Here is a 223,239-nt window from a genome sequence, read left to right as displayed (position 1 = left end):
TGCCTCAACCTCGCTCACGCGCCACCTCTATAGGCCTATTCCTGCCGATTGAGAGGAGAATTACTATTTCACGGGCGATTGTCAATCCAATAGGAATTTTCCAATGGATATCGTCAGGAAACGGATCATCGAGAGAGCTACCGAGCTCGATCTCGACTACAAGGACATCTCTTTGCGGATGGGTCGCAATCACGCCTATCTGCAACAGTTCCTGACTCGCGGCATCCCTCGCGAACTTAAAGAACGCGACCGCCTGAAGTTAGCGGCCATTTTAAATTTAGATGAAGAAGACATTGGCGGACCACGCCGCTCACCTTCAGACGCAACAGCGACCCGTGAGATAATAACTGAAGACGGCAAGAAACCTGTTCCGGCAGATACGACACCTGAAATTGATGTCACAGCTGGTCTTGGAGGTGGAGGGCTAAGTACGCATGTTGTCGACAGTAATGGCAACGGATTAACCTTTACCGCCGAACTCGTGCGCGATTACTGGCGCCTCCCGCCGTGGATCCATGATCGCATAAATGTACCACCGCGCCATCTTGCGGCATTCTCGGTCCAAGGCGACAGCATGGAGCCTACACTGTCGAGCGGCGATACAGTTTTCATCGACACTCGACATAGGGTGCCCTCCCCTGATGGTATCTATGCAATTATTGACTTGTTCGGCGGATTGATCGTCAAGCGACTTGAGGTGCGAGAAAACCGAGTGCGCGTGATATCTGACAATACCCGTCATTCTGAATACATGATGGGAATTGACGAACTGATGGTTATTGGCCGCTATGTCGGTCGGTTTACAATGTAGTTCGACGCACTTGGGTGCCCGAGCAACAGCAGCAAAGACATTCTACGACATACATAGAAGCCAGGGGAGGGGAAGAAGGTATGCAGGGTATTTTAGTAAGAACGGCTTTTGCAGCAACCGCAAGCCTCGCGATAACATCAGTCAAAGCCGACCCATCCACATGCGCCAGTATTGAGAACGATCTCGACAGACTTGCTTGCTATGATCGAGAAGTCGGCAGAACCCCTACCCCAATCACCAGTCAAAGTGACGGGAAGTGGATAGTTACTACGGAAAAAAACAAACTCACGGATCAAACAGACGTATTCCTTACTGTTGAGTCTGACGAAGCTGTAAATTGCAGCTGGAGCCGTGGCGAGAAAATTCACCTCGTCATGCGGTGCAGAGAAAACACTACAGCTATAATCATAAACACCGGCTGTCACATGACTTCAAGCAACTATTCTAACTATGGCGACGTTACCTATCGGATTGATCAAGAGCCCGCCCGCACCATTGGCATGAGAGAATCCACAAACAATCGTTCCCTAGGACTATGGAACGGGCGACAAGCAATTCCTGTTATTAAGCAAATGATTGGAAAAAACCAAGTCATAATGAAGATGACACCGTATGGAAACAACCCGATAATCGCGACGTTTCAAATTTCCGGACTAGAGACAGCCATCGAACCTCTCCGGAAAGAGTGTAGCTGGTAGAATTAGAAGCTCGTATTTCAGAAAGGCAATCGCACTTCCTGTAACCCCTACGCCCCAGCGAAAGGCGGACGCAGGTAAGAAGATTTTTGCCTATTGATTGATAGGAATAGTCCTCTTATCGTACTCCCCAATCGCTAGCCGATGGGGGACGCCATGCCATCAACACCCGATACGCCCGTAAAAGTCGCCAGCCTCCTTGCCCGTTTGAAAGCGCTGGAAGCTCTCGTTGCCGACCTCGACGCCCGTCAGGCGGCAACCGAGGCGCGCCTTGCCGCCCAAACTGCCGAGCTTGAAGGTCGCGCAGGCGGTCTCGAGAAGCGCGTCAAGGCAATCGAGCCGCCCCCTGTAGAGCATCGGGTGCGGCTTTTCGAGCACGCCATGCGTCTTGGAGAGCATCTCCGCCCTCTCTGGAAACAGCGCTGGCGGATGATCTCCGAAGGCTATAGCCGGGATGACCTGCCCTCCATCGAGGAGGCCAAGGAGAAGTGGTTGCGGGACAATCCGTACCCCGTCCTAGACTCTCGTGAGGGATAGGATGCGGCTTGCCTCTTCCATTGCCCAACCCCGCATATGCCGACGGTCTAGCGGGTCGCGAGCCAGGTTGTATTCCGCGCTCTCGATTTCCGACATGACACATGCGCGGAGCGCCGCGAACTGCTCTTGCTCGAGGGCCCCTTTCGCCGCGAGAGCAGTCATCAGCGCATACAGCAACGCCGAATGTGCTTCTGTTCGGGCCGCTTCCTGCAACTGCCGCACGCGCCTTGCTTCGTCCTCGTCGCTCATAATCCCACCCTTCCTGATGCACCGCGCACAATCTCAGTTAATCCGTTTTGCGCGCAATGGTCGAGTGATGCGCGGCCGTGCCGACGCGCAGGCACCCGGCCGAGATGACCGTGCCGCATGAGCAAGCTCGCCGCCCTCGCCCTCATTGTCTTGGGGATCGCGTTTTGCGCGGCGCTGTTTGTGCTCGTCGCGGCGGCCCTTGCCGGCGTGGCCGCCCTGACCATGGGCCTGCGCCGGCAACATGAGGACGAGACCGACCTCACGCCCTGGCAGGGGCGTCCCCTGCCCGACCAGAAGGAAACCGACACATGAGTGATGCAGGCGGAATTGCAGCGGACCAGCTCCGCGCCTTCATCGAGCGCATCGAGCGGCTCGAGGAGGAGAAGAAGGTCATCGGAGACGACATCAAGGACGTCTACGCCGAGGCCAAGGGGAACGGTTTCGATGCGAAGATCCTGCGCAAGGTCATTTCCCTGCGCAAGAAGCAGCCGCATGAGCGCGAGGAGGAGGAAGCCGTTCTCGACCTCTACATGCAGGCGCTCGGGATGAACGGCCCGGCCTGACCCCGTCCCGCGCGGGGCATCCCCCTCCCCGCGCGAGCAGGCCACCGGCGGGAGCCCCTCTCCACCCGCCGGTGGTGCCCCTCAACCGCAGGAAGTCGAGCATGAAAGCCCTCAGCATCAGACAGCCCTGGGCATGGGCGATCGTCACCGGCCTGAAACCCGTCGAGAACCGGACGTGGAGCACCAGCTTTCGCGGCCCCGTGCTGATCCATGCCGGGCAGACGGTCGAGCGCGACGAGATCGACGGCATGTTGAGCCTGTGCGCACGGCAGACCGGGGCCAGTCTGGCCCTCCTGCGCAACGCCTATGACCAGCAGGCCGCGACCGGCGCCATCGTCGGCGCCGTCACGATCACCGATTGCGTGCCCAACCATGCCAGCCCGTGGTTCCACGGGCCGCATGGGTTTGTGCTCGAGCGCCCGGCCCGGGCATTGAAGCCGGTGCGCTGCCCGGGACGCCTGAGCTTCTTCAACGTCCCCGACGACGTGCTCGCCGGGCTCGACATTCCCGGATACGTGGAGGCGACTTGATGAGCGAGCAACTGTTGCCGGACTATACGACCCCGGCGGTACTGGCGCGCCACCTCGGGGTCTCCGAGCGTCGGCTACGACAAATGGCGCACGAGCTTGGAGCTTGCTCCAAGATCGGAAAACGGATGATCTTTACGGCGCGCGACGTTCAGACGCTCATGGAGGCGACCCGCCCATGCCCCTCACCCTCTATCGCCGCCCGGGCGGGCGGATCTGGCACTACAGGGGCACCGTCGCCGGACGGCGGGTACGAGGCACTACGTCGACTGAGAACCGCGCAAGAGCGCAAAGGATCGCAGCGGAGCGCGAGCAAAGGGAATGGACGCGTCATCTCGATGGCCCCGGCGCGACGCTGACCTTTGCAGATGCGGCCATCGCCTATCGGCAGGCCGGCAAGCCGACGCGGTTTCTGGCGCGCGTCGAGGACCACTGGCAAGACACGCTCGTTCGCGACATTACCGATCGGGCCGTTCGCGCAGCCGCCATCGCGCTCTATCCCGGCACTGGCCCGGCCACACGCAACCGGCAGGCCATCGTCCCGACCCAGGCGGTCATCAACTATGCGGCTGACAACGGATGGTGCAGCCACCTCAAGGTCAAGCGCTTCCCCGTCCCCAAGGCCATCAAGACGCCCGCCACCCGTGAGTGGTGCGAGACCTTCGCCGCTCACGCCTCGCCACACCTTGGCGCGCTGGCCCTCTTCATGTTCGGTACGGGAGCGAGAATTGGCGAGGCCGTCGAGCTGACCTGGTCGAGCGTCGATCTCAACGCGCGCACGGCGCTTGTCCGACAGACCAAGACCGGACGGGAGCGCATCGCGCACCTGCCACCGCGCCTGGTCGCCGCGCTCTCCAACATCCCGTCGAACCGGGACCCGGATGACCGGGTGTTCCGATACCTCGGCCGAGAGAACGTACGCAAGGCGTGGGATGCCGCCATAAAGCGCGCCGGGATTGCGCACCTGTCTCCCCATGCCTGCCGACACGGCTTCGCCACCGCAGCGCTGCATGCGGGGCTCGACGTCAAGACCGTGGCCGAGCGGGGCGGATGGGCGGACGTTTCGACACTGGTCCGGACCTACGCTCACGCGATGACCGACCGCACTGTCACGGATCGCCTGTTTGACACAGAAGTGACACAGGCCAAGCCTCGGAAATCCTCAAGAAACTGAAATATATGATCTATTTCAGCCAAACACGGGCCCCTCGTTGGGGAGGGGTGTCCCACTGACGTGGATAGCCGAGCCCCCGGAAAACCGCAAGAGCTACCGCAGTTCACCATGCAGGATCTTGCCCTCTCGGCCGGAACATGCTGGCAGGTGCGGCACAAAAGCCGGCTCAGGCACTCTCAACTTATTCCCACGGCGCGTGATAGCTGAGCACCTCCCCGAAAATCGGACGGCAAGGTCGGTAGAGCAACGAGGTGCCCCTTCGAACGGAGAACTGCTCAGCATGCCACCGCACCGCTTCACCCGGCGCTGCGCGCCTTGATCATGCGCAACGGATTGTAGGTCAGCAGTTCCGTTCCGTCGGCACGGCGCACGGAGTTGAATGTGCGCACCAGCCCCCTGCCGCCCTTGGAGGTAAGCCGCGCCTCGACCACTTCGCAGTACACCGTGATGGTGTCCCCAACCACGGTCGGGCCCTTCACCTTCACATCGGCCTCCAGGAAGGCCAGGCCCGTGTCCTGCATCATCGGCAGCAGCAGCCCCTCCGCGAAACCATAGACCAGAGCACCGGGCACGACCTGATCGGGCAGCGCCATCTCGGCGCGATGCGCCGCATTGGTGAACAATTCCTCGGTGAGCCATGTGAGGTTGCAGAAGGCGGACAGATCCGCCTGCGTAAGCGTGCGCCCGGCCGTGCGGAAGCGCATGCCGACACTCAGGTCTTCAAAGAAGAACCCGGTCCCGATCCTGCCGTAGTCCTCGTCTGTCGTTTCTCTCACGCGTCATCCTCCTGCGTGCGCCCTATGGCGCCATCCCTGTGCAGCCGCTCCACCTCCTCCCGCGAGAAGCCGAGCTCTGTCAGAATGCTTGCCGTATCGCCGCCCACCGCGGGGGCCGGCCGGTCCGGTGCCGGCTTCGGTCCCCGGAACACCACAGGCTGGCGCAGCGCGCGTTGCGCACCGATCGCCGCTTGTCCGCCAGGGGCGAAGAACCCCACCGCCTCCAGATGCGGATCGGCCAGAAGGTCGTCGAGATCGTTGACCTTGGAATAGGGGATGTCGAGCCGCTCGAACGTGTCGAGCCACTCCTGCGTGGGCCGGTCCAGAACCGCAACGGCGAGATAACCGTACAGCAGGTCAACCCGCTGGCTGCGCGCCCCCGCGTTCTCGAACCAGGGCTCTCTGGTGACATCCTCACGCCCGATCTCCACCAGGATGCGCCGCCACTGCTCTCCGGTATAAGGCAGCGCGGCGACCCAGCCATCGCTGGTGCGGTAGGGCTTGCGGTTGCGCGAGAACAGCCGGTGATAGCCGGCCCCTTCCGGGGCCTCGGAGAACGTGGCCGCGGCAAGGTGCTCGTTGAGCAGAAAACCCACCAGCGCCTCGAACATGGGGACTTCCACCTCCACCGCCTCGACCTGCCCGCGGGCCTGGCCGGCAATCGCCGCAAGGATGCCGTAGGAGGCATAGAGCGCGGCCACCTTGTCGGCCACCACGCTGGGGACATACGCGGGGTCGCCGCCGGCATGGGTGGGAAGCATGGCAAGCCCGCTCGCCGCCTGGATCACGTCGTCAAAGGCAGGGCGATCACGATAGGGCCCATCCTGGCCGAAGCCGATGGCCGAGCAATAGATGATGCGCGGATTGATCGCCTTCACCGCCTCGAAGCCGAAGCCCAGCCGGTTGATGGCGTCCACCCGCATGTTGTGCAGAAGGACATCCGCCGAGGCAATGAGCCTGCGCAGCACGTCCTTGCCTTCGGCCGACTTGAGGTTCACCGCAACGCTCTTCTTGTTGCGGTTGTTGTTCACGAACATCGCGCTGTCACCGGCCTGGGAAACCGGATGGACGGAACGCGACAGTTCGCCTGCAGGCGGTTCGATTTTGATGACTTCGGCACCGAGATCAGCGAGCACCTGCCCGGCAAACGGGCCGAGCACGATCGAGGTGATGTCGATGACGCGGATGCCTGAGAGCAGCGGGGTCATGGAGCCATTGTCCGAGAGAGGAGGGTCTGGGCGATCTTGATATGAGGACGGTCCACCATGCGGCCGTCGAGCTGGAAGGCGGCACCATCGGGGTTTTCGGCGGCAAGCTCCAGCACCCGGCGCGCCCAGTCGAGGGTCTCGGCGGACGGAGCAAGGCCCTCGTGTATGGGCGCAAGCTGGGCCGGGTGGATCGCCATCCGGGCGCGAAAGCCAAGTTCGGCGGAGCGCCGGCAATCCGCAGTCAGAACGTCGAGATCGCGGAAGTTCGGATCGACGGCATCAATGGGCGTGATGCCGGCCGCGACGCTCGCGAGAAGGCAGAAGGTCTGGGCGTGGGCGGCGAGCATGCGGGTCGCGTCAGTCCGCCCGGGCAAGGGCGCGCGCCCCAGATCGGCGGAGAGATCCTCCATGCCCCAGGTATAGCCCTGAAGACGCGGGTGCCCCCGGCCGAGATCCGCGCCCGCAAGAAGCGAGGCCGCGGTTTCCGTCACGATGCCGACAATGCCCACATGCCCGCGCCGCAGGCCGTCGCGGGCCTCCAGGGCATCAAGGCCATGGGAGACGGGATCGAGCTGTGAAATGGAGGTGAGCTTGGGCCAGACAATCCCCGCCAGGGGGCCAAGCGGAAGCGCGGCAAGCTCGGCCAACGCACGCGCGGGCTCGGTGCCATTGAGGCGAACATAAAGGAGCGGGCGCGGGCGGTCTGCGGCCGCAGCCACAAACCCGCAGACCTCCCGCAGGGCCGCGTCCTTGCGGGCCGGCGCAACGGAATCCTCGAGATCCAGGATCAACGCATCGGCACCGCCCCGGACGGCCTTGGCCATCTTGGCAGGAGCGTCTCCCGGCACGAACAGATAGGAGCGCGGCTCTGGCCGTATCGGGCCTTCAGGCGACATCACGGTCCCCCTTCGGCCGGCGGCGCATGAAGGCCTGGCGGCGGCAGACGGCCACCTCCACGTCGTCCTGGTTGAACGCCTTGTGCTCGAATTCCACCAGGCCCGCTTCCGGCCTCGACTTGCTGTCGCGCTTGGAGACGACCAGCGTCTGGACGCGCAGGGAATCCCCCTGGAACACCGGCTTGGGAAACCGGATGTCGCTCATGCCGAGATTGGCGATCGTGGTGCCGAGCGTCGTGTCCGCCACCGTGATGCCGATCATCAGACCGAGGGTGAAAAGGCTGTTCACCAGAGGCTGGCCGAACTCGGTCTTGGCCGCGAAATGCCGATCGATGTGGAGCGGCTGCGGGTTCATGGTCAGGCAGGAAAACATCATGTTGTCGTATTCGGTCACGGTGCGGGTGATCGCATGGTCGAACACCCGCCCCGGCTCGAAGTCTTCATAATACAAGCCCGCCATTGTGCAGCTCCGGATTGTCAGTCGAAAGGAAAGCGCCCGGCGGCCGGTGCCGGCCGAAAGGCGCGGGCGGGAGGACAGCCCTCCCGCCCTTGTCGAACAGCGGCTTAGCGCTGGGAGGCAACTGCGGCCCGGAAGGCGGCAAGCACCTTCTCGGCGGGTTCACCGCGCTTCTCGAGGTTCGCGACCCACTCCTTGGTGACGGTGTCGAAGTTCTCGGACAGGATCTTTTCCTGGTCCGGCGTGAACTCCACCAGAAGCGTGCCCTGCTCCTTCAGCTTGCCCGCAAGCTCCTTCTCCTCCTGATCGAAGATCGCGCAGGCGTGCGACACGGTCTCCTCGCCAGCCTTGGTGAGAGCCTCCTGAATATCCTTGGGCAGGCTCTCCCACTTCTTCTGGTTGATCGAATACGTGATGCCGACCGTGCCGAAGTTCTGGCCGATGGTGGCGGACTTGACCGCCTTGTCGAGGCCGTACGAGAAGGTCGAGGTGTAGGGAAGAAGGGCGCCATCGATGGTGCCCTTGGTCATGGCATCGAAGATTTCCGGCGGCGTCATGCGGATCGGCACGGCACCAAGGTTACCCAGCCCCAATTCCATGGGCCCCGGATTGGAGCGGATCTTGCGCCCCTTGAAATCCTCGAAGCCCTTGAAGTCCGCCTTCTCGGAGAAGATGGCCTGGTAGGGCGACAGCGCCACCACATACAGCACGCGCACCCCGTTCGGCTTGAACTCCAGCTCGTCGAGCATGCCACCGGGCTTTGCAAGCTGCCAGTAGGCCATCGCCCCTTCGCAGGACGACTTGAAGCCGCCGGGCAGTTCCGCCACAGCTCCGAGCGGCATCTTCTCCGACACATAGCTCGGGACGATGTAGCCGATGTCGGCGAGACCGGTCTGGGTGACCATCAGCAGGTCCTTGGCCTTGCCGAGCTGCTGGGCGGGGAAGTGCTGAAAGTCGAGCTTGCCACCGGAGGCATCCTTCGCCTTCTCGAAGAAGAAGGCCGTGGCGTTCTTCGTGATGGAGTGACCGGCGGGAAGGCTGTCAGCAAGCTTCAGCGTCACGTCCGCAGCCTGGGCGGTGATGGGGCCGAGGGCAAGGGCCGCCACGCCCGCAAGCAGGCAGAGGCGTCGGGTAAGGGTCTTCATGAGTGTGTTCCTCCTAGGAAATATCAGGGGTACCCTTGGGGGCTCTTGCCGAGCTCTTCTCAGGCATCTTCTTGGTGTTGATTGCTCAGGTGCGCGGGTTCGGGCGCGCAAAAGGTCTCAGACCTTTTCCGCGTACGGCGGCGCGTAGACGACGAGGACACGAACAGGCTCTTCACTGATCGCAGTGAAGACGTGCTCCATGCCGGCGGGAAAGAAGCAGGTGTCGCCCGGATTGAGGATGGTTTCCTCGCCGCCGACCTCGGCGCGAGCCTGGCCGGCAAGCATGTAGCAGACCTGCTCGATGCCATCGTGGTGATGGGGGTGGGCGCCCTGCCCCTGCTCGATGGTGCCAAGCACCACTTCCAGCTGCTCCGCACCGACGGTCTCGCGGCCGATAAGGCGGCGGTTCACGGTGCCGGAGTGGTTGGCGGGCGAATAGGTTCTGACGTCGGCCTCGCGGACGAAGTATCTATTCGGCGAAGAGGTCATGATCTTCTCCTTCATGTTCAGTTCATTGTGCTCGGGAGCCAGAGCACCAGGCTCGGCCACGCGATCAGCGCGGCGATGACGACGAGATGGGCGACAACATGGGGGGCGATGCCGGCGAAGATCTCTTCGAGAGGCCGGCCGCTATAGCGCGCGACCACGAAGACGTTGAGACCCAGTGGCGGCGTGATCATCCCCACCTCCGCGGTGACGACCACCACCACGCCGAACCACACCGGATCGAATCCCAGCGCCGTGATGGCCGGCACCGCGATGGGAACCGTCAGGATCAGGATGGCCAGCTGGTCCATGAAGCAGCCCAGGAGGATGTAAACGACCACGATCAACGCCATGATCACGTAAGGGGACGTATCGAGCCCCGTGAGGAAGCCGACCGTGTTCTGGGTGACCTGGCTGAGCGTGAGATAGAAGCCGAAGATGTGTGCGCCGATGACGATCATCAGGATCATGCAGGTCGCGCGAGCCGAGCGCGCAAGCACCCTTTGCAACATCTTGAAGGAGAGTTTGCCAACCGCCCCGGTGAGGACGAGCGCGCCGAACGCACCCAACGCAGCCGCTTCGGTGGGGGTCGCGACGCCGAGATAGATGACGCCCGTCACCAGGAAGAGCAGCGCCAGCATGGGCCCCACCTCGCGCAGGGCGGCGAGCTTCTCCTGCAGGGAGTATGAGCGGGTTTCCGGCGCGAGCTTGGGATCGCGCCACAGCAGCACATAGACGGTCGCCACGATGGCCAGGGTGACGAGGATGCCGGGAATGACACCGCCGATAAGCAGATCGGCAATGGAAACCTCGGCGATCAGCCCGTAGAGCACCAGCGCAATGGAGGGCGGGATGAGCATGGCAAGCGTGCCGGAGACCGCCACCACGCCACAGGAGAAACGCGGCTCATAGCCCGCTTTCATCATGGCCGGGATGGAGGTGGCGGAGAGCGCGGCCGCCGAGGCCGTGCTTGATCCGGAGATGGCTCCGAAGCCGGCTCCCGCAAGGGCGGTCGCAACCGCAAGACCGCCCCGCACCCGACCGATCCAGACGCTCATGGCATGAAACAGGCCATCTGCGATACCGCTCGCCACGACCAGCTCGGCCATGAGGATGAACATGGGAATGGTGATGAGCTCATAGGAATTGGCCACCGAAAACGGGGTTGTCTCGATGACGCCGATGGTCGCCGCAATGCCGGCCAGGGAGAACAGGCCCGCGACACCGGAGATGGCCAGGGCAAAGCCCACCGGCGTTCCAATGGCAAGAAGGACGAACAGCAGACCTATAATCAGCAGCGGCGTCATGGCGTTCCCTTGGAATTTGTTATGTGTCTTGTGGGAGGGCGGCGCACACTGCCAACGCCCCGGCCAAGCGGCTGGCAACCAGCCAGGTGAGAAAGGCAGACCAGGCGGGAGCTAGTCCTCCTGGGGCGGCCGGATGAAGCGCAGCAGGCACAGAAGGACGATGGGGGCAGTGCCAAGCGGTACGATCCAGTACGCGACCCAGACCGGCCAGGGCACGATGGTGGCCATCACCTCGCCCTTGGCGGTGCTGTCGATGGCGCGCACGAGGCCGGTCCACAACATGGCGGCAAAAAACAATCCGCTCGCGCCGTAGCTGACGCGGTCCGCCAGGGCGCGCGTGGCCGGACGGAAGCGCAGGTACAGGATGTCGACCCGCACGTGCTCGTCATGGCGCAGAGTGTCGGACAGGGAAAAGAAGAAGACGCCGACCATGAGGTAAAGCGAGATCAGGTCGTAGGAAAATCCGAGCGGGCTGTTGAAGAGATAGCGCATCGTCACATCAACGAAGACCAGCACCATCATGCTGAAGAGGCAGACGGCCCCGAGCGCAAGGAGCATCGCCTCGTAGCGCGCGAGTGCGAGCGAGACACGTCGGATCATTTCGCTTTCACCTTGTTGGTGGGCGTCCTGGCTTCGGCGGCCTTGCCCGATGCGGAGTGGTTTTCGAACAGGTCCTTGATCTGCACGATCGCTTCGCCGATCCGGGCGGCAAGCTCCGCCCTCTTCTCGAGCAGGCGATAATTCGGGCCTGCCACGGAGATCGCCAGCCGCTCGCCGTGCAGCTCGACCGGCATGCCGACACCAAGGACGTCCGGAGTGAACTCGGAGAGGTTCTCGAACCAGCCGCGGGCCATGGAGTCCTGAATATCCGCCTCGACCGCGGCGGCATCCGGCAACGTGGCGTCGCGATATCTCTCGAACATCAGCTTGGAGAAGAACTCGGCACGCTCCTCGGCGCCGTAGCAGCTCAGGATCGCCTTGCCGCCGGAGGTCACCTGCACCGGCCGCCGATCACCGACCTGCGCAAAGTAGCGAACCGGGTGCTGGCATTCGATGACCTCCAGGTAGACGACCTCGCCATCCACCCGATGCCCCAGAAGCACCGTCTCGCCCGTCTGCTCCTGCAGCTGCTCAAGGATCGGCCGCAGACGGTCCGCAAAGGGATCGTTGCGAGCGATCTCCTGCGCCAAAGCCAGCAGCCGCCGGGTCGGGTAGTAACCGCCCCAGGCCCGCATCTCGTAAATGAACCCCCGCGCTTCCAGGGTCTCCAGCAGGTTGAAGGTCGACGACTTGGGCAAGCCGAGGGCCTCGCTGATCTGGGACAGCGTGCGCGGCCGACGGACCTTCGCGAAAAGGTCCAGAATGGCGAGGAGATTTTCTACCTGTTTCACTATCATGAACTTTTTTTCATGCACTGGAACAATACAGTCAAGAAAATCTTGTTGTGCGCCGCACATCGGGCACGGCGCAGCCGCGTTCAAAATCCCGGATTTCTGCGGAATTCGCCTGTCGTGATGTTGCTTTTCGCCAGGAGCGATGCGCCGCGAGGCTCGGGGCAGCCGCAGCTCTTCCCGCACCCGGAATGAGGAGCAGGGCGACCACCTCGGGCCAGCGGGAGTCCGCGTCGTCAACGGGCGGAAAAACCGCAGCAGCTGGCGGCGACAAATAGGCCTGCGAGAGCCGGCCGGCCCTGGCAGGGCACCCGGAAGAGAAAAATCCCAACGCACGTCATCAGGCGCGCAGGGCCCGCGTCATCGGATCAAGATATTGGAAAATAACACTTTCAAACAATTCCGCCCGACGGGGCGGTCAGGAGCAGCGCACCCTCCCCTCGATCACAGCAGGAAGAACGCAAGCGTCATGGCTGCCCCGACGAGGGTCACGAACCCGCGCAACAGATCGGTGCGCACGATTTTCCGGCTGAGGCGCGCTCCGGCGTAGCCGCCCAGGGTCGCACTCACCGCCATGACGAATGCCTGCTCCCAGGCGATCAGCCCCGCGCCGACGAATGCCAGGCTCGAAATGAACGACAGCACGGCGGACAGCACGTTTTTCAAGCCGTTCATGCCGTGCAGGTTCACGTGTCCGAGCAGCCCGAAAGTCGCAAGCAGGATGATCCCCAGACCGCCATTGAAATAGCCGCCATAGACCGAAATCGCGAATATGGCGGCGGCGGAAACAAGCGGCCCGGCATCCCCCTTGGCACGCTGGCGCAGCATCTTCAGCAGGAATGGCCCGCCGGCGAACAATGCGGTTGCCAGCAGCAGCAGCCACGGAATGATCCATAGAAAGGCCTCCCCGGGCGTCATGATCAGCAGCAACGCGCCGATGATGCCGCCAGCGGCGGCTGTCGCGATGACGGCCTTCAGCCCCAGTGAACCTTCCGCCCGCATGTCATGGCGAAAGCCCCAGGCACTGCTCAGATATCCAGGCAAGGCAATGAACGTGGACGTCGCGTTTGCGCTGATGGGCGGCACCCCGACATAGATCAGCGCGGGCAAGCTAAGAAAGGTCCCGCCACCGGCGACGGCATTGAGAAAACCGGCGGCGCCGCCGGCGATCAACAGCAAGAGAATTTCGGTCATGCTCGGCTCTGCCCTGTCATCACATGCGCGAGGCCTTGCACCTTTTCATATTGGTCTGCAAATTGGTTCGTAGAGACGACGGCGACATCGAGGTGCCCCCTGATCGAACTGAACAGCGAACTCGCCAAGGTATTGATAGAGCTGGAAATCGGCGACCGGCTGCCCGCCGAGCGCGATCTGGCGCGCCGGCTTGGTTGCAGCCGGCAAACCTTGAGGAAGCACCTGGCCATCCTGGAGAGCGAGGGCAAGATCTGGCGCCACGTCGGCCAGGGCACCTTTCGGGGCACGCGCCCCCGTGGTCTCCCGATACGCGACACATTGCTGATCGAGGGGGCGACGCCTCCCGACGTGATGCGCGCGCGCATGCTGCTGGAGCCGATGGTGGCCGCCGAGGCGGCCCGCCACGCCGATGCCGGCGACGTGGCGTTGCTCCGCGAGAGGATCAGGATCGGCCGTTGCGCACAAGACCGCGCCGCATGCGAACAGTCGGACGACATGTTCCACCGGTCTCTCGCGCAGATTACCGGCAACCCGATCCTGTCCGGCTTTCTGATCTACCTTTCCGGCGTCCGCCGCCGCGTCGCCTGGCAGAGACACTGGGAAAGAACCTATCAGAGAATTGGCACGCTCGCGTTCCTGACAACTCACAGCGATCAGCATGAGCGGATCGTGGACGCGATCGAAGATCGTGACCCGGACCAGGCCGCGCTCCTGATGACGGCGCACCTCGAGACCATCAAAAAGAGCATGTCGGCATGTGATTGAAACAGGCACCCGTGCCTCTCGGGAAGGGGCGCATACAGGTACTGCCGCCGATCACCTCCACAGCCTTTTGCCAGCGGGACGCATCGCGACCATGTCATCTCCCCATGGAGACGCGACGGAACCGTCTGCCGGCCCCGCTTCAGGTCCATTGACAACACTTCGCAAATGCCTATGTTCCGAAGGATGTATAGCTTGTCGTATATTTTTGGGAATTTACTTCTGAACCGCCCGGTGCCCCGGGCTGGTTACGGATAACTTTTTGCTTCTGCCATCCCGGGTGCCTGATTTTCTAAGAGTACGGCCTGGTCCTCAGGACCTCGGGAGACAATTGATGTCTGCAACAAAAATCACCAACCTGCGACGCGGCCCGACATTCCCGATTGCTCCGGAATGACGTGGAACATTCCAGGCCCGGTTTCGATCGTCAGATGCCAAAGGCATGCTGACCTTCGAATGTAGCCGGCGGGCTTTCTTCCTGTCTGTCCCTACGCCCTTAGCTCAGCTTCATCAAAGCTGACTGCGGCGTTCACCGCAGGTTCCGCGCGCGCCCCGATCCGGGGCCGGTTTTCCGCGCTCGCTTACTGACTGATCCACCCTTTTTCCCATAGCCGCCGTCGCCGACGGCATCGGCCACAACGCATCTCTTCGCGCATTCAGCGCGCCCCATGGAGTATCCAATGCAGAACCAACATGCCTCCCCACGAAAGGCCTCCAGGCCTCCCAAGATCGTCATCGGCGCGGATTGCGTCTCCAAGCTCGAGGCTCTCGCGGAAGCGGCGGCGGAACGCAATCCCGACCTCGGCGAGCGGCTCTTGAGTGAGCTTGACCGCGCCCGCGTCGTTCCGGCCGCCAAGGTCCCGCCCAACGTGGTGGCCATCGGCCGTTCGGTCACCTACCGCGACGAAAGCACCGGACAGCAGAAGACCGTGACACCCGTCTGGCCGGGAGACGCCGACATTTCGTGCGGCCGCATTTCCGTACTGACGCCGATCGGCGTTGCCCTGATCGGCCTTGCCGTGGGGGCTTCCCTTCACTGGGACACGAGAGACGGCGAGCGGCGCGTTCTGACGGTTCTGGATGTGGCTCCCGGCGACACCGGCGAAAGGCCCGGGGCCTGAATGATGCCGACATTCAAGAGGCACACCGAAGCCCATGCCCGACCCGGAAGGAAACAGTCGATGCGCTGACAAGGCCATGACCACCCTTCCGGGACCCTGAGGCCGAGCGCTCCGGCGCTGTTCTGTTCCCGTGACGAGTGGATGTCATGAGCCGTTACCTTCCTCGAAAATGCCCTTCCTGCGCGGCGCTGTTGCCGCGCGCTGCCGGATATCGCTGCCCGATCTGCTTCCACGATCTGAGAAGCCTCGCGTCCAGTGTCCGGCGTCCTTGCAGCCGATGCGGATCCGCGATCGCACGGCGCTCCGGCGTCGGTGGCCCGTGCGACTGTGGTCATTCGGCTGGCGCGGTCGAGCCAGCGCGGTGAGACAGCCCCATCCGCCGCCCGCGCATGCTGGCGTGAACTTGGGGCGGCAGCGGTAGCGGAACACTGTGGGGCGGCGAGCATTGATCGCGCTGCCGCAAGGTTTTCCGTCTTCAACACAAAAAAGGCCGGGCGTGAGGCCCGGCCTTTTGTTTCGTTGCTGTGCGGATCAGTACCGCGCGACGACGGTGTCGGGAATATAGGCCGGCGTCGAGTCGAACGTGTAGCGCACGCCGACGCGGAACTCGTGGGCCTGAAGATCCTTGTAGGCGATCTTGCGCGACGGGTTGACGCCGCCGGTGCTGAAGCTCTTCGAGTAGGCGTCGCCGATGTTCAGGTAACGATAGCCGGCATCGATCGCCCAGTTCTGGTCGATCGCGTAGGAGCCGCCGGCCATCAGCGCCCAGGAGAAGTTCCAGGTGCTGTCGCCCGGATAGCGGCCGCTGGTGCCGTCCGGATTGGAATACTTGATGCTCGAGGTCGACACGCGCGACACACCGACGCCGGCGCCGAGATAGGGCGTGAAGCCCGCCCAGGTGCCGATGTCGACATAGCCGTTGACCAGCATGGTCAGCACGTCGATCTTGGCGGTCTCCGAAGAAAAGCCGGACGTGCCGCCGACGCCGCAGGTGGCGCAAGGGGCATGACCGCGGAACTTCGCCGGGAACTCGTAGTCCAGCGTCACATCGCTGCGCAGATAGTCGGAGAAGCGATAACCGACACCGGCGCCAATCATGCCGGTGTTGTTCAGCTTCTCGTTGCTGAAGTCCAGTGCGCCATAGGAAACGCTGGGGGCCTGGTAGATCTTGTAACCAATGTCACCGCGCAAATACCAGCCGCCTTCGACGACAGGCACCTGCGGGACGTGCTCGATCACCGGAATCGGCATGTCCGCTGCGTGGACGGCTGACGAGACGATCATCGCGACGCCAGCCAGGGACAACTTGAAAAAATGGCTGCTCATGTCTCGGTCCTCGTTGAATGCGTCCGATCCCAACTACTCGCGCCGGCCGCCTACGTGAAACACAATGCAGTTTTGCGGGAAAATGCTTAAGGCCAACTTAACCGTAAAAATTAACCGCGTCCTTTTACGTTAATACAAGGTAAAGATCGCAGCTTTCCCTGCAGCGAAACGCAACAGGTCCACAAGACTTTAAGAGGCTTTTAAGAATTGCCGCGAAACCGGCCGCCTGAGCGGCCGGTCTGTTGAAGCCGGCAGCCGGGCTGCTCAGGCGGCGGCGCGGGTCACGGCATCGACAATGCGGCCGACGACATCCCGGACGACGCCGGCGTCGTCGCCCTCGCCCATGACGCGGATCAGCGGCTCGGTGCCGGAAGGGCGAATGACCAGACGGCCGGACGTGCCGAGGGTCTTCTCGCCATCCTCGATCGCCGCCTTCACCGCCGGGTCGTCCAGCGGGCGCGATCCGGAATAGCGCACGTTGCGCAGGATCTGCGGCACCGGATCGAAGCGACGGCAGACCTCTGAAACGGGCCGGCCGAGCTTGCCGACGCAGGCCAGAACCTGAAGGGCGGCGACAAGACCGTCGCCCGTGGTGGCGAAGTCGGACAGGACGATATGGCCCGACTGCTCGCCGCCGACATTGTAGCCGTGCTGGCGCATGTGCTCGACCACATAGCGGTCGCCCACCTTGGTGCGGGCAAGCGACAGGCCGAGGCCTCCGAGATAGCGCTCCAGGCCGAGGTTGGACATCACCGTGGCGACGATGCCCGAGGCCGCGAGCCGTCCGTCCTCGTGCCAGGACTGGGCAACCACGGCCATGAGCTGGTCCCCGTCGACCACCTGGCCGTTTTCGTCGACGATGATCACCCTGTCGGCGTCGCCGTCGAGGGCGATGCCGATGTCGGCGCGCACTTCATGCACCTTGCGGCACAGCGCGTCCGTGTCGGTCGACCCGCAATCGAGGTTGATGTTGTAGCCGTTCGGATCGACGCCGATCGGGATGACCTCCGCGCCGAGTTCCCACAGCACCTCCGGGGCGACCTTGTAGGCGGCGCCATTGGCGCAGTCGACGACGATCCTCAAGCCCGCGAGGCTCAGCTCGCGCGGCAGCGTGCGCTTGGCGAATTCGATATAGCGATCGCGCATGCCGTCGATGCGCTTGGCCCGGCCAAGCTGCTCCGGCGTCGCCAGCTTGCCCGAAAGATCCTGATCGATCAGCGCCTCGATCTCCCGCTCGGCGTCGTCGGACAGCTTGTAGCCGTCCGGCCCGAAGAACTTGATGCCATTGTCCTGATAGGGATTGTGGGATGCGGAGATCATCACGCCGAGGTCGGCCCGGACCGAGCGGGTCAGCATGGCGACGGCCGGCGTCGGCATCGGGCCAAGCAGCAGCACGTCGAGCCCGACGGCGGTGAAGCCGGCGACAAGCGCGTTCTCGATCATGTAGCCCGACAGGCGCGTGTCCTTGCCGATCACCACACGGTGCCGATGGGCGCCGTTGCGGAACGACAACCCCGCGGCCATGCCCACCTTGAGGGCGATGTCCGGCGTCATCGGCGCGCGATTGGCCGTGCCGCGAATGCCGTCGGTTCCGAAATACTTGCGTGTCATGACATGTCCGTTCGATCCGGGGCCCGCGTCGTCGCGGGCGCATTCAGTCCGGGGCGCCTTTCCCGCGAAAGGCCACTCCGCGGGCGCAGGAGATGCGCCGCACGGTCAAACCGCCGCTGCGGGCAGTGCGGCGCCAATGCCGCCGCGCCCCTTTGATGTATCACCAAGCTCGGTGAAAGAGGTTCAAATTTTGTTTTCAAAAGTAACAAAGGCCCGGCGTTTCCACCGGGCCTTTGCAGAAGTCGCGTGGTGCGATGGGTGTCTCAGCCCTGGGGCTGAGGCTCCATGCCACCGGTCGGGGCATCGCCCTCCCCCTTGCGCTTGGCACCGGTCTTCGGCACCGCGGAGACGCGAGTCGCCGGCTGGTCATCGTCGGTCTCGCGCACCGGCGGCTTGCCATCGAGCAGGCCCTTGATCTCGTCGCCCGACAGCGTCTCGTACTCAAGCAGGCCGTTGGCGATCAGATGCAACTGGTCCTCATGCTCGCCGAGCACGCGCTTGGCGGTCTCATAGCCCTGATTGACGAAGGCCTTGATCTCCGTGTCGACGACACGCTGGGTGTCCTCGGAGACGTGCTGGTTCTTGGCAACCGAATGGCCGAGGAACACCTCTTCCTGATTCTCGCCGTAAAGCAGCGGCCCGAGCTTGTCGGACATGCCGAACTGGGTCGCCATTGCGCGCGCCAGTTTGGTCGCCATCTGGATGTCGCCCGAGGCGCCCGAAGTCACCTTCTCGTAGCCGAAGATCATCTCCTCGGCGACGCGCCCGCCCATGGCCACCGCAAGGTCGGCCTTGCACTTGGCGCGGGTAAGAGACACCTGGTCCTTCTCCGGCAGGCGCATGACCATGCCGAGCGCGCGGCCGCGCGGAATGATCGTCGCCTTGTGGATCGGATCGGAAGCGGGCATGTGCAGCGCGACGAGCGCGTGGCCGGCCTCATGATAGGCGGTGAGCTTCTTCTCTTCCTCGGTCATGACCAGGGTGCGGCGCTCGGCGCCCATCATCACCTTGTCCTTGGCGTCCTCGAACTCGGCCATGGTAACGAGGCGCTTGCCGCGCCGGGCGGCAAGAAGCGCCGCCTCGTTGACGAGGTTCATCAGGTCCGCACCCGAGAAGCCCGGGGTTCCGCGCGCCAGCGTGCGCACGTTGACGTCCGGCGCCAGCGGCACCTTTCGCATGTGCACCTTGAGGATCTTTTCGCGGCCCGTCACATCGGGGTTCGGCACGACGATCTGGCGGTCGAAACGGCCCGGACGCAACAGCGCGGGATCGAGCACGTCAGGACGGTTGGTCGCGGCGATGATGATCACGCCTTCGTTCGGCTCGAAGCCGTCCATCTCGACGAGGAGCTGGTTCAGCGTCTGCTCGCGCTCATCATTGCCGCCGCCGAGGCCGGCACCGCGATGACGGCCGACCGCGTCGATCTCATCGATGAAGATGATGCAGGGTGCGTTCTTCTTGGCCTGCTCGAACATATCGCGCACGCGGCTGGCACCGACGCCGACGAACATCTCGACGAAGTCCGAACCGGAGATCGTGAAGAAGGGAACATTGGCCTCGCCAGCGACGGCGCGCGCGGTCAGCGTCTTGCCGGTGCCCGGAGGGCCGACCAGCAGCACGCCGCGCGGAATGCGACCGCCGAGGCGCTGGAACTTCTGCGGATCGCGCAGGAATTCGACGATCTCCTGGAGATCCTCCTTGGCCTCGTCGATGCCGGCGACGTCCTCGAAGGTGACGCGGCCGTGCGCCTCCGTCAGCAGCTTCGCCTTGGACTTGCCGAAGCCCATCGCCTTGCCGCCGGCGCCGCCCTGCATCTGCCGCATGACGAAGATCCAGATTCCCAGAATGATCAGCATCGGGAACCAGGAGATCAGGGCGCCAAGCAACGAGAAGCTCTCGGACGGCGGGCGGGCGTTGATCCGCACGCCCTTGGAGCGAAGCAGCTCGACGTATTCGCCGGCCGATTCGGGCGCGTAGGACTGGAAGCTCGCGCCACTGCGGAACTCGCCGGTGATCAGCTGGCCCTGGATCGTCACCTCGCTGACATCGCCCTGCTCTGCCTGGTTCAGGAACTGCGAGAAGGGAATGTCGGTGCCGACCGTGCGCTGATCCTGTCGCTGAAACAGCTGGAACAGGGCGATCAGCAGGAGGCCGATGATGACCCAGAGGGCAAAATTGCGGAAGTGGGCGTTCATTACGGTTCCTTCGCCGCGGCCATGCGGCGGTGTGCGCTGCGATTGGGGTGCTCTAGGAGCAAGATAGGTCGCCCCGGGCCAACTGCCAAGGTGAGGGAGGAGGATGAGGTGAAACCTCTCTCGATTTTCTTAAGTATCCGCCAATTCCGGCGGCATTTCGGCGACTTCCGTCGCGTATGCACGGCCAGGCGCCGCGAGAACGGATCGCGCGGGGCGCAGATCGACGTATCCGCCGCCCCGGTCTTTCCCCCCAGCCGATGCCCCGAGCCCGGGGAAATGAAGCCCCAAAACGCCTCCATCGGCTGCACGCAGACGCAGCACGGGAGCCGCCGCGAATGCCGCCGCCGGCCAGTCGCGCGGAAGCGCGGGGGGCAAAATGCCAAGCCTTTCCGCCTCTTTTGCTCCACCCGAGTTGCGCCAGCAGGCAAGCGTCAACACCTCCACAACGGCCGTTCCGGCGATCTCCAGCAGGAAGCGGCCATCCCAGAGAAAAGCCCCCGGCCCCTGATGGCGGGCACCGGCGATGCCCTGTCGACCGGGCTCCCGCCACAGGAAAAGCCACCGCCCCTCCCGCCGCGCGACAGCGCCTGAAAGCGTCGCCTGGGCGCGCCCCTCGCCCGCCAGAAGGGTGGCGGCGAAGCGTTCGAGCCGTTCGCGCCGCGGCGGATAGCCGCGCGTCCCGATAATCCCCAGCAACCGCTCCAAAAGCCGCAACCGAAACGCCTCGGGCAGGTCCGATAGAGCCTCCAGGGACAGCCGGAGCGGACCGGCGGGATGCTGCCGGCAGGCGTCGGCGAGAACCGCGTCGATCCGTGCGTCGACCACGGCCGCCGCGCGGGCGAGCACCGCCGCCGTCTTGGCCAGGCGGGCGGCGGTGACGCCGGCCTCGGCAAGGCCGGGCATCGCCCGGCGCAGCCGCGCCCGCGCATAGGAGGGGTTGTCGTTCGAGGGGTCCTCGGCATAGGCAAGACCGGCGGCGCGACAGGTCGCGATCAGCCGCGCCTTGGCAAAGCCGAGCAGCGGGCGAAGGACGGGAAGATCCGGCAGGTCGCCGCGTGGCCAGGCACTGTGGGCGCGCATGGCCGCGAGCCCGTGCAGGGAGCTGCCGCGCGCGACCCTGAGCAGGAAAGTTTCGGCCTGATCGTCGAGATGATGGGCAAGGACGAGCGCGCTGCACCGCGCCTGCGCGGCGGCCTGCCCCAGCAGCCGCTGGCGAGCGGCGCGGGCGGCTGCCTGAAGCCCGGTCGTGGGCTTTTCACCCTCCCACCGCAGAATGCGGCAGGGCAGCCCGCGGACGCGGCACAACGCGGCCACATGCCCGCTTTCGGCTTCGGAGGCGGGCCTCAGCCGGTGATCGAGGGTGAACACATGAACGTCGGGCGGTTCCGCCTGTCGGGCGCGCCAGCCGGCGACGAGATGAAGAAGGGCAAGGGAGTCGGGGCCGCCGGAAACGGCCAGTGCGAAACGGCGATGGCCGGCGAACAGGCCGAAGGCGGCATCCGCCTCGTCGTCGCCAAGAGGTCCGGCCCGGCCGTCGTCAGGCAGGGCAGCCACCGGCCTGCTTCTGGGACTGTGCCTCGGCCCGCACCGATGTCGGCGCACCGGGATATTTGGTCAGCAATTCGGAGAAGGTGGCGCAGGCGGCATCCTTCTGGCCGATGCCCTTCAGCGACAGGCCGAGCTTCAGCAGGCTGTCGGTGACCTTGGAACTGTCGGGATAGTCGGTGTAGCTCTTGAGGAACGCATCCGCCGCGTCGCGGTACTGCTTGCGCGCGAAATAGCTCTCGCCGAGCCAGAACTGGGCGTTGGCGGCCAGCGGATCGTTGGGATGCGACGACAGGAAGCGCCGGAAGCCCTGTTCGGCCCCGCCGTAATCTCCCGCCATCATCATCGAATAGGCGCCATCGTAATCGTCGCGCGGCTGGCCGCCCTCCAGGGCCGACACCTGCTTGCGCTCGTGCGAACCGGAAGCGCCCTCCGTGCCGGAACCGCCAGAAGACAGAGGCGCCGCCGCGCCGGAGCCCGGCACCGCCGGATCGTAGCCCGCGCCGCCGGACGGCGCGCTGGACTGGCCGCGCGCCAGCGCCGACAGGTCGAGCGGACCGGCACCAAGGCCGCCCTGCTCTTGCTGATAGGTGCCGGCCTCGGCGAATTCCGCGTCGCCCGAACCCTGGCCCTCGACCGGCTGACCGGCGCTATCGGTGCGCAACTGGCCGAGTGTCCCGGCATTTGCCGGTCCGTAGCTGTCGCGCCCGGCAAGGCTTTGCGACGACGCGCCGCCGCCGGCATCCGAGCGCTTCTTGCCGCCGCCGCCCTGCTCGAGCTGCTGCAGACGGTATTCGGTATCTTCCTGCATTCGGCGAATCTGGTCCTGAAGCTGGCGGATCTGGAAGCTCAGTTCCTCCACCTGCCCGGTCAGGGTGCGCATCTGCTCCTCGACCTGATTGATACGAACCACCGTTTCGCCATCGTCGCGCGAGCTGGAGCCGAAGAGCTGTGCGCTCGCCGGTGCCGGCAGCAGCCCGAGGGCAGCCAGCACCACAAGCACGCGACCCAGGGCCTGCGCATTCATGATGGACCTCACTTGCGTCATGCTTTCCTCCGTTCGGCCGCCACGGGCAGCCTGGGCGAACGCGTAGCACAGGGCGACGCGACTTCGGCCAAATTTTGGCGGAAGCGCCACCGCTTGCCGGGCCAGCCTGCACCGGAGGGTGCACAAATGCAAAACGGCCGGGAGCTTGCGCCCCCGGCCGTGGAAACTGTTGCGCGCGCCGGAACCGGTTTAGCTGCCGGCGTTGTTCAGGACCGTGACGGCGCGCCGGTTCTGGGACCAGCAGCTCTCGTCGTTACACACGGCCACCGGCCGCTCCTTGCCGTAGGACACCGTCTTGATACGGCTCGCCGAAACGCCACGCGCCACGAGGTAGTTGCGCACCGCATCGGCACGGCGGGCGCCGAGCGCGATGTTGTACTGGCGCGTGCCGCGCTCGTCGGCGTGGCCCTCGATGGTCACGGTGTAGCGGCCATAGCTGGAAAGCCACTGAGCCTGCTTGTCCAGCGTCGCCGTCGCCTGCGACGACAGCGAGGTCTGGTCGTTGGTGAAGTAGACGCGGTCGCCCACATTCACCACGAAGTCCTGACCCGTGCCCGGCTGAACATTGCCGGTCAGGCCTTCCGGCTTGGTCTGCGCGCAGGCGGACAATGCCAGTGCGCCCGCAACGATAAGGGCTGCACGCAGTCCGCGGCCCCGCATACCAAAGGTCATCATCAACTCGTACTCCTGATCCCCACCGCCCCGACAGGGTAAACCGTTCTACAGTGAAACTGGTTAAGCACGCGTTCACCGACGTGGTTAACGAACCCTTTACGACAAGGCCCGAGCGGGAGCCCAAGCCTAGACCTCACAGCCTATTCCAGCAAGGGCGACCAGGCCGGATCCGAGGCGAAGGCCGGAGTCGGCACCCGCTGCTCGTGATAACCGGTCAGATCGACGGTCCAGAGCTGCGGGCCACCGTTGGCCCCCGGCGTGTCGCGGAAGAACACCAGCACGCGGCCGTTCGGAGCCCAGGACGGGCCCTCGTTGTGATAGCCTTCGGTGAGGACGCGCTCGCCCGAACCGTCGGGACGCATGACACCGATCATGAACCGGCCCTGATGCATCTTCGTGAAGGCGATGAGATCGCCACGCGGCGACCAGACCGGCGTCGAATAGCGCCCCGGACCGAAGCTGATGCGCTGCGGATTTCCGCCATTGCCGTCCATCACGTAGAGCTGCTGCGAGCCGCCCCGGTCGGACTCGAAGACGATCCGCTTGCCATCGGGCGAGAACGACGGACTGGTGTCGATGGCCGGCGTGTTGGTGAGCCGCGTGGTGCGGCGCGAACGCAGGTCCATCTCGAAGATGTTGGCATTGCCGCCCTGCTGCAGGCTCATCGCCACCTTCTGCCCGTCCGGCGAGAAGCGCGGCGAGAAGGTCATGCCCGGGAAATTGCCGACAACCTCCTGCTGGCCCGTCTCGATGTTGAGCAGATAGACCTTCGGATCCGCACCCGCATAGGCCATGTAGGTGACTTCCTGGCGCGACGGCGAGAAGCGCGGCGTCAGCACGAGATCGCTGCCGTTGGTCAGATAGCGCACGTTCGCGCCGTCCTGGTCCATGATCGCCAGCCGCTTGACGCGCTTGTCCTTCGGCCCGGTCTCGTCGATGAAGGCGATGCGGGTATCGAAATAGCCCTTCTCGCCTGTGAGCCGCTCATAGACGGCATCGGCGATGATATGGGCCATGCGGCGCCAGTTATCGGAGCTGGTGTAGAACTGCTGGCCGAGCATCTGCTGACCGGAGAAGACGTCCCACAGCCGGAACTCGGCGCGGATGCGCCCGTCGGCCTGCCGGTCGATCGCCCCCACCACCAGCGCCTGCGCACCGATCGGACGCCAGGACGCGAACTGCGGCGGCGCGTTGACGCTGACGTTGGTCTCGATGAAGCTCGCCTGGTCGATCGCCCTGAAAAGGCCCGAACGCACCAGGTCCGCCTGGATGACGCCACTGATCTCGGCCGCCAGCTTGTCTTCCTTGCCACCGCCGGAAAAGGCGGGAATGGCAATCGGCAGGGGTTCGATATTGCCCTGCGTGATGTCGATCTCCACCACGGCCTGCGCGGACGGCGCGGGCAAAAGGCCCGCGGTCAGGATGGCTGCGGCGAAGACGACGGCCGCGAGCCGCGCGAGGCCCCGGCGGGCGCCGAATGCTGCCTGTCTCGTCATAAGTCGAGCTCCCTCACTCGTGCTCTTGCATTCCGGCATCGCGGTATCGCAACACCGTCTGTCCCACATTCGTGCGCATCCGCATCCGCGGCGCCACGCTCGTCGCGCGCCTAGCCGCCAAGCAGGTCGCGCGGGTCGAAATTGATGATCACTTCCTTCCATACATCGTATTTGGCCGAAGGCATGGAATAGGGAGCGCAGCGCAGCACCGCCCGGCGCGCGCTTTCCGCGGCAATCCCGAAGGAGGGGTTGCCGCTTGAGTTCATGACTTCCGGACGCCGGTCGACGTTGCCGTCCGGCGTGAAGGACACCTTGAGCTTGACTGTCAGGTCATTGGCGCCGGCCGCGCCCACGGGCGGGCTCCAGCACTGCTGGATCTGCGCGCGCAGGGCGTCGAGTTCCGACTGGCTCATGGTAACGCCGCTCAGGCCCTCGCGGCTGCCGAGCGAGGCAGGCGTGTCCGAGCGGTTCGGCGCGCCGCCACCCGACGGCTCCACCTTGTTGAGAAGAGCCGCGATGTCGTTCGGATTGAATTGCTTTTCCTGCCGCGCCGGCTGCGGCGGCGGGGTCGGCTTGGAGCGCGGGCGCACGTTCGGCGGCGGTGGAGCTTCCGCCTTCTTCTCCGCCGGCTCGGGCGTCGTCTGCGGCTTGGGCTCGTCCTTGGGAGCCGGCTCCGGTTCCTTCGGCGCGGGCTCCTTGGGGGCTGGGGCCGGTTCCTTCGGTGCGGGTTCCGCCTGGCGCGGTGCCGGCGCGGGCTCCTTGGGGGCCGGTGCCACCTCCTTCGGCGCAGGTGCGGGCTCCTTGGGGGCGGGCGGCTGCGGCGTGGGCTGGGGCTCGGGTGCGGACGGCGCAGGCGTCGCGTCGTTGGCCGCCTTGGGCTTTTCCGCCGGCTGCGGCTTTTCCGCCGGCTTTTCGGCCGGTTTCGTCGCCTCGACCTCGCGCACCTCGGCCGTCTTCTCGCCGATGCGCAGGCGCGTGACTTCGGAGATCGGCACGAGATCCACCGGCAGCGTGTCCACCGGCGGCACCTCGAACGGCTTCGCACCGGGGAACGAGATCACCCCCCAAAGCAGCACGGCCAGATGGCCGGCGGTCGATGCGATGAGCCCGACGCGCATGGCGTTACTGCTGCTCCTCGAGCGTCACCAGAGCCAGCCGCTTGTAGCCGGCGGCGCTGATGCGGGCCATGACCTTCATGATCGTGCCGTAGTCGGTGTTCGCGTCGCCGCGCACGAAGATGCGCTCCTCGTAGCCGCCCTTGGCGATGGCCTCGAGCTTGGCGATGAGTTCCTCCGGATCGATCTCGGTCTCCTGAATGTAAACGCGACCATCGGCGGCGACCGAGACGGAAATCGGCTCGCTCACGCCGTCGAGCGGCTTGGCCTGCGTCTCCGGCAGGTCGAGCGGCACGCCCACGGTCAGAAGCGGTGCGGCGACCATGAAGATGATCAGCAGCACCAGCATCACGTCCACGAAGGGCGTGACGTTTATCTCGCTCATCGGCTGGCTGCGCCGCCGCCGACGACGCCCGCCCGACGCCTCCCGGCCGCCGCCCATCTGCATGCCCATGGCTCAGCCCCTCTCGTCGATCTGACGGGACAGGATCGCGGAGAACTCGTCGGCGAAGCCTTCCATCCGGCCGGAGAGCTTGGACGCGTCGGACGACAGCTTGTTGTAGGCAATGACCGCGGGAATGGCCGCGAGCAGTCCGAGCGCGGTCGCGAGCAGCGCCTCTGCGATGCCCGGCGCGACCACCGCCAGATTGGTGTTCTTCGAGGCGGCGATCGCCTGGAACGACGTCATGATGCCCCAGACCGTGCCGAACAGGCCGATGAAGGGCGCCGCCGCGCCAACCGTCGCAAGCACCAGCAGTCGCGCCTCAAGGCGCTCGGCCTCGCGGGCGATGGTGACGTCCATCACCCGGTCGATGCGCTGTTGCAGGCTGGCGATGGCCGGCTTGGCCGACTCATGGCTGCGCTTCCATTCCCGCATGGCCGCGATGAACAGCGCCGACATGCCGTGGTTGGCCCTGCCCGACAGCGTCCGGTAGAGATCCTCCAGCGACTGGCCGGACCAGAACACCGTCTCGAACCGGGTCATCTGCCGGCGCGTGCGGGTGTAAAGCAGCCATTTGTCGACAATGATCGCCCAGCACCACACGGATGCGGCAACCAGGCCGAGCATGACGAGCTTGACCACCAGATGCGCCTGAAGAAAGAGCGCGAAGAAAGAAAGATCGCCCTGCGGCGCCGCGAGGGTCGATTGTGCGAGTTCCACCGGATTCATCTATGTCTGGACCTCTTGCCCGATACCACTGCGTGCTTGACGCGAACCTTTTCCGATGCCCGTCACAGGATGGGCCCGGTTGCCGGATGCCCGCAGGTTCGGGCCTGTCATTCAGCCGCTGAGTTACCTGCCTGCTTGGCGAGCGAATTTGGCGAAACTGGGACTGTTTCCGCCGAAAACCAGCGGCATTAAGCATGGATTAAGGTTACTTCCGCGTTAAGACCGCCTCAGGCAGGCTGCCGGAGGCGGGCGGCGAGGCCCTCGGGCAGCCTGCGCGGCCGCCCCTCGGAAGAAATGACAGCCACGATCACGCTTGCGTGAAAGAGCGTGTCGCCGCCGCGCCGCACCCTTTGATCGAGCACGAGACGGGCGCCGCGGGCCTCCGCCAGCCGGGTCTCGACCTCGAGCAGGTCGTCGATGCGGGCCGGGGCCAGGAAGTCGATTTCCATGCGCCGCACCGCGAAGGCAAGCCGCTCTCCATGCACGCCGGCGTCGAGCGCCGCGTGATGGATGCCGCAAAGGCGGAGAAAATCCGAGCGTCCCCGCTCGGCGAACTTCAGATAGGCGGCGTGATAGACCACACCGGAGAAATCCGTGTCCTCATAATAGACGCGCACGGGCAGGACATGTCCCTCGCCCGTCAGGCGGCCAGCGAGATCTGGCCAGTCGCCCGCGCCCTCACCCTTCGCGGTCATCGGAAAAGAGTCCCAGTTGCGGCGCGCCCGATCCCTCCGGCACGGCAAGGCCCATATGGTGGAAGGCCTGGGCGGTGAGAATGCGCCCGCGCGGCGTGCGCTGGATATAGCCTTCCTGAATGAGATAGGGCTCGACGATCTCCTCGATCGCATCGCGCGGCTCGGACAGGGCTGCCGCGATGGTCTCGATGCCGACGGGCCCACCGCCGAACTTCAGCGCGATCTGGTTGAGATAGCGCCGGTCGAGCTGGTCGAGCCCGGCGCTGTCGACCTCGAGCTGGGTCAGCGACCGGTCGGCGATCGCCGCGTCGACCGTGTCCTGTCCGGCGAAGACGGCGAAATCACGCACCCGGCGCAGCAGGCGACCGGCGATGCGCGGCGTACCCCGGGCGCGGCGGGCAATCTCGCGCGCGCCGTCCTCGGTGATGCCGAGCCCGAGGATCCGCGCCCCGCGCGTGACGATCAACTCCAGTTCCTCGGGCGTGTAGAACTGCAGGCGCACCGGAATGCCGAACCGGTCGCGCAGAGGTGTCGTCAGCAGCCCGATCCGCGTCGTCGCCGCGACGAGCGTGAAGCGGGCGAGATCGATCTTCACCGACCGCGCCGCCGGGCCCTCGCCAATGATCAGGTCGAGCTGGAAGTCCTCCATCGCCGGATAGAGCACCTCCTCCACCGCCGGGCTGAGCCGGTGGATCTCGTCGATGAAGAGCACGTCGCGCTCCTCGAGATTGGTGAGCAACGCGGCAAGATCACCCGCCTTGGCGATGACGGGACCCGAGGTGGCGCGGAAATTGACACCAAGCTCGCGCGCCATGATCTGGGCCAGCGTGGTCTTGCCAAGCCCCGGCGGGCCGACGAACAGCACATGGTCGAGCGCCTCGCCGCGCGCCTTGGCGGCGCCGATGAAAATCTTGAGATTGGCGCGCGCCTGCGCCTGGCCGACAAACTCCTCCAGCGCTTGCGGGCGCATGGTGGTGTCGATCTCGTCGCCGCGCTTTTCCGGCGTCACGAGGCGGGCGCCGTCCTGCTCGCTCATCTGGCAAGCTCCTTGAGACCGAGACGGATCAGCGTCGCGGTCTCCGCCTCATCGCCCGCCGACTTTACAGCCGCGGCAACGGCGGCGCTTGCCTGTGCCGGCTGGTAGCCAAGGTTGACCAGGGCGGAAACCGCATCGCCGACATTCGTGGTGACCGCCGCCTGGGCCTGCTGCGACACGGAGATTGTGCCCGGTTCGACGCTGGCGAAGGCCGGGGCCTTGCTCTTGAGCTCGGAGACGATGCGCTCCGCCACCCGCTTGCCGATGCCCGGCGCGCGGGCGATGGTCGCCGTGTCACCGAGCGCGATGGCATTGGCGATCTCCGAGGCCCGGAGCACGCCAAGCGCGGCGAGCGCGACCTTCGCCCCCACCCCCTGCACCGTCATCAGGAGCTGGAACCATGCCTTCTCGGTGGCCGAGGAAAATCCGTAAAGCCGGATCAGGTCCTCACGCACGATGGTCTCGATATGAAGCACCGCCGCCTCGCCGGGCGAGGGCAACCCCTGAAGCACGCGCGCAGGCGCATAGACCAGATAGCCGACCCCATGCACGTCGAGAAGGACGTAATCCTCGCCGATCTCGTCAACCTGCCCCTTGAGCTTGCCGATCATGCCGCGCCCTTTCCGGCAAGACGGGCGAGCGCCGGCAGGTTGCGATGCTGGGCATGACAGATGGCAATGGCGAGCGCGTCGGCGGCATCGTCGGAATTGAATGTTGCCTTGGGCATCAGCACCTTGACCATCATGCGGATCTGTTCCTTGTCGGCGTGTCCGGTGCCGACCACGGTCTTCTTGACCAGGTTCGGCGCGTATTCGGCTACGGAAAGACCGTTGAGGGCGGGAACCAGCAGGGCAATGCCGCGGGCCTGTCCAAGCTTCAGCGTCGCGCCCGCGTCCTTGTTGACGAAGGTCAGCTCGACCGCCGCTTCATCGGGATCGGCCTCGCCCACCACCTTCTGCAGCCCGTCATGGAGCTGGCGCAGGCGGTCGGAAAGCGGCAGCTTGTTGTCGGAGACGACAGTGCCGCTCGCGCAAAAGCCGAGCCGGTTGCCCTGGACCTCGATAAGGCCCCAACCGGTACGCCGGAGGCCGGGGTCGATCCCCAGGATTCGAATCGCCGCTGTCATGGAACAAATCGGTAACGCCTTTCGCGCGCCAAGACCAGAGGAACAGCGCGAAGCCCGCCTTTCCCTCGGTTTCGGCAGCGTTCGCGCAACGCCCCCGGCAAGTCTGTCAGGCGCCGTCGTGACCGCTGCAGGTGCCGAGCAAGACGCGAAACGGCCGGGCGAGCCCGGCCGTTTGCTGTTCCTCGAAGAGGCGGAGATTTTCCGCCGGAAAGCCTGTTACGCCGCCGTCAGCTTGGCCAGCGTTTCCTCATCCACGTCGAAGTTGGAGAAGACGTTCTGCACGTCGTCGTCGTCCTCGAACATGGCGATGAGCTTGAACATGGTCTGCGCCTTGTCGGCATCGACCGGCGTCAGCGTCTGCGGCTTCCAGATGGTCTTGACGGTCTCGGCCTCGCCGAGCGTCGCCTCGAGCGCCTTGAAGACGTCGCCCAGATCCTCGAAGGCGCAGATGATCACATGGCTGTTCTCGTCCGACTGCACGTCATCCGCGCCCGCCTCGATGGCGGCCTCGAGCATGTCGTCGGCGCTGCCGGCCGACGCGGGATAGACGATCTCGCCGACCCGGTCGAACATGAAGGCGACCGAGCCGGATTCGCCCATCGACCCGCCGCACTTGGAGAAGTAGGAGCGCACGTTGGAGGCGGTGCGGTTGCGGTTGTCGGTCAGCGCCTCGACGATCACGGCGACACCCGCCGGACCGTAGCCCTCGTAGCGAACCTCTTCGTAGTTGTCGTCGTCACCCGCCTGCGACTTGTTGATCGCGCGCTGGATGTTGTCCTTGGGCATGGACTGCGCCTTGGCGTTCTGCACGGCAAGGCGCAGGCGCGGATTGGCGTTGATGTCCGGTCCGCCCATCTTCGCAGCGACGGTGATCTCCTTCGACAGCTTCGAGAAGATCTTCGAGCGCACCGCGTCCTGGCGGCCCTTGCGGTGCATGATGTTCTTAAACTGGGAATGTCCGGCCATGTCGCTTCCTGGTTCGATCCTGAAATCCGCTGTTCGCTCCGCGGACTGTCCGCCCCCCCCGAACGGGAGGGCGGGACGCTGCGCAACATGCAGCCTCGCGAGCCATCGCGGGTGCCGGCGCGCGCCCGGCCGCATCCTGCCTGCAAGGTCCGCCCGCCGTGTCCGCTCTCCGTCCGCAACGACGGGATGGACGACAGGAAACCCGGGCGCAGGAAGCGAGCCTGTCGCGGATCGGCGCGTTATAAGGCCGCCGCCGTCAAAAATCCAGCGCAGCCGCCGGCGTCGCGAAACATCGCGCGGCCGAATGGCTCGGCCCCTTTCAGCGGGCCTTCCAGCCGGTGGGCAGCACCTGGGCCAGTCGGCCGCCGAGGCGCAGCGGCTCGACCGTCTCCGCAAGCCCCGTCCTGTCGTCGATCTCCACCGCCACGCCACAGACCGTGGCATCGCCCATGGCCGGCGTGAACCGCCCCGAGGGGATCTTGCGCAGGAAGCGCGAGATCGGCTCGTCCTTCTCCATGCCAAGCACGGAATCGTAATCGCCGCACATGCCCGCGTCACTCATGTAGGCGGTGCCGCCGGGCAAAATCTGGTGATCGGCGGTCGGCACATGGGTGTGCGTGCCGACGACAAGCGAGGCGCGCCCGTCGACGAAATGCCCCATCGCCTGCTTCTCGCTCGTCGCCTCGGCATGCATGTCGATGACGATGGCGTCGACCACCTCGCCAAGCGGCGTGGAATCCAGCACCCGCTCCACGGCGGTGAAGGGATCGTCGAGACTGTCCATGAACACCCGGCCCATGGCGTTGACGACCAGCACCCGCGCACCGTTGCGCGCGGTGAAGATGTTGGCGCCGCGTCCGGGCGTGCCGGAGGGAAAATTGACCGGTCTGATCAGCCGGTCCTGCCGCTCGATGTAGACCAGCGTGTCGCGCTGGTCCCAGATGTGATTGCCGGTGGTCACCACATCGGCGCCGGCATCGAGCACCTCCTGAAGGATGGCCTCGGTGATGCCGAAGCCGGCGGCGGAGTTCTCGCCGTTGACGATGACGAAGTCGATCGCGTTCGCCTCCACCAGCCCGGGCAAAACATCGACGGCCGCCTGCCGGCCGCTGCGGCCGACGAGATCACCCAGAAACAGCAAACGCATCGTCACTCTCCTGTCCCGTCGCCGCCGAAAGGCGCAACGAAACCCGTTTCACAAAGCACCCGCCCGAGACGGCGGTCGTGCGCCTCCTCCGGCACGCGCGCCACCTGCTGGACCTGGAACGCCAGCCCGACCGTGACGGGCGCGCGCCCCGCATCGGCCGAAAGCCGGGCGATCGCCCGGTCGTAATATCCCCGTCCGTAGCCGATCCGCCCGCCCCGCCCGTCGAAGGCGGCAAGCGGCACCAGCATGCAGTCCGGCACGAGATCGCCGGCATCCGCCGGCGGCTCGACCGTGCCGAAGCCGGCGCGCACAAGCTGCGTGTCCCGGGTCAGCCTTCGGAAGACAAGCTCGCCATCGACGATTGCCGGCAGGCACAGCGCATGCCCGCGCGCCCGCAGTGCATCCATCAGCGGACGCGGATCGATCTCGTCACGGATCGGCCAAAAGCCGGACACCACGCTCCCCGGCGCAAAGCCCAGCGCCTCGACATGATCGACAAGCGCAAGGCTTGCCTCGATGCGCGCTTCAGCCGCAAGCCCGGCGCGCGCGGCAAGCGCCATGGCGCGCACCCGCGCCTTTTCCGCTCGCAGCTCTTCCACCGCATCGCGCGGATGGGCGCTGGAAGGGTTCGCCGACAGTCCGGTCATGGCTTCCCGCCTCCTTGATATCGTACGCATCGTGCCGCGGCCGGCCGCCGGCCAGCCTCCTTCCCCGTGCATATCCGACAATGGGGGGAAGGAAAACCGTCGCGAGGCGATTCGCGGCACGGCGTCGCAAACCTCGTGAACAGGTCCGCAAACGCGATAGCTGGAAGACGCCCGGAGGAGAAGTCCGCAAGCGCCGGTCCCCGCTGCGATGAACGCGCAACAACGCCCTGCGCAAGGAGCCGGGAACCGCCGCGAAACGGAACGGCGAACAGAGGAAGTGAAGGAAAGGACAAGGGGGAGGTGGAATGACGTGGCCACCTCGGCCGTTGGAGTTTGCAATCCCGGGAAACCTACTGTGTAGGTGGGCGCCGTTTCTCCCAACCCACGGGTCGGGGGAGGTACAGCTCCCTAGGGATGCGTAAGGCCCCGGGGATATGTCTCCCGACGAACCGCGCAGCCACGCCAATCCCGATATAGGGTTGCGTCGGTCGGAAAAACAATACCCGTTTTGCAGCACCCGCGCGCACAGCGCCGAAAAGCCAGTGTTTCAGCCGTTTGCACGGCTCAGCTTTCGGATGGTCGCAGGGATTTCACCAGCCCGTCGGCGATACCCTCGATGCGCTGCGCGGCAGCCGCGATGCGATCGGCCAGATCGGTCTCCGACTGGGCGGTGCGGTCGAGAGCGGCGGCGCGCGCATCACGCAGGCCCGCGACCTCGTCCTCCAGCGCCTTCAGCCGGCGCTCGCGCTCGGCCAGTTCGTCGGTGACCATGATCCCGGCCATGACGGTAAGCCGCAGATCGCCGATTTCGCCGAAGCTGCCGCGAAGCGTGTCGATGCTCTCGTCGAAGCGGCGGGCCAGCGCCGTCAGGCGCTCTTCCTCCCCGTCGTCGCAGGCCATGCGGAAGCTGCGTCCGTTGATGGTGACGATGATCTGGGCCATGTTCGCCTTCTCCAGCCGCCGCTCAGCCGCCGTGCGTTTCAAGCACGGAGCGGATCGATTCCATCGCCGATACGAGACGACGCGACACCTCGCGGTTGGCGTCCTCGAGACGCGCGACGCGCGCCTCCGCGGTGTCGAGCGTCGACGCCATCGCCGAGCGATCCTCGCCGAGGCGCTGCACCTCTTCCTGCAGCCCGACAACCGATGTATCGGCATCGAGCCGCCGTTCGACGGCCGCTTCCAGACGGTCGACGGCGCGCGACAGCCGGTCGAGCGCAGCGTCGACCGCGCCAGCCGCCGGCTTTTCGCCCTTGCGAGAAGTCATCTCGTCCATCGCCCTATCGCACACCCGATGCCGGAATTCTGGCCTTGCGGCCCGCGAACGCAAGGCGTTTCACCGGTTCCCCGGGCCACCCGTGCGCGCTTCCGGCCCCACGCCGGAAAAGTGCCTATAGCATTCCTTTGCCAGGGATGCGAGATCGGGACGATCCGAGGGACAACGCGCCATCCGCTTTGTTGACTCGCCCAAGGTTCCTGATATTTGTCGGCCTGCCTCGCCGGAGGGTCCTGTGGACCCCGGCAGCCGTGGCCATGCGGCCCCGGACGCGATCGTCCGGGCCGACGCCGCGGCAGAACGCGCCGGCACCCGAAGGGTGCAGGGCGATGCGGGATGAAACCAGGGACTGCACAGCCCTCCCCGGGCCGCCGACAGGGACAGACGGAAATCATATGACCGACCTCGACAAGCACCATCGCATGGCGAATGCGATCCGCTTTCTCGCCGCCGATGCCGTGGAGGCTGCCAAGTCGGGCCATCCTGGCCTGCCGATGGGCGCAGCGGACATCGCCACGGTGCTCTTCACCCAGGTGATGCACTACGACCCGACCACCCCGAACTGGCCCGACCGCGACCGCTTCGTGCTGTCGGCCGGCCACGGGTCCATGCTGCTCTACGCGGTCCACTACCTGCTTGGCTCCGAGGACTTCACCCTCGACCAGCTCAAGAACTTCCGCCAGATCGGCGCGCTGACCGCCGGCCACCCTGAATACGGCCACGGCGCCGGCATCGAGACGACGACCGGCCCCCTCGGCCAGGGCCTCGCCAATGCCGTCGGCATGGCCATGGCCGAACGCCACCTGCGCGAGACCTTCGGCGCCGAGCTGACCAGCCACTATACCTACGCGCTGGTCGGCGACGGCTGCCTCATGGAGGGCATCAGCCAGGAGGCGATCTCCCTCGCCGGCCATCTGAAGCTCAACCGCCTGATCGTCATCTGGGACGACAACGGCATCTCCATCGACGGCAAGATCTCGCTCACCGACAGCACCAACCAGATCGAGCGCTTCGAGGCGAGCGGCTGGGACACGGTCTCGGTCGACGGGCACGACCCGGTCGCCATCGCCGCCGCGCTGAAGAGCGCGCGCGAGAACACCCGCCCGACGCTGATCGCCGCCAAGACCACCATCGGCTTCGGCGCGCCGAACAAGGGCGGCAGCGAAAAGGTCCACGGATCGCCGCTCGGCGCCGAGGAGCTCGCCGCCACCCGCAAGGCGCTGAACTGGGCGCATGAGCCCTTCGATGTGCCCAGCGACATTCTCGACGCCTGGCGCATCGCCGGCCTGCGTTCCGGCCAGGCCCGCAAGGAATGGGAAAAGCGCCTCGCGGCCGCCGATGCCGAAATGCGTGGCGAGTTCGAGCGCCGTCTTCGCGGCGACCTGCCCTCCGGCCTCGGCGACGCGCTGCAGGCGCTGAAGAAGCAGATCGCCCAGGACAAGCCGACCATGGCGTCGCGCAAGGCCTCCGAATACGTGCTCGGCACGATCACCGAGACGGTGCCGGAGACGATCGGCGGTTCGGCCGATCTGACCGGTTCCAACAACACCCGCACCGCCGCGACCAAGGCGATCACCCCGGACGACTTCACCGGACGCTATGTGCACTGGGGCATCCGCGAGCACGGCATGGCCGCCGCGATGAACGGCATGACCCTGCATGGCGGCGTGATCCCCTATTCCGGAACGTTCCTGGCGTTCTCCGACTACGCCCGCCCGGCCATGCGCCTCGCGGCGCTGATGGGCCTGCGCGTCGTTCACGTCATGACCCATGATTCGATCGGTCTCGGCGAGGACGGCCCGACCCACCAGCCGGTCGAGCATTACGCAGCCCTGCGCGCCATCCCCAACCTCGACTTCTTCCGCCCGGCGGACGTGACCGAGACGCTGGAGTGCTGGCAGCTCGCCCTCGAGGCGACTTCGACGCCGAGCGTTCTGGCGCTGACCCGTCAGAACCTGGCGCCGGTGCGCAAGAGCTTCGAGGAAGAGAACCTCACCGCGCGCGGCGCCTATGTCGTCGCCGATGCAAGCGACACCGCAAAGGTCACGCTCTTCGCCTCGGGCTCCGAGGTCGGCATCGCCATGGAAGCCTACGAGACGCTGACCGCCGAGGGCATCGCCACCCGCGTCGTCTCCGTGCCCTGCATGGAGCGCTTCGCCCGCCAGTCGGAGGACTACCGCGCCGACATCATCGGCGAGGGCCAGGTGCGCGTCGCCATCGAGGCCGGCATCCGCATGGGCTGGGACTGGATCATCGGCGCCGACGGCATCTTCGTCGGCATGACCGGCTTCGGCGCGAGCGGCCCCTTCGAGCAGCTCTACAAGCACTTCGGCATCACCGCCGAGGCGACGGTTGCCGCCGTCAAGGAACGCCTCGCGAAGTGATGCAAGGATCCGCCACGACGACACGGGACAAAGAGACCCGCGTCGCCGTGGCGACATGTTCGGCACTCGGGCCGGCCGCGCCATGCGCGGCGGCCGCAGGTTCCGCGAGCTGCAACGGCCGCGGACGGTAAAAGGGGGCGGAGCGCCGCCCGCCAACGGGGAGAGTCTCATGACCGTGAAGGTTGCCATCAACGGGTTTGGTCGCATCGGGCGCAACGTGCTGCGCGCCATCGTGGAATCGGGCCGCACCGACATCCAGGTCGTCGCCATCAACGATCTCGGCCCGGTTGAGACCAACGCGCATCTGCTGCGCTATGATTCGGTGCATGGCCGGTTTCCGGGCACCGTGACGGTCGACGGCGACACGATCGACGTCGGCACCGGCCCGATTCAGGTCACCGCGATTCGCGACCCCAAGGAGCTTCCGTGGGGCAAGCTCGGCGTCGACGTGGCCATGGAATGCACCGGCATCTTCGCCGACCGCGACAAGGCCGCCACGCATCTGGCCAATGGCTCAAAGCGCGTGCTGGTCTCCGCCCCGGCGACCAACGCCGACAAGACCATCGTCTACGGTGTCAACCATGACGCGCTGACGAGCGCCGACCTCGTGGTCTCCAACGCGTCCTGCACGACCAACTGCCTGGCTCCGGTCGCCTCTGTCCTCAACGAGGCCATCGGCATCGAGAGCGGCTTCATGACGACGATCCACTCCTACACCGGCGACCAGCCGACGCTCGACACCATGCACAAGGACCTCTACCGCGCCCGCGCGGCGGCCCTGTCCATGATCCCGACGTCGACCGGCGCGGCCAAGGCTGTCGGCCTCGTCCTGCCGGAGCTGAACGGCAAGCTCGACGGCGTCTCCATCCGCGTTCCCACGCCGAACGTCTCGGTCGTCGACCTGACGTTCGTCGCCAAGCGCGCCACGACCGTCGAGGAAGTCAACGAGGCCATCCGCAAGGCTGCCAACGGCAAGCTCAAGGGCATCCTCGGCTTCACCGACGAAAAGCTGGTCTCCAGCGACTTCAACCACGACCCGCATTCGTCGGTCTTCCACATGGACCAGACGAAGGTCATGGACGGCACCCTCGTGCGTATTCTGACCTGGTACGACAACGAGTGGGGCTTCTCCAACCGCATGTCGGACACGGCCGTGGCGCTCGCCAAGACCATCTGATCGACGCGGCCGGGCGGATCCCACGATCCGCCCGGCCGTGCATCCGGCCAGGCCAGGACGCGCAAACCGCGCTCCGCCGGGCCGCAGCCATGCCCGCGCGAACCGGTTTTCGCGCACACAATCCAGAATTCCTGCGACACAAAACGCATCCAGCATCCGGAGAGCGACTGATGAGATTCAAGACCCTCGACGATCTCGACGGCCTCGCCGGCAAGCGCGTGCTGGTGCGTGTCGACCTGAACGTCCCCATGGACGGCAACCGCGTGACCGACACCACCCGCATCGACCGGGTGCTGCCGACGATCCGCGAGTTGTCCGAAAAAGGTGGCCGCGTCGTTCTTCTCGCCCATTTCGGCCGCCCCAAGGGCATGGCCGTTCCCGAGATGAGCCTTGCCCCGGTCGCCGCCGCGCTGACCGATCTGCTTGGCCGACCGGTCGCCTTCGCCACCGACTGCATCGGTGAAACCGCAAGGGCCGTGGTCGACGGGCTCGCTGACGGCGACGTGGCGCTGCTGGAAAACACCCGCTTCCACGCCGGCGAGGAGAAGAACGATGCGGCCTTCGCCGACGCGCTGGCCGTGCTTGGCGATCTCTATGTCAACGATGCCTTTTCCGCCGCGCACCGCGCCCATGCCTCCACCGAGGGGCTTGCCCGACGGCTGCCAGCCTATGCCGGCCGCACCATGCAGGCCGAGCTTGAGGCGCTTGCCGCCGCCCTGACGACCCCGGTGCGCCCGGTTCTGGCCGTCGTCGGCGGCGCCAAGGTTTCCAGCAAGATCGAGCTGCTCGACAATCTGGTGAGAAAGGTGGACATGCTCGTCATCGGCGGTGGCATGGCCAACACCTTCCTCGCCGCCCAGGGCAAGGACGTCGGCAAGTCGTTGTGCGAGCATGACCTCGCCGACACCGCCAGGAAGATCATGGAGAGCGCACGCGACGCCGGCTGCGAGATCGTGCTGCCCGTCGATGCCGTCGTTGCCCGGGAGTTCAAGGCAAACGCCGACAACGAGACCGTCTCCATCGATGCGGTTCCCGCCGATGCGATGATCCTCGACGTCGGCCCGGCCTCCATCGAGACCGTGAAGGCGGCCATCGACAAGGCGAGGACGCTGGTCTGGAACGGCCCGCTCGGTGCCTTCGAGATCGCTCCCTTCGACGCCGCGACCGTTGCCGCCGCCCGCCATGCGGCCGCACGCAGCAAGGACGGCCTGCTGACCAGCGTCGCCGGTGGCGGCGACACGGTCGCAGCCCTCAATCATGCGGGAGCGGCCGAGGGCTTTTCCTATGTTTCAACCGCCGGCGGTGCCTTCCTCGAGTGGCTCGAGGGCAAGGAACTGCCAGGCGTCACGGCGCTTGCCGGTTAACATTGTCTTAAAGAGGCAGAGCAAGCGGCTTGTGAACCGCCGCGCTCTTGATAATAAGACCCCGCGCAAAGGGCGCGGCAATGCACAAGGGAAGAAGGACGAGCCTTATGAGTGAGCGTCTCGAGGATATCGCCCAGGCCATGGTGGCCACCGGACAGGGCATTCTGGCAGCGGACGAAAGCACCGGTACGATCGGCAAGCGTTTCGACCAGATCAACGTCGAAAACACCGAGGACAACCGCCGCGCCTATCGCGAGATGCTGTTCTCCAGCACCGAAGCGATGACCGACTGCATCTCCGGCGTCATTCTCTTCGACGAGACGCTGCGCCAGAAGGCAGCCGACGGCACGCCCTTCGTGGAGATGATCCGCAAGGCCGGTGCGGTTCCCGGCATCAAGGTCGACAAGGGCGCCAAGCCGCTGGCCGGCTTCCCGGGCGAGACCGTGACCGAGGGTCTCGACGGGCTGCGCGAGCGCCTTGCCGAGTACTACGAGCTCGGCGCCCGCTTCGCCAAGTGGCGCGGTGTCATCGACATCAACGAGGAAGACGGTCTGCCGTCGAGCACCTGCATCCAGACCAACGCTCATGCGCTGGCCCGCTATGCGGCGCTCTGCCAGGAGGCCGGCATCGTGCCGATCGTCGAGCCGGAAGTCCTGATGGACGGCCCCTCCGCGTCGCATGACATCGAGACCTGCTACGAAGTCACCGAGTGGACGCTCAACACGGTCTTTGCCGAGCTGTTCCAGATGGACGTGCTGCTCGAAGGCATGATCCTCAAGCCGAACATGATCGTGCCGGGCAAGAACGCCGCCTTCCAGGCTTCGGCCGAGGAAGTGGCCGAACTGACCGTGCGCTGCCTGAAGGCAACCGTGCCGGCCGCCGTGCCAGGCATCGCCTTCCTCTCCGGCGGCCAGTCGGACGTGGAGGCGAGCGAGCATCTGCATCTGATGAACGCCGGCGCGACCCTGCCGTGGAAGCTCACCTTCTCCTACGGCCGCGCGCTGCAGCAGTCGGCGCTGAAGGCCTGGAGCGGCAAGGACGCCAACATCCCGGCCGCGCAGGCCGCCTTCCTCCACCGCGCGAAGATGAACGGCCTGGCCGCGCGTGGCGAATGGAGCAAGGACCTGGAGAAGGCCTGAGCCTTCCCATGCCGCACTGCCGCTTCGCCGGACCTTCGGGTCCGGCGCCGAGGACCTTGGTCTGACATCTCGCCACGCGGCAATCCTGCCGCGTGGCGATTTCGCGTTGACGGGGCCACCCTTTCCGTCAAGCTTTCGCCGTGATCGGCGACCATGCCATATCCACGGTCTCCCGCCTTCGGGCAGGCGACCCTCGAACAGGAAAGACGCCGCATCGTGCATCCGCGCCTCTATCTGATTTCGCCGACGACGCTCGACCCGGACAGCTTTCCCGACCGGCTCGCCGAGGCGCTGACCGGCGGCGACGTCGCTTGCCTGATGCTCGTCAACACGGGCCTCGACGACGGTACCTTCCAGAAGCTGGCCGAGCGCGTCGTGCCGATGGCCCAGGCGGCCGGAGCCGCCGTGGTGTTGCGCAACGACACGCGCACCGCCGGCCGGGCGCGCGCCGACGGCGTGCATATCGACACCGGCGGCGAGGACCTGGAGCGGGCACTCGAGACGTTCCGCCCCAACGGCATCGTCGGGTCCGGCGAGGTCCGCACCCGCCATGACGCGATGACGTTGGCCGAGGTCGGTGTCGACTATGTGCTCTTCGGTCTGCTCGAGCTCGCCCCGGAACCGGATCCGCACGCCAAGACACTGAACTTCGCGGAGTGGTGGTCGAAGGTCTTCGAGACGCCCTGCGTCGCCCTGTGCGGCACCGATCTTTCCGGCGTCGAGACGTGCGCGGCGACGGGCGCCGACTTCGTCGCCCTGCGCGAGGCGGTCTGGGACCATGCGGACGGAGCAGCCGACGCGGTGCGCCAGGCAAACGACGTGCTTTCCCGCCACGACCTTCCCGAGGCAGCCGGCTGATGAGCGCCCCCCGTCGCGTCCTCCTGATCGCTCTCGCTCTGGCACCGGTGCTTGCCGCCGGTCTGCCCGTGCGCGCCGAGGACACGACGGCCGCGCCGGCCGCCACCGTTCAGGCTCCCTCTCCGGTGCCTGCGCCCTCTCCTGCCCCTGCCCCTGCATCCAACGAGCCGGCGCCCGCCGCGAAACCGGCGGCGACAGGCGCGGCCACGCCGGCAGCGACGGCCGGCGCTGCCGCGACCAAGGACGCGCCCGCCGCCGGGACCGCAACAGAAGCCACGGCAAAGGATGAGGCCTCCACCCCCTTCACCGGCGCGCCGATCAGGCAGCCGACGCTGGAGAGCCTGATTCCAGGCCGACCCAAGGGCGCCTCCGGCAGGGGCGAGGAAAAGCAGGTCCTCTTGCCCCCGATCGCAACTACGCCACCCTTGCCGTTGCAGGCCGAGGGCGAGAGCGTCGACTTCGCCTATGGCGCTTTCCAGCGGGGCTGGTATCTCACCGCCCTCAGCCTTGCCACGCCGCGCGCCGAGGCCGGCGACACCGCCGCGCAGACCCTTCTCGGCGTTCTGTACGAGACGGGACGCGGCCTGCCGCGCGACGCGGAAAAGGCGGCAAGCTGGTATTCGCTGGCCGCCTCGAACGGAAACCCGCAGGCGGCCCTGCGCTACGGACTGATGCTGCTCAACGGCATCGGCGTACCGCAGGACGAAAAGGCGGCAGGCGACATGTTCCAGATCGCAGCCGACAAGGGCATCCCCGAGGCGATCTACAATCTCGCCGGCCTGTACCGCACCGGCGAGGGGCGTCCGTTCGATCCGGATAAGGCGCTGGTTCTGCTGAAGCAGGCGGCGGAACTCGACGACATGGACGCGCGCTTCCAGCTCGCCCAGTTCTATCTCGACGGCCCCGCCGACATCCGCAACGAGGCGCAGGCAGCCTTCTGGATGGGGCGTGCCGCCCGTCAGGGCCATGTCGGCGCACAGGTGCGCTACGGCATCCTGCGCTTCAACGGGCGCGGTGTCGCCCCGGACGAGGCGGAGGCCGCGGACTGGTTCGAGCGCGCCGCCAAGTCCGGCAACCCGGTCGCCATGAACCGGCTCGCCCGCGTCTACGCCTATGGCCGCGGCCGAACCGCGGACGCGCAGGCCGCCGCCGGGTGGCATCTGGCCGCGCGCGCCTCGGGCGTCTCCGACCTGGAGCTCGACGCGCTGCTCTCCGGCCTCACGCAGGAGGAAATGGAAAAGGCCCGCACCTTCGCCCGAACCTACTCCCTGCCGGTCGACAAGCTCGCCGTCGACGAGGCCGCGACCACGCCCTGACCGTCAGGCGCAACACCGCCCGAAACCGCGTTTTTGCTTGATCAACGCCCGGAAGTGTGGTGCACAGGCGCGCACCGAACATCGTGCCGCAATTCGTCGCCCTCCCCGTTTTTCGGGAGTGGCCTGGAATCGCATGGCGCATTCCGGACGGGCCGGGCGCCGTCGCGTCACCGGACCGGAACCGGGTTTCGAACGACACCGCGTTTCAAAAGACACGACAGACGAGTCCGAAGTCATGAAAATCAACGGCAATGAAATCAAGCCCGGCAATGTCCTGCTGCACCAGGAAACGCTTTGGGCCGTCGTCAAGGTCGAACACGTCAAGCCCGGCAAGGGCGGCGCCTTCGCCCAGGTCGAGATGAAGAACCTCATCGACGGGCGCAAGCTGAACGAGCGTTTCCGCTCCGCCGACAAGGTCGAGCGCGTGCGTCTCGAGCAGAAGGACTTCCAGTACCTGTATCCGCAGGAAGACATGCTGGTGTTCATGAACACCGAGACTTATGAGCAGATCGAGCTTCAGTCCGAATTCGTCGGCGAGCGCGCCGCCTTCCTGCAGGACGGCATGATGGTCACGCTCGAAATGCATGACGAGCGCCCGATCGGCATCTCGCTGCCGCAGTATGTGACGCTGGAGATCACCGAGGCCGACGCCGTGGTCAAGGGCCAGACCCAGTCCTCGTCCTACAAGCCCGCCATCCTCGAGAATGGCGTGCGTGTCATGGTGCCGCCGTTCATCACCGCAGGTGAGCGCATCATCGTCGACACCGAACTCGTCGAATACGTCCGCCGCGCCGACTGACACCAGCCTCCGCTGGCGTGCACGCGCGGACGGCAACGTCACCCGTGCACGCCAGCTCTCCCGTTCCGGCCGCAGCCCGGCCCTCCGCCTCCCGCACTTCTTTCAGGTAAGCACAATGTCCCGCTCCGCTCTGCTCAACGTCATGGTCCAGGCTGCCCTCAAGGCCGGCCGCAGCCTCGCCCGCGATTTCGGCGAGGTGGAGAACCTGCAGGTGTCCAGGAAGGGGCCGAGCGACTTCGTCTCCGCCGCCGACATCGCCGCGGAGAAGATCGTGCGCGTGGAACTGCAGAAGGCGCGGCCCGAGTACGGCTTCCTGATGGAAGAGTCCGGCGAGATCCCCGGCAACGATCCCGATCATCGCTGGATCGTCGACCCGCTCGACGGCACCACCAACTTCCTGCATGGCATCCCGATCTTCAATGTCTCCATCGCGCTGGAGCGCGAGGGCATGATCGTCGCCGGTGTCATCTACAACCCGATCATGGATGAGCTCTACACGGCCGAGCGCGGCCGCGGCGCCTTCATGAACGACCGCCGCCTGCGCGTCGCGGCCCGCAAGTCGCTGCCCGATTGCGTCATCGGCACGGGCATCCCCTTCCTCGGCGTTGGCGATCACGCACGCTCGCTCAAGGAAATCCGCCACATCATGGGCGAAGTCGCCGGCCTGCGCCGCTGCGGTGCTGCCGCGCTCGACCTTGCCTGGGTCGCCTCCGGCCGCTTTGACGGCTTCTGGGAGCACGGCCTCAAGCCCTGGGACATGGCCGCCGGCATCCTCCTGGTGCGCGAGGCCGGCGGCTTCGTCAGCGACATCGAGGGCGGCAACGACATGTTCGGAACCAGCTCGATCGTCGCCGGCAACGAGCAGGTCCGCAACCAGCTCCAGGCGCTTCTCTCCAAGATCGGCGCCTGAGCCGCGAGAACTTCCGAGATTACGGGTTTCCAGCCCGGGAAAAATCACGCTATCAAGGGGTACGGTCGCAACAGGGAGAAGCAAGCCGACATGGCGCGCGCCTATGATCCGTATAGCCTGTCCAGCCCTTGGGTCTATCTGATCCGCATGGCGATCTTTCTGGCGGTGGTCGCGTTTCTCGCGCTCATCCTCTACCGCCAGATCGCATCCGCATTCATGAGCAACCCGGGGCTCAACGGCCTGATCGTTGCGACCGGCGCGATCGGCATCCTGCTTGCCATTCGCCAGGTCATCCGGCTGGTGCCGGAGGTAAACTGGGTCAATGGCTTTCGCCTTGGCGACCCCGGGATCGAGGTGCGCCGTCCGCCGGTGCTGCTCGCCCCGATGGCGACACTTCTCGGCAACCGCGCCGGCGACACCATCCTGTCTCCCGCCACCACCCGCTCGATCCTCGATTCCATCGGCATGCGCCTCGACGAGGCGCGCGAGATCTCCCGCTACCTGACGGGCCTGCTCGTCTTCCTCGGTCTGCTCGGCACCTTCTGGGGCCTGCTGCAAACCGTCGGCTCGGTCAATGCCACCATCCAGAGCCTCGACGTGGGCTCGGGAGACGCCGGCGTCATCTTCGAGGACCTCAAGGCCGGGTTGGAGGCACCGCTCGCCGGCATGGGAACCGCCTTCTCGTCCTCGCTCTTCGGCCTCACCTTCTCCCTGATCCTCGGCTTTCTCGACCTGCAGGCGAGCCAGGCGCAGAACCGCTTCTACAACGAGCTCGAGGACTGGCTCTCGACACTGACCGACATCGAGCCGGAGGACGGTTCGGGCGCGGGCAGCAGCGGCTTCGTCGAACTTCGGATCGCCATCGACAACCTGCGCAACAGCATGGCCGAAAGCGGCAGCGGAGGCGGCGGCACCGGGCGCAACGCGGCGCTGGCCATGGCCAACCTCGCCGAGGGCATCCAGGGTCTTGTCCAGCATGTGCGCAGTGAGCAGCAGATGATGCGCGACTGGGCGGACGAACAGGCAGAGCAGCAGCGGCGCATCGAGCAACTCCTGCGCAGCATGTCCGGCGTCTTCGAGCGCATACGCGACGAGGGCCGCTGATGACGCCCCCCACCGGAGGCCGCTGACATGGCCGGCTCGCGGATGAGACGTCGCGAGACGCGCACCGACTACTGGCCGGGCTTCGTCGATGCCATGGCCTCGCTCCTGCTTGTCATCATCTTCCTGCTGTCGGTCTTCGTCATCGCCCAGTTCTTCCTCAGCCAGGAACTCTCGGGCCGCGACACGGTACTGAACCGGCTCAACGCGCAGATCAGCGAGCTGACCGAACTGCTTGCGCTCGAACGCGCCTCGGGCCGCGACCTGCAGGACACGATCGCAACCATGTCGGCCAATCTCGGGGCCGCGCAATCCGAGCGCGACCGGCTTCAGGGGCTGCTCGACAGCTCCTCAAGCGAGGCCGACCGCGCCGGCGGCGCGGCGGCGACGCTGGAAAGTCAGCTCGACGCGGAAAAGCGCGTGTCGCAGCGCGCCCTGTCGCAGGTGGAGCTGCTCAACCAGCAGATCTCTGCGCTGCGCCGGCAAATCGCGGCGCTGGAGGATGCACTCGAGGCATCCGAGACCCGCGACCGGGAGAGCCAGACCAAGATTGCGGATCTCGGCCGCCGGCTGAACGTGGCCCTGGCCCAGCGCGTGCAGGAACTCTCCCGCTACCGTTCGGATTTCTTTGGCCGGCTGCGCGAGATCCTCTCCCAGCGCTCCGACATTCGCGTCGTCGGCGACCGGTTCGTCTTCCAGTCAGAGGTGCTGTTCTCTTCCGGCGCCGACACGATCAACCCGGAGGGAGAGGAAGAGCTGAAGAAGCTCGCCGACGCGATCAAGGAACTCGCCGTCCAGATCCCACCCGAAATCAACTGGGTGCTGCGGGTCGACGGACACACCGATTCGCGCCCGCTTTCCGGCACCGGGCGCTTTCGCAACAACTGGGAACTGTCCGCCGCCCGCGCCATCTCCGTCGTCCGTTACCTGATCGACCAGGGAGTTGATCCGAAACGTTTGGTCGCCGCCGGTTTCGGCGAGTATCAGCCGCTCGAGGATGGCGACAGCGACGAGGCATTCGCCCGCAACCGGCGCATCGAGCTGAAGCTCACCGAGCGCTGAAGCAAGCGCCAGGCGGCGAACAGCCCGGCACGACAAAAAAGGCCGCCCGGATCACCGGGCGGCCTTTTTGCGTTCGCGGATGGAAGAAGAGCGCGTTCAGCGCTCCTCCTCTTCCTCGTTCTCCTCGTCTGCCCGTCCCTTGAGGGAGTTGAGCTTGGCGAAGACGGCATCGGCGTCGATCTCTTCCTCTTCCGGCCGGGACGGCGCCGGACGGGCGAAGGCGGCAGCCATCGCATCCTCGGACGTGGTCTCGTCGGCGGGAAGCAGTGTCTCGGCGCCGGGATCGCCCTCGGGGCGCGGCGGCAGGTTCTTCGACGCCTTCTCGACTTCCATGTCCAGCTCGATCTGGCTGCACAGGCCAAGCGTCACCGGATCGCTGGGCGTCAGATTGTTGGAGTTCCAGTGCGTACGCTCGCGAATGGCGAGGATCGTCGGCTTGGTGGTGCCGACGAGACGCATGATCTGGGCGTCCTTGATCTCCGGATGGTTGCGCACCAGCCAGAGAATGGCGTTCGGGCGATCCTGGCGGCGTGACACCGGCGTATAGCGCGGTCCCTTGCGCTTGACCTCGGGAACGCGGGTGCGGCTTTCCTGCAGCTTCAGGCGATGCCCCGTATCGGCCTGCGCCTTCTCGATCTCGTCGCGGCTGAGCTGGCCGGACATCACCGGATCGAGGCCCTTGATGCCCTGCGCCGCCTCGCCATCGGCAATCGCCTTGACCTCGAGGGGGTGCAGTTTGCAGAAATCGGCAATCTGGACGAAACTGAGGGACGTGTTATCCACGAGCCACACGGCCGTCGCCTTGGGCATCAAGGGTGTGGTCGCCATGTGTAAAAGCCTCCTGTTCGCTCCACCGGGGTCCCGACAAGCGCAGGACACGGCAAAGACTAAAACTCTTCTCTAGCATAAGAGGGGAACTTCAGGCTTATACGCTTTCCGCTTCCCGAAATCAAACACGGATCACGCTCAGGAAGGCACCCTGAGCACGATCTTTCCGATGTGGCCGGAGCTTTCCATACGTCGGTGCGCGCCCGCCGCATCGGCCAGGTCGAAGGTCGAATCCATCACCGGGCCAAGCTTGCCCGAAGCGATCAGCGGCCAGACCTTCTCCCTCAACTGGCTGGCGATCGCCGCCTTGAACGCTGCATCGCGCGCGCGCAGCGTCGAGCCCGTGTGGATCAGCCGCTTGACCATCAGTTTGGAGAAGTTCACCTCCTGCGAAGTGCCGTTGAGCGTCGCGATCTGGCAGATCCGCCCCTCGACGGCGGCCACCGCCCAGTTGCGCTCGACATAATCGCCACCGACCATGTCGAGGATCACGTGAACACCCTCCTTCGAGGTGATCGTCTGGATCTCCTCGACGAAATCCTGCGCGTTGTAGTTGATCACATGATCGGCACCGAGGTTGCGCGCGGCCTCCGCCTTCTCCGGCGAGCCGACCGTGGTGAAGACCTCCGCGCCGAAGGCCTTGGCGAGTTGGATCGCCGTCGTGCCGATACCCGACGTGCCACCGTGGACAAGGAAGCGCTCGCCAGCCTTCAGGCCGACCCGGTCGAACACGTTGCTCCACACGGTGAAGAAGGTTTCCGGGAGTGCGGCGGCCTGTTCCATCGACAATCCGTCGGGAACCGGCAGAACGCTGCCGGCCGGTGCGCACACATATTCCGCATAACCGCCGCCCGGCACCAGCGCGCAGACCTTCGCGCCGAGCGCAAGATGCGCCGCCTCGCCGAGACCGGGGCCGCGCCCGACGATCTCGCCAGCGACCTCAAGGCCCGGAATATCGGTGACCCCGGGAGGGGGCGGATAGAGCCCCTTGCGCTGGATCACGTCGGGTCGATTGACGCCGGCACAGGCAATCCGGATCAGGACCTCGCCTTCGCCAGGGGCGGGCACCGGCCGCGTCTCGGCGGCGAGAACATCCGGTCCGCCGGGCGACTTGTAGCCGATCGCGGTCATCATCGAGGGGTGAGAAGCCATGAACAGTCCTCCGGAATCGTTTCACGGCCCCCGCTCCGGCGGGCGGCCGCCTGTTCGCATGCCCCCGGTTTACGCAAGTCCGCACGGCCTGACAATTGACGTCTGCCATCGAAGGCCTGCATCCTTGCCCCTCCCCTGATGTCCGGGAGCGGGAGGAACAGATGTTCGAGGACAACGAGGCGATGAAGGCAGCGGCCAGTGTCGCGAGGCTGGGCGAGGACCTGGCGCGCCTGTCCGTATCGGAACTCGAGGCGCGGATCGAAGCGCTCGGGCAGGAGATCGCGCGCGTCGAACGCGAACTCGACGCGCGCGGCGGCGTGCGTGCGGCCGCAGACGCCCTGTTCCGGAAATAGACGGAAGGCGAACTCTTCAGACAGGCTTCGAGCCCCGTATCTACCCCTACGTAAAAGTTACTGCAATATATACACTTTTAACCATTTACTATTTATTAAGCTTTCCAATTCATAACAGTGGATATCCAGTCATCTGGATTTCGAGTGGCTCCTGTCCACTCTGTTTGACGCCTCCCTGTTAATGACTTCGAGCCGCGGCCTCCGCGGCTCTTTTTTTGCGTCGCCCGACAGTGTATCCCTTGGGGACGTGCCCAGGCTCCTTCCGTCCGGCCCTGGCACGATGCTTGCGATAGTGGTGCAAGACCCGCGCAATCGGTTCAAAACGGCACAAACAGACTGCCGACCCGTTTCGAGACGTCCCGAAAGGGGCGCGACGAACGGGACAAAGAGAACCGGCGCGGATGGGAAGGTGTTAACAGGAGACGCAGGCACATGACGGACCGGCACGCATCGCAGGCAGGCGGAACCATCGATTTCGCCGAGCGATTGGCAAATTCGGAGACTTTCTCCGCGCTCTTTCGCGACGGCATGGGCCTCGTCGAGGAAACGGCCTCTTATCTGGATGGCGACGGCCGTGCGGAATCCAAGTCCCTGCCGCGCGCGGCGTCGCTTGCCTATGCGACCGAATCCATGCGGCTGACCACCCGACTCATGCAGATGGCCTCCTGGCTTCTGCTGCAGCGCGCTGTCAACGAGGGCGAGATGTCGACCGAACAGGCCGGCAGCGAGAAGAACAAGGTGCGGCTGGACGGCGTGTCGCCGAGCCGCGACGGCAGCGGATGGGAAGAGCTTCCCGAAATGCTGAAGTCGCTGATCGAGCGCTCCGTGCGCCTGCAGGAGCGCATCGTCCATCTCGACAGGATGATCCAGGACAGCCGCCGCAAGGAAGCGGCCGCGGCCTCGCGCAATCCTGTCGCAGCCCAGCTTCACGCCCTCAACGCCGCCTTCGGCACTGTCGGCCACTAGCATCCGGCAGCCCCGCCCCGGCGACCGGGACGAGGCAGACGCCTGGCTCGACCACAAAGCCCAATTCGATGCGATGCCGTCCGTTCTCCAACGGGCGGCATTTTTCGTTACCGCCTCGCGTTCGGCTACCGTCCCGGCCGCACAGGCAGGCGCAAAAGAAAACCCCCGGCCGATGACCGGGGGTTTTCGTGTTCCATGCTGTGCCCGCGGCGTGCGGGCTGGCTGCCGCCGGCTCAGTTGCCGAGGAAGCCCGCGTACTTGCTCTTGAAGCGCGAGACGCGGCCGCCGCGGTCCATGAGCTGACGGTCACCGCCGGTCCAGGCCGGATGGGTGCGCGGATCGATGTCGAGCTGAAGCGACTCGCCCTCTGCACCGTAGGTGGAGCGGGTGACGAACTCGCTGCCGTCGGTCATGACCACCTTGATGGTGTGGTAGTCGGGATGAATGTCATTCTTCATCTTGTCGTCCCCGTGGCTACGGCGGACACCGGCCTGGGGAGGCGCGGCGCTTTCGTGTTGCTGACTGCCGTCTGCGGTGCCGTCATGCTCCGGACCCTCGCAATAGCGAAAGTGCGCATCCCGGATGGCGGTGGCGCAAACGATGGAAGACCGCGTGCCGCAGCGGGCACACGATCCGAAACCTTGCGCGCGAGCCTATAGCCCATCCGCCGCGCCAAGACAAGGGCCGCCGCGCATCCTGCGACAGCTTGCCGGGCGGAATGCGCGTCCTGCACCCCGCAGGACACGCATCGGTTTCTCCCCCGGCGGCCTTGCGCCGATTTGTCCTTCATGCCCCGGTTGGCCTTGGGCTGTCCAGCCGATATGGTCGCCCGACCACACTGCATTTGCAAACCGTGGCGCTTCGCCCGGTGAAGCGACCAGACAAGGAAGAGAACCACCCGCGTGTCCCGATACGGCTCCCCCTCCTCGCCCGACCGCCCCGGAAGGCGGGACCTGCGCCCGCTGGCGACCTTTCTGCCCTATCTGCGCAAGTACAAGGGGCGCGTCGCGCTCGCGCTGTTCGCACTGGTCGGCGCCTCCGCCACGACGCTGGTGCTGCCGATCGCGATCCGCAGGATGATCGACTTCGGCTTCGGCGCTGACGATCCCTCGCTGGTCAACAACTACTTCACGGTGCTCATCGCCGTTGCCGCGACGCTCGCCTCGTTCTCGGCGCTGCGCTATTATCTGGTCACCACGCTTGGCGAGCGCATCGTCGCGGACGTCCGCTCGGACGTCTTCTCGCATGTGGTCTTTCTCTCGCCCGGATATTTCGACAGCGCCAAGTCCGGCGAAATCATCTCCCGACTGACCGCAGACGCGACCCAGGTAAAATCCGCCGTCGGCGCCAGCGCCTCCATTGCCATGCGCAATCTGGTGATGTTCCTCGGCGCCGTGGCGATGATGGTGATTTCCAGTCCGCGCCTGTCTCTCTTCGTGCTCGCCGCGATCCCGGTGATCGTGCTGCCGCTGATCGCCTTCGGTCGCTCGGTGCGCCGCCGCTCGCGCCATGCCCAGGACACGCTCGCCGACGCCTCCGCCTATGCCACGGAGACCATCGGTGCGGTGCGCACGGTGCAGGCCTTCACCAACGAGCGCCACGCGGGCGAGCGTTTCGCCGGCTCCGTCGAGGAGGCCTTCGGAGCGGCGCGCAGCGCCATCCTGTCACGCGCCATCCTGACGGCCTTCGCCATCTTCGTCATCGCCTCCAGCGTCGTCACCGTGCTGTGGGTCGGCGCGAGCGACGTCTTCGCCGGACGCATCTCGGCCGGAGAGCTTGGCCAGTTCCTGCTCTACTCGATCTTCGCCGCCGGCGCGCTCGGCGAGCTCAGCCAGGTGTGGGGCGAAATTTCGCTGGCGGCCGGCGCGGCCGAACGCCTGTCGGAGCTGCTGCGGATCCGCCCCGAGATTTCCGCCCCGCCAAAGCCGGCGGAACTTCCCGAGCGCGCCCGCGGCGAAATCGCCTTCGAGGGTGTACGCTTCGACTATGGACGCGGTGCTTCCCTGCCGGTGCTCAACGGCATCGACCTTACCGTCGCCCCCGGGGAGACGGTCGCCGTCGTCGGTCCATCGGGCGCAGGCAAATCGACCCTCTTCCACCTGCTGATGCGCTTTTACGATCCGACCGACGGCAGCATTCGCCTCGACGGCCTCGACCTAAAGGCGCTGGATCCGCTTGCCCTGCGCCGGCAGATCGCGCTGGTGCCGCAGGACACGACGATCTTCGGCACGACGATTGCCGACAACATCGCTTTCGGCCGACCGGGCGCCGACCGCCAGGACATCGAGGCGGCTGCGCGGCTTGCCTCTGCCGACGGTTTCATCCAGGCGATGGAACACGGCTACGACACGCTCGTCGGTGAACGCGGCGTGACGCTTTCCGGCGGCCAGCGCCAGCGCATCGCCATTGCCCGCGCCATCCTCAAGGATGCGCCGGTGCTGCTCCTCGACGAGGCGACTAGCGCCCTTGACGCGGAGAACGAGACGCTGGTGCAGGAAGCCCTGGAGCGCCTGATGCGCGGCCGCACGACGCTGGTCATCGCCCACCGCCTTGCCACGGTGCTCAAGTCGGACCGCATCGTGGTGATGGACGCAGGGCGCATCGTCGAGACCGGGCGCCATGCGGAGCTCGTCGCCGCCGGCGGCCTCTACGCCAAACTCGCCAAGCTCCAGTTCGAGACGGGCGCGCAAGCGTTCGACCGGGCTCGCGACGACGCAGCGGCCGAATAGCACCACACCCTCGCCCCGCGCGATGGCTCATCGGAAATGCAAAAAGGCCGGGCGATTGCCCGGCCTTTGTTCTGCTCAAAACAACAAACAGTTCGCCAGGCTCAGTCGTCGTCGGCGACCGGAACCGTGTAGTTGAGCGGCAGCCGGCCGCCATCGGCATAGATCGTCTGGCCGGTGACATAGCTCGCATCATCCGAGGCAAGGAAGGCGGCGACGCCGGCGATCTCGGAAGGGTTGCCCACCCGGCCGAGTGGCGTGCGCGACAGCACCCGGTGGCGCGCGGCCTTGTCCGAGTTCACCGAAGCGAGCATCTCGGTCATGATCGAGCCCGGCCCGATGGCGTTGACCCGAATGCCGTGAGGCGCAAGCGACAGAGCGGAAACCTTGGTGAGCTGGTTCAGCCCGCCCTTGGAGACCGAATAGGGCACCTGGTTGGCGATGGCGAAGACCGCGTTCACCGACGACATGTTGATGATCGAGCCGGGCTTGCCGCCTGCCTTCACCCTATCGACCATATGGCGGCCGACAGCCTGGGTGCACAGGAACGCGCCCTTGAGGTTGACGCCGAGCACCCGGTCGAAATCGGCCTCGTCCAACTCCAGCAGTTCGCCACCGGCGACGATGCCGGCATTGTTCACGAGGATGTCGATATCCCCGAACGTGTCGAGCGTCGCGGCGACCAGATTGCGCACATCGAGCTTCTCGGCGACGTTGCAGTGGACGTAATGCGCCTCACCTTGCGCCTTCAGCTCGGCCAGGGCCTCCTCGCCGCGCTGATCGTCGACATCCGCGATGACGACCTTCGCGCCATCGGCGACAAAGCGCCGTGCGATGGCAAGCCCGATACCGCCGGCAGCGCCGGTCACGATGGCTACCTTGTTTTCCAGGGACACTGGGATCCTCATGCGTCTTTAACAAAGGGATCTGGCCCGGCGCGCGGGTGACGCGCACCGGATCATTGCGGCGACCATAGGCCGAGCGGACCGCCCTGTCGATGGGGCCCGCCGCAGCGTTTCAGCCCCCCACGACGATGCCCCGGTCGCGCAGCGCCTCCTCGATCTCCTCCAGAATGGCCGGATCGTCGATGGTCGCCGGCATCCGGACCTCGGTCCCGTCGGCGATCTGGCGCATGGTCGCGCGCAGGATCTTGCCGGAGCGGGTCTTGGGCAGCCGTTCGACGGTGAGCGCCAGCTTGAAGGCGGCGACCGGACCGATGCGCTCGCGCACCAGACGCACGAGTTCGACCTCGATCTCTCCGTGCGAACGCTCGACGCCAGCCTTCAGCACTACGAAACCGCACGGCGCCTGCCCCTTCAGCGCGTCGGCGATGCCGACGACGGCACACTCGGCAACATCGGGATGGCTCGCCAGAACCTCTTCCATCGCCCCGGTGGACAGGCGGTGGCCGGCGACATTGATGATGTCGTCGGTGCGCGACATGATGAAGAGATAGCCATCCTCGTCCATGACCCCGGCGTCGGCCGTCTTGTAGAAGCCGGGGAACTCGGCGAGATAGCTGTCGTGGAAGCGCTGCGGCGCATGCCACAGCGTCGGCAGGCAGCCCGGCGGCAACGGCAGCTTGACGACCACGTTGCCAAGCGCGCCGGCCGGCAGCGGATGGCCGGCGTCGTCCAGGATGTGCACGTCGTATCCCGGCATCGGCACTGTCGGAGATCCGTATTTGACCGGCAGCATCCCGAGCCCGACCGGATTGCCGGCAATGGCCCAGCCCGTTTCCGTCTGCCACCAGTGATCGACGACCGGCACACCGAGCTTTTCCTCCGCCCAGACGATGGTGTCCGGATCGGCGCGCTCCCCGGCGAGAAACAGCGTGCGGAACAAGGAAAGATCATAGTCACCGATCAGCCTGCCGGACGGGTCTTCCTTCTTGATCGCCCGGAAGGCCGTTGGCGCGGTGAAGAGCGCCACGACATTGTGCTCGCTGACCACCCGCCAGAAGACGCCGGCGTCCGGCGTGCCCACCGGCTTGCCCTCGAAGACGACCGTGGTCGCCCCTTGAAGCAGCGGCGCATAGAGAATGTAGGAATGCCCGACGACCCAGCCGACATCCGAGGCGGTCCAGAACACCTCTCCCGGCTCGACGCCATAGAGGTTCGTCATCGACCACTTGAGCGCGACCATATGGCCGCCGTTGTCGCGCACGACGCCCTTCGGCTGACCGGTGGTGCCGGACGTGTAGAGGATATAGAGCGGGTCGGTCGCCTTCACCGGAACGCAGGCGACCTCGCGCCCCTGCGCGAGCGCAGCCTCCATCAGCGTCCCCATGTCGCGGTCGCGGGCCTCGGCCAGTTCAGCCTGGGCCTCCGCGCGCTGGAACACAAAGCAGCCCTCGGGCTTGTGCGCGGCGAGCCGGATCGCTTCGTCGAGAAGCGGCTTGTAGGCGACGATCCGGCCAGGCTCGATGCCGCAGGAGGCGGCGACGATGGCCTTCGGCCTGGCGTCGTCGATGCGGGTGGCCAACTCGTTGGCGGCAAAACCGCCGAACACCACGGAATGAACCGCGCCCAGCCGCGCGCAGGCGAGCATCGTCATCAACGCCTCCGGGATCATCGGCATGTAGACAATGACCCGGTCACCCTTCTCGACGCCGTGATCGGCAAGCACCGAGGCGATCGCATTCACCCGGTCAAGCGTCTCCTGATAGCTGTAAACCGCTTTTCGGCCGGTGATCGGGCTGTCGTAGATGATCGCCGGCTGACCCGGGCGACCCCGCTCCACATGCCGGTCGAGGCAATTGTAGCAGGTGTTGCACTCCGCCCCGGCGAACCACTGGCCGTAGCTGCCAAGCTCGGGATCGAAGACCTTGTCCCAGGGCTTGAACCAGTCGATCTCGGCGGCGGCTCCGGCCCAGAAGCCCTCCGGATCGCGCTGCCATGCCTGATAGATCTCGTGATAGCGGCTGGCCATCGTCGTCATCCTCCCTGCCGGATTGTCGCCGGCGCTTCGTCTCCCGGCTGGCCCGCGAACCGGCCCGCCCTCGTGTCGTCCGATATCCCGCCACCCGCCCACAGGCGGGCGCCCCTCCGGCAGCCGACGGTTCCTGTTGTGCCAAGAGGAGCCTCGCAAAGGCAAGCCTTGCCCGCTCAGACGTTCGGCGATAGGGAGATTTGCTTAGCAACGACAGCCGGGCTTAGGATGGCGCCGGCAAATCGCCCTCCTCCCAGCGGCACGCCGCCCATCCGGACACAGCCTTCGTGCACCCGATCTCAGATCCGACATTCTACATGACCGCCATTCCGGCGGTCCTGCTCGTGGGGCTCGCCAAGGGCGGGTTCGGCGGACCGCTGTCCCTGCTCGGCGTACCGCTGATGAGCCTCTTCATTCCTCCAGTGCAGGCGGCCGGCATCATGCTGCCGATCCTCGTCGTCATGGACTGGTCTGGGCTCATTGCCTATTGGCGCAACTTCGACAAGGAGAGCCTCAGGATCCTGCTGCCGGGCGCCCTGATCGGCATCACGGTCGGCTATTTCACGGCCGCCGTGGTCAGCGACGCGCATGTGCGCCTGCTCGTCGGCATCGTCGCCGTGCTGTTCGCGCTCAATGCCTTCGTCGGTCGCGCGCGCGCGACCGAGCCGCGCCCGCATCGCCCGTGGGTCGGGCGCTTCTGGGGCATGGTGTCGGGCTTCACCAGCTTCGTCAGCCACACCGGTGGCCCGCCCTACCAGATCTACATGCTGCCGTTACGGCTGGACCCGGTGCGCCTGGCCGGCACCTCCGTCGTGTTCTTCACCACCATGAATGCGATCAAGCTCATTCCCTATGCCGCGCTCGGCCAGTTCGACGCGGAGAACCTCGCCACCTCGGCCGTGCTGCTGCCGCTTGCCCCGCTCGCGACGCTGGCCGGCGTCTGGCTGGTGAAGCGGGTGAACGCCGCCCTGTTTTACCGGATCACCTATGCGGCGGTCGGCATCATCGGCTGCAAGCTGCTGTGGGACGGGATCGTCGGCATCCTCGCCTGACGGTGCAAACCACACCAGCCAATGGTACCGGTTGAAAGTGCGGTGCTTTTGCGGCTTTGTTGACCTGCAAGGAAAAGACGAAGCCGGGGCGACAGGACACCGGCAGCGAGGGACACCACATGGCCGCAACCGGCAATCCGTACACGCGCGATCTCGACAAATGCCTGGCGAATCACACGCCGCTTTCGCCTCTCAGCTTCCTGGCGCGCGCCGCAGACATCTTTCCCCAGCAGGTCGCCATCGTCCACGGACGCCAGCGCCGCACCTACGCTGAGTTCTACGAGCGCGCGCGCAAGCTCGCCTCGGCCCTGGCCCGCCAGGGCATCGGCAAGAACGACACGGTGACGGCCATGCTCTCCAACACCCCTCCGATGCTCGAGGCGCACTATGGCGTGCCGATGACCGGGGCGGTGCTGCATTCGCTCAACACGCGCCTCGATGCGGCGGTCATCGCCTTCCAGCTCGACCATGCCGAGACGAAGCTCATCATCACCGACCGGGAATTCGCGCCGGTCATGAAGGAAGCCCTGGCGCTTGCCACGGTGAAGCCGGTCGTCATCGACTATGACGACCTGGAATTCCCGCAAACGGGAGAGAAACTCGGCAGCCGCGACTACGAGGAGTTCGTCGCCTCGGGTGACGCGGACTTCGCCTGGTCGCTGCCCGAGGACGAGTGGGACGCGATCTCGCTCAACTACACCTCCGGCACCACCGGCAACCCGAAGGGCGTCGTCTACCATCATCGCGGCGCCTACCTGCTGGCCCAGGCGAACATCCTTACCGCCGCGATGGGGCGCCACCCGGTGTACCTGTGGACGCTGCCGATGTTCCACTGCAACGGCTGGTGCTTCCCCTGGTCGATCTCGGTTGTGGCGGGCACCCATGTCTGCCTGCGCTGGGTTCGTCCGAAACCGATCTGGGACCTGATCGCGGAGGAAGGCGTCACCCATCTGTGCGGCGCGCCCGTTGTCATGTCGACGCTGCTCAACGCGCCCGAGTCCGACAAACGCGACCTCGAGGGCCGGGCGGTGGACTTTTTCACCGCTGCCGCCCCGCCTCCTGAATCCGTGCTCGCCGCGATGCGCGAGGCGGGCTTCAACGTCACGCATCTCTACGGCCTCACCGAGGTCTACGGCCCGGCCGTCGTCAACGAATGGAAGGGCGAATGGAACCAGCGCCCCGCGGCCGAGCAGGCCGCGCTGAAGGCCCGCCAGGGTGTGCGCTACGTGGCCCTCGAAGGCCTGAGCGTGCGCGATCCGCTGACGATGGAGCCGGTGCCCGCCGACGGCGAGACGCTCGGCGAGGTCATGTTCCGCGGCAACGTGGTGATGAAGGGCTATCTGAAGAACCCGGACGCGACGGCGGAGGCCTTCGCCGGCGGCTGGTTCCACTCCGGCGACCTCGGCGTGTTGCACGAGGACGGCTACATCCAGCTCAAGGACCGCTCCAAGGACATCATCATTTCCGGCGGCGAGAACATTTCCTCCATCGAGGTGGAGGAAGCGCTGTTCAGGCACCCGGACGTGCTCGGGGCCGCCGTTGTCGCCAAACCCGACGAGAAGTGGGGCGAGACGCCTTGCGCCTTCGTCGAGCTTCTGCAGGATGCCAGCGTGAGCGCGGAGGAACTCATCGCCTTCTGCCGCACGCATCTGGCCAGCTACAAGGTGCCCCGCACCGTTGTCTTCACCGAACTGCCGAAGACCTCCACCGGCAAGATCCAGAAGTTCGTGCTGCGCGAAATGGCCCGCTCCGTCTGACCCGGAAAGTCACCGTCCCACAAAGACAAAAGCCGCGGCTATGCCGCGGCTTCTGGTCTTCTGGGCCTTCATCGGGGGGAAGAAGGCCAACTGTCGTCAAGGCGTGACTTCAGTGAATTGTCGCGGAGGAGTTGATCCTCGCGATCTCGTCCTTGAGCTGTAGTTTACGACGCTTGAGCGAGGCTATCTCGAGTGAATCCGAACTCGGGTGGCGCATCGCTTCCTCAAGCTTGCGCTCGAGGTCGGAGTGACGCTTCTGCAGTTCGACGAGATGCGACTGAAGGGACATTTATTCCTCCTTGTCTTCGCGTTGACGACAGGAGTGTGACACAGGAAAACGAGGCTGTCGAACGGTTCAGGTCGCCGTCCGAAGGCTGCGTTAGCCAATTCTTTCCGTAGAGGCAAAAACGCGAGACATCGCGTGCGGCGCGGCATTCCCCTACCTTTCGCGCCGTCCTCGCGCTATCCTCCAACTCAGGACGGGCCGTGGCGCGACATCATGGCGCAGAGAACTCTCCGGCATTGCCGCGCCTGCGGCAGGATGTGGTGCCCGGTGACCCGTCATGGCATATTTGGCGCACGGCGTATGGAGTGGCGGCATGGATGCGACGATGAGCAGCGAGCTCGATGACAAGGTGGTGCGTATCGAGCTGGCGAAGCTCAGACAGGAGCACCGGGATCTCGATATGGCGATCGACGCCATGACACAGACCGGCCGCTCTGACGCATTGCAACTTCAGCGGCTGAAGAAGAAGAAGCTCTGCATCAAGGATCGCATCACGACCCTTGAGGACAGGCTCCTGCCCGACATCATCGCCTGAAAACGTCATCCCCGGCTTTCAGAGCGCACACGGGGTACCCGCCGCGCATCGCGGCCGCGCTTCGCCCTTGCGTGCGGGCGCGTGCTGCCTATAGTGCGGAGCCTTCCTGAGGGCCCGAGGGGCCACGACATCCAAGGGGTGGGCATGACAGACAAGACGCCGCAGGTCGCCATCATCATGGGGAGCCAGTCCGACTGGCCGACGATGAAGCATGCGGCCGAGACGCTCGACGCGCTCGGCGTTTCCCACGACGCCCGCATCGTCTCCGCCCACCGCACCCCTGAGCGACTGTTCGACTTTGCCCGCACGGCACGGGACGCCGGGTTCAAGGTGGTGATCGCCGGCGCTGGCGGCGCCGCGCACCTGCCGGGCATGGCCGCCTCGATGACCCCGCTTCCGGTCTTCGGCGTGCCGATCGAATCCCGCGCCCTCAAGGGACAGGACAGCCTCCTCTCCATCGTCCAGATGCCAGCCGGCATTCCAGTCGGCACTCTGGCCATCGGCCGCGCGGGCGCGGTCAATGCGGCCTTGCTGGCGGCATCCGTCCTTGCCCTCACCGACGCCGGCCTCGCCGCGCGGCTCGACGACTGGCGCGCCCGCCAGCGCGATGCCGTCGCCGAACGACCCGTCGACGAAGACTGACCGGAACCCACGATGAGCGATTCTCTCGACACCCGCCGGCTCGTGCCCGGCGACACGATCGGTATTCTAGGCGGCGGCCAGCTCGGTCGCATGCTGGCGCTTGCCGCCGCTCCGCTCGGTCTGAAGACGCATGTCTATTGCCCTGACCCGGAAAGCCCGGCCTTCGACGTGGCCACGACCTATACGATCGCCGGCTACGACGACACCGCGGCGCTGGAGCTCTTCGCGTCATCGGTCGATGTGGTGACCTACGAATTCGAGAACGTGCCCGGCCCCACCGCGGCCCATCTGGCTGCACGGGTGGCCGTGCGCCCGGGCCCCCGCCCGCTTGCCGTCTCGCAGGACCGGCTTCACGAAAAGACCTTCTTGCGCGAGGCCGGCATCCCGGTCGCCGGTTTCATTGCCATCGACGAGGCCGCCGCGGTGGCTCCCGCGCTCGAAAGGCTTGGTGGCAAGGGCATCCTCAAGACACGGCGCATGGGCTACGACGGCAAGGGCCAGACCCTGCTGCGCACCCCCCAGGACGCCGTCGGCGCGTTCGAGCGGATCGGCCGGGCACCTGCGATCCTGGAGGCCTTCGTCCCGTTCGAGCGCGAGGTATCGGTGATCGCGGCCCGTGGCATGGACGGCACCCTGCGCGCCTATGACGTGGCGGAGAACATTCACCGCGACCATATTCTCAAGACCTCGACCGTGCCGGCGCAGATCGATGGTGGGCTTGCCGCCGAGGCGCGCGGGCTTGCCGAGGCGGTCTGCGACAAGCTCGACTACGTTGGCGTCATCGGCGTCGAGCTCTTCGTGCTCCCGCAGGGAAGCGCCCACCGCATCCTCGTCAACGAGATCGCCCCGCGCGTGCACAACTCCGGTCACTGGACTGAGGCCGCATGCCATGTCTCGCAGTTCGAACAGCACATGCGCGCCGTTGCCGGGCTGCCGCTCGGCAGTGCCGAACGGCATTCGGACGTCGTGATGGAAAACCTGATCGGCGACGAGGTCGACGGCTGGGCCGGAATCCTGGCCGAGCCGGATGCCTGCCTGCACCTCTACGGCAAGGCCGAGACCCGCCCGGGCCGCAAGATGGGCCACGTCAACTGGCTGCGCCCGCTGCGCGCCTGACGGCAACCGCACCCTGAACACAAAAAAGGCCGGCGATGATGCGCCGGCCTTTTTCATGTCGCGGCACGCCCGCCGCTAGATGAGACCGTAGCGTTCGCGCTGCGCGAAACGCCAGATCGAAACGACGGCGACAAGGGCCAGCCCGCTCGCAAGACCGGCCCAGATGCCAAGTCCGCCGAAATCGAGCGTGAAGCCCAGCACATAGGCAAGCGTGAAACCGACGCCCCAATACCCGATGACGGCGATCACCATCGGAACCTTGGTGTCGGAAAGCCCGCGCAAGATGTTGCCGGCAACCACCTGCGCTCCGTCGAAGATCTGGAACAGCGCGGCCATGAACACGAAGCTGATGCCGATCGTCAGCACCTGCATGGCGTCGGGATTTCTCAGATCGAGGAACAACCGCACGAAGGGTTCCGGCATGACCCACAGCATGATGGCGCAAACGCCCATGAACGCACCCGAAACGGCAAGCGCCGTCCAGCCTGCCCGCCCGACAGCGCCCAGGTCGCGCCGTCCCGCGGCAAGCCCGATGCGGATCATCGCCGCCTGGCCAAGGCCGAGCGGAACCATGAAGGTGATCGAGGCAAGCTGCAGGGCAATGCCATGGGCGGCAAGCTGGATCGTTCCGATCCACCCCATCATCACCGATGAAGCGGAAAAGAGCGCAACTTCCATCAGCAGCGTCACGGCGATGGGCCAGCCGAGCCGGACGATCTCGGCCAGCTTCGGCCAGTCCGAGCGCCAGATGCGGCCGAAAATGGCATAGCGGCGAAGCTGGCGGTCACGCGCCGACCAGACGACAAGCAGCAGGAAGGTCACCGTAGCCGTTCCAACGGAGGCGATGCCCGCACCGATGAGTTCCAGGCGCGGCATGCCGAAATGGCCGAAGATCAGGCAATAATCGAAGATCGCATTGGCGATCGCGCCGGCGATAGTCGCCCAGAGCACCACCTGCGCCTTCTCCATCACCGAGATGAAACTGCGCAGCGCCATGGTCATCAACGAGGGCATAAAGCCGAAGAGCATCACCTGCATATATTGGCCCGACAGCGCGGCAACGTCCGGCGCCTGACCCAACGCCAGCAGCAGGTCCTCCGTGAACCAGAGAAGCACCATCACCGGCAGCGAGTAGATCGCCACGAACCAGAAGCCCATGCGCACGGCACGGCGCAGATCGCGCGGCCGCTTCTGGCCCCGGGCCCGCGCCGCGAGCGGAATGACCGCCTGCAGCACGCCAATACCAAAGAGCCAGACCACGATGTAGAGATTGAACGCGAGCACAGCGGCGGCAAGCTCGGTCGCCCCGAGCCAGCCGATCATCAGGACGTCGGTGGTGTTGACGGCAATCTGCGCGACCTGCGCCCCGGCCATGGGCAAGCCGAGCGACAGCGTCGGGCGAAGCTCGCAGCGCCAGTACTCAGACCAGTTCCGCGGACTGCCGCCCGGTTCCGGCTGGCCGGGCGAGCCGCCGCCAAAGGTGGATTGCGACGGTGCATCCGCCATGTCATCAACTCCGAGAAATGGCCGTCGCGAAGCGCAAACTCGCGCGCCGCCGGCCGCCCGGACCCGACTGCGATCCGTTGGTGTCTGGTATCCCCGCCAACCGCATATGTCCACCCGCGAGGCTGGCGGGTGGAAGGGCGCGTTCCCCGCGCTTTGCCCGCCCCCTGCTGGCGACAATGAAGCCCGCAAGCGCGCGAAAAGCGGCAATTTCGCCACTCATGGCGGTGGACAAGCCGGAACTCCTCTGCTAACTAACCCACCTGATTAGCGACGTGAAAGCGGCGCCGCCGGCATCATGTGCAACGGCTGCCCCTTACGGATGGTGGTCTGTTTCGACTTCGTCCGGTTTCGCTTCCGAATCACACTGAACGAGATCCAGCGCCGGATGCCTTGCAGCATCTCGTGCAAACTTGATGGGAAAGAAACGCGTGCAGGTTCTGGTCCGCGACAACAATGTCGATCAAGCGCTCAAGGCGCTGAAGAAGAAAATGCAGCGCGAAGGCATCTTTCGCGAGATGAAGCTTCGCGGCCACTACGAGAAGCCTTCCGAAAAGAAGGCTCGCGAAAAGGCCGAGGCCGTGCGCCGCGCTCGCAAGCTGGCGCGCAAGCGCGCCCAGCGCGAAGGTCTGCTGCCGAGCAAGGCTCCCCGCCGCTAATCGCCTTTCTGCGCTGCCTGCACGGGCGGCGCGGTGATGCGGGGGTTGCCTCAAGCGTTTCCAGGACAACGTGCGACCACGCCATGTCCGTTCTCAGGGACGGAACTTGGCAGTGTTTGCGCAGCGGGCTACCTCGGTGGCACGTGTTCTCGCGAACGTGGCCAGGGCTGCGGCGGAATACGTCACAGGCCTACCGGTCAGTCGGTGCCGATATCCCGTCTCGCGTGCCGACGCGAGCCATACGGGCGGCTCGCCGCAACATGATACGTTTCAGACGGGCCAATCCGCTACGCGGTTGGTCCGTTTGCGTTTGTGGCGTTACAACGGCGCGCCCTGCGTACTGTCGGGTTTCGGCCCGAATCGGTCATTATGTGTGTTCAGGATGGGTGGCAGCGACGAACGGCTTTCGCCCGGCATGTGATGACGGCAAACGGGCAAGGCACGGCTGATCTTCGTGCGACAGGAGCCAAGGGGCAGGAGCGGCAATGCGGAAAGCGACAGCGCGGGCTGATTTTTTCATCGAGGCGGATGCCCGGCGCACCGATTTCCGGAGCGCCGACAGACCTCGCCCTACGATGCTCGCGGCGCTCCTGGCGGGCGGGCTGGCGCTTGCCGGCTGCCAGTCCTCGAATTTTTCCAACGGCGTCCAGATCGACCAGTCGGCCGGCTCGACCGCCAACATCGATTCCCTCAACGCTGTCATTGAATCGAATCCGCGCGACGCCAGCGCCTACAACACCCGGGGCATCGCCTACGGACGCGCCGGCCGCTACGACCAGGCCATCGCCGACTTCAACACCGCGCTGAAGCTTGAGCCAAACTCCTACCAGTCCTATGCGAACCGGGCTCTCGTCTACCGGCGCATGGGCAATCTGCAGGCGGCCGTCAACGATTACAGCGCGGCCCTGCGCATCAAGCCGGACTATGACGCCGCGCTCGTCGGGCGGGGCAATGCCTATCGTTCGCTCGGGCGCAACGATCTGGCGCTGGCCGACTTCAATGCCGCGATCGCGCTTGATTCGAGCAATGCCCGCGCCTTCCACAACAGGGGCCTGATCTATCAGGCCCAGGGCAACCACACCCGCGCCGTCGAAGACTTCGCGACCGCCATCGGTCTCGATCCGAACGCGGCCGAGCCTTACATCGCCCGTGGCCTGTCGTATCTGGCGCTGAACGATCCCAAGGCAGCGCTCTCGGATCTCTCCGATGCCGTCAACCGCGACCCGCGTTCCGCCGTCGCATGGGCGAACCGTGGCTTCGCGCTCGAGACCACCGGCCAGACCAAGGATGCGCGCCGCTCCTATTCCCGTGCGCTCGGCATCGACCCGTCAAACACGATTGCCAAGGAAGGCCTCGGCCGCATCGACCGCGGAACCTCCGCGGCACTGCCCGCCCGCTGAGGAGAACGGGCGAACGCTCCGCGCGGCGCCCCGCAATCTCCTCGCCGAGGCCGCTGATCCAGGCCTGCCGCGATCCGCGAGATCGAAACGAAAAACGCCCGCTGTCCGGATCGGACCGCGGGCGTTTTTCGTTGTCACACGAGACCGGGAAGACGGTCTTTTACTGGAAGGACACCACCGGCAACATCACCACCGCCGGCCCCTCGAAGCGATCCGAGCGGGGAGAGCCGGAGCTATGGGCCGCCGAGAAACGATTGGCGTAGACCCGACCGCCCGGCGCGAGCAGCAGCTCGAGACGACGCTGGTTCGGATGACGCAACTGCGCGAAGGTCAAGGTGCGCGTGTTCACTGTTCCCGAGATCAGGTCGGGAAGCGAGCGATCCGGCAACGAAGCGAAGCGGGCCAACGGATCGCGAATGATCGGGTCCGGCAGCCGGCCGGCCAGCGAGGCAGCATCGGCCTTGCCACGGGTCTCGCGCCGCTGAGGTACACCGACAGGCGCGGACGGAAGCGCCGAGGCGGACGCCATGCTCGAGGACGGCGCGAAGGCCAGCGTCGCGCCACCGAGGTCGGTCTGCGGCTTGCGCTGCGGCGCGGTGCCGCCAGTGACGGCGGCGATTGCCGAGGCGGCGTCGGCCGGAGCAGGACGCGGAACGGCGCTGCGCGCGGCTTGCTGAGGAACCGGGCCCTGCCGCAGTTCAGCCGGCTTTGCAATCGGCGCCACAGAGGCCACAACGAGAGGACGTTCAGCGGCGGTCGCCGGTGCATCGACGGGCGGAAGGCCGCTGGCGAGACGCTGGGCCTGCGCCTCAAGCGTCCCCGGTGTAACGGAGCCGGCACGGGCAGCAGCGACCACGGCGGCAAAGCCCGCCGGCTTCAGGCGCGGCAGCACCTGGGCGATGACGACCGGATCGGGTTCCGCCGTCGCCGGCGCCTCGACCTCGGCCACCTTCACGCCCGGAGGCGCGTCGGCGGGTGCGGGAGCGGGAACCGGTGCGGCTTCGGGAGCTGCGGCAATACGGCTGCGGATCGGGGCCGGCGGCGTCGGGGCGCTCGTCGCGCTCTGATCGCCCTCGTCCTCGTCGCCGCCAAACAGACGCGCGATCAGGCCCGGGCCCTGGTTGCCGGACAGGCCGGCGCGACGGGCAGCGCCGCCACGCTCGAGGTCGCCGGAGCTACGCACGGACGCGCTCGGCGCGGCACTTGCCACCATCGTACGCGTTGAGCTCTTTGAGCCGGGCTTGTGACGCGCCAGCGCTTCCGCATAGCGCGGCATCTTCTTGCCGTCGGTGGGAATGTGAATGGTGTCGCCGCGCGGGAAGACACGGGCAAGCTGGGTCCGGGTCATCCGCGGCCAGTGCCGCACCGAGCCGGTGTCCATGTGCACGAAAGGCGAACGCGACGTGGGATAGAAACCAACACCGCCGATTTCCTTGCGCAGGCCCGTGGCGCGCAGCTTGGCGAGGTTCACGCCGGGAATGAAGAAATCCATCGCCTTGCCGCGCATATGCTGGCTTTTCTTGGCGACGCCACGGGAGCGACCGCGCAGCATGTTGTTCGTGGCGGGAGAACGGTAGCCCGACACGACATGGATCGGCTCCGAGCCGCCGGCGTCGCGATAGACTTCCCAGATCAGGTCGAACAGCGCCGGGTCCATCTTGGTGACCTCGTTGCGGCGCCAGTCGCGCAGAAAGCGGTTGAGCTCGCGCAGTCCCTCGGAGACATAGCGCCCGTTCTTCTTGAACGTGATCGAAACCCGCTCATGCGTGTGGGTGTTGTAGAGCTTCAGCGTCCGCGTCTCCGCCGCGGCTGTCGAAGCCGTGAACGGAAGCGCGATCAGGCACGCGGCCGCGATCATCATCGCAGACGCCCAGACGCGAAGACCCCGCAGGGAGAACCATGCCTCGAGCAATGTCAGTCTCGCATATTTCATCGGCGGTGCCGCCGACATCCGCCCCCCAATTGGACTGATGTAAGGGACCTAGGTTAAGAAGCCTTTACCGTATTCAAAATTGAGCGCAAATCGTGGCAAATGCGCATCAATTCCGAAAAAAAGCGGCAAACCCTCTTGTCCGCGCCAACAAATATGCCGTTTCGCCCGATGACCCGGCCAGGCCAGCCGCTTCAGCGATACATGTCGTTGCCGCCGCGCATGCGAAGCTGCATCAGCTTAGCCCGCTGCTGCTTGATGGACAGCGCCTCCGCCTTCCTGCTCTCGCCGGTCTCCTTGCGCGCCTGAACCGGCGCGGGCGGAGCCGGGCGAACCACGACCGCGAAACGCTGCCAGTCCTGCCAGCCGTCGATGCCGAGAGCCTTGGTCAGCGTGGCGTTGTGTCCATAGATGTCAGGGCGCCGCTGAAGCAGCCCGTTCTCATCGACGAAGGCCGTGAAATAGGCCAGATGCACCGGGACCCGGCTGCTGAGATCGACCCGCTTTTCCTGCCCCCCGATCATTGCCTTGAGTTTCTTCGCATCCCAGCGCGGGTCGAGCTGAAGAAGCGCGTCGGCGAAGTCGAACGGATCCTGCACCCTGACGCAACCATGCGAGAAGGCCCGGCTCGAGCGCGAAAACAGGCTCTTCGACGGCGTGTCGTGCAGGTAGACCGAATGCCGGTTCGGGAACATGAACTTGATCTTGCCGAGCGCATTGCCGCCACCCGGCCGCTGGCGGATGCGCACCGAGCGCAGGTTTACCCCGCTCCAGTCGATGGCCGAGGCATCGACCACACGCCCGCCGGAGACGACCTCGTAGTTGCGGCTCGCCAGATAGGAGGAATTCGCCCGCGCCGCCGGCAGAAGCTCCTGCGAGGCGATGGAATACGGCACGTTCCAGTAGGGATTGACGATGACGTGGTCCATCTCGTCAGAGAACACCGGCGTCTGGTTCTGCGGCTTGCCGACGACGACGCGGGTCTCATAGACAGGCTGCCCGTCGCGTATCAGGCGCGCCTTGAACTCGGGAATGTTGACGAAGACGTGGAACATGCCGAGATCGCGCGGCATCCAGCGCCAGCGCTCCATGTTGGCGATGACGTCGGAAACGGCCATGCCGTCGTCGGAGACCGCGTTGAGAGCGAGAAGCGTGCGCGGGCCCACGACGCCGTCCGGATGCAGGCCGTTGTCCTTCTGGAAATCCGCAACCGCCTGCTTCACCCGCTCATCGTAGAAGGCGGGATCCGTCCTCGACGCGTCCAGCGCCTGCACGACATCCTCGTCCTGCGGCGCGGTTTCGCCGTCTGTCGACACCGCCGCAACCGGCTCCGCCGCCTCGGCGTCCGGAGCCTCCGCAAGGCCTAGGCGCTGTCGCAGCACCACGACCCGCTCGTCACTGACACCAAGCTTCAGCACCTTGCCGTCCGGTACGACCGGCGGACGATCGTCCGCCGCGCCCGGCCTGGTCAGCTCTGCAAGTTTGCGGCGCAGCGCCTGAAACCCGTCCTGCGGCGGGTTGAAGCCGTCAAGCGCGACGACCGGGTCGCTGGCCGAGGCGATGCTTTCCAGCGCTGCCGCGATATCGGGATGGGTCGGCTTCGCCGTTGTCAGCTTGGACAGGCTCTCCGGCTCGACCCGTCCCGCCTGGGCATGGTCGGCATAGGCGACAAGAGCCAGCGACAGCAGCACGTCGAAACGCGCGGCGGTGGCCTCGTCGAGTGTGCCCGCCGTGCTGGCAAGGTCTTTCGGAAGCGCGTAGTCGGCCGGGCGCAGCCCGTCCCGGTCAGCATGGCGCAGGCGCACCAGGAGGCCGCGTGCCGCCAGGCTTGGGCTTGCCTGCTCGCTCCACAGCGGCGCGAAGTCCCGCGCCTGATAAACGGAAAGGATCGCCTTGCGGCGCGCCGGAGTGACGAAGGAAAGCTCCGCGTCCGCCTGCGACAGGCCCTCGCCTTCGCGCAGCATCCGCTCCAGCAGGCGTGCCTCGGCGGGCGTTTCACGCGCGCTCGCCTCCGCTTCGGGAAGGGCGTCGGGCGCCGGCACAACGCTGTCGACGGCGGAGGCTGCCGCCGGCGCGCTGCCAGAGACAACAGTGTTGGCAAGCGCCGGGCATGAGATCAGCGCGACCCCGGCAACCGCTGCCAGAACGGTGCGACTCACGCCAGAGAGCGCGCTGGACACCGGCAGGACACGGCTGGAATGGCGGGCGGTGGCGCGGGCAAACGGCATGGACTGCTCTTCCTGTCGGCACGGGGCCCGGAGGAACCGGGCCGAAGGGCGTTGCGCTGTGATTCGCCTAGGAAGCCTGCAGGCCGCGGCCATTGCAAGGCAGAGCCGCTCGCGCCTGCCCCCTATTCTGCCGCCTCCGCCTCGTCTGTTGCCTCAAGGCCATAGTCTTTCAACTTGCGATAGAGAGTTGAGCGCCCGATTGACAACCTACGCGCGACTTCGGTCATCCGCCCGCCGTAGTGTTCAATCGCCGCCCGGATCATGTCGGCCTCGACATCGGCGAGCGAGCGAATGTGCCCTTCCTCGTCGAGACTGCGAATGAAACCGAAGGGCGACGCGGCGTCCCCCGCGCCAAGCGGAATGGCCGTGCCGATCATCGGGTCGCTCGCGGCACCGGCGGTATCGCGCGCGGACGCGCCCGACAGCCCCACCGGATGCGCCTGGACCGCCATCACCGGAGCCAACACCTGAGCCGAGATCTGGTGGCCGGAAAGCTCCGCCCCCGAAGCGAGCGGGCGGCTCGGACCGGAGCGCATCTGCTGCACGGCCGACTGGACCTGCGGAAAATCATCCACCGTCAGGTGATTGCCTTCGCACAGCACGACCGCACGGAAGACGGCGTTCTCGAGCTGGCGGATATTGCCGGGCCAGTCGTAGGCCTGAAGCATGGCAACCGCATCCGGAGCCACCGATCCGATGTGCGGACGCCCCTCCTCGGCGGCGAAACGGGCGAGGAAGTGGCGCACAAGATCGGGAACATCCTCGCGACGGTCGCGAAGCGGGGGCAGCCACAGCGGGAAGACGTTGAGCCGGTAGTAGAGGTCCTCACGGAAGCTGCCGTCCTTGACGAGATCGATCAGCCGGCGGTTCGTCGCAGAGATGAGGCGGAAATCGACCTTGACCGGACGGCGGCCACCGATCGGATCGATCTCGCCTTCCTGCAGAGCCCGCAAGAGCTTCACCTGGATCTCCGGCGGCAGTTCTCCGACCTCGTCGAGAAACAGCGTGCCACCATGGGCCTCCTGGAACTTGCCGACATGCTTGTCGACCGCACCGGTGAAGGCTCCCTTCTCGTGCCCGAAAAGGATCGATTCCACCAGGTTTTCCGGGATCGCGCCGCAATTCACGGTGACGAAGGGACGCGCCTTGCGCTCACTGGTGCCCTGGATGGCGCGCGCGATCAGCTCCTTGCCAACGCCCGATTCGCCCTCGATCAACACCGGGATCTGCGAACCGGCCGCGCGCTTGCCGACACGGATCACCCGGTCCATCGCCTCGGATCGGGTGACGATATCGTCGAAGGTGAAGGTGCCACTCGACTGCTTGTGGATACGGGTGATCTCGCCCTCGAGCGCCGACATGCGCATGAAGGTGCGGATCGCCACTTCCAGCCGCTCGGGCGACACCGGCTTGACGACAAAGTCCTGTGCGCCGGCGCGAATGGCGTTGACCGCCGTGTCGATGCCGGCATGCGCCGTCTGCACGATGATCGGAATCGCAACCCGCGCTTCGCGCAGCCTCGCGATGACACCCATGCCGTCAAGCTCGGGCATGACGAGATCGAGGATCAGCAGGTCGACATCGGAGCCTTCCGGGCCGGTAAGCAGCGCCACCGCCTCCGCGCCGTTTTCCACGCAGCGCGCCCGATAGCCGAAGCGCTTCACCGCCTCTTCCAGCAGCCGGCGCTGGACCGGATCGTCGTCGGCGATGAGGATGCGTCCGCTGGTGGGGATCATCTCGTGCGGCCTCGCATGCGAGCCCCAGGTTGCGGAGCTCAGGTGTTTCAATTCGGGGCAGATTAGTCCTGCCGCGGTAAACAAATCGTCCATGCGCGGCCAGCGCGCCACGCCGGCGGCAGGCATAAGCGACGATCAGGCGCTGCCCTCTCCTCTTTAACGCCGCGACAAACCCCTATATCCAGAGAGACAACATCCCGGGCGACCGGGAGCCGACAAATTCACTGGCCGCCGGGCCCGCAAGGCACGGCCCGGCCGGCAACGTTCCGGAGAGAGCATGACGTCGACCCGCGACCTATCTTCCACACAACGCCACGATCGCTTCCGTCTCATCGCGGCCCCCGGCCCCTCGGCGGGCTCGGCGAAGGCAGGCGCGCTCGGCGACCTGCCGGAGTGGAATCTCACCGACCTCTATTCCTCCCACGAGGCCCCTGAAGTCGCCGCGGACCTGGAGCGCAGCCTCCGCGAAGCGGAAGCCTTCGAGAGCCGCTACAAGGGCAGGCTCGCCGAGATCGCCGGGCGCTCCGGTACCGAGCTTGCCGGCGCGATCCGCGAAATGGAGACACTCGACGACCTGATGGGCCGGCTCGCCTCCTATGCCGGTCTCTTCTACTCCGGCAACACCACGGACCCCGTGCGGCAGAAGTTCTACGGCGACGTTCAGGACAAGCTGACGACGGCAAGCACGCATCTCATCTTCTTCGCCCTCGAACTCAACCGCATCGACGACGCGGTGCTCGACGCGGCCGCCGCCGACCCGGATCTTGCGCACTACCGGCCCTGGCTCGACGACATCCGCAAGGCGCGCCCGTTCCAGCTCGAGGACCGCATCGAACAGCTCTTCCATGAAAAGTCGCTGAGCGGGTCGGCTGCCTGGAACAGGCTCTTCGACGAGACCATGGCGGGCCTGCGGTTCGACGTCGACGGACACACGCTTCCGCTCGAGCCGACGCTGAACCTGATGCAGGATTCCGACGGCGAAAAACGCGAAGCCGCAGCCCATGCGCTCTCCGATACCTTTCGGGAAAACCTCCCGGTGTTCACGCTGATCACCAACACGCTCGCCAAGGACAAGGAAATTTCCGACCGCTGGCGCGGTTTCGAGGACATCGCCGACAGCAGGCATCTGGCCAACCGGGTCGAGCGCGAGGTCGTCGACGCCCTGGTCGAGGCCGTGCGCGGCGCCTATCCGGACCTGTCGCACCGATACTATGCGCTGAAGGCGCGCTGGTTCGACCGGGACAGCCTCGACTTCTGGGATCGCAACGCGCCGCTTCCCTCCGCCGACACGCGCCAGATCCCCTGGGACGAGGCGCGCGAGACCGTGCTCGGCGCCTATGGCCGCTTTTCGCCGAAGATGGCCGACATCGCCCGCGACTTCTTCGACAAGGGCTGGATCGACGCTCCGGCGCGCGAAGGCAAGGCGCCGGGCGCCTTCGCCCATCCCACTGTGCCGAGCGCCCACCCCTATGTCCTGCTCAACTACCAGGGCCGCACCCGCGACGTGATGACCCTTGCCCATGAGCTTGGCCACGGCGTTCATCAGGTGCTCGCCGCCCCCAACGGCGCATTGATGGCCCCGACACCGCTGACGCTGGCCGAAACCGCCAGCGTCTTCGGCGAGATGCTGACGTTCAAGACCCTGCTCGCCAACGCGGAGACACCGCAGAAGCGCAAGATCCTGCTCGCCGGCAAGGTCGAGGACATGATCAACACGGTCGTGCGCCAGATCGCCTTCTACACCTTCGAACGCAAGGTCCATGCCGGCCGCCGGCAGGGCGAGCTGACCTCCGGCGAACTCTGCGACATGTGGATGTCCGTGCAGGCGGAAAGCCTCGGCCCGGCAATCCGTCTGTCGAAGGACTACGAGACATACTGGACCTACATCCCGCACTTCATCCATTCGCCGTTCTACGTCTACGCCTATGCCTTCGGCGACTGCCTGGTGAACTCGCTCTACGCGGTCTACGAGGAGGCGGAAGCGGGCTTCCAGGACAAGTATTTCGCACTGCTTTCGGCGGGCGGCACCAAGCACCATTCGGAGCTTCTGGCGCCCTTCGGGCTGGATGCCACCGATCCGACCTTCTGGCAGAAGGGCCTGTCGGTCATCTCCGGCTTCATCGACGAACTGGAAAAGATGGACGCATGAGCGGGTCGGGCGCGGCGGGCGGAGAGCAACGGCCAGGGACAAATCCCCCTGCCCTTGCCGGCAGCGTCGCGCCCACGCCCCTGCTTCACACGCCCTACGACGGATCAGCCCGCCCCTTCACGGTCGGGCTGATGCCGCTCGACCTCGCCGACTGGATCGAGCCCGACGACCGGCTGGCGGAACACCTGGCGCGCAAGGATGAGCTCCTCGCCGGGGCGGGAGCCCCCGTCCTTCTCGCCGAAGCGGGAACGCAGGCGGCGCAACAGGAGGTGCTCGATCTTCTCTTCGACCATCTCCCTGCCCGGTTTCCCGGCATCTATCATCGCGACGGCGACGCGATCTCTGTCACACCCGCCGGCCGACGGATCTCGCGAACGGCAGCCGATGAAGCCCCGATCGCAGCCGCCGCCCGCCTCGTGCAGGAGGATCTCGTCCTGATGCGCAAGGGCGCGGACGGCCACCGGCTTGCCGCAGCCGCCCTGTGCTTCCCCTCCTCCTGGTCGCTGGTCGAGAAGTTCGGCCGCAGCATGCGCGAGATCCACGAGACCGTCCCGGGCTTCAACGACGGGCGCATGGGGCAGATGGTTGCCCGCATCTTCGACAATCTCGCCGTCGACCGGCCGAGCTGGCGGCTCAACTGGTCGCTCTATTCCGGCGCCGAACTGCATCACCCAAAGCCGAAGCGGATCGACGCGGCACGGATGGACGGAGCGCCGCGCGAGGGACTTCATGTGCGCGTCGAACGCCAGACCCTGCGCCGCCTGCCCGGTTGCGGCGACATCCTGTTCACCATCAAGATCCACCACGACCCGGTTGCCGCCTTCGCCGGCCATCCCGACGGCATGCGGCTCGCGGCCGGACTGCGCGAACAATTGCTGGCGCTCGACCCCGCCCAACTCGCCTACAAGGGACTGAGCGACGAACGTGACCGGATCGCCGGCCTCCTGGCCGCGCAGGCGGGGATGAGCCAGCGCGACTGATCGTCCCCTATCGGCGCCCGACGATCCGCTATATCCGTGGCTGCGTACACGTTTTCATCGCGGGGCAAGCCCGCCGCCAATCCCGAGGATACAGGCATGCCATCTCGCCCGCCCCGCGACCGCGAACAGAACCGTCTGAGCGCCCGTGTCGGCCGCTATGCCCGGGTTGGCGCCAACATGGGCGGTCTCGCGGCCAAACTCGCCGGCAAGCGCGTTTTCGGCATGGAGATCGACGACGCGAAGCAGGCGCGCGAGCTTGCCGAGGCACTGGGCGGCCTCAAGGGGCCACTGATGAAGGTGGCCCAGCTTCTCTCCACCATTCCCGACGCGATCCCACCGGAATATGCCGCCGAACTCGCCACGCTCCAGTCCGCGGCCCCGCCGATGGGCTGGGCATTCGTCAAACGGCGCATGCAGGCCGAGCTTGGAGCACGCTGGCAGGAACGTTTCGCAAGCTTCGACAAGGAACCCGCCGCAGCCGCCTCGCTCGGACAGGTGCACAAGGCCGTGGCGACGGACGGAGAGGCACTTGCGTGCAAGCTGCAGTACCCCGACATGGCTTCGGCGGTTGAGGCTGATCTGCGCCAACTCGGACTGCTGTTTTCCGTGCACAGGCGGATGCAGCCCGCAATCGACACCCGTGAGATCGCGACGGAAATTTCCGAGCGCGTCCGCGAGGAACTCGATTACGTGCGCGAGGCGCGGCACATGGCCGTCTATCGCGGCATCTTCGCGCGCGAGCCGCGCATCCGCGTCCCGGACGTGCGCGACGACCTGTCGACCGGCCGGCTGCTCTCCATGTCCTGGCTCGAAGGCGCCCCGCTGCTGTCGTTCAAGGACCACGGCCTGGAGGATCGCAACCGGATCGCGGAGGCGATGTTCCACGCCTGGTGGCACCCCTTCAGTCACTACGGGGTGATCCACGGCGATCCCCACCTGGGCAACTACACCGTCTTTTCCGAGGACGGCGTCCCCTCCGGCATCAACCTGCTCGACTACGGCTGCATCCGCGTCTTCCCGCCCTCCTTCGTCGCAGGCGTCGTCGATCTCTACCAGGGACTTCTCGAAGACGACGAGGCACGCGTGGTCTCCGCATACGAACGCTGGGGCTTCACCGGCCTGACCAGAGACCTGATCGAGATCCTCAACATCTGGGCACGCTTCATCTATGGCCCGCTGCTGACGGATCGGGTGCGCTCCATCGCTGACGGAGTCAGCGCCGCGGAGTACGGCCGCAAGGAGGCTTTCCGCGTGCACCAGGCACTGAAGGAAAAGGGCCCGGTCCGGGTGCCGCGCGAGTTCGTCTTCATGGACCGCGCCGCCATCGGGCTCGGGGGCGTGTTTCTGCATCTGCGCGCCGAACTCAATTTCCATCGCCTGTTCAACGAACAGATCGCCGCGTTCGACGGCGGTCTGGTGGCGGAACGACAGAACGCCGCGCTCGCCGACGCGGTCCTTGCCACCTGATCACAGGCGCGGCCCGAAGCCCGGCAGTGCCGCCGACCGCACGCCGCCGCTTCCCCAACGGTCGGCGTCTTGGCCATCCGCGCCCGAAATCAGCGCGTTGCCCGCAGGTGTGTCTCTGTTATAAGTACGCCCACCTATGACTTAGAGGCACCTATAGGGGGACCCATGGCCGAAAACACCTCGTCCGCAATGGACTATGCCGAGCACGATCGTACCTACGCCGGCTTCATCAATTTCTCCAAGGTCGGCTCGATCGCCGTTCTGAACGTCGTGCTGTGCCTGATCTTGTTCAGCTTCGGTGGCGGTGCTGGCGTGTTCTTCGGCTGGATCGCGCTTATCGCAACGCTGGTAGCGGCGGCCATCGGCCTTGCGGCTGGCGACAAGGGGTGGATCCCTTCCGCGGGCGTCTTCGTGCTCGCAGGCCTTGCCTCGATCATCGTCACCGCCTGATCAGGCCCCCTGACCCGCTGGCACACCAGAGCCTGGGAGGACTCAATCGATGAAACTCGCAGTGCCCCGCGAGAGCGAGGCCGGTGAAACGCGCGTCGCCGCGACGCCCGACACCATCAAGAAATTCGTCGGCCTCGGTTTTGAGGTCTCGGTCGAAAAGGATGCAGGCCAGTTGTCGCGCATCCTCGATGCCGACTACGAGGCCGCAGGCGCCACCATCGCCCCCGACGCGAAGGCGACGCTCGCCGACGCCGACATGGTGCTGAAGGTCCGCCGTCCGAACGCCGACGAGATCGTCCTGATCAAGAAGGGCGCCATCGTCATCGCGACCATGGATCCCTTCGGTCACGAGGCAGAGGTCGAAGCGATGGCCAAGGCCGGCCTGTCCGCCTTCGCCATGGAGTTCATGCCGCGCATCACCCGCGCCCAGGTCATGGACGTTCTGTCGTCGCAGGCCAACCTCGCCGGCTATCAGGCGGTGATCGACGCCGCTGGCGAATACGATCGCGCCATGCCGATGATGATGACCGCCGCCGGCACCGTGCCGGCAGCCCGTGTCTTCGTCATGGGCGCCGGTGTCGCCGGCCTTCAGGCGATCGCCACAGCCCGACGCCTCGGCGCGGTGGTGAGCGCAACCGACGTGCGCCCCGCCGCCAAGGAGCAGGTGGAATCGCTCGGCGCCAAGTTCATCGCTGTCGAGGACGATGAGTTCAAGCAGGCCGAGACCGCTGGCGGCTACGCCAAGGAAATGTCGGACGAGTACAAGAAGAAGCAGGGCGAACTGGTGGCAAGCCATATCGCCAAGCAGGACATCGTCATCACCACCGCGCTGATCCCGGGTCGTCCGGCGCCGAAGCTGATCTCCAAGGAGATGGTCGCCTCGATGAAGCCGGGTTCGGTGATCGTCGATCTGGCGGTCGAACGCGGCGGCAACGTCGAGGGATCCAAGCCGGGCAAGATCGCCAAGGCTGGCGACGTCAAGATCGTCGGGCACCTGAACATGCCTGGTCGCATTGCCGCCTCGGCCTCCGCGCTCTACGCGAAGAACCTGGTCGCCTTCGCCGAGACGATGATCGACAAGGAAGCCAAGGCCATCGCCGTCAAGTGGGACGACGAGCTGGTCAAGGCGACTGTGCTGTCGCACGACGGCGCCGTCGTCCATCCGGCCTTCGCGCCGAAATCCGAATAAGGGGGGAGCGACATGTCGGACATCAACGTCACGGACGCGCTCGAGCGCGCCAGAGCCGCAGCGGGGGCCGCCCGTGAGGCGGCCGAAGCGGCCCAGGCGGCCGCCGACGCGGCGCAGGGCTATGCGGACCAGATCTCGGGCGGCGTCGGCCAGTCCATCGCCCACGCCGCCTCCGCGGCGACGGGCGGGGCGATCGACCCGTTCGTTTTCCAGTTCACCATTTTCGTGCTGGCGATCTTCGTCGGCTACTACGTGGTGTGGTCGGTGACCCCGGCCCTGCACACACCACTCATGTCGGTGACCAACGCCATCTCGAGCGTCATCGTCGTTGGCGCCCTTCTGGCCGTCGGCGCGGATCTGGCGGCAGAGGGTGCGGGCTTTGCCCGCGGCTTCGGCTTCCTCGCGCTGATCATGGCGAGCGTCAACATCTTCGGTGGCTTCCTGGTCACCCAGCGCATGCTCGCCATGTACAAGAAGAAGCAAAAGTAGGAGACCGGACACGATGCTTTCCGCCAATGTCACGGCCGTCCTCTACGTTGTTTCGGCCGTTCTCTTCATCCTTGCGCTGCGCGGGCTTTCCAGCCCCGAGACCTCGCGCCAGGGCAACTTCCTCGGCATGTCCGGCATGGGCATCGCCATCATCACGACGCTGCTGACGGCGGCTCCCGGTTTCGGTGGGCTGGCGCTCATCGTGCTCGGCCTCGCCATCGGCGGCGGCGCGGGCGCGGTCATCGCCAAGCGCGTGCCAATGACCGCCATGCCGCAGCTCGTCGCAGCCTTCCACTCGCTGGTGGGCATGGCGGCGGTGATGGTCGCCGCCGGTGCGCTCTATGCGCCGCAGGCCTTCGGTATCGGCGAGACCGGATCGATCCATGGTGCCAGCCTGGTTGAGATGTCGCTCGGCGTCGCAATCGGTGCGATCACCTTCACCGGCTCGGTCATCGCCTTCGCCAAGCTCGACGGACGCATGTCCGGCGCGCCGATCATGCTGCCGGGTCGGCACGCGATCAACATCGCCATGGCGGCGCTGATCGTCCTGCTGGTCATCGTCTTCGTCCAGACCGAAAGCCATTTCGTCTTCTGGCTGATCGTCATCGCCTCGCTGATCTTCGGCGGACTGATCATCATCCCGATCGGCGGCGCGGACATGCCCGTGGTCGTGTCGATGCTCAACTCCTATTCCGGCTGGGCAGCGGCGGGCATCGGCTTCACGCTGGGCAACATGGCGCTGATCGTTGTCGGCGCGCTTGTCGGCTCTTCCGGCGCCATCCTGTCCTACATCATGTGCAAGGGCATGAACCGCTCGTTCATCTCCGTTATTCTCGGCGGCTTCGGCGGCGACTCCGTGACGGCCGGCGGCGGTGACGGCGGCGAGGAGCGTCCGGTCAAGCAGGGCTCCGCCGAGGACGCGGCCTTCATCATGAAGAATGCGTCCAAGGTCATCATCGTGCCCGGCTACGGCATGGCGGTCGCTCAGGCTCAGCACGCGCTGCGCGAGCTCGGCGACGTGCTCAAGGAGGAAGGCGTCGAGGTCAAATACGCCATCCACCCGGTCGCCGGCCGCATGCCCGGTCACATGAACGTGCTGCTGGCAGAGGCGCAGGTGCCTTATGACGAGGTGTTCGAGCTCGACGACATCAACTCCGAGTTCTCGCAGGCCGACGTCGTCTATGTCATCGGCGCCAACGACGTGACCAACCCGGCCGCGCGTGACGATCCGAGCTCGCCGATCTACGGCATGCCGATCCTCGACGTCGACAAGGCCGGCACGGTCCTCTTCGTCAAGCGCGGCATGGGCTCCGGCTACGCCGGCATCCAGAACGAGCTGTTCTTCCTCGACAAGACGATGATGCTCTTCGGCGATGCGAAGAAGATGACCGAGGGCATCGTCAAGGCGCTCTGAGCCTCGACGACAGTCTCTCCAAAAACGACAGCGGCGCGCCCCGACAGGAGCGCGCCGTTTTCATTTTGCGGCTCCCTTGGCGCGCAACAAGGCCCACGCAGCGCGGCCACACTCGCACTCACGCCACTCACGACTGCAAAAAGGGTGATGGATCGGTGGGGCGGCTCTGCCGGAAACCAGACCGCGCGACATCGGCCGGTGCGATTCGCGGCGCGGCCACATAGCCTCGCGGAACCGCCGACGCGCGACGGTTCCGCTCGAAAGAGGCTCAGGCGTCGTTCGCCGGGCCCGTCATGCCGAGAGCATGCATGTAGAGGTCGAGGATCGCGTCCTCTTCTTCCCGCTCGTGCGGCTGCTTCTTGCGCAGGGAAATGATCTTGCGCAGGATCTTGACGTCAAAGCCGGTGCCCTTGGCCTCGGCATAGACGTCCTTGATGTCGTCGGAGATAACCTTCTTCTCTTCCTCGAGACGCTCGATGCGTTCGACAAATGCACGGAGCTGGTCGCCGGCGACGCCGCCTGGATCGGACATGGATACTCGTCTCCTTCGTCGGTGCAGCGACGGGCCGCGCCCGCACTGCTGTCTGGGGGTGAACTTCGAATATGTTGCCGGCTCCCCACGCGAGGCCGGATCCTTCGCCCCTTGAATGCGCGGATTTCCCGCCCGTTGCAAGAAGCCGGAACGAAAACGGAACGATATTCACACCGTCCCGTGTCGCCGCTGCCTCAGTCGTGTTTCGGCCTTGCCTTTTCGAAGGCCGCCTGCTTGTCGGGGCCCGCCTCGGTCTGGTGCAACGCCCTCCAGTCCGAATAGGGCATGCCGTAAATGATCTCGCGCGCCGCTTCCTTGTCGAGCGTCACGCCCCGCTCCTCGGCCGCGTCCCGGTACCAGTTGGACAGGCAGTTGCGACAGAATCCGGCAAGGTTCATCAGGTCGATGTTCTGCACGTCGGTGCGATTGCGCAGATGCGAGACCAGCCGGCGGAACGCGGCCGCCTCCAGCTCTGTGCGTGTCGTCTCATCGATCTCGGCCATGTGGATCTCCTGTCGGGTTTTGGGGCTGCCCGGGGCGCGTCAGGCATTGTCGCCACGCGAGCCGTAGTGCCGTATTTCGCGCAAGGCGGGCGAATTGGCAATGATCCGCCGCAACATCGGTTCGAGCCGCGCCGCCCAGGCGTCGATACCGGCCTCATCCCCGATCAGGTCCTGACGAACCTCGATCAGCGCATGGGCGATGCCGCGTGAAGTGCCATGGCGGTACATGCAGTCGTTCTTCAATGCCCCGTCGTAAGGCTCGTTGTCGCCGGTGACCAGATCCGGCTCCTGCCGCAGCGCCTCGATGAGCGGAACGGCAAAGCGCGGGTCCCTGTCCCAGAGAACGCCGGCATGCCAGGGGCGCGACACCCCCTTCCACACCGGCGTGAAGCTGTGGATCGACAATATGGCCGGGCGATGACCCGCCGCTTGCGCCGCATCGATCGCCGAGCTCACTGCGGCATGATAGGGCCGATGATAAGCGGCAAGGCGCGCCTCGCGCTCGGCCGCGTCGTGATGGGCGTTGCCGGGCACGACCGCACCGTCCGAAAGCCGCATGACCAGCGTCGGATCGTCCTCGCCACGGTTCGGATCGATGAGCAGCCGCGAGAATGTGGTCAGCAGCGCCGGCGCGCCGAAAGCCCGCGCCAGCCGCAGCGTCAGGCCGCGCACGCCGATATCGAAACCGATGTGCCGCTGCAACTCCCTTTCCGGCAACCCCAGCGAGCCATAGCGCGCCGGCAGTGCGTTGCTGGCGTGATCGCACAGCAGCAGCAGGCCGCACGCCGGATCTCCCGGCACGATCTCGACCGGTGTTTCATCTGGAGATGGCGACGGGGGAAAGGCTGCGGAGATCGGGGACGTCATCGGGCAGGATCCGTCGGAGGCAGGTTGGCGCGGACCAGGCCGCGCCCGAATTGGCGGGAGAGCGAAGGCTGCGGCTCCCCGTCGCTCAGCGCGTCTGGACCATATCGCGCGCATCCTTGCAACCCGAATCGCTCACTTGCCCCCGCTGCTCACCGCAAACACCGGTCACCGCGAACGCAGCGTCAAAAATGCGCGACAGCCGCCGCCATGCGGCGTAGGGTTCGTCGCCGGACGCCAGTTTGCGTGCCGTGCGACGAACCGGCACGCAGAACGCGAACAACACCGGACATCATGACGTTACGATCCTCCACAGCCTCCCCCGACGACCGCATGATTCTGGCCTTTGCCGCGCTGGTCGCCGGCGCCATGGCCATGGGCATATCGCCGGTCTTCGTGCGCCATGCCGAGGTTGGCCCGCTCGCAAGCGCCTTCTGGCGCGTGGCGCTCTCTCTGCCGGTTCTGGCCGCCTGGGCGCGGCTTGAGAGGACGCCGGAAAGAGAACCGGCAAGCTGGAACATCGCCACGCTGATTGCCGGCCTCGTCTTCGCCGGCGACCTGATCTTCTGGCATCTCGCCATCGTCAACACGACCGCTGCCAACGCCACGCTGCTGGCGACCCTGGCGCCGCTGTGGGTGATGCTGGCGTCAGGACTGGTGCTCCGGGAACCCGTCACACGCGCCATGCTCGCCGGCCTTGGCATCTGCCTTGCCGGCGCGCTGTTTCTCGTCGGCGACAGCCTTGCCTTCGCGCCGGACCGCTTGCTTGGCGACTTCTACGGCTTGGTGACCTCTCTGTTCTTCGGCAGCTACTTCCTGGCGATCCGCTTTGCCCGACGCGGATCCGGTGGCGTCTCTCCGGGCCTGCTGCTCTTCCGCTCCTCCGTCGTCACGGCGCTGGCGCTGCTGCTTGCCGCCTGGGCGCTCGAGGGCGACCTCCTGCCCCACAGCGCAAGCGGCGTCGCCATGCTGTGCCTGCTGGCCTTCGTCAGCCATGCCGGCGGCCAGGGGTTGCTCTCCTATGCACTCGGCACCGTATCGGCGGGATTTTCCGCGCTTGTCATCTTCCTTGAGGCTGTTGCCGCCGCAACCGTCGGCTATTTCATCCTCAACGAATCCCTGAGCGCCTTGCAGGTCGCCGGCGGAGCGGTAATCCTCGCAGGGATCTACGTGGCACGGCCGCGCGCTCCGGCGCGTTGAAGACCTGACGCCATGCGACACGAAAACGGGGAGGACAACCGCCGGTGAGCAAGACCGACGCCACACGCAACACAAGACCCATGCTCGCCCGGCTGTTCGAGGCCGCCGTCGACGCGGCCCGGCCCGAGACCTGCCTGCCAGCGCATCTGCCGAAGCCCGAGCCAGGCGGACGCATCATCCTTCTCGCCGCCGGGAAAGCCGGCGGCGCCATGATGCAGGTCGCCGAAGCCACTTATCTCGACCGGTTCGGCCTCGCTCCCGACCGTCTTGTAGGCCTGTGCGTCACCCGTCACGGCTACGCCCGCTCCCTACGCCGGCTGGAGCTGGTCGAGGCCGGACACCCGGTTCCCGACGCCGCTGGCGTCGAGGCGAGCGAGCGGGTGCTCGCGCTCGCCGCATCGGCGGGGCCAAACGACCATGTTGTCGTGCTGCTGTCCGGCGGCGGATCGGCCAACTGGATCGCGCCTGTGCCTGGCGTATCGCTCGCAGACAAGCAGGCGCTGACCCGCGCGCTGCTGCGCTCCGGCGCCACCATCGACCAGATCAACACGTTGCGGCGGCATCTGTCGCGGATCAAGGGTGGCCGCCTCGCTGCCGCCAGGGGCAAGGGAGCGATGATGACGACGCTCGCCATCTCCGACGTTCCGCACGATGACGCCGTCGCCATCGCCTCGGGTCCAACGCTTCCCGATCCGACAACACTCTCGGACGCCCGCGCGCTGCTCGAGCGCTACGCGCCAGACGCGCCCGAAGCCATCCGTCGCGCCCTCGAGGATCCCGCCAACGAGACGCCGAAACCCGGCGATACGCTCTTCGACGGCACCCGCTTCGAGATCGTGGCCCGCCCGGCGCTGTCGCTCGAGGCGGCCGCGCGCATCGCCCAGGCTGAGGGCTATGAGGCAGTTCAGCTCGGCGACAGCCTGGAGGGCGAGGCGCGCGATGTCGCGCGCACCCAGGCGGAAACGGCGAAGGCGTGCGCGCGGGAAGGCCGGCGCGCCGTCTTGCTCTCCGGCGGCGAGCTCACCGTCACCATCAAAGGCGATGGCCGCGGCGGTCCGAACCAGGAGTTCGCCCTCGCCCTCGCCCTTGCGCTCGATGGCCATCCGGCAATCGGCGCGGTGGCCGGCGACACGGACGGAACCGACGGCGGCAGCGGCGCGGCGGATGATCCGGCCGGCGCCTTCGTGACCCCCGCAACCCTTGCCCGGGCAAAGGCGATGGGTCATGATGCCGCCTCATTTCTGGAGCGAAACGACAGCACGAGTTTCTTCGGCTTTCTGGGTGATTTGTTGCAACCCGGCCCGACCTTCACCAACGTCAATGACTTCAGGGCTGTCATCATTGACAACACAGACGCAGGTCAGCCATAAGATCCCGCGCAGGGTGGTGGCACGAGTAATCGAATGATGAGAACAGCCGCAAGGCAACGGCGCACCACGGCAGAAGGTTCGGTACGGCGGTCATCGCTGCGGTGCGCGGCCGGCTTCTTATTGACAGCCGTCTTTGCACTGTTTTCGCTGAGCCTTGTCGGCGCGACGCCCGCGCGGGCTGAATTGCGCCTTTGCAACAAGACCGAAAGCCAGGTTGGCGTCGCGATCGGGTATCGCGAGGACAAGGACTGGGTGACCGAGGGCTGGTGGAACCTGCCCGCGAACACCTGCGAAACCCTCGTCGCCGGCGGCCTCGTGTCACGGTTCTATTACATCTATGCCGTTGACTACGACCAGTTCGGCGAATGGGGCGGTCGTGCCTTCATGTGCACCCGCGAAAAGGAATTCACCATCCGCGGGATTGAGGATTGCGTCGCCCGTGGCTACGAGCGCACGGGTTTTTTCGAAATCGACACCGGCGAACAGAGCAGCTGGACAGTTCAGCTCACGGAACCGGTTCAAGCAGGGACAGGCGGACAATGAAGCGCGACAGGCGGGTAAAGATTCTGGCAACTCTTGGCCCCTCCTCGTCCGAACCGCATATCATCGAAAAATTGTTCATGGCCGGCGCGGATGTCTTCCGCATCAACATGAGCCATACAAACCACGAGCAGCTCAACACGCTCGTGGAGATGATTCGTGGCGTCGAGGCCAAGGTTGGCCGCCCGATCGCAATTCTCGCCGACCTCCAGGGCCCGAAGCTGCGCGTTGGAACCTTCGAGGGTGATTCCGTCGTTCTGGAGAACGGCGCGACCTTCGTTCTCGACAGCGACACCACGCCTGGCAACGCCTCCCGCGTCCACCTTCCCCACCGCGAGATCCTTCAGGCTCTCGAGCCCGACCACCGGCTGCTGCTCGACGACGGCAAGATCCGCCTGCGCGTGACGGCCTGCGACAAGACGAGCGCCACAACCGTGGTCGAGGTCGGCGGCAAGCTCTCCAACCGCAAGGGCGTCAGCGTTCCCGACACCGAGATCCCGGTCGGCGCACTCACGCCGAAGGACCGCAAGGACCTCGACGCCGCGCTGGCGGCAGGCGCCGACTGGATCGCGCTTTCCTTCATCCAGCGCCCCGACGATCTGGCCGAGGTGCGCAAGGTCACCCGTGGCAAGGCCGGCATTCTCGCCAAGATCGAGAAGCCGCAGGCCATCGAACGCCTCGCCGAGATCATCGACCTGTCCGATGCGCTGATGGTCGCCCGCGGCGATCTCGGCGTCGAGATGCCGCTGGAGCAGGTTCCCGGCCTCCAGAAGCAGATCGTGCGGGCCTGCCGCCGCGCCGGCAAGCCGGTCGTCGTGGCAACGCAGATGCTGGAATCGATGATCACCGCGCCGGTCCCGACGCGCGCCGAGGTCTCCGACGTCGCCACCGCCGTGTTCGAGGGTGCGGACGCGGTGATGCTCAGCGCCGAGTCCGCCGCCGGCAAGTTTCCGATCGAGGCGGTCGAGACCATGGATCGCATCGCCTGCCAGGTGGAGCGCGACCCGACCTATCGCGGCATCATCCAGGCGCAGCGCCCGGAGCCCGAGCCGACCGGCTCGGACGCCATCGCCGCCGCGGCACGCCAGATCGCCGAGACGCTCAATCTCGCCGCCGTGGTCTGCTACACGACATCGGGCGCGACCGGCATCCGCGCCTCGCGCGAGCGCCCCGCCGTTCCCGTGATCGTGATTTCGCCCGTGGTCTCCACCGCACGGCGGCTTTCGCTCGCATGGGGCCTGCACTGCGTCGTTTCGGACGATGCCCGCGACGAGAACGACATGGTCAACCGCGCCTGCCAGATCTCGTATCAGGAAGGTCTCGCCCGGCCCGGCCAGCGCATCATCACCACGGCCGGCGTTCCCTTCGGCACCCCCGGCTCGACGAACATGCTGCGCATCGCCTTTGTCGGCAGCGACGGTCTCGGCAGCCTCTGACAGCTGGTCGCGCACGCGGCACTCAACATGATCGGGATCAGGCGGCAGGCGTTCTCGCCGCCTTTTTCGTTTTCGCAAGGCTGCTGGTCGCTGGTGGCTCAAAGTTCGGAAAAGCCTTGGCCACGACCCTGTCGATCTCGGCGATGACGTCCTGCGTTCGGGTGTGATGCGGCATGTGGCCGGCCCCCGGAAGATCGACCCGCCAGGCGTTGGGCAGATCGCGCAACAGTCCGGCCGAGTGGATCTCCGGCAGAACCACCGTATCCGCATCACCGGTGACGATTGCCGCGGGCTGCAGGATGTTGGGATAGAGCGGTGCGGCCTTCTCCACCTCGCCCTTCAAATGGCCGACATCGCGCGCGTTGGCGAGAAAACTCGCCGGCCGGAACAGAAGCGCCAACCCGATTCTCTCACCATAGTCACGCGGGGCCGCCTCCGGGCTGAACACCCCTTCGACGGCGCTCGGCGCAACGAGTGCCGCCACATTCGGCGCCAGCGTGTAGGCGAAGAGCGGACCGAGGACCGGAGCGGTCGAAGCCGTGTAGTACCAATTCACCCCCCCGGGCCAGGGATGGGTCGCGGGCGCGATGAAGACGATCCCGTTGATCCGGTCGGGCTCCTGCAGGGCAAGCTGGGCGACGACGGCCCCTCCCCAGGAGTGACCGACGGCCACGGCCCTGTCGATCCCCAGTCCTTCGAGCAGACTGGCAACGACCTCCGCTTGCCGCGCCGGGGAATACATGCCCGGTCCACCGCGCTCCGAATGGCCATGGCCGGGACGATCGACGAAGATCATCCGGTAGCCGCGTCTCGACAAGGGCTCGAGGAACGCCATGCGCATATCGAGCAGGTTGCCGCTCGCCCCATGCAGGAAAACCAGCGTCGGATCTCCCGGCCTCCAGTCTTCCGGCCGTTGGTCGAGCACGTGGATACCTTGCCCCGCGACCAAATGGATCTGTCCGACCGGCGGATATTTTGCCTCCGCCGCCCGGCCTATGACCTGCGCGGAAAGGCCAAGCGCGCCGAGAATGCCAGCGACGGCGAGAAGCGTGAGCGAGAGACCGGAGGCCATGCAATCCTGCCTGGAAGGGGTTCTGGAACGGCGGCGGGCCCTGACGGGCCGAAGGGCGGGTACACCGCCTGCCTTCTCATACGTCGGGGATCGGCCTGCGGATGCCGTCAGGCGTCCTCGCCTGCGAACTGCTCCGAGAGTGCATCGACGGCCTTGCGCGCGTTCTCGCTCGTTGGATTGAGCTTGAGGACCTCCTTGAAGGTCGCCAGCGCCTCGTCGTCGCGCCCCATGCGCCGCAGGATAATGCCAAGCCCCGACATGGCGCCCCAGTGGCGCGGCTCGAGCGCCAGCGTCCGCTCGATGTCAACGAGCGCGCGGCCGTAGTCCTCACGCAGGTAATTGATCGTGGCGCGCCGGTTCCACCCTTCGGCAAAGTTCGGGGCGAGGCGGGACACCATGTCCGCCAGGTCGAGCGCAAGCGCCAGATCCCCTCCCTTCAGGGCGGCGGCGGAGCGGGCCATCAGCAGATCGACCGTCGGGCTTCCCGAGCGCATCCAGATGCGCTGGATGCGCAGGACGACGGGCTTCGCCTGTGCGGGATCGTCCGTCTCGCTCAGTTGCGCGAAGAGACGGTCGAGTTCGGTACCGCTCTGCTTTTCCTCGGGAACAGCTGGGCCGGGACCACCCGGGGGCTCCACCGCCGTGGTCGGCGCATCGAAATCGTCGACGGAAGGAGGCATCGATTCGGGCGGCACAATGCCTCCCCCACCGTCCTGGGCAAGGGCAGCGCCGGAAAGAGCAAGGGAGAGTGAAAACAAGAAAAACGACCGCATAACAGCAAGTATGGCCTGCCGTACGCGGTCGTCAATGACTTTGCGAAGAAGTCGGATGAAAGCCCGTAGCCGGGGCCTCAGCCCTGGCGCGCCTTGAAGCGCGGAGCCTTCTTGTTGATGATGTAGACGCGACCCCTGCGACGGACCATCTGGTTGTCGCGATGCCGGCCCATCAACGCCTTGAGCGAATTCTTGATCTTCATCGTTCCAGTCTCCGTAAACAGAGCCGCGTTGGCGGCGGCATCCGTTTGTTCATCTGGTGGCGCCGGGGCACCGGTCCGTTCGGCCGCAGGTGGCTCCTAGGAGCCATCCTGCCAGGGTTGGCCAGTCTGCTTCTCGAGGCGGGCGCGCGCCAGGCAAAAGCCCGCGCGGCGCGACACGGCCCCGACCAGCTGTCTGGCCGGACCCGCCATCCGGTCATTGACCTTGTGACGGCGGATAAAATGGTGGGCGTGACAGGGATTGAACCTGTGACCCCTACGATGTCAACGTAGTGCTCTCCCGCTGAGCTACACGCCCGAACCTGAAATTCGTTTCCCTTTGACCGTAAGGTCGACCGGGATCAGTCCGGAAAGTTGCCGACAAGCGGCTGCGGTGGCAAGGCATATAACGGGGTTCTGGAAGCGGTGCAAGCCCCGATCTAAAACTTCTTCGTTGCCCACAACTTCGGTGGAAAACCCGGGACCGCCAGACACGGGACCGCGAGAGGCCAATGCGGCGGCACACTCAGGCCGCCAGCATCCTTTCCACCTCGATGACCAGGTCCTTCAGGTGGAAGGGCTTGGACAGCACCTTCGCATCCTTGGGGGCCTGGGAATCCGGGTTGAGCGCAACCGCCGCGAAGCCGGTGATGAACATCACCTTGAGGTCCGGGTCGAGCTGGGTTGCGCGTCGCGCCAGTTCAATGCCGTCCATCTCCGGCATGACGATGTCCGTCAAAAGCAGCGAGAACGGCTCTTCACGTAGTCGTTCATAAGCGCTTTTGCCATTGTCAAAGGAAACGACATCATAGCCCGCCTTCTGCAATGCCTTGGCAAGAAAGCGGCGCATGTCGTTGTCGTCTTCCGCGAGTAGGATTCGTGCCATTTCTTCCGTCCGTGCTGCCAGGCCGCCCGTCCGACCGTCCGGCCCGGATGGCGGCGCGCCTGCATCCCGCTTCAGGATCCTGAAGATGCCCGCGCGGGTCTTGCGCGGGCCCGTGCCCAATCCCGTTTTGGCACATCGTTCCCGTCCGCTTATAAGGCCCATCGCCGGTAAACATCCAGTGAAACCGCCAAGGCCGTGCCGCCTTCGGCCATTTCCAGCCGAGCTTGTGGACATTGCCGTCGATTCGAGGGCAAATAGAACAGGCGGACGCAAGGGCGACCTCCCGGTTCATGGGGCCCGGTTGATGGGCCACGGGCCGCACGCCGGCCAGACGAAAGCCGGTCAGACGAATGCCCAGGCAAGGGACGCGCGAGCATGTATGTGGTGAACGGATTTGCGGAGGTCGAGCCTTTCGAAATCCTTCAACCGGCCGAGCACCGCGTACCCTTCGTCTTCAACTCGCCTCACTCCGGCCGCCACTACCCGCTGCCCTTTCTCGCCGCCTCCCGCCTCGACAGCAACGCGATCCGTCGCTCGGAAGACGCCTTTGTGGATGACCTGTTCGAACCGGTCGTCGGCCTTGGCGCCCCCTTGCTGAGGGCACGCTTTCCCCGCGCCTTTCTGGACGTCAACCGCGAACCCTACGAACTCGACCCGAGGATGTATGACGACCGGTTGCCGCCCTACGCCAACAGCCGTTCGATTCGGGTCGCCGGCGGGCTCGGCACCATCGCCCGCGTCGTCGGCGAGGCCCAGGAGATCTACCGCGGGCGCCTGCAAGTGAGCGAGGCGCTCGACCGCATCGAGACGATCTACAAGCCCTACCACCAGACCCTGCGCCGGCTGCTGGCGCGCACCCACGTCGATTTCGGCTTCGCGGTACTTATCGACTGCCACTCGATGCCCTCGGCCGTGCGCGGCGCGGAGGGCGGCGCACGGCCGGACTTCATTCTCGGCGACCGTTACGGCACGAGCTGCGCCCAACCGCTGGTGGACGCGGCGGCGGAGATCCTCACCGGGCTCGGCTATCGCGTCAGCCGCAACAAGCCCTACGCCGGCGGCTTCATCACCGAACACTACGGCCGGCCCGCGAAGGGCCTCCATGCGCTGCAGATAGAGATCAACCGGGGGCTATACATGGATGAGGGGGCGACATTGCCCTCGCCGGGCTTTGCAGCTCTCGCAGCGGACCTGCAGGCCTTCGCCAGCGAGATCGTCTCCATCCCCGATGCAGCGCTGTTTCCCGACACGCTCGCCGCTGAGTAAACACCCCTCCGCGACAGGCGTCAGGAGCGCGCCTCCGGCGGGCACCATCTCGCACTTGCGAGATGGCCCGGGCAAGAAAAAAGGGCCGGCCTCTTGCGAGGCGCGGCCCGAGTCTAGGGAGGAAACGCCCAAGGAGGGCGGCGCGATCTGGAAGAACCATATCGCACTGCAACAATTTCTCCCTGCAGCGCACCAAAGTCAACGCCAAATTCGACGCAGTGCCTGCCCAGAAAATAAGCGCGTCGTCAAACCGCTTAAAAATCAGAACATTGGGTTCTGTCAGGTGATTGAATAAAGTTGCACGCTTTCCTCTCGACTTCGCCCCGTGCCGCCGTTTAAACCACCACCGGGACGAATGAAGGCGCGAATTCGCGCAAGCGACTGGCACCTCGCACGATCACGCCGGCGACGCCGCGCCCGAGACTGCCATGGACGGAAGGACCGAATGCCGATGCCGACGACAGCCGAACTCGCCGCCTTCGCGGACCGCCTCACGGCAGCCTCCGGCGCCGTTATCGCTCCGCATTTCCGCAGGATCTCGGCCATCGACAACAAGCTGTCTCAGGGCTTCGACCCGGTAACCGTTGCCGACCGCGACGCCGAGACGGCCTTGCGCACCCTCATCGAGGAGACCTACCCGGATCACGGCATCCTGGGCGAAGAGCACGGCAGCGTGCGTCTCGATGCGGACCACGTCTGGGTTCTCGACCCGATCGACGGAACCCGCGCCTTCATCTGCGGACTGCCTACCTGGGGCACCCTGATCGGCCTGAAGAGAGGAGGCACTCCGGTCTTCGGCGTCATGGACCAACCCTATGTCGGCGAACGTTTCTACGGCGACGGCAAGACGGCCTGGTGCCGCTACCGCGACACCAGCATGCCCCTCAAGACGCGCCCCTGCGAGCGCCTCGAGGACGCGATCTTCTGCACCACCCACCCACGCCTGTTCGAGGGCGCGGAGCTGGAGGCCTATCTGGAGATCGAGACGACGGTGCGCACCGCCCGCTTCGGAACCGACTGCTACGGCTATGCAATGGTCGCGGCCGGCCAGGCGGACCTCGTCGTCGAGAACGGCCTTCAGCCCTATGACATCGTTGCGCTGATTCCGATCATCGAGGGCGCCGGCGGCATCGTCACCACATGGACCGGCGGCTCGCCTGCCGAGGGTGGCAGGATCGTCGCCTCGGGCGACAGGCGGCTGCACGACAAGGTGCTCGCCCGCCTCGCTCGCGTCGGCGCCTGACGACGCCCTCCCCTAAGCGGACAGAAGCGCTCCCTCGGCGACAAAGGCATCGAAGGCGGCGAGAAACTGGTCGCGGTAGAGGTCGTCCTCCATCAGCAGTTCGTGCCGCGCTCCGGCGATCTCCAGAAAGCTGGTGACACGGGTCTGGCGGACGAAGGCCTCCGCCGCGCGGGCCGACACGATTGCATCCTGCCCGGCGCAAACGATCAGCGTCGGCAAGGTCATCGCCGGACCGAAGGACGGATCGAACAGGCGCCGCATGGCACGGCAGGCCGCCGCCAGCCAGCCGATTGTCGGAGCACCGATCTCCAGATCGTCAGCCCCCCTTAGCACCGCCTCGCCACGCCGGAAGCGCCTCTCGTCGGACGTGAGGGGATTGGTCTCGAACGGAAAGACGATCTTCGGCTTTCCGCCCGGCACAAAGGCCCTGGAAAACCCGATCCGCGCCAGAAAATTCGCCAGCGGACAAACCACCCGCTGGGACACGCCGACCTTGCCGAGCCCGATCAACGGGGACGTCAGCACGGCGCGCTCGAACCGGGTGCGCATGCGTGATGCCGCCAGCATCAGCACCAGCCCGCCGGTCGAGTGGGCGAGCGCGTAATGCGGTCCCGGCATATGGGCAAGCGTCACCCCGGAAACCACAGTCTCCAGATCCCGGACATATTCGGAAAAATCGCGCACATGGCCGCGCCGGCGGTTTCGCAGCTTTCGCTCGGACCCGCCCTGCCCACGCCAGTCGAAGGTGACGACGGCAAATCCCCGGGCACGCAGGTCGGCGATGGTCTCGAAGTATTTTTCGATGAATTCCGCCCGCCCCTGGATCAGGGTGACGGTGCCGCGCAAGGGGGTTGCCGTCGGCATCCACCGGGCTGTGCGCAGGCGCACCCGATCCGGTGTTTCGACGATGGCGCATACAGCACCTTCTGGCACGGGATTGCCGGGATGATCGAAAAGTTCCGTTCGAACCACCATGCATCCCCTGCGACGGATGCGCGACATCGCGCGCAATTTCCACAAGGCTCGTCATACAGGAGCAGGACCGCCGGCTCAACACCGGCGGCCCTCATCCTGGAGATGCGCTCGCGCCGTTACCAGCCGCGGCGCGGACGAATGGCGGTGCGCCCGACGATATCACCCGAGTAGGCATCGACGACGAGGCGCTGCATGCCGCCGCGACGGGAAAAGGCCTTCGCCACGAAAACATTGCCACGCGGCTGCACGGCCCTCACGCGGGTGTAGCCGTGGCGGTGCAGCCGGTTGACGACCTGGCGCACATCGAGCCGCTGATGGCGTCCCCAGCGGTGGCCGCGATCCCGCCCCCAGTTGCCGCGATTGCCGACGAGCTGAAGCTCGACGGAGGCTCCGGCGGTGGCCACGGCGGGCGCAGCGAGCGGGCGGGCCTCGAGGGCCTGGGCGGTTGGGGCGGCAAGGGCGAGACCGACGACGGCGGTGGCAAGAAGGGTCTTCAGCATTGTCTTCTCTCCGGATTGAGGCGCTGGTGCGCCGTGTTGATGGAGTGAGAATGCCTCCTTGCCGCTGAACGGGACCGGAAGCCGCCGTTCAGTTTCCGTTCATTTGAAAAACCCGCTCGAGGCACTGCGCAGCGCGCCCGCTCTCGCGCCCTTGCGGCTGTCATCTGGCGGCACCAACCCCCTCTTGAAAGCGCCGGAACATACCCCCACCTAATTCAACGCGGGCGCCACTGAAGGGCCCGCGCAGGACCGATCCCGACATGCCGGCCCAAGGTGGCGGCGAACGCGGAAAGGTCGAACATCACCTGTTGCTCAATGAGAGGACAAAACGATGCGTCATATGGATTTCAGCCCGCTTTACCGTTCCACCGTGGGCTTCGACCGCCTTTTCTCCATGCTCGACAACTCTGCCCAGGACACGCCGAGCTACCCGCCCTACAACATCGAGCGCACCGGCGAGAACACCTATCGAATCACGATGGCGGTAGCCGGCTTCGGCGAGGGCGACCTCACCATCGAGGCGAAGGAGCATGTTCTCTCCGTCAAGGGTGATCGCTCTTCGGAGAATGAGGCTGGCGAAGTGCTCTACCGCGGCATCGCCGCACGTGCCTTCGAACGCCGCTTCCAGCTCGCCGACTTCGTCGAGGTCAAGGGCGCGAGCCTTGAAAACGGCCTCCTGCACATCGATCTCTCCCGCGAGATCCCGGAGGCGATGAAGCCGCGCCGTATCGAGATCGGCGGCGGAGCCGACACGGCACGCCAGATCGAAGGTGCGGTCAACTGACCTGACGGCTTGCCGTCAAACACCCACAGCCCGACGAGAGCGCATCGTTCGCCTCCCCCCTCCCAGGGCGAATGACGCCAGAGTCTCTTGGGCCAAAAGAAACGCCGACCGGGATCCCCGGCCGGCGTTTCTTCGTTTGATTTCCGAAACGCGCCTCACAGCAGCGCGAGGAACCCGTCCACCTCGGCATCCGTGGTCCGGAAGCTCGTGACCAGCCGCACCACCGCCTCCTTGTCGCCGCATCCCTCGCGGGACCATTCATAGAACTCCGCGCCGCCCTCGCGAAGCCGCTCGATCTGTTCGAAGGACAGGACAGGAAAGACCTCGTTCGCCTCCGCAGCCCAGGCAAGGCGGGTCCCCGGATGGGCGCAGATGCCCTCGGCAAGACGTCGGGCGGCGGCATTGGCATGACGCGCGAGGCCGAGCCAGTGATCGCCGGAGAGATAGGCGTCGAACTGCGCCGCCACGAAGCGCGACTTCGAAAAGAGATGCCCGGCGCGTGCCCTGTGAGTGGCGATGTCGCGAACGCTGTCGGGATTGAAGACGACGATTGCCTCGGCGCACCAGCAGCCGTTCTTGGTGCCGCCGAAGGAGAGGATATCGATCCCCGCCTTCCAGGTGATCTCGGCCGGGCTGACGCCAAGATGGGCAACCGCATTGGCGAAGCGCGCGCCGTCCATGTGACAGACAAGCCCCCGCCGCCGCGCCATGCGGGTCAGCTCGACGATCTCCTCCGGCCTATAGACCGTTCCGCATTCACTCGCCTGCGTGAGGCTCAATGCCGTCGGCCGGCCGAAGCGGCTGCTGTCCGGGTTCTGGACAAGCACTTTTTCCACGCCGGACAAGGTGACCTTGCCGGTGACGGTCTCCACCGGCACCATCTTCATGCCGTGAGTGTAGAACTCGGCCGCGCCCCACTCGTCGCAATAGACGTGCGCCAGCTCGCTGGTGAGGACCAGCCCTCCGGGTCTGGCGCAGGCGGCCATCGACAGCGCGTTCGCCGCCGTTCCCGTCGCCGTGAAGTAGACATCAACGTCGCGTTCGAAGAAATCGCGGAAGCGCGTGCGGACGCGCTCGGTGAGCGGATCGCGACCGTATGCGGGCGCGGATCCGTCGTTGTGCAGGGTCAACGCATCCATCACCGGCTGCGAGGCGCCTGCCCAGTTGTCGCTTGCAAAGATCATGTTGGCGATCTAGGACCAGCCATCGCCCGCTTGCAAGCCTGCAATTTTCCCGCACCCCACGCGGACAGAAAATTGCCGAAGGCACGGTCGGACTTGCCGATTGTGACAAATTCCCCGAACTTTTCGAAAGAAACAGGTCGGAACGGGCGATTATGCCGCTTGCCCCCCATGCGGAAATCTGGCATTGTTCGCCTCCGCTCGATAGGACAGCCATACTGTCCTATCGAGACAATGACCCCATCCGCGCGAATGCGCGGCCGCGTGACGAAGCCTTTCGCCTCCGCTAGGAAGACGTCGGTGACCGTTATGCGCGTGTCATGAAAACGGCCACTCCCGGCCGGTCATGCCATGCGGGCGTCTGTGCTAAAAGGAAGGCGTCGCGCAGCATGCGTGGCGCTGTCCGGCAGGACGGCACGGTGGATGGGACGTCAAGTCATGCGGATCCGGGGGGTCCGGATAGACCGGCGCGACACGCCGGTCAGGGGGTATAACGAGGCGCGACGCCCGCGGGACCGTTCCCGCACCGGCAAACAGGCCGGGGGCCGGACCGCTTCAATAGGGTCAGCGTCGGGGCATTCGCCTGTTCGCCGCACGAGCCGCGCACAATCTCGCGCGACCCGAACGGAGAAGGACGCACCGCTGACCGACGACAAGGAGAGGGTTGACATGAAAAGGACCGACGTGACCATCGAGGCCCGGGACCATGCCGCCGCGACGACGGCAAACGCGACCCTTTCCACGGCGAAACGCGACGCACGAGAGACAGCGGGCCGCGAGGGCCTCTACCGTGCCGACCGCGAGCACGACGCCTGTGGCGTCGGCTTCGTCGCCCACTTGAAGGGCAAGGCATCGCATCGCATCATTTGCGACGGTCTCCAGATCCTGGAAAACCTCACCCACCGTGGCGCGGTCGGTGCGGACCCGCTGATGGGCGACGGCGCCGGCATGCTGGTGCAGATCCCGCACGCATTTCTTGCCGAGGAGGCCGCAGCACTCGGCGTCTCCCTGCCCGCGCCCGGCAACTACGGCGTCGGTTTCATCTTCCTGCCGCAGGACGCGGAGCTGCGTCGCCAGTGCGAGGAGATCATCGAGCGCGTCATCGGCGAAGAGGGACAGGAGTTCCTCGGCTGGCGCGACGTGCCGGTCGACAATTCCTCGCTGTCCAAGGCGCCCGACATCGCAGCGACCGAGCCGGTCTCCCGCCAGGTGTTCATTGGCTGCCGTGGCTGCCAGACCCAGGACGACTTCGAGCGTCGCCTCTTTGTCCTGCGCAAGGTCATCTCCAATGCGGTGCGCTCGCAGACCCAGGCGCGCGGCGCGGGCTTCTACATCGTCTCCATCTCGAGCCGCACGCTCGTCTACAAGGGCATGTTCCTCGCCTATCAGCTCGGTGCCTATTACAAGGACCTGAAGGACGAGCGCTTCACGTCGGCGCTGGCGCTGGTGCACCAGCGGTTCTCGACCAACACCTTCCCGTCCTGGGAGCTCGCGCACCCCTACCGGATGGTCGCCCACAACGGCGAGATCAACACGCTGCGCGGCAACGTCAACTGGATGGCGGCGCGTCAGGCGAGCGTCTCGTCGCCGCATTTCGGCGATGACATCTCCAAGCTCTGGCCGATCTCCTACGAGGGGCAGTCCGACACCGCCTGTTTCGACAACGCACTGGAGTTCCTCGTCCAGGGCGGCTACTCGCTCGCCCATTCGGCGATGATGCTGATCCCGGAAGCCTGGGCCGGCAACCCGCTGATGGACGACAACCTGCGTGCCTTCTACGAGTATCACGCCGCCCTGATGGAGCCCTGGGACGGGCCGGCCGCCGCCGCCTTCACCGACGGTCGCCAGATCGGCGCGACGCTCGACCGCAACGGTCTGCGCCCGGCCCGCTACATCGTCACCGACGAGGACATGGTCATCATGTCGTCCGAGGTCGGCGTGCTTCCGGTGCCGGAGGAACGCATCATCCGCAAGTGGCGCCTGCAGCCGGGCAAGATGCTCCTCATCGATCTCGAGGAAGGCCGCATCATCTCGGATGACGAGATCAAGCGTCAGCTCTCGACGGCCAACCCCTACAAGGACTGGCTCCACCGCACCCAGATCGTGCTGGAGGAAATGCCGGCGGTCCGCGGGCGCGCGCCGGTCGCCGCCGAGACGCTGCTCGATCGCCAGCAGGCCTTCGGCTACACCCAGGAGGACATCAAGCTGCTGATGCAGCCGATGGCCACCGTCGGTCAGGAAGCCATCGGCTCGATGGGGACGGACACGCCGATCTCCGCGCTCTCCGACAAGCCGAAGCTGCTCTACACCTATTTCAAGCAGAACTTCGCACAGGTCACCAACCCGCCGATCGACCCGATCCGCGAGGAACTGGTGATGAGCCTGGTGTCCTTCATCGGGCCGCGGCCGAACCTGTTCGATCTCAAGGGTCTCGCCACGTCGAAGCGTCTGGAGGTTCGCCAGCCGATCCTGACCAACGACGACCTGGAGAAGATCCGCACCATCGGCGACATCGCCGACAACCAGTTCTCGGCCAAGACGCTCGACATCACCTATGACGTCGCACGCGGCGCCGATGGCATGCGCGAGGCTCTCGACAACCTTTGCGCCAGCGCCGAACGGGCTGTCGTCAACGGCTACAACATCATCATCCTGTCCGACCGCCTGCTCAGCCGCGCCCGCATTCCGATCCCGGCACTGCTGGCGACCGCCGCCGTGCACCACCACCTGATTCGCAAGGGTCTGCGGACCTCCGTCGGTCTCGTGGTGGAGACGGGCGAGGCCCGCGAGGTGCATCACTTCTGCGTGCTGGCCGGCTATGGCGCGGAGGCGATCAACCCCTATCTGGCGTTCGAGACACTGTTGCAGCTTCACGCCGAGCTCGACTTCCCCGAGGAGGTCGACGCCGACGAGGTCGTCTACCGCTACATCAAGTCGATCGACAAGGGCATCCTCAAGGTGATGTCCAAGATGGGCATCTCCACCTACCAGTCCTATTGCGGCGCGCAGATCTTCGACGCGGTCGGCCTCTCCAGCAGCTTTGTCGAGGAGTATTTCTTCGGCACGGCGACGATCATCGAGGGCATCGGCCTTGCCGAGGTCGCCGAGGAGACGACCAACCGCCACCGGACCGCCTTCGCGGACGTTCCGGTGCTGCGCCGCTCGCTCGAGGTCGGCGGCGATTACGCCTACCGCGTGCGCGGCGAGAACCACATGTGGACGCCGGACGGCATTGCCTCGCTCCAGCATGCCGTACGCGGCAACCTGCCGGAGATGTACCGCCAGTTCGCCCGCGAGACCAATGAGGAGAACGGCCGCTTCACCATCCGTGGCCTGTTCCACATCAAGTCGGCGGACGAGGACGGACGCAAGCCGATCCCCCTCGACGAGGTCGAGCCGGCAGCGGAGATCGTCAAGCGCTTCTCCACCGGCGCCATGTCCTTCGGCTCGATCTCGCGCGAGGCGCATTCGACGCTCGCGGTTGCGATGAACCAGATCGGTGGCAAGTCGAACACCGGTGAGGGCGGCGAGGAGCCGGAGCGCTACAATCCGCTCCCCGACGGTTCCCGGAACCCGATGCGCTCGGCGATCAAGCAGGTCGCCTCCGGCCGATTCGGCGTGACCACCGACTACCTGGTCAACGCCGACATGATCCAGATCAAGGTCGCGCAGGGCGCCAAGCCCGGCGAGGGTGGACAGTTGCCCGGCCACAAGGTCGACGCGGTCATTGCCAAGGTGCGCCACTCGACACAGGGCGTCGGCCTGATCTCGCCGCCGCCGCACCACGACATCTACTCGATCGAGGATCTGGCGCAGCTCATCTACGACCTCAAGAACGTCAACCCGGCCGCCGATATCTCGGTCAAGCTGGTGTCTGAGGTGGGTGTGGGCACGGTTGCCGCCGGCGTTGCCAAGGCGCGTGCCGACCACATCACCATTTCCGGCTATGACGGCGGCACCGGCGCCTCGCCGCTGACCTCGATCAAGCACGCCGGCAGCCCCTGGGAACTCGGCCTCGCCGAGACCCAGCAGACGCTGGTGCTGAACGGGTTGCGCTCGCGCATCGCCCTGCAGGTCGACGGCGGCCTGAAGACCGGCCGCGACGTGATCGTCGGTGCGCTCCTGGGAGCCGATGAGTTCGGCTTCTCCACCGCGCCGCTGATCGCCGCCGGCTGTATCATGATGCGCAAGTGTCACCTGAACACCTGCCCGGTCGGCATCGCCACCCAGGATCCGGTGCTGCGCAAGCGCTTCAAGGGTGCCCCCGAGCATGTGGTCAACTACTTCTTCTTCGTCGCCGAGGAAGTTCGCGAGATGATGGCGGCCATGGGCATCTCCCGCTTCGACGAGCTTGTCGGACGCGCCGACCTGCTCGACCGCTCGCCCTTGATCGAGCACTGGAAGGCGAAGGGTCTCGACTTCTCGCGCATCTTCCACGTGCCGGACGCCCCGGCCGAGGAGAAGCGCTGGACCAAGCGCCAGGTTCACCCGATCGACGACATTCTCGACCGTCGGCTTATCGCCGCCGCTGAGCCGGCGCTCGAGCGCCGCGAACCCGTCGTCATCGAGGAAACCATCCAGAACGTCGACCGCTCCGCCGGCGCCATGCTGTCGGGCGCGGTGGCCAGCCGCTTCGGCCACAAGGGCCTGAAGGCGGGCACCATCGACATCCGCCTCACCGGCACCGCCGGCCAGGCCTTCGGCGCCTTCCTCACGCGCGGCATCACGATGACGCTCGAGGGCGACGCCAACGACTATGTCGGCAAGGGGCTCGCCGGCGGCAAGCTGGTCATCCGGCCGAACCCGAAGAGCTCGGCAGACCCGGATTACTCGATCATCGCCGGCAACACCGTGCTCTACGGTGCGACCGAGGGCGAGTGCTACATCCGTGGCATCGCCGGCGAGCGTTTCGCCGTGCGCAACTCGGGCGCCATCGCGGTGGTCGAGGGCGTGGGCGACCACGGTTGCGAGTACATGACCGGCGGCGTCGTCGTCGTGCTCGGCTGGACGGGGCGCAACTTCGCCGCGGGCATGTCGGGCGGCGTGGCCTATGTGCTCGACGAGGACGGCTCGTTCCGCTCGCGCTGCAACCTCGCCATGGTCGACATCGAGCCAGTTCCGGAGGAGGACGACCTCCTGGAGAAGCTGCACCACCACGGCGGCGACATCGAGCACAAGGGGCGCGTCGACCTTTCGGCCGACATGACCCGCCACGATGACGAACGTCTGCGCCAGATCATTGCCAGCCACATCGCCCACACCGGATCCGCCTGGGCTCAGGAGATCCTCGACAAGTGGGACGAGTTCCGTCCGAAATTCGTGAAGGTGATGCCGGTTGAATACCGCCGCGCCCTCAGGGAAATGGAAGAAAAGCGGCTCGGCCTGGTGGCGGCCGAGTAAGGGAGACGACGATATGGGAAAAGTCACCGGTTTCCTGGAGATCGACCGGCAGGAGCAGAAGTACCAGCCGGCCTCCGACCGCATTCGCCACTTCAAGGAATTCACGCTGCCGCTCGAGGACAAGGATGTCGGGCGTCAGGCAGCGCGCTGCATGGACTGCGGCGTTCCCTATTGCCATGGCCCTGTCGGCTGTCCGGTCAACAACCAGATCCCGGACTGGAACGACCTGGTCTACAACGGCGACTGGGAAGAGGCGGCGCGCAACCTGCACTCGACCAACAACTTTCCCGAGTTCACGGGGCGCATCTGCCCCGCGCCGTGCGAGGAAGCCTGCACGCTGAACCTTGAGGATGTGCCGGTCGCCATCAAGACGGTGGAACAGGCCATTGCCGACAAGGCGTGGAGCGAAGGCTGGATCAAGCCCGAGCCGGCGCCGTTCCGCACCGGCAAGACGGTCGCCATCGTCGGGTCTGGCCCCGCAGGCATGGCGGCCGCCCAGCAGCTGGCCCGCGCCGGCCACACGGTTCACGTCTACGAGCGTGACGTGCGGGCGGGCGGCCTGATGCGCTACGGCATTCCCGACTTCAAGATGGAAAAGCACTACATCGACCGCCGCGTCGCGCAGATGGAGGGCGAGGGCGTCGTCTTCCACTATGGCGCCGATGTTGGCGTCAACATCACGGTGGACGAGCTTCGCCAGCGCCACGACGCCGTGCTCATCACCGCCGGTGCCGAGCGCCCGCGTGATCCCGAGCTTCCCGGTCAGGACCTTGCCGGCTGCATGTACGCCATGCCGTTCCTCGTCCAGCAGAACCGCCGCGTCGGTGGCGAGGACGTCTCGGCCGAGCAGCCTTTCTGGGCCGGCGGCAAGCACATCGTCGTCATCGGCGGCGGCGACACCGCGTCCGACTGCGTCGGCACGTCGTTTCGCCAGGGCGCGCTGTCCGTCACCCAGCTCGACATCCGCCAGCGCCCGCCTGAGAAGGAAGACAAGCTCAACGTCTGGCCGTACTGGCCGACGAAGATGCGCACGTCCTCCTCGCAGGCCGAGGGCGCCGAGCGCGAGTTCGCAGCAGCGACGCTCGAAATCGTCGGCGAGGACGGCCACGTCATCGGCGTGAAATGCGCCCGCGTGGACGAGAAGCGCCGCCCGATCGAGGGTTCGGAGTTCATCCTGCGCGCAGAGCTGGTGCTGATCGCCATCGGCTTCGCCGGTCCGCTCGAGGGCACCTATCTCAAGGAGCTCGAAGGCGAGATCGATCGGGACGGGCGCGGCAACATCAAGGCCGACACGACCGACTACAAGACCAGCATCGACGGTGTGTTCGCCGCCGGCGACGTGCGTCGCGGCCAGTCGCTCGTCGTCTGGGCGATCCGCGAAGGCCGTCAGGCGGCCCGCGCCATCGACCTGCACCTGACCGGCGCATCCAACCTGCCGCGCTGAAGACAGCGCCCGCGAGCGGGACGGACACCTGCCTCAAACTACAAAAACGGCGCCCCTCGGCGCCGTTTTTCATAGTCGACCAGTGAAACTGCCGGCGCTTCTCAGGCCGCCTTGTCGTCGTAGCTCGCCCTGATGCTGTTGAGGAAGCCGCCCACCTGGCTCTGCAGGCTTCCCGAAAGATCGGCAAGCTCGCTCGTTGCCGTGCGGATCTCGTCCGTCGCCGTGCGCGTGGAGGAACTGGCCCGCGTCAGCGCATCCATGTTGGCAGCGACCGACTGGGTGTTCTGGGTGGCGAAGTCGACGCTCTGGGTGATTTCTCCGGTCGCAGCCATCTGCTTTTGCACCGCATCGAGAATGGTGCTGGAGATGACGTGGATGCGCTCCACGGTGCCGGCGATGGAGCGGATCGCCGAGACCGCCTGCTCGGACACCTGCTGCACCTCTTCCACCTGCAGGGAAATGTCCTCCGTCGCGCGCGAGGTCTGCCCTGCCAGGGTCTTCACCTCGTTGGCGACAACCGCGAAGCCGCGCCCCATCTCGCCGGCCCGCGCCGCCTCGATGGTCGCGTTGAGGGCAAGCAGGTTGGTCTGGTCCGCGATCTGCTTGATCAGGTCGATGATTTCGCCGATGGCCCGGCCGCTGTCTGCGAGGCGGCCGACGATGGTGTCCGTGGAGCGGGCCTCGTCGACGGCGACACGCGCCATTTCGGCGGCCTGCTCCATCTCGCGCCCGATCGAGAGGATCGACTGGGTCATCTCCTCCGCCGCCTCGGCAGCCGTTTCGACCGAACTCGACGCCTGCTGGGAGGAATCCGAGGCCGCCTCGACCGCGCTGGCCGCATCGTCGACGGCTCCGTCGAGATGCTGCGAGATCGTGCCGACGGAGCGAGCCGCCTCGCCGAGGCGTTCAACGACGCCGACGACCGTCCCCTCGAAGTCCGAGGCCACCTTGCGCAGCGTCTCGCCGCGCTCGATCGCCCGGCGCTCTTGCTCTTGAAGTGTCCGCCGGGCGTCCTGCTCGGCCTTTTCGGCGAGCTTGCCACGGAATTCAGCAACGGAACGGGCAATCGCGCCGATCTCGTCGCCGCGCTCAGCGCCAGCGATGGAGATGTCGAAGTCGCCCTGCGAGAGAGCATCCAGGCCGCCCTGGAGCTCCTTCAGCGGCTTGCGAACACCGAGGGCAAGCCACAAGGCAAGCGCAAGAAAGGCGATGCCGACCGGCGTGCAAACGATGGCGATCTCCACCATCCGGCCGAGAATGAGCGCGTCGAGTCCCGCGCCAGCGCCCGCGCCCAACAGCACCTTGGCCTGCTCGGGATCGGTCAGCGCGGTGACGACGGAATGGCGGAAAACATAGAAGGAATAGCCCGTTCCCGCGAGCATGATCATTGCCGCGGAGCCGACCAGGAGCATGAATCGCCCAAGAACGGTCAGGGACGGAATTACGGAATGTCGCGTCTTCATTCTCTCAACCCTGGAAAAGCCTTGTGCCTGACCGTGATCGAGAAACATGAAGAAAGAGAAAACTAGGCAATACCCCTGATGGGAGCGGTTTTACCGGAGCTGCTTCTTGTCGCTGCGAAAGTCATCGACCCGCCCTTCCGCGAAAGGCAGCGCGACGCCCTGCACGATCAGATCGTATTGCGGCGTCTCCGCCACCGGCTCGTTGCGGGCGTTCTCGCCGCCGGCAAGCTCCGTCTCCGGCGCTCCGAGTCGCCCGGTCAGGACGATGAAATTGGGGTCGTCTTCCACCCCCTCGAAGGCATAGGCACCAGAAGAGCCGAGGATGCGCGCAACCGCGCGCTCGGCGAAGAAGGCAAGCTTGCGCCGACCGGGCCAGGTGAAGCCGATCCCGTCGCCGTCGCGCAGGCGCCGGCGCTTGCCCTCAACGTCAGGACCGAAAGACGTATAGCCGCCGTTCTCGTCGAGGAACACGTCCCAGACATCCACATAGATGGCGTTGTTGGCCTCCGCCCGCGCCTTGGAGACCGTGTTGATGTGACCGAAATTGGCCCGCTTCGCCTGCCCCGAGGGAGGTGGCAGCCCCACCCAGACAAGCGGCGTGCGAAGGCTGCGCGCCGCGGCGACGAGCTGGTCGATCCGCCGGGCGTAGAGGGCATCCCAGGTATCGCTGCGAAAGGCGGCGGCCGACCCGCCCTGTTCGATGTCGCGCGTATCCTCCGCGCCGATCAGCACCACCACCACAGCGACCTTGCGCCCCTGGAGCACGGCCCGAAGCCGGTCGGCGGGATCCACCGGCCCCGGTCGGGTGAGCCCGGATCCCGAGAAGATCAGCTTGTCCACCTTGACCGAGGGGATTTCCGAGTAGGTCGCCTCGAGCCCCTCGGCGAGTTCGTTTGCAAGGCCATCCCCGACGACCAGAACAACGCGCGCATCCGCTTCCTTTGGCACCTGGACGATGACCGGCTTGGCCGGTTCGCGAATTGTGCTGCGGGCGGGACGTTCCGGCTTCTGCTCCTTCAAGCGCGGGCGGCTGCGGCGCTCGACGCCAAAGAGACGCAACAGCGGCGAAAGCGGATGGAATCCGCCGCCGCGGCTGTCGTTTTGCCCGACGATGGGCCGGCCGTTCTGGGCCAGCGCCTCGCCAGACACCGACGCGAGGCCGGCAAACACGAAGGCAAGCGCCACAACGCCAGCGAGGGCCCGGAGAACGCTCCGACGCAGGGGCGCATCCGCGATGGATGCGAGGGAGGGCATCTTCAACCGTCTCATGGCGCGACAATAGCGGAAACGCGGACCCTGGTCCAAGCCCGCGTCCCTCGCCTCAGCTTCCCGCCCGCACCCGCGCGAGCAGCGCCTCGGACGCATAGCCGTCCGGGATCAGTCCCGCCGCGTGCTGGAACGAACGGATGCCCCGGCGCGTTGCCGGACCGACCTGGCCGTCCGCCGAGCCGACATTGAAGCCGCGACGGTTCAGCAGGGTCTGAAGCTCTTCCGTCTGGCTGCGCGACAGCGGCAGCGCGTCACGGCGCCAGGGCTGGGCGAAGTCGCCGCCGCCGCGCACCCGGTCGGCGAGATGGCCAACGGCGAGCGCATAGGCGGTGGCATTGTTGTAGCGCTTGATGACGAAGAAGTTCCGCAGCATCAGAAACGCAGGCCCCGACGCGCCGGCCGGCAGCACCAGCTCGGCATCGTCCGAGGGGCGCGGGAAGGAACGGCCGTTCGGACGCCGGATCCCCAGGTTCGCCCAGGATCCGAGCGTCTTTTCAGTATCGGCGAGCGCATAGTTGAAGCCGCGCGGCAGCACCACCTCGTAGCCCCAGGTCTTGCCCGACTGCCAGCCATGGCGCTTCAGGTAATTTGCCGTCGAGGCGAGCGCGTCCGGCACGTTGGTCCAGATGTCGTTGCGACCGTCGCCGTCATAGTCGGCCGCATAGCTCTTCCAGCTCGACGGCATGAACTGGGTGTGCCCCATCGCACCGGCCCAGGATCCTTCCATGTTCTCGGGGCGCACATGCCCGTCCTGGATGATCTTGAGCGCGGTCACCAGTTCCTTGTTCCAGAACTCGCGGCGGCGCGGCGCGGCATAGGCGAGCGTCGCCAGCGCGCGCACCACATAGTGCTCGCCACGGAAGCTGCCGTAGTTGGTTTCCATGCCCCAGATCGCCAGCACGACTTCCTTCTGGACGCCGTAGCGCTGCTCGATGACCGCAAGCTCGCGGGCGTAGGTCACAAGCATCTCGCGCCCGGTCGCGATCCGCGTGTCGGAAACGGCGCTGTCGAGATAGTCCCAGATCGGTTTGACGAACTCGGACTGCTTGTTCATCAGACGGATCGTATCGGGATCCGGGGTCACATTGGCGAAGGCCCGACGATAGGTGTCGTTGCTGACACCTGCGGCGCGCGCCTGCGGCCAGAAATCGCGGACCCAGCGGTCGAAGGCGGCATCGGCGGCAGCCGGCTGCACCGAAGCGAGGGAAACGAAAGCCGACAGGGCGAGCACGGCCATGCCGGCCCCGGCCCGGACCAGCTTCCCCATCGAACGGCCGGTCTTGGTCATGGCATCACGCGGCGAAACGAACATGCATACTCCTGATCATCCCCCTGCGAGGTCCCGCCGCCCATGCGGCCGGCTCGCGTTCACGCCCCCCCAGGCGCCCCGGATTGAAGTGTCGGGCCCTTTCGGCAAGGCGGCCCGTAATCCCCGTCAGCGGCGGAACCTCAGTCCCGCCTCGATCTCGCTCGCGCTGTAGCCCGCGCCCTGAGTCGTCGAGGAGAACCGCCGAAATGTATAGCGGCCCTGCAGCGCGACATTGGACGTCAGCGCATAGGTCAGCGCCGATGTCGCCCGCGCTTCCTGCTCGGTCAGCGCGATGCCCGTGTAATCCGTCCATGAATACCCGACACCGACTTCTCCGGTCAAAGCGTCCGAGAAGCCCTGGGCGATCCGCAGGTCGCCGGAATAGGTGACCGAGCCCGGCGTGCCGGCCAGGTCCGAGGGCGACAGCGTGGTGTTCAGCAGCCCCGTCACGGTGGTCAGGCGCGCCGGCGACCAGACGAGCGATCCGTCGACGGTCATGCCCTCCAGCGCTTGTAGTCGGTTGTCGTCGGGCGTCTCGCTGCGCCAGCCGACGGAGACGTCGCCGGACAGCTTGTCCCCCGCTTCGAATGTGACGCCCGCGCGCAGCCCGTAGCCGGCGGAATTACGGTCGTAGCAGGTTGCCGTGTTGGTGCAGCGTTCGAGATAGCGCCGGCTCAGCAGGCTTGCTTCCGCATAGGGCTCGACGGCCGCGCCGGTGTTGGCCTCCAGCCTCAGCGTCCCGGTCAACAGCGCGTTGTCGCGGTTGCGGTCGGGGGCAACGCCTCCGGTGCCCGAGTAGAAGGTGGAATCCACACGTCCGCGCAGCTCGGCGCCGACCAGCCCGACCTGCCGGCGCAGCGCAAGCCCCGCCCCGGCCTCGTGAATGTCCTGCTCGCCACCGCTCGATTCCGCCGTGCCACGGTCCTCGAGCGCCAGCCCGTAGTTCGCCTCGACATCGACTTCCGTGCGGTCGTTGACCTCGAGGCGAAGCAGCGCGTCGGCCGTGATGTTCGGATCGCCCTGCAGGTCGCTGCCGGGATAGCCGGTGTAGCCGCCGCGCAGGTTGACGCCGAGGCTGTGGCGCGACCAGTCCGACTGCAGTCGCACGGACGGCGCGATCCGGTAGAGCGTTCCTGCGCTTCCGGTTGAATCGCCGGCGCGGTTGTCGCTCCAGCCCATGCCGGTGAAGAGTTCGGGATAAAGAAGAAACGATCCGACGCGAATGCCGTTCGGCGCATCCCGCGTGGTGTCGCCGTCGAAGACGACGCTGTTCGCATTGCCGCCACCACCAAGTGGCGTGACCCGGCGCATGGCGCGCATGCGCTCCGCGTAGGGCTGCACCGGGCCGACGCGACCGGTCTGTGCCAGCGGCACGGCGCGCTCGCCCGCCCCCGCCGCCAGTCCGTCGATCGTGCCCCGCGTCGCCGTGTCGGACGAAAGCGCGCCGGGCGTCGTGCCCTCGGCACCGTCAAGCGGCGCCTGCTCCTGAGCGTCGATGTCCTGGAGACCCGGGGCGGCGACGTCGGCGGCATCGAAGGCGGGAAACGCGTCCGCCGTTCCTGCATCCTGGGCATGCGCCGCCTCCGCCGCCACAAGGGCAGCGAGCAGGATCGGAAGGAGGGAGCCGGAACGCGCCATTGGGAAGCCGTGAAAACCGTCTGATATCGGGATCTGTCGCCAGCGCACACCACGCCACGCTTGTGGGCTGATAATGGTCCGTTAAGGTTAACGGAGGGTTGCCGGAGAGAGCCTGTGGCTTGCCGATCCGGGTCAAGGCGCGTATGAGGGGCATCAAACATCCGCACCAAAAGGATGAGCGTGCCTGTGGCGACCTCCTCGTTCCAATCGTCCGATACGGCGGCTGCGACCCAGCCCCGAGCCTCCTCCCTGCGTACCATCGAGACGGAAATCCGTGGCATGGAGGCGCTTCGCGACGCTCTTGCCAACGGCCTGTCCGAGCCGTTCCGCCAGACCATCGAGACGATCACCGGCGCACGCGGCCGCGTCATCATCACCGGCATCGGCAAGAGCGGACACGTCGGCGCCAAGATTGCCGCGACGCTGGCGTCCACCGGCACGCCGGCCTTCTTCGTCCACGCGACGGAAGCCAGCCACGGCGACCTCGGGATGATCACCGACGAGGATGTGGTGGTGGCCCTGTCGTGGTCGGGCGAAACGCAGGAGCTGGCCGCGACACTGGCCTACACCCGCCGCTTCAAGGTGCCGCTGGTCGCCATCACCTCCCGCCCGCAGAGCGCCCTCGGCAAGGCCGCCGACATCGTCCTCGCCCTGCCCCGGGCCGAGGAAGCCTGCCCGCACGGACTTGCCCCGACCACATCCACCGTGCTGCAGATGGCCATGGGCGATGCAATCGCCATCGCCTTGCTGGAGGCCCGCGGCTTCACCGCGCAGGACTTCAAGATCTACCATCCCGGCGGCCGCCTTGGTGCCAGCCTGCTGCATGCCCGCGACATCATGCACCGCGATGACCGTCTGCCGCTCGCCGCCGCCGACACGCCAATGCGCGATGCAATCGTGCTCATTACCCAGAAGGGATTCGGCATTCTCGGCATTGTCGACGAGGCCGGAAACCTTGTCGGCATCATCACCGACGGCGACCTGCGTCGCCACCTGAGCAACGACTTCCTCGACAAGACCACGAGCCAGGTCATGACGCGGAATCCGAAGACCATCCCGCCCGACATGCTTGTGGCCTCGGCGATGGAATTCATCAACCGCGTCTCGATCACGGCCGTTTTCGTGGTCGATGGCGCCCGCCCGGTCGGCATCATCCACCTGCACGACCTGCTTCGCCACGGCGTCGCCTGACCCCTGCGATCAGGGGTTCCTCCGGAAGCCTTTCGTTTACCATGATCGAGAATCCGCGGGCTGAGCGTGTGCATTTCGCGACGTCAGCACCGTTGACGCTACGCGCTTAGGGATTGATTAGCGACCCCCACCCTAAGATTGCTCCATTCGCACAGACGGGTTTCATCGCCCCGGAGCACTGTAGGGTCATGGATCTAGGTTCGATCATCGGTATCGTTGCGGCCTTCGTGGTCGTGTTGATCGCCATCTTGCTTGGCGGCACAATCTCGCAGTTCATCGACATCCCATCCGTCCTCATCGTGGTGGGTGGCGGCCTCGCGGCGACGCTGGTGCGCTTTCCACTTTCCGGCATCGGCAGCGCCTTCATCGTCGGCAGCAAGGTCGCCTTCACCCATAAGAAGACCAGCCCGCGCGACCTCATCGAGGAAATCACGCGCCTCGCCGACACCGTGCGCAAGTCCGGTCCGCTCGGTCTGGAAAGCGTCGAGGTCAGCGACGCAACGCTGGCCAAGGGCGTCCAGTACATCGCCGACGGCTACGAGATGGATTTCATCAAGGAAACGATGGAACGCGAGCGCGATCTGTTCCTTGATCGGCTCGGCGAGGGCAAGAAGGTCTTCAAGGCGCTCGGCGATTCCGCTCCCGCCTTCGGCATGATCGGGACGCTGGTCGGCCTGGTGCAGATGTTGGCGACGATGGACGATCCCTCGACCATCGGCCCCTCCATGGCCATCGCGCTGCTGACGACACTCTACGGCGCTCTGATTTCCAACGTCGTCTGCCTGCCGATCGTCGACAAGCTCGACTCCAAGTTCGACACCGAGGAGGTCAACCAGACCCTGGTCATCGACGGTGTCATGCAGATCCGCCAGAACAAGAGCCCGGCGCTGATCCGCGACATGCTGATCGCCTACCTGCCCGAAAAGATCCGCGCCGACTTCGCCGAGGCGGCCTGACGGCCGGAAAGGACACGCTGACCGATGGCCAAGAAAAAGCAGCAAGGCGGCGGCGGCGCCCCGGAGTGGCTCGTCACCTTCGCCGACCTGATGTCCCTTCTGGTGTGCTTCTTCGTGCTCATCATTTCCTTTTCGATCCAGGACAAGCAGAAGCTCCAGATCGTCGCCGGTTCGATGCGCGAGGCCTTCGGCATCAAGGAAAGCTCACGGCGCAACGGCATCATGGAAATCGAAGGCATCCCGGTACGCGAGTACATGAAGGACGTGTCACAGGTTCCCGACGACTTCGATTCGGACTTCGCCTCCGAGATGCACGAAGAGCGGCGCAAGCAGGGACCGGAGGCCGACACCCACGATGCCCGGGAAACGGACATCGAGAAGCCCCGCCAGTTCGCCACGGCGGCTGCATCGCTGCGTCAGGCCTGGCAGGAAATGCCCGACATCACCGAAATCTCCTCGAACATCATTCTCGAGGAAAGCGACGAGGGGCTCAACATCACCCTCGTCGACCAGGACGGCCGGTCCATGTTCCCGGAAGGATCAAAGTATCCCTATGAGGTGACCCGCCGGCTGCTCGCCCGCATGGCGCCGGTGATCGCGCAGATGCCGAACCGCATCCAGATCACGGGCCATACGACCTCCGGCGGCCTGACCACAAATCCCGGCTACACCAATTGGGAACTGTCCGCCGACAGGGCGAACGCCGCGCGCCAGATCCTCTCCGACTACGGCATTCCCTCCGACCGGTTCTACGGCGTGGTCGGCAAGGCCGACACCGAGCCGCTGTTTCCCAACGACCCCTATCTGGCCGCCAACCGGCGGATCGGCATCCTGCTGATGAAGGAAGACCCGCCGCTGCCGCTCGGACACACACCGTAATCCGCCGGCCTCTTCTCAGTCCGCGTGCTCGATCAGCAGCGTCGAGCCGTCGAGCGCGAGCACCCGCACCCGCGTTCCCGCCGGTGCGTCCGGGCCGCGCACGCGCCAGACCGTGTCGTCTATGGCGATGCGGCCGCTGCCATCGAGGATCGGCTCGCGCAGGACGTAAGTCTGCCCGACGAACCGGCTTCCGCGCCGATTGAGATGCGGCTCTCCGCCCTCGTCCGGGTAGCGGCGCAGCAACGCGCGGCCGGCGAGCAGGCTTGCCAGCGACAGCCCCGCAAAAAGCAGGACTTCCGCCTGCCAGCCGACGTCGACGAAGATCGCCAGCGTTCCCACGACCAGCGCCGACAATCCGAACCACAGGAAGAAGGTGCCCGGCGCCAGCACCTCAAGACCGAGCAAAACCAGCCCTATGATCCACCAGAGCCAGGGGCCAAGCTCGGACACCAGCCGCTGCAGCACCATCGCTCAACCCTCGCCGCGGTCGGTCGGGCGGGCACCGGCCGTCGGCACGCCACCTCTGCGGCGCGGCTTGTCGTCGGATCCGAACGCGTCGCGGGCGATCTCGGCGATACCGCTGAGCGATCCCAGGATGGCGGTGGTTTCCGTCGGCAGGATCAGCAGCTTCTGGTTCGGCGAGCGTGCAAACTGGCCGAGCGCCTCCACGTATTTGTTGGCAACGAAATAGTTGATCGCCTGCACGTCGCCGCCGGCGATGGCCTCGCTGACGAGCTGGGTCGCCTTGGCCTCGGCCTCGGCCGAACGCTCGCGCGCCTCGGCATCGCGGAATGCCGCCTCGCGCCGTCCCTCGGCCTGCAGGATAAGCGACTGCTTCTCGCCTTCCGCCTGCAGGATCTCCGACTGGCGCTTGCCTTCCGCCTCGAGGATCGAAGCCCGCTTCTCGCGCTCCGCCTTCATCTGCCGGCCCATCGCGTCGACGAGGTCGACGGGCGGGTTGATATCCTTGATCTCGATGCGGGTCATCTTCACGCCCCAGGGGCTGGCCGCCGCGTCGACGACCTTGAGCAGGCGCAGGTTGATCTCGTCGCGGTTGGAAAGCAGCTCGTCGAGGTCCATCGAGCCCATGACGGAGCGGATGTTGGTCATGGTCAGGTTGAGGATCGCATTCTCCAGCCCCGAGACCTCATAGGCGGCGCGGGCCGCGTCGAGCACCTGATAGAAGGTGACGCCATCGGCCGTGATCGACGCGTTGTCGCGGGTGATCACCTCCTGCGAGGGAACGTCGAGCACCTGCTCCATCATGTTGATCTTGCGGCCGACACGGTCGACGAAGGGAATGATGAAGTTGAGGCCCGGCTGCAGCGTCTTGCGGTACCGGCCGAAACGTTCGACCGTCAGGTTGTAGCCCTGCGGCACCGTCTTGATGCCGGCGATGACGACAATGACGGCCAGCACGAACAGGCCGACGACGACCAGATCCGGTCCGATCAGTCCTTCAGGCATTCCGCGATCCTCCAGAACGCGGCTCGGCCCCGCGCGTGGCTGGCGCGCAAGGGTGCGCGCGGGGCATGATGTACGCGCTCACGCGCGAACTGCAAGCCCGCGCGGACCGACCCCGAGAAGGGTCGGCGTCCGCTCCTGACCTCAGATCCAGCCGGAAAGCTCGCGCAACACGACAGAACGGATTACGCGCATACCCGGATCGCTGTCGTTCAGGCAGGGAATATGGGCAAAATGCTCGCCACCATTCTCGTGGAAGATCTCGCCAACCTCGCCGGCAATCTCCTCGAGCGTTTCCAGGCAGTCGGCGACGAAACCCGGATTGAGCACGGCAACGCGCTTCGTGCCCGCTTTCGCCAGCGCCTCGACTGTCTTGTCCGTATAGGGCTGGAGCCACTCCTCCGGGCCGAACCGGCTCTGGAATGTGAGCTTCAGCCGCTCCTCGCTCCAGCCGAGCCGCTCGCGCAGCAGCCGCGTCGTCTTCTGGCAATGGCAGTGATAGGGATCGCCCCGTTTGAAATAGGACTGCGGAATGCCGTGATAGGAGGTGATCACCACCTCAGGCTCGAAATCGAGGCCGGCAAGATGCGTCTCGATCGACTCGGCCAGCGCATCCACATAGGCCGGGTCGTCATGATAGGGCGGCACGGTCCTCAATGCCGGCTGCCAGCGCAGCTTGAGCAGCTCCTTGAAGATCACGTCGTTGACGGTGGCCGTGGTCGAGGCGGAATACTGCGGGTAGAGCGGGAACGCCAGAATGCGGTCGCAACCCTGTTCGCGCAGGTGCTCGAGCCGCGAGGCGATCGACGGATTGCCGTATCGCATCGCCCAGTCGACGACGATCCGGTCGTCCACGCCGGCAAGCTCGGCGGCGAGCTTGTCGGACTGGGCGCGCGTGATCGTGCGCAGCGGCGATTCGTCGAGTTCCTTGTTCCAGATTTCCTCATACGCCTTGCCCGACTTCTTCGGGCGAGTGTTGAGCACGATGCCGTAGAGGATCGGATACCAGAGCGCCTTGGGCCATTCGATCACGCGCTTGTCGGTGAGGAACTCCTGAAGGTAGCGGCGCATGGAGCGGAAATCGGTGCCGTCCGGCGTGCCGAGATTGACGAGAAGCACACCGATGCGACCGGCCTTGACCGGCGGATGCGCGGCGGGAAGCCTGATCCGGCCCATCTCGCGCGCCCTCGTGTCGTCTCCAGTTTCGGTCCCGGCCTGGGTAGTGCTGTCCGCGTTCATGATCTTCCGTGTCGCTCCTGGTCGCTTGCGGCTCGAAAACGCCGACGCCGTCGTCTCGCCGCACTTAAGGCAGACGCACCTCTGCGTCCACATGGTCTTGCTGAACTTTTCATACGCAAGGCCGGGCCGACAGGATCGCCTCGACACGCGGCGCAATGACGCAGTCAAAATATTGGCATTAATTACGATGTAATTTGCATCATGCCCTTAACCCGGAATTTAGCCGGAAAGACTATTTGTTGCCTGGCGCGCGGCGCGTGTTTTTTTGAGTCGGCCGGGGCGTATATCCGGCGGTGAATGCATTTACGTAGTTTGGTGGAACCTTGCGGAAACACAGGATCCTTCTCATCGAGGAAAGCGCTCCGGCGCGCCGTCTCATCCGCGAAATGCTCGAGCGTATCGGCTTCGAGCACGTCGAGGAGGCAGCCGGCGTCAAGGCTGGCGAGCGCCTTCTTGAAGCCCAGGGCTTCGATCTGGTGCTGCTCGAGTGGCGGCAGCCGCGCCTGGAGGGCATGCGCTTCCTCAAGCGTCTCAGGGCGGACGAGCGTCTGCGCCTGGCGGTGACTCCGGTGATCGTTTCCTGCGCCGATGTCGACCTGGAGCTTCTCAAGCTTGCCGCGGATCTCGACGCGCATTCCGTGCTGGCCAAGCCCTTCTCGCTGAAGAGCCTGAAGTCGCATGTGGAAGCGGTGCTTGGCGCCGCGCCGGCCAGGGCGAAGCTCCGCGTGCCGAAGGGCACGGCCAAGCCGGTCGAGGAAGAGCCGCCGCGCGCAGCGGAGCCGGATGCGACCGCCGAGGACGATATCTTCTATCTGTAGGAGGCCCAGGCCGAAGCAGGCACGATCACACGTGCCGGTAGCGCTCGGCCACCTTGAACCAGAACTCGACGATGGTGTTGAGCACCTCGCTCATGCCGGCAAGGCTGTCGGCCTTGGTGACCACGGCATTGGCGCCGGCCGCGTAGGCACGGCGTATCGTCACCGCATCGTCGGCGGTCGTGAACACGCAGACAGGAAGGGCGCTGAGGTTTGTGTGGGCCCGAAGCTTGCCGAGAAACTCCGTTCCGCTCATCACCGGCAAATTGAGGTCGAGAAGCACGAGGTCGGGAAGAGCGTCGCCCTGCGCGTCCAGAAACGCCAGAGCATCCGCGCCATCCTCGACGGTGTTGATCCTCACCGGCACCGATGAGGCCTTGAGCGCCATCTCGATAAGGCGCACATCATCCGGATCGTCCTCAACCAGAAGGATGAAGGCCTCGTTCTCCGGGCTGTCGAGCGTGGTCATGAAGCTGCGCCTGCAATTTCCCCGCGCCGGTATCGCGCACTTCCTGCATAGGACGAAACCGGTGGGTGTCGCAACACCTGGCGACACGCGCATTCACAGGCAGGCGCACGCCTGTGCCTCAGGCGTCGTAGGAACGCTCGTCGGAAATCACCTTGCCGTCGTTGGGAAGCTCACCCGGCGCGATCCGCTCGACCGAGCCGGACAGCTTGGTGATCTCGCGCATGGTCGCCTTCAGCGCGTCGTCGAGCCCCTCCGCCCGGGCATCGGTTTCATAGGCAAGCCGCATCACGTCCTGCTCCTGCCGGCGCTCGACGATCAGCCGCGCCCGCGCCACCTCCGGATGGCGCAGCAGGATCTGGGCGACCTGCTGCGGGTCGACGAACATGCCCTTGATCTTGGTGCGCTGGTCGGCCCGCCCCATCCAGCCCTTGAGGCGCATGTTGGTGCGCCCGCAGGACGAGCGGCCCGGCAACACGGCCGAAAGATCGCCGGTGCCGAAGCGGATCAGCGGGTAGCTGCGGCTGAAGTTGGTGACGACGAGTTCGCCGACCTCGCCCACGGGCACCGGCGTATCCGTGCCCGGACGCACGATTTCCACGATCACCCCTTCGTTGACGATCATGCCCTCGTCCGCCGTGCTCTCATAGGCGATGACGCCCAGGTCCGCGGTCGCATAGGCCTGCAGAACCTTGACCCCGCGCGCCGCATATTCCGCCCTGAGGCTTGGAAACAACGCACCGCCCGAGACCAGCGCCTTGCGAAGGGAGGAGGCGTCGCGGCCGAGTTCCTGCGCCTTGTCGAGCAACACCTTGAGGTAGTCCGGCGTTCCCGCGTAGCCCGTCGGCTTCAGCGTCTCGATCGCCTCCACCTGCATTTCCGTGTTCCCGACGCCGGCGGGAAACACCGCGCAGCCTGCCGCGCGGGCGCCGTGGTCGAGGATGAACCCGCCCGGTGTCAGATGATAGGACAGCGCGTTGTGGACGATGTCGCCCGGCCTGAAGCCGGCGGCATGAAACGCCCGCCCCGCGTTCCACGGATCGGCGCCCTCGCCCTGCGGCTCCCAGATCGGTCCGGGCGACATGAAGATGCGGTTCATCTGCGACACTTTGCCGGCGGCGAAACCGCCGAAGGGCGGCTCGTCCCTCTGTGCGCTCATCAGCTCGGACTTGCGCAGCACCGGAAGGCGTGCCAGGGCCGCCCGGTCGCGCACCGCGCCCGGCTCGATCTTGCCGAGATGACCGGCCCAGCCGGCGGCGAACTCCACCGCCCTTGCGATCTGGTCGGGCAGGCGCTGAAACAGATCCGCCTCGCGCTCGTCAGGATCACGGACCTCAAGCTCGTCAAAATACCGCTCGCTCATGGCTCAACCCTTGCTTTGAATGCGCAGCGGCAAGGCCGCCATTGCCGTGCCGACATCACGCCAGCCAGCGCTTGCGACGCTTGTAGTGCTTCACGTTTCGGAAGGATCTGCGCCCCTCGCCACCGACGCCGAGGTAGAATTCCTTCACGTCCTCGTTCTCCCGCAGCGCCTTCGCCTCGCCATCGAGCACGATGCGCCCGGACTCCAGGATGTATCCGTAGGTGGCATAGCGCAGCGCGACATTGGTGTTCTGCTCGGCCAGCAGGAAGGAAACCCCCTCCTTCTGGTTCAGCTCGCGCACGATCTCGAAGATCTCCTCGACCAGCTGCGGGGCAAGGCCCATCGACGGCTCGTCGAGCAGGATCATGCTCGGACGGCTCATCAGAGCGCGACCGATCGCGCACATCTGCTGCTCGCCGCCGGAGGTGTAGCCCGCCTGACTGGAGCGGCGCTCCCTGAGGCGGGGGAAATAGGCATAGACCTTCTCCAGGCTGGCGCGCACCGCCGCGTCGCCGTCACGCCGGGTAAAGGCTCCCGTCAGGAGGTTTTCCTCGATGGTCAGGTGGCCGAAGCAATGCCGCCCCTCCATGACCTGAATGCAGCCGCGGCGCACCAGGTCGCTCGGCGACAACGCCTGCACCTGTTCGCCCTTGAAGGTGATCGACCCCTTGGTCACGTCGCCGCGCTCGGCCTGCAGCAGGCTCGACACGGCCTTGAGCGTCGTCGTCTTGCCGGCGCCGTTGGCACCCAAAAGCGCAACGATGCCGCCCTCTGGCACGGTCAGCGAGACGCCCTTCAGAACGAGGATCACGTGGTTGTAGATGACCTCGATGTTGTTCACGGCGAGGATCGTCGAAGCGGCCGTTTCGCTCTGTCGTGCGGTGGCGTCCATGTCACTCTTCCGGCGCTGGTCGTTGGGCGGGCCGGCCCGGGCTTTTCCAGGCTCGGGCCGGCGGGTCTGCTGCCGGTCCGCGGCTGTCGCCGCGAGCCGGGGTTCTTGCATTGATGCCGCTGCGATCACTTCGCCGGGCAGGCATCCGCGCGCGCCGGCCACGGCGCGTTGGACGTGGCATAGTCCTTTGAGGCCTGCATCAGGATCGGCGTCACCTCTTCGGTCATCGGCGAGAACCAGTCGGTCGCCGGGACCCACTTCTCGCCGTCCCATTCCTGGATGAACAGCGGGTGGTGACCGGAGTGGTTGGCGCAGGTGATCTCCAGCGGCGCGATCATGCCCTTCAGGCCGATGGCCTCCAGGCGTGCCTCGTCGATCTTCAGGTTCTCCAGGCCGACGCGCATGTCCTCGGCATTGATCACCTTCTTGCCGGTCATCTCCTGGGCGGTGCGGATTGCCTCGACCATGTAGACCGCGTTGACGACACCGCGGTTGTAGAGGTTCTCGCCAAGCGTGCTCGGCGGGGTCTGCGACTTGCCCGCGTCGACGACCAGCTTCTTGATGTCCTGGATCGCCGGATAGTCGGCACCGACATTGTTGAAGCTGACCGACTTGTAGCCCTTGGTGCCCGTGCCGCCGGCGCGTGCGTCCTCATCGCCGCCGGCCCACCACACGCCGATGAACTTCGTCATGTCGAAGCGGTTCTTCACCGCCTCCTTGATGGCGGTCGGGTTCATGGCGCCCCAGCCCCACATCACGACATAATCGGGACGGTCGCGACGGATCGAGAGCCACTGCGAGGACTGGTTCTGCATCTCCTTGCCCGGTACCGGGTACTGCAGCACCTCGAAGCCATACTTCTGGGCGAGGTTGTCGAGCAGGGGGATCGGCTCGCGCCCATAGCCTGCGTCAAGGAAGATGTAGCCGATCTTCTTGCCCTTGAGCTTGTCCATGCCCCCTTCCTGCTCGCCGATATACTTGACGATTGCCGAGAGCCCGTCCCAGTAGGTATCCGGCGGATTGAAGACCCACGGGAAGGTGTTGCCGTCGGCCGCCGCGGAGAGGCCGTAAGCCATCGACAGAACCGGGATCTTGTCGACCGACGACTTCGGGATGACCTGCAGCGTGATGCCGGTCGACCACGGATTGAACACCAGCGTGTTCTTGGCCTTGGCCTGCTCGTAGCACTCCACGCCCTTCTGCGTGTCGTAGCCGGTCTCGCACTCGTCGAAGGCGATCTTGACGCCGTTCACACCGCCGTCGCGCTCGTTGACCATCGCCAGGTAGTCGGACATGCCGTTGGCGATGTGGATGCCCGATCCGGCATAGGGGCCGGTCCGATAGGTCGGCAGCTGGATGTAGACGGAATCCTCGGCGACGGCCGGAGCAGCGAAGGACGCCGCCAGGCCCACCAGGACCGATCCCGCCAGGAGAGTTCTCATGCGCATGTCTTTCCTCCCATTCGCGCCCCTTGCGGAGCCTTGCCCCGGGGGTCTCGCCATCCGGACCTGGGTCCGGCTTGCGCCCCGATGGCCTGTCTGAGGGTCACCCTCCCCGCGGATCCTCCCTGATCACGCGTACGGGAACGGCCAGACCCTGAGTTTCTCCTTTCCGATCGCCCACAGCCGGGCCAGCCCGTGCGGTTCGACGATCAGGAAGAAGATGATGAGCGCACCGATGGTCATCTGCGCGCCCTGAAAGACGGTCTCGGCGGCCACGTCGACGCCGAGCGCCGGCAAGCCGACGCGCAGCAGGATCGGCAGGATCCAGATGAACGCCGCGCCGAAGAAGGATCCCACCAGCGAGCCGAGGCCCCCGATGATCGCCATGAACAGAACCTGGAACGACAGGGTGATCGAGAACACCGCCGGTTCCGAGGCCCCAAGATAGAAGAACACGAACATCGCGCCGGCGAGGCCGCACACATAGGACGACACGGCAAATGCCGAGAGCTTGGCGATCAGCGGCCGAACGCCCATCAGCTCGGCGGCGATGTCCATGTCGCGGATCATCATCCACTGCCGGCCGATGCGCCCGCGGATCAGGTTCTTCAGGAGCAGCGTCATCACCACGACGATCGCCAGGACCACGTAGTAGCGGGCGCCGGCGCCAGCCGCCGGGCCGGTGATCAGCGTGCCCATGATCTCGCGCCCTGGCACCTCGATCGCGCCGGAGGAATTGTAGTTGTAGAGCCACGGGATGCGGATGAAGCACCACTCGAGGAAGAACTGCGCCGCAAGTGTCGTCACCGCGAGATAGAGGCCCTTGATGCGCAGCGACGGCAGGCCGAAAACGACACCCGCGGCGGCGGCGAAGGTCCCCGACAGAAGGATGTGAACGACGACATTCACCTCGGGGAAGATGGTCACCAGCTTGTAGCAACTGTATGCGCCGACCCCCATGAAGGCGCCGGTACCCAGCGACAGCTGGCCTGCATAGCCCGTCAGGATATTGAGACCGATGGTCGCCAGCGCCAGGACCAGGAAGGGAATGGCGACAGCGGAGAGCACGAACTCACTCGCCACCATCGGCAGGAGAAGCGCGAGGACGAGGATGACGGCAACGCCGACGCGGTCCTGGCGGATCGGGAAGATCTGCTGGTCGGCCGCGTAGGTCGTCTTGTACTGGCCGGCTTCACGATAGAACATGACGTGCTCCTCAGATCCGCTCGATGATTTTTTCGCCGAACAGGCCCTGCGGCCGGAACAGCAGGACGAGCAGCGCGATCACATAGGCGAGCCAGCTCTCGATACCGCCCCCCACCAGGCCACCCCAGTAGATCTCTCCGACCTTCTCGCCTATGCCGATGATCAGCCCGCCGATGATGGCACCCGGGATCGAGGTGAAACCGCCCAGGATCAGCACCGGGAGGGCCTTCAGCGCCACGATCTCGAGTGCGAAGGAGACGTCCGAGCGTGCGCCCCACATGATACCGGTGGCGAGTGCGACGATGCCGGCGGCGAACCAGACAATCGCCCAGATCTGATTGAGCGAGATGCCGACCGACAGGGCCGCCGTATGGTCGTCGGCGACAGCGCGCAGGGCGCGGCCGATACGGGTGCGGTTGAAGAAGACAGCGAGGCTGCCGACCATCAGCAGCGCGATGACCGCGGCAGCGATGTCGATGTGTTGGAGGATGACGAGCCCGCGATCACCTATCTCGAAGGCGGTCGAGCCGGTCGGCAGGCCGAGCTCGGAGGTGATCATCTGCTTCGGCTCGCCGCCGAAGATGACCTCGCCAAGACCAATCAGGAAGTAGGTCATGCCGATGGTCGCCATCAGCAGGATGATGTCCGGCTGTCCGACCAGCGGCCGCATGACGAACTTCTCGATGCACACGGCGAGGATCGCCATGATGCCGATCGCCAGGATCAGCGCCAGCCAGGCCGGCACCCCCTTCTCGTGGAGGCCGACCAGGGATAGGCCGGCGAACACGACCATGATGCCCTGCGCGAAGTTGAAGACGCCCGAAGCCTTGTAGATCAGCACGAAACCGAGCGCGATCAGGGCGTAGAGCACGCCGGCGACGAAGCCCTCCCAGACCACCTGGATCAGAAAGTCCGGAGCGCCGACCATCTGCACGAAGGGGTCGATGAATATGTTGTAGAGCATGTCCATTAATGCGCCCCCCCGAGATACGCGTCGATCACATCCTGGTTCGACTGCACCTCCTCGGGAGGCCCGTCGGCGATCTTGCGGCCATAGTCGAGCACCACGACCCGGTCGGACAGATCCATGACCACCCCCATGTCGTGCTCGATGAGCGCGATTGTCGTGCCGAACTGCTGGTTGACGTCAAGGATGAAGCGGCTCATGTCCTCCTTCTCCTCCAGATTCATGCCCGCCATTGGCTCGTCGAGCAGCAGCAGCTCCGGCTCCATGGCAAGCGCGCGGGCAAGCTCGACCCGCTTCTGCAACCCGTAGGGCAGCCGCCCAACCGGCGTCTTGCGGATCGCCTGGATCTCGAGGAAGTCAATGATCTCCTCCACCTTGCGGCGATGCTCGATCTCCTCCTTCAGCGCCGGCCCCCAGTACAGGCACTGCCAGAAGAAGTTGCTGCGCATCTTCAGGCCGCGCCCGGTCATGATGTTGTCGAGCGTCGTCATGCCCTTGAAGAGGGCGACGTTCTGGAAGGTGCGGGCGATGCCCTGGCTTGCCGCCTCATAGGGCTTCATCTTGCGCCGCACCTCGCCGCGCCAGGTGATCGTGCCTTCCTGAGGATGGTAGAAGCCGTTGATGACATTGAGCATCGACGTCTTGCCCGCACCATTCGGGCCGATGATTGCGCGCACCTCTCCCTTGCGGATATCGAAGGAAATATTGGTGATCGCCTTCACGCCGCCGAAGGAGAGCGAGACACTGTCCACCGCCAGCAGCACGTCGCCGCGCCGGACGCCGGAAGGGGAGCCGGCCATGCGTGCCGGATCGACTGGGGCGTTCATTCCGCGGCCTCCTTCATCCCGCCCGGCGTCACCGGATAGAGCGTCATGTCGCGGATCTCGACGGTCGCCTCGATGCCACCCTTGCGCCCGTCCTCATAGGTGACCTCGGTGCGCACGTGCTTCGAAGTGGAGCCGTCGTAGAGCGCCTCGATCAGCGGCGCGTAGCGCTCGGCGATGAAGGAGCGGCGCACCTTCTGGGTCCGCGTCAGCTCGCCGTCGTCGGCGTCGAGCTCCTTGTGCAGGATCAGGAAACGCTTGACCTGCGACCCCGCCATCATCGGCTCACCGGCGAGATCCCGGTTCACCTGGTCGACATGCTCGCGCACCATCTCGTAGACATGCGGATGGGCGGCCAGCTCCTGATAGGAGGCATAATTGACGTTGTTCCGCTCCGCCCAGGAGCCGACCGAGGTCAGGTCGATGTTGACGAAGACCCCGCAGAAGTCGCGACCGTCGCCGAAGGCCACCACTTCCTTGATATTGGGAAAGAACTTGAGTTTGTTCTCGATGTATTTCGGCGCAAACAAGGCCCCGTCGGACAGCTTGCCGACGTCCTTCGCCCTGTCGATGATCTTGAGGTGACCGTTGTCAGCGATGAAGCCCGCGTCGCCCGTCAGCACCCAGCCGTCCTCGGTCTTGGTCGCGCGCGTTGCTTCGTCGTTCTTGTAGTAGCCGACGAAGACGCCCGGCGAGCGGTAGAGCACCTCGCCGTTGTCGGCGATCTTCAGCTCCACGCCGGTCGCCGGCGTGCCCACCGTGTCGCCATGGATCTCGCCGTCCGGCTGCATCGTGATGTAGACGCTGGCTTCCGTCTGGCCGTAGAGCTGCTTCAGGTTCAGGCCCAGCGCCCGGTAGAAGCGGAAGATCTCCGGCCCGATCGCCTCGCCGGCGGTGTAGCCGACCTTCATGCGGGTGAAGCCCATCTGGTTCTTCAGCGGCCCGTAGACCAGGATCTCGCCGAGCCCGTAGAGCAGCCGGTCCGTGGTCGCCACGCTCTCGCCGTTGAGGATCTTCTCGCCGACCCGGCGCGCCACCCCCATGAAGTAGTCGAACATGCGCTTCTTGAGGCGGCTGGCGTCCTCCATGCGCACCATGATGTGGGTGAGCAGGCCCTCGAAGACGCGCGGCGGAGCGAAGAAATAGGTCGGCGCGATCTCGCGCCGGTCGGACAACACCGTCTCCAGGCTTTCCGGGCAGTTGACGCAATACCCGGCCGTATAGGCCTGGGCCAGCGAGAAGACGTGGTCGCCAATCCAGGCCATCGGCAGGTAGGCGAGCGTTTCCTCCGTCTCGTCGAGGCGATCGAAGGCGTTTCCGTTGCGCGCCGAGATGACCAGATTGTCGAAGGAGAGCATCACCCCCTTGGGGCGGCCGGTGGTGCCGGAGGTGTAGAGCATGACGGCGATGTCGCGGCCCTGTGCGGCCGCGATGTCCTCGAGCCAGGCGGCTTCCCTGCCGGCGTCGTCGGCCAGCGTCGCCCTGCCCGCCTTCTGCAGCTCCTCGAAGGAATGCAGCCGGGCGTGGTCGTAGTCGCGAAGGCCGCGGGGCTCGTCGTAGACGACATGTTCGAGGCGGGGCAGGCTCTGCGACATGGAAAGGACCTTGTCGACCTGCTCCTGGTCCTCGACGCAGGCGAAGCGGACCTCGGCGTGCTCGAGCACGAAGGCCATCTCCTCGGCGACGGAGTCCGAATAGAGCGGGACGGGTACGCCGCCCAGCGACTGCGCCGCGACCATGGCCCAGTAGAGCCGCGGCCGATTCGCGCCGATGATGGCGATCCTGTCGCCGCGGGCGAATCCGATATCGCGAAGTCCGATGGAAAAGGCGCGGATTTCCTCCAGCACCTCGGCCCATGTCCACACCTGCCAGATTCCGAAATCCTTCTCCCGCATTGCCGGACGGTCCGCGAAGACACTGGCGTTGCGCAGGAGGATTTTCGGAAAGGTGTCCTCACCGAGGCGCTCGGTGACGGGCGACCCTGCCATTGCGTTTCTTCCCCTCTGGACGCCCCGATTTTTCGGGGTCTCGTCATTCTGTGCGCTTATCTGACCACCGCCCTCCTCCGCGAACAAGCATCGATTGTATCGACGGGACTTGCTCGCGATTGACGCTGGTCATGCGCTTGAGGAAACGCTATTGCGGCGACGTTGCGCCAATATGTGCGAACTGTTTCGAATTGTTTCAGCGCACCCCGCCAGGTTGCCGCCTTTTCGTTCGACAGCCGCCGCGCTTTGCATAAACTCCCCGTCATGACCAGCGGTGATCTCTACCGGGACCGCCTGGACCTCCTCCAGGCCGCGCTCGATCACATCAATCAGGGGTTTTCGGTCTTCGACGCGCAGCTTCAGCTCGTGGCGTGGAACCGTCAGCTCTTCGAGATGCTGGAATTCCCCATGCACCTCGCCCACCGCGGCGCGCCGCTGTCCGCCTTTCTCGAGGTCAATGCCGCACGCGGCGAATACGGCGACGGCGACATCGCCGAGATGATCGCCCGCCGCGTCGAGCGGGCGCGGCTGTTCGAGCCGCATTCCTTCGAGCGGGTGCGCCCGGACGGCCAGGTGGTTCTCGTCACGGGCGCACCGCTGCCGACCGGCGGCTTCGTTACCACCTACACCGACATCACCCGCGAGCGCGAGCATCAGGCGAACCTCGAACGCACCGTCGCCGAACGCACCCGCCAGTTGCGCCAGAGCGAGGACTGGCTGCGTCTGGTCACCGACAGCGTGCCCGCGCTCATTGCCTATGTCGGCCCCGGCCCGGTCTACCGCTTCGCCAACCGCCGCTATGCCAAGTGGTTCGACCAGACGGTGGAATCCCTGGTCGGGCGCCCGGTCGCCGATATCATCGGCCCCGAGCTTTATCCCGAGCTGGAACCGCATATCGCCAGGGCCTTCACCGGCCAGGCAGTTTCCTACGAATACGCGCGCAACCGCGCGACCGGCCGTATCGCGCACATGCGCTCGACCCTGATCCCCGACCGCACCGCCGACGGGCGGACGCTCGGCTGCTTCGTTCTCTCGCTCGACGTGACGGAGCAGAAACGCTCCGAGACGGCGCTTGCCCAGGCCCAGCGCATGGAGGCCGTCGGCCAGCTCTCCGGCGGGCTCGCCCATGACTTCAACAACCTGCTGACCATCATCATCGGCAACGTGCTCAGCCTGCGGCGCAAGGCCGACATTCCCGCGATGCCGGATCTCTCCGGCCACATCGACCCGATCCTCCAGGCGGCCCAACGCGGCGCCGACCTGACCCGCCGCCTGCTCGCCTTCGCGAAGGGGACCGCCGCCGACAGCAAGCCGGTCCGCCTTGCCGCCCTTCTCGCCAACATGGAAGGGCTGCTCTCCGGCTCGCTGCCGCGCGGCATCACCTTTTCGCTGGAGACCGGAGACGCCGATCCACCCGTACGGGTCGACCCGTCCGAGTTCGAGAACGCGCTCGTCAATCTCGTTCTCAACGCCCGCGATGCCATGCCCTCCGGCGGAACGATCCTTGTCCGCCTGGAGGAAGATGAGATTTCCCCGGCCAAAACCGCATCGCTCGGCATCGCGCCCGGGCGATACGCCCGCATCCTGGTCTGCGACACCGGCTCGGGCATGAGCGAGGACGTCCGCCGGCAGGCCTTTGATCCGTTCTTCTCGACCAAGCCCTTCGGCACGGGAAGCGGCCTCGGCCTTCCCACCGTCTACGGATTTGCGCGCCGCTCGGGAGGCTGCGTGTCGATCGAAAGCCGAAGCGGCCACGGCACGGAGATCCGCGTGCTGCTCCCCGTCACAGCCGATGCTGCCGTGGCCGACGGTGCCGACGAGACGCAGGGCACATGCCACGGCAACGGCGAACTGGTCTTGCTGGTGGAAGACGACGCCGCCGTCGCCGACGTGGTGCGCGACCAGCTCTGCGTCCTCGGCTATTCCGTCCTTGTCACCGGCGAGGCCGACGACGCGCTCGAACTCGTCGCCGAGGTCGGCGATATCCGCGCCGTGCTGAGCGACGTGGTGATGCCCGGCCAGATGAGCGGGCTGGTGCTGGCGGAGAAGATCCGCGCCGCACGGCCCGGCCTGCCGATCGCGCTGATGAGCGGCTATCGCGATGGCACCGACGGCGGCGCGCCGCTCCCCGACTGCCCGATCCTGTCGAAACCCTTCGCTGCGGGCTTGCTTGCCCGCACCATGAGCGAGATCCTGTCCCGATGACGACAGCCGCGCAGGGCCCGACAACCGCCGAGCCCCTCATCTTCATCGTCGAGGACGAGGCCGACATCCGCAGCCTGCTGGCGGAAACCCTTTCCGGCTACCGGTTCCGCACCGCCGCCTTCGCCAATGCCGACACGGCACTGGCCGCCCTCGACACGGCCTCGCCGGCCGCCGTGATCCTCGATCTCGGCCTGCCGGACATGGACGGCCTCGAGGCGATCAACCGCATCCGCGCAACCGGCCCGGTCCCCATCCTCGTGCTTTCCGCGCGCAGCCATGCCTCCGACCGGATCATGGGGCTGGAATTCGGCGCCGACGACTATGTGGTGAAGCCCTTCGACCCGCGCGAGATCGTCGCCCGGGTGCGCTCGCTGCTGCGCCGCAGCGCCACGGCGTCTCCAACCGCTGGAGACGCGGAGCCGCTCGACATCGCCCGCTTTGCCGGATGGCGTTTCGAGCCCGGCTCGCACCGCCTGGTTTCCCCGGAGGGCGAGGAGACCTTCCTGTCGACCGGCGAGGCGACACTCCTCGGCGCTTTGCTGCGCGCGCCCAAGCGCGTGCTTTCGCGCGACTATCTGCTCGAGCATGGCGGACGCGACGACACGCTCGACCGGGCAATCGACGTGCGCATCTCCCGCATCCGCAAGAAACTGACGCGCCCCGACGAGCCGCCGCTGATCCGCACCATCTACGGCTCGGGCTACATGCTGACGACCCAGGTCGACTGGGGCGGCTGACCGCCGCCAAGGCAAGCTCCCGCGATCAATGGCAATGATAAGGCTTGGAGCCGGCGTGGCAGCACTTGCCCGGCGGGCTGTCCTTGCGACATCCGCCGCCATGGGCGCTGGCAAGCGCCGTCATCCCCACAACAAAAACAACAGCACAGATAATGATGCGCACTGCACTCATCGGTCGTCCTCCCTGGAAACCCCGGCGAGCGTAGCCGAATTACACTGTTAAATGCACGTAATTTCAAAATACAACCCTGACACAACCTCCGGTATCGCAATCCAAATCATGAGAAGATGCGGCCCGGAACAGCGTCCGGACCGCAACGATCTTGCGGATTCTCGTCACTCGGCAGCCGCGAGATCCGACGACTTGCGCGCCGACCGATACGCCGCGACAAGCCCGGGGAGCTTGGCCTGCGCCAGCTTCGCCCCTTCCGCGCGGACCGGGCCGAAGCCGCGGATCCGCTCCGGATAGGCCAGCAACGCCAGTGCCGCCTCGGCATTTTCGGCGGTCACGCTCGCCGCCACCTCATCGACGATGGCCTCGTATTCATCGCGCAGCGCCCGTTCCATCTTTCGCTCCTGCGTGCGCCCGAACACGTCGAAGGCCGTGCCGCGCAGGCCGCGCGCGAAGGCGAGAAAGCGGAACAGCGGACGGACCCACGGACCAAAGCGACGCTTGGCCGGCCGACCCGTGCGCTTGTCGGGGCGCGAGAACAGCGGCGGGGCGAGATGGAACTCCAGCTTCTCGTAACTGGAGAAGGTCTCGGCAAGCTGCGCCTCGAACGCCGGGGCCGAATGAAGCCTGCCGACCTCGTATTCATCCTTGATCGCCATCATCCGGAAGAGCTGGCGCGCCGCGGTTTCCGCAATCGCCGTCCCGGTCTCTCCAAGACCATCCGCCCGCCGGCGAAGCTGCGCGATACGTTCGCCGTACCGCCTGGCGTAGGCCGCGTTCTGATAGTCGGCCAGGAACGCCTCCCGACGCGCGACGATCTCCTCCAGCCCCTCCGACAGGCGGCGGTGCGGCAGGCCCTCCGGCAGCTTCGGCCGGGCGGTATCGACACAAGCCGGGTCGACAGCCGCGGCGCGGCCCCAGGCGAAGGCGGAAAGATTCATCTCCACCGACACCTTGTTCAGGCGGATCGCCTCCTCGAGCGCCTCCAGGCTCAGCGGCACCCCGCCAAGCTGCCAGGCGTAGCCGAGCAGGAACATGTTCGCGGCGATGGCATCGCCAAACAGTGCCTCCGCGATCTCCGTGGCGTCGAGGAAGTGGCTTCGCCCCTCGCCGGCGGCACCCGAAATGGCGGCGACGAGCCGTCGACCGGGCAGGCTGAAGTCCGGGTTCTTGGTGAAATCGCCCGGCAGGGTCTCATGGGTATTGATCACCGCCAGCGCCGTTTCCGGGCGCATGGCGCCAAGCACCTTGGCGGAACCGGCGACGACGATGTCGCAGCCAAGCACCAGGTCGGCGCTGCCCGGACCGACGCGGATGGCGGAAATGTCCTCCGGGCGCGGCGCCAGCTTCAGGTGGCTCGTCACCGCGCCGCCCTTCTGGGCCAGCCCCGCCATGTCGATGATGCCGCAGCCGAGCCCATCGAGATGGGCGGCCATGCCGATCACCGCGCCGACGGTCACGACACCGGTGCCGCCGACGCCGGTGATCATCGCCGCATAGGTCCGCGTCAGCGGCTCGATCGCGGGCTGGGGCACCTCCGGAGCCTTCGGCGGCAGCGCCGTGCGGCCCTTGAGCACGCCACCGCGCACGCTGACGAAGGAGGGGCAGAAGCCCTTCACGCAGGAATAATCCTTGTTGCAGGACGACTGGTCGATGGTGCGCTTGCGCCCCCACTCAGTTTCCAGCGGCTGCACCGCCACGCAGTTCGATTGCACGCCGCAATCGCCGCAGCCCTCGCAGACCAGTTCGTTGACGACAATCCGCTCGTCCGGGTCGGGGAACAGGCCGCGCTTGCGCCGCCGGCGCTTCTCCGCCGCACAGGTCTGGTCGTACAGAAGCACGGTCAGGCCCGGCTCCTTTGCCAGTTCCCGCTCGACCTCGATGAGTTCGTCACGATGATGGATCGACGTTCCGGAAGGCCAGGCGGTCGCAACCGGGTACTTTCCCGGTTCGTCGGTGACGACAACGACCCGTCGCGCGCCTTCGGCGGCGACCTGCCGGGCGATCTCGTCAACCTTCAGTCCTCCGTCATGGGCCTGACCACCGGTCATTGCCACCGCATCGTTGTAGAGGATCTTGTAGGTGACATTGACGCCGGCGGCCTTGGCCGCGCGGATCGCCAGCGCACCCGAATGATTGTAGGTGCCGTCGCCGAGGTTCTGGAAGACGTGGCCGGTGCGCGAAAAGGGCGCCTCGCCGATCCAGTTGGCGCCCTCGCCGCCCATCTGCGTGTAGCCCTCGGTGGACCGGTCCATCCACTGGACCATGTAGTGGCAGCCGATGCCGGCATAGGCGCGACTTCCCTCGGGCACCCGCGTCGACGAGTTGTGCGGGCAGCCGGCGCAGAAATACGGGCTGCGAACGGCGACATCCTGGGTCTCGGCGAGTTTCTGGCGGCGCGACGAGAGCTCGGCGACGCGCGCGGCCAGGCGCTCCGAGGGAAACCGCTCCTTCAGGCGTCGGCCGATGGCCAGCGCGATGTCCACCGGCTCCAGTGCCGCGGGCGCGCGAAACAGCACCTCGCCGTGCTCGTCCGTCTTGCCGACGATCGCCGGCGCGTCGCTCAGGCCGTAGAGGATCTCCTTGAGCTGCGGCTCGATCAGGCCGCGCTTTTCCTCCACCACGATGACCAGTTCTAGGCCGCGGGCGAAGTCGCGCATGCGCGAGGCGGACAGCGGCCAGGTGCAGCCGATCTTCACCAGCGCCAGGCCGAAATCAGCGGCATCCACCTCGTCGATGCCCAGATGTTCGAGCGCCTCCAGCACGTCGAGGAAGCTCTTGCCGGTGGAAACGATGCCGATGCGCGGCCGGCGGCCGCCGGAAAGCACCAGCTTGTCGAGCGGATTGGCGTCGATGAAGGCCCGCGCCGCCGGCAGCTTGACCTCATGCAGCCTTGCTTCCTGCGTCAGCGGATGATCGGAGGGCCGGATATGGACGCCGCCGGGGGGAAAGGGAAAGTCGGGCAGCACCGGGCGCACCCGGTCGCCATGACCCTCGATGGAGGCGGTTGATTCGACATTGTCCTTGACCAGCTTCAGCCCGGCCCACACCCCGGCGTAGCGCGAAAGCGCCCAGCCGAAGAGACCGAAGTCGAGGATCTCCTGCACGCCAGCCGGGTTGAGGATCGGCATCATCGCGTCGACGAGGGCGAATTCCGACTGATGCGCCGTGGTCGAACTCTCGCAGGTATGATCGTCGCCCATCAGCGCCAGCACGCCGCCATGGGGCGAGGTGCCGGCCAGATTGGCATGACGGAAGGCATCGCCCGAGCGGTCGACGCCGGGTCCCTTGCCGTACCAGATCCCGAAAACGCCGTCGAAACGCCCCTCGCCGCGCATCTGCGCCTGCTGCGTGCCCCACAGCGCCGTCGCCGCCAGGTCTTCGTTGATTCCCGGCCGGAAGACGACATCGGCCGGCGCAAGCACCCGCGCGGCCTTCTGGAACTGCTGATCGAGAGCGCCGAGCGGCGAGCCGCGGTATCCGCTGACATAGCCGGCCGTGTTCAGCCCGGCGAGCCGGTCGCGCGCCTTCTGCATCAGTGTCAGCCGGATCAGCGCCTGCGTCCCCGACAGGAAAACGCGCTCCTTGTCGAGATCGTATTTGTCGTCCAGCGTGACCGTGTTGCGTGCCATGTGAAATTCCCCTCCCTGCCGGCGCATCGCGACGCCGGACCTGCCGAGGTTCATGCCCAAGCCCCCGCCCCGTCAATCGAATTCCACCGGAGCGAGGCAATGAAAGCTGCCTCTCAGGCAACACGACAGGCGCCCGGAAGGGGCGAAAGTGCCCCGCGCCACCGCCGGTTGTCGCGCCGGCGGCGGGCCTGAAAACACCGCGCAGCGCCCGCAATTTCAGCAGGCATTCCGTCGCCTTTGCTTTTGCATTCGCGCCAAAGCTGCTAAGCAACTCGCCGTCAACAATGAGGAATTGGGTGAAACGGTGAAAACGCCGGCATCCTTCCGGGGGAAATGCAAAGAGGGTCTGTGATGAAACTCGAGAAAGCGCGTCGTTCGACGCGTGAACGGGCCTGATCCCGTGCGCGCGCTTGCCTTTGCCGTACGCGCCATTTGCGGGCTCAACGCCCTGATCGGCGCCATCTTTTCGTGGTTGTCACTGGCCATCGTCGTGATCTGCTTCACTGTCGTGGTCCAGCGCTATGTCTTCGCCACGAGCTTCGTCTGGATGCAGGATCTCTACGTCTGGCTGAATGGGGCGATGTTCACTGCCGTCGCCGGTTTCGCCTTGTTGCGAAACGACCATGTCCGCGTCGACATCTTCTACCGCCCCGCCACCGTGCGGCGGAAAGCGATCGTCGACTTCATCGGCGTGTTCCTCTTCCTCTTCCCGTTCACCTATGTGGTCTACAGCTACGCTTGGCCCTTCGTCAGCCGCTCCTGGCGCCTGCATGAGGCCTCGGCCAATGTCGGCGGAATGCCCGGCCTGTTCGTGCTGAAGAGCTTCATCATCGCCTTCGCCGCCCTCGTCGCGCTTCAGGGCCTCGCCATGGTGTTTCGCTCCGTGCTGGTGCTCACCGGGAACGAGGAGATGCTGCCGGAGCGGCTGCGCTACGAGACCCCCGGCATCCTCAAGCAGGGAGCGGAAGCCTGATGGATCCTGTCCTTATCGGCGAGCTCCTTTCGGGGCTCATGTTCTTCGGCATCATCGGCTTTCTGCTGCTCGGCTTCCCGGTCGCCTTCACGCTCGCCGGCGTGTCGCTGCTGTTCGGCGCGCTCGGCATGTGGTTTGGCGTCTTCGACCCGTCCAACTTCGGCAGCCTTGCCAACCGCTACATCGGCTACATGACCAACGAGGTGCTGGTCGCCGTGCCGCTGTTCATCTTCATGGGCGTGATGCTCGAGCGCTCGAAGATCGCCGAGCAGCTCCTGCTCACCATGGGCAAGCTGTTCGGCAACATGCGCGGCGGCCTCGGCATGTCGGTGATCATCGTCGGCGCGATGCTGGCCGCCTCCACCGGCGTCGTCGGCGCAACCGTCGTCACCATGGGCCTGATCTCGCTGCCGGCGATGCTGCGGGCCAACTATGACCCGCGCCTTGCCACCGGCGTCATCTGTGCGTCCGGCACGCTCGGTCAGATCATCCCGCCCTCGACCGTGCTGATCTTCATGGGCGACATGCTCTCGGGCATCAATGCCCAGGTGCAGATGGCCAAGGGCAATTTCGCGCCGGTTCCGGTCTCCGTCGGCGATCTCTTCGCCGGCGCGATCCTGCCGGGCATGCTGCTCGTCGGCCTCTATCTCGCCTACACCGTGTTCAAGGCGATCGTCGATCCGCAATCGTGCCCCGCGACCCCGGTTCCGCCGGAGGAAAAGTCGGAGCTGCTCGGCGAGATCGTCGTCGCTCTGCTGCCCCCGCTGCTGCTGATCCTCGCCGTCCTCGGCTCGATCCTCGGCGGCGTCGCGACGCCGACGGAAGCAGCGTCCGTCGGCGCTGTCGGCGCGACGGTGCTGGCGGCGGCACGCTGGCGGCTGTCCTTCTCGGTCCTGCGCGAGACGGCGACCGCCACGGCGACGATCACCTGCATGGTATTCATCATCCTGTTCGGCGCCTCGGTGTTCTCCATCGTCTTCCGCCTGATGGGCGGCGACAACCTGGTGCACGAGTTCCTGTCGAACCTGCCCGGCGGCACGCTCGCCGCCGTCGCGGTGGTGATGCTCATCATGTTCCTGCTGGGCTTCATCCTCGACACCTTCGAGATCATCTTCATCGTGATCCCGATCACCGCGCCGATCCTGCTGGCGCTCGACGTCGATCCGGTCTGGCTCGGCATCCTGGTCGGCGTCAACCTGCAGACCTCGTTCCTGACGCCACCCTTCGGCTTCGCGCTGTTCTACCTGCGCGGCGTCGCGCCCCACTCGGTGTCGACGGCAATGATCTACAAGGGCGTCCTGCCCTTCGTGCTGCTGCAGATGCTCGCCATCGCGATCATGTTCATGTTCCCGGAGATCGCCACCTGGCTTCCCCGCGCGATCTATAGCTGACCGCCCCCGGCGTCGGGGTACGCCCCGGCGCCACGGACGGACGACGCACCCAACAAAAAACCCCGGCCTCGCGGCCGGGGTTTTCCGTTTCCAGGCCCGCGTGCGGGCCGGATGGGACCTCAGATCTTGAAGTACTTCTTGCGGGCCTCGACGAAGGCGCCGTCGGTGCCCTCGGTGCGGGTGCGCAGGATGTTGAGCGCCTCGATGAAGCTCTCGGTCGTCTTCTTGGTCAGCGCATCGTCCGAATCGCGCAGCGACATCAGGATCTCCTCGGCCGCCTTGGCGCCCGCTTCCATGATGTCGTCGGGGAACTGACGCACGATCACGCCATGGTCGTCGACCAGCGTCTTCAGCGCGCGCGGATCGTTGGCGTAGAAGTCAGAGGCCACCTGGTCGTACTCGGCCTGGCACGCGTCCTTGACGATCGCCTGCAGGTCGGACGGCAGGGCCTGGTACTTGGCCTTGTCGACGACGAGCTCGGTGGCAAGGCCCGGCTCGACGAAGCTCGGGAAGTAGTAGTTCTTCGCCACCTGGTAGAAGCCGAGCGCCAGATCGTTGTACGGACCGACGAACTCGGCCGCGTCCAGCGTGCCCGACTGCAGCGCCTGGAAGATCTCGCCGGCGGCCATGTTGGTCACGGTGGCGCCGAGCTTCTCCCACACCCGGCCGCCGAGGCCCGGCGTACGGAAACGCAGGCCCTTGACCGACTCAAGCCCCTTGAGTTCGTCGCGGAACCAGCCGCCCGCCTGGGTGCCGGTGTCGCCCGACAGGAAGCCCTGCACGCCGAACTGGTCGTAGATCTCGTCCCAGATCTCCTGGCCGCCCATGTAGCGCACCCACGCCGTCAGCTCGCGCGAGGTCATGCCGTAGGGAACGCCGGTGAAGAACGACAGCGCCGGGCTCTTGTTCTGCCAGTAGTAGGCGGCGCCATGGCTCATCTCGGCCGAGCCGTCGATGACCGCGTCGAGCGACTGCAGCGGCGGCACCAGCTCGCCGGCGGAATAGACCTGCACGGTCAGCCGGCCGCCGGACGCGGCGGTGATGCGGTCCGCGAGGCGCTGTGCGCCGACGCCGAGGCCGGGGAAGTTCTTCGGCCAGGTCGTAACCATGCGCCAGGTCTGGTTGCCCTGCGCGATGGCCGGCGCGGCAAGCGTGGCGGCGCCGGCGCCAACACCCGCGAGACCAGCCTTCTTGATAAATGAACGACGATCCATGTGTCCCCTCCCTTGGGAATTGTCGAGATCCTCAACTCTCGAATTCATGTCGGCAACCGCTGTCGCGCGACATTGCCAAGCGCCTTTCGCAAAAAGACACTTTGACCGTGATATAAACCGCATATACCCCGACGACACAAGGCCACCGGCCGCCGGGGCGAGTTTTTTCGCGCCGCTACCGGAGCGGGAAAATGCACGTCCCCGCATCGTCTTCGAGGCGCGGCGGTGGACAAGATCGTCCCGTTCGCTAATCTCCGCAATCTCATCGCTTGCGTGACGCTGCAGGTCGGCCAGACGCGACGCAAGATACCGGCTCCACAGGAGTTCCCATGTCCGCACCCGTTGTTCTCGTCAGTTGCGACGTGAAGGAAGTCGACGGCTACGTCTGGCACGCAGCGCCCTCCTCCTACCTCGAGGCGGTGGTACAGGGCGCGGGCGCAATGCCCCTGCTGCTGCCCTCGCTCGGCCCCGCGATCGATCTGGACGCCGTCCTGGACAGGGTCGATGGCGTTCTTCTCACGGGATCGCGCTCCAATGTCCATCCGGCGCTCTATGGCGGCGATTCGAGCGACAGGAACGGCCCTTACGACCAGCGTCGCGACACCACGACGCTGCCGCTGATCCGTCGCACGCTCGAGCGCGGCCTGCCGTTCTTCGCCATCTGCCGGGGGCTTCAGGAAACGAACGTCGCCCTTGGCGGCACCCTCGTCGCCGAGGTGCAGGAGCTCGAGGGCCGGCAGGATCACCGCGCCCCGGCGGAGGGCGACCAGGACACACGCTTCGCCCTCGCCCATCACGTCGAGGTGCGCGCCGGAGGCCGGCTCGCCGATATCCTCGGCGATGCGCGCGTCGAGGTGAACTCGCTGCACCGTCAGGCGATCGGCCGGCTCGCGCCGGGCCTCGTCGTCGAGGCGACGGCGGACGACGGCACGGTCGAGGCCGTGTCGGTGGCCGGCGCCTCCGGCTTTGCCATCGCCACCCAGTGGCACCCCGAATACTGGGTCGGCAGCGACGCCGCCTCCTCGCGGCTGTTCGCCGCCTTCGGCGACGCGCTGCGCCGACGCATGGCGCAGGCAAACACGCAAGCCGCCGCCGAATGACACGCCGGCGGCCCGCACCGCCGTCCCAACGCAAGAGGCCGCCCATGGCACATGATTCGCACAATCATTCTCACGACCATGACCACGACCACGGGTCGGAGATCTCGCCCACCGATGCCCGTGTGCGAGCGCTGGAATCGATCCTGGTCGAAAAGGGCTACGTCGATCCCAAGGCGCTCGACGTGCTGATCGAGACCTATGAGACCAAGGTCGGGCCGCACAATGGTGCTCATGTGGTCGCACGGGCCTGGAGCGATCCGGAGTTCCTCGACTGGCTTCGCCGCGACGCCACGGCGGCCATCGCCTCGCTCGGCTACACCGGCCGCCAGGGCGAGCACATGGTCGCGGTCGAGAACACGCCGCAGGAACACAACATGGTCGTCTGCACCCTGTGCTCCTGCTACCCGTGGTCGGTGCTCGGCCTGCCGCCGGTCTGGTACAAGTCCGCCCCCTACCGGGCCAAGGTGGTACGTGATCCGCGTGGCGTTCTGGACGATTTCGGCGTCGCCCTGCCCGACGAGACGGGAATCCGCGTCTGGGATTCGACCGCCGAGATCCGCTACCTCGTCATTCCCATGCGCCCCGAGGGCACCGAGGGCTGGAGCGAGGAAGCGCTTGCAGCGCTTGTCACCCGCGACAGCATGATCGGCACCGGCATGGCGCTGCAGCCCGGGGAGGCCGCGCGATGAACGGTGCGCAGGACCTCGGCGGCATGATGGGCTTCGGCCCGGTCGTGCCGGAAGCCAACGAGCCGGTCTTTCATGCCGAATGGGAGCGGCGGGCACTCGCCGTGACGCTTGCCATGGGCGCCACCGGCGAATGGAGCCTCGATGCCTCGCGGTTCGCGCGTGAGAGCCTGCCGCCGGTCGACTACCTCTCCTTCAGCTACTACGAGATCTGGCTGGCGGGCCTGGAAAAGCTGCTTGCCGAACGGGATCTGGTGCGTCGCGATGAGATCGACACCGGCCGCAGCCTGCACGCGAGCCGGCCGACGCAGCGCGTTCTCGCCGCCGAGGCCGTCGCCGCCGCGCTGGCCAAAGGCGGCCCGAGCGAGCGCGAGCCGCAAGCTCCGGCCCGCTTTGCCGTCGGCGACCGGGTGCGCGCCCGCAACATGCACCCGCAAGGCCACACCCGCATTCCCCGCTACCTGCGCGGCCATGTCGGCGTCATCGAGGCGGTGCACGGAGCCCATGTCTTTCCCGACAGCAACGCCGCCGGCACCGGCGAGAACCCGACCTGGCTCTATGGCGTCGCCTTCGACGGACCCGAGATCTGGGGAGAGGACACCGACCCTTCCCTGTCCGTTCGCGCCGACCTCTGGGAGGCCTATCTTGTCCATGCCTGAAAGCGAAGCGCCCGTGAACCATCCGCCCGAGACACTCTTCGCCAACCTGCCCCGCCGCGAGGGCGAACCGGTTTTCAGCGCCCCCTGGGAAGCTCGCGCCTTTGCGCTGGCCGTCTCTCTCAACGAGCAGGGGCTGTTCACCTGGAGCGAATGGGCCGAAACGCTCTCCGCCGCGATCCGCGAGGCGCAGGCGGCCGGCGATCCCGATTGCGGCGACAGCTACTACAGCCACTGGCTGGTGGCGCTGGAGCGCATCGTTACCGCCCGCTCGGTGACCACGCCCGACCGCCTTTCGGCCCGCAGGCAGGCGTGGGAGCGTGCGGCGGCCGCCACCCCGCATGGCGAGCCCATCGAGCTCGGCCGCGACGGGCAGCCGGTTCCCCCCGCCTGAAACTCCGCCTTTTCGGCGCGGCGACCATGCCGGCGCATCGTCAGTGGCCGCGACATGCAACCGGGGTACAACCTGGAGGCTTTCCTTGCGCTCGCCATGCACCTAAGGTGACAGGATGATTTCCGATCGGCCGCTTGTCGGCATGCTGCTCATGCTCGGCTTCTGCATCCTTGCCCCGCTTGGCGATTCCGTCGCCAAGATCCTGGGCGAGACGCTGCCGCTCGGGCTGATGATCCTCGCCCGCTTCCTCATGCAGGCCGTGATCCTGGTGCCGCTTGCCTGGGCGAGCCGGCTCAGCCTCGCCATGCCCCCGCGCACCTTCCGCCTGACCGTGTTGCGCACCGTGCTGCACATCATCGGCATCGCCGCCATGTTCCTGTCGCTGCGCTTCCTGCCGCTGGCCGATGCGATCGCGATCGCCTTCGTCATGCCGTTCATGATGCTGCTGCTCGGCAAGTTCGTTCTCGGCGAGGATGTCGGCCCCTACAGGCTGGGCGCCTGCCTCGTCGGCTTCATCGGCGTGTTGCTGGTCATCCGGCCGAACTACGCGGAGGTCGGCGCCCCGGCGCTGCTGCCGCTGGCCGTGGCCGCCGCCTTCGCGCTGTTCATGCTCGTGACCCGGCAGGTCGCCAAGGCCACCGACCCGATTGCCCTCCAGGCGGTGAGCGGCGTCGTCGCCGTTCTGATCCTGGGTCCGTCCATCGCGGTTGCCGGCGCGCTCGGCTGGGAAACCGGCCTTTCGGGAGCGCTCGACGAGCTCGCCACGACCCCGAGGAGCCTGGCGCTGCTGCTCGCCATCGGCGTGCTCGGCACGGTCGCCCACCTGCTGATGACGTGGTCGCTGCGGCTGGCGCCGGCAGCGACGCTCGCCCCCATGCAGTATCTGGAAATCCCCTTCGCGACGCTGATCGGCTGGCTCATTTTCCGCGACCTGCCGGACGGCATCGCCGCAGCCGGCATCGGCCTGACCGTCGCGGCCGGGCTCTACGTCATTCACCGCGAGCAGAGGACGGCCCGCAGGGCGGCGGCCGCCTGATCTTGCGGTTGCCTGTTCAGCCGACCGGGAGCCCTCAGCCCCAGCCGACGGCCGCGACGAAGAGCGACGTGCCAAGGAACAGAACGAGGAGCGCGCCGGCCGCCTCGGCGAAACGGTGAACCCGATGGGCTCCGCCGCCGCCGGCGATCCGGAGCGCCGCGCCCTTGGCCATCACCGCCAGCGTCGCCAGCGCCGAGACCGTCACGCCCGTTCCCACCGCCATCGCCAGGGTGGCGCCGACGCCGGCGAGCCAGAGACCCTGCGAAATCGCGAAGACCAGCACCACCAGCGCACCGGTACAGGGGCGCAGCCCGACCGCCAGGATCACCGACCAGGCCCGGGCGAGCGAGAACCGGCCCTCCAGCATCTCGGGCGGCGGCGCGTGAACATGGCCGCAACTGGGACAGGCGTCCTCCGCTGCGTGAACATGGCCATGACCGGCGTGGTCGTGGTGGTTATGCCCGCCATGATCGTGGCCGCTATGATCGTCATGGGCATGATCGTGGCTGTGATGCGCGTGATCGTGGCTGTGGCCGTGATCATGAGAGTGCGCGTGATGGTGGTCGACGGCACAGGCGACCTGGGCGCCGAGCGCCACCGGACGGCGGACCGGGATCATCGGCCTGACGATCTTTCGCCAGACGAGCCAGACGCCGAGCAGCATGACGGCGAAATAGGAGCCGAGCTCGAACCAGCGCGTCGTTTCAGTGATGGCGATGGAGGTCATGCGCAGCAGGATCGAGGCCAGCCCGATGAGGACGATCGCTGTCACCGCCTGGGCCAGCGCCGAGGCGAAGGACAGCAGAATTCCCCGCTTCAGCGTCTCGCCATTGGCCAGAATATAGGAGGAGATCACCGCCTTGCCGTGGCCGGGTCCGGCCGCATGGAAGACGCCGTAGGCGAAGGACAGCCCCATCAGCCACCAGCCGGCGGTGCCGTCGGCCTTCATCTCCTTGATCGCTGCCGTCAGCGCCGAATAAAAGGCCGTCTGCTGGGCAGCAACCCACATGAAGAAGCCGGAGAAAACCCCGGATGGGCCGATGCTTTGCTCCGGCAGCCCGACGCCGAAGGGCGAAGGCGCCGCCAGCGCCGCGCCGGACGGCAGCGCCACGGTGAAAACGGCGAGAAGCGCGACCGCAACCACCACATCGCGCAGCTTGAAGGATCTCATGAGGGCAGGCTCTCTCTCACTTGCAGGCCACAGTGGCGCTGTTGGAAAGCGTCTCCGTCACCTGCATCAGGTCGGGTGAAATCTCGCGCTCGCTGGCCGGGATCTGCGCCAGCGTCGTCGCCGTCTGCGGATCGAGCGGCGGCGGCGGCTTGAAGTCGAGGGAGCAGGTGGACGGCGCCGCGACCATCTCGAAGGGATCTTCCTGCGACATCTCGAAGGCGACGAAATAGCTCGGATCGAAGACCTCGAGCGTGATGGTGTTGGCGTCCATCACCAGCGGCTTGGCCAGCGGCAGCGTGTAGAAAAGGGTCAGCCGGCCACCGTAGAAGTCGAGCCAGTATTCCTGCGGCTCGCCGAAAGCGACCGCCGTAGCCTTGCCCTGCGTCAGATAGGTGAAGAAGTCGTATTCCGACAGGCTCTCGACGTTGATCTGCGCCAGCGGCTGCAGCTCCTCGCGGGTCAGCTTGCCGTCGCCATCCGCATCCAGCCCCTGCACCGCAAAGGCGGTGAACGCCTCATCGAACTGCCAGACGTGACGGACCGCCGAAAGCCGCTTGTCCCCGTCGAAGACGAGTTCGGAGCGCGCCTCGACGAAGACATGCGGATGCGCCGCCGCACTGCCCGCGCCCAACGCCGTCAGAACAAGCGCTCCTGAGACCCAACGCAACATTCTCGCCACCCTTCCCGACCGATCACGCTCCAATCCTGCGCATATTCTCCCTCTTCGCGGCGACAGCAAGGCGAAGCCGGACAGGCCGCGAGACAAGAAACAAAATCGCGACAATCTCGACAATTTCGAAACAGAACGAACAATTCTTGTGCGATTTCCGGATCGAAAAAATGCAAATTCCGGACAACCTGGCGCATCCTTCCCTGAGATTGGCGGATGCGCCGAAAGCGGGCGCAGAGGAGCCCGTGCGCCCCGGGGACAAGCCCGCCCCGCGAGCCGGCGGCCATCCGCGAGGAAAAGATCCCGAGGAGGAAACGATGAACGCTCCGCTCTCGCCGAAGGTCGCGGCGACTTTCGCCGGTGTCTTCGATCACCCGGAATTCGATGGCCACGAACAGATCGTCCACGGCTTCGACGCAGCGTCGGGACTGAGGACGATCATCGCGGTCCATTCGACCCGCCTCGGCCCGGCGCTTGGCGGTTGCCGCATGTGGACCTATGCCAGCGACGCCGACGCGCTCACCGATGCGCTGCGCCTGTCGCGCGGCATGACCTACAAGAACGCGCTCGCCGGCCTTGACCTCGGTGGCGGCAAGGCCGTGATCCTCGCCGACCCGCGCAAGGACAAGACGCCCGCGCTCTTCACGGCCTTCGGCAACGCCGTCGACCGTCTCGGCGGTCACTACGTCACGGCGGAGGATGTCGGCATCACGGCCGCGGACATGGAGCAGGTCGCAACCCGCACCGCCCATGTGCGCGGCACCAGAGCCACCGGCCTCGGCGACCCCTCGCCCTACACCGCCCTCGGCGTCTTCGTCGGCATCCGCGCCGCCTTCGGCCACCGCTTCGGCACACAGGATCTCAAGGGCCGCACGGTCTGCGTCCAGGGCCTCGGCCATGTCGGGATGGATGTCGCCCGTCGTCTGCACGAGGCCGGCGCCAGGCTCGTTGTCGCCGACATCCACGCCCCGGCGGTGGAACGGGCCGTCGCCGAGTTCGGCGCCACCGTCTGCGCCACCGACGAGGCCCATGCCGTCGCCGCCGATGTCTTCGCCCCCTGCGCCCTCGGCGCCGGGCTGAACGACCGGACAATCGCCGAGCTGGGCGCTCCCGTCATCGCCGGCGCCGCCAACAACCAGCTTGCCGAACCGCGCCATGACGCGGCGCTGCGCGCCCGCGGCGTGCTCTACGCGCCCGACTACGCGATCAACGCCGGCGGCGTGATCTCCATCGCGCTGGCCAGCCCCGGCGGCGACGACCGGCTGGTGCGCGACAAGGTGGTCGCCATCGGCGCGACGCTGGCCCATATCTTCGAGCGCGCCGACGCGACCGACACGCCGACCCAGGCTGTCGCCGACAGCATTGCGGAAGAACGGCTGACCGCACGACGCGACTGAAGAGGCCCGGGCGAAGCGCCGCGGGCCGGCCGGCTCAGCAGATCTGGCCCTCGCGCCGCTTCTCGGCGAACCATTCGGAGAGAAAGTCCACGAAGGCGCGCACCTTGCCGGAAAGATGCCGGCGGTGCGGATAGACCACGTGGATCGCCTGACCGTCCGGGTGGGTGCCCGGCAGCACCTCGACCAGACGCCCCTCGACGATGTCGGAGTGAACGAAGGGATAGGGCGTGCGCAGGAACCCCAGCCCGTGCAGAGCGGCAAGACGCGCCGCCTGGGCCGAATTGACCTCGACCCGGCCCGTGACCGGCACCGAAAACCGGCCGGCCTCGCCCTCGAACTGCCAGTTGTTGCGGAAGCGGTAGTTGTTGTCGATGATGCAGGGACGCTCCGCCAGATCCTGCGGATGATGTGGCTCGCCGAAATGCGCGATGACCTCCGGCGAAGCGCAGACCACGGTGCGCAGCGGCGCGAGCTTGCGGGCGATCAGGCTTGAATCGGTGAGTTCCGACACCCGGATCGCCGCGTCGAAGCCTTCCTCCACCAGATCGACGAAGCGGTCCTCGAGCCGAAGGTCGACGGAAATCTCCGGCTCCCTCTCCAGAAAGGCGATCACCGCCGGGTTGATGAAGTCATCGCCCATCGAGCGCGGCGCGGACACCCTGAGCGTACCGCGCGCGGCCTGATGCGTGTTCTGCACCGAGGCCTTGAGATCGTCGATCCGGGTCAGGATGTCGTTCGCCTCCTTGTAGAAGGCGTGACCGACCTCGGTCATCGAAATCTGCCGCGTCGTCCGGTTCAAGAGCCGCGCGCCAAGCTCGTCTTCCAGCTCGCTCACATATTTGGAGACCAGCGCCTTGGACCGTCCGAGTTCGCGCGCCGCCGCCGAGAAGCCGCCCGCGTCGACGACCTTCAGGAAGCAGCGCATCCTGCTGAGCGTGTCCATTCACACCTCCCGATCGCGGCCGCCGAAAAGCGCGCCGCATCATGCCGAGCGACGTCTGCGTCGCACTGCCCGTCCCATGAGACCGCCTCCGAAGAGCACGGTGAGAAACCCGCCGCCAGCCGAAATCGCCCCTTCCGAGGTAACCGGCACGGCGGGCTCGAAATCCGAAAGGGTGGCCCGGGCGAGGTCCGGATCGATGTTCTCGCCAAGCACCGCGAGCCGCGCGAAGGGGCCGGCGGAATTGAACGCCGCGCGCTGGGTCTCCAGGCGCGAAAGCCGCGCCATGGTATGGCCCATGCGCTCGCCCCGCGCCCGCACAAGGCGGTCGGACGCGCTCGACAGCACCATCACCGCCTCGTCGGCGCTCAGGCCGTTGGCCCGCGCATCCTCGCGAAATTCGTCGACCACCTGCGAAAGCGCATCGATCGCCCCGCCAAGACGCTGCCGGTACTGCTGCGCGAATTCGGGAAGCTGCGAGGTCGTCGCCCCGCCGAGGAGCGCGACGAGGATCAAGACACTTCGTCCGATCATGCCGCTGTTCCTCTCCTCTTTCGCCCTCTTCGATGCCTTCGCCCTAAAGCGAGATGACACCCGCCTCGCCCGCCTCGCTGCCATAGACGAGGCGCAGGCCGCCCTTGTCCCAGCACAAGGAACTGATCGGACCGGCCCCCGGCCGGCGAAGCAGCACTTCCTGGGCGTCGCCGAAGCGAACCGCCAGAACCATGCCATCCTGATAGCCGATGGCCGCCACCTCCTCGCCGGGATGACAGGCGACCTGGGTGACGATCTGGTCGGAGCGTGCCCCGAGCTGCAGCGGCTGCTGGCCCATCGGGCCGGTCTTGCCGAAGAACGGCCAGCAGATCGCGGCATTGGCCCCCGAGGTTGCCAGATAGCGCCCGCGCGCCGACCAGCTCATCGACTTCACCTTCGACGGATAGCCGGTCATGCGCATGTCCTGCCCGTCGGCAAGCCGCCAGCCGTGCAGCGCGTTCTCCTGCATGGTGGTGACCAGATACTTGCCATCCGGCGAAAAGGCGGCGCCGGTGTGCGCGCCTTTCCACTCGAGGTCCTGCGGCGCGCCACTGGCGTTGACCCAGACCAGCGTTGCCCCGTCGTAACGGGCGATGGCAAGGCGAAGCCCCTTGGGTGCGAAGGCGATGCCGCCGACGGCGCGCCCCTGCGGGAACTCCTTCGGCGCACCCGCACCGGCAACCACATAGGCAACCCGACCGGCGGCGAAGCCGACCGCGCCCTGCGGTCCGCAGGCGACCAGATCGATCCACTTGCGCGGAAGATCGGCGACGATCTCGACGACGCCCTCGGCAGTAAGTCGGCAAACCTTTCCGTCATCGCCGCCGGTGACCAGCGCATCGCCCGGCTGCGTGCGCGCGGCGGCGAGAAGCCCGCCGCCATGAACCTGCACCCGCTTCTCGCCCTCCGCGCCCAGCAGCACGACGGTGCCGTCGCCCAGCGCAAAGGCGGGCGTGTCGTTCAGGAAGCTCGCGGAAACAACATAGGACCCCGGATCGAGGGGAGCGACCGTCACCATGCTCAGTCGGCCTCGCAGGCCTTGAAGCCGGTTTCCAGCGCCTCGAAATCGAGCTCGCGGCCGATCACGACGAGACGGCTGCGGCGCTCCTCGCCGTCCTTCCAGTCGCGCTGGTGATCGCCTTCGATGATCATGTGCACGCCCTGCACCACATAGCGCTGCGGATCGCCCTTGAACGCCATGATGCCCTTGAGGCGCAGGATGTTCGGCCCTTGTGTCTGGGTGACCGCGCCGATCCACTGGAAGAACACTTCCGGATCAAGCTCGCCGGTCGTCATCGACACGCTCTTCACCGAATGCGGCGCATCGTGGTCGTGATGATGATCGTGGTCATGGTCATGGTGGTGATGGCCATGATCGTGATGATGGTCGTGGCCATGATCGTGATCGTGGTCGCAATCGGGGCCGCAGACGTGATCGTGGTCGTCCTCCTCGAGGAAGTGCGGGTCGAGCGAGAGGATGCGCTCGAGGTCGAAGGACCCCCGGTTCAACACGGCGTCGAGCGGCACATTGCAGCGCTCCGCCCGATGCAGCACCGCATAGGGGTTGATGGTGTTGATCCGTGTCTCCACCGCCTTCAGCTCGTCAGCGGTGACGAGGTCGGTCTTGTTGAGCACGATCACATCGGCGAAGGCGATCTGGTCCTCCGCCTCCTCGGTATCCTTGAGACGCTGCAGCACGTGGCGGCAATCGACGACAGCGACGACCGCGTCGAGCTTGGCGTTGGCGCGCACATCGTCGTCCATGAAGAAGGTCTGGGCGACGGGAGCCGGATCGGCGACGCCGGTCGTCTCGACCAGGATCGCGTCGAAGGAGCCCTTGCGCTTCATCAGGTTCTCGACGGTGCGGATCAGATCGCCACGCACGGTGCAACAGATGCAGCCGTTGTTCATCTCGAAGATTTCCTCGTCCGATTCGACGAGAAGATCATTGTCGATGCCGATCTCGCCAAACTCATTGACGATGACCGCGTAGCGGCGGCCGTGCGCCTCGGTGAGGATACGGTTGAGAAGCGTCGTCTTGCCGGCACCGAGATAGCCGGTCAGCACGGTGACGGGGATCTTGTTGTCCTGGGAAAGGGTCATTGGCCTGCCTGAACGTGTTCGACCTGGGGGTGCCGCCCGCAGCCTGTGCGCGGAAGCGGCCGTTGCCCGAGGATATGGGGTGTCTTGCCCACCGGACTACAGAAAACTTCGCCGCTTGGCAAAGCGCTTGGGAAAGGCGCCGGGGCGCGACGCCTAGACAAGGAAGGGATAGCCGCCCTCGAGCCGCAGCAGGGCGATCTTGGTGTCGTGCCCGCCACGCCCGGAATAGCCGCCAAGGCCGGTGACCGAGAGGAGCCGGTGGCAGGGTATGATCACCGGGATCGGATTGGCGCCGCACGCCTGGCCGATGGGCTGGCCGTGGGTGGAAAGCCGCTTGGCAATCTCGCCGTAGGTGCGCGTCTCGCCATAGGGAATGGCCAGCATCTCGTCATAGACCTGCCGCTGAAAGGCGCTGCCCGCGGGCTTCAGCGGCAGGTCGAAACTCTTCAGCGCACCATCGAAATAGGCATGAAGCTGACGCACCGCCTCGCCCAGCAGCGCTGTCTCGTCCGGCGCGCGGCTGCGCCCCCAGCCAACGCGTACGACCGCCCCGTCGCGCTCGGCGACCTCGAGGATGCCCACGGGCGTATCCACATGAACGACGGCGATTTCCTCCGGCATCCGGGCTGTTCCTCCTCTTTCGCGCGTCCGCCGCCATCAGGTGGCGCGCGGGGAGTTTCGCACGCCCGCGTGCCCGGCTAAAACACGAAAGACGATATCACGATCAAATCCGGGTCGCGCGACGGCATCGCGCGTCCGGCGGGAGGAACAATGCTGAAAACCATCGAGGCCTTCACCCGAATCGGCGAGGAGAACGCCTTCGCCGTGCTGGCGCGGGCGACCGAGCTTGCCGGCCAGGGCCGCGACATCATCAATCTGGGCATCGGCCAGCCCGATTTCCGCACGCCCGACCACATCGTCGAGGCGGCGGTGAAGGCGCTGCGCGACGGCGAGCACGGCTACACGCCGGCAACCGGCATCCTGCCGCTGCGCGAGGCCGTCGCCGCCGACGTGGAAAAACGCACCGGCGCGCCCGTCGACCCGGGCAAGGTGGTGATCGTGCCGGGCGGCAAGGTCACCATGTTCATGGCGATCCTGATGTTCGGCGAACCCGGCGCCGACATCCTCTATCCCGATCCCGGTTTCCCGATCTACCGCTCGATGATCGAGTTCACCGGCGCCAACCCGGTGCCGATCCCCATCCGCGAGGAGAACGACTTCGCCTTCTCCGCCGAGGAGACGCTCTCGCTGCTGACGCCGAACACCCGGCTCGTGATCCTCAACTCGCCGGCGAACCCGACCGGCGGCGTCACCCCCAAGGCCGAGATCGACAAGCTCGTCGCCGGCCTCGCCGGACGACCCGACATCGCCATCCTCTCCGACGAGATCTACGGACAGATGACCTATGAGGGTGCGCAGCACTGCTCGCTCTACGGCTACGAGGAGATCCGCGACCGGCTGATCCTGCTCGACGGCTGGTCCAAGACCTATGCCATGACCGGCTGGCGGCTCGGCTATGCCGTGTGGCCGCAGGCGCTGCTCGACAAGGCGCGCAAGCTCGCCGTCAACTGCTGGTCCTGCGTCAATGCGCCGGCGCAGTTCGCCGGCCTCGCCGCGCTCACCGGACCGCAGGACGCGGTGGCGCAGATGATGGCCGAGTTCGACAAGCGGCGGAAGCTGGTGGTCACGGGGCTGAACGCGCTGCCAGGCGTCTCCGCGCGCGCGCCGATGGGCGCCTTCTACGCCTTCCCCAACATCAAGGAGACGGGCTGGAAGGCGAAGCCGCTTGCCGGCGCGCTGCTGGAAAAGGCCGGCGTGGCGGTGATCGGCGGGCCGGACTTCGGCATTCTCGGAGAAGGGTATATCCGCCTGTCCTACGCCAATTCGGCGGAGAACATCTCCCGCGCGCTGAAGCGCATGGAGGAATTCCTCGGCACGCAAACGCCCTGACGGCGGCAAAGGCCGGGCGCGGTGATCGCGCCCGGACCGCCTCTTTTGGTCACATACGCTTGGTCACATGCGCGGGCTGGCTGCCGGAATGAGCGCCGAAAGCGCCATCGGATGCTCGGGCGTCAAAAGCAGGAACACGCCGCTCGGCGCGACCGAGATCAACCCGTCCAGCTCGCCCACGTCGAAGGCGGCGACCGTGTCGCCGGCCCCGGAGACGAGCAACAGGCCGCCTTCGGGAAGCGCCTTCCAGGCGGCGATGTCCGCGGCACCCGGCAAGACGCCGCGACAATTGCCGGCATCGACGCGAAACGCCGGCGCGGAGACGGCCGCCGGATGGACGGCGGTGCGCAGCTCAAGGCGACAGCCCTTGCCGCTCACCTCGTCGAGGAGGTGCCACGATCCGGCAACCGAGCGCTCAAGCGGCCCCGAGAAGGTGACCGCCGTGCCGAAGAAAAGCAGTGAGAACAGCGCAAAGGACAAGACCGCGCCGACCCTGCCGAGCCGTTCCCTCGCATCCTGTCGCATGACGTACCCTCCTGACAAGGCGGGCGCGCAGGAGGCGCGCTCGCAGATTGCCAGTGTGCAAGGGACGCCTTAACACTCCGTTAAGCTTGTTCAGACTTTCCGCGCGAAGGGGGTTTCGGCGACCGGCGTCACCGGCTGGCCTGTCTCGAACCAGGAGATCAGGTTCTCCGCGCAGAGCCGGCCCATGGCATCGCGGGTGTGGCGCGAGGCCGATCCCACATGCGGCAGCAGCACGACGCGCTCCATGTCGATGAGCGCCTGCGGAACCTTCGGCTCCTCGGCGAAGACATCGAGCCCGGCCGACAGGATCGTGCCGTCGGCCAGCGCCGCGACCAGCGCCGGCTCGTCGATCACCGTGCCGCGCCCGACATTGATGACGATGCCCTGCGGCCCGAGCGCCTTCAGCACGCCGGCGTCGACGATGCCGCGCGTCGACGCGCCGCCCGGCGCCACCACCATCAGCGTGTCGCAGGCCTCGGCCATGCCCGCCAGAGTCGGGTGATAGGGATAGGCGACATCCGCCTGCCGGCTGCGCCCGTGGTAGTGGATCTCCATGCCGAAAGCCTCGGCGCGGCGCGCGATCGCCTTGCCGATGCGCCCGAGACCGAGGATGCCGAGCTTGCGCCCACGCAGCGTGCCGGCGGTCAGCGGATAGGGGCCCTTGCCCACCCAGTTGCCGGCGCGCAGGTAGCGCTCGGCGGCCGAGAGCTCGCGCGCCGTCATCAGCAGCAGACCGAGCGCCGTATCGGCGACCTCTTCCGACAGGACGTCCGGCGTGTTGGTGACGCAGATGCCCTTCGAGGCGCAATGGGCGGCGTCGACGCTGTCGTAACCGACGCCGAAGTTGGCGACGATCTCAAGCTTCGGCAACCGGTCGATCAGCGGCGCGTCGACCGGGACATGCGCGCCGCAGGCAACCCCCGCGATCCGCGCGGCAAGGCCCGGATCGAGGGAGGCGACCTCATCGCGGCCGACCTTGTGGAGGGTGAACCGGCTGGCAAGCGTCTCTTCGACGACCGGCAGCATGCGACCGAGCATGAGAATGTCGGCAAGCGCCATGAGGGATCCCTTTCTGAGTGGTTTGTCGTGGGTGTGATGTTGAAGGGTGAAGGACACTAGACGGCGGAAGGCGGCGGCGGCGAGCTCTCGCGAATGCGCAACTCCGGCAGGATCAGCCGGCGCTCCTCGCCAACCCGCTCGCCGCCGATCTGGCGTAGCATCAACTCCGCCGCCTGGCGGCCGATCTCGTCCGGGCTGTTCCACACGGAGGTCAGAGACGGCGTGCGGCTTGCCGCCCCGTCGGTGTCGTCATACCCGGCAAGCGCCATCTCCGCGCCCGGCTCGACCCCCTGCCGGCGCAGAGCCGACAGGATGCCGTAGGCGACGAGATCGTTGAAGGCGAAGACCGCGGAGGGGCGCGGGCGCGCCGACAGCAGCGCCGGCACCACGTCGCGCCCGTCGGCCTGGGTCATCAGCTCGGGAATATCGACCTGCGTCGCCGGATCGAGGCCGGCGGCCTCCAGCGCCTGCTTCCAGCCGAGATTGCGCTCATGGCCGGCCGAGCTGGCCCTGCGCCCGCCGACCATGGCGATCTGCCGGTGCCCCTGAGCCAGGAAGTGCTCGGTGAGCATGCGTCCGCCGGCGAGATCGTCGCCGCGCACCACCGGCGCGCCCGCGCCTTGCACGTCCCGGCAGATCAGTGTCACCGGCACCCCCGCCTCGACCAGCGCGCGGATCTCCTGCGGCGCGGTGCCGACGGAGGCGCACAGCACCAGCCCGTCGATCCGGTGCTGCATCAATGTGTCGACGAAATCGCGCTGCCGGCGCACGTCGTCACGGTGGTTGCAGATCAGCACGACCTGGCGCTCGCGGCCGAGCTCGTCCTCAAGCGCGCTGAACACCTCGGCGAAATAGGGATTGAGAATGTCGTGGACGGCAATGCCGATCATGTTGGAGCGCGCGGTGCGCAGCGCCGCCGCCGACCGGTTGTAGATGTAGCCGACCTTGCGGGCATGTTCCTTGATGCGCGTCGCCGTCGCCTCGGCGACAAGCGGGCTGTCGCGCAGCGCCAGCGACACCGTCGCCGTGGAAACGCCGAGCGCCAGCGCCAGGTCGCCAAGCGTCAGACGACGGCCGGCCGCCGCCGCGCCGGTCTTCGGATCCGCTTCCGGGCCCGCCTCCCCGCCGAGGGGCCGGCCGTCGCCAGCCGTATCCGCGCTCTTGTCCGTCATGTCGTCCGGTTTCCGCGTCGAGCCGTCCATCCTCGCGTCCGCTCGCCTGTCCAGAAGGGTCCCGCAGATCGCCTGCGCGCACAAGTGTCCGCTCGCCCGTCCGGCCGGCGGACGGCTCAGTCGTCGTGGATGCCGGTGTCGGCGAGCGCCGGTCCGGTCTTCGCCACCTTCCGCTCCCGGTTGAGGATATAGAGGCCCGAGGCGACCACGATCGACGCACCGATCAGCGTATAGACGGTCGGAACATCGGCAAAGACCAGATAGCCGAGCGCGATCATCCACACGAGCTGTGTGTACATGAAGGGTGCCAGCACGGAGGCCGGCGCCAGCACATGCGCGCGGATCAGCGCGAAATGACCGATGCCGCCCCAGGCGCCGGTCGACAGCAGCAGCACCCAGCTCAGCGCATCGGGCGGCGCCGTCCATGAGGCGATGCCGAAAGGCGTCATGGCGAGCGAGGCAATGACGCCGGAAATGACCAGCATTCCCATCGCCGAATCCGTTTGCGCAAGCATGCGCGTCAACAGCGCATAGAGCGCATAGCTCAGCATAGAGCAGACCGACAGGAGCGCTGCCCAGTTGAGCCCGCCAACGCCCGGCCGCGTCACCACAAGCACGCCGATGAAGCCGACGATCACCGCCATCCAGCGCCGCAGCCCCGCCCATTCGTTCAGCAGCGGCCCGGCCAGCGCCGTCACCACGAAAGGCGCGGCGAACATGATCGAGACCGTCTCGGAAAGCTGCAGGTAGCGCACGGCGAAGAAATTGAAGAGCGTCGAGCCGAGCAGGCACAGCGCCCGCAGGATCTGCAGACCCCACCGCCGGCTGCGGAAGACGTGCATGTTCGACCAGAGCCGGAACAGCACCGTCGCATAGAGGACATGGGTGACGAAACGCATCCACACGATCTGTTCGGCCGGCAGCGTGCGACCAAGAAACTTTGCCGTCGCATCGAGACCGGAGAAACACAGGAACGCGAAGGAAATCAGCGCGATGCCGACGAACCTTTCGGGGATCATGCCGAGGCGTCCGCCGTCTGTCTTGTTGGGGGCATCCAAGCGCGAGAACCTTCCCTAGAACGTCCGGCCTTAAAACGCCCGGCCTGCGAATGTCAGGATCGCGCGCGCCGTCGGCTGCAATGCCGGCCCGGCCCGCATCTTGCGCGGCGCGAACGCCCAGGGATCCTCCCTCGCCTTCCGCCTGCCGTCGACCGCTGCGATTTGTCGTATTAAATCGATTTGAGTGTCTCCGCAATCGCACGGCTTGTCATGGTACGGAAATGCAGGTCGGCTATGCGCTGCGTTCAACCCGCGCCGAGGCGCGCCATCCAGGACCGTGAAATGGCGACCGCCACCTCCGCAACACCACCCGACGATCTCTCCTGGCTTGCCCGGCGGGCCCTGCGCGTCGGACTTCTCTCCTTCGGCGGCCCCGCCGCGCAGATCGCGCTGCTTCACCGCGAATTCGTCGACGAGGGCGGACGGATCAGCGAAGAACGTTTTCTGCGCGCGCTCAATTTCTGCATGCTGCTTCCCGGACCCGAGGCGCAACAGCTCGCGACCTATTGCGGCTGGCTGACCGGCGGCCTGCGCGGCGGCCTGGTGAGCGGGCTGCTGTTCATCCTGCCGGGCGCGCTGCTCATGCTTGCCCTGTCCCTCGTCTATGTCGGCTTCGGCGGCGCGCCGCTGATCGAGAGCCTGTTCTTCGGCGTCAAGGCGGGTGTGCTGGCGATCATCGTCCAGGCCTTGATGCGCCTGTCAAAGCGCGCCCTCGCCTCGCCCTTTGCCTGGGCCGTCGCCGGACTGGCGTTTCTCGCCCTGCGCCTGTTCGACCTGCCGTTCCCGCTGGTGATCGCCGCAGCCGCCCTGGCTGGCGCGCTGCTTGGCCCGCGGGCGCGGGCTCCCTCCGCCTCACCGTCCGCGGAACCGGCCCCCCGCACGGGGCTCGGTCTTGGCGGGCTCGCCCTTGGCATCGCGCTCTGGGCAATGCCGGTGGCCCTCGCCGCGCTGCTGCTTTCCCCCGACAATGCGCTCGTCGACATTGCCGGCTTCTTCTCCACCATGGCGCTGGTGAGCTTCGGCGGCGCCTATGCGCTGCTCAGCTACATGGCCCAGGTCGCCGTCGAGGCGAAGGGCTGGCTCAGCGCCAGTGAAATGCTCGATGGGCTGGGGCTGGCCGAAACCACGCCCGGTCCGCTGATTCTCGTGACGCAATTCGTCGGCTTCCTCGGCGGCTGGCGCGAGGTCTTCGCCGACCGCTCACTCGCCGGAGGCATCCTTGCCGCCGCCATGACCACCTGGGTCACCTTCGCCCCGAGTTTCCTGTTCGTGCTCTTCGCCGCTCCGCATGTGGAGCGGCTGCACCGGGTGCGCTGGATGGCCGGCGCGCTGGCGGCGATCACGGCGGCCGTGGTCGGTACGATCCTCGATCTCGCCCTGTGGTTCGCGACCAACGTCCTCTTCGTCCGCCGAATGCCGGTCGACCTCGGCCCGCTTCGGCTCGACCTGCCCGACCCGACAAGCCTGGACGGTGCGGCCCTGGTACTGGCGATCCTTGCCGCGGTGCTGCTCTTCGCCCTGAAACGCGGCGTCGCCACCGTGGTCGCAACAAGCGCGCTCGCCGGCCTCACACTGCATCTGACGGGACTGGCATCCGGCTGATTTCGGGTGACCGGACGCCCCGCGGGGGGAATGTATGTAGGGGCTGAGGTGGGGCGAGATGAGAGCGGCCGAGCGCCGCCAAGGTGCGCCGGGCGCGGGGCCGATGTCGGCCTCGTCAGAAAGGGGGCAGGGTCAGGAACGGGCCAGCGCGCGCAGCCGCCGGTGCGGGGAGAGCTCTCGGCCCTCGCGCGCGTTTCGCCCGGGAACGGGGTCCCGCATGCGCCTATTCGGCCGCGTCCTCGGCGTCGAGTTCAGCATCATCGGCGGAGCGGGAACCGAGGTTTTTCTCGACCTGGCGCAGAAGCTTGCGCAGCTTCTTGCGGTCCTTGTCGTCCATGCCCGCCAGCGCCTCGCGCTCCAGCCGCTTCCATGCCTTGTCGATGGTATCGACCAGACCGCGACCTTCGTCGGTGAGAAACACCCGCGCCAGCCGCCCGTCGGTCTCGGACGAAGCCCGGCGCAGGAACCCCTGGGCCGAAAGCCGGGTCACCATCTTGGTGACCGTCGGCGGTTGCACGGAAAGGGCTGCGGCAAGCTGGCTCATGGTCTGTCCGTCCATCTCGAACAGAACCTTGAGCACGGCTTCCTGCCCCGGATGGAGGCCGATCCGGGAGAGGTGGGTGCCAGCGCGCGAACGATGGGCCTTTGCCGCCTGGGAAAGACGAAACGTCACGCTTTTCTTGTGGTTGAACGCCATGATCGGCTTTCTAATGCCGGCAAATGAACGCTTGATGACACGACATGACTTCGGCTTGCCGGCTGGCCGAATTCCTGCGCTCGCGCATCATTTTGCGGCATCGACCGCCGCCAAGCAAAGGTTTTCAGGCGGCTTCGCATTGGGTGAAACGAACCCGTTCCTACCAGCGCGCCATCGTCCGACGCACCTTTTCCAGATAGGCCTTGCGGCTTTCCGGCGTCGAACTGTCCATCTTGTAATGCGCAAGATAGCGGGTGCGGCAGAACGGTGCGCACAGCGCGCGAATGCCGCGCAGGACGGTCTTGCGGCCGGGCTCGCCGACAAGCTTCGACAGCCACCAGGTCGCGCCGCAGGTCGTCACCACCGCGATCTTGCGGATGTGCTGCATGCGCGGGCGCATGGAGGTCGTCTCGGTCGGCATCGTGAAGGTCACATGCGGCACCCAGACCCGGTCCAGATAGCCCTTCAGCATCGCCGGCAGCCCGTACCACCAGGTGGGATAGACGAAAACCAGCGACTGGGCCCACTCGATGTCCTCGACATGGCCTTCGATGCCAAGCCGGTTCAGCTCCGCGTTTTCGTAGCGCCGCCATTCGGCCTCGCCGAGGGCGGGATGGAAGTTCGCGCGGTAGAGATCCGTGAAGCGCACCTCGTGACCGGCCTCGTCGAGCGCCGCGCGCACGGTCGCGGCCAATGCCGCGCCGAAACTGTCGCTGGACGGGTGGCAGAAGATCAAGAGAACGCGCATCAAAGGTCCTTCAGTTTCGCGCCGACGCGAGCAAGAAAGGCGGCGCGGCGCGCGTCGTCAGCGCGATTGAGGTCATAGAGGGCGAGATAGGACAGCCGCGCGGTCCGCGCGACGAGCGCGCGCAGCACCCGGCAGACGATCTTGCGCGGCGGGTCCCCGGCAAGAAAGGCGCGGAACCGCGAGCCGCCATAGGTGGTCACCGCGACGAGCCTGCGGATGTGGCGCAGGTTCGCGACCACCTTGCCGTTCTCCAGCCGAAAGGAAACGCCCGGCAGGAACACCCGGTCGAAATAGCCCTTCAGGATCGCCGGAAACCCGTAGTTCCACACCGGATAGACAAGCACCAGCGCCTCGGCCCTGAGCAACTGCTCGACCTCCGCCTCCACGTTCTTCCGGTTCGCCGTGGTGTCGTGGTAGCAAAGCCGCTCCTCGCGGCTCAGCACCGGATCGAAGCCGCGGGCGTTGAGGTCGAGTTCCTCCACCTCGTGCCCGGCGGCGACGAGCGAGCGCACGCACTGCTCGCGCAGCGCCGCCGACAGGCTCGTCTCCACCGGATGGGCATGGATGAGGAGGACGCGCATTCCGGCTGCCTAGCGCGCCAGCCCCGGGAACAGGAACGTCTGGTTCGACGAGAAGTCGAAGTCCGGGTTCTCCCAGGCGATCATCTTGCCCGGATTGAGCAGTCCCTTGGGATCCGCCTCCTGCTTGAACGCGAGCTGTACCGAATCGGTCTGCTTCATCCCGCCTTCCTCCAGCGTGTAGCGGTGCGGGTTGAAGATCGGGCAGCCGTGCTCCTCGTGGATGCGGATGATCTCGTTGAGCCGCTCCTCGGAGGTGTAGCGCACGATCGGCAGGCCGAAGCAGGTGATCCGGCCGTCGAAGCGCACGAATTCCAGATGGCCCATCACCTCGTCGCCGAAGAGCTCGGCAAGCTGCACCGCCTTCTGCACATGGTTGGGGAACGGATAGAGCACCTGGAGATAGGTGATCGAGGGATCGACCCTGAGCCCGCGCAAGGTGGTGTGGTTCCACGTCAGCTCGCAGACCGGCGGAAGCCCCTTGCTCTCCTCCTCGCTCGCGGTGTCGGAACGATAGACAATGCTCGCCGCGTCCTGGCGCGCGGTGAAGGCGGCAAAGGCGTCCATGGCGAAGGGGGCCACCATGACGGCGCACACCGACTGGTCCGAGCGCAGGAACTTGCGGTGCCGCAGGAAGTAGGTGTGCGGGATCGGCGCGGCGATCGGCGCGATCTCCTTGGTCAGAATGCCGTCCTGGTTGCCCAGCGCATCGGCGAAGCGGGCCGAGCCGGCGAAATCGTCGAAAGCGACGAGCACGTCGACCCAGTCGTAGGCCGCCGTCAGCGGCATGGTCACCTCGGTGATGACGCCGTTGGTGCCATAGGCATGGCTGACCTTGTGCAGGTCCGCGCCGGAAAGCGTCAGCACCCGCGGCTCCGCCTCCATCGTCACCACCTTCAGCGACAGGATATTGCCGAAGTCGCGCAGGCCTCCCCAGTTGATCGAGCCGATGCCGCCCGAGCCGCCGGCGACGAAGCCGCCGACGGTCGCCGTGCGGTAGGTCGAGGGATGCATGCGCAGTTCCTGGCCGCTGGCGCGCGTCGCGTCATCGATGGCCGAGATGATCGCCCCGGCCTCGGCGCGGACGTAGCCGGTGCCGACCTCCACGATCCTGTTGAGCTCGGCCAGATTGAGCACGACGCCGCCCGACAGCGGCATCGCCTGACCGTAATTGCCGGTGCCGGCGCCGCGGGTCGTCACCGGGATGTCGCGCGCGTAGCAGGCGGCGAGCACGCGGATCACCTCCGCCTCGCTGCGGGCGGTGACGACGATGTCGCCGGTGACATCCTCGAGCTGGCGCTTCAGCACCGGCGAATACCAGAAGAAGTCGCGGCTCTTCTGCCGCACGATCTGCGCGTTGTCCTCGATCGCGAGGCCGTCGAGATCCGCTTTCAGCGCGGCGATGTCAAACATGGGTCTGCTCCATCAGATCGTCGAGTTCCCGGTAGTCGGGCAACTCCCGGGATATTTCCCTGCCCGCCCTGAGCACGCGGCGAGGGCCTTGCGGGCGGGCGCAGAGCTCGTTCCAGTCACGCGCGGCGAACAGCACGAGATCGGCCGGAAGGCCCGCGTCGATGCGTCCGCGCGTCGGATCGCCGAGAAGCTCCGCCGGCGTCGCGGTGACGGTGCGGATCCAGTCGCCGACCGGATGGTCGAGATGCAGGATGCGCATCGCCTGGGTGAACACCTCGACCATGTCGAGATCGCCGTAAGCGTAGAACGGATCGCGGGTGTTGTCAGAGGCAACGGCGACGGGAATGCCGCGCGCCTTCATCTCGTGCAGCAGCGTCACGCCGCGCCAGCGCGGCGTGCGCCCGGCGACCCGGTCCTGAAGGTACATGTTGCACATCGGCAGCGTCACAACGCCGATGCCCGCCCTGGCGACGAGATCGAGCGTGCGCTCCGCCTCCCCGCTCTCCTGGCGCGCGATCGAGCAGCAGTGACCGCAGACGATGCGACCGGGAAACCGGCGCCTCAGCGCGGTCTCGGCGATCATCGCCAGCGAACGGGCCGAAGGATCGCCGGTCTCGTCGACATGGAAGTCGAGATCAAGACCGCGCGCCTCGGCGGCCGAAAACAGCGCGTCGATATGCTCCTGCAGGCCGTCGACCATATAGGTGACCGCGCCGAGCACCCCGCCGGCCGACGCAACGCGGTCGGCGATGGAGGGCAGGAAGGCGGGATCGAGCAGGCAGTCGACGCCGAAGAGCGCCGAGGCCTGCAGGTCGATCCGGTCGGCCCAGTCGCGCCGCAGTTCGGCGAACACCGGCCAGGAAATGGCGTCCTGCGGCGCGATGCTGTCGAGATGGGTGCGCAGCATCACCGTGCCATGGGCAAGCGCGCAATGCAGGGCGAACTCCATGCGCCGGCGCAGGTCGTCGGCGCTCCAGCGCGCCGGACGGTCCTCGCCGACGGCCTGCAGCGCGCCCGCGAAGCTGCCGTCCGGATTGGGCCTGCGCGGCCAGATGTGGCCCTTGTCGAGATGGGTGTGCATGTCGACGAACCCGGGCAGGACCAGCCCGCCGTCAAGATCGACGCGCGGCAGCTCGTCGCGCCCGAGAAGCGCCGCATCCGGCGTCACCGCGACGACCTCACCGCGCTCGACCAGGAGCGCGGCCCGGCCGAGCCCGTCGCCGCAATGGTTGATCGTGCCGCCGGTCAACGCCGTCGGAACCGTCGCGTTGACGAGCGCGAAGGCCCCTTCCGGGATCGTCAGCTCCTGAAATGCTGTCATGGATCAGCTGTCTCGCTTGATTGCGCTCTCATGCCAGCTCCGCAGCATCAGGTGCGACAGCACGCTGAGGCAGGCGAAGATGACGATGCCGGTTGCCGAGATCAGCAGGATGGCGGCGAACATGCGCGGAATGTTGAGCCGGTAGCTTGCCTCCAGAATGCGGAAGGCAAGGCCCGAACCGATGCCGCCGGTGCCGGCGACGAACTCGGCCACGATGGCGCCGATCAGCGACAGGCCACCCGCGATCCTGAGCCCGCCGAGGAAATAGGGAAGCGCGGCCGGCAGGCGCAGATAGCGCAGCGTCTGCCAGCGCGTCGCCCCGTAGAGCTGGAACAGGTTGCGCAGGTTGTGGTCCGCCGAGTTCAGCCCCAGCGTCGTGTTCGACAGGATCGGGAAGAAGGCGACGATCCAGGCGCAGATGAGAAGCCCGGCAAGCTTCGAAGGCACATAGATGAAGATCAGCGGCGCGATGACGATCACCGGCGTCACCTGCAGGATGATCGCATAGGGGAAGAACGACATCTCCACCCATTTCGACTGGGCAAAAAGCACCGCGAGCCCGACGCCGCCGACCGTGGCGATGAACAGCGCGCCCATGGTGATGCCGATCGTGACCAGGAGTGCCGGCCACAGCGTCGGCCAGTCCTGCACCAGCGCCGTCACCACCCGGTCGGGACCCGGCAGGATGTAATGCGGCACCTTGTAGGCATCGACGTACCACTGCCAGAGGCCGATCGTCGCCAGCATGACGATGACCGGAAGGATCCAGCGGGCGATCTTCTCGAAACGCGCCATCCGCGCCTTGCGCAGCTCGAGCGGATCGAGCGGCACCGTGTCCGAGGGGGCGGCGGAGGGAGTATCCAGGGCAGCGCTCATGCGGTCATTCCCGATCGGCCGCCGCTCACGCGTCGGCATGGTCTGCGCCCATTGCCGCGTGCAGCGCGTCGGACGCGAGGCGGCAATGGTCGGAATAGGCGTGCGAGGTGCGGAATTCCTCGTCGCGCGGATAAGGCGCATCGACGGCCAGATCGGCAACCACCCGCCCGGGGCGGGCCGCCATGACGACGATGCGGTTGGACAGATAGACGCTCTCGAAGACCGAATGGGTCACGAAGATCACCGTCCAGCCGAACTCGCCCCAAAGCCGCAGCAGATCGTTGTTGAGGCGAAAGCGGGTGATCTCGTCCAGCGCCGCGAAGGGCTCGTCCATCAGCAGCAGCTTCGGCTTGGTGACGAGCGCGCGGGCGATGGAGACGCGCATCTTCATGCCGCCGGACAGTTCACGCGGATAGCTGTCGGCGAAATCGGCGAGCCCGACCATGTCGAGCGCCTCCATCACCTCGGCCCGCGCCGAGGCGGCGGAACGCCCCTTGAGCTTCAGCGGCAGGTGCACGTTGCCGAAGACCGTCGCCCAGGGCATCAGCGTCGGCTCCTGGAAGACGAAGCTGATCTCGTGATCCTCGCCCCCCTTGCGCCGCTCGCCCGGCCGTGCGGCGTCGGGCCAATTCAGCCGGCCCGACGTCGGACTGGAAAGCCCGGCGATGATCCTGAGGGCTGTCGACTTGCCGCAGCCCGAGGGGCCCAGCAGGCTGACGAACTGCCCCTGACCGATGTCGAGCGTCATGTCCTTCAGCGCGACGGTGGCATTGGAAAAGGTTTTCGACACATGGTCGATTGACACAATCGGCGCCGGCATGCGGGCTCCGTTTTCGACGGTTCTCGGAAGGCCGGCGGCCACATCGGCCGCCTCACCCGGCAGGAGGCCCGCCGGGGATGTCCCCGGCAGGCGGTCATTCTCGTTCAGTGTCGGCGCGCTCACTTGCCCGTGAGCTTCTTCTTCACGTCGAGGCCCACGCCCTTGTTGACGAAGTCCAGCGTGTAGGTGTCCTTGATGTCGATGCCGGCCTCGACGACGCCGGCGGCGACCATCTTGGCGTAGAAGTCGGCATGGCGCTCGTCGGTCATGGCGCCGATGCCCATCGTCTCCGAATCGCCGGAATCGACAATGCCGAATTCCTTCATCTTGTCGATGGAGAAGGCGATCTGATCGGCCGTCATTTCCGGGTTGGCCTTCATGATCATCTCGTTGGCGGCGCTGTTGTCGCCATAGAGATAATTGGTCCAGCCGATCGCCGAGCCGTCGACGAAGCACTGCACCACCTCGGGGCGGTTGGCGACCGTGTCGGCCATCACCTCGATGGTGGTCGCGTAGGTGCTGAAGCCGTAATCGGCAAGCAGGTAGATGTCCGGCATGAAGCCGCCCTCGCGCTGGATCGCATAGGGCTCGGAGGAGGCATAGCCCTGCTGTCCGGCTGCCGGATCGGCCAGGAAGGGCGCCGGATTGAAGGTGTAGGGCTTGCGCTGGTCGACGGTGAACCCGTACTCGGAGATCATCCACTGGTAGTAGGAGGCAAAGCCGTTGTCGCCGATGAGCAGCGGCGCCTTGCCGGCCATCGCCTCGAAGCTCTCGTACTTGCCCGGATGGGTGATGATGACCTGCGGCTCCTTCTGGAAGATGGCGCTCACCACCACCACCGGAATGCCCTCGCGCTTGGCGTAGAACGCCTGGAGCATGTTGCCGCCCATCTGGAAATCGATCTTGCCCGCGAGCAGCAGCGCGCGGTTGTTGACCTGCGGACCGCCGGGAACGATCGAAACGTCGAGGCCACAGGCGGCATAGGTGCCGTCGGCGATGGCCTGGTAGAAGCCGCCGTGCTCGGCCTGGGCGAGCCAGTTGGTGCCGAAGGTGACGCTCTCCTGCGCCGCCGCGCCGGTGACGCCGCCAAGTGCGAGGGCAAGCGCCGTGCCGCCCGCGAGAGCGCCGAGCCTGCCGGCAAGTCCTGTCATTCGATCCGTCCGCATTTCGCTGTCCGCCTCCGCAAGATGTGTCTCGTCCGCCCGGTCGCGCATCGCGCCGCCCGGTCGCCTTTGTCGCCATGCCGGATCGCCCGGTCGTGCGCGGACATTTCGTCCGCCGACGACGCGGCTGCCCGCCAGGGAGTCCACGAAAGCAAGTGACATGCCAGCCCGCGCCCTCCCCTCCGGGGAAGGGTTCGTGCCCGCCCCCGGACCAGCGCGAACATTAGCCCAGGATCGCAGCACAAAAAAGCGGCAAGACCGTTTTCCCGACGCCCGTTTCCGCGTCACGCCAACTGCCCCAACGGAAAATCCGGCACGGCCTTTTCATTCGCCCCAACCTGCGTTTGGATAGGCGCTTCGAAGCGGGAGGGCGCGCCGCCCGTTCCGCAAACCGCCCGAGGAGACATATGAACAGGCCTGTGACACCGACGTCGATCGCCGCCCCGTTTGCCCGCTACAGCCATGCCGTCGAGGTGCCCGCGGGGGCCAGGCTTCTGGTGTGCTCCGGCCAGCTTGGCATCGACAACGCACTCCAAATCCCGCCCGATGTCGAAAGCCAGACCAGGATCTGCTTCGAGAACGTCGGCAAGCTTCTCGCCGAAGCCGGCATGTCCTTCACCGACATCGTGCGCATCAACGCCTATGTGACCAGCCGCGAGCACATGGCGGGCTACATGAAGGTGCGTGACATGGTCGTCGCAAACCCGCCGCCGGCCTCGACGCTGATGATCGTCGAAGGCTTCACGCGCCCCGAGTTCCTCGTCGAGGTCGAGGTGCTGGCCGCCGGTTGAGCGCGCGCGTTGCCGCCTGCCCGCCGCCTCTGCTAGGCTGGCCGGGCAGGCGGCGGACACGCCCGCCTGGCCATTCCTGAACACGCCGGAACCAGACGCGAGCGCGTCTGAACCCAGCTCGAAAATGAGGTTTTCCCCTGTGCGGAACTCGGGCGGTCGAGGAAACCGCTAGCCAAGCCTGCAGGTCGACCAGCCAACAGGACCCGACACATGCGCACCTGGATCAAGTCCCCGCTCGCAATCCTGGCCGAAAACGCCGGAGGCGGCATCGTCGTCGAGGACGGCCGCATCGCCGAATGCCTGCCCGATGGGGCAGCGCCCTCCGACCCCGTCGACAACACATTCGACGCCTCTTCCCACGTCGTCATTCCCGGCCTCGTCAACACCCACCACCACTTCTTCCAGACACTGACCCGGGCGCATCCGAGCGCGATCAACAAGGAACTCTTTCCCTGGCTGACGTCGCTCTATCCGATCTGGGCGCGCAACGTGACGCCGGAGACCTTCCGCCTCGGCACGCGGCTGGCCTTGACGGAACTCCTCATGTCGGGCTGCACGACCGCGGCCGACCACCACTACCTGTTTCCGGACAGGCTCGAGAACGCCATCGACATCCAGGTCGAGGAAGCCACCCGCCTCGGCATCCGCATGACGGTAACGCGCGGCTCCATGAACCTCAGCCAGAAGGACGGCGGCCTGCCGCCGGATACGGTGGTGCAGGACGAGGACACCATCCTGGCCGACTGCGAGCGGGTGTTGTCGCGCTACCATGACACCTCGCACGGCGCCATGATCCAGGTCGCCCTCGCTCCATGCGCGCCCTTCACCGTGACCAAGCGGCTGATGCGCGAGAGCGTGGCGCTGGCGGAACGCTTCGACTGCCGGCTGCACACCCATCTCGGCGAGACCATCGACGAGGACGACTATTGCCTGCACCACTTCCAGTGCCGTCCTGTCGACTATCTGGAGGAATGCGGCTGGCTCAACGAGCGCGTCTGGCTCGCCCATGGCATCCATTTCAACGACGACGAGATACGCCGGCTCGGCCACGCCTGCGTCGGCGTCTGCCATTGCCCGACGTCCAACATGACGCTGGCCTCCGGCCAGTGCCGCACCAGGGAGCTCGAGGCGGCGGGCTGTCCGGTCGGTCTCGGAGTCGACGGCTCGGCCTCCAACGACAATTCCAACCTGATGGAAAGCCTGCGCCACGCGCTGATGCTGAACCGGCTCACCTATGACGCGGCCAGCATCACCCATCAGGACACCTACCGCTGGGCGACGGAGGGTTCGGCCCGCTGTCTGGGGCGCAAGGACATCGGCGTGATCGAGCCGGGCAGGCAGGCCGACCTTGCCTTCTACAAGCTCGACGAGCTGCGCTTCTCCGGCGCCGGCGATCCGCTCGCCGCGCTGATCCTCTGCGGCGCCCATTCGGCCGACCGCGTCATGGTCGGCGGCGACTGGAAGGTGGCCGACGCCGCCCCGCTCAACATGGATGTCGCCCGCCTGCGCCACGAGCACGGCGCCGCTGCAAAGCGCTTCCTGGAGGCGCTCTGACACGCCGTGCCCGGGCAGCGCGGGCGCGCGGGCGTCCGCCTGCCGAGTTTTTCCGAAAGCCTCGATTGGCCCGGTGACGACGGGCCACGCCGGCGCTATGGTCGGCGCAACCTCTCCCGCGCCCGGCATCGATCGGGCGCGCCACCCGATTTTTGACGAGTGACCATCATGACCGACCTGCCCCGCCGCTTCTGGCACGAAATGAGCGCCCATGATTTCGCCACGGCGGACACCTCGGATTGGGTCGCCGTGCTGCCGGTCGCCGCCATCGAGCAGCACGGGCCGCATCTGCCTGTCTTCACCGACACCTGCATCGCCGAAGGCCAGATCGCCCGCGTTCTGGAACTGCTTCCGCACGGCCTGCCGGTGACGTTTCTGCCGGTGCAGGCGATCGGCAAGTCCAACGAGCACATCTCCTCCCCCGGCACGCTGACGCTCTCCTGGGAGACGGCGACGCGGGCCTGGGAGGAAATCGGCGAGAGCGTGCACCGCGCCGGCGTGCGCAAGCTGGTGCTGGTGACCTCCCACGGCGGCAACGTGCCGCTGATCGACATCGTCGCGCGCGAGCTGCGGGTGAAGTTCGACATGCTGGTGACGGCGACCGGCTGGTCGCGATTCGGCCAGCCGCACGGCCTGTTCCCGGCAGAGGAATTCACCTACGGCATCCACGGCGGCGACATCGAGACCTCGATCATGCTGCACCTGCGCCCCGATCTGGTGAAGATGCAGCGGGCCGCGGACTTCCCTTCGAGCCAGACAGACTTCATCAAGGATTTCAAGCATCTGCGCGCGCACGGCCCGGCCCAGTTCGGCTGGAAGGCACAGGACCTCAACCCGGCGGGAACGGTCGGCAACGCCGCCGCCGCCAGCCCCGCCAAGGGCGAGGCCTCGCTCGACCACGCCGCCCGCGGCTTCGTCGAGCTGCTGCAGGACATCGCCGCCTTCGACATGGCGCGGATCTGGAAGCCCTGAGGAGCCTCAGGCACCCGCCCGCGCGACGGGAGGCCTCAACCGAGCGCCGACCAGGACGCGGGATCGAAGCCGATCAGCCACTGGTGACCGGCTTCCAGGATAGGGCGCTTGATGGCCGAGGGATTGTCGACGAGAACGGCGATGGTGCTGGTCTCGTCGACAACGCCGGCACGCACCTCCTCGGAAAGCTTGCGCCAGGTGGTGCCGCGGGTGTTGACGACGGCCTCCCAGCCGAAGGCGTCGCAGAACCGCGCCACCAGGGCGGCATCGACACCGGCCTTGCGGTAGTCGTGGAAGACGTAGGCGACGCCGGCCTCGTCGAGAAAGGCCCGCGCCTTCTTCACCTTGTCGCAATTGGCAATTCCGTAGAGCGTCGCAGACATTGCGTTCCCTTTCGCGCAAACGGCCCTTTCGCCGTCCGGGGCAACTTCAGGATGGCGAGACGACAGCCGTTCGGTCAAGCTTGCGATTGCGGGACGGCGGCGGCGCACCCGCCGGCAGGGAGACCGGGATGACAGGCAAAGGCACGCAGGACAACACCCGCAAGGCGCCGGACAAGCGCGCCACCCGCGCCACACCCGACGGCGCGCCGCTGCGCCAGAAGCTGCGTCTGTGGAGCGGGCTGACGCTGTTCAGCTTCGCCCTGACCCATTTCCTCAACCACATGCTCGGCCTTTACTCGCTCGAGGCGATGGAGGCCGGACGCGTCGTCTTTCTCGCAATCTGGCGCAATCCGCTCGGCGAGGTCGTGCTCATCGCCGCGCTCGTCGTCCATGTCGCTCTGGCGCTGTGGAAAACCGCCCGCAGGCGCACCTTCCGCCTGCCGCTGTGGCAATGGGCGCAGCTGCTTCTCGGCCTGTCGGTGCCCTACCTGCTGATCCCGCATGTGATGGGGACCGGCGCGCTCAACGACATGTTCGGCTATGACGACAGCTACCGCAACACGCTGACCGTGCTGTGGCCGGGCGTCGCCTTCAACCAGACGCTGCTGATGCTGATCGTTTGGACCCACGCGATGATCGGCCTGCACTTCTGGCTGCGCACCTATCCCAGCTACCGCCGCTTCATGCCGGCGATGGCCGCCTTCGCCGTACTCGTGCCGGCGCTCGCCACGCTCGGCTGGATCGGCGCCGCGCGGCGGCTGAAGCTGACGGAGAACGTGCCCTTCCCGCTGAACCGCGAGATGACCTCCTGGTCCGACCCGCTGATCGGCGCCCTGCGCAACGGGTTCCTGGGCCTGCTGGCCGCGACACTCGCCGTCATCCTGATTCGCATCCTCATCCGCCGCATCCGCAACACCATCGAGATCACCTATCCCGGCGGCCGGGTGCTCAAGGTGGTGCCTGGGCCGACGCTGCTGGAAATCAGCCGCATGAACGGCATCCCCCACGCGGACGTCTGCGGCGGACGCGCCCGCTGCTCCACCTGCCGCACGCGCATCCTGGACGGCGCCGATACGCTGCCCGCCCCGTCCACGACCGAGGCGCGCGTGCTGCAGCGCATCGGCGCCGACGAAAGCGTCCGCCTCGCCTGCCAGATCCGCCCGACCGCGCCGCTCGTGGTGCAGCCGCTGGTGCCCGCGCGCGGCGTCGGCCGCGTGAGCGGGACGAGCGCCGACGCCTACCACTGGGGCGTCGAGCAACCGGTCGCGATCCTCTTCGTCGACCTGCGCAACTTCACCGGCATGGCCGAAAACCGCCTGTCGTACGACGTTGTCTTCCTGCTCAACCGCTATCTCGGCGAGACGGCGCGCGCCATCGAGGCCTGCGGCGGCTATGTCGACAAGTTCATCGGCGACGGCGTGATGGCCGTCTTCGGCATGAACGACGGGCTGCAGGCCGGCGCCCGCAACGCGCTCGCCGCCGTCAACGCCATCGCCGAGAGCATGGAAAGGCTCAACGCGGAACTGAAGCCGCAACTCGAGGCGCCGCTGCGGATCGGAATGGGGCTGCACTGCGGCTCGGTGATTCTCGGCCGAATCGGCGCTGTCGACAACAAGGGCGCCTCGGCGCGCATCACCGCCCTTGGCGACGTGGTCAACACCGCCAGCCGGCTGGAAACCGCCTCCAAGGACCTCGGCCGCGCCCTCGTCGTCTCTCAGGACGTCTTGAAAGCGGCCGGCTACACATGCGATCCAGAAGGGGAAGCGGAGATCGCGATCCGCGGCCGCAAGGATCCGCTGCACGTCTTCGCACTCGACCCGCCCGCCGGTTTCACCGACACCCTCTCCCGCGCCACCCAGGGCGCAAGCTGATACGGATCATGCCCATGGCCACCCGCTATTCGGCGCGCGAGATGCTCGCGCGTCTCGTCGCCTTCCCGACCGTCTCGAGCAGCAGCAACCTCGACCTGATCGCCTTCGTCGAGGACTATCTCGCCGGCCATGGCATCGCGTCCCGCCGCGTTCTCGACGAAACCGGGCAAAAGGCCTCGCTCCATGCCGTGGTCGGCCCGGCCGTCGACGGCGGCACGGTGCTTTCCGCCCATACCGACGTGGTCCCGGTGGAAGGACAGGCGTGGTCGCGCGACCCCTTCGCCCTGTGGGAGGACGGCGGCCGTCTCTATGGCCGGGGTGCCTGCGACATGAAGGGCTTCGCCGCCGTGGCGCTCGCCGCCGTGCCGGACATGGTCGCCGCCGGTCTCAAGCGCCCGGTGCACATCGCCCTGTCCTATGACGAGGAGGTCGGCTGCCTCGGCGCGCCACCGATGATCGATGCGATGCTGGCCGACGGCCCGCGTCCGGAGATGGTGGTCGTCGGCGAACCGAGCATGATGCAGGTCATCACCGCCCACAAGGGAACGGCGCTGATCAAGGTGACGGCGACCGGCCACTCGGTGCACTCGAGCCAGTGGGACCGCGGCGTCTCGGCGGTCGCCGCCGCCGCCCGCGTCATCACCTGGCTCGACGACCAGACCCGCGCCAACCAGGCTGCGGCCGATCCCGCGCTCGACATGGACCCGCCCTTCACCACGCTGCACTGCGGCCTCGTCGAGGGCGGCACCGCCGCCAACATCGTCTCCCGCTCCTGCAGCTTCATGACCGACATCCGCACGGTGCCCGGCGAGAATTTGGAGATGTGGCTCGAACGCCTCGACGATTTCCTCGCCCGCGACATCGTGCCGGCAATGAAGGCCGTGCACCCGGACGCCGGCATCGCCGTCGAGCGGCTCGCCGACGTTCCGCCGCTGAGCCAGGAGAGCGACGGTCCCGCAGAACGGCTCGTACGCCGCCTGACCGGCGACAACGGCGTGCACATGGTGGTCTATGGAACGGAAGCCGGCCAGTTCCAGGCCCGCGGCCTGTCGACCGTCGTCTGCGGCCCCGGCTCCATTGACCAGGCGCATCAGCCCGACGAGTTCATCGACATCGCCCAACTTGCCGCTGGGGAAGACTTCGTCGCCAGGCTGATCGGCGACCTCGCCCGGTAGGGTTTCCGCAAGAGGGCAACAAAACCCAAGCGTTAGGCTTCTCACGCCACCATCGCAAATATCCACAATGCGGTGCTGGACGGCGGCGGCGGAGCTTGATTAGATGGGTCTTCAGGGTGACATCCGGCGCCCGAACGAAAGGCGTCGGTATCGATGCGGCAAACCGGCCGCCTTCCTGCCAAAATGCAGGTTCGGCGCATCGACGCCGCGCCGCGGATCAGCGGTCGCACCACGGACCGGGGTTGCACCATAGAATGTCTGAAAGACATCGAGAGGGGACTACATGCGCATACTGAAGTTTACAGCCGCGGCAGCGCTGGCCGTTTCGCTGATGACATCGGCGGCCTCCGCCGAAACGCTTCGTTTCGCCTTCCAGGGAACGCTGAACCAGCTCGATCCCTATTCGCTGAACGAGACCTTCACGCTCAGCTCCCAGGGCAACATCTACGAGGGACTGACCCGTCGCGGACCGGACCTGGCGATCGAGCCGGCGCTGGCCGAGAGCTGGGAGATCATGGAGCCGAATCGTTGGCGCTTCCACCTGCGCAAGGGCGTGAAGTTCCACAACGGCAACGACTTCAACGCCGACGACGTAGTTTTCTCCGCCGATCGCGTGCGCTCCGAGGGCTCGGACCTGACCAGCCGCATCAATGCGGACGTGAAGGTCGAGAAGATCGACGACTATACCGTCGACTTCCTCCTGCCGGGACCCAACCCCATTCTCCACTACGAATGGGACACCTGGTACATCATGGACAAGGAGTGGACGGAGGAGCATGACGCGGTCAAGGTCAACTCCGCCTCCGACACCACGCCGAACTTCGCCACGCTCCACGCCAACGGCACCGGCCCCTACAAGCTGGTCAGCCACGAGCCGGGCATCCGCACGATCTACGAGCGCAACGACAACTGGTGGGACCAGAACCAGGGCAACATCGACCGCGTCGAGTTCACGCCGATCGCCTCCGATGCGACCCGCGTCGCCGCCCTGCTGAGCGGCGAGCTCGACATGGTCTATCCGATCCCGGTGCAGGACGTGCAGCGCGTTGAGTCGAACGCCACCACCAGCGCCATGACCGGGCCGGAGCTGCGCACCATCTTCCTCGGCATGGACCAGCATCGCGACGAACTGACCGACTCGAACGTCAAGGGCAAGAACCCCTTCAAGGACGTGCGCGTGCGCAAGGCGTTCTACCAGGCGATCAACATGGACGCGATCCGCGACAAGGTCATGCGTGGCATGTCGAACCCGACGTCGCTGCTGATCTCGCCGCTGCTCTATTCCCGCTCCGACGAGTTCGAGCGCTATCCCTACGACCCGGAAGCCTCGAAGAAGCTGCTCGCCGAAGCCGGCTATCCCGACGGTTTCTCCGTCACCATGGACTGCCCGAACGACCGCTACGTCAACGACGAGGCGATCTGCCAGACGGTCGCGGCCTTCCTTGCCCGCGTCGGCGTCAAGATCAACCTGAACGCCCAGCCGAAGGCGCAGTATTTCGCCAAGGTGCTGGCATCCAACAACTATAACACCTCCTTCTACCTGCTCGGCTGGACGCCCAGCTCGTTCGACAGCTGGAACGTGCTGCACAACATCACCGGCTGCCGCGACGAGAAGGGCAAGGGTGGCCCGTTCAACCTCGGCGGCTACTGCAGCAAGGAAGTCGACGCGCTCGCCGCCGAGATCCTCAAGGAGAACGACAAGACCAAGCGCGACGACCTGATCGCGCAGGCCTTCACCATTCTCCACAACGAGGTGTCGCACATCCCGCTGCACCAGCAGAGCCTGGCCTGGGGCGTTTCGGACAAGCTGTCGCTCGTCCAGCGCGCCGACAACCAGTTCATCTTCCGCTGGGTGGTGAAGAAGTAAGCGGCCCCGCGTCGCACCGACTGCGGCCCGGCGGAAACCCGTCGGGCCGTTCATACGGATGATCGCATCCTTCGCGGTCGCCGTGACTGACGAGCTCCTGGCGCAGGACGTCTCACCCCATGCTTGCCTTCACAATTCGCCGCCTCATCCAGGCCATTCTGGTGATGATCACGGTGGCCCTCATCTCCTTCACCCTGTTCCGCTTCGTCGGCGATCCGGTGAACCAGATGGTGGGCATCGAGACGACTCCCGAGCAACGCGAGGCGCTGCGCGAGCGGCTTGGCCTCAACGATCCGGTGATCGTCCAGTTCGGCCGTTTCATCGTCTCCGCCGCGCAGTTCGACTTCGGCACCTCCTATCAGTTCCGCCAACCGGTCTCCGAGCTGATCGGCCGCCGCCTGCCGGCGACGTTGGAGCTGTCGATGATGTCGGCGATCTTCGCGCTGGTGGTCGGCATTCCAATGGGCGTCTACACCGGCCTCAACCGTAACAGCCTGCTGTCCAAGCTGTTCCTGTCGGTCTCCCTCATAGGCATCTCGCTGCCAACCTTCTTCATCGGCATCCTGCTGATCTTCGTCTTCTCGGTGACGCTGCAATGGCTACCGAGTTTCGGGCGCGGGGATGTCGTCCAGCTCGGCTGGTGGAGTACGGGTCTGCTCACATGGAGCGGCATCAAGGCGCTGATCCTGCCCTCGATCACCCTCGGCCTGTTCCAGATGACGTTGATCATGCGTCTCGTCCGCTCCGAGATGCTCGAGGTGATCCGCACCGACTACATCAAGTTCGCCCGCGCCCGCGGCCTCAGCCGGCGCAGCATCAACTTCCGCCACGCGCTGAAGAACACCATGGTTCCTGTGATCACCATCACCGGTCTGCAGGTCGGCTCGATCATCGCCTTCGCGATCATCACCGAGACGGTGTTCCAATGGCCGGGCATGGGTCTGCTGTTCCTGCAATCGGTGCAGAACGTCGATATCCCGATCATGGCGGCCTACCTGATGCTGATCGCCTTCCTGTTCGTGACGATCAACCTGATCGTCGACATCCTCTATTTCGTCGTCGACCCGCGCCTGCGCGGCGAACGCGCCGTCCACTGACGGAGACCGTAAATGCCGCTCGCCACCGGAACGGAAGCTGAGAGCAAGACCGACGAGCGAGACGAGGCACCCAAAGGCCTCCTCGCGCGCGCGCTCGACAGCGACATCCTGCACTCATTCCTTCGCTCGAAGATCACCATCGTTTCGGCGATCGTGACCCTCGCCTTTCTGCTCGGGGCCGCCCTGGCCCCCTGGATCGCGCCGCACGATCCCTTCGACCTCGCCTCCCTGTCGATCCTCGATTCCCAGTTGCCGCCGGTCGGCCTCGACGGCGCCGATCCGCGCTATCTGCTGGGCACCGACGATCAGGGCCGCGACATCCTGTCGGGCATCCTCTACGGCGCGCGCATCTCGCTCGCCGTCGGCTTCGTCTCGGTCGCCTTCGCGGCGGTGGTCGGCGTGCTGCTCGGCCTCATCGCCGGCTATGTCGGCGGCAAGGTCGACGCGCTGATCATGCGCATCGCCGAGGTTCAGCTTACCTTTCCCGCGATCCTGATCGCGCTGCTCGTCGACGGCGTCGCGCGCGCCGTTTTCGGCAATCTCGACCGGGAGCGCTTCGCCTTCTGGATCCTGGTGTTTTCCATCGCCCTGTCGTTCTGGGTGCAGTTCGCCAGGACAGTGCGCGGCTCGACGCTGGTGGAGCGCAACAAGGAATACGTTCAGGCCGCCCGGCTGATCGGCATTCCCCCGTTCCTCATCATGGTTCGCCACGTGCTGCCCAATGTGGTCGGGCCGGTGTTGGTCATCGCCACCATCAACCTCGGCCTGGCGATCATCACCGAGGCGACGCTCTCCTTCCTCGGGGTCGGCATTCCGCCCACCCAGCCCTCGCTCGGAACGCTGGTCAGGATCGGTAACGACTTCCTGTTCTCCGGCGAATGGTGGATCGCCATGTTCCCCGGCCTCGCCCTCGCCATCCTGGTTCTTGCCGTGAACCTGCTCGGCGACTGGCTGCGAGACGCCCTGAACCCGAAGCTCCGTTGACGCGGACGCGACCGAGAGACGACGGACAATGACGCAGGCTCCTCTCCTTTCCGTGCGCGACCTCCGGGTCGAGTTTCCCACACGCCGCGGCGTGCTCACCGCCATCGACGGCGTCTCCTTCGACCTGCGCGCCGGAGAGGTGCTCGGCATGGTCGGCGAGTCGGGCGCCGGCAAGTCGATCACAGGCACCGCGGTGATCGGTCTGCTCGAACCGCCCGGCCGCATCGCCGGCGGCGAAATCCTCCTCAAGGGCGAGCGCATCGACAACATCTCGCCCGCCGCCATGCGCCGCATCCGCGGCAAGCGCATCGGCATGGTCTTCCAGGATCCGCTGACGAGCCTCAACCCGCTCTTCACCATCGGTCAGCAGATCATCGAGACGATCATGACGCACCTGCCGGTGAGCGAGCGGCAGGCGCGCGACCGGGCTGTCGCCCTGCTCGAGGAGGTCGGCATCCCCGCCGCCGCCGACCGGCTCGACGCCTATCCGCACCAGTTCTCCGGTGGCATGCGTCAGCGTGTGGTCATCGCCCTGGCACTGTGCGCGGAGCCCGAGCTCGTCATCGCCGACGAGCCGACCACCGCGCTCGACGTGTCCGTGCAGGCGCAGATCATCCGCCTGCTCCAGCGCGTCTGCCGCGACCACGGCACGGCCGTGATGCTGATCACCCACGACATGGGCGTGATCGCCGAAACGGCCGACCGGGTGGCGGTGATGTATTCCGGCCGCATCGCCGAGATCGGGCCGGTGCGCGAGGTCATCAAGAGGCCGAAGCACCCCTATACCATCGGGCTGATGGGCGCGATTCCCTCGCTTTACGGCTCCGAGGAGCGCCTCACCCAGATCCCGGGCTCGATGCCGCGCCTCGACAGCATCCCCAAGGGCTGCGCTTTCAACCCGCGCTGCTCCCTGGTGATGGATCGCTGCCGCCAGGAGCGCCCCGACCTGATCGACGCCGGCGAAAGCCGGGCGGCCTGCTGGAAAGTCCTTGAAACGGAAGGAGCCGCCCGATGAGCGTCGTGGCCGAGCCCGTGAACGAAGAAACGGCGGAGACGGTCGTCGAGGTCAGCGGCCTGTCGCGCGTCTTCGACGTGTCGAAGCCCTGGCTGAACCGGGTGCTGGAGCGCTCGCCGAAGGCTTTCCTGAGAGCCGCCCAGGACATTTCCTTCTCCATCGAGCGCGGTGAGACATTCGCGCTGGTCGGCGAATCCGGCTCGGGCAAGTCCACGGTCGCCAAGATGGTGGTCGGCCTGCTGCAGGCGAGCGCCGGCAACATCCGCATCGACGGCATCGACATGCGCCGCAAGGACCAGGCAGGCGCCGACATGCGCGACCTGCGGCGACGCATCCAGATGATCTTCCAGGATCCCTACGCCAGCCTCAATCCGCGCTGGCGTGTCGACCGGATCATCGCCGAGCCGATCCGCGCCTTCGACCTGGAAACCTCCGAGGCGGCGATCCAAAAGCGCGTTGCCGAGCTGCTCGAGCTCGTCCGCCTGCATCCGCGTGACGGCGCCAAATATCCGCACGAGTTCTCCGGCGGCCAGCGCCAGCGCATCTGCATCGCCCGCGCGCTCGCCTCGCGGCCCGAGTTCCTCGTCTGCGACGAGCCGACCTCGGCCCTCGACGTGTCCGTGCAGGCGCAGATCCTCAACCTGATGCGCGATCTTCAGGACGAGTTCGGGCTGACCTATCTGTTCATCAGCCACGACCTCGCCGTGGTGCGCCACATGGCCAAGCGCATTGGCGTCATGTATCTGGGCCGGCTGGTGGAGGTGGCGGATTCCCACGATCTCTTCGCCAATCCGCTCCACCCCTACACGCGCATGCTGCTGGCAGCGATCCCCGATCTGGAGATGTCCGGCAAGCCGCGCCGCGCCGTCGAGGGCGAGATCCCCAATCCGATCAATCCGCCGACGGGCTGCGCCTTCCACCCGCGCTGTCCGCTGGCCAACGGACGCTGCGCCAGCGAGCAGCCGAAGTTTCTCGGAAAAGGCCAGACCGGCGTCGCCTGCCACGCCGTCGAGGAAGGACGCGGCGAGGTCTGACGCGACCGGCCACGCGCCCTTTCCAACACAAGCTGACTGAAACGGGCCGCCCCGACCGGGCGGCCCTTGACCTTCCAGTCGCTGGAACGCCTATATCGGGATAACCGAATGCCGCGCCCCCTCGAAACCGGGTGGGCGGGCGGCCCAGCCGCGGCCACACTGCCGCCGCAAGGTGCTGCTCGAAACGCGCGACCTGTTCCCGGAGTTCCCTGCGAATGTCCCAGCAAGCAATCACCGCGCCCGATCCGCAGGGCGCTTCAGGCGAAGCCGCCTCCGACCGGCGCGACGTGCTGCATTTCGACATCGGCGGCATGACCTGCGCCGCCTGCTCGGCGCGCATCGAGAAGGTGCTTTCGCGGACGCCCGGCGTGCTGCGCGCCTCTGTCAACCTGCCGCTGGAAACGGCGGTGGTGGAGACCGACGGCAGCCTGTCGGCCGATGACATCGAGGACAAGGTCGCCGCCACGGGCTACAGCGCCAGCGAACGAAGCGGCGGCTGGCAGGCCGAACGCCAGCGCCAGGAAGAGGCGGACGAGCGCGCGCACGCGGAGGAACAGCGGACCACATTCATCCTCGTCCTTTCCGCCCTGCTTACCGCGCCGATGATCGTCGGCATGGCGGGAATGCCCTTCGGTCTCGCGCTGATGCCGCCACCGGTCGTGCAGGCGGTGCTTGCCACCATCGTCCAGTTTATGGTCGGAAGCCGGTTCTATGTCGGCGCCTTCAAGGCCGTTCGCGCCGGCTCGGCCAACATGGACGTGCTCGTCGCGCTTGGCACCTCCGCCGCCTATTTCTACAGTCTGGCGCTGACGGTGCTCGCCTGGCCCCGTCATCCGGGCCACCTCTATTTCGAGGCTTCCGCCGTCATCCTGACGCTGATCCTCTTCGGCAAGCTGATGGAAGCGCGCGCCAAGCGCAGCACCACCGCCGCGATCCGCTCGCTCTCCGAGCTTCGCCCGCAGACCGCCCACCGGATTGTCGGCGACACGGTCGAGACCATCGCCATCGAAGCGCTCTTTCCCGGTGACCGCATCCTTGTGAAGCCGGGCGAGCGGGTGCCGGCGGACGGTGTGGTCGTCGAAGGGGAAAGCGAGCTCGACGAGAGCCTCATCACCGGCGAGAGCATGCCTGTGGCGCGCGCGCCCGGCGGTGAAGTCACCGGCGGCACCATCAACGGGTCCGGCGCACTCACCATCGACGTCAGCGCGCTCGGCGCCGACAGCAAGCTTGCCGCGATCATCCGCCTGGTGGAAAACGCCCAGACCGCCAAGGCGCCGGTGCAGAAGCTCGTCGACCAGGTATCGGCGATCTTCGTGCCGGTGGTTCTTGTCATCGCCGCCGCGACCTTCGCCGGCTGGTGGTTCACCGGTGCGAGCCTCGACGCGGCAATCGGCGCGACCGTGGCCGTCCTCGTCATCGCCTGCCCCTGTGCCCTTGGCCTTGCCACGCCGACCGCGCTCGTCGCGGGAACCGGCGCGGCGGCACGCGCCGGCATCCTGATCCGCGACATCGAGGCGCTGGAAGTGGCTCACAATGTCACCACCGTCGTCTTCGACAAGACCGGCACGCTGACGGTCGGCGAACCGCGCCTGACCGACCTGCGCGCCTTCGACCGCAATGACGACCGGTTGCTGAGGATCGCCGCCAGCGCCCAGCTTCCCAGCGAGCATCCGCTGGCCCGCGCCATCGTCGAAGCAGCCGGGGAGCGCGGGCTGGAGCTGTCGCGCCCAACCTCCTTCCGCGCCATCGCCGGTCAGGGCATTGTCGCCGAGATCGCCGGAGAAACCGTGCTCATCGGCAACACGCGGCTCATGGATGCCAACGGCATCGACACTTTCCTGACCAAGCAGATCGCCCGTGAACTGGAGGGGCAGGGCAAGACCTGTTCGACGATGGCCATCGCCGGCCGCGCCGTCGGCGTGCTCGCGATGGCCGATACGCTGCGGCCGGAGACGCCCGCCGCGCTGGAGCGTCTCGAGGCCATGGGCGTCGCCACCGTGATGCTGACCGGCGACACGGAAACCGTGGCACGCGCCGTCGCCCAGGGACTGCCGCTCGGCGAAATCGTCGCCGGAGTGCCGCCGGAGGGCAAGGCAGAGCGCATCTCGGAACTGATGAATGAGGGCCGCATCGTCGCCATGGTTGGCGACGGCGTCAACGATGCCCCGGCGCTGGCCGCCGCCAGCATCGGCATCGCCATGGGCTCGGGCTCAGAGGTCGCGATGGAAACAGCCGGCATCACGCTGATGCGCTCGCGGCCCGACCTTGTCGCCGACGCCCTCGACGTCTCCCGCGCCACTGTACGCAAGATCCGCCAGAACCTGTTCTGGGCCTTCATCTACAATGTCGTGGGAGTGCCGCTCGCGGCCTTCGGCCTGCTGACCCCGGCCATCGCCGGCGCCGCCATGGCGCTGTCCTCGGTCTCCGTCGTCACCAACGCCGGGCTGCTGCGCCGCTGGAAGCCCAGATCCCGCTGACCCATCCGCGCGGCGCAAGCCCGAGAACGCCCGGATCCCGGCTCCGGCCTCGATGAGGCCGGAGCCGGAATGCACATCACCCGGCGGTGCCGTAGAGCTCGGCCGTAACGCGCTTGTTGTGATAATCGTAGACATAGAGCGCCAGCGTGCCGTCCGTCGCGGAGCCGGACAGAATGAGCACCGAGTAGGCCTGACCGACCGAGTGGTCCTGGGTTGCCCAGATCGGGGCGTTGGTGCGGTCGTAGATCACCAGATTGCCGTCGTCCTGCATGATCAGCCTGACCGGCAGCAGAGCCGCCCCGGTCAGAGGCTTCCACAGGACCGTGCCGGATGCGTTCGAGAGCACCGGTCCCTCATCCGGATCATTGACCAGCGTGGCGCTGCCGTCGAAGGCGGCAATCGACTGCCCCGGCAACAGCAGGCCCGGAGCGCGGCAATCGAGCCGGTTGCTGCCTGTCATCTCCCCCGCAAGCGGCGTGCGCATCAGGGTCTCGATGTCCGACTGCGACCAGGCGCGCCCCTGATAGTCGGCAAGCGCTAGCAGGATCAGCAGCTTCGCCTGGGTCGCGGGACCGGCCATGTCGTAGTTGCCGATGGCCCCGGCATCCGCCAGCCAGGAGCCCGAGGCGTAGGCCGTGGAATTGACGATGCCGGCGATGACCTGCGTGCCGGCGACGATCACCATGCCCGCGTCATGCGCTGCCTTGAGCACCGTATAGACGGCCCCGGCCTCGGCGTCGGCCGGATTGCCGGACGGGAAATTGCCCTCGCCATAACCCTCCAGGAACACCCCCTTCACCCTGCCGTTGTCGGCGGCGAGCGCCGCCTTCAGCATGCTGGCCAGCGCGCTGGTGCCGGCAACCGAATTGTACTGCGCGGGAAAGGCCGGGAAGACCAGCACATCGGCGTTGTCGATCGTCGTGACGACATGGGCGAGCTGCGCCTGAAGGGATGCCAGCGCCGTCGGATTGTCGATGGCGAGCGAGGAGAGATAGGGCGCCGGAGGCGCCATGCGGCTGACCAGATAGCTCTCGATGCCGATCACCCCGAGATCGGGCCAGTCCGGCGTGGAGAAAGCATCAAACAGCGAGGCGTCGGTCTTCAGCGTGCGGTTGCCGAGCATCAGCGTGTCATCGAAGAAAAGCATGGAGGCCGGCAGGCCGGCGCGCATGGCCCAGATCGCGCCGAGCACATTGCGCAAGGCGTCGGTGTCGTAGTTGATCGCCAGCGGCGACGTCGGCGTCGTGCGGAAGAAAAGCGGCAGCTGCGAACCGGTCACAACGACCGGCTTGGTCAGGATTGCATCCGCATAGCCGTCGGCGCCGATGCCCGTCAGCAGCAACGAAAGCGCCGACGCGGTCCACGCCATGGTGTCGGTGCCGTGCAGCACAAGGAAGGCGTCATTGCCTGAATAGGTCGCGGTGTCACCCGGCGCGCCGACGATGCGCTGCGCGATCGTGCACCAGTCTCCCGGCTGCAGGTTGGTGCTGTCGAGGGTCGGATCGAGCCAGTCGTAGCTGACGACCGCCCCGGGGTAGCGCGCCAGGATGGTCGGTTCGACCAGCGACCTGAAGGCGGCGCAGAAATCCTGCCCGGACAGCGGCGCAAGCGGTGCGTCGACCGATCCGATGGTGCCGCCGGTGTAGAGAACGCGGATGTTGAACGACATGGACTTCCCTCCTGCCCGGCTCGGTCGCCACTGACCGACTTCCGGCTGTATCCCGCCCGCCGCCACGGCTCGAGGCTGTCGCGTCGTGTCTAGTCGCCGACTTCGCTGATGCCAAGCCACCGGCCGCACCCATCACCGGCTATCTGCCGCACACCTGCCGCCCTTCGGACCTTCCCTAGAGGCATTCAAAAATTATCAAATCCATCGAAGACCCTGCTCTGATAGCCAGAATTGAAAGACATGAGACCGCGAATATTGGCGACTTGTTGCTTGCACGTATTTCGTGTATGAATTTTCACATTACATATCTCAGATAGAATATTCCATAAATTTAATGCGCATGTAGACCGCTTCCTCAACGAAAGGAACGACCATGGCTCGCTATCTGAAATTCTCTGGCATGCCGCATCCGGACGACGAACGGCTGGCAGCCGTGCTCGACCAGGCCCATGTGATCGCGCCCCAGTCGATCCCGGTGGTCGACAAGGCGACGGGGCAGACCCGCTACGTCCAGAAATACGGCCCCACGGTCGCCAACAACGGGCCGACGGTCTACGCACCGGCAACCGACGTCGCCGGCAATTACATGTCCTACAAGTTCCAGCCCAACAACAATTGCTACAACTACAGCTGCGACATCGCGACCAACTCCTTCGCCCAGCCCGGTCGCCAGAACGGCATCTTTCTGGACTTCCCGCCAACGGGATCCGCCGTTGTCGCCGGGGCGGTGGCGGACGGGCTTGTCGACCTCGGCGCCGGCTACCCATCGGCCTATCTCAACGCCTCGAACGGACATCCCGTGGCGCTGCTGATCTCCGCCGGCGACACGGCGCTCGGCTGGCCCGGCGACTATCACTGGGTGCGTTACGACCAGAAGACAGGCGCATGGTCGCAGAAGGACGGCGGCGATCAGGTGACCAACTTCGACTTCGCCGGCCAGCCGATCGCCGATCCGGCGACGTCGAACTGGACCGTGAACCAGGGATCGACGCCGCAGTCGTCGGGCGGCGACGTCGTCGCCGACTATGTGTTCTACACTTACATGTTCGTCACGCTCGGCAGCGTCGCAATCCTCTAGGCGCAAGCCGACGGCCTTCAAAGAACGAAAAAGGGCGCGGCCGATGCAGGCCGCGCCCTGTATTTCTTCGCGTTCTCGCCGTAGCGCGCGCCTGGTCAGGCTACTTCAGCAGCGCCACAAGGAACTGCGACATCTCCGGCAGGCCGGCGACGACGGCAAGTCCGATCAGCGACGAGATCAGGAACGGGATCGCCCCTTGCGCGACCCGTTCGAGCGGCAACCGCGTCACATTGGCCGCGACATAGAGGTTGATGCCCACAGGTGGGGTGAACAGGCCGATCGCCAGGTTGATCATCACGACGATGCCGAACCACACCGGGTCCCAGTTGAGTTCGCGCGCCACCGGCAGAAAGATCGGCAGGCAGATGAACATGATCGTGACCGCGTCCATGAACATGCCCGCGACAAGCAGCACCAGCATGATCACCATCAGGATGACCCACTGATTGTCGCTGATGCCGAGCAGATAGGCCGAATACTGTCCGATCACGTCATCGACGGTGACAACCCAGCCGAAGAGGCTCGCATAGGCGACGACGAGCATCACCACCGCCGAGGAGGCGGCCGCCTCCGTCAGCGAGCGGTAGAGCCCGGCCAGGGTCAGCGTGCGATAGGCAAGGCCGCCGACGGCAAGCGCGTAGACGGTGGCGACGAGCGCCGCCTCGGTCGGCGTGAAGGCGCCGGAATAGATGCCACCGAGGATGACCACCGGCGTCATCAGACCCCAGAAGGAGGACAGGAACGACCTCCACAGGCGCGGACCGTAGGCGAGCTCCGCGTCGGGCATCGGCATCAGCTTGTCGAGGCTCGGCGCGCCGGCCACCGGCTTGCTCTTCTTGGCGAAGGGGAGCGTCACCAGCATCAGGGCGCCCATGAAGAAGCCGGGGATGATGGCTGCGATGAACAGGTCGGAGATCGAGGTCTCGGCGATGACGCCGTAGATCACGAGCCCGATCGACGGCGGGATGACAATGGACAGCGCCGCGCCGGTGCACACGAGGCCGGCGGCGAAGCCGCGCGAATAGCCATCCTCCTCCATGCCCTTGATGATCAGCGGGCCGATGGCCGCGACAGAAGCGGGGCCCGAGCCGCTGACGGCGCCCCAGAACAGACAGACCACCGTACCCACGACGCCCATGCCGCCCGGCAGGCCGCCGATCATCACCCGGAAGAAGCGGATCATCCGCTCGGCGATGCCAAGCGAGCCCATCAGCGCTCCGGCGAGGATGAAGAAGGGAATAGCAAGCAGCGAGAACTTGGTGATCCCCGCGGTGATCAGGTCGCCGACCAGATCGAGGCCGAAGCCCAGCATCCACATGGCGTAGATCGCCGACAGCCCAAGGGCGAAGGCGACGGGAACGCGCAGGAACAGCAGCACGAAGAACAGCAGCAGCATCTGCGTGCCGGCGCCCAGGTCAAGCATTGCCCGCCTCCTTGCGGCCGGCATCCGTGTCGCCGGACAATTCGTTCCAGTTATCCAGGACGTGCTGGATGTAGCGGATGGTGATCAGGGCGAAGCCGAAGGGAATGGCGATGCTGTAATACCAGGCAGGAACCTGCAGCGCGTAGGACTTGATGCCGCTCGAGAGCTGGTTGGTGACGAGCTCCAGGCAGAACCAGGCCGACAGCGACAGCAGCAGGACCGAAAGCCCGCCGGCGATGAGCAGCGCGACCTTGCGAAAGCGGCGCGGCAGCATCTCGTAGAACAGCGTCACCGCCAGATGGTCACCGCTGCGCGCGGCAATCGCCGCGCCGAACACGGTCAGGAGCAGGAAGCCGTTGGTCAGCAGCTCCTCGGACGCTGCGAGCGAATAGCTCGTGGTGTAACGGACCACCACATTGACGAAGCCAAGCGCCGTCATGGCAAGAAAGATCACCGCGCAGGCGATCTTTTCCGCATCCCGCAGGATGAAGGTCATCGCGCTCCTCCCGATCCCGTCTTTTCGTACAGAAAGAAAAGGACCGGCCTGTCGGCCGGTCCTGACATTGCCACCAAGGTTTACTTGGTTTCGGCGATCGTGTCCTGGAAGGTCTTCACCAGGTCGGGACCGACCTTGGCCGCCCAGGTGTCGAACGCCGGCTTGGTCGCCACGCGGAACGCCTGAAGCTCTTCGGCGGTCGGCTCATAGACCTCCATGCCCTTCTCACGCAGGAAGGCGATGCCTTCCGCGGTCGACTGGCGGGTGATCTCGCGCTGGTAGTCCATGGCCTCCTCGGCGGCCTTGCGGACCTTCGCCTTGGTTGCGTCGTCGAAGGAGTCCCAGCGGCTCTTGCTGACGCCGATGAAGATCGGGTCATAGGAGTAGTGCCAGGTCGTGAGGTACTTCTGCACCTCGTAGACGCGCTGCGGGATGATCACCGCGCCGATCGGGTTTTCCTGACCGTCGACAACGCCCTGCTGCAGCGCCGGGAAGGTCTCGGTCCACTGCATCTGCTGCGGGTTGGCCCCCAGCGAATTCATGACGTCGATGTACATCGGCCCGGCGACGCGCATCTTGAGGCCCTTCATGTCCTCGGGCGTCTTGATCGGGCGGACGTTGTTGGTCACCTCACGGAAACCGTTCTCGCCCCAGGCCAGGACGATGATGTCGTGACCGGCCATGATCTCGGTCATCTTCTCGCCCGGCGCGCCATGGGTGGTGGCGTCGACCTGATCATAGTTGCTGTAGAGATAAGGCAGCGAGAACACGGCCATCTCGGGCACCAGCGGCGTCACGTTGATCGCCGAGGTGACGACGAAGTCGAGCACGCCGCGGCTGACCATCTCGGCCTGCTTCATCTGGTCACCGCCAGAGAGCTGCGCATTCGGGAACACGCGAACCTTGATGTCGCCGTCCGTCGCCGCGCTCAGCAGATCGTTGAACTTCTCCGAGCCCTTGTGCCAGGAGGTGGTGTCACCGGTGTTGTGCGACAGGCGAAGCGTCTCGGCGGACGCCGGGCCAAACATGGCAAAACATGCGACCGCGGTGGACAGGGCAAGCGCGCCCAGCTTTGTAACCATCTTACATCTCCTCCGTCTTCAAGAGCCCGCGCCGAACCGGCCGGGCGGGATGATGGCATGACCTCCATCATGCCCGATTACCGGTCCACATTGTGGATCAATTTCCGATATCGTCAATGACCTAATTGGCATTTCTCCGCAGATATCGCAAGAAATATCGCCTGACTTTACAAAACCGCCCCTCTGATATTATTATTTAGATCCATATTATGGACCCTTGGGAGGTGTCATTTCGTGTCAGCGTTGAGTGGTGCCCAGAGCGTCGACAGGGCGCTCGCGCTCCTGTCCCTGGTCGGGCGTCACGCCGGCCGGGGAGCTTCGCTGACTCAGCTTGTCGACGACAGCGGCCTCAACAAGCCGACCGTGCGGCGTCTGCTTCTGGCCCTGATCCGTGGCGGAATGGTCGAGCAGGACGAGACCTCACGCCTCTATTTCCTTGGCGAGGAAACCTACGTGCTCGGCACCTTCGCGGGCCAGCGCTTCGGCCTTGTCGAGATCTGCCGGGCGAGCCTGACGCGGCTTTCGGACCGGACCCAGGACACAAGCTTCCTGTCGGTGCGCCGGGACGCCCAGTCGCTGTGCCTCTACCGCGAGGAAGGCACCTATCCGGTGCGGACCCATGCGCTGCAGGCCGGCTTCGAACACCCGCTCGGCATCGGCGCGGGTTCGCTTGCCATGCTCGCCGCCCTCCCCGACGCGGAGGTCGAGGAGACCCTGGCGACGAACGAGGAGAGCATCCGCGCGCGCTATCCCGGCCTGCCGCCGGAGCGCATCCGCTCGGATGTCCGCACGACCCGGGAGCGGGGCTATTCGCTCAATCCCGGGCTCATCGTGGCGAATTCCTGGGGAGTGGGCGTGGCGTTCCGCTTCCCGGACGGACGTATTGCCGGCGCCCTCAGCATCGCAGCCATCGACAGCCGCATGCGCGAGGACCGGCAGAAGGAACTGGCCGACTGCCTTCGACAGGAGGTGGAGAAGGTCGAGGAGAAACTCGCGACCCTTTTTTCCCGGCGCAACGGTGCCCCGGAGAGGTCGCAAACGCGGAGGATCGTCAAATGACGAAAGCACGGATCGTTGGCTGGGCGCACTCGCCCTTTGGCAAGTCCGAGATGGAAGACACCGAGACGCTGATGGCCTCCGTGGTCGGACCGGCGGTGGAACATGCGGGCATCGGCCTGTCCGACATCGACGGCATCTTCGTCGGCGTCATGAACAACGGCTTCTCCAAGCAGGACTTCCAGGGCGCGCTCGTCGCCATGGGCAGTGAGGAACTGGCCCACGTCCCGGCCGTGCGCATGGAAAACGCCTGCGCCACGGGATCGGCGGCGCTCTACAGCGCCATGGACTTCATCGAGGCCGGCCGCGGCCGCATCGCCCTTGTCGTCGGCGCCGAGAAGATGACCGCGACGCCGACGTCGGAGGTTGGCGACATCCTGCTGTGCGCCAGCTACCGCAAGGAAGAGGCGGATGTGGATGGCGGCTTCGCCGGTCTCTTCGGCCGCATCGCCCAGACCTATTTCCAGCGCTACGGCGACCGCTCGGAAGAGCTCGCCATGATCGCGGCGAAGAACCACTCCAACGGCGCGCGCAATCCCTTCGCGCATATGCGCAAGGATTTCGGCTTCGAGTTCTGCAACACGATCTCGGAGAAGAACCCCTATGTCGCCGCGCCGCTGCGCCGCACCGACTGCTCGCTGATCTCCGACGGCGCCGCCGCGCTGATCATCGCCGACGAGGAGACGGCAGCGACCATGGAACGCGCCATCGCCTTCCGCGCCCGTCGCAACGTCAACGACATCCTGGCGCTCAGCCACCGGGCCGACATGCTGGCCTTCGAAGGCGCGCGTCGCGCATGGGCCGGCGCGCTCGCGGACGCGAACCTGGCGGTCACCGACCTTTCCTTCGTCGAGACCCACGACTGCTTCACCATCGCGGAGCTGATCGAATACGAGGCAATGGGCCTCGCCAAGCCGGGCGAGGGCCACAAGGTCATTCGCGAGGGCCTCACCACGCGCGACGGCAAGCTGCCGGTCAACCCCTCGGGCGGCCTCAAGTCGAAGGGCCATCCGATCGGCGCCACCGGCGTCTCCATGCACGTCATGGCGGCCATGCAGCTTGCCGGCGAGGCGGGCGACATCCAGCTGGCAAACCCGGAGCTTGCCGGCGTCTTCAACATGGGCGGCGCTGCGGTTGCCAACTACGTTTCGATTCTGGAGCGCGTGAAATAATGACGACGACTGACCCGAAGGGGGGCGTGGCCCCCTGCACCACCCGGGTGATGAACCTCGCCAACTTCCTCACCCAGGCAGCCCGCCGCCATCCCGGCGAGACGGGCTTCGTCTGGGGCGAGGCGGAATGGAGCTGGGCGCAGATGGAAGCGCGCGTCGAGGCGATGGCCAATGCATTGGCCACCGAATTCGGCGTGACCAAGGGCGACCGGATCCTGGTGCAGTCCTCCAACTGCAACCAGATGTTCGAATCCATGTTCGCCTGCTTCCGCCTTGGCGCGGTGTGGGTGCCGACCAACTACCGCCAGTCGCCCGCCGAGGTTGCCTATCTGGCCGAGGCCAGCGGCGCGCGCGGCATGATCTGTGGCGCGGCCTTCCCCGAGCATGTGGCCGAATGCCGGAGCACGTCGCCCGCACTCGACTTCGTCATCTCCATCGGCGCGGCGGATTTCGGCGAGGACTATGACGCGATCGTCGAGCGCAACGCCGGCAAGCGCATTGCCAGCGTCGCCGTCGACCGCGACGACCCGTGCTGGTACTTCTTCACCTCCGGCACCACCGGACGGCCGAAGGCGGCGGTGCTGACCCATGGCCAGATGGCCTTCGTCATCACCAACCACCTGTGCGACCTGATGCCCGGCACCACGGCCGGCGACGCCTCGGTCGTCGTCGCGCCGCTGTCGCATGGCGCCGGCGTCCACCAGCTGGTGCAGGTCGCCCATTGCGCCAAGACGATCCTGCCGGGCTCCGACAGGCTCGACGTGCCGATGGTCTGGTCGCTGGTCGAGAAGTGGAAGGTGACGAACATCTTCACGGTCCCGACGATCCTGAAGATGCTGGTCGAGGACCCCTCCGTCGAGAGCTACGACCATTCGACCCTGCGCTACGTGATCTACGCTGGCGCGCCCATGTATCGGGCGGACCAGAAGCGCGCGCTCGCCACCATCGGCGCGGTGCTGGTTCAGTATTTCGGCCTTGGCGAAGTCACCGGCAACATCACCGTGCTGCCGCCGGCGCTGCATTCGGCGGAAGATGACGAGGCCGCGCGCATTGGCACCTGCGGCTTCGAACGCACGGGCATGCAGGTGCAGATCCAGGACGACGACGGCAACGAGGTCCCCACCGGCGACACCGGCGAGATCTGCGTCATCGGCCCGGCCGTCTTCGCCGGCTACTACAACAACCCGGAAGCCAACGCCAAATCGTTCCGTGACGGCTGGTTCCGCACCGGTGATCTCGGCCGCATGGACGACGAGGGTTTCGTCTACATCACCGGCCGGTCCTCCGACATGTACATCTCCGGCGGGTCGAACATCTACCCGCGCGAGATCGAGGAAAAGATCCTGCTGCATCCCGACATCAGCGAGACCGCGGTGCTCGGCGTGCCCGACCCGGTCTGGGGCGAGGTCGGCGTCGCCGTCTGCATCGCCCGCTCCGGCGCCAACACCGCCGAGATCGACCTGCGATCCTGGCTCGATGGCAAGATGGCCCGCTACAAGCTGCCGAAGCTCGTGATCTTCTGGGAGGCGATGCCCAAGTCCGCCTATGGCAAGATCACCAAGAAGATGGTGCGCGAGGAGCTGGAACGGCGCGGCGAGATGCCCGCCTTCGAGGAAGCCACGGGGGCCTGAGACGCAATGAGCAACATGACAGAAACCACCGCTGAAACACGCGGCGCGGTGGCCATCACCGGCGGTGCCTCCGGCATCGGACTGGCCAGCGCCGAGGTCCTCAAGCGCAAGGGCTTCACCCCCTACCTGCTCGACCTGCAGGCGGAAGCGCTTGCCGCCGCCTGCGCCGAGCTGGGCCTTCCCGCCGGCAATGGCATTGTCTGCAATGTCGCGGACGAAGCCTCGGTCACCGGCGCCCTCGAGAAGATCGCCGGCGAGATGCGCCTTGCTGGCGTCGTCAACTCCGCCGGCATCGGCAGCGACAAGCCGGCGGTCGAGATGGGTCTCGAGGAATTCCGCCGCATCGTCGACGTGAACCTCATCGGCACCTTCCTGGTGGCGCGCACCGCCGCGCGCATCTGGAAGGCCAATGGCCAGAGCGGCTCCATCGTCAACATCAGCTCGGTCTCAGGCATTACCGGCAACAAGGGGCGCAGTGCCTATGGCGGCTCCAAGGGCGGCGTCAACACGATGACGCTGGTCATGGCCAATGAGCTCGGACAGGATGGCATCCGCGTCAACGCGGTCGCCCCCGGCCCGATCGACACGCCGCTGGCCCGCCGGATCCACACCGACGACGTGCGTAACCAGTGGAACCAGCGCGTTCCGCTGCGCCGCTACGGCACGCCGGAAGAAGTGGCCAATGCCGTTGCCTTTCTGATCTGCGACGAGGCGAGCTACATCAACGGCCACATCCTCGCCGTCGACGGTGGCTTCGTCACGGCAGGCCTGGCGACATGAGCCAGCGCACGATCCGCCATCCCGGACCGACCGCCGAAAAACGCCACGCCGCCGTTGCCTGCAGCGTCGTGCCGGTGACGCTGACGCTCGAGCCTGGCCGCACGATCAATGCGGCCATCGCCGAGGCTTTCGCGGCGAAGGGGTTCGAGGGCGGCTACGTGCTGCTGAAGGACGTGCCCATGCGGCGGATGAACTACGTCATCCCCGCCGGCAGCCCGGACGCGGAACATGCCGCCTGGTACAGCGACACCCGCGCCCCGGAGACGGGCGGCACGATCCTGCGGGCCGGCCTTCACATGGGCCGGCGCGACGGCGAGCCTTTCCTGCATTGCCACGGCTCGTGGGAGGTTCCCGGCGAGGGCGTGCGGATGGGACACCTGCTGCCCTTCGAGGCGGAAGTGAAGGAGTCGGTCGAGGTCGAGGCCTTCGCGCTTGCCGGCGCGATCCTGGATGTCGCCGATGACGCGGAGACCAATTTCCGCCTCTTCGCGCCGCGTGCCTCGCAGGAGACGGCCTCGCACGCGATGGCTGCCGAAGCCGGACGCAAGGCGGTGCTCGCGACCGTTCGCCCCAATGGCGATATCTCGGAGGCGATCGAGCGCATCTGCGCCGAGAACGGCCTCGATACGGCGACCGTCCACGGCATTGGCAGCCTGATCGGGGCTGACTACGCCGACGGTAGCCATGTGTCGTCCTACGCCACCGAAGTGCTTGTGCGCGACGGGCGCGTTGCAGCCACGCCGGAAGGCCTGCGCGCCAGCCTCGACATTGCCCTTGTCGGCATGGATGGCGATATCAGCGCCGGCATCCTCGTGCACGGCGCGAACCCTGTCTGCGTCACCTTCGAGCTTCTGATCGTCGGCTGACGCTGCCACGAATGCGAAACGAAAAAGGGGCGGCCCCACGAGGAGCCGCCCCTTTTTCATGCCCGGATACGCCCGGATCAATGCGTCGCGTCGGGAAGCCATTCCTCAAGCGTGATCTCGAAGGTCATGCAGATCGGGTTGCCACCGGGGACGAAAGGGCCTCCGTAGACCTTTCCGTCCGTGTCTGCGACGACGCCGGAAAGCCGGGCGCAGAGAGAACCGTCATCCTGCGCGCGAACCTCCCCGGCGATGCTGACGATTTCGACCGCAGGCCCGCGGATCTGCTGCACGCCGCCGGCGGCGGTCTCGAGGCTTGCGTCCACCAGGCTGCCCAGAGCCCCGCGCACGAAGGCGTTGCGGAATCCCTCGGCAAGGCAGAGTTTCTCCACGGCGTGAACGAGATCCTCATTGGGAGCGATGCGCGCATAGGCGACGCGCCCCATCGTGCCCTTCTCGACGACAGTGGTGTCGGCCGGGGTCGAAATGCCCGTCATGCGTTTTCCTTCATGGGCTGAAGCAGGGGGATGTTGGTTTCCGGATCGTAGGCCTGCCGCAGCGAGAATCCATCGAGCGAAGTGACCAGCGCCGAAATCGGCGTCGCTCCGATGATGCAATCCTCGGTGAGGATATGGCCGCCGCGCAGCTCGCCGTCGGCGGTTCGGATCGCCGCGTGGCAGTGGACCAGCGGCGTATCCTTCAGGCTGACACCGAGCGTCGCGTTGCCGAAGATCATGAAGGCAGCGCCCGCGTCGATCGGACTGGTGTAGGCAATCACCGCCTGCCCCGAGGGGTCCGGCGGCGCGACACAATAGGAAAGCTGCGCGAAGGCGCCGCCGAGAATGGTCAGCGAGGCATTGCTGATGCCAGCCTCGGCGAGCGGCCCGACGATGGCCTCGTAAAGCGAACGGCCGGGCGCCAGCGCAAGCCGCGCGTGGCGGGCGGACGATGCCCCCAGACTGTTGATCCTGACCGGATTGAAGCGTCCCGGATGAAACAGCAGGCGCGCACGCGCCGGCGTCTTCTCAAGCCGCATGGCGAACCCTCCCGATGAAACAATACAACTTTGAAAGTCATACAATTTCCGGCGCCGAATGTGCTTTCGAAGGCGCCCGCAAAATCGCCCTGAAGCAGATGAAATTCCTCCCGCCCCACGCTTGAGAAAAAGAAGATTTCACAAGCCTCCCGAAACGCGGCAACACCTGCCGGGCGCGCGCCTGGCAGGGCGCCAACGAAAAAAGCCGCCCGGCGCCGCCCGCGACTTGCGCGAAAGGCACCGGACGGCTCCGGTTCGGGGGCGGGACGCGCCTATCTGTTGGTGATGATCTCCGGCCCCATCAGCGAGTAGGGCAGCCAGGTGGAGAGAGCCGGGACATAGGTCACGATCACCAGGAAGATCAGCAGGATCACCACGAAGGGCGCCGATGCCCGCACCACCTGGACAAGGCTCATCCCTGTTATCCCTGATGTCACGAACAGGTTGAGCCCGATCGGCGGCGTGATCATGCCGATTTCCATGTTCACCACCATGATGATGCCAAGGTGGATCGGGTCGACGCCAAGCTCGATGCCGATCGGGAAGACCACCGGCGCGACGATCAGCAGCAGGCCCGAAGGCTCCATGAACTGGCCGCCGATCAGCAGCATGATGTTGACCGCGATCAGGAAGGTGAACCAGGTGAAGCCGGCGCCCACCATCCAGTCGGTGATCGCCTGCGGGATCCGCTCCGAGGTCAGCACGTGGGCAAAGAGCAGCGCGTTGACGATGATGAACATCAGCATGATCGTCGTCTTGCCCGCATCGACCAGCACCTTGCGGGTGTCGGCATGGAAGCAGGCTGGGATCGCTGCGACGACAGTAAGCCAGAGATTGCGCAGGATCGCTGTTCCGACGGCCTCGCCGGGCTTGCGCATCGGCACGTCCTTGAGCGGCCCCATGTCGCGATAGATGAAGATCGCGATCAGGAACGCATAGACCGCGGCGACCGAGGCCGCTTCCGTCGGCGTGAAGATGCCGCCGTAGATACCGCCCAGGATGATGACGATGAGCAGCAGGCCGAAGCCGGCCTCCCACGCCGCCGCGGCAACCTCGCCAATCCCGACGAAGGGCTGCTTCGGCATGTTCTTGATGCGCGCGTTGATGTAGATCGCCACCATCAGCATCAGCCCGGCGACAAGACCGGGAATGACGCCGGCCAGGAACATGCGCCCGACGGACACATCGGTCGCCGCCGCGTAGACGACCATGACGATCGATGGCGGGATGAGGATGCCCAGCGTGCCGGCATTGGCGATGACGCCGGCGGCGAACTCCTTGGTGTAGCCCACCTGCCGCATGCCGGCGATGGCAATCGTGCCGATGGCGACCACCGTGGCCGGCGACGAGCCGGACAACGCCGCGAAGAGCATGCAGGAGAACACCGCCGCGATGGCCAGGCCACCGCGAATGTGGCCGACGCAGGCAATGGCGAAGCGGATGATGCGCCGGGCAACGCCACCGGTCGACATGAAGGCCGAGGCGAGCACGAAGAAGGGGATGGCAAGAAGCGTGTAGTTGCGCGAGGCGTTGAACAGCTGCAACGCGACGGACGACACGGAATCGCTGGAGAAAAAGGCAACGGTCAGGACGCTCGACAGGCCGAGCGCGATGGCGATCGGCACACCGAGGAAGAGCAGCCCCAGGACCAGGACGAAAAGAACACCGGCTTCCATGGCTTACCCTCAGTCCTTCAGGACGTCTTTGTTTTCGGCAACGAGATCTTCCGCCTCATGGGCGGCGATCATCAGCTCGCGCTTGCCGGTGATGATCTGCCAGGTCGCCTGCAGGCAACGAAAGCCGAACAGGGCAAGACCGAGCGGCAGGATCAGGTAGGCGATCCAGCGCTGCACGCGCTCCTTCACGCCGAACATCTCCTGCATCACTTCCGGATACCTGAGGTCATCAAGGCCGATGCCGACCTTGTACATCTTCATCCAGTAGTCGATGGCCCCGCCGCGCGCATCCGCACCGAAGATCTGTAGCCAGTCGGATTGCAGCAGGATCACCGCATAGGCGACGCCGCAAAGCGCGCCGAAGACGGCGAAGACGCGGAAGACGGGCTTGGGAAACAGGCGGATCACCGCATCGACGCCAAGATGGCTGCCGATCTTCACGCCGTAGCTCATGCCGAACAGGATCAGCCAGGCGAAGAGGATGCTGGTGAATTCGAGTGCGCCGGTCCAGCCGGAGTTGAACACGTAGCGCGCCACCACCTGGGTGAAGGAAACGATGGTCATCAGCGCGAGAAGGAACGCGATCACGTTCTCCTCGAACCGCGTGACCCAATTGTCGATGCGGTGCATCTGGCCCCCCCAATCGAATTTTCTTGTCGTTTTGAGCGCCATGCCCCGACAGGGCACGGGCGGGTGGAAGCCGGGGCACCGCCCCGGCTTCCGGCCGTTTCACGCGCTCGCGATCAGGAGTCGTTGGACGCCTGGGCGGCCTCGATCAGGTCCATGCCGATGTCGTCCTGGAACTTGGTCCAGACCGGCTTCATGGCGTCGACCCAGGCCTTGCGCTGCTCCGGCGTCAGCTCGCGGATGGTGCTGCCGGCGTCCAGGATGCGCTGGCGGTTCATCGCCTCCTTGTCGGCGACCGCGGCATTGGCGGACTTGGTGACCTCGTCGACGATGGTCAGGAACTGCTCGCGGACATCCGCATCAAGGCCGTTCAGCCACTCATCGGAGGTGACCAGCAGATAGGCGAGGAGCTGGTGGTTGGTCTCGGTGATGCCGTCCTGCACCTCGAAGAACTTCTGGGTGTAGATGTTCGACCAGGAGTTCTCCTGCCCATCGACAACGCCCGTCTGCAGCGCCCCGTAGACTTCCTTGAAGGCAAGCTTCTGCGGGTTGGCGCCCATTGCCTCGATCATCGCCTCGGCGACATCGGATGTCTGGATGCGGAACTTCAGCCCCTTGGCATCGGAGGGAACCAGCAGCGGCTTGTTGGCCGAGAACTGCTTCATGCCCGAGCTCCAGTAGCCCAGGCCGACGAAGCCGACATCCGTCATGGAGTTCAGCAGATCCTTGCCCTTCTCACTCGCCGCGAAGCGGTCGATGGAGGACAGGTCCGTGAACAGGAACGGCAGATCGAACAGGCGGTACTTGAGGGTATAGGCCTCGAACTTCGACAGCGACGGGGCAGCGAGCTGCACATCGCCGAGAAGCAGAGCCTCCATCACCTTGTCGTCATCAAAGAGCTGCGAGTTCGGGAACACCTGCATGCAGGCCTTGCCGTTCATCTCCTCGTTGACGCGCTTGGCCAGCATCGTCGCGGCATCGCCCTTGGGGTGACCCGTGGCGGCGACGACGTGGCTGAACTTGATGATCATCTCGCCGTCCTGGCAATCCTCGGCAAGCGCCGGGGACACAAAGGCGAAAGACGCGGCCGCGACGGCCGCCATGGCAAATTTCTTCATGGATGTCCTCCCAGAGACATGTCTGGCTGCGCCGGATGCACCGACGCGCCGATTGTGCCGGCCGGGAAAACCGTTCGCCCCCCGCCCGGTCAGTCACACAACGCCTTCAACAAGCGCCATGTCAGCCCTTTAGCAAGCGCCATGCCAGACCTCGCGTCCCGTCGCCTGCAGCACGGACCCGCCATTTTCGCGTGCCACCCGGGACGGGCGGAACGCAGCGATGTTTCGAGGACTACCCACACCCTCCCGCGAATGGGTAGAAAACGACACACGCCGCCGCCGATGCCGGCGCGCAGTCAGTCCGCGGCGTCGTCGCCGTAGCGTCCGTCGCGGTCGAGACCGTATTTGCGGATCTTGTCGTAGAGCCCCTTGCGCGACAGGCCGAGGCGCTCGTAGGTCTCTTTCATCCGCCCGTCGTTACGCTGCAGCTCGCCGGCGATCACCGCCCGCTCATAGGCCGCGACGCGTCCGGCAAGCGACGCTCCCTCCGCGCTCTCCGCCGCGATCGCAGCGCTTTCGAGCCCGAGCACGAAGCGGTCGGCGGCATTGCGCAACTCGCGGACGTTGCCGGGCCAGTCGCGGGCCATCAGCCCCGCCACATGCGCTTCCGTTACGTCCGGTATCTCCCGACGGTAGCGCGCCCGCGCCTCCCGCGCCAGATGGTGGAAGAGGAGGGGAACATCCTCCTTGCGCGCCCGCAGCGGCGGAACCTCGATGGTGATCACATTGAGCCGGTAGAAGAGGTCCTTGCGGAACTGCCCGCGGTTGCCCGCCGCCTCCAGGTCCTCCTTGGTGGCGGCGAGAAAGCGTACGTCGAGCGGGATCGACACATTCGAGCCAAGCCGCTCGATGGTGCGCGTCTCGATCACCCGCAGCAGCTTGACCTGCAGGTCCAGCGGCATGGATTCGATCTCGTCGAGAAACACCGTGCCGCCCTGGGCATGTTCCAGCTTGCCGATGCGCTGGCGCGCCGCCCCCGTGAAGGCGCCCTGTTCATGGCCGAAAAGCTCCGACTCGATGATCTCCGCCGGCAGTCCGCCGCAGTTGAGCGCAACGAACGGCCCACCGTGTCGGTGGCCCTCCTCGTGCAGGGCGCGCGCCACCACCTCCTTGCCCGCCCCCGTCTCGCCCATGATGAGCACGTCGGCATCCGTGTCGGCGAGCGCTGCGACCAGTGCCCTGAGGCGCTCCATCGCCGCCGAGCGCCCGACGAGCCTGCTCTCGATGCCGCTGCGGCTTTCCAGCTCCTCGCGAAGGATGCGGTTTTCAAGCACCAGCCGGCGTTTCTCCAGCGCCCGTTCGATCACATTGGCGAGACGGCTGACCGGGAAGGGCTTCTCGATGAAATCATAGGCTCCCGCGCGCATGGCCTGCACCGCCAGCGGCACGTCGCCATGGCCGGTGATCAGGATGACGGGAAGCGCTGCGTCGATCTCCAGAACCTTGCGCATCAGATCGAGGCCATCGGCCCCGGGCATGCGGATGTCGGTGACCAGGACGCCGTTGAAATCGCGTCCGAGATGGCCAAGCACGCCGGACGGCGCGGCAAAGGCCGCCACATCGAAGCCGGCGAGCTCCAGCCCCTCGGCAAGCGCCTCGCGCAGATCCGGCTCGTCGTCGACGAGAAGTACCTTTGCCGTTTCCATCGCCCGCTTGTTCCTCCCTGCGCCACCCGCCCGCGCCGTGTTCGCGAGCCCGCCCTACTCGGCCGCGCTGCGCCGCTCGCCCGCGAGCGGCAGGCGCACCGTAAACAGCGCCCCGCCCCCCTCGGCGGCCGTCACCGCGAGCGTGCCGGAAAAGTCGTGGACGATCTTGTAGGCGATGGACAGCCCAAGTCCCAGCCCCTTGCCGACATCCTTGGTCGTGAAGAAGGGGTCGAAGACGGAGGTCAGCAGCTCCTCGGCGATCCCCGGACCATTGTCGCGCACCTCGATCACCACCTGACCATCGCGTGCCTGCGCGCTGAGAACAACCACACCATCGGCGCGCCCCTCGACCGCGTCGAGCGCATTGGCGACGAGGTTGAGGATCACCTGTTCGAGCCGCACATGACCGCCGAGGATCATCAGATCCGGATCGACGGGCCGCACCTCGACGCGGGCGCCCGACTGCTTGCGCTTCGGCGACAGCAACATCAAGGTCTCGTCGATCACCGGTTTGACCGGCGTCGGCTTCAACTCGACCCCGGCACGTCGGCTGAAGCCCTTGAGAACGCGCGAGATCTCGGCCATGCGCTCGACCATGGCGATGATCCGTTCAAGCCCCGCGGCGGCGCGCTCCGGCTTGTCGCGCTCGATGAACAGCTTGGCGTTGTCGGCCGTGGAGCGGATCGCGGCGAGCGGCTGATTGAACTCATGCGACAGCGCCGCCGACATCTGGCCGAGCGTCGCCATCTTCGCCGCCTGCACGAGATCCGCCTGCATCAGCCGCAGCTCCGCTTCCGCTGCCTCACGCTCGCACACCTCACGGGCAAGATCGGCATTGGCCTTTGACAGATCGCGGGTGCGCGAGCGCACCCGGCGCTCGAGCCGCAGCGCGGAGAGCCTGTCCTCGCGCATGCGCCTGAGCGCGGCTTGCCGGCGGTCGGCAGCAATCCAGGCCGTGCCGCTCAACAGCAGGCAGGCAAGAATGGCGATCGCCGTCGCCTTCTGAGTCTGGGAGCGGGCATCGGAAGTGTCGGCGAAGGCGGCGATATGCCAGTCGAGAACCGGCAGGCTGCGCTGCACCATCAGATAAGGGCCGTGCTGCTCTTCGCCGCGAAAGCGCACCAACGCCTGCGCCCCGCGGACCGGGGCGTCCGCTGCCTCCGGGCTTCCGACCGGCGCCGGCTGCAGGCGAGACGGCACGTCGCGCGCATCGATCCGCCCCGCCAACGCCCGGCCGCGCCAGTCGGCGCGGTTGGAGGCGACGATCCGCCCCTCCGCATCAAAGGCAACGATGGGAGCCGCCGTCAGCGCCCAGGCCTGCTCGACCTCGGCAAGGCTGATGCGCACCGCGACGACGCCGACAACGCCCGTCCGGTCGCGTACGGCCGAGGCGAACACGTAGCTTCCCGGCATGCTGGCGGTGCCGGACTTGTACGCCCGGCCGAGCCGCCCCTGCAGTGCCTCCGCGAAGGGCACGAGGCCGATGTCATGCGGATAATCGAGGGCAAGACGCGGCACCAGGTGGCTGGAGGCAATGAGCCCGCCGTCCCGGTCGAAGAAAGCGACCTCGCCGGCGCCCGCCATGCCGGCGGCGATGGCCGCGGTGCGCTCGCCCGAGGCCCCATCACGCTCGACGATGAGCGCGCGCACATCCGGCCGCAGTGCCAGGATCGGCGGCAGCAGGCGGAACTTGTCAAGCTGTCGCTCGAGCGTCGCGGACTGGACGGAAAGGATCGCCTCGGCACGGGTCGCGACTTCGGCCCCAAACAGCCGGCCGGTCACCGCCCAGGTGATCCAGCCGACCAGCACCGTCGCCGGCAGAGCGATGCAGACCACCAGCACATGGGCCGCGTTGCGGCGCGCTTTGCGCATCAGCCTGGCTTTCACCGCCCTGCCCCTTTCGTTCCGCCCGGGTGCTGAGAGCCGACGCCGGCTCCCGCTTTAATCGCCTGCGGCAACCTTGAGCGACGCGTCGCCGGCAATCCTGTCGGCGCGGATCATGGCGGCGGCCTTCTCGGCGATCATCATGGTCGGCGCGGCCGTGTTGCCGGAGGTGATCGTCGGCATCACCGAGGCATCGGCGACGCGAAGACCGGCGACGCCGCGCAGCCGCAGCCGCTCGTCGACCACCGAGGCATCGTCGATGCCCATCCGGCAGGTGCCCACGGGATGGAAGATTGTCGTGCCGATGTCGCCGGCGGCCCGCGCCAGATCCTCCTCGCTCCGCACGAGCGGACCGGGCAGATGCTCGACCGGCGAGAAGGGGCGCATGGCCTCGCTCGCCATCACCTGCCGCGCAAGACGGATGCTGTCGGCGGCAACCTTGCGGTCGCCCTCGGTCGCCAGATAGTTCGGCCTGATCTCCGGGCGGATCTCCGGGCCCGGGCCCGTGACATGGACGCTGCCACGGCTTTCCGGCCTCAGGTTGCAGACGCTGAGCGTGATCGCCGGGAACGGATGGAGGGGGTCGCCGAACTTGTCGAGAGACAGCGGCTGGACATGAAACTCCACGTTTGCCGTCTCGAAGGCCGGATCGGATCTGGCGAAGACACCGAGCTGGGAGGGCGCCATCGACATCGGACCCGAGCGGGTCAACGCATATTCGAGCGCGATGCGCGCCTTGCCGACAAGCGAGCCGGCGCGCTCGTTGAGCGTCACCGCGTTCTCCACCTTGAAGACGGTACGGATCTGCAAGTGATCCTGAAGATTGGCGCCGACGCCGGCGGCCTCGACGCGCACGTCGATGCCGTGTTTCGAAAGCACCTTCGGGTCGCCGATACCGGAGTGCTCGAGAAGCTGCGGCGATCCGATGGCCCCGGCTGCAAGCACGATCTCGCCGCGCGCCCGCGCCACCGAGGGCACACCGTCGACGGCAAGCTCGACGGCACGCGCACGCCCGCCTTCCAGCACGATGCGATGCGCTTCCGCCTTGGTCACGATCCGCAGATTGGGACGGTCGGCGACCGGCTTCAGAAAGCCCTTGGCCGCCGTCCAGCGCACGCCGCCGCGCTGCGTCACCTGGAAATAGGAGGACCCGAAATTGTCGCCCCGGTTGAAATCGGGGATCTTGGGAATGCCGATTTCCTCGCAGGCATCGCGCACCGCATCAAGGATGTCCCAGGAGAGCCGCTGCTCCTCCACCCGGCATTCGCCGCCGCGCGCATGAACGCCGTCATCGAGGCTGTAGTGATCCTCCGCCTTGCGGAACAGCGGCAGCACATCGTCCCAGCCCCAGCCCGCAAGCCCCATCTGGCGCCAGCCGTCGTAATCGCGCGCCTGGCCGCGCATGTAGATCATGCCGTTGATCGCCGAGCAGCCGCCGAGTACCCGGCCGCGCGGATAGGACAGCGACCGGCCGTTAAGCCCCGGCTCGGGCGCCGTCTTGAAACCCCAGTCGGTGCGCGGGTTGCCCATGCAGTAGAGATAACCGACCGGGATGTGAATCCACAGGTAGTCGTCCTTGCCGCCAGCTTCCAGCAGCAGCACCTTCATGTCCGGATCCGCGGACAGCCGGTTGGCCAGCACACAGCCTGCCGAACCGGCGCCAACGATCACGTAGTCCCACTCGCCCAGATCCTGCATCGTTCCTCCGCCGCCCCAACAAGGGGGCCTTTTTGACGGAACGATGCCCCGCGCGTCGCCTCATGGCAAGAGCGGGGCGGAAACCTGCCTCAGGCCTGCGCCTCGCGCACGGCCAAATCCACCTCCGCGACGAGGTCGGGCTCGATGCCAAGACGCGCGGCGAGCATGTCGAGATAGGCCTTTTCCGCCGGATGGTCCGGGTCGACCGCCAGACGCGAGGCGGCGTAGATCTCGAGCGCGGTCTCGGGCGTGCGGGCAGCAGCCACCACCTTGTCGATATCGAGCGGCGCGCGCAATTCGTCCATCAGGAAGGCCTTGGCGTCGGAATCGAGCCCCGCCTCGTCGATCTTGTGGAAGATGCGCGCCTGTTCCTCGGCGTCGATGTGCCCGTCCGCCTTGGCGGCCGCGATCATCGCCGTCAGCAGCGAAACGGCGAAACCGTGCTCGCCGCCTGGCGCCCGCGCTGGGTCGAAAGACGTGCCGCGCGGAGCCTCCAGCGCCTCCGGCGCATCCGCCGGATAGGCCGGACGCGCACCCCCGTCCTGATTGGCGCGATAGCCCTGATAGGCCTTGTAGGCAAGGCCGGCGACAAGCGCCATGCTGCCATAGGTCAGCGCCTTCTTGCCGACCTTGCGGCCCGTCTTGGAGCCGAGCAGGAGGCCTGCGAGGCCGCCCAGCGCCAGACCGCCGCCCTGCGATGAGAGGAAATCCCGCCCACGTCCCATCAGGTCGTCCGACGCGCGGCCGGAGGCTGCGCCCTGCCCCGAGCCGCGCGCCTGTGCGCCGGCGCCGAGAAACTGGTCGAGAAGGGATTTCGCATCGAACATCTGGCACGCTCCTGGATCTTGCGTCGAATGGCTCGCAAGGGAGATGGGGAGAGCCGGGCTCCGGCGCAAGCGCCCGCACGCGGCACCTGCCCGGGGTGGTCCTAGCCGTCAGCCGTGCGAAATGGCAGGCGGTTGTCGTCCTTCAGCGTTTCCATGGCGATGGAGGAACGCACGTTGCGCACGGAGTCATGCGGCAACAGCTCGTCGTTGATGAAGCGCGACAGCGCCGGGAGGTCGGTGACAGCAACCTTCAGCATGTAATCGACATCGCCGGTCAGGGCGTGCGCCTCCTGAACCTCGGGCAGCGCGCGCACGAGCTCGCGAAAGCGGCGCGCGTTCTGCCGGCTGTGCGCCTGGAGCGCGACGCCGACATAGGCGATGACCGAGAAGCCGACCGCGCCCGCGTCGAGGTCGGCCCTGTAGCGACGGATGACGCCGGCCTGCTCGAGCCGTTGTCGCCGGCGCGACACCTGGGAAGCCGAAAGCCCGATACGCTCGCCAAGCTGCTGGTTGGTCAGACCGGCATCATCCTGCAGGAATGTCAGAAGCCTTGTATCGAACTGATCCAGATCACTCATCGCACGCACCCAACCCATCTATCTTGCACGTTTCTTGCAAGTCCTATCACTGAACCCCGCACTTTGCACACACCTTGCATGCGGGCGGGCGCATACTGGTCCTCACGGACCGGGCAACGCCCGGTCATCGCCGCAGACACATACGACAGCATTCGAGGAGGACTTCATGGGACCGTTTCCGCACGACGCACCGCCGGCAAAGATCACGCAGGAGAACCCGGCCGGCACCGATGGCTTCGAGTTCGTCGAGTTCGCCCACCCCGAGCCGGAGAAGCTCGACGCGCTGTTCCGCCGCATGGGCTACGTGCCCGTCGCCCGTCATCGCGACAAGGCGATCACGCTCTACCGCCAGGGCGATGTGACCTATGTGCTCAACGCCGAGCCCGGTTCGCACGGCATGCGCTTCGTCGACGAGCACGGCCCCTGCGCCCCCTCCATGGCCTGGCGCGTCGTCGACGCGAAACACGCCTTTGACCACGCGGTCTCGCTCGGCGCGTCGCCCTATGAGGGAGAGGACAAGGTCCTCGATGTCCCCGCCATCGTCGGCATCGGCGGTTCGCTGATCTATTTCGTCGAAACCTACGGCGCGGCGGGTTCGGCCTATGACGCAGACTTCGAGTGGACGGGCGAGCGCAACCCGACGCCGAAGGGTGTCGGCTTCTATTATCTCGACCACCTGACCCACAACGTCTTTCGCGGCAACATGGACAAGTGGTGGGACTTCTACCGGGATCTCTTCAACTTCTCGCAGATCCATTATTTCGACATCGACGGGCGCATCACCGGCCTCGTCAGCCGCGCCATCACCTCGCCGTGCGGCAAGATCCGCATCCCGCTGAACGAGTCCAAGGACGACACCAGCCAGATCGAGGAATACCTCAGGAAGTACAAGGGCGAAGGCATCCAGCACATCGCCGTTGGCACCGACGACATCTACAATGCCACCGATCTTCTCGCCGACAACGGCCTGAAGTTCATGCCCGGTCCGCCGGACACCTACTACGAGATGTCCCGCGACCGGGTGCACGGCCACGACGAGCCCATCGAGCGGATGAAGAAGCACGGCATCCTGATCGACGGCGAGGGCGTGGTGAACGGCGGCATGACCAAGATCCTGCTGCAGATCTTCTCCAAGACCGTCATCGGCCCGATCTTCTTCGAGTTCATCCAGCGCAAGGGCGACGAGGGCTTCGGCGAAGGCAACTTCCGCGCCCTGTTCGAATCCATCGAGGAAGACCAGATCCGTCGCGGTGTCCTCAAGACCGACGCGGCCGAATAGGTCCTTCACCGCCCGCTTGCGGCACGGTGCCCCGTCGCGAAGCCGCGGCGGGGCATTTTTATCACCCGGCTTTCATTGACCCGCCGGGACCGGCCGGCCTTCTCACACGGCCTTCACCGCCTGCCGCTCGACGCCGCCCAGCGTCGCGATGAAGCTTCGCGACCATGCGGCGGCATCTTCCCGGCAAAGCCGGTCGAAGATCGCCTGCCAGCGATGGCGGCGCTCGTCGAGCGGCATGTTGAGCGCGGTCTGCAGGCTCGAGGCGACGCCTTCGGCCGAATGCGGATTGACGATCAACGCTTCCGGCATGCCCTCGGCCGCGCCTGCAAAGCGCGACAGCACCACAACGCCCGGATCCTCCGCCCGCTGTGCGGCGACATATTCCTTGGCGACAAGATTCATGCCGTCGCGCAAAGGGGTGACCAGCGCGACCTTGCTTGCGCGGTAGACGCCAGCGAGCGAACGCCGCGTGAAGGAGCGGGTCATGTAGCGGATCGGCACCCAGTCGAGATCGGCGAAGCGGCCATTGATGTGGCCGGTCAGCTCCTCCAGTTCGCGGCGGATGTCGGCATAGGCGTCGAGCTCCGAACGTGACGGCGGGGCGACCTGCATCAGGCTCACCCGCCCGCGGTTCTCGGGGTAGTCCTCCAGCAGCCGCTCGAACGCACGGAAGCGCTCCGGCAGCCCCTTCGAATAGTCAATCCGGTCGACGCCGATGATCTGCGAGCGGCCGTTGAGCAGCTTTTCGGTGCGCGACACCGCACGACGCGCGTCCGGTGTCGTCGCCATGCGGGCAAAGCCGGCCGCGTCGATACCGATCGGGAAGGCCCGGGCGATGACCTTGCGCCCGCCGATGGCAAGCTCGCCGTCGCCGCTTTCGACCGCGCCCAGTTCCTCCGCCGCGAACCGCCGGAAGTTGGACGCGTCCCGCTTCGACTGGAAGCCGATCACGTCATAGGCAAGCATCCGGCGCACAAGCGTTGCGGCACTCGGCAAGCCGGCGAGCACTTCGGGTGCGGGAAAGGGAATGTGCAGGAAGAAACCGATCGGATTGGCCAGGTCCATTGCCCTGAGTTCGGCGGCAAGCGTCATGAAGTGATAGTCGTGCACCCAGATCATGTCGTCCGGCTTGAGCAGCGGCCGCAGGCGCACCGCGAAACGCTCGTTCACCCGCCGATAGCCCTCCTCCGCCCGCCGGTCGAACACCGCAAGATCGAGACGGTAGTGCAGCACCGGCCAGAGCGTCTTGTTGGCGAACCCGACGTAGAACTCATCGTAGTCCGCCTGGGTCATGTCGACGGTACGCATCGCCACCTTGCGGGTGCCGCCCTCCTTGAGGTTGGCGAAGGTGCCTTCCTCGGAGATCTCGCCGCTCCAGCCGAACCAGAGCCCTCCCGTCTCGGTCAGCGCGTCGACCAGCGCCACCGCCAGCCCTCCCGCCCGGCCTGTATCCTTCAGCGGGCCGACACGGTTCGAGACGACGACAAGACGCGACATGCTGGTTCCTCCAGACGGGCTGATGCGGGCGGGCTGCGGCCGCTCACGCCCCCGCGGGACGGAGGGCGGGATCGGACGCACTCGTCATGGCGACGGCGGACCGCACGCCTGCGGTGCGGCGCAGACCGCTTCGTGGCAACAACGTCGACACCGAGGCTCCGGTTCCAGCGCGCCGCTTCCCGGGCGCGGGTCCCGTGCCTCAGACGAGATCTTCCCAGCGCCGCGAGAGCCGGACCGCGCCATTGATGATGCCGACCATCGAATAGGTCTGCGGGAAGTTGCCCCACATTTCGCCCGTGGCGGGCGAGGTGTCCTCCGACAGCAGCCCGACATGGTTGCGACAGGACAACATCGTCTCGTAGATCTCCCGCGCTTCCTCCTTGCGACCGATCCGCGCCAGCGCATCGATGTACCAGAAGGTGCAGATGTTGAAGGCGTTCTCCGGCGCTCCGAAATCATCGGCGGCGTGGTAGCGGAACAGGTGGTTGCCGCGCCGCAGGCTTTCGCCGATCCGCTCGACCGTTGCGACGAAGCGCGGGTCCTTCGGTGGCAGAAAGCCGACCTCGGCGATGAGCAGCAGGCTGGCGTCGAGATCGTGCCCCTCGAAACTCTCCACGAAGGCGCCGACCTTGTCGTTCCAACCGCGCGCGAGGATCGTTGCGTGGATCTCGTCGGCGCGTGCCCGCCAGCGCGCGGCCCGCTCCGTCAGCCCGAACTGCAGCGCGATCTTAGCAAGCCGGTCGCAAGCGGCCCAGCACATCAGCGACGACGAAGTGTGGATGCGCGCGCGCGTGCGCAGCTCCCACAATCCGGCGTCCGGCTGGTCATGCATGGCAAAGGCCCGCTCGCCGATCACCTCGAGCCGCTCGAAGTCGTCGATGCCCGGTTGATGCAGCAGCCGCTTGTCGAAAAACGCCTGGGAGGCGCCGAGCACGATGTTGCCGTAGACGTCGTGCTGGAAATGCTCATAGGCCTGATTGCCGACGCGCACCGGCCCCATGTCACGATACCCCGGCAGGTCGACGGTCGTTTCCACCAACGTCTTTTCCAGCGCGATGCCCCACAGCGGCTGAACGTGGCTGCCGTTTGTCATTGAGGCTATATTATTGATGTAACGGAGATAATTCTCCATCGTCTCCATTTCGGAGAGCGAATTCAGCGCCCGCACGACAAAGAACGCATCGCGTAGCCAGCAGTAGCGGTAGTCCCAGTTGCGCTGCGTGTTCGCGGCCTCCGGGATGGACGTGGTGACGGCGGCGACAATCGCTCCGGTTTCCTCGAAGGTGCAGAGCTTCAGCGTGATCGCCGCGCGTATCACCGCTTCCTGATACTCGAGCGGCAGGCCAAGCCGGCGCGTCCATGCACGCCAGTGGTGCACCGTCTCGTCCTCGAACTCCCGGCATATCGCCTCCGGGTGATGCGTCAGGCTTTCATCCGGGCCGAGATAGAATGAAACGGGAGCATCGAGAAGGAAGGCCGTCTCGTCGCGCACATAGGTGATCGAGGCATTGGTCGTCAGCCGCAACGCCATGCCGTTGCCGACGAAGCGCATGTGGTTCGAGCCGAAGGTCATCTCCGGATCGCGCGCGCCGTAGCCGAACCGCGGCCGGCAGCGCACGCGAACGCGTGGGTGGCCGGCGATCGGGCGCACCCGGCGCACGATGGCGTTGGGACGAAACATCCGCCCCTTGGTCTGGAACCGCGGCGCGAAATCTGAAATCTCGATGCCGTTGCCGGCCTCGTCGAACAGGCGCGTCACGACGACGGCGGTGTTTTCCAGGTATTCCTGTTCGCTGCGGACCGTCCCCGGAAGCTCGATGGCGAAGGCCCCGTCGCCGGGCTCCCCGCGCGTGCCGAGCAGCGCGTGGAACACCGGGTCGCCGTCGAAACGCGGCAGGCAGCACCAGACGATCCGCGCCATCTTGTCGATCAACGCGGCGAAAGAGCAATTGCCGATCATCGCCAGATCGAGCGACTGGGATCCGGCGGACATTGCGGCGGTGTCGGTCATTCGGACGGGCTCCGGCGATGAACGTGGGAGGAGATGTCGAGCGCCAGCCAGTCATGTACCCCGGCGACGTCGGAGATGCGGAAGCGCGCGCAACTGTCGGCCTCGCCGACCTTGATGCCGAAGCCGCCCACGGCCTCGACCGCGCGCAATCCGTCCTCGTCGGTCACATCGTCGCCAATGAAGACCGGTGTCCGCCCGCGAAACGGGGCCAACTCCATGAAGCGGGATACGGCCCATCCCTTGTCGCGATGAGCGGGCTTGGCCTCGACGACCATCTTGCCGTGGATGAGGTGAAGGTCGGGCAAGGCACCCACCGCCTCCTCCATCACCTCCACGACCGCCCGTTCGCAGTCTGGCGCAATGCGGTAGTGAACGGCCAGCGCCGCGCCCTTGTCCTCGATGGAAACGCCACGACCGAGCAGGCCGCTGCCCTCGAGTGCGGCCTTGAGCGTGGCCAGCTCCGGCCCCACCGGCGTGCGCACGACCTCGTCATCGGGAAGGAACCGGGTCTCGAGCCCGTGCAGCCCGGCGCAGGGCAGCCGCAGCGGCGCGAGAAACGCGTCGATCTCGTGGATGGGACGCCCGCTGACGATGGCCACCGCGCCGTCCAGGTGGTCGATCAGGTGCCGGAGATGGCCAATCATCGACGGTGAGGGAGAAACCGCATCCGGCGTCGGGGCGATCTCCACCAGCGTTCCGTCGAAATCGAGGAACAACGCGAAATCGTCGGAGACGGGTGGCGGCGCGTTCATGACCTCAAGCTTAGGGGAACTCATGCAGGATGAGAACCCATGAAGCAAAAAGTCACGCTAGCTGAGCACGATCCCGCACTGCGTCATGCAACGGAGCGCTCGACGAAGGCGCCTGGCCCCGGCGTCGCGCCCTCGGGACACTTTCCAAGGATGATCATGCCGAGCACCTCGTCCTTGGTCACGTCCTGCGTGCGCGCCGAGCCGACAAGCTGGCCGTTCTTCATCACCGCAACCCGGTCGGCGAGGTCGAACACATCGTGAATATCGTGACTGATCAGGAAGATACCGAGGCCCTGCTTCTTGAGCTCCTGGATCAGTTCGGAGACCATCTGGGTCTCCTGGACCCCGAGCGCGGCCGTCGGCTCGTCCATGATGAGGATGCGCGCGTTGAAGTAGACGGCCCGCGCGATGGCCACCGACTGCCGCTGGCCGCCCGACAGCGCCTTCACCGGCGCCTGGAACTTCCTGAAATTCGGATTGAGCCTGCCCATGATCTTGCGGGTCTCGGCCTCCATCGCATCGTCATCGACGAAGCCGAGCGGCGAGACGAGCTCCCGGCCCAGGAAGAGGTTGGAGGCAGCATCAAGATTGTCCGCCAGCGCCAGCGTCTGGTAGATCGTCTCGATGTTGTGCTGGCGCGCGTCGCGCGGGCTCTGGATCGTCACCCGCGCGCCGTCGATCAGGATCTCGCCGCTGTCGGCGCGATAGGCCCCCGAGAGAACCTTGATCAAGGTCGATTTGCCGGCGCCATTGTGGCCGAGCAGCCCGACCACCTCTCCGGGAAAAAGGTCGATGCTGACGTTGTCGACCGCATGCACGCCGCCGAAGGAAATGCAGATGTCCTTCATCTGCACGAGGGGGGTCGCCATGGCTCAGTCTCCCGTGCGCTTGCGGTAGAGGATATCGACGAGCACCGCCACAACCAGCACCACGCCGACGACGATGTTCTGCAGCGGCGCATCGACGCCGACCATCGCCATGCCGGACTGGAGCGACTGCATGATCAGCGCGCCGAGAATGGCCCCGTAGATCGTGCCGAGGCCGCCCGACAGCGCCGTACCGCCGATCACCGCCGCAGCGATGACGCGCAATTCGTCCAGCGTGCCGATGTCGTTTGTCGAAAAGCCCAGACGCGCGGCCGCGACGGCGGCCGAGAGCGCGCACAACCCGCCCATGATGGCGAAGATCTTCACCGTCAGCAGCCGGGTGTTGATGCCCGAAAGCTCGGCCGCATCCGGATTGCCGCCGGCGGCGAAGATATAGCGGCCAAGCCGGGTGCGCCGCGCCACCACCGACATGCACACGGCGACGAGAATAAGCAGCAGCACCGAATAGGGCAGACCGTAGGCCGCCGTGTAGCCTTCCGGCACCTCGAGCCCGCGCGCGGCAAAGTCGCGCCTGAGCACCCGGGAGGGCACTTCATAGGCGTTGAGAACGGCGATGAAGCCGACGATTGAAGCGGCCACGATCGCCGCCAGCGTCGTCTCTGCCCACACCGGCTTGACCGGAAACCCGTGCCGGGCCTTGCGCCTGCGCGAGGCGATCTGCATGGCAAGCGCGGCGGCGACGGCGACGGCGGCGAAGGTCCATGACCAGGCCGCGCCCAGCGTGCCGCCGATGCCGCCGATCATGGTGAACCGCGCATCGAGCGGGCCGATGGTCTGGCCGTCGGTGATGAACCAGGCGGCGTTGCGCCATACCAGCAGGCCGCCGAGGGTCACGATGAACGCGGGAATGCCCAGGTAGCCGATCAGATAGCCCTGAAAGGCGCCGATCACGACGCCGACCGCGACGCCGGCCAGAATGGCGAGGATCCAGATCGCAGGATGGCCAAGGCCGAGACCGAACACATTGGGCAGCACCTGGGTCTGCACCATCGCCATCACCGCCGCGACGGTTGCCAGCAGCGAGCCCACCGACAGGTCGATGTGGCGGGTGACGATGACAAAGACCATGCCCGTTGCCATGATGGCGACGGACACGGTCTGGATCGTCAGGTTGAAGATGTTGCGCGGCGTCAGGAAATTTCCGCCTGTGAACACGTTGAACACCAGGCACAGGACGACGAACGCGCCGATCATCCCGAGCAGACGGGTGTCGATCTGAAGCGCGGAGAAAAGGGATCTGCGCGTCGGGGCCTTCGGCTCGGGCACCGCGGTATCTGACATGGGAAGCTCCTGCCTGGAGGCAATCACGCCTGTCGACGCTCACGCCGGAGCGGCGGACATCGTCCGCCAGCGCGTGGGCGCTGCCCCGGCAAGGGCCGGAGCAGCGCCTTTCATCCGGTTCTGGCTCAGTTGCAGGGTGCCGGACCCTCGGTGACGCCCTGGCACAGCGCGTCCTTCGTGATCCAACCGGCATCGACGACCACCGAGAGGTTGTCCTTGGTGACCGGGATCGGCTTCAGGAAGCGCGCGGTCAGCTCCGTGCCGGCGGGCGAGGTCCACTTGCCCGCGCCTTCGACGCTGTCCATCGTGCCGCCCTTGGCCAGAGACACGGCGATCTCGCCGGCCACCTTGCCGAGTTCGCGGGCGTCCTTCCACACGGACACGGTCTGCGTACCCTTGGCAACGCGGTTGAGCGCGGCATGATCGCCGTCCTGGCCGGACACCGGGATGCCTTCCATGCCCTGCGCGGTCAGTGCCGCGACGACGCCGCCGGCGGTGCCGTCGTTGGAGGCGACAACCGCGTCGACCGCATTGTTGCTGGCGGTCAGGATCTGCTCCATGTTCCGCTGCGCGTTCGCCGGCAGCCAGCCGTCGGTATAGGCCTCGCCGACGATCTTGACCTTGCCCGCGTCGATGGCCGGCTGCAGGATCTCCTGCTGACCGCCGCGCAGGAAGTCGGCGTTGGGATCCGTAGGCGATCCCTTGATCATCACGTAGTTGCCCTCGGGAGCGGCCTTCAGCACCTCTCGGGCCTGCATGCGGCCGACCTCGACGTTGTCAAACGTCAGGTAGAAGGCGCGCCCGTCCTCGATCAGACGATCATAGCCGACGACCGGGATGCCCTCGTTGGCCGCCGCCTGGATGGCGGGGCCGATGGCCTGGGAATCCTGCGCCAGGATGATCAGCGCATCGACGCCCTGGGCGATCAGCGCCTCGACGTCGGAGAGCTGCTTGGCCGACGAACTCTGCGCATCGGCGGAAACGTATTTGGCGCCGGCGGCCTCAAGGGCGGACTTGATAGCGGCCTCATCCGTCTTCCAGCGCTCCTCCTGGAAGTTGGACCAGCTCACACCGACGGTGATGTCCTGCGCCTGGACAGACGCGGACAAGGTCATCGCGGCGAACATCGCCCCGGCAAAAAGCGGAAAATAGCTGCGCATGTGTCTCTCCTCCCGTTCATCCCCGTTCAGCGGCAGCGCGAACGAAGGACGGCAATCTGTTGCTGACCAGCGCCCTCTCACACCAGTCGTGCAAACGTCCTATTGTTATTTTTTTTGACGTCCGAAAAAAAGTTGCTCCAATCGGACTGCACTGTCAACATGGTTTCGCGACACCGGGCGGCACCGTTTCTTGAACTTTCGTGTGAGAAACGATAATCGCCACCAAGACCCGGGCGTGCCGTCGCCTGGCAGCGCGAGCGATCCGGGTGGATGGCGAGGAGGACGCCAAAGCGCGGGATTTTCATGCACCAGAAGGCTGATCGCGACCAGATCCGGCGTCAAAACCGGTCGATCATCTTGCAGGCGCTGCGGCGCACCGGGACACGCGCCCGCATCGACCTCGGCCGCCAGACGCACCTGAGCCCGGCCACCGTCACGTCCATCACCTCCGACCTGATCGCCGAGAACATCGTCACCGGCGTCGAGGACACTGGCCAGAAGACAAAGGCGGCGCGTGGACGGCCGCGTGCATTGCTCAGCCTCAACGCCGACGCGGCCTGCGTGCTGGCAATCAAGATTTCCGTCAACACCATCGACCTGGCTCTCGTTGACTATCGCGGCCTGCGTATCGCTCGCGCCCGTGCGCTCTTCGACAGCGCGACGGCGACCGCCGAGGATTTCGGCCGCACGCTTGTCGCCGCGACACTGCGCTTTCTGGACGAAGACGCGCGCCGCGCGCGTCCGGCCATCGTCTCCGTCGCCGCGCAAGGCGTGGTCGACGACGCCGCCGGCACCGTCACATGGTCTCCGGCCTTCGTCGTACGCCACGTCCCGGTGGTCGGGCCGCTGGTCGCCGCGCTCGGCGTCGCCTGCCGGCTGTCGAACGACACCAACATGATCGCCGAGGCACTTCATCGCAGCGACCCGGCGCGCTATGGCGGCACCTTCGCGGTCATCTTCATGGACTATGGCGTCGGCATGGGCCTTTTCGTCAACGACCGCCTGTTCGTCGGCGAGACGGGAGCGGCGGCGGAAATCGGCCATGCCAACCACATGCCCGGCGGGGCCTTGTGCCGCTGCGGACGACGGGGCTGCCTGGAGGCCTATCTCGCCGATTACGCCATCCAGCGCCATGCCCTGGGGCTCGACCCGGCCACACCGCCGGCCGACATTCCCATGCCCCGCGACACCATCGCACGGCTGATCGACGAGGCGGAACGCGGCAATGCCCGTGCACGCCAGGCGTTTGCCGCGGCCGGAGAAGCGCTCGGCTATGCCATCGCACGCCTCGTCGCCAGCCTCGACCCCGGGCGGATCGTCGTCACCGGCGGCGCGATACCCGCCTGGCCGCTGATACAAGCCTCCGTGCACGCCGCCCTTCGCGAAGCGCTGGTGGAGGACCTGCGCTGCCATGTGATCATCGAGCCCGTCGACTGGGAGGAGGACCTCGCCCTGCGCGGCACCGTGGCGCGCGGCCTGCACGAACTCGATACCCGGGTCTTTGCCGAACCGGCTGCCGCGACGACGGCGGCCACGCTGGAGGGAACGGCATGACGCGGGCGCGGTGCGAGGCGGGGGGGCCGACGAGGATGCAGGTCATGGCCTGCGCCCTGGCTCTCACAGCCTTTGCCGGGCCGCTGCGCGCCGACGACCCGCTCCCCTGGAGCGAGCGGCTTCTGGAAACCCCGCTTTCGCTCGAGGAGATCGCGCGCCTGCCACAGGACAAGGCACGCGCCCGCCTGACGGAGCGGGGTGAAAAGCTCTTCGTCGGCAAGTTCGTGCGCGAGGACGGGGTCGGTCGGCCCGAGGCCACGCAGGCGATCGTGCCGACCAGACGCCGCCGGCCGGCCGCGCTGGAGTTCCAACGCCTCGCCGGCCCCGATGCCAACGCCTGCGCATCCTGCCACAACGAGCCTGTTGCCGGCGGCGCCGGCGCCTTCACCGCCAATGTCTTCGTCTCGGAAGGATTTGAAAGCGCCGACTTCGACACCATCGACCCGCAATTCTCCAACGAACGCGGCACCAACGCGCTTCAGGGCTCCGGGCTGATCGAACTGCTGGCGCGCGAGATGACCGTCGAGCTTCAGGATACCCGCGATGACGCCCTCGCCCGGGCGCGCGCCTCCGGCCGGCCGGTCGAGCGCGCGCTTGCCAGCAAGGGCGTCTCCTTCGGCGCGATCACCGCCCATCCCGACGGCAGCCTCGACATTGCCGGGATCGAGGGCATCGACCCGGATCTGGTTCTGCGCCCCTTTTCGCAAAAGGGTGTCTTCGGGTCGCTGCGCCAGTTCACAGTCAACGCGCTCAACCAGCATCACGGCATCCAGCCCGTCGAGCGTTTCGGCGCTCAATGGACGGGAACCGACGATTTCGACGCCGATGGTTTCCCGGACGAGATCGGCGCTGGCGATGTCTCCGCGCTCGTGGTCTGGCAGGCAACCCTGCCCACACCAACCCGCAAAACGGACCTGCCGGCAAGCTGGAGAGAGGCGGCCGGCAGGGGCGAGCGCCTCTTCGCTGAGATCGGCTGCGCCACCTGCCACAAGCCGGCCCTGCCGCTCAATTCGGCGGTGTTTCAGGATCCGGCCCCCTTCGAGACGGCAGGAACCCTGCGCGGCGTCGATGTCGGAAAACCGCTTTCCATCGACCTGTCGCGCCTCGCCTTCGTCAAGGCGCTGCCGCGCGACGAGAGCGGAGCCATCCTCGTGCCGCTCTTCGGCGATCTCAAGCGCCACCGGATCGCCGATACGCGCAACCCGGCCTTCGGCAACGAATTGCTCGGCCAGCGTTTCGTTGACAGGGATGTGTTCATCACCGCCGAGCTGTGGGGCATCGGCTCAACTGCGCCCTACGGCCATCGCGGCGACATGACGACGCTCGACGAGGCAATCCGCGCCCATGGCGGCGAGGCGTCGGAGGCGCGCTCCGCCTATGTCGGGCGCGCGGACAAGGAGCGGCAGGCGATCATCGCCTTCCTCCGCAGCCTGGAGATCGCCCGATGACGGCGCGCCGCTTCCTGCTTCTCGCAGCCCTGCTCGCGCTTTCCGGTGCACCGCTCCCCGCAGGCGCGGCGGAAGAAGCGCCGGAGCCGGCGCGCGCACCTGTCCCCCGCTTCGCGGAGGAGGCGGAACAGGCCGGCGTTTCGCATCGCTACGACGGCCCCTGGGAGTATTTCGTCGGCGGTGGCGCGGCGGTCCTCGACTGCGACGGCGACCGCATGCCGGACCTCTTCCTGGCCGGCGGCGCGGGGCCGGCCGCCCTTTTCCGCAACACCGCGCACGCCGGCGGGCCACTCGCCTTCGAGCGCCGCGACCCCGGTGTTTCGGAAAAGCTGCTCACGAAGGTGACCGGCGCCTATCCGCTCGACATCGACAACGACGGTCTGATGGATCTCGTGCTGCTGCGCGTCGGCGAGAACATCCTTCTGCGCGGCACCGGGCAGTGTCGCTTCGAAGCAGCGAACCGGCGCTTCTCCTTCGATGGCGGACGCGGCTGGACCACAAGCTTCGCCGCGATCTTCGAGGCCGGCTCCACCTTTCCAACGCTTGCCTTTGGAAACTATGTCGACCGTTCCGCCCCGGGCTCGCCCTGGGGCACCTGCGACGACAACGTGCTTCACCGCCCGCAAGGCGCAGGCACGCCGGACTATTCCCAGGCCAACCGCCTGACGCCCGGCTATTGCGCGCTGTCCATGCTCTTCACCGACTGGAACCGCTCGGGCGAGCCGGCGCTGCGCGTCTCCAACGACCGCCACTATTATCGCGGCGGCGAGGAACAGCTCTGGGCGCTGCCGCCCGGGCGTCCGCCCCGCCCCTATCGCCGCGCCGACGGATGGCGACACCTCAAGATCTGGGGCATGGGCATCGCCAGCACCGACCTCGACGGCGATGGCCTGCCCGAGTTCGCCCTCACCAGCATGGGCGACACGAAGATCCAGACCATCGACCAGGAAGGCGACGATCTGCTGCCGGTCTATCGCGACATCGCCTTCGACCTCGGCGCGACGGCGCATCGCCCCTACACCGGCACCGACATGCGCCCCTCCACCGGCTGGCACGCGGAGTTTCAGGACGTCAACAACGACACGCTGACGGACCTCTTCATCGCCAAGGGAAATGTCGAGGCGATGCCGGACTTCGCCGCCTTCGATCCCGACAACCTGCTGATCCGGCAATGGTCGGGCCGTTTCGCCGAAGCCGGCAAGGACGCCGGCATCGGGCTCGACCGGCGCGGGCGCGGCGCCGGCCTCGCCGATTTCAACATGGATGGTCTGCTCGATCTCGTCGTCGTCAACCGCGCCGCGCCGACGAGCCTGTTCCGCAATCTCGGTGGCGCGCATGCGGACGACCGCCCCGCCGTGCCGCTCGGCAACTGGCTGGCGGTTGGGCTCGCCCAGGACGGCGCGAACCGCAATGCGGTCGGGGCCAGGCTCAGCATCCGCGTCGGCGCGCGCAGCCTGACACGGGACATTGCCGTCGGAGGCGGTCATGCCTCGGGCCAGGCAGGCTTCGTCCACATCGGCCTCGGGGTCGCCGAACGTGCCGTCATCCGGGTGCGCTGGCCGGACGGATCCTGGAGCCACGGCTACCGCGTCTTCGCCAATCAGGCCGTTCTCATCGAGCGTGGCGCGGAAGCCGTGCGCCCTTGGTACCCTCCGAAGTAGGCCCGGAACCCACTATAGCGGCCGCGTCTGCGTGACGTATTTCTCGAAGAAGTCGGAGAATTTCGCTACCCGCATGGGTAACCGCTCGTAGGGCGGATAATAGAGCGTCAGCCAGATATCCGGCGGCTCCCAGGCCGGCAGGACCTGTCGCAGGCGCCCGTCCTCGAGGCCGTCCTCGACAATGAAATGCGGCAGCAGCGCAATGCCCTCGCCATTGTCGGCAAGCCGCGCCATCAGGTCTCCGTTGTTTCCCGCAAGCGTCTGCCCGGCCCGGACCTTGCGCGCCCTGCCCTCGCTGCGAAGCTCCCATGTCTCGCTGAGCGAGCGCTCGTCGTAGGCCAGACAGCTGTGCGACGCCAGATCGTCGGGCGTTTCCGGTTCCCCGTGGATGGCGAGATAGGCAGGCGAGGCAACCATCACCCGCCGCACCAGGCAGATCTTGCGCCAGATTGTCGACTTGTCCTTCGGCGCCTCCGAGATCCTGATCGCGAGATCGAAGTCGTCGGACACAATGTCGATGAACCTGTCGGTCAGCGTCAGCGACAGAACCGTCGCCGGAAACTGCGTGCGAAAGCCCGAGACGACATCCGGCAGGATCTGCTGGCCCAGCGACATCGGAGCATTGATCCTGATCGAGCCTGCCACGTCGCCATGCTGCTCGCGCAGTTCGTCGCTTGCCCGCTGGAACTCGTCGACAAGCGGCGCGATCCGCGCCGCGTAGACGGCCCCCGCCGATGTCAGAGACACATGGCGGGTCGTCCTCAGAAGCAGCTGGATGCCGAGTTGGCTTTCCAGGCTGCCGACCGCCCGCGTCACCGTCGGTGCGGTCATGGACAGATGCCGCGCGGCGGCGACGAAGCTGCGATGCTCCGCGACACTCAGGAAAATCCGGACATGGTCGAGATTGATCATGACCTCACTATTTCACAAATCGCAATAATATCCGACAAACTAATTCAATTCTCTTTTGCAGGTCGCAAGCCCATTTTTCTGTCCAGACAGACACCGGCGGACTTCAGGAAAGGAACCCACCATGCTGAAACAGATCAAGGGTCTGCACCACGTGACGTCCATGGCGGCCAGCGCTCAGGAAAACAGCGACTTCTTCACGAAGGTCCTTGGCCTGAGGCGGGTGAAAAAGACGGTCAACTTCGACGATCCGGAGGTCTACCACCTCTATTATGGCGATGAAGCCGGAACTCCGGGCTCGGTCATGACCTATTTCCCCTTCCCCCACATTGCTCCGGGGCGAAAGGGAACGGGCGAGGTCGGCGAGACCTATTTCGCCGTGCCTGACGGATCGCTCGGCTACTGGAAGGAGCGCCTCTCCGGCCTCGGGCTCCGCGACCTTCGCGAGCGAGATCTGTTCGGCGAGAAGCATTTGCGCTTCGAGGGGCCGGACCAGGACGGCTTCTCCCTTGTCGAGACCGCAAACGACGACCGCAAGGGCTGGACGGGCGAGGGCATCGGATCGTCGCAGGCGATCCAGGGCTTCCGCGGTGCGAGCCTTCGCCTGCGGGACGCCGGGGCGACGGCGGAACTGCTGGCCTTCATGAATTACCAGGAGGTCGAGCGGAAGGACAATTGGGTGCGCTTCGCCGTCGCGGGCGGCAACGGCGCCGACTTCATCGACATCGAGACGCTTTCTTCCGCCGATCCGGCCCGACAGGGCTCCGGCTCCGTCCACCACATCGCCTTTGCCGTGGAGAACCGCTCGGCACAGCTCGAGGTTCGCCAGGCACTGCTCGACACCGGGTATCAGGTCACTCCGGTGATCGACCGCGACTATTTCTGGGCGATCTACTTCCGTACCCCCGGAGGCATCCTGTTCGAGATCGCCACCAACGAGCCGGGCTTTGACCGCGACGAGGATACCGCCCACCTCGGCGAAGCTCTGAAGTTGCCGTCCCGCTACGAGCCGTACAGGTCGCAGATCGAGCGGATCCTGACCCCGATCGCCGACTGACCGGCGCCGGTTGCGCGCAAGGCCTACCCTTCGCGCGCAACCGGCTTCTCCAGGGAGACCGAATATGACCGTTGCATCCTACCACGCCCTGACCCGGGCGCCCTCAGCCGGCGCGCCTCTGGTTTTCGCCTTCCACGGCACCGGCGGCAACGAGCACCAGTTTTCCGCCCTTGCGGCCGACATCCTGCCCGCGGCCGGTTTCGTGGCACCGCGCGGAGACGTCTGCGAACATGGCGCGCTGAGATTCTTCCGCCGCACCGGCGAAGGCATCTACGACATGGAGGACCTCGCGCTGCGCACGCGGAAGATGGCGGAGTTCGTCGCGGCCCACAGAGCCGAAAACCCAGACCGCCCGGTCTACGGGTTCGGCTATTCCAACGGCGCCAACATCCTCGCCGCCGTGGCCTTTCGCCACCCCGACCTCTTCGACCGGATCGCCCTTCTGCACCCACTGATCCCCTGGACGCCAGAGCCCAGCGCCGGGCTTTCGCGAAAGCGGGTTCTGGTCACCGGCGGCCGGCGCGATCCGATCTGCCCGCTGGAGCAAACCGGCGCGCTTCTCGACTATTTCCGCGCGCAGGACGCGCGGCTCGAACTGGTGTTACACGACGGCGGACACGAGTTGCGTCAGGGCGAGATCGACGCCTTGCGAGGCTTCCTGACCGACACAGGCATGGAGATGGAAAAATGCCCCTGATCCACGAGAACATGAGCCGCGGCCACACGCGCAACGGCTGGCTCGACAGCTACCACACCTTCTCGTTCGGCGGCTTCCAGGACCCGACGCGGATGGGTTTCGGCGCGCTCCGGGTGATCAATGAGGACCGTATCATTCCAGGTTCTGGCTTCTCCGAGCACGATCACGACAACATGGACATCCTCACATTGGTGCTTTCGGGAAAACTCCGCCACCGGGACACAATCGGCAATGAGACCACAATCGCCCCGGGCACTCTGCAACTGATGTCCGCCGGTCGGGGCGTCCGCCATTCGGAGATGAACGCCTCGACGACGGAAGCTGCCCGCTTCCTGCAAATCTGGCTGATCCCGGACACCTTCGACGGCGAGCCGACGTATCAGCAAGCCGCCTTGCCGGCGCGCGAGGACGCGCAGGGCTGGACATTGCTGGCAAGCGGAAACCCGGGCGAAGCACCTCTGCGCCTGCTCTCACCAACGCGGATCTCCATCGCCCACCCGCGTGCGGGACACGAGATCAGCCTGCCCCGATCCGACGACCGGCTCCTCTATGTCCATGTCGTGGAAGGCATCGCGACAATGGACGACGAGCGGCTGGTCGCCGGCGACGGCCTGCAACTCGGCAGGGAGGATGTACCCGACCTGTCGTGGGCCACCGACGGCCAGGTCCTGCTCTTCGACATGGCTTCGCCGTTACGGGCGAGCTAGAGCGCGACGAAAACAAGAGCGGCGGAGTTGCGCGCGCAAACTGCTTGCCGCGCGGGCAACTCCGCCTCGGGCGATAGGTACCGTCCCAAGTGCGAATTACCTGACGAAAGCAGCTTCTCTAAACTCTTTCCGGCAGCGACCATCGCGGGCGCCGTCTATCTGACTGTCTTCAACGGCGCGATGACCACGGGCAGCCTTCGCCTTAGGCGCGGCGGAAGATGTCGCGGCACCGGGCGCAGCAGAACTCATCAAGGACCCCGAACAGCCGGGACGACACGTCCCCCGCTCAGGTCGCGTCTGTTTCCCGCTCCTGCCCCGGCACGACGGTTTTCACGATCGAGGCATCGAGCGCCTCGTAGGCGGCCAGTCCGATGGTCTCGTAGAGTTCGGCGCGGGTCTGCATGTCGCCGACCATGGCTTGTGTTGCGCCGTCGCGCCGGAGCGTCTCGTAGAGTTTCTGCTGGGCCCGGTTCGCCACACGCAGCGACGAGACGGGCCAGATGACCATGCGATAGCCCATCTCCTCGAACGCGTTCGCCGTGAAGAACGGGGTTCGTCCGAACTCGGTCATGTTGGCCAGCAGCGGAACCCCGGGCATGCGCGCGGCGAACTCGCGAAACATCTCCGCCGATGTCAGTGCCTCCGGGAAGATGGCATCGGCTCCGGCCTCGATGTAGAGCTTGGCGCGCGCCACAGCACCGTCGAGCCCCTCGCTTGCGGCCGCATCGGTACGGGCAACGAGATAGAGATGGCGCCGCGCCTTCGCCGCCGCCGCGACCTTCGCCGCCATATCTCGCGCATCGGCGAGCTTCTTGTCGTTGAGGTGGCCGCACTTCTTCGGCAGGAGCTGGTCCTCGATATGAACAGCCCCCGCTCCCGCATCCTCGAACGCGCGCACCATGTGCATCACGTTGAGCGCCTCACCATAGCCGGTGTCGCCATCGACGAGTAGCGGCAGGCCCGACGCCCGCGCGATCTGGCGGATGAAGAAGGAGACTTCGTCGACGGTGATGATGCCGAGATCCGGCAGCCCCATGGATGCGGTCATCGCCGCGCCGGACAGATACAGCGCCTCGAAGCCCGCAGCCTTTGCCTGCAAGGCCGCCATGCCGTTGTGCGCCCCCGGAAGCGCCAGGATGCCACCGCGCTCGACGAGCGCGCGGAAGCGCTCGCCGGCGGCCCCTTGGGGAAGATCGGAAGCAACGAGATAGGACATGGCGGCGTTCCTTATGCGGCTTTGTTGGCGTCCGCGGCCCCGCCGCGGTGCCTGATCGGCGTGAATACGAGATTTTCCGGGCCAATGTAGTTGGCCGAAGGGCGGATGATCTTGTCGTCCTGTCGTTGCTCAACGATGTGCGCCGCCCAGCCGGCTGTCCGAGCAATGACGAAAAGCGGCGTGAACATCGCCGTCGGCACCCCCATCATGTGATAGGAGACGGCACTGAACCAGTCGAGATTGGGGAACATCTGCTTCGCGTCGGCCATGGTCGCCTCGATGCGCTCGGCAATGTCGAACATCCGGGTCGAACCGGCTTCGACCGACAGCTCGCGGGCCACTTTCTTGATCACCGCGTTGCGCGGGTCGGCGAGCGTGTAGACCGGATGGCCGAAGCCGATCACGACTTCCTTCGCCTCGACACGCCGCCTGATATCGGCTTCCGCCTCATCCGGCCACGCATAACGTTTCTGGATCTCAAGGGCGACCTCATTGGCGCCGCCGTGCCTGGGACCGCGCAGCGCGCCGATGGCTCCCGTGATCGCGGAATAGATATCCGAACCGGTTCCCGCGATCGAGCGCGCGGTGAAAGTCGAGGCATTGAACTCATGCTCGGCATAGAGGATGAGCGAAATGTGCATCGCCCTCACATGCGAGCCCCGGGGCACGCCGCCGTGAAGGAGATGCAGGAAATGACCGCCGATGGTTTCATCGTCCGTCTCCACCTCGATGCGTCGGCCGTTGTGGGCGAAGTGATGCCAGTAGAGCAGCATCGAGCCGAGCGAGGCGAGCAGCCGGTCGGCGACATCGCGTGCGCCAGCGTGATTGTGGTCCGCCGCTTCCGGCAGCACGCATCCGAGCGCCGAAACCCCGGATCGCATCACATCCATCGGGTGGGTTGCGGCCGGTAGCAGTTCCAGCGTCCGCTTCACCGCCTGCGGCAAGCCGCGCAAGGCCCGCAGTTTTGCCTTGTAGGCGGCCAGCTCGGACAAGGTCGGCAGCGTGCCGTGAATGAGGAGATGCGCGATCTCCTCGAACTCGCAGGCTTCGGCCAGATCGACAATGTCGTAGCCACGATAATGCAGGTCGTTACCGGTGCGCCCCACTGTGCACAAGGCGGTGTTACCGGCGATGACGCCCGACAGGGCAACGGACTTCTTGGGCTTTGGCGCGGTCATGACATCCCCCCTGACCCACGGTTCCAGTCGAATATGCCAAAAGCGGTCACCTCGCCCAGTCGCTCGGGGGCGACCGTGAAGGTGAGCCCCGCAAGCTCATCCGGGCGAAGCTCGACCAGGCGCTCGACGGTGGCGATGAAGCGTGCCTGCTCGGCCTCGGCGACAATGCCGTCGCAAAGGCTGCGGAACTTGTTGATGTAGTCGGGACGGGTGAAGGGGCGCGCGCCGAGCGGATGCGCATCGGCAACCGCCAGTTCGTCCTCGATCGTCGTCCCGTCCTGCAAGGTCACGACCACGCGCCCGCCGAACGCCTTCTCCCCGGGATCGCGGCTGTGATAGCGCCGCGTCCACTCGGGATCCTCGACGGTCGAGATCCTGTGCCAGAGCGCGATCGTCTCCGCGCGCCCCGCCCGCTCGGGCGCATAGGAACGCTCGTGGTGCCAGCCGCCGTCTTCGAGAGCGACCGCGAAGATGTACATGATCGAATGGTCGAGCGTTTCGCGGCTCGCCCCGGGATCCATCTTCTGCGGATCGTTGGCACCGGTGCCGATCACATTATGGGTGTGGTGGCTTGTGTGGATGACGATGCTCTTCACACTGGAAAGGTCACGGATCCGTCCACGCATGCGGCGGGCCAGGTCGATCAGCGCCTGGCTCTGGTACTCGGCCGAATGCTCCTTCGTGTAGGTGTCCAGGATCGCCCGTTTGGCTTCACCCTTTTCCGGCAAGGGCACCGTGTATTCGCTCCCGGGGCCGCCGAGCAGATAGGAGATGAACCCGTCCTCCCCCTCCCACGCCGGCGACGGCGCGCCCTCACCCCGCATGACCCGGTCGACGGCCTCCACGGCCATCTTGCCGGCGAAGGCCGGCGCATAGGCCTTCCAACTCGAAATCTCACCCTTGCGCGATTGCCGCGTCGTGGTCGTCACATGCAGCGCCTGCTGCACGGCCTGATAGACCGTCTCGACCGGCAGACCGAGCGCAGCGCCGATGCCCGCCGCCGCCGATGGGCCAAGATGCGCAATGTGGTCGATCTTGTGCTCGTGCAGGCAGATGCCTTTCACCAGATTGACCTGGATCTCGTAGCCGGCGGCGATCCCCTTCGCCAGCGCCGCTCCCGACAGGCCGCAATGCTGCGCCACGGCGAGGATCGGCGGAATATTGTCTCCCGGATGCGAGTAGTCGGCCGCCAGAAAGGTATCGTGAAAGTCGAGCTCGCGCACCGCCACGCCATTGGCCCAGGCCGCCCATTCGGGCGAGACCCGCCGCTGCGGCCCAACACCGAAAACGGTCGCTCCGGGCTGAAAGGGATGGGCCAGCGCCTGGGACCTGGCATTGGCGACCGGCCGCCGCGCCAGCGAGGCCGCAGCCACCGCGGCGTTGTCGAGGATCCGGTTGCCGATCATCTCGAGCACCTCCGGCTCGAGCGCCACGTCATCGACGGCGACCGAGGCGAGCTTCCAGGCGAGCTGATCCTCGCGGGCGAGGTGCTCCACGGACTTGTGTGTGCGAACGCGGTGCGATTTCACGAAGTCGTTCCTCCTGAACACTGTTGATCGGAAACGGAGATGGCGCGCGGGACGCCGTTCTGGTCGACCGCGACCATCATGAACCGGCCGGAAATGGAAGGTGCCCCGTCGGCGGCGTCACGCCATTCCTCAGGCGAGACCTCGACGAGGACCGTCATCGACGAACGCCCCTGAAAGACCACCCTGGCACGAACATCGACAATCGCGCCGAGCCGGACCGGGCGGGCGAACTCGATGTTGTCAGCCTTGGCCATGACGACCGCGCAGCCGGCGTGGCGCGTGGCGCAAACGAAGGCGGCCTTGCCCATCATGTGCAGCGCATTGGCTCCATAAAGGGTGCCGTAGTGGTTGGCCTGCTCGGGCAGAACCACCTCCAGGAAGTGCGTTTCGCCTCGATCCGATTTGATTGCCGGCATCGTCACCCACAAGCCCCCTCGTCTTTTCAATTTCGCATTATCCGCATATGATGAAATCGATAAACGACTGAAATTGAATAGTTTTGTGAAGACCCGGCGGTGAAGTTGCAAATTTTGCAAAGTCATCAAAGCGATAGGTGCGGCGTGAAAAAGGCCTTTATGGGGGTACGGATCAAGCGGTTGCGGGAGGAGCGGCGACTGACCCAGCAGGCGCTGGCCAATGCGCTTGGCATCTCGCTCAGCTATCTCAACCAGATCGAGAACAACCAGCGTCCGCTGACCGTCCCGGTGCTGCTGAAACTCAACGCCGCCTTCGGCACGGATGTCCAGGTCTTCTCGGACAATGACGAGGCGCGCCTGCTCGCCGAACTGCGCGAGACGCTCTCCGATCCGGCCTTCGGCGAGGCCATCTCCCTTGCCGAGATGCGGGAACTGGCCGGCAACATGCCGGCACTCGCCCGCGCGTTCCTGTCCCAGAGCCGCAGGCTGAAGCAGGCGGCCGACGAGATCGCCGCCTATGCGGTCCGCCTCGGCGAAGACCGCCATGGCGCTTCCCCCGCCCTGCCGTCGACGCCGTTCGAGGAGGTGCGCGATTTCTTCTACGCCAACCACAATTACATCGACGATCTGGACCGGCAAGCAGAGGCGGCAGCGCGGGAAATGGGCATGCCGCCCGGCCGCATGGCGCCGGCAATCGCCGACAGGCTGGAGGCGCGGCACGGTCTTAGGCTCGCCGAGCTACGCGAGGAAGACGGATACGGCATGCAGCGACGGTTCGATGCGCAAAGTCGCACCCTTCACCTGTCGCCTCGGCTCGGGCCGGGTCAGCGGGCCTTCCAGATGGCGACGCAACTGGCGTTTCTGGAACAACGCAACCTGATCGACACACTCGCCGCGGGCGGATCCTTCTCCACCGACGAAGCCCGGTCGCTGGCGCGCATCGGCCTGGCCAGCTATTTCGCCGGCGCGCTCATTCTGCCCTACACGCTCTTTCTGCAGTCGGCGGAACGCCTACGCTACGACATCGACCTCCTGGGCAGTGAATTCGGCACAGGCTTCGAAACGGTCTGCCACCGGCTCAGCACACTCCAGCGTTCCGGCGCGCGCGGCGTTCCCTTCTTCTTCGTCCGCGTCGACAGGGCCGGCAATATCTCCAAGCGCCAGTCGGCCACGGACTTTCATTTCTCCCGCGTCGGCGGGACTTGCCCCCTGTGGAATGTCTACGACGCCTTCTCCAATCCCGGAAAGACGCTGACCCAGGTTGCGGAAATGCCGGATGGACGGGCCTATCTGTGGATCGCACGCAGGGTCGAAAGCTCGCGCGGCGGCTATGGAGCTCCGACCAAGACATTCGCGATCGGCCTGGGCTGCGACCTGCTGCACGCCGAGCGGCTGGTCTACTCCGAGGGCATCGCACTGAATGCCCCTTCGTCAAGAACCCTGATCGGCGCCGGCTGCAAGGTCTGCGAGCGCTCGGCCTGCGCCCAGCGTGCCTTCCCTCCGCTGGCAAAGAAACTCGTCATCGACGACGAGCGGAGTTCGTTCGCCCCCTATTCGGCGACCTGAGGAAACATGCGCGTGTCCCGCACCCGACGAAGTCGCCGCCAGAGTTCGCTGCCTAACGGGGGCTGTCCATGACAAGCAGAAGCAGCGCCTCCTCGCCAAACGCCTCGTAGAAGTGCGCCACATCGCCGAAGCAACGGAAATAGTCTCCCGGCCCGATCTCGACAGGCGCGTCGACCGGCCCGAGCCTTACTCTCCCGCTGCACAGGAACGCATGTTCGACTGTCCCCCTGGGGTGTGGCTCGGATTGCCGCGCGGACCCTGGTTTCAGCGAGATGCGGTAAAGGTCGCGCCGCCGGTCGGGCGGACATTTGTCCAGAAGCACCGCCGCGAAATCCGACGTCTGCGAAGACAGGCTAACCCCTTCGGTCGCACGGACAAGCGCGCTGTGCGAGGAGGCGTTTTCGAACAGGGAGCTGAACGGAATGTCGAGCGCCGTTGCAATGGCCCAGAGCGTTTCGACATTCGGATTGCCCTTGCCGGCCTCAAGCTGAGACAGGGTGGACTTGGACAGGCCCGCCCTTGCCGCCAGCGCGGAAAGGCTGACCTGCGCAAGCTCCCTCTCGCGTCTGATGGCTGAGGCAATGATGCTGTTCGGCGTCATTTCGTTCGCTTCAATGAATTGTCGTTCGAATTGACGAACGATCTCACTGTGTCCATTATAACGAACGTTGTTCTTCGAGGCCAGTACCGCGCCATGACCGCCAGTTCCCCTGACGCTGCCCGCACGCGCGCCGATGAATTCCGGCACGGCCTGCGCGACATCACGCCGCTTTCCTTCGGCGTCGCCGTTTATGGCCTCGCTTTCGGATTGCTGGCCGCGCAACAGGGAATGGGGGGGCTTGAGACCGGCCTCATGGGGGCCCTCGTTTTCGCCGGTTCGTCGCAGATCGTCGCGCTCGAGCGTCTGGCCGCCGGTGCCAGCGCGCTGATGGCGATCATTGCCGGGCTGGCGCTGAACCTCCGCATCCTGCTGATGACGGCGTCCCTGCGCGGCGAGCTTGCCGGGCGTCCACTCTGGCAGATTGTGCTGGGCGTCCATCTGACTTCAGATGAGAACTGGGTGCTGATGCACGCGACCCGCAACAAGGGCCAGCCCGCCGGATACTGGTATCTGGTCGGCGGCGGCACCAGCCTGATCGCGGTCTGGATCGTCTCAACGGCTTTGGGCGCCACGTTTGCCCGGACCCTGCCCGACCTGGCGGCGGGCGGGATGGACTTCGCCTTCACCGCCGCCTTCATCCTGCTGTTGACAAGCCTCTGGCAGGGGCGCGACAGCCTGCCGCCCTGGGTGGTCTCGGCCGTGATTGCGGGGGGCTGCGCGCTGCTGCTCCCGCTGGACCCGTCCTGGGGCCTGATCGCCGGAGCCATGGCGGGCGCCGGCTTTGCTGGGATGCGGCGCCATGGGTGAACATCTGCCCGTCATAGCCGGACTGGCATTCGGCACCTTCGCGATACGCTTCGGGGGCTATCTGCTGGGCTCGACCCTGCCTTCGAGCGGCCCCTGGGCACGCACGCTGCAGGCCCTGCCGGGTTGCCTGATCGCAGCGCTGCTGGCGGTAATCCTCGTGCAGGCCGGACCTGCCGAATGGGGCGCCGCAGCGCTGGCCCTCACCGTGGCGCTGGGGTCGCGCAACCTGCCGCTGACCATGCTGGCCGGAGTGGGCGGCGTCTGGTTGCTGCGCGGGCTGGTGTAGTCAGCCCCGGGAAGGGCAGACAGCCTATCGCAGCCAGTCCCTGAACCGCCTCTCCCCCTCCGGCGAGAAACTCACCACGCGCGAGGACGGCAACCGCCGCGCCCAGGAAAGCGCGAGCAAGCGGTCGAGCATCGCCTTGCCAATCTGTCCGGCCAGGTGGTGCCGCCGCTGGCTCCAGTCCAGACAGGCGCGGCAGACAGGGCGATTGCTGCGGGACAGATCATCGGGCGTCACGCCGATTTCCGCCAACCTCGCCCAGCCGTCATCCCTCACGCTCAGATCCGGACGTGTCAGGTCACCCGACAGCCAGCCACCCTCTTGCGCACGATCAAAGATCAGGACGCCCATCTCGCCGGCGAGATGGTCATAGCAAACGCGGGCCTTTCGCAACGCCGGATCCTTCGGGCCGGTACGCAAGGGCGGCACCGCATCGCTGGAAAACACCATCAGTGCCTCGAGCAGCGACGCGACATGCGGTCCCGCCAGCCGGAAATAGCGGTGTCGCCCCTGCGCTTCGACGCAGAGCACCTCTCCTTCGACCAGCTTCGCCAGATGGCCGCTGGCCGTCTGCTTTGTGATCCCGCCAACCCCTGCCAGTTCGGTCGCGGTCAGGGCACGCCCGTCCATCAGCGCCAGCAGCATGGAACTGCGGGCAGGATCGGCAACCAATGCGGCGATACGGGCAATATCGGGGCCTTCTCTCATGGTTCGGTTGTAACCGAACCATCGGCTCGGACCAATCGGCTATCGGGAAAGCTGGAAGGAAAGGATCCGGCATGATTACCTGCATCATCACCTATGACATCGACCCGAACCGGCGTGAGCTGTTCGAGGAATATGCTCGCAACTGGGGCCAGTGCAGCCCGCGCTGCGGCGCCGACCTCATCGGCTATTTCGCCCCGCATGAGGGATCGACGAGCACCGCCTATGGGATCTACTCCCTGCCCTCGCTTGCCCACTACGAGACCTATCGCGCCCGCCTCGCGGCCGACCCTCTGGGGCGCGAGAATTACGAATTCGCCAGACGGGAAGGGTTTATCCGCCGCGAGAGTCGCCTGTTCGTCAAGCTTGCCTCTGCGCCACACGAGGTACTCGCATGATCGCGGTGATTTTCGAGGCGGAAACCTCGGCGCAGGCCCGGGCCGAGTACCTGGATCTTGCCGCGGAGCTCCGGCCGCTGCTGGCGGAGATCGACGGCTTTGTCTCCATCGAGCGGTTCCAGAGCTTGACCGCACCGGGCAAGGTCCTGTCGCTGTCGTTCTGGCGCGACGAGGCAGCCATCGCGCAGTGGCGCAACCTGCCGGAGCACCGCAAGGCGCAGGATGCGGGGCGCAATCGCGTCTTTACCGGCTACCGCCTGCGGATCGCGGACGTCCAGCGCGACTACGGCATGACCTCCCGCGAGGAAGCCCCGGCCGACAGCCGCAGCGTTCACACTGAAAGGATCGCGCATGTTTGATCTTGAGTTCGACCTGGCCGGCCGCCCCGGGGCATTGGCGGACCTGGGCGAGGCCATGGGCCGCGCGGGCCTCCCCTTCGAGGGAGGTGCGGTCTTCGGGCAGGGCGAGCGCGCCGTCGCCCACTTCCTGTTCCAGGACGGGGCTGGAGCAAGGCGGGCCGCCGAGGCGGCTGGCATCCGCGTTATCGCCATGCAGCGTCCGCTGATCCGAAAACTGAAGCAAGGCACGCCCGGCCAGCTCGGCGCCATCGCGCGGGTGCTGGCGGATGCAGGCATCAACATCGTGACCCAGTATTCCGACCACCAGAACCGGCTGATCCTGATCTGCGACCGCCACGCGGAAGCGGAGCGGGTAACTGCGGCATGGGACACGCAGGAGGGAGCGCATCATGATTGATCCGGTTATCGCCAGTGTCATCTGCGCGACCTTCTTACTCGCCGGCATCGTCAAGGGCGTAACGGGCATGGGGCTTCCCACCGTGGCCATGGGGGTGCTCGGCGCGCTGATCTCTCCCCTGACCGCCGCCAGCCTTCTGCTCATCCCCTCCTTCGTCACCAACCTCTGGCAACTGCTGGCGGGACCGGCTGTCTCCTCGCTGCTCCGCAAGCTGTGGCCGATGATGCTGGCGATCTGCGCAGGCACGGTGACGGGTGTATCCTGGCTGGTGGGCGGTGATACCGATCTGACAACGGCCGCCCTCGGGGGAACGCTCGTCCTTTATGCGGGATACACCCTGTTCGCCGGGCAGCTCCGTGTGCCGGCACGCGCACAATGGTGGCTTTCGCCGCTGATCGGCGGGGCAACGGGGATTGTCACGGGCTGCACCGGCGTCTTCGTCATTCCGGCCGTGCCCTACCTTCAGGCACTCGGCCTCTCCCGCGACGAACTGGTGCAGGCTCTGGGTTTGTCTTTCACAGTATCGACCGTCGCGCTGGCCATCGGACTGGGCGCAAAGGGCGCATTTACTGTCGAGGCGTCCGGCCTGTCGCTGCTGGCGCTTGGCCCCGCACTGGCCGGCATGTGGGCAGGCCAGCGCCTGCGCAACCGCATCAGCCCGATCGCCTTCAGACGTATCTTCTTGATCTTCCTGCTGCTTTTGGGGGCTCAGATGGCGCTGAGGCCCCTGGTATAGCCAGCACCCGGGGGTATGGGCCGCGAAACGAACGGGTGTATCCAACGCCTGCGCCATCCGATAGCGCGCTGCCGCATCAAGCTCGATCAGGTCAGAAGCACTGCATAAGCCACGACAAGACCGAGAACAGATTCTCGCAGCCGCCAGACCTGCAGCCACGAGAATTCGAACGGATCTGGCAAGCCCACGACCAAGGCTTCAGCATCGCCTTGCCGGCGCGGCCCGGCGCGTTTGGCTCGCTTCCATCGCATCTTCTACCCGATCGAAAGCGAAGGTGCCGCCGACATCCAGTAACAGCCCCCCTAAGCGGCCGGAGGGAAAATCAGAGCACGAGAGCACAAGCAACCAAGCTCCAAACGCAAAAAGCCGCCCCGAAGGGCGGCTTTTATGTGCGATCTGAAATCGCCGTTTGATTTTGGTTGCGGGGGTAGGATTTGAACCTACGACCTTCAGGTTATGAGCCTGACGAGCTACCGGGCTGCTCCACCCCGCGGAAAGATATGTAGTGTCTTACCATAGACATTCGATTGCGTTTTGCGGGCCTGGCGGCGACCGACTCTCCCACGTCTTAAGACGCAGTACCATTGGCGCTGGGGCGTTTCACTTCCGAGTTCGGGATGGGATCGGGTGTTT

General features: G+C 66.2%; 208 protein-coding genes, 2 tRNA genes, 1 rRNA gene and 1 other RNA gene (1 of these 212 only partly in view). 91 read left to right on the top strand and 121 right to left on the bottom strand.

The window, feature by feature from the left end; genetic code table 11:
- Positions 1–18: the 5' portion of a hypothetical protein gene (locus ACSLUQ_RS18630; protein ID WP_461809362.1), read on the bottom strand. 171 nt of this gene lie to the left of the window's left edge; 18 of the gene's 189 nt are visible here — the first part of the coding sequence; it begins with the start codon at positions 16–18; its stop codon lies beyond the left edge, outside the window.
- Positions 19–103: 85 nt separating this feature from the next.
- Between ACSLUQ_RS18630 and ACSLUQ_RS18625 the strand changes: the two genes are divergently transcribed.
- The gene (locus ACSLUQ_RS18625; protein ID WP_461809361.1) at positions 104–811 is read left to right on the top strand and encodes a S24 family peptidase; all 708 of its coding nucleotides are present in this window, start codon (positions 104–106) and stop codon (positions 809–811) included.
- A gap of 80 nt (positions 812–891) precedes the next feature.
- Positions 892–1,509, top strand: coding sequence for a type VI secretion system-associated protein TagO (locus ACSLUQ_RS18620; RefSeq protein WP_461809360.1), 618 nt, complete (start codon positions 892–894; stop codon positions 1,507–1,509).
- Between the two features lie 159 nt (positions 1,510–1,668).
- On the opposite strand, the gene ACSLUQ_RS18615 is transcribed toward ACSLUQ_RS18620, so the two are convergent.
- Both ACSLUQ_RS18615 and ACSLUQ_RS18610 read right to left on the bottom strand, forming a co-directional pair.
- Positions 1,669–1,905 carry a hypothetical protein gene (locus ACSLUQ_RS18615; protein WP_461809359.1) on the bottom strand — a complete coding sequence of 79 codons (237 nt, stop codon included), beginning with the start codon at positions 1,903–1,905 and terminating at the stop codon, positions 1,669–1,671.
- Between the two features lie 117 nt (positions 1,906–2,022).
- Entirely contained in the window at positions 2,023–2,292 is a 270-nt protein-coding gene (locus tag ACSLUQ_RS18610; protein ID WP_293717356.1) for a hypothetical protein, read from the bottom strand.
- A 117-nt stretch (positions 2,293–2,409) separates the two neighbouring features.
- Here ACSLUQ_RS18610 and ACSLUQ_RS18605 point away from each other — a divergent pair, with 117 nt between their 5' ends.
- The 4 genes from ACSLUQ_RS18605 to ACSLUQ_RS18590 all read left to right on the top strand — a co-directional run bounded on the left by ACSLUQ_RS18605 (position 2,410) and on the right by ACSLUQ_RS18590 (position 4,556).
- Positions 2,410–2,604, top strand: a complete 195-nt coding sequence (locus ACSLUQ_RS18605; RefSeq protein WP_461809358.1) for a hypothetical protein — start codon at positions 2,410–2,412, stop codon at positions 2,602–2,604.
- Positions 2,601–2,855, top strand: a complete 255-nt coding sequence (locus tag ACSLUQ_RS18600) for a DUF2312 domain-containing protein (protein ID WP_461809357.1) — start codon at positions 2,601–2,603, stop codon at positions 2,853–2,855. The genes ACSLUQ_RS18605 and ACSLUQ_RS18600 overlap by 4 nt, the downstream gene beginning before the upstream one ends.
- A 101-nt stretch (positions 2,856–2,956) precedes the next feature.
- Entirely contained in the window at positions 2,957–3,385 is a 429-nt protein-coding gene (locus tag ACSLUQ_RS18595) for an ASCH domain-containing protein (RefSeq protein ID WP_461809356.1), read from the top strand.
- A gap of 175 nt (positions 3,386–3,560) precedes the next feature.
- Positions 3,561–4,556 carry a tyrosine-type recombinase/integrase gene (locus ACSLUQ_RS18590; protein WP_461809355.1) on the top strand — a complete coding sequence of 332 codons (996 nt, stop codon included), beginning with the start codon at positions 3,561–3,563 and terminating at the stop codon, positions 4,554–4,556.
- 296 nt (positions 4,557–4,852) lie between these two features.
- On the opposite strand, the gene ACSLUQ_RS18585 is transcribed toward ACSLUQ_RS18590, so the two are convergent.
- The 10 genes from ACSLUQ_RS18585 to ACSLUQ_RS18540 form a co-directional block, all read right to left on the bottom strand.
- Positions 4,853–5,332 carry a MaoC family dehydratase gene (locus ACSLUQ_RS18585; protein WP_417773034.1) on the bottom strand — a complete coding sequence of 160 codons (480 nt, stop codon included), beginning with the start codon at positions 5,330–5,332 and terminating at the stop codon, positions 4,853–4,855.
- Entirely contained in the window at positions 5,329–6,540 is a 1,212-nt protein-coding gene (locus ACSLUQ_RS18580) for a CaiB/BaiF CoA transferase family protein (protein ID WP_461809354.1), read from the bottom strand. Before ACSLUQ_RS18580 ends, ACSLUQ_RS18585 begins: the two co-directional genes overlap by 4 nt.
- Positions 6,537–7,436, bottom strand: a complete 900-nt coding sequence (locus ACSLUQ_RS18575) for an HpcH/HpaI aldolase/citrate lyase family protein (protein ID WP_461809353.1) — start codon at positions 7,434–7,436, stop codon at positions 6,537–6,539. The genes ACSLUQ_RS18580 and ACSLUQ_RS18575 overlap by 4 nt, the downstream gene beginning before the upstream one ends.
- Positions 7,426–7,896, bottom strand: coding sequence for a MaoC family dehydratase (locus ACSLUQ_RS18570; RefSeq protein WP_461809352.1), 471 nt, complete (start codon positions 7,894–7,896; stop codon positions 7,426–7,428). The genes ACSLUQ_RS18575 and ACSLUQ_RS18570 overlap by 11 nt, the downstream gene beginning before the upstream one ends.
- Positions 7,897–8,000: 104 nt before the next feature.
- Entirely contained in the window at positions 8,001–9,038 is a 1,038-nt protein-coding gene (locus tag ACSLUQ_RS18565; RefSeq protein ID WP_417773030.1) for a TRAP transporter substrate-binding protein, read from the bottom strand.
- 117 nt (positions 9,039–9,155) lie between these two features.
- Entirely contained in the window at positions 9,156–9,527 is a 372-nt protein-coding gene (locus ACSLUQ_RS18560; RefSeq protein WP_417773029.1) for a cupin domain-containing protein, read from the bottom strand.
- 17 nt (positions 9,528–9,544) lie between these two features.
- Positions 9,545–10,831 carry a TRAP transporter large permease gene (locus tag ACSLUQ_RS18555; protein WP_417773028.1) on the bottom strand — a complete coding sequence of 429 codons (1,287 nt, stop codon included), beginning with the start codon at positions 10,829–10,831 and terminating at the stop codon, positions 9,545–9,547.
- A gap of 111 nt (positions 10,832–10,942) precedes the next feature.
- On the bottom strand, positions 10,943–11,431 hold the full coding sequence (locus tag ACSLUQ_RS18550; protein ID WP_461809351.1) for a TRAP transporter small permease subunit: 489 nt from the start codon (positions 11,429–11,431) through the stop codon (positions 10,943–10,945).
- On the bottom strand, positions 11,428–12,408 hold the full coding sequence (locus ACSLUQ_RS18545) for an IclR family transcriptional regulator (protein WP_461809350.1): 981 nt from the start codon (positions 12,406–12,408) through the stop codon (positions 11,428–11,430). The genes ACSLUQ_RS18550 and ACSLUQ_RS18545 overlap by 4 nt, the downstream gene beginning before the upstream one ends.
- A 258-nt stretch (positions 12,409–12,666) precedes the next feature.
- The gene (locus ACSLUQ_RS18540; protein WP_417773025.1) at positions 12,667–13,416 is read right to left on the bottom strand and encodes a sulfite exporter TauE/SafE family protein; all 750 of its coding nucleotides are present in this window, start codon (positions 13,414–13,416) and stop codon (positions 12,667–12,669) included.
- A gap of 132 nt (positions 13,417–13,548) precedes the next feature.
- Here ACSLUQ_RS18540 and ACSLUQ_RS18535 point away from each other — a divergent pair, with 132 nt between their 5' ends.
- A complete protein-coding gene (locus ACSLUQ_RS18535) occupies positions 13,549–14,181 on the top strand; it encodes a FadR/GntR family transcriptional regulator (RefSeq protein WP_461809349.1) in 633 nt (210 codons plus the stop codon).
- A 677-nt stretch (positions 14,182–14,858) separates the two neighbouring features.
- Positions 14,859–15,299, top strand: a complete 441-nt coding sequence (rnk, locus tag ACSLUQ_RS18530) for a nucleoside diphosphate kinase regulator (protein ID WP_417773024.1) — start codon at positions 14,859–14,861, stop codon at positions 15,297–15,299.
- Positions 15,300–15,830: 531 nt separating this feature from the next.
- Here the strand turns inward: rnk and ACSLUQ_RS18525 are convergent.
- The 20 genes from ACSLUQ_RS18525 to ACSLUQ_RS18430 all read right to left on the bottom strand — a co-directional run bounded on the left by ACSLUQ_RS18525 (position 15,831) and on the right by ACSLUQ_RS18430 (position 34,365).
- Positions 15,831–16,625, bottom strand: a complete 795-nt coding sequence (locus ACSLUQ_RS18525) for an outer membrane protein (RefSeq protein ID WP_417773023.1) — start codon at positions 16,623–16,625, stop codon at positions 15,831–15,833.
- 264 nt (positions 16,626–16,889) lie between these two features.
- On the bottom strand, positions 16,890–18,236 hold the full coding sequence (gene glmM / locus ACSLUQ_RS18520; RefSeq protein ID WP_461809348.1) for a phosphoglucosamine mutase: 1,347 nt from the start codon (positions 18,234–18,236) through the stop codon (positions 16,890–16,892).
- Positions 18,237–18,499: 263 nt separating this feature from the next.
- On the bottom strand, positions 18,500–20,431 hold the full coding sequence (gene ftsH / locus ACSLUQ_RS18515; protein WP_417773021.1) for an ATP-dependent zinc metalloprotease FtsH: 1,932 nt from the start codon (positions 20,429–20,431) through the stop codon (positions 18,500–18,502).
- A 129-nt stretch (positions 20,432–20,560) separates the two neighbouring features.
- Positions 20,561–21,985: a tRNA lysidine(34) synthetase TilS gene (gene tilS, locus ACSLUQ_RS18510; RefSeq protein WP_461809347.1), complete on the bottom strand. Its 1,425-nt coding sequence runs from the start codon at positions 21,983–21,985 to the stop codon at positions 20,561–20,563.
- Positions 21,969–23,024: a tol-pal system protein YbgF gene (gene ybgF / locus ACSLUQ_RS18505; RefSeq protein ID WP_461809346.1), complete on the bottom strand. Its 1,056-nt coding sequence runs from the start codon at positions 23,022–23,024 to the stop codon at positions 21,969–21,971. Before ybgF ends, tilS begins: the two co-directional genes overlap by 17 nt.
- Positions 23,025–23,213: 189 nt before the next feature.
- On the bottom strand, positions 23,214–23,684 hold the full coding sequence (gene pal / locus ACSLUQ_RS18500; protein WP_417773130.1) for a peptidoglycan-associated lipoprotein Pal: 471 nt from the start codon (positions 23,682–23,684) through the stop codon (positions 23,214–23,216).
- A gap of 155 nt (positions 23,685–23,839) precedes the next feature.
- Positions 23,840–25,195 carry a Tol-Pal system beta propeller repeat protein TolB gene (tolB, locus tag ACSLUQ_RS18495; protein ID WP_417773018.1) on the bottom strand — a complete coding sequence of 452 codons (1,356 nt, stop codon included), beginning with the start codon at positions 25,193–25,195 and terminating at the stop codon, positions 23,840–23,842.
- A 110-nt stretch (positions 25,196–25,305) separates the two neighbouring features.
- Complete coding sequence (tolA, locus tag ACSLUQ_RS18490) at positions 25,306–26,313, bottom strand: cell envelope integrity protein TolA (RefSeq protein WP_417773017.1); 1,008 nt, start codon at positions 26,311–26,313, stop codon at positions 25,306–25,308.
- Positions 26,314–26,317: 4 nt separating this feature from the next.
- Entirely contained in the window at positions 26,318–26,764 is a 447-nt protein-coding gene (tolR, locus tag ACSLUQ_RS18485; RefSeq protein ID WP_417773016.1) for a protein TolR, read from the bottom strand.
- A gap of 3 nt (positions 26,765–26,767) precedes the next feature.
- A complete protein-coding gene (gene tolQ, locus ACSLUQ_RS18480) occupies positions 26,768–27,481 on the bottom strand; it encodes a protein TolQ (RefSeq protein WP_417773015.1) in 714 nt (237 codons plus the stop codon).
- 227 nt (positions 27,482–27,708) lie between these two features.
- Positions 27,709–28,176, bottom strand: a complete 468-nt coding sequence (gene ybgC / locus ACSLUQ_RS18475; RefSeq protein ID WP_461809345.1) for a tol-pal system-associated acyl-CoA thioesterase — start codon at positions 28,174–28,176, stop codon at positions 27,709–27,711.
- A complete protein-coding gene (gene ruvB / locus ACSLUQ_RS18470) occupies positions 28,160–29,212 on the bottom strand; it encodes a Holliday junction branch migration DNA helicase RuvB (protein WP_417773013.1) in 1,053 nt (350 codons plus the stop codon). The genes ybgC and ruvB overlap by 17 nt, the downstream gene beginning before the upstream one ends.
- Positions 29,209–29,823, bottom strand: a complete 615-nt coding sequence (gene ruvA / locus ACSLUQ_RS18465; protein WP_461809344.1) for a Holliday junction branch migration protein RuvA — start codon at positions 29,821–29,823, stop codon at positions 29,209–29,211. Before ruvA ends, ruvB begins: the two co-directional genes overlap by 4 nt.
- Positions 29,820–30,338, bottom strand: coding sequence for a crossover junction endodeoxyribonuclease RuvC (ruvC, locus tag ACSLUQ_RS18460; RefSeq protein WP_461809343.1), 519 nt, complete (start codon positions 30,336–30,338; stop codon positions 29,820–29,822). The genes ruvA and ruvC overlap by 4 nt, the downstream gene beginning before the upstream one ends.
- A gap of 216 nt (positions 30,339–30,554) precedes the next feature.
- Positions 30,555–31,304: a YebC/PmpR family DNA-binding transcriptional regulator gene (locus tag ACSLUQ_RS18455; protein ID WP_417773010.1), complete on the bottom strand. Its 750-nt coding sequence runs from the start codon at positions 31,302–31,304 to the stop codon at positions 30,555–30,557.
- A 319-nt stretch (positions 31,305–31,623) separates the two neighbouring features.
- Positions 31,624–32,451: a TIGR00282 family metallophosphoesterase gene (locus ACSLUQ_RS18450; protein ID WP_461809342.1), complete on the bottom strand. Its 828-nt coding sequence runs from the start codon at positions 32,449–32,451 to the stop codon at positions 31,624–31,626.
- A 2-nt stretch (positions 32,452–32,453) separates the two neighbouring features.
- Complete coding sequence (locus ACSLUQ_RS18445; protein ID WP_461809341.1) at positions 32,454–33,098, bottom strand: 5-formyltetrahydrofolate cyclo-ligase; 645 nt, start codon at positions 33,096–33,098, stop codon at positions 32,454–32,456.
- A gap of 307 nt (positions 33,099–33,405) precedes the next feature.
- Positions 33,406–33,561, bottom strand: a non-coding RNA gene (ssrS, locus tag ACSLUQ_RS18440) — 6S RNA.
- Between the two features lie 101 nt (positions 33,562–33,662).
- The gene (locus ACSLUQ_RS18435) at positions 33,663–34,040 is read right to left on the bottom strand and encodes a cell division protein ZapA (RefSeq protein ID WP_417773007.1); all 378 of its coding nucleotides are present in this window, start codon (positions 34,038–34,040) and stop codon (positions 33,663–33,665) included.
- 22 nt (positions 34,041–34,062) lie between these two features.
- Positions 34,063–34,365 carry a DUF4164 domain-containing protein gene (locus ACSLUQ_RS18430; protein ID WP_417773129.1) on the bottom strand — a complete coding sequence of 101 codons (303 nt, stop codon included), beginning with the start codon at positions 34,363–34,365 and terminating at the stop codon, positions 34,063–34,065.
- Between the two features lie 404 nt (positions 34,366–34,769).
- Between ACSLUQ_RS18430 and tkt the strand changes: the two genes are divergently transcribed.
- The 10 genes from tkt (at position 34,770) to ACSLUQ_RS18380 (ending at position 46,484) form a co-directional block, all read left to right on the top strand.
- Positions 34,770–36,758, top strand: coding sequence for a transketolase (gene tkt, locus ACSLUQ_RS18425; protein WP_417773006.1), 1,989 nt, complete (start codon positions 34,770–34,772; stop codon positions 36,756–36,758).
- Positions 36,759–36,927: 169 nt separating this feature from the next.
- Entirely contained in the window at positions 36,928–37,935 is a 1,008-nt protein-coding gene (gene gap, locus ACSLUQ_RS18420) for a type I glyceraldehyde-3-phosphate dehydrogenase (protein WP_417773005.1), read from the top strand.
- A gap of 167 nt (positions 37,936–38,102) precedes the next feature.
- On the top strand, positions 38,103–39,299 hold the full coding sequence (locus ACSLUQ_RS18415) for a phosphoglycerate kinase (RefSeq protein ID WP_417773128.1): 1,197 nt from the start codon (positions 38,103–38,105) through the stop codon (positions 39,297–39,299).
- A gap of 107 nt (positions 39,300–39,406) precedes the next feature.
- Positions 39,407–40,438 carry a class I fructose-bisphosphate aldolase gene (locus ACSLUQ_RS18410; RefSeq protein ID WP_417773004.1) on the top strand — a complete coding sequence of 344 codons (1,032 nt, stop codon included), beginning with the start codon at positions 39,407–39,409 and terminating at the stop codon, positions 40,436–40,438.
- Positions 40,439–40,591: 153 nt separating this feature from the next.
- A complete protein-coding gene (locus ACSLUQ_RS18405) occupies positions 40,592–41,296 on the top strand; it encodes a thiamine phosphate synthase (RefSeq protein ID WP_417773003.1) in 705 nt (234 codons plus the stop codon).
- Complete coding sequence (locus ACSLUQ_RS18400) at positions 41,296–42,612, top strand: tetratricopeptide repeat protein (RefSeq protein ID WP_461809340.1); 1,317 nt, start codon at positions 41,296–41,298, stop codon at positions 42,610–42,612. Before ACSLUQ_RS18405 ends, ACSLUQ_RS18400 begins: the two co-directional genes overlap by 1 nt.
- 235 nt (positions 42,613–42,847) lie before the next feature.
- Positions 42,848–43,411 (top strand): elongation factor P, encoded by a 564-nt coding sequence (gene efp / locus ACSLUQ_RS18395; protein ID WP_417773001.1) that lies wholly within the window; start codon positions 42,848–42,850, stop codon positions 43,409–43,411.
- A gap of 115 nt (positions 43,412–43,526) precedes the next feature.
- Positions 43,527–44,321 carry an inositol monophosphatase family protein gene (locus ACSLUQ_RS18390; RefSeq protein WP_417773000.1) on the top strand — a complete coding sequence of 265 codons (795 nt, stop codon included), beginning with the start codon at positions 43,527–43,529 and terminating at the stop codon, positions 44,319–44,321.
- Between the two features lie 90 nt (positions 44,322–44,411).
- On the top strand, positions 44,412–45,425 hold the full coding sequence (locus ACSLUQ_RS18385; protein ID WP_461809339.1) for a flagellar motor protein MotA: 1,014 nt from the start codon (positions 44,412–44,414) through the stop codon (positions 45,423–45,425).
- 27 nt (positions 45,426–45,452) lie between these two features.
- Complete coding sequence (locus ACSLUQ_RS18380; protein ID WP_417772998.1) at positions 45,453–46,484, top strand: peptidoglycan -binding protein; 1,032 nt, start codon at positions 45,453–45,455, stop codon at positions 46,482–46,484.
- Positions 46,485–46,580: 96 nt separating this feature from the next.
- On the opposite strand, the gene ACSLUQ_RS18375 is transcribed toward ACSLUQ_RS18380, so the two are convergent.
- Positions 46,581–47,312, bottom strand: a complete 732-nt coding sequence (locus tag ACSLUQ_RS18375; protein ID WP_417772997.1) for a DUF1013 domain-containing protein — start codon at positions 47,310–47,312, stop codon at positions 46,581–46,583.
- Between the two features lie 138 nt (positions 47,313–47,450).
- Positions 47,451–48,464: an NAD(P)H-quinone oxidoreductase gene (locus ACSLUQ_RS18370; protein ID WP_461809338.1), complete on the bottom strand. Its 1,014-nt coding sequence runs from the start codon at positions 48,462–48,464 to the stop codon at positions 47,451–47,453.
- Between the two features lie 161 nt (positions 48,465–48,625).
- Between ACSLUQ_RS18370 and ACSLUQ_RS18365 the strand changes: the two genes are divergently transcribed.
- Together ACSLUQ_RS18365 and rcdA are read left to right on the top strand one after the other, a co-directional pair.
- Positions 48,626–48,817, top strand: a complete 192-nt coding sequence (locus tag ACSLUQ_RS18365) for a DUF1192 family protein (protein ID WP_461809337.1) — start codon at positions 48,626–48,628, stop codon at positions 48,815–48,817.
- A 432-nt stretch (positions 48,818–49,249) separates the two neighbouring features.
- Complete coding sequence (rcdA, locus tag ACSLUQ_RS18360; protein ID WP_417772994.1) at positions 49,250–49,783, top strand: protease adaptor protein RcdA; 534 nt, start codon at positions 49,250–49,252, stop codon at positions 49,781–49,783.
- Between the two features lie 233 nt (positions 49,784–50,016).
- Here the strand turns inward: rcdA and rpmE are convergent, their stop codons facing one another.
- Complete coding sequence (gene rpmE / locus ACSLUQ_RS18355; RefSeq protein ID WP_417772993.1) at positions 50,017–50,241, bottom strand: 50S ribosomal protein L31; 225 nt, start codon at positions 50,239–50,241, stop codon at positions 50,017–50,019.
- A gap of 444 nt (positions 50,242–50,685) precedes the next feature.
- On the opposite strand from rpmE, the gene ACSLUQ_RS18350 reads away from it, so the two are divergent.
- Positions 50,686–52,512, top strand: a complete 1,827-nt coding sequence (locus ACSLUQ_RS18350; RefSeq protein WP_461809336.1) for an ABC transporter transmembrane domain-containing protein — start codon at positions 50,686–50,688, stop codon at positions 52,510–52,512.
- Between the two features lie 101 nt (positions 52,513–52,613).
- Here ACSLUQ_RS18350 and ACSLUQ_RS18345 read toward each other — a convergent pair whose 3' ends face one another.
- Positions 52,614–53,405: an SDR family NAD(P)-dependent oxidoreductase gene (locus ACSLUQ_RS18345; protein WP_417772991.1), complete on the bottom strand. Its 792-nt coding sequence runs from the start codon at positions 53,403–53,405 to the stop codon at positions 52,614–52,616.
- Between the two features lie 121 nt (positions 53,406–53,526).
- Positions 53,527–55,440 carry a propionyl-CoA synthetase gene (locus tag ACSLUQ_RS18340; protein ID WP_461809335.1) on the bottom strand — a complete coding sequence of 638 codons (1,914 nt, stop codon included), beginning with the start codon at positions 55,438–55,440 and terminating at the stop codon, positions 53,527–53,529.
- A 287-nt stretch (positions 55,441–55,727) separates the two neighbouring features.
- Between ACSLUQ_RS18340 and ACSLUQ_RS18335 the strand changes: the two genes are divergently transcribed.
- Positions 55,728–56,492, top strand: coding sequence for a sulfite exporter TauE/SafE family protein (locus ACSLUQ_RS18335; RefSeq protein WP_461809334.1), 765 nt, complete (start codon positions 55,728–55,730; stop codon positions 56,490–56,492).
- 119 nt (positions 56,493–56,611) lie between these two features.
- Positions 56,612–58,249, top strand: coding sequence for an acyl-CoA synthetase (locus ACSLUQ_RS18330; protein ID WP_461809333.1), 1,638 nt, complete (start codon positions 56,612–56,614; stop codon positions 58,247–58,249).
- Positions 58,250–58,358: 109 nt separating this feature from the next.
- Here the strand turns inward: ACSLUQ_RS18330 and ACSLUQ_RS18325 are convergent, their stop codons facing one another.
- Positions 58,359–58,538, bottom strand: a complete 180-nt coding sequence (locus ACSLUQ_RS18325; RefSeq protein ID WP_417772987.1) for a YdcH family protein — start codon at positions 58,536–58,538, stop codon at positions 58,359–58,361.
- Between the two features lie 322 nt (positions 58,539–58,860).
- On the opposite strand from ACSLUQ_RS18325, the gene ACSLUQ_RS18320 reads away from it, so the two are divergent.
- The 3 genes from ACSLUQ_RS18320 to ACSLUQ_RS18310 all read left to right on the top strand — a co-directional run bounded on the left by ACSLUQ_RS18320 (position 58,861) and on the right by ACSLUQ_RS18310 (position 60,828).
- A complete protein-coding gene (locus ACSLUQ_RS18320) occupies positions 58,861–59,070 on the top strand; it encodes a YdcH family protein (protein WP_417772986.1) in 210 nt (69 codons plus the stop codon).
- Between the two features lie 144 nt (positions 59,071–59,214).
- Entirely contained in the window at positions 59,215–59,712 is a 498-nt protein-coding gene (gene purE, locus ACSLUQ_RS18315) for a 5-(carboxyamino)imidazole ribonucleotide mutase (protein ID WP_417772985.1), read from the top strand.
- Between the two features lie 12 nt (positions 59,713–59,724).
- A complete protein-coding gene (locus ACSLUQ_RS18310; RefSeq protein WP_461809332.1) occupies positions 59,725–60,828 on the top strand; it encodes a 5-(carboxyamino)imidazole ribonucleotide synthase in 1,104 nt (367 codons plus the stop codon).
- 75 nt (positions 60,829–60,903) lie between these two features.
- Here the strand turns inward: ACSLUQ_RS18310 and ACSLUQ_RS18305 are convergent, their stop codons facing one another.
- Complete coding sequence (locus tag ACSLUQ_RS18305) at positions 60,904–62,334, bottom strand: MATE family efflux transporter (RefSeq protein ID WP_417772983.1); 1,431 nt, start codon at positions 62,332–62,334, stop codon at positions 60,904–60,906.
- A 428-nt stretch (positions 62,335–62,762) separates the two neighbouring features.
- Between ACSLUQ_RS18305 and rpsU the strand changes: the two genes are divergently transcribed.
- On the top strand, positions 62,763–62,990 hold the full coding sequence (rpsU, locus tag ACSLUQ_RS18300; RefSeq protein WP_029059436.1) for a 30S ribosomal protein S21: 228 nt from the start codon (positions 62,763–62,765) through the stop codon (positions 62,988–62,990).
- A 575-nt stretch (positions 62,991–63,565) separates the two neighbouring features.
- On the top strand, positions 63,566–64,390 hold the full coding sequence (locus ACSLUQ_RS18295) for a tetratricopeptide repeat protein (RefSeq protein ID WP_417772982.1): 825 nt from the start codon (positions 63,566–63,568) through the stop codon (positions 64,388–64,390).
- Between the two features lie 160 nt (positions 64,391–64,550).
- Here ACSLUQ_RS18295 and ACSLUQ_RS18290 read toward each other — a convergent pair whose 3' ends face one another.
- The 3 genes from ACSLUQ_RS18290 to ACSLUQ_RS18280 all read right to left on the bottom strand — a co-directional run bounded on the left by ACSLUQ_RS18290 (position 64,551) and on the right by ACSLUQ_RS18280 (position 70,284).
- The gene (locus tag ACSLUQ_RS18290; protein WP_461809331.1) at positions 64,551–66,323 is read right to left on the bottom strand and encodes a DUF882 domain-containing protein; all 1,773 of its coding nucleotides are present in this window, start codon (positions 66,321–66,323) and stop codon (positions 64,551–64,553) included.
- 191 nt (positions 66,324–66,514) lie between these two features.
- On the bottom strand, positions 66,515–68,548 hold the full coding sequence (locus ACSLUQ_RS18285) for a L,D-transpeptidase family protein (protein WP_461809330.1): 2,034 nt from the start codon (positions 68,546–68,548) through the stop codon (positions 66,515–66,517).
- A 122-nt stretch (positions 68,549–68,670) separates the two neighbouring features.
- Positions 68,671–70,284, bottom strand: coding sequence for a sigma-54-dependent transcriptional regulator (locus tag ACSLUQ_RS18280; protein ID WP_417772979.1), 1,614 nt, complete (start codon positions 70,282–70,284; stop codon positions 68,671–68,673).
- A 277-nt stretch (positions 70,285–70,561) separates the two neighbouring features.
- Here ACSLUQ_RS18280 and ACSLUQ_RS18275 point away from each other — a divergent pair, with 277 nt between their 5' ends.
- The 7 genes from ACSLUQ_RS18275 to ACSLUQ_RS18245 all read left to right on the top strand — a co-directional run bounded on the left by ACSLUQ_RS18275 (position 70,562) and on the right by ACSLUQ_RS18245 (position 78,422).
- A complete protein-coding gene (locus tag ACSLUQ_RS18275) occupies positions 70,562–72,433 on the top strand; it encodes a M3 family oligoendopeptidase (RefSeq protein ID WP_461809329.1) in 1,872 nt (623 codons plus the stop codon).
- Positions 72,430–73,413 carry a heme-dependent oxidative N-demethylase family protein gene (locus ACSLUQ_RS18270; RefSeq protein WP_461809328.1) on the top strand — a complete coding sequence of 328 codons (984 nt, stop codon included), beginning with the start codon at positions 72,430–72,432 and terminating at the stop codon, positions 73,411–73,413. The genes ACSLUQ_RS18275 and ACSLUQ_RS18270 overlap by 4 nt, the downstream gene beginning before the upstream one ends.
- A gap of 96 nt (positions 73,414–73,509) precedes the next feature.
- A complete protein-coding gene (locus ACSLUQ_RS18265; RefSeq protein ID WP_461809327.1) occupies positions 73,510–74,880 on the top strand; it encodes an ABC1 kinase family protein in 1,371 nt (456 codons plus the stop codon).
- 165 nt (positions 74,881–75,045) lie between these two features.
- On the top strand, positions 75,046–75,330 hold the full coding sequence (locus tag ACSLUQ_RS18260; protein ID WP_417772975.1) for an aa3-type cytochrome c oxidase subunit IV: 285 nt from the start codon (positions 75,046–75,048) through the stop codon (positions 75,328–75,330).
- Between the two features lie 49 nt (positions 75,331–75,379).
- Positions 75,380–76,519 (top strand): Re/Si-specific NAD(P)(+) transhydrogenase subunit alpha, encoded by a 1,140-nt coding sequence (locus ACSLUQ_RS18255; RefSeq protein WP_461809326.1) that lies wholly within the window; start codon positions 75,380–75,382, stop codon positions 76,517–76,519.
- A gap of 12 nt (positions 76,520–76,531) precedes the next feature.
- A complete protein-coding gene (locus tag ACSLUQ_RS18250) occupies positions 76,532–77,008 on the top strand; it encodes a proton-translocating transhydrogenase family protein (RefSeq protein WP_417772973.1) in 477 nt (158 codons plus the stop codon).
- Positions 77,009–77,021: 13 nt separating this feature from the next.
- Positions 77,022–78,422 carry an NAD(P)(+) transhydrogenase (Re/Si-specific) subunit beta gene (locus ACSLUQ_RS18245; RefSeq protein ID WP_417772972.1) on the top strand — a complete coding sequence of 467 codons (1,401 nt, stop codon included), beginning with the start codon at positions 77,022–77,024 and terminating at the stop codon, positions 78,420–78,422.
- 268 nt (positions 78,423–78,690) lie between these two features.
- Here the strand turns inward: ACSLUQ_RS18245 and ACSLUQ_RS18240 are convergent, their stop codons facing one another.
- The 3 genes from ACSLUQ_RS18240 to ACSLUQ_RS18230 all read right to left on the bottom strand — a co-directional run bounded on the left by ACSLUQ_RS18240 (position 78,691) and on the right by ACSLUQ_RS18230 (position 80,324).
- Positions 78,691–78,954: a DUF2312 domain-containing protein gene (locus tag ACSLUQ_RS18240; protein ID WP_417772971.1), complete on the bottom strand. Its 264-nt coding sequence runs from the start codon at positions 78,952–78,954 to the stop codon at positions 78,691–78,693.
- A gap of 194 nt (positions 78,955–79,148) precedes the next feature.
- Positions 79,149–79,457, bottom strand: coding sequence for a DUF1244 domain-containing protein (locus ACSLUQ_RS18235; RefSeq protein ID WP_461809325.1), 309 nt, complete (start codon positions 79,455–79,457; stop codon positions 79,149–79,151).
- A gap of 39 nt (positions 79,458–79,496) precedes the next feature.
- Positions 79,497–80,324 (bottom strand): N-formylglutamate amidohydrolase, encoded by an 828-nt coding sequence (locus tag ACSLUQ_RS18230; RefSeq protein WP_461809324.1) that lies wholly within the window; start codon positions 80,322–80,324, stop codon positions 79,497–79,499.
- 291 nt (positions 80,325–80,615) lie between these two features.
- Here ACSLUQ_RS18230 and ACSLUQ_RS18225 point away from each other — a divergent pair, with 291 nt between their 5' ends.
- The 4 genes from ACSLUQ_RS18225 (at position 80,616) to pyk (ending at position 84,867) form a co-directional block, all read left to right on the top strand.
- Positions 80,616–81,521, top strand: a complete 906-nt coding sequence (locus ACSLUQ_RS18225; protein WP_461809323.1) for a DMT family transporter — start codon at positions 80,616–80,618, stop codon at positions 81,519–81,521.
- Between the two features lie 80 nt (positions 81,522–81,601).
- The gene (locus ACSLUQ_RS18220) at positions 81,602–82,891 is read left to right on the top strand and encodes a glycerate kinase type-2 family protein (protein ID WP_461809467.1); all 1,290 of its coding nucleotides are present in this window, start codon (positions 81,602–81,604) and stop codon (positions 82,889–82,891) included.
- A 36-nt stretch (positions 82,892–82,927) separates the two neighbouring features.
- Positions 82,928–83,434 carry a DUF1036 domain-containing protein gene (locus ACSLUQ_RS18215; protein ID WP_417773126.1) on the top strand — a complete coding sequence of 169 codons (507 nt, stop codon included), beginning with the start codon at positions 82,928–82,930 and terminating at the stop codon, positions 83,432–83,434.
- Positions 83,431–84,867: a pyruvate kinase gene (gene pyk / locus ACSLUQ_RS18210; protein WP_461809322.1), complete on the top strand. Its 1,437-nt coding sequence runs from the start codon at positions 83,431–83,433 to the stop codon at positions 84,865–84,867. Before ACSLUQ_RS18215 ends, pyk begins: the two co-directional genes overlap by 4 nt.
- 37 nt (positions 84,868–84,904) lie before the next feature.
- On the opposite strand, the gene ACSLUQ_RS18205 is transcribed toward pyk, so the two are convergent.
- The 5 genes from ACSLUQ_RS18205 to cpdR form a co-directional block, all read right to left on the bottom strand.
- Positions 84,905–85,939: an alpha/beta fold hydrolase gene (locus ACSLUQ_RS18205; RefSeq protein ID WP_461809321.1), complete on the bottom strand. Its 1,035-nt coding sequence runs from the start codon at positions 85,937–85,939 to the stop codon at positions 84,905–84,907.
- A gap of 107 nt (positions 85,940–86,046) precedes the next feature.
- Positions 86,047–86,634, bottom strand: a complete 588-nt coding sequence (locus ACSLUQ_RS18200) for a tetratricopeptide repeat protein (protein ID WP_417772965.1) — start codon at positions 86,632–86,634, stop codon at positions 86,047–86,049.
- A gap of 155 nt (positions 86,635–86,789) precedes the next feature.
- Positions 86,790–86,915: a type B 50S ribosomal protein L36 gene (gene ykgO, locus ACSLUQ_RS18195; RefSeq protein ID WP_417772964.1), complete on the bottom strand. Its 126-nt coding sequence runs from the start codon at positions 86,913–86,915 to the stop codon at positions 86,790–86,792.
- A gap of 241 nt (positions 86,916–87,156) precedes the next feature.
- Positions 87,157–87,231 (bottom strand) — tRNA-Val (locus ACSLUQ_RS18190).
- A 207-nt stretch (positions 87,232–87,438) separates the two neighbouring features.
- Positions 87,439–87,798, bottom strand: coding sequence for a cell cycle two-component system response regulator CpdR (gene cpdR, locus ACSLUQ_RS18185; protein ID WP_417773125.1), 360 nt, complete (start codon positions 87,796–87,798; stop codon positions 87,439–87,441).
- Positions 87,799–88,173: 375 nt separating this feature from the next.
- Here cpdR and ACSLUQ_RS18180 point away from each other — a divergent pair, with 375 nt between their 5' ends.
- The gene (locus ACSLUQ_RS18180) at positions 88,174–89,064 is read left to right on the top strand and encodes an N-formylglutamate amidohydrolase (protein ID WP_461809320.1); all 891 of its coding nucleotides are present in this window, start codon (positions 88,174–88,176) and stop codon (positions 89,062–89,064) included.
- Between the two features lie 451 nt (positions 89,065–89,515).
- Positions 89,516–90,307, top strand: coding sequence for a histidinol-phosphatase (gene hisN / locus ACSLUQ_RS18175; protein ID WP_417772962.1), 792 nt, complete (start codon positions 89,516–89,518; stop codon positions 90,305–90,307).
- A gap of 12 nt (positions 90,308–90,319) precedes the next feature.
- Here the strand turns inward: hisN and ACSLUQ_RS18170 are convergent, their stop codons facing one another.
- A complete protein-coding gene (locus ACSLUQ_RS18170) occupies positions 90,320–91,282 on the bottom strand; it encodes an alpha/beta fold hydrolase (RefSeq protein WP_461809319.1) in 963 nt (320 codons plus the stop codon).
- 116 nt (positions 91,283–91,398) lie between these two features.
- Positions 91,399–91,782, bottom strand: a complete 384-nt coding sequence (locus ACSLUQ_RS18165) for a hypothetical protein (protein ID WP_417772960.1) — start codon at positions 91,780–91,782, stop codon at positions 91,399–91,401.
- 331 nt (positions 91,783–92,113) lie between these two features.
- Here ACSLUQ_RS18165 and ACSLUQ_RS18160 point away from each other — a divergent pair, with 331 nt between their 5' ends.
- Positions 92,114–92,566: an Hsp20 family protein gene (locus ACSLUQ_RS18160; RefSeq protein WP_417772959.1), complete on the top strand. Its 453-nt coding sequence runs from the start codon at positions 92,114–92,116 to the stop codon at positions 92,564–92,566.
- A 155-nt stretch (positions 92,567–92,721) separates the two neighbouring features.
- Here ACSLUQ_RS18160 and ACSLUQ_RS18155 read toward each other — a convergent pair whose 3' ends face one another.
- Positions 92,722–93,750 (bottom strand): threonine aldolase family protein, encoded by a 1,029-nt coding sequence (locus ACSLUQ_RS18155; RefSeq protein ID WP_417772958.1) that lies wholly within the window; start codon positions 93,748–93,750, stop codon positions 92,722–92,724.
- Between the two features lie 666 nt (positions 93,751–94,416).
- Between ACSLUQ_RS18155 and gltB the strand changes: the two genes are divergently transcribed.
- Complete coding sequence (gene gltB / locus ACSLUQ_RS18150) at positions 94,417–99,147, top strand: glutamate synthase large subunit (RefSeq protein ID WP_417772956.1); 4,731 nt, start codon at positions 94,417–94,419, stop codon at positions 99,145–99,147.
- 13 nt (positions 99,148–99,160) lie between these two features.
- Positions 99,161–100,591: a glutamate synthase subunit beta gene (locus ACSLUQ_RS18145; protein WP_417772955.1), complete on the top strand. Its 1,431-nt coding sequence runs from the start codon at positions 99,161–99,163 to the stop codon at positions 100,589–100,591.
- A gap of 101 nt (positions 100,592–100,692) precedes the next feature.
- On the opposite strand, the gene ACSLUQ_RS18140 is transcribed toward ACSLUQ_RS18145, so the two are convergent.
- The 4 genes from ACSLUQ_RS18140 to ACSLUQ_RS18125 all read right to left on the bottom strand — a co-directional run bounded on the left by ACSLUQ_RS18140 (position 100,693) and on the right by ACSLUQ_RS18125 (position 106,270).
- Complete coding sequence (locus tag ACSLUQ_RS18140) at positions 100,693–102,003, bottom strand: methyl-accepting chemotaxis protein (RefSeq protein WP_461809318.1); 1,311 nt, start codon at positions 102,001–102,003, stop codon at positions 100,693–100,695.
- A gap of 141 nt (positions 102,004–102,144) precedes the next feature.
- Positions 102,145–103,308, bottom strand: coding sequence for an SGNH/GDSL hydrolase family protein (locus tag ACSLUQ_RS18135; RefSeq protein WP_461809317.1), 1,164 nt, complete (start codon positions 103,306–103,308; stop codon positions 102,145–102,147).
- 67 nt (positions 103,309–103,375) lie between these two features.
- The gene (locus ACSLUQ_RS18130; RefSeq protein ID WP_461809316.1) at positions 103,376–104,635 is read right to left on the bottom strand and encodes a lytic murein transglycosylase; all 1,260 of its coding nucleotides are present in this window, start codon (positions 104,633–104,635) and stop codon (positions 103,376–103,378) included.
- A 123-nt stretch (positions 104,636–104,758) separates the two neighbouring features.
- A complete protein-coding gene (locus ACSLUQ_RS18125) occupies positions 104,759–106,270 on the bottom strand; it encodes an outer membrane beta-barrel protein (protein WP_461809315.1) in 1,512 nt (503 codons plus the stop codon).
- A gap of 174 nt (positions 106,271–106,444) precedes the next feature.
- Here ACSLUQ_RS18125 and ACSLUQ_RS18120 point away from each other — a divergent pair, with 174 nt between their 5' ends.
- The 3 genes from ACSLUQ_RS18120 to ACSLUQ_RS18110 all read left to right on the top strand — a co-directional run bounded on the left by ACSLUQ_RS18120 (position 106,445) and on the right by ACSLUQ_RS18110 (position 109,296).
- Positions 106,445–107,461: a KpsF/GutQ family sugar-phosphate isomerase gene (locus ACSLUQ_RS18120; protein ID WP_417772950.1), complete on the top strand. Its 1,017-nt coding sequence runs from the start codon at positions 106,445–106,447 to the stop codon at positions 107,459–107,461.
- A gap of 188 nt (positions 107,462–107,649) precedes the next feature.
- A complete protein-coding gene (locus tag ACSLUQ_RS18115) occupies positions 107,650–108,417 on the top strand; it encodes a motility protein A (RefSeq protein ID WP_417772949.1) in 768 nt (255 codons plus the stop codon).
- Positions 108,418–108,441: 24 nt separating this feature from the next.
- A complete protein-coding gene (locus ACSLUQ_RS18110) occupies positions 108,442–109,296 on the top strand; it encodes an OmpA/MotB family protein (protein ID WP_417772948.1) in 855 nt (284 codons plus the stop codon).
- A gap of 15 nt (positions 109,297–109,311) precedes the next feature.
- On the opposite strand, the gene ACSLUQ_RS18105 is transcribed toward ACSLUQ_RS18110, so the two are convergent.
- The 3 genes from ACSLUQ_RS18105 to hemH all read right to left on the bottom strand — a co-directional run bounded on the left by ACSLUQ_RS18105 (position 109,312) and on the right by hemH (position 111,936).
- A complete protein-coding gene (locus ACSLUQ_RS18105; RefSeq protein WP_417772947.1) occupies positions 109,312–109,764 on the bottom strand; it encodes an NfeD family protein in 453 nt (150 codons plus the stop codon).
- A gap of 3 nt (positions 109,765–109,767) precedes the next feature.
- Positions 109,768–110,763, bottom strand: coding sequence for an SPFH domain-containing protein (locus ACSLUQ_RS18100; RefSeq protein WP_417772946.1), 996 nt, complete (start codon positions 110,761–110,763; stop codon positions 109,768–109,770).
- A gap of 141 nt (positions 110,764–110,904) precedes the next feature.
- On the bottom strand, positions 110,905–111,936 hold the full coding sequence (hemH, locus tag ACSLUQ_RS18095) for a ferrochelatase (RefSeq protein ID WP_417773124.1): 1,032 nt from the start codon (positions 111,934–111,936) through the stop codon (positions 110,905–110,907).
- 386 nt (positions 111,937–112,322) lie between these two features.
- On the opposite strand from hemH, the gene ACSLUQ_RS18090 reads away from it, so the two are divergent.
- Positions 112,323–112,817 (top strand): response regulator, encoded by a 495-nt coding sequence (locus tag ACSLUQ_RS18090; RefSeq protein ID WP_461809314.1) that lies wholly within the window; start codon positions 112,323–112,325, stop codon positions 112,815–112,817.
- 25 nt (positions 112,818–112,842) lie between these two features.
- Here ACSLUQ_RS18090 and ACSLUQ_RS18085 read toward each other — a convergent pair whose 3' ends face one another.
- From ACSLUQ_RS18085 to ACSLUQ_RS18050, 8 genes are all read right to left on the bottom strand, one after another.
- Positions 112,843–113,283 (bottom strand): response regulator, encoded by a 441-nt coding sequence (locus ACSLUQ_RS18085; RefSeq protein ID WP_417772944.1) that lies wholly within the window; start codon positions 113,281–113,283, stop codon positions 112,843–112,845.
- Between the two features lie 118 nt (positions 113,284–113,401).
- A complete protein-coding gene (locus ACSLUQ_RS18080; protein WP_461809313.1) occupies positions 113,402–114,643 on the bottom strand; it encodes a phenylacetate--CoA ligase family protein in 1,242 nt (413 codons plus the stop codon).
- Between the two features lie 55 nt (positions 114,644–114,698).
- Positions 114,699–115,535 carry an ABC transporter ATP-binding protein gene (locus ACSLUQ_RS18075; RefSeq protein ID WP_417772942.1) on the bottom strand — a complete coding sequence of 279 codons (837 nt, stop codon included), beginning with the start codon at positions 115,533–115,535 and terminating at the stop codon, positions 114,699–114,701.
- A gap of 125 nt (positions 115,536–115,660) precedes the next feature.
- Positions 115,661–116,983, bottom strand: coding sequence for an ABC transporter substrate-binding protein (locus ACSLUQ_RS18070; RefSeq protein ID WP_461809312.1), 1,323 nt, complete (start codon positions 116,981–116,983; stop codon positions 115,661–115,663).
- Positions 116,984–117,106: 123 nt separating this feature from the next.
- Positions 117,107–118,183 carry a branched-chain amino acid ABC transporter permease gene (locus tag ACSLUQ_RS18065; protein ID WP_461809311.1) on the bottom strand — a complete coding sequence of 359 codons (1,077 nt, stop codon included), beginning with the start codon at positions 118,181–118,183 and terminating at the stop codon, positions 117,107–117,109.
- A gap of 10 nt (positions 118,184–118,193) precedes the next feature.
- A complete protein-coding gene (locus ACSLUQ_RS18060; RefSeq protein ID WP_417772939.1) occupies positions 118,194–119,147 on the bottom strand; it encodes a branched-chain amino acid ABC transporter permease in 954 nt (317 codons plus the stop codon).
- A 5-nt stretch (positions 119,148–119,152) separates the two neighbouring features.
- On the bottom strand, positions 119,153–119,977 hold the full coding sequence (locus ACSLUQ_RS18055; RefSeq protein ID WP_417772938.1) for an ABC transporter ATP-binding protein: 825 nt from the start codon (positions 119,975–119,977) through the stop codon (positions 119,153–119,155).
- The gene (locus ACSLUQ_RS18050; protein ID WP_417772937.1) at positions 119,974–121,962 is read right to left on the bottom strand and encodes an AMP-binding protein; all 1,989 of its coding nucleotides are present in this window, start codon (positions 121,960–121,962) and stop codon (positions 119,974–119,976) included. Before ACSLUQ_RS18050 ends, ACSLUQ_RS18055 begins: the two co-directional genes overlap by 4 nt.
- A gap of 264 nt (positions 121,963–122,226) precedes the next feature.
- On the opposite strand from ACSLUQ_RS18050, the gene ACSLUQ_RS18045 reads away from it, so the two are divergent.
- Positions 122,227–124,167, top strand: coding sequence for a PAS-domain containing protein (locus ACSLUQ_RS18045; protein ID WP_461809310.1), 1,941 nt, complete (start codon positions 122,227–122,229; stop codon positions 124,165–124,167).
- Entirely contained in the window at positions 124,164–124,904 is a 741-nt protein-coding gene (locus ACSLUQ_RS18040) for a response regulator transcription factor (RefSeq protein ID WP_461809309.1), read from the top strand. The genes ACSLUQ_RS18045 and ACSLUQ_RS18040 overlap by 4 nt, the downstream gene beginning before the upstream one ends.
- A gap of 25 nt (positions 124,905–124,929) precedes the next feature.
- On the opposite strand, the gene ACSLUQ_RS18035 is transcribed toward ACSLUQ_RS18040, so the two are convergent.
- Positions 124,930–125,076: a hypothetical protein gene (locus ACSLUQ_RS18035; RefSeq protein WP_461809308.1), complete on the bottom strand. Its 147-nt coding sequence runs from the start codon at positions 125,074–125,076 to the stop codon at positions 124,930–124,932.
- A 164-nt stretch (positions 125,077–125,240) separates the two neighbouring features.
- Positions 125,241–128,708, bottom strand: coding sequence for an indolepyruvate ferredoxin oxidoreductase family protein (locus tag ACSLUQ_RS18030; RefSeq protein ID WP_461809307.1), 3,468 nt, complete (start codon positions 128,706–128,708; stop codon positions 125,241–125,243).
- A 382-nt stretch (positions 128,709–129,090) separates the two neighbouring features.
- Here ACSLUQ_RS18030 and ACSLUQ_RS18025 point away from each other — a divergent pair, with 382 nt between their 5' ends.
- Positions 129,091–129,681 carry a TRAP transporter small permease subunit gene (locus ACSLUQ_RS18025; RefSeq protein ID WP_417772932.1) on the top strand — a complete coding sequence of 197 codons (591 nt, stop codon included), beginning with the start codon at positions 129,091–129,093 and terminating at the stop codon, positions 129,679–129,681.
- Positions 129,681–131,072 (top strand): TRAP transporter large permease, encoded by a 1,392-nt coding sequence (locus ACSLUQ_RS18020; protein ID WP_417772931.1) that lies wholly within the window; start codon positions 129,681–129,683, stop codon positions 131,070–131,072. Before ACSLUQ_RS18025 ends, ACSLUQ_RS18020 begins: the two co-directional genes overlap by 1 nt.
- 119 nt (positions 131,073–131,191) lie before the next feature.
- Here the strand turns inward: ACSLUQ_RS18020 and ACSLUQ_RS18015 are convergent, their stop codons facing one another.
- A complete protein-coding gene (locus tag ACSLUQ_RS18015; protein ID WP_417772930.1) occupies positions 131,192–132,286 on the bottom strand; it encodes a TRAP transporter substrate-binding protein in 1,095 nt (364 codons plus the stop codon).
- A 329-nt stretch (positions 132,287–132,615) separates the two neighbouring features.
- On the opposite strand from ACSLUQ_RS18015, the gene ACSLUQ_RS18010 reads away from it, so the two are divergent.
- The 5 genes from ACSLUQ_RS18010 to ACSLUQ_RS17990 all read left to right on the top strand — a co-directional run bounded on the left by ACSLUQ_RS18010 (position 132,616) and on the right by ACSLUQ_RS17990 (position 136,158).
- Positions 132,616–133,386, top strand: a complete 771-nt coding sequence (locus ACSLUQ_RS18010; protein ID WP_417772929.1) for a gamma-glutamyl-gamma-aminobutyrate hydrolase family protein — start codon at positions 132,616–132,618, stop codon at positions 133,384–133,386.
- Positions 133,387–133,430: 44 nt separating this feature from the next.
- A complete protein-coding gene (nthA, locus tag ACSLUQ_RS18005) occupies positions 133,431–134,075 on the top strand; it encodes a nitrile hydratase subunit alpha (RefSeq protein ID WP_417772928.1) in 645 nt (214 codons plus the stop codon).
- Positions 134,072–134,731: a nitrile hydratase subunit beta gene (gene nthB, locus ACSLUQ_RS18000; RefSeq protein ID WP_461809306.1), complete on the top strand. Its 660-nt coding sequence runs from the start codon at positions 134,072–134,074 to the stop codon at positions 134,729–134,731. The genes nthA and nthB overlap by 4 nt, the downstream gene beginning before the upstream one ends.
- Positions 134,724–135,122: a nitrile hydratase accessory protein gene (locus ACSLUQ_RS17995; protein ID WP_417772926.1), complete on the top strand. Its 399-nt coding sequence runs from the start codon at positions 134,724–134,726 to the stop codon at positions 135,120–135,122. Before nthB ends, ACSLUQ_RS17995 begins: the two co-directional genes overlap by 8 nt.
- A gap of 115 nt (positions 135,123–135,237) precedes the next feature.
- Positions 135,238–136,158, top strand: coding sequence for a DMT family transporter (locus ACSLUQ_RS17990; RefSeq protein WP_417772925.1), 921 nt, complete (start codon positions 135,238–135,240; stop codon positions 136,156–136,158).
- Positions 136,159–136,192: 34 nt separating this feature from the next.
- Here ACSLUQ_RS17990 and ACSLUQ_RS17985 read toward each other — a convergent pair whose 3' ends face one another.
- Both ACSLUQ_RS17985 and ACSLUQ_RS17980 read right to left on the bottom strand, forming a co-directional pair.
- Positions 136,193–137,329, bottom strand: a complete 1,137-nt coding sequence (locus ACSLUQ_RS17985) for a nickel/cobalt transporter (protein WP_461809305.1) — start codon at positions 137,327–137,329, stop codon at positions 136,193–136,195.
- A 16-nt stretch (positions 137,330–137,345) separates the two neighbouring features.
- On the bottom strand, positions 137,346–137,999 hold the full coding sequence (locus tag ACSLUQ_RS17980; protein WP_417772923.1) for a DUF1007 family protein: 654 nt from the start codon (positions 137,997–137,999) through the stop codon (positions 137,346–137,348).
- A gap of 317 nt (positions 138,000–138,316) precedes the next feature.
- Here ACSLUQ_RS17980 and ACSLUQ_RS17975 point away from each other — a divergent pair, with 317 nt between their 5' ends.
- A complete protein-coding gene (locus ACSLUQ_RS17975) occupies positions 138,317–139,396 on the top strand; it encodes a Leu/Phe/Val dehydrogenase (RefSeq protein WP_461809304.1) in 1,080 nt (359 codons plus the stop codon).
- A gap of 34 nt (positions 139,397–139,430) precedes the next feature.
- Here the strand turns inward: ACSLUQ_RS17975 and ACSLUQ_RS17970 are convergent, their stop codons facing one another.
- From ACSLUQ_RS17970 to ACSLUQ_RS17950, 5 genes are all read right to left on the bottom strand, one after another.
- On the bottom strand, positions 139,431–140,339 hold the full coding sequence (locus tag ACSLUQ_RS17970; protein ID WP_461809303.1) for a LysR family transcriptional regulator: 909 nt from the start codon (positions 140,337–140,339) through the stop codon (positions 139,431–139,433).
- Positions 140,340–140,378: 39 nt separating this feature from the next.
- Positions 140,379–140,870: a DUF2937 family protein gene (locus ACSLUQ_RS17965; RefSeq protein ID WP_417772920.1), complete on the bottom strand. Its 492-nt coding sequence runs from the start codon at positions 140,868–140,870 to the stop codon at positions 140,379–140,381.
- A gap of 43 nt (positions 140,871–140,913) precedes the next feature.
- Positions 140,914–141,888 carry a WD40 repeat domain-containing protein gene (locus tag ACSLUQ_RS17960; RefSeq protein WP_417772919.1) on the bottom strand — a complete coding sequence of 325 codons (975 nt, stop codon included), beginning with the start codon at positions 141,886–141,888 and terminating at the stop codon, positions 140,914–140,916.
- A 2-nt stretch (positions 141,889–141,890) separates the two neighbouring features.
- Entirely contained in the window at positions 141,891–142,973 is a 1,083-nt protein-coding gene (locus ACSLUQ_RS17955) for a CobW family GTP-binding protein (RefSeq protein WP_461809302.1), read from the bottom strand.
- 153 nt (positions 142,974–143,126) lie between these two features.
- The gene (locus ACSLUQ_RS17950; RefSeq protein ID WP_461809301.1) at positions 143,127–143,594 is read right to left on the bottom strand and encodes a methylated-DNA--[protein]-cysteine S-methyltransferase; all 468 of its coding nucleotides are present in this window, start codon (positions 143,592–143,594) and stop codon (positions 143,127–143,129) included.
- A 150-nt stretch (positions 143,595–143,744) separates the two neighbouring features.
- Here ACSLUQ_RS17950 and ACSLUQ_RS17945 point away from each other — a divergent pair, with 150 nt between their 5' ends.
- Positions 143,745–144,923 (top strand): pyridoxal phosphate-dependent aminotransferase, encoded by a 1,179-nt coding sequence (locus tag ACSLUQ_RS17945; RefSeq protein WP_461809300.1) that lies wholly within the window; start codon positions 143,745–143,747, stop codon positions 144,921–144,923.
- 63 nt (positions 144,924–144,986) lie between these two features.
- Here ACSLUQ_RS17945 and ACSLUQ_RS17940 read toward each other — a convergent pair whose 3' ends face one another.
- From ACSLUQ_RS17940 to ACSLUQ_RS17925, 4 genes are all read right to left on the bottom strand, one after another.
- Positions 144,987–145,448 carry a hypothetical protein gene (locus tag ACSLUQ_RS17940; protein ID WP_417772915.1) on the bottom strand — a complete coding sequence of 154 codons (462 nt, stop codon included), beginning with the start codon at positions 145,446–145,448 and terminating at the stop codon, positions 144,987–144,989.
- A 90-nt stretch (positions 145,449–145,538) separates the two neighbouring features.
- A complete protein-coding gene (locus tag ACSLUQ_RS17935) occupies positions 145,539–146,507 on the bottom strand; it encodes a 2-hydroxyacid dehydrogenase (RefSeq protein ID WP_461809299.1) in 969 nt (322 codons plus the stop codon).
- 56 nt (positions 146,508–146,563) lie between these two features.
- Positions 146,564–147,679 carry a LacI family DNA-binding transcriptional regulator gene (locus ACSLUQ_RS17930; RefSeq protein ID WP_461809298.1) on the bottom strand — a complete coding sequence of 372 codons (1,116 nt, stop codon included), beginning with the start codon at positions 147,677–147,679 and terminating at the stop codon, positions 146,564–146,566.
- 116 nt (positions 147,680–147,795) lie between these two features.
- Positions 147,796–148,698, bottom strand: coding sequence for a DMT family transporter (locus ACSLUQ_RS17925; RefSeq protein ID WP_417772912.1), 903 nt, complete (start codon positions 148,696–148,698; stop codon positions 147,796–147,798).
- 321 nt (positions 148,699–149,019) lie between these two features.
- On the opposite strand from ACSLUQ_RS17925, the gene chrA reads away from it, so the two are divergent.
- The gene (gene chrA, locus ACSLUQ_RS17920) at positions 149,020–150,339 is read left to right on the top strand and encodes a chromate efflux transporter (protein ID WP_461809297.1); all 1,320 of its coding nucleotides are present in this window, start codon (positions 149,020–149,022) and stop codon (positions 150,337–150,339) included.
- Positions 150,340–150,562: 223 nt separating this feature from the next.
- Here chrA and ACSLUQ_RS17915 read toward each other — a convergent pair whose 3' ends face one another.
- The 8 genes from ACSLUQ_RS17915 to ACSLUQ_RS17880 all read right to left on the bottom strand — a co-directional run bounded on the left by ACSLUQ_RS17915 (position 150,563) and on the right by ACSLUQ_RS17880 (position 157,943).
- Positions 150,563–151,036 (bottom strand): MarR family winged helix-turn-helix transcriptional regulator, encoded by a 474-nt coding sequence (locus ACSLUQ_RS17915; RefSeq protein WP_417772910.1) that lies wholly within the window; start codon positions 151,034–151,036, stop codon positions 150,563–150,565.
- 160 nt (positions 151,037–151,196) lie between these two features.
- Positions 151,197–151,784 carry an NAD(P)H-dependent oxidoreductase gene (locus ACSLUQ_RS17910; RefSeq protein ID WP_417772909.1) on the bottom strand — a complete coding sequence of 196 codons (588 nt, stop codon included), beginning with the start codon at positions 151,782–151,784 and terminating at the stop codon, positions 151,197–151,199.
- Positions 151,784–152,365, bottom strand: a complete 582-nt coding sequence (locus ACSLUQ_RS17905; protein ID WP_417772908.1) for an NAD(P)H-dependent oxidoreductase — start codon at positions 152,363–152,365, stop codon at positions 151,784–151,786. Before ACSLUQ_RS17905 ends, ACSLUQ_RS17910 begins: the two co-directional genes overlap by 1 nt.
- 9 nt (positions 152,366–152,374) lie before the next feature.
- Positions 152,375–153,775 carry an FAD-binding oxidoreductase gene (locus ACSLUQ_RS17900; RefSeq protein WP_417772907.1) on the bottom strand — a complete coding sequence of 467 codons (1,401 nt, stop codon included), beginning with the start codon at positions 153,773–153,775 and terminating at the stop codon, positions 152,375–152,377.
- On the bottom strand, positions 153,768–155,096 hold the full coding sequence (locus ACSLUQ_RS17895) for a cytosine deaminase (RefSeq protein WP_417772906.1): 1,329 nt from the start codon (positions 155,094–155,096) through the stop codon (positions 153,768–153,770). Before ACSLUQ_RS17895 ends, ACSLUQ_RS17900 begins: the two co-directional genes overlap by 8 nt.
- 3 nt (positions 155,097–155,099) lie before the next feature.
- Positions 155,100–155,972, bottom strand: a complete 873-nt coding sequence (locus ACSLUQ_RS17890) for an ABC transporter permease (protein ID WP_417772905.1) — start codon at positions 155,970–155,972, stop codon at positions 155,100–155,102.
- 25 nt (positions 155,973–155,997) lie between these two features.
- Positions 155,998–156,792, bottom strand: coding sequence for an ABC transporter ATP-binding protein (locus ACSLUQ_RS17885; RefSeq protein ID WP_417772904.1), 795 nt, complete (start codon positions 156,790–156,792; stop codon positions 155,998–156,000).
- Positions 156,793–156,911: 119 nt separating this feature from the next.
- The gene (locus ACSLUQ_RS17880; protein ID WP_417772903.1) at positions 156,912–157,943 is read right to left on the bottom strand and encodes an ABC transporter substrate-binding protein; all 1,032 of its coding nucleotides are present in this window, start codon (positions 157,941–157,943) and stop codon (positions 156,912–156,914) included.
- A 419-nt stretch (positions 157,944–158,362) separates the two neighbouring features.
- Between ACSLUQ_RS17880 and ACSLUQ_RS17875 the strand changes: the two genes are divergently transcribed.
- The 3 genes from ACSLUQ_RS17875 to ACSLUQ_RS17865 all read left to right on the top strand — a co-directional run bounded on the left by ACSLUQ_RS17875 (position 158,363) and on the right by ACSLUQ_RS17865 (position 161,272).
- Positions 158,363–158,746 carry a RidA family protein gene (locus ACSLUQ_RS17875; RefSeq protein ID WP_461809296.1) on the top strand — a complete coding sequence of 128 codons (384 nt, stop codon included), beginning with the start codon at positions 158,363–158,365 and terminating at the stop codon, positions 158,744–158,746.
- Between the two features lie 210 nt (positions 158,747–158,956).
- Positions 158,957–160,300, top strand: a complete 1,344-nt coding sequence (locus ACSLUQ_RS17870; RefSeq protein WP_461809295.1) for an 8-oxoguanine deaminase — start codon at positions 158,957–158,959, stop codon at positions 160,298–160,300.
- A 168-nt stretch (positions 160,301–160,468) separates the two neighbouring features.
- A complete protein-coding gene (locus ACSLUQ_RS17865) occupies positions 160,469–161,272 on the top strand; it encodes a creatininase family protein (RefSeq protein WP_417772900.1) in 804 nt (267 codons plus the stop codon).
- Positions 161,273–161,307: 35 nt separating this feature from the next.
- On the opposite strand, the gene ACSLUQ_RS17860 is transcribed toward ACSLUQ_RS17865, so the two are convergent.
- The gene (locus tag ACSLUQ_RS17860; RefSeq protein ID WP_417772899.1) at positions 161,308–161,655 is read right to left on the bottom strand and encodes an ArsC family reductase; all 348 of its coding nucleotides are present in this window, start codon (positions 161,653–161,655) and stop codon (positions 161,308–161,310) included.
- Positions 161,656–161,783: 128 nt separating this feature from the next.
- Between ACSLUQ_RS17860 and ACSLUQ_RS17855 the strand changes: the two genes are divergently transcribed.
- The 8 genes from ACSLUQ_RS17855 to ACSLUQ_RS17820 all read left to right on the top strand — a co-directional run bounded on the left by ACSLUQ_RS17855 (position 161,784) and on the right by ACSLUQ_RS17820 (position 173,175).
- Positions 161,784–163,526: an adenylate/guanylate cyclase domain-containing protein gene (locus ACSLUQ_RS17855; protein WP_461809294.1), complete on the top strand. Its 1,743-nt coding sequence runs from the start codon at positions 161,784–161,786 to the stop codon at positions 163,524–163,526.
- 14 nt (positions 163,527–163,540) lie between these two features.
- Positions 163,541–164,701, top strand: a complete 1,161-nt coding sequence (gene argE / locus ACSLUQ_RS17850) for an acetylornithine deacetylase (protein WP_461809293.1) — start codon at positions 163,541–163,543, stop codon at positions 164,699–164,701.
- A 283-nt stretch (positions 164,702–164,984) separates the two neighbouring features.
- Entirely contained in the window at positions 164,985–166,568 is a 1,584-nt protein-coding gene (locus tag ACSLUQ_RS17845; RefSeq protein WP_417772896.1) for an ABC transporter substrate-binding protein, read from the top strand.
- Between the two features lie 119 nt (positions 166,569–166,687).
- Positions 166,688–167,665, top strand: a complete 978-nt coding sequence (locus ACSLUQ_RS17840) for an ABC transporter permease (protein ID WP_417772895.1) — start codon at positions 166,688–166,690, stop codon at positions 167,663–167,665.
- Positions 167,666–167,677: 12 nt separating this feature from the next.
- On the top strand, positions 167,678–168,649 hold the full coding sequence (locus ACSLUQ_RS17835; RefSeq protein ID WP_417772894.1) for an ABC transporter permease: 972 nt from the start codon (positions 167,678–167,680) through the stop codon (positions 168,647–168,649).
- Positions 168,650–168,677: 28 nt separating this feature from the next.
- Positions 168,678–169,664: an ABC transporter ATP-binding protein gene (locus ACSLUQ_RS17830; RefSeq protein WP_417772893.1), complete on the top strand. Its 987-nt coding sequence runs from the start codon at positions 168,678–168,680 to the stop codon at positions 169,662–169,664.
- A complete protein-coding gene (locus tag ACSLUQ_RS17825) occupies positions 169,661–170,698 on the top strand; it encodes an ABC transporter ATP-binding protein (protein ID WP_417772892.1) in 1,038 nt (345 codons plus the stop codon). The genes ACSLUQ_RS17830 and ACSLUQ_RS17825 overlap by 4 nt, the downstream gene beginning before the upstream one ends.
- Positions 170,699–170,913: 215 nt before the next feature.
- Positions 170,914–173,175 (top strand): heavy metal translocating P-type ATPase, encoded by a 2,262-nt coding sequence (locus tag ACSLUQ_RS17820; protein WP_461809292.1) that lies wholly within the window; start codon positions 170,914–170,916, stop codon positions 173,173–173,175.
- Between the two features lie 76 nt (positions 173,176–173,251).
- On the opposite strand, the gene ACSLUQ_RS17815 is transcribed toward ACSLUQ_RS17820, so the two are convergent.
- The gene (locus tag ACSLUQ_RS17815) at positions 173,252–174,844 is read right to left on the bottom strand and encodes an asparaginase domain-containing protein (RefSeq protein ID WP_461809291.1); all 1,593 of its coding nucleotides are present in this window, start codon (positions 174,842–174,844) and stop codon (positions 173,252–173,254) included.
- A gap of 373 nt (positions 174,845–175,217) precedes the next feature.
- Here ACSLUQ_RS17815 and ACSLUQ_RS17810 point away from each other — a divergent pair, with 373 nt between their 5' ends.
- A complete protein-coding gene (locus tag ACSLUQ_RS17810) occupies positions 175,218–175,922 on the top strand; it encodes a hypothetical protein (RefSeq protein ID WP_417772889.1) in 705 nt (234 codons plus the stop codon).
- Positions 175,923–176,022: 100 nt separating this feature from the next.
- On the opposite strand, the gene ACSLUQ_RS17805 is transcribed toward ACSLUQ_RS17810, so the two are convergent.
- The 3 genes from ACSLUQ_RS17805 to ACSLUQ_RS17795 all read right to left on the bottom strand — a co-directional run bounded on the left by ACSLUQ_RS17805 (position 176,023) and on the right by ACSLUQ_RS17795 (position 178,923).
- Positions 176,023–177,345, bottom strand: a complete 1,323-nt coding sequence (locus ACSLUQ_RS17805) for a TRAP transporter large permease (RefSeq protein WP_417772888.1) — start codon at positions 177,343–177,345, stop codon at positions 176,023–176,025.
- Positions 177,338–177,841 carry a TRAP transporter small permease gene (locus tag ACSLUQ_RS17800; protein WP_417772887.1) on the bottom strand — a complete coding sequence of 168 codons (504 nt, stop codon included), beginning with the start codon at positions 177,839–177,841 and terminating at the stop codon, positions 177,338–177,340. Before ACSLUQ_RS17800 ends, ACSLUQ_RS17805 begins: the two co-directional genes overlap by 8 nt.
- A gap of 80 nt (positions 177,842–177,921) precedes the next feature.
- Positions 177,922–178,923 (bottom strand): DctP family TRAP transporter solute-binding subunit, encoded by a 1,002-nt coding sequence (locus tag ACSLUQ_RS17795; protein WP_417772886.1) that lies wholly within the window; start codon positions 178,921–178,923, stop codon positions 177,922–177,924.
- A gap of 234 nt (positions 178,924–179,157) precedes the next feature.
- On the opposite strand from ACSLUQ_RS17795, the gene ACSLUQ_RS17790 reads away from it, so the two are divergent.
- Genes ACSLUQ_RS17790 through ACSLUQ_RS17770 form a run of 5 tightly spaced genes read left to right on the top strand, consistent with a single transcriptional unit; the run spans position 179,158 to position 184,428 of the window.
- The gene (locus ACSLUQ_RS17790; RefSeq protein ID WP_417772885.1) at positions 179,158–179,982 is read left to right on the top strand and encodes an IclR family transcriptional regulator; all 825 of its coding nucleotides are present in this window, start codon (positions 179,158–179,160) and stop codon (positions 179,980–179,982) included.
- A complete protein-coding gene (locus ACSLUQ_RS17785; protein ID WP_417772884.1) occupies positions 179,979–181,151 on the top strand; it encodes an acetyl-CoA acetyltransferase in 1,173 nt (390 codons plus the stop codon). The genes ACSLUQ_RS17790 and ACSLUQ_RS17785 overlap by 4 nt, the downstream gene beginning before the upstream one ends.
- Positions 181,151–182,782 carry an acyl-CoA synthetase gene (locus tag ACSLUQ_RS17780; RefSeq protein ID WP_461809290.1) on the top strand — a complete coding sequence of 544 codons (1,632 nt, stop codon included), beginning with the start codon at positions 181,151–181,153 and terminating at the stop codon, positions 182,780–182,782. Before ACSLUQ_RS17785 ends, ACSLUQ_RS17780 begins: the two co-directional genes overlap by 1 nt.
- A 15-nt stretch (positions 182,783–182,797) precedes the next feature.
- Positions 182,798–183,562, top strand: coding sequence for an SDR family NAD(P)-dependent oxidoreductase (locus ACSLUQ_RS17775; RefSeq protein WP_417773123.1), 765 nt, complete (start codon positions 182,798–182,800; stop codon positions 183,560–183,562).
- Positions 183,559–184,428, top strand: a complete 870-nt coding sequence (locus ACSLUQ_RS17770) for a PCC domain-containing protein (RefSeq protein ID WP_461809289.1) — start codon at positions 183,559–183,561, stop codon at positions 184,426–184,428. Before ACSLUQ_RS17775 ends, ACSLUQ_RS17770 begins: the two co-directional genes overlap by 4 nt.
- Positions 184,429–184,505: 77 nt before the next feature.
- Here the strand turns inward: ACSLUQ_RS17770 and ACSLUQ_RS17765 are convergent, their stop codons facing one another.
- From ACSLUQ_RS17765 to ACSLUQ_RS17720, 10 genes are all read right to left on the bottom strand, one after another.
- Positions 184,506–184,871: a PPC domain-containing DNA-binding protein gene (locus tag ACSLUQ_RS17765; RefSeq protein WP_417773122.1), complete on the bottom strand. Its 366-nt coding sequence runs from the start codon at positions 184,869–184,871 to the stop codon at positions 184,506–184,508.
- A gap of 47 nt (positions 184,872–184,918) precedes the next feature.
- Entirely contained in the window at positions 184,919–185,461 is a 543-nt protein-coding gene (locus tag ACSLUQ_RS17760; protein ID WP_417772881.1) for a PPC domain-containing DNA-binding protein, read from the bottom strand.
- Between the two features lie 272 nt (positions 185,462–185,733).
- The gene (locus tag ACSLUQ_RS17755) at positions 185,734–187,137 is read right to left on the bottom strand and encodes a TRAP transporter large permease (RefSeq protein ID WP_417772880.1); all 1,404 of its coding nucleotides are present in this window, start codon (positions 187,135–187,137) and stop codon (positions 185,734–185,736) included.
- A 9-nt stretch (positions 187,138–187,146) separates the two neighbouring features.
- Positions 187,147–187,767, bottom strand: coding sequence for a TRAP transporter small permease (locus ACSLUQ_RS17750; protein WP_417772879.1), 621 nt, complete (start codon positions 187,765–187,767; stop codon positions 187,147–187,149).
- Between the two features lie 113 nt (positions 187,768–187,880).
- Positions 187,881–188,882, bottom strand: a complete 1,002-nt coding sequence (locus tag ACSLUQ_RS17745; RefSeq protein ID WP_417772878.1) for a DctP family TRAP transporter solute-binding subunit — start codon at positions 188,880–188,882, stop codon at positions 187,881–187,883.
- A 296-nt stretch (positions 188,883–189,178) separates the two neighbouring features.
- Positions 189,179–190,528: a sigma-54-dependent transcriptional regulator gene (locus tag ACSLUQ_RS17740; RefSeq protein ID WP_417772877.1), complete on the bottom strand. Its 1,350-nt coding sequence runs from the start codon at positions 190,526–190,528 to the stop codon at positions 189,179–189,181.
- 54 nt (positions 190,529–190,582) lie between these two features.
- Positions 190,583–192,400 (bottom strand): sensor histidine kinase, encoded by a 1,818-nt coding sequence (locus tag ACSLUQ_RS17735; RefSeq protein ID WP_461809288.1) that lies wholly within the window; start codon positions 192,398–192,400, stop codon positions 190,583–190,585.
- Positions 192,401–192,469: 69 nt separating this feature from the next.
- Positions 192,470–194,110, bottom strand: a complete 1,641-nt coding sequence (locus tag ACSLUQ_RS17730; RefSeq protein ID WP_417772875.1) for a GMC family oxidoreductase — start codon at positions 194,108–194,110, stop codon at positions 192,470–192,472.
- Positions 194,111–194,199: 89 nt separating this feature from the next.
- On the bottom strand, positions 194,200–194,937 hold the full coding sequence (locus tag ACSLUQ_RS17725) for a tellurite resistance TerB family protein (protein ID WP_461809287.1): 738 nt from the start codon (positions 194,935–194,937) through the stop codon (positions 194,200–194,202).
- A gap of 101 nt (positions 194,938–195,038) precedes the next feature.
- Entirely contained in the window at positions 195,039–195,515 is a 477-nt protein-coding gene (locus ACSLUQ_RS17720) for an Lrp/AsnC family transcriptional regulator (protein WP_417772873.1), read from the bottom strand.
- Positions 195,516–195,681: 166 nt separating this feature from the next.
- On the opposite strand from ACSLUQ_RS17720, the gene hppD reads away from it, so the two are divergent.
- On the top strand, positions 195,682–196,794 hold the full coding sequence (gene hppD, locus ACSLUQ_RS17715) for a 4-hydroxyphenylpyruvate dioxygenase (RefSeq protein WP_417772872.1): 1,113 nt from the start codon (positions 195,682–195,684) through the stop codon (positions 196,792–196,794).
- 102 nt (positions 196,795–196,896) lie between these two features.
- Here hppD and ACSLUQ_RS17710 read toward each other — a convergent pair whose 3' ends face one another.
- The 6 genes from ACSLUQ_RS17710 to xylF form a co-directional block, all read right to left on the bottom strand.
- On the bottom strand, positions 196,897–198,291 hold the full coding sequence (locus ACSLUQ_RS17710) for an alpha,alpha-trehalose-phosphate synthase (UDP-forming) (protein ID WP_417772871.1): 1,395 nt from the start codon (positions 198,289–198,291) through the stop codon (positions 196,897–196,899).
- A gap of 199 nt (positions 198,292–198,490) precedes the next feature.
- Positions 198,491–200,302, bottom strand: coding sequence for a glycoside hydrolase family 15 protein (locus tag ACSLUQ_RS17705; RefSeq protein ID WP_461809286.1), 1,812 nt, complete (start codon positions 200,300–200,302; stop codon positions 198,491–198,493).
- The gene (otsB, locus tag ACSLUQ_RS17700) at positions 200,299–201,078 is read right to left on the bottom strand and encodes a trehalose-phosphatase (RefSeq protein ID WP_417772869.1); all 780 of its coding nucleotides are present in this window, start codon (positions 201,076–201,078) and stop codon (positions 200,299–200,301) included. The genes ACSLUQ_RS17705 and otsB overlap by 4 nt, the downstream gene beginning before the upstream one ends.
- Before the next feature lie 59 nt (positions 201,079–201,137).
- Entirely contained in the window at positions 201,138–201,902 is a 765-nt protein-coding gene (locus ACSLUQ_RS17695) for an ATP-binding cassette domain-containing protein (protein ID WP_417773121.1), read from the bottom strand.
- Between the two features lie 24 nt (positions 201,903–201,926).
- Positions 201,927–203,222, bottom strand: coding sequence for a sugar ABC transporter permease (locus tag ACSLUQ_RS17690; RefSeq protein ID WP_417772868.1), 1,296 nt, complete (start codon positions 203,220–203,222; stop codon positions 201,927–201,929).
- 125 nt (positions 203,223–203,347) lie between these two features.
- A complete protein-coding gene (gene xylF / locus ACSLUQ_RS17685; RefSeq protein WP_417772867.1) occupies positions 203,348–204,382 on the bottom strand; it encodes a D-xylose ABC transporter substrate-binding protein in 1,035 nt (344 codons plus the stop codon).
- Positions 204,383–204,685: 303 nt separating this feature from the next.
- Between xylF and ACSLUQ_RS17680 the strand changes: the two genes are divergently transcribed.
- The 3 genes from ACSLUQ_RS17680 to ACSLUQ_RS17670 are packed head-to-tail and all read left to right on the top strand — an operon-like array spanning position 204,686 to position 209,045.
- Positions 204,686–205,936, top strand: coding sequence for an ROK family protein (locus ACSLUQ_RS17680; protein WP_461809285.1), 1,251 nt, complete (start codon positions 204,686–204,688; stop codon positions 205,934–205,936).
- Between the two features lie 44 nt (positions 205,937–205,980).
- The gene (locus ACSLUQ_RS17675; protein WP_461809284.1) at positions 205,981–207,384 is read left to right on the top strand and encodes a di-heme oxidoredictase family protein; all 1,404 of its coding nucleotides are present in this window, start codon (positions 205,981–205,983) and stop codon (positions 207,382–207,384) included.
- Positions 207,381–209,045, top strand: coding sequence for a CRTAC1 family protein (locus tag ACSLUQ_RS17670; RefSeq protein WP_461809283.1), 1,665 nt, complete (start codon positions 207,381–207,383; stop codon positions 209,043–209,045). Before ACSLUQ_RS17675 ends, ACSLUQ_RS17670 begins: the two co-directional genes overlap by 4 nt.
- 12 nt (positions 209,046–209,057) lie before the next feature.
- On the opposite strand, the gene ACSLUQ_RS17665 is transcribed toward ACSLUQ_RS17670, so the two are convergent.
- A complete protein-coding gene (locus ACSLUQ_RS17665) occupies positions 209,058–209,957 on the bottom strand; it encodes a LysR family transcriptional regulator (RefSeq protein ID WP_461809282.1) in 900 nt (299 codons plus the stop codon).
- 121 nt (positions 209,958–210,078) lie between these two features.
- Between ACSLUQ_RS17665 and ACSLUQ_RS17660 the strand changes: the two genes are divergently transcribed.
- From ACSLUQ_RS17660 to ACSLUQ_RS17650, 3 genes are all read left to right on the top strand, one after another.
- Positions 210,079–211,011: a VOC family protein gene (locus ACSLUQ_RS17660; RefSeq protein ID WP_461809281.1), complete on the top strand. Its 933-nt coding sequence runs from the start codon at positions 210,079–210,081 to the stop codon at positions 211,009–211,011.
- Between the two features lie 64 nt (positions 211,012–211,075).
- The gene (locus ACSLUQ_RS17655; protein ID WP_461809280.1) at positions 211,076–211,708 is read left to right on the top strand and encodes an alpha/beta hydrolase; all 633 of its coding nucleotides are present in this window, start codon (positions 211,076–211,078) and stop codon (positions 211,706–211,708) included.
- Positions 211,699–212,415 carry a pirin family protein gene (locus ACSLUQ_RS17650; protein ID WP_461809279.1) on the top strand — a complete coding sequence of 239 codons (717 nt, stop codon included), beginning with the start codon at positions 211,699–211,701 and terminating at the stop codon, positions 212,413–212,415. Before ACSLUQ_RS17655 ends, ACSLUQ_RS17650 begins: the two co-directional genes overlap by 10 nt.
- Before the next feature lie 286 nt (positions 212,416–212,701).
- Here the strand turns inward: ACSLUQ_RS17650 and prpB are convergent, their stop codons facing one another.
- The 4 genes from prpB to ACSLUQ_RS17630 are packed head-to-tail and all read right to left on the bottom strand — an operon-like array spanning position 212,702 to position 216,880.
- Positions 212,702–213,631 carry a methylisocitrate lyase gene (gene prpB, locus ACSLUQ_RS17645; protein ID WP_461809278.1) on the bottom strand — a complete coding sequence of 310 codons (930 nt, stop codon included), beginning with the start codon at positions 213,629–213,631 and terminating at the stop codon, positions 212,702–212,704.
- A gap of 11 nt (positions 213,632–213,642) precedes the next feature.
- Positions 213,643–214,809 carry a bifunctional 2-methylcitrate synthase/citrate synthase gene (gene prpC, locus ACSLUQ_RS17640; RefSeq protein ID WP_461809277.1) on the bottom strand — a complete coding sequence of 389 codons (1,167 nt, stop codon included), beginning with the start codon at positions 214,807–214,809 and terminating at the stop codon, positions 213,643–213,645.
- Entirely contained in the window at positions 214,806–216,338 is a 1,533-nt protein-coding gene (locus ACSLUQ_RS17635; RefSeq protein WP_461809276.1) for an MmgE/PrpD family protein, read from the bottom strand. Before ACSLUQ_RS17635 ends, prpC begins: the two co-directional genes overlap by 4 nt.
- Positions 216,335–216,880 (bottom strand): acyl-CoA thioesterase, encoded by a 546-nt coding sequence (locus tag ACSLUQ_RS17630; RefSeq protein ID WP_461809275.1) that lies wholly within the window; start codon positions 216,878–216,880, stop codon positions 216,335–216,337. The genes ACSLUQ_RS17635 and ACSLUQ_RS17630 overlap by 4 nt, the downstream gene beginning before the upstream one ends.
- Positions 216,881–216,898: 18 nt before the next feature.
- Here ACSLUQ_RS17630 and ACSLUQ_RS17625 point away from each other — a divergent pair, with 18 nt between their 5' ends.
- Positions 216,899–218,320 carry a short-chain fatty acyl-CoA regulator family protein gene (locus ACSLUQ_RS17625; protein ID WP_461809274.1) on the top strand — a complete coding sequence of 474 codons (1,422 nt, stop codon included), beginning with the start codon at positions 216,899–216,901 and terminating at the stop codon, positions 218,318–218,320.
- A 52-nt stretch (positions 218,321–218,372) separates the two neighbouring features.
- Here the strand turns inward: ACSLUQ_RS17625 and ACSLUQ_RS17620 are convergent, their stop codons facing one another.
- Positions 218,373–218,921: a helix-turn-helix domain-containing protein gene (locus ACSLUQ_RS17620; RefSeq protein ID WP_461809273.1), complete on the bottom strand. Its 549-nt coding sequence runs from the start codon at positions 218,919–218,921 to the stop codon at positions 218,373–218,375.
- Between the two features lie 30 nt (positions 218,922–218,951).
- Here ACSLUQ_RS17620 and ACSLUQ_RS17615 point away from each other — a divergent pair, with 30 nt between their 5' ends.
- Together ACSLUQ_RS17615 and ACSLUQ_RS17610 are read left to right on the top strand one after the other, a co-directional pair.
- A complete protein-coding gene (locus ACSLUQ_RS17615) occupies positions 218,952–219,728 on the top strand; it encodes an AzlC family ABC transporter permease (protein WP_461809272.1) in 777 nt (258 codons plus the stop codon).
- Positions 219,721–220,014, top strand: a complete 294-nt coding sequence (locus ACSLUQ_RS17610) for an AzlD family protein (protein ID WP_417772852.1) — start codon at positions 219,721–219,723, stop codon at positions 220,012–220,014. Before ACSLUQ_RS17615 ends, ACSLUQ_RS17610 begins: the two co-directional genes overlap by 8 nt.
- A gap of 24 nt (positions 220,015–220,038) precedes the next feature.
- On the opposite strand, the gene ACSLUQ_RS17605 is transcribed toward ACSLUQ_RS17610, so the two are convergent.
- Positions 220,039–220,719 carry an ArsR/SmtB family transcription factor gene (locus ACSLUQ_RS17605; RefSeq protein WP_461809271.1) on the bottom strand — a complete coding sequence of 227 codons (681 nt, stop codon included), beginning with the start codon at positions 220,717–220,719 and terminating at the stop codon, positions 220,039–220,041.
- Between the two features lie 71 nt (positions 220,720–220,790).
- On the opposite strand from ACSLUQ_RS17605, the gene ACSLUQ_RS17600 reads away from it, so the two are divergent.
- Genes ACSLUQ_RS17600 through ACSLUQ_RS17585 form a run of 4 tightly spaced genes read left to right on the top strand, consistent with a single transcriptional unit; the run spans position 220,791 to position 222,606 of the window.
- Positions 220,791–221,114: an NIPSNAP family protein gene (locus ACSLUQ_RS17600; RefSeq protein WP_461809270.1), complete on the top strand. Its 324-nt coding sequence runs from the start codon at positions 220,791–220,793 to the stop codon at positions 221,112–221,114.
- Positions 221,111–221,473, top strand: coding sequence for an antibiotic biosynthesis monooxygenase family protein (locus tag ACSLUQ_RS17595; RefSeq protein ID WP_461809269.1), 363 nt, complete (start codon positions 221,111–221,113; stop codon positions 221,471–221,473). Before ACSLUQ_RS17600 ends, ACSLUQ_RS17595 begins: the two co-directional genes overlap by 4 nt.
- Positions 221,466–221,870 (top strand): amino acid-binding ACT domain-containing protein, encoded by a 405-nt coding sequence (locus ACSLUQ_RS17590; protein WP_461809268.1) that lies wholly within the window; start codon positions 221,466–221,468, stop codon positions 221,868–221,870. The genes ACSLUQ_RS17595 and ACSLUQ_RS17590 overlap by 8 nt, the downstream gene beginning before the upstream one ends.
- The gene (locus ACSLUQ_RS17585) at positions 221,863–222,606 is read left to right on the top strand and encodes a sulfite exporter TauE/SafE family protein (protein WP_461809267.1); all 744 of its coding nucleotides are present in this window, start codon (positions 221,863–221,865) and stop codon (positions 222,604–222,606) included. Before ACSLUQ_RS17590 ends, ACSLUQ_RS17585 begins: the two co-directional genes overlap by 8 nt.
- 416 nt (positions 222,607–223,022) lie before the next feature.
- Here the strand turns inward: ACSLUQ_RS17585 and ACSLUQ_RS17580 are convergent.
- Together ACSLUQ_RS17580 and rrf are read right to left on the bottom strand one after the other, a co-directional pair.
- Positions 223,023–223,099 (bottom strand) — tRNA-Met (locus tag ACSLUQ_RS17580).
- Between the two features lie 47 nt (positions 223,100–223,146).
- Positions 223,147–223,239: ribosomal RNA gene (rrf, locus tag ACSLUQ_RS17575) — 5S ribosomal RNA — on the bottom strand; the annotation flags it as partial.

It is taken from the genome of Stappia sp. ICDLI1TA098 (assembly GCF_054880955.1).
The sequence above is the reverse complement of the archived record's forward strand: the minus strand, read 5'-3'. Positions and strand labels throughout refer to the sequence as shown.

What these genes read in the sequence shown, in the direction of transcription:
- ACSLUQ_RS18625 (WP_461809361.1), top strand. Translation starts at nt 104, where the DNA reads ATGGATATCGTCAGGAAACGGATCATCGAGAGAGCTACCGAGCTCGAT.
- ACSLUQ_RS18620 (WP_461809360.1), top strand. Translation starts at nt 892, where the DNA reads ATGCAGGGTATTTTAGTAAGAACGGCTTTTGCAGCAACCGCAAGCCTC.
- ACSLUQ_RS18615 (WP_461809359.1), bottom strand. Translation starts at nt 1,905, where the DNA reads ATGCTCTCCAAGACGCATGGCGTGCTCGAAAAGCCGCACCCGATGCTC.
- ACSLUQ_RS18610 (WP_293717356.1), bottom strand. Translation starts at nt 2,292, where the DNA reads ATGAGCGACGAGGACGAAGCAAGGCGCGTGCGGCAGTTGCAGGAAGCG.
- ACSLUQ_RS18605 (WP_461809358.1), top strand. Translation starts at nt 2,410, where the DNA reads ATGAGCAAGCTCGCCGCCCTCGCCCTCATTGTCTTGGGGATCGCGTTT.
- ACSLUQ_RS18600 (WP_461809357.1), top strand. Translation starts at nt 2,601, where the DNA reads ATGAGTGATGCAGGCGGAATTGCAGCGGACCAGCTCCGCGCCTTCATC.
- ACSLUQ_RS18595 (WP_461809356.1), top strand. Translation starts at nt 2,957, where the DNA reads ATGAAAGCCCTCAGCATCAGACAGCCCTGGGCATGGGCGATCGTCACC.
- ACSLUQ_RS18590 (WP_461809355.1), top strand. Translation starts at nt 3,561, where the DNA reads ATGCCCCTCACCCTCTATCGCCGCCCGGGCGGGCGGATCTGGCACTAC.
- ACSLUQ_RS18580 (WP_461809354.1), bottom strand. Translation starts at nt 6,540, where the DNA reads ATGACCCCGCTGCTCTCAGGCATCCGCGTCATCGACATCACCTCGATC.
- ACSLUQ_RS18575 (WP_461809353.1), bottom strand. Translation starts at nt 7,436, where the DNA reads ATGTCGCCTGAAGGCCCGATACGGCCAGAGCCGCGCTCCTATCTGTTC.
- ACSLUQ_RS18570 (WP_461809352.1), bottom strand. Translation starts at nt 7,896, where the DNA reads ATGGCGGGCTTGTATTATGAAGACTTCGAGCCGGGGCGGGTGTTCGAC.
- ACSLUQ_RS18565 (WP_417773030.1), bottom strand. Translation starts at nt 9,038, where the DNA reads ATGAAGACCCTTACCCGACGCCTCTGCCTGCTTGCGGGCGTGGCGGCC.
- ACSLUQ_RS18560 (WP_417773029.1), bottom strand. Translation starts at nt 9,527, where the DNA reads ATGACCTCTTCGCCGAATAGATACTTCGTCCGCGAGGCCGACGTCAGA.
- ACSLUQ_RS18555 (WP_417773028.1), bottom strand. Translation starts at nt 10,831, where the DNA reads ATGACGCCGCTGCTGATTATAGGTCTGCTGTTCGTCCTTCTTGCCATT.
- ACSLUQ_RS18550 (WP_461809351.1), bottom strand. Translation starts at nt 11,431, where the DNA reads ATGATCCGACGTGTCTCGCTCGCACTCGCGCGCTACGAGGCGATGCTC.
- ACSLUQ_RS18540 (WP_417773025.1), bottom strand. Translation starts at nt 13,416, where the DNA reads ATGACCGAAATTCTCTTGCTGTTGATCGCCGGCGGCGCCGCCGGTTTT.
- rnk (WP_417773024.1), top strand. Translation starts at nt 14,859, where the DNA reads ATGCAGAACCAACATGCCTCCCCACGAAAGGCCTCCAGGCCTCCCAAG.
- ACSLUQ_RS18525 (WP_417773023.1), bottom strand. Translation starts at nt 16,625, where the DNA reads ATGAGCAGCCATTTTTTCAAGTTGTCCCTGGCTGGCGTCGCGATGATC.
- glmM (WP_461809348.1), bottom strand. Translation starts at nt 18,236, where the DNA reads ATGACACGCAAGTATTTCGGAACCGACGGCATTCGCGGCACGGCCAAT.
- ftsH (WP_417773021.1), bottom strand. Translation starts at nt 20,431, where the DNA reads ATGAACGCCCACTTCCGCAATTTTGCCCTCTGGGTCATCATCGGCCTC.
- ybgF (WP_461809346.1), bottom strand. Translation starts at nt 23,024, where the DNA reads ATGACGCAAGTGAGGTCCATCATGAATGCGCAGGCCCTGGGTCGCGTG.
- pal (WP_417773130.1), bottom strand. Translation starts at nt 23,684, where the DNA reads ATGCGGGGCCGCGGACTGCGTGCAGCCCTTATCGTTGCGGGCGCACTG.
- tolB (WP_417773018.1), bottom strand. Translation starts at nt 25,195, where the DNA reads ATGACGAGACAGGCAGCATTCGGCGCCCGCCGGGGCCTCGCGCGGCTC.
- tolA (WP_417773017.1), bottom strand. Translation starts at nt 26,313, where the DNA reads ATGCGCGTCGGGCTCATCGCATCGACCGCCGGCCATCTGGCCGTGCTG.
- tolR (WP_417773016.1), bottom strand. Translation starts at nt 26,764, where the DNA reads ATGGGCATGCAGATGGGCGGCGGCCGGGAGGCGTCGGGCGGGCGTCGT.
- tolQ (WP_417773015.1), bottom strand. Translation starts at nt 27,481, where the DNA reads ATGAATCCGGTGGAACTCGCACAATCGACCCTCGCGGCGCCGCAGGGC.
- ybgC (WP_461809345.1), bottom strand. Translation starts at nt 28,176, where the DNA reads ATGACCGCGAAGGGTGAGGGCGCGGGCGACTGGCCAGATCTCGCTGGC.
- ruvB (WP_417773013.1), bottom strand. Translation starts at nt 29,212, where the DNA reads ATGAGCGAGCAGGACGGCGCCCGCCTCGTGACGCCGGAAAAGCGCGGC.
- ruvA (WP_461809344.1), bottom strand. Translation starts at nt 29,823, where the DNA reads ATGATCGGCAAGCTCAAGGGGCAGGTTGACGAGATCGGCGAGGATTAC.
- ruvC (WP_461809343.1), bottom strand. Translation starts at nt 30,338, where the DNA reads ATGACAGCGGCGATTCGAATCCTGGGGATCGACCCCGGCCTCCGGCGT.
- ACSLUQ_RS18455 (WP_417773010.1), bottom strand. Translation starts at nt 31,304, where the DNA reads ATGGCCGGACATTCCCAGTTTAAGAACATCATGCACCGCAAGGGCCGC.
- ACSLUQ_RS18450 (WP_461809342.1), bottom strand. Translation starts at nt 32,451, where the DNA reads ATGCGTTTGCTGTTTCTGGGTGATCTCGTCGGCCGCAGCGGCCGGCAG.
- ACSLUQ_RS18445 (WP_461809341.1), bottom strand. Translation starts at nt 33,098, where the DNA reads ATGACCGGACTGTCGGCGAACCCTTCCAGCGCCCATCCGCGCGATGCG.
- ACSLUQ_RS18435 (WP_417773007.1), bottom strand. Translation starts at nt 34,040, where the DNA reads ATGGCCCAGATCATCGTCACCATCAACGGACGCAGCTTCCGCATGGCC.
- ACSLUQ_RS18430 (WP_417773129.1), bottom strand. Translation starts at nt 34,365, where the DNA reads ATGACTTCTCGCAAGGGCGAAAAGCCGGCGGCTGGCGCGGTCGACGCT.
- tkt (WP_417773006.1), top strand. Translation starts at nt 34,770, where the DNA reads ATGACCGACCTCGACAAGCACCATCGCATGGCGAATGCGATCCGCTTT.
- gap (WP_417773005.1), top strand. Translation starts at nt 36,928, where the DNA reads ATGACCGTGAAGGTTGCCATCAACGGGTTTGGTCGCATCGGGCGCAAC.
- ACSLUQ_RS18410 (WP_417773004.1), top strand. Translation starts at nt 39,407, where the DNA reads ATGAGTGAGCGTCTCGAGGATATCGCCCAGGCCATGGTGGCCACCGGA.
- ACSLUQ_RS18405 (WP_417773003.1), top strand. Translation starts at nt 40,592, where the DNA reads ATGCCATATCCACGGTCTCCCGCCTTCGGGCAGGCGACCCTCGAACAG.
- ACSLUQ_RS18400 (WP_461809340.1), top strand. Translation starts at nt 41,296, where the DNA reads ATGAGCGCCCCCCGTCGCGTCCTCCTGATCGCTCTCGCTCTGGCACCG.
- efp (WP_417773001.1), top strand. Translation starts at nt 42,848, where the DNA reads ATGAAAATCAACGGCAATGAAATCAAGCCCGGCAATGTCCTGCTGCAC.
- ACSLUQ_RS18390 (WP_417773000.1), top strand. Translation starts at nt 43,527, where the DNA reads ATGTCCCGCTCCGCTCTGCTCAACGTCATGGTCCAGGCTGCCCTCAAG.
- ACSLUQ_RS18385 (WP_461809339.1), top strand. Translation starts at nt 44,412, where the DNA reads ATGGCGCGCGCCTATGATCCGTATAGCCTGTCCAGCCCTTGGGTCTAT.
- ACSLUQ_RS18380 (WP_417772998.1), top strand. Translation starts at nt 45,453, where the DNA reads ATGGCCGGCTCGCGGATGAGACGTCGCGAGACGCGCACCGACTACTGG.
- ACSLUQ_RS18375 (WP_417772997.1), bottom strand. Translation starts at nt 47,312, where the DNA reads ATGGCGACCACACCCTTGATGCCCAAGGCGACGGCCGTGTGGCTCGTG.
- ACSLUQ_RS18370 (WP_461809338.1), bottom strand. Translation starts at nt 48,464, where the DNA reads ATGGCTTCTCACCCCTCGATGATGACCGCGATCGGCTACAAGTCGCCC.
- ACSLUQ_RS18365 (WP_461809337.1), top strand. Translation starts at nt 48,626, where the DNA reads ATGTTCGAGGACAACGAGGCGATGAAGGCAGCGGCCAGTGTCGCGAGG.
- rcdA (WP_417772994.1), top strand. Translation starts at nt 49,250, where the DNA reads ATGACGGACCGGCACGCATCGCAGGCAGGCGGAACCATCGATTTCGCC.
- rpmE (WP_417772993.1), bottom strand. Translation starts at nt 50,241, where the DNA reads ATGAAGAATGACATTCATCCCGACTACCACACCATCAAGGTGGTCATG.
- ACSLUQ_RS18340 (WP_461809335.1), bottom strand. Translation starts at nt 55,440, where the DNA reads ATGGCCAGCCGCTATCACGAGATCTATCAGGCATGGCAGCGCGATCCG.
- ACSLUQ_RS18330 (WP_461809333.1), top strand. Translation starts at nt 56,612, where the DNA reads ATGGCCGCAACCGGCAATCCGTACACGCGCGATCTCGACAAATGCCTG.
- ACSLUQ_RS18325 (WP_417772987.1), bottom strand. Translation starts at nt 58,538, where the DNA reads ATGTCCCTTCAGTCGCATCTCGTCGAACTGCAGAAGCGTCACTCCGAC.
- ACSLUQ_RS18320 (WP_417772986.1), top strand. Translation starts at nt 58,861, where the DNA reads ATGAGCAGCGAGCTCGATGACAAGGTGGTGCGTATCGAGCTGGCGAAG.
- purE (WP_417772985.1), top strand. Translation starts at nt 59,215, where the DNA reads ATGACAGACAAGACGCCGCAGGTCGCCATCATCATGGGGAGCCAGTCC.
- ACSLUQ_RS18310 (WP_461809332.1), top strand. Translation starts at nt 59,725, where the DNA reads ATGAGCGATTCTCTCGACACCCGCCGGCTCGTGCCCGGCGACACGATC.
- ACSLUQ_RS18305 (WP_417772983.1), bottom strand. Translation starts at nt 62,334, where the DNA reads ATGGCGGATGCACCGTCGCAATCCACCTTTGGCGGCGGCTCGCCCGGC.
- ACSLUQ_RS18295 (WP_417772982.1), top strand. Translation starts at nt 63,566, where the DNA reads ATGCTCGCGGCGCTCCTGGCGGGCGGGCTGGCGCTTGCCGGCTGCCAG.
- ACSLUQ_RS18290 (WP_461809331.1), bottom strand. Translation starts at nt 66,323, where the DNA reads ATGAAATATGCGAGACTGACATTGCTCGAGGCATGGTTCTCCCTGCGG.
- ACSLUQ_RS18285 (WP_461809330.1), bottom strand. Translation starts at nt 68,548, where the DNA reads ATGCCGTTTGCCCGCGCCACCGCCCGCCATTCCAGCCGTGTCCTGCCG.
- ACSLUQ_RS18280 (WP_417772979.1), bottom strand. Translation starts at nt 70,284, where the DNA reads ATGATCCCCACCAGCGGACGCATCCTCATCGCCGACGACGATCCGGTC.
- ACSLUQ_RS18275 (WP_461809329.1), top strand. Translation starts at nt 70,562, where the DNA reads ATGACGTCGACCCGCGACCTATCTTCCACACAACGCCACGATCGCTTC.
- ACSLUQ_RS18270 (WP_461809328.1), top strand. Translation starts at nt 72,430, where the DNA reads ATGAGCGGGTCGGGCGCGGCGGGCGGAGAGCAACGGCCAGGGACAAAT.
- ACSLUQ_RS18265 (WP_461809327.1), top strand. Translation starts at nt 73,510, where the DNA reads ATGCCATCTCGCCCGCCCCGCGACCGCGAACAGAACCGTCTGAGCGCC.
- ACSLUQ_RS18260 (WP_417772975.1), top strand. Translation starts at nt 75,046, where the DNA reads ATGGCCGAAAACACCTCGTCCGCAATGGACTATGCCGAGCACGATCGT.
- ACSLUQ_RS18255 (WP_461809326.1), top strand. Translation starts at nt 75,380, where the DNA reads ATGAAACTCGCAGTGCCCCGCGAGAGCGAGGCCGGTGAAACGCGCGTC.
- ACSLUQ_RS18250 (WP_417772973.1), top strand. Translation starts at nt 76,532, where the DNA reads ATGTCGGACATCAACGTCACGGACGCGCTCGAGCGCGCCAGAGCCGCA.
- ACSLUQ_RS18245 (WP_417772972.1), top strand. Translation starts at nt 77,022, where the DNA reads ATGCTTTCCGCCAATGTCACGGCCGTCCTCTACGTTGTTTCGGCCGTT.
- ACSLUQ_RS18240 (WP_417772971.1), bottom strand. Translation starts at nt 78,954, where the DNA reads ATGTCCGATCCAGGCGGCGTCGCCGGCGACCAGCTCCGTGCATTTGTC.
- ACSLUQ_RS18235 (WP_461809325.1), bottom strand. Translation starts at nt 79,457, where the DNA reads ATGGCCGAGATCGATGAGACGACACGCACAGAGCTGGAGGCGGCCGCG.
- ACSLUQ_RS18230 (WP_461809324.1), bottom strand. Translation starts at nt 80,324, where the DNA reads ATGACGTCCCCGATCTCCGCAGCCTTTCCCCCGTCGCCATCTCCAGAT.
- ACSLUQ_RS18225 (WP_461809323.1), top strand. Translation starts at nt 80,616, where the DNA reads ATGACGTTACGATCCTCCACAGCCTCCCCCGACGACCGCATGATTCTG.
- ACSLUQ_RS18220 (WP_461809467.1), top strand. Translation starts at nt 81,602, where the DNA reads ATGCTCGCCCGGCTGTTCGAGGCCGCCGTCGACGCGGCCCGGCCCGAG.
- ACSLUQ_RS18215 (WP_417773126.1), top strand. Translation starts at nt 82,928, where the DNA reads ATGAGAACAGCCGCAAGGCAACGGCGCACCACGGCAGAAGGTTCGGTA.
- pyk (WP_461809322.1), top strand. Translation starts at nt 83,431, where the DNA reads ATGAAGCGCGACAGGCGGGTAAAGATTCTGGCAACTCTTGGCCCCTCC.
- ACSLUQ_RS18205 (WP_461809321.1), bottom strand. Translation starts at nt 85,939, where the DNA reads ATGGCCTCCGGTCTCTCGCTCACGCTTCTCGCCGTCGCTGGCATTCTC.
- ykgO (WP_417772964.1), bottom strand. Translation starts at nt 86,915, where the DNA reads ATGAAGATCAAGAATTCGCTCAAGGCGTTGATGGGCCGGCATCGCGAC.
- cpdR (WP_417773125.1), bottom strand. Translation starts at nt 87,798, where the DNA reads ATGGCACGAATCCTACTCGCGGAAGACGACAACGACATGCGCCGCTTT.
- ACSLUQ_RS18180 (WP_461809320.1), top strand. Translation starts at nt 88,174, where the DNA reads ATGTATGTGGTGAACGGATTTGCGGAGGTCGAGCCTTTCGAAATCCTT.
- hisN (WP_417772962.1), top strand. Translation starts at nt 89,516, where the DNA reads ATGCCGACGACAGCCGAACTCGCCGCCTTCGCGGACCGCCTCACGGCA.
- ACSLUQ_RS18170 (WP_461809319.1), bottom strand. Translation starts at nt 91,282, where the DNA reads ATGGTGGTTCGAACGGAACTTTTCGATCATCCCGGCAATCCCGTGCCA.
- ACSLUQ_RS18165 (WP_417772960.1), bottom strand. Translation starts at nt 91,782, where the DNA reads ATGCTGAAGACCCTTCTTGCCACCGCCGTCGTCGGTCTCGCCCTTGCC.
- ACSLUQ_RS18160 (WP_417772959.1), top strand. Translation starts at nt 92,114, where the DNA reads ATGCGTCATATGGATTTCAGCCCGCTTTACCGTTCCACCGTGGGCTTC.
- ACSLUQ_RS18155 (WP_417772958.1), bottom strand. Translation starts at nt 93,750, where the DNA reads ATGATCTTTGCAAGCGACAACTGGGCAGGCGCCTCGCAGCCGGTGATG.
- gltB (WP_417772956.1), top strand. Translation starts at nt 94,417, where the DNA reads ATGAAAAGGACCGACGTGACCATCGAGGCCCGGGACCATGCCGCCGCG.
- ACSLUQ_RS18145 (WP_417772955.1), top strand. Translation starts at nt 99,161, where the DNA reads ATGGGAAAAGTCACCGGTTTCCTGGAGATCGACCGGCAGGAGCAGAAG.
- ACSLUQ_RS18140 (WP_461809318.1), bottom strand. Translation starts at nt 102,003, where the DNA reads ATGCTCCTGGTCGGCTCCGCGGCAATGATCATGCTCGCGGGAACGGGC.
- ACSLUQ_RS18135 (WP_461809317.1), bottom strand. Translation starts at nt 103,308, where the DNA reads ATGCCCTCCCTCGCATCCATCGCGGATGCGCCCCTGCGTCGGAGCGTT.
- ACSLUQ_RS18130 (WP_461809316.1), bottom strand. Translation starts at nt 104,635, where the DNA reads ATGTTCGTTTCGCCGCGTGATGCCATGACCAAGACCGGCCGTTCGATG.
- ACSLUQ_RS18125 (WP_461809315.1), bottom strand. Translation starts at nt 106,270, where the DNA reads ATGGCGCGTTCCGGCTCCCTCCTTCCGATCCTGCTCGCTGCCCTTGTG.
- ACSLUQ_RS18120 (WP_417772950.1), top strand. Translation starts at nt 106,445, where the DNA reads ATGAGCGTGCCTGTGGCGACCTCCTCGTTCCAATCGTCCGATACGGCG.
- ACSLUQ_RS18115 (WP_417772949.1), top strand. Translation starts at nt 107,650, where the DNA reads ATGGATCTAGGTTCGATCATCGGTATCGTTGCGGCCTTCGTGGTCGTG.
- ACSLUQ_RS18110 (WP_417772948.1), top strand. Translation starts at nt 108,442, where the DNA reads ATGGCCAAGAAAAAGCAGCAAGGCGGCGGCGGCGCCCCGGAGTGGCTC.
- ACSLUQ_RS18105 (WP_417772947.1), bottom strand. Translation starts at nt 109,764, where the DNA reads ATGGTGCTGCAGCGGCTGGTGTCCGAGCTTGGCCCCTGGCTCTGGTGG.
- ACSLUQ_RS18100 (WP_417772946.1), bottom strand. Translation starts at nt 110,763, where the DNA reads ATGCCTGAAGGACTGATCGGACCGGATCTGGTCGTCGTCGGCCTGTTC.
- hemH (WP_417773124.1), bottom strand. Translation starts at nt 111,936, where the DNA reads ATGGGCCGGATCAGGCTTCCCGCCGCGCATCCGCCGGTCAAGGCCGGT.
- ACSLUQ_RS18085 (WP_417772944.1), bottom strand. Translation starts at nt 113,283, where the DNA reads ATGACCACGCTCGACAGCCCGGAGAACGAGGCCTTCATCCTTCTGGTT.
- ACSLUQ_RS18080 (WP_461809313.1), bottom strand. Translation starts at nt 114,643, where the DNA reads ATGAGCGAGCGGTATTTTGACGAGCTTGAGGTCCGTGATCCTGACGAG.
- ACSLUQ_RS18075 (WP_417772942.1), bottom strand. Translation starts at nt 115,535, where the DNA reads ATGGACGCCACCGCACGACAGAGCGAAACGGCCGCTTCGACGATCCTC.
- ACSLUQ_RS18070 (WP_461809312.1), bottom strand. Translation starts at nt 116,983, where the DNA reads ATGCGCATGAGAACTCTCCTGGCGGGATCGGTCCTGGTGGGCCTGGCG.
- ACSLUQ_RS18065 (WP_461809311.1), bottom strand. Translation starts at nt 118,183, where the DNA reads ATGTTCTATCGTGAAGCCGGCCAGTACAAGACGACCTACGCGGCCGAC.
- ACSLUQ_RS18060 (WP_417772939.1), bottom strand. Translation starts at nt 119,147, where the DNA reads ATGCTCTACAACATATTCATCGACCCCTTCGTGCAGATGGTCGGCGCT.
- ACSLUQ_RS18055 (WP_417772938.1), bottom strand. Translation starts at nt 119,977, where the DNA reads ATGAACGCCCCAGTCGATCCGGCACGCATGGCCGGCTCCCCTTCCGGC.
- ACSLUQ_RS18050 (WP_417772937.1), bottom strand. Translation starts at nt 121,962, where the DNA reads ATGGCAGGGTCGCCCGTCACCGAGCGCCTCGGTGAGGACACCTTTCCG.
- ACSLUQ_RS18045 (WP_461809310.1), top strand. Translation starts at nt 122,227, where the DNA reads ATGACCAGCGGTGATCTCTACCGGGACCGCCTGGACCTCCTCCAGGCC.
- ACSLUQ_RS18040 (WP_461809309.1), top strand. Translation starts at nt 124,164, where the DNA reads ATGACGACAGCCGCGCAGGGCCCGACAACCGCCGAGCCCCTCATCTTC.
- ACSLUQ_RS18035 (WP_461809308.1), bottom strand. Translation starts at nt 125,076, where the DNA reads ATGAGTGCAGTGCGCATCATTATCTGTGCTGTTGTTTTTGTTGTGGGG.
- ACSLUQ_RS18030 (WP_461809307.1), bottom strand. Translation starts at nt 128,708, where the DNA reads ATGGCACGCAACACGGTCACGCTGGACGACAAATACGATCTCGACAAG.
- ACSLUQ_RS18020 (WP_417772931.1), top strand. Translation starts at nt 129,681, where the DNA reads ATGGATCCTGTCCTTATCGGCGAGCTCCTTTCGGGGCTCATGTTCTTC.
- ACSLUQ_RS18015 (WP_417772930.1), bottom strand. Translation starts at nt 132,286, where the DNA reads ATGGATCGTCGTTCATTTATCAAGAAGGCTGGTCTCGCGGGTGTTGGC.
- ACSLUQ_RS18010 (WP_417772929.1), top strand. Translation starts at nt 132,616, where the DNA reads ATGTCCGCACCCGTTGTTCTCGTCAGTTGCGACGTGAAGGAAGTCGAC.
- nthA (WP_417772928.1), top strand. Translation starts at nt 133,431, where the DNA reads ATGGCACATGATTCGCACAATCATTCTCACGACCATGACCACGACCAC.
- nthB (WP_461809306.1), top strand. Translation starts at nt 134,072, where the DNA reads ATGAACGGTGCGCAGGACCTCGGCGGCATGATGGGCTTCGGCCCGGTC.
- ACSLUQ_RS17995 (WP_417772926.1), top strand. Translation starts at nt 134,724, where the DNA reads ATGCCTGAAAGCGAAGCGCCCGTGAACCATCCGCCCGAGACACTCTTC.
- ACSLUQ_RS17990 (WP_417772925.1), top strand. Translation starts at nt 135,238, where the DNA reads ATGATTTCCGATCGGCCGCTTGTCGGCATGCTGCTCATGCTCGGCTTC.
- ACSLUQ_RS17985 (WP_461809305.1), bottom strand. Translation starts at nt 137,329, where the DNA reads ATGAGATCCTTCAAGCTGCGCGATGTGGTGGTTGCGGTCGCGCTTCTC.
- ACSLUQ_RS17980 (WP_417772923.1), bottom strand. Translation starts at nt 137,999, where the DNA reads ATGTTGCGTTGGGTCTCAGGAGCGCTTGTTCTGACGGCGTTGGGCGCG.
- ACSLUQ_RS17975 (WP_461809304.1), top strand. Translation starts at nt 138,317, where the DNA reads ATGAACGCTCCGCTCTCGCCGAAGGTCGCGGCGACTTTCGCCGGTGTC.
- ACSLUQ_RS17970 (WP_461809303.1), bottom strand. Translation starts at nt 140,339, where the DNA reads ATGGACACGCTCAGCAGGATGCGCTGCTTCCTGAAGGTCGTCGACGCG.
- ACSLUQ_RS17965 (WP_417772920.1), bottom strand. Translation starts at nt 140,870, where the DNA reads ATGATCGGACGAAGTGTCTTGATCCTCGTCGCGCTCCTCGGCGGGGCG.
- ACSLUQ_RS17960 (WP_417772919.1), bottom strand. Translation starts at nt 141,888, where the DNA reads ATGGTGACGGTCGCTCCCCTCGATCCGGGGTCCTATGTTGTTTCCGCG.
- ACSLUQ_RS17955 (WP_461809302.1), bottom strand. Translation starts at nt 142,973, where the DNA reads ATGACCCTTTCCCAGGACAACAAGATCCCCGTCACCGTGCTGACCGGC.
- ACSLUQ_RS17950 (WP_461809301.1), bottom strand. Translation starts at nt 143,594, where the DNA reads ATGCCGGAGGAAATCGCCGTCGTTCATGTGGATACGCCCGTGGGCATC.
- ACSLUQ_RS17945 (WP_461809300.1), top strand. Translation starts at nt 143,745, where the DNA reads ATGCTGAAAACCATCGAGGCCTTCACCCGAATCGGCGAGGAGAACGCC.
- ACSLUQ_RS17940 (WP_417772915.1), bottom strand. Translation starts at nt 145,448, where the DNA reads ATGCGACAGGATGCGAGGGAACGGCTCGGCAGGGTCGGCGCGGTCTTG.
- ACSLUQ_RS17935 (WP_461809299.1), bottom strand. Translation starts at nt 146,507, where the DNA reads ATGGCGCTTGCCGACATTCTCATGCTCGGTCGCATGCTGCCGGTCGTC.
- ACSLUQ_RS17930 (WP_461809298.1), bottom strand. Translation starts at nt 147,679, where the DNA reads ATGACGGACAAGAGCGCGGATACGGCTGGCGACGGCCGGCCCCTCGGC.
- ACSLUQ_RS17925 (WP_417772912.1), bottom strand. Translation starts at nt 148,698, where the DNA reads ATGATCCCCGAAAGGTTCGTCGGCATCGCGCTGATTTCCTTCGCGTTC.
- chrA (WP_461809297.1), top strand. Translation starts at nt 149,020, where the DNA reads ATGGCGACCGCCACCTCCGCAACACCACCCGACGATCTCTCCTGGCTT.
- ACSLUQ_RS17915 (WP_417772910.1), bottom strand. Translation starts at nt 151,036, where the DNA reads ATGGCGTTCAACCACAAGAAAAGCGTGACGTTTCGTCTTTCCCAGGCG.
- ACSLUQ_RS17910 (WP_417772909.1), bottom strand. Translation starts at nt 151,784, where the DNA reads ATGCGCGTTCTCTTGATCTTCTGCCACCCGTCCAGCGACAGTTTCGGC.
- ACSLUQ_RS17905 (WP_417772908.1), bottom strand. Translation starts at nt 152,365, where the DNA reads ATGCGCGTCCTCCTCATCCATGCCCATCCGGTGGAGACGAGCCTGTCG.
- ACSLUQ_RS17900 (WP_417772907.1), bottom strand. Translation starts at nt 153,775, where the DNA reads ATGTTTGACATCGCCGCGCTGAAAGCGGATCTCGACGGCCTCGCGATC.
- ACSLUQ_RS17895 (WP_417772906.1), bottom strand. Translation starts at nt 155,096, where the DNA reads ATGACAGCATTTCAGGAGCTGACGATCCCGGAAGGGGCCTTCGCGCTC.
- ACSLUQ_RS17890 (WP_417772905.1), bottom strand. Translation starts at nt 155,972, where the DNA reads ATGAGCGCTGCCCTGGATACTCCCTCCGCCGCCCCCTCGGACACGGTG.
- ACSLUQ_RS17885 (WP_417772904.1), bottom strand. Translation starts at nt 156,792, where the DNA reads ATGCCGGCGCCGATTGTGTCAATCGACCATGTGTCGAAAACCTTTTCC.
- ACSLUQ_RS17880 (WP_417772903.1), bottom strand. Translation starts at nt 157,943, where the DNA reads ATGACAGGACTTGCCGGCAGGCTCGGCGCTCTCGCGGGCGGCACGGCG.
- ACSLUQ_RS17875 (WP_461809296.1), top strand. Translation starts at nt 158,363, where the DNA reads ATGAACAGGCCTGTGACACCGACGTCGATCGCCGCCCCGTTTGCCCGC.
- ACSLUQ_RS17870 (WP_461809295.1), top strand. Translation starts at nt 158,957, where the DNA reads ATGCGCACCTGGATCAAGTCCCCGCTCGCAATCCTGGCCGAAAACGCC.
- ACSLUQ_RS17865 (WP_417772900.1), top strand. Translation starts at nt 160,469, where the DNA reads ATGACCGACCTGCCCCGCCGCTTCTGGCACGAAATGAGCGCCCATGAT.
- ACSLUQ_RS17860 (WP_417772899.1), bottom strand. Translation starts at nt 161,655, where the DNA reads ATGTCTGCGACGCTCTACGGAATTGCCAATTGCGACAAGGTGAAGAAG.
- ACSLUQ_RS17855 (WP_461809294.1), top strand. Translation starts at nt 161,784, where the DNA reads ATGACAGGCAAAGGCACGCAGGACAACACCCGCAAGGCGCCGGACAAG.
- argE (WP_461809293.1), top strand. Translation starts at nt 163,541, where the DNA reads ATGGCCACCCGCTATTCGGCGCGCGAGATGCTCGCGCGTCTCGTCGCC.
- ACSLUQ_RS17845 (WP_417772896.1), top strand. Translation starts at nt 164,985, where the DNA reads ATGCGCATACTGAAGTTTACAGCCGCGGCAGCGCTGGCCGTTTCGCTG.
- ACSLUQ_RS17840 (WP_417772895.1), top strand. Translation starts at nt 166,688, where the DNA reads ATGCTTGCCTTCACAATTCGCCGCCTCATCCAGGCCATTCTGGTGATG.
- ACSLUQ_RS17835 (WP_417772894.1), top strand. Translation starts at nt 167,678, where the DNA reads ATGCCGCTCGCCACCGGAACGGAAGCTGAGAGCAAGACCGACGAGCGA.
- ACSLUQ_RS17830 (WP_417772893.1), top strand. Translation starts at nt 168,678, where the DNA reads ATGACGCAGGCTCCTCTCCTTTCCGTGCGCGACCTCCGGGTCGAGTTT.
- ACSLUQ_RS17825 (WP_417772892.1), top strand. Translation starts at nt 169,661, where the DNA reads ATGAGCGTCGTGGCCGAGCCCGTGAACGAAGAAACGGCGGAGACGGTC.
- ACSLUQ_RS17820 (WP_461809292.1), top strand. Translation starts at nt 170,914, where the DNA reads ATGTCCCAGCAAGCAATCACCGCGCCCGATCCGCAGGGCGCTTCAGGC.
- ACSLUQ_RS17815 (WP_461809291.1), bottom strand. Translation starts at nt 174,844, where the DNA reads ATGTCGTTCAACATCCGCGTTCTCTACACCGGCGGCACCATCGGATCG.
- ACSLUQ_RS17810 (WP_417772889.1), top strand. Translation starts at nt 175,218, where the DNA reads ATGGCTCGCTATCTGAAATTCTCTGGCATGCCGCATCCGGACGACGAA.
- ACSLUQ_RS17805 (WP_417772888.1), bottom strand. Translation starts at nt 177,345, where the DNA reads ATGCTTGACCTGGGCGCCGGCACGCAGATGCTGCTGCTGTTCTTCGTG.
- ACSLUQ_RS17800 (WP_417772887.1), bottom strand. Translation starts at nt 177,841, where the DNA reads ATGACCTTCATCCTGCGGGATGCGGAAAAGATCGCCTGCGCGGTGATC.
- ACSLUQ_RS17795 (WP_417772886.1), bottom strand. Translation starts at nt 178,923, where the DNA reads ATGGTTACAAAGCTGGGCGCGCTTGCCCTGTCCACCGCGGTCGCATGT.
- ACSLUQ_RS17785 (WP_417772884.1), top strand. Translation starts at nt 179,979, where the DNA reads ATGACGAAAGCACGGATCGTTGGCTGGGCGCACTCGCCCTTTGGCAAG.
- ACSLUQ_RS17780 (WP_461809290.1), top strand. Translation starts at nt 181,151, where the DNA reads ATGACGACGACTGACCCGAAGGGGGGCGTGGCCCCCTGCACCACCCGG.
- ACSLUQ_RS17775 (WP_417773123.1), top strand. Translation starts at nt 182,798, where the DNA reads ATGACAGAAACCACCGCTGAAACACGCGGCGCGGTGGCCATCACCGGC.
- ACSLUQ_RS17770 (WP_461809289.1), top strand. Translation starts at nt 183,559, where the DNA reads ATGAGCCAGCGCACGATCCGCCATCCCGGACCGACCGCCGAAAAACGC.
- ACSLUQ_RS17765 (WP_417773122.1), bottom strand. Translation starts at nt 184,871, where the DNA reads ATGGGGCGCGTCGCCTATGCGCGCATCGCTCCCAATGAGGATCTCGTT.
- ACSLUQ_RS17760 (WP_417772881.1), bottom strand. Translation starts at nt 185,461, where the DNA reads ATGCGGCTTGAGAAGACGCCGGCGCGTGCGCGCCTGCTGTTTCATCCG.
- ACSLUQ_RS17755 (WP_417772880.1), bottom strand. Translation starts at nt 187,137, where the DNA reads ATGGAAGCCGGTGTTCTTTTCGTCCTGGTCCTGGGGCTGCTCTTCCTC.
- ACSLUQ_RS17750 (WP_417772879.1), bottom strand. Translation starts at nt 187,767, where the DNA reads ATGCACCGCATCGACAATTGGGTCACGCGGTTCGAGGAGAACGTGATC.
- ACSLUQ_RS17745 (WP_417772878.1), bottom strand. Translation starts at nt 188,882, where the DNA reads ATGAAGAAATTTGCCATGGCGGCCGTCGCGGCCGCGTCTTTCGCCTTT.
- ACSLUQ_RS17740 (WP_417772877.1), bottom strand. Translation starts at nt 190,528, where the DNA reads ATGGAAACGGCAAAGGTACTTCTCGTCGACGACGAGCCGGATCTGCGC.
- ACSLUQ_RS17735 (WP_461809288.1), bottom strand. Translation starts at nt 192,400, where the DNA reads ATGCGCAAAGCGCGCCGCAACGCGGCCCATGTGCTGGTGGTCTGCATC.
- ACSLUQ_RS17730 (WP_417772875.1), bottom strand. Translation starts at nt 194,110, where the DNA reads ATGCAGGATCTGGGCGAGTGGGACTACGTGATCGTTGGCGCCGGTTCG.
- ACSLUQ_RS17725 (WP_461809287.1), bottom strand. Translation starts at nt 194,937, where the DNA reads ATGTTCGATGCGAAATCCCTTCTCGACCAGTTTCTCGGCGCCGGCGCA.
- ACSLUQ_RS17720 (WP_417772873.1), bottom strand. Translation starts at nt 195,515, where the DNA reads ATGAGTGATCTGGATCAGTTCGATACAAGGCTTCTGACATTCCTGCAG.
- hppD (WP_417772872.1), top strand. Translation starts at nt 195,682, where the DNA reads ATGGGACCGTTTCCGCACGACGCACCGCCGGCAAAGATCACGCAGGAG.
- ACSLUQ_RS17710 (WP_417772871.1), bottom strand. Translation starts at nt 198,291, where the DNA reads ATGTCGCGTCTTGTCGTCGTCTCGAACCGTGTCGGCCCGCTGAAGGAT.
- ACSLUQ_RS17705 (WP_461809286.1), bottom strand. Translation starts at nt 200,302, where the DNA reads ATGACCGACACCGCCGCAATGTCCGCCGGATCCCAGTCGCTCGATCTG.
- otsB (WP_417772869.1), bottom strand. Translation starts at nt 201,078, where the DNA reads ATGAGTTCCCCTAAGCTTGAGGTCATGAACGCGCCGCCACCCGTCTCC.
- ACSLUQ_RS17695 (WP_417773121.1), bottom strand. Translation starts at nt 201,902, where the DNA reads ATGAAGGACATCTGCATTTCCTTCGGCGGCGTGCATGCGGTCGACAAC.
- ACSLUQ_RS17690 (WP_417772868.1), bottom strand. Translation starts at nt 203,222, where the DNA reads ATGTCAGATACCGCGGTGCCCGAGCCGAAGGCCCCGACGCGCAGATCC.
- xylF (WP_417772867.1), bottom strand. Translation starts at nt 204,382, where the DNA reads ATGCGCAGCTATTTTCCGCTTTTTGCCGGGGCGATGTTCGCCGCGATG.
- ACSLUQ_RS17680 (WP_461809285.1), top strand. Translation starts at nt 204,686, where the DNA reads ATGCACCAGAAGGCTGATCGCGACCAGATCCGGCGTCAAAACCGGTCG.
- ACSLUQ_RS17675 (WP_461809284.1), top strand. Translation starts at nt 205,981, where the DNA reads ATGGCCTGCGCCCTGGCTCTCACAGCCTTTGCCGGGCCGCTGCGCGCC.
- ACSLUQ_RS17670 (WP_461809283.1), top strand. Translation starts at nt 207,381, where the DNA reads ATGACGGCGCGCCGCTTCCTGCTTCTCGCAGCCCTGCTCGCGCTTTCC.
- ACSLUQ_RS17665 (WP_461809282.1), bottom strand. Translation starts at nt 209,957, where the DNA reads ATGATCAATCTCGACCATGTCCGGATTTTCCTGAGTGTCGCGGAGCAT.
- ACSLUQ_RS17660 (WP_461809281.1), top strand. Translation starts at nt 210,079, where the DNA reads ATGCTGAAACAGATCAAGGGTCTGCACCACGTGACGTCCATGGCGGCC.
- ACSLUQ_RS17655 (WP_461809280.1), top strand. Translation starts at nt 211,076, where the DNA reads ATGACCGTTGCATCCTACCACGCCCTGACCCGGGCGCCCTCAGCCGGC.
- ACSLUQ_RS17650 (WP_461809279.1), top strand. Translation starts at nt 211,699, where the DNA reads ATGCCCCTGATCCACGAGAACATGAGCCGCGGCCACACGCGCAACGGC.
- prpB (WP_461809278.1), bottom strand. Translation starts at nt 213,631, where the DNA reads ATGTCCTATCTCGTTGCTTCCGATCTTCCCCAAGGGGCCGCCGGCGAG.
- prpC (WP_461809277.1), bottom strand. Translation starts at nt 214,809, where the DNA reads ATGACCGCGCCAAAGCCCAAGAAGTCCGTTGCCCTGTCGGGCGTCATC.
- ACSLUQ_RS17630 (WP_461809275.1), bottom strand. Translation starts at nt 216,880, where the DNA reads ATGACTTTGCAAAATTTGCAACTTCACCGCCGGGTCTTCACAAAACTA.
- ACSLUQ_RS17620 (WP_461809273.1), bottom strand. Translation starts at nt 218,921, where the DNA reads ATGACGCCGAACAGCATCATTGCCTCAGCCATCAGACGCGAGAGGGAG.
- ACSLUQ_RS17610 (WP_417772852.1), top strand. Translation starts at nt 219,721, where the DNA reads ATGGGTGAACATCTGCCCGTCATAGCCGGACTGGCATTCGGCACCTTC.
- ACSLUQ_RS17605 (WP_461809271.1), bottom strand. Translation starts at nt 220,719, where the DNA reads ATGAGAGAAGGCCCCGATATTGCCCGTATCGCCGCATTGGTTGCCGAT.
- ACSLUQ_RS17600 (WP_461809270.1), top strand. Translation starts at nt 220,791, where the DNA reads ATGATTACCTGCATCATCACCTATGACATCGACCCGAACCGGCGTGAG.
- ACSLUQ_RS17595 (WP_461809269.1), top strand. Translation starts at nt 221,111, where the DNA reads ATGATCGCGGTGATTTTCGAGGCGGAAACCTCGGCGCAGGCCCGGGCC.
- ACSLUQ_RS17590 (WP_461809268.1), top strand. Translation starts at nt 221,466, where the DNA reads ATGTTTGATCTTGAGTTCGACCTGGCCGGCCGCCCCGGGGCATTGGCG.
- ACSLUQ_RS17585 (WP_461809267.1), top strand. Translation starts at nt 221,863, where the DNA reads ATGATTGATCCGGTTATCGCCAGTGTCATCTGCGCGACCTTCTTACTC.